Annotated in this window: 205 protein-coding genes, 5 tRNA genes, 1 other RNA gene and 1 pseudogene (1 of these 212 only partly in view); 85 read left to right on the top strand and 127 right to left on the bottom strand. The window is 52.6% G+C overall.

All coding sequences use genetic code 11. The annotated features are described in order from the left end of the window. From HMPREF1527_RS01775 to HMPREF1527_RS01730, 10 genes are all read left to right on the top strand, one after another. On the top strand, positions 1-163 hold the 3' portion of the coding sequence (locus HMPREF1527_RS01775) for a hypothetical protein (RefSeq protein ID WP_016476994.1). The gene continues 104 nt to the left of window position 1, outside the view; 163 of the gene's 267 nt are visible here — the last part of the coding sequence; its start codon lies off the left edge, out of view; it ends in the stop codon at positions 161-163. Positions 164-218: 55 nt separating this feature from the next. Continuing rightward, entirely contained in the window at positions 219-635 is a 417-nt protein-coding gene (locus HMPREF1527_RS01770; protein WP_035433618.1) for a hypothetical protein, read from the top strand. Between the two features lie 146 nt (positions 636-781). After that, entirely contained in the window at positions 782-1,531 is a 750-nt protein-coding gene (locus HMPREF1527_RS01765) for a response regulator transcription factor (protein WP_016476992.1), read from the top strand. Beyond that, positions 1,521-3,119 (top strand): sensor histidine kinase KdpD, encoded by a 1,599-nt coding sequence (locus tag HMPREF1527_RS01760; RefSeq protein WP_016476991.1) that lies wholly within the window; start codon positions 1,521-1,523, stop codon positions 3,117-3,119. Before HMPREF1527_RS01765 ends, HMPREF1527_RS01760 begins: the two co-directional genes overlap by 11 nt. Before the next feature lie 83 nt (positions 3,120-3,202). Next, on the top strand, positions 3,203-4,798 hold the full coding sequence (locus tag HMPREF1527_RS01755) for an amino acid adenylation domain-containing protein (RefSeq protein ID WP_016476990.1): 1,596 nt from the start codon (positions 3,203-3,205) through the stop codon (positions 4,796-4,798). Further along, entirely contained in the window at positions 4,791-6,041 is a 1,251-nt protein-coding gene (locus tag HMPREF1527_RS01750; RefSeq protein ID WP_016476989.1) for an alanine racemase, read from the top strand. The genes HMPREF1527_RS01755 and HMPREF1527_RS01750 overlap by 8 nt, the downstream gene beginning before the upstream one ends. A gap of 93 nt (positions 6,042-6,134) precedes the next feature. After that, positions 6,135-6,362: an acyl carrier protein gene (locus tag HMPREF1527_RS01745; RefSeq protein WP_016476988.1), complete on the top strand. Its 228-nt coding sequence runs from the start codon at positions 6,135-6,137 to the stop codon at positions 6,360-6,362. A 374-nt stretch (positions 6,363-6,736) separates the two neighbouring features. Further along, a complete protein-coding gene (locus HMPREF1527_RS01740; RefSeq protein WP_232209521.1) occupies positions 6,737-7,993 on the top strand; it encodes an MBOAT family protein in 1,257 nt (418 codons plus the stop codon). A 52-nt stretch (positions 7,994-8,045) separates the two neighbouring features. Then, positions 8,046-9,008 (top strand): hypothetical protein, encoded by a 963-nt coding sequence (locus HMPREF1527_RS01735; protein WP_016476986.1) that lies wholly within the window; start codon positions 8,046-8,048, stop codon positions 9,006-9,008. Between the two features lie 75 nt (positions 9,009-9,083). Next, positions 9,084-10,400 (top strand): alpha-amylase family glycosyl hydrolase, encoded by a 1,317-nt coding sequence (locus tag HMPREF1527_RS01730; protein WP_016476985.1) that lies wholly within the window; start codon positions 9,084-9,086, stop codon positions 10,398-10,400. A 2-nt stretch (positions 10,401-10,402) separates the two neighbouring features. Here HMPREF1527_RS01730 and HMPREF1527_RS01725 read toward each other — a convergent pair whose 3' ends face one another. Then, positions 10,403-11,071 carry a Crp/Fnr family transcriptional regulator gene (locus tag HMPREF1527_RS01725; protein ID WP_016476984.1) on the bottom strand — a complete coding sequence of 223 codons (669 nt, stop codon included), beginning with the start codon at positions 11,069-11,071 and terminating at the stop codon, positions 10,403-10,405. A 126-nt stretch (positions 11,072-11,197) separates the two neighbouring features. Here HMPREF1527_RS01725 and HMPREF1527_RS01720 point away from each other — a divergent pair, with 126 nt between their 5' ends. The 3 genes from HMPREF1527_RS01720 to HMPREF1527_RS01710 all read left to right on the top strand — a co-directional run bounded on the left by HMPREF1527_RS01720 (position 11,198) and on the right by HMPREF1527_RS01710 (position 14,674). Next, on the top strand, positions 11,198-12,829 hold the full coding sequence (locus HMPREF1527_RS01720; RefSeq protein WP_016476983.1) for an ABC transporter ATP-binding protein: 1,632 nt from the start codon (positions 11,198-11,200) through the stop codon (positions 12,827-12,829). 289 nt (positions 12,830-13,118) lie between these two features. Beyond that, positions 13,119-13,754, top strand: coding sequence for an L-2-amino-thiazoline-4-carboxylic acid hydrolase (locus HMPREF1527_RS01715; protein ID WP_016476981.1), 636 nt, complete (start codon positions 13,119-13,121; stop codon positions 13,752-13,754). A 26-nt stretch (positions 13,755-13,780) separates the two neighbouring features. Next, complete coding sequence (locus tag HMPREF1527_RS01710) at positions 13,781-14,674, top strand: MBL fold metallo-hydrolase (protein WP_016476980.1); 894 nt, start codon at positions 13,781-13,783, stop codon at positions 14,672-14,674. Between the two features lie 140 nt (positions 14,675-14,814). Here the strand turns inward: HMPREF1527_RS01710 and HMPREF1527_RS07845 are convergent. Beyond that, a pseudogene (locus tag HMPREF1527_RS07845) lies at positions 14,815-15,030 on the bottom strand (transposase); the annotation flags it as partial. Between the two features lie 207 nt (positions 15,031-15,237). Between HMPREF1527_RS07845 and HMPREF1527_RS01705 the strand changes: the two are divergent. Continuing rightward, the gene (locus HMPREF1527_RS01705; RefSeq protein ID WP_198009237.1) at positions 15,238-15,891 is read left to right on the top strand and encodes a DUF4143 domain-containing protein; all 654 of its coding nucleotides are present in this window, start codon (positions 15,238-15,240) and stop codon (positions 15,889-15,891) included. A gap of 228 nt (positions 15,892-16,119) precedes the next feature. Beyond that, positions 16,120-17,475: an FAD-dependent oxidoreductase gene (locus HMPREF1527_RS01700; RefSeq protein WP_016476976.1), complete on the top strand. Its 1,356-nt coding sequence runs from the start codon at positions 16,120-16,122 to the stop codon at positions 17,473-17,475. A 32-nt stretch (positions 17,476-17,507) separates the two neighbouring features. Here the strand turns inward: HMPREF1527_RS01700 and HMPREF1527_RS01695 are convergent, their stop codons facing one another. Then, complete coding sequence (locus tag HMPREF1527_RS01695; RefSeq protein ID WP_016476975.1) at positions 17,508-18,395, bottom strand: HAD family hydrolase; 888 nt, start codon at positions 18,393-18,395, stop codon at positions 17,508-17,510. Positions 18,396-18,542: 147 nt separating this feature from the next. On the opposite strand from HMPREF1527_RS01695, the gene HMPREF1527_RS01690 reads away from it, so the two are divergent. The 9 genes from HMPREF1527_RS01690 to HMPREF1527_RS01650 all read left to right on the top strand — a co-directional run bounded on the left by HMPREF1527_RS01690 (position 18,543) and on the right by HMPREF1527_RS01650 (position 26,814). Further along, positions 18,543-19,295 carry a CDP-alcohol phosphatidyltransferase family protein gene (locus tag HMPREF1527_RS01690; RefSeq protein ID WP_016476974.1) on the top strand — a complete coding sequence of 251 codons (753 nt, stop codon included), beginning with the start codon at positions 18,543-18,545 and terminating at the stop codon, positions 19,293-19,295. After that, positions 19,292-20,569: a D-alanyl-D-alanine carboxypeptidase family protein gene (locus HMPREF1527_RS01685; RefSeq protein ID WP_016476973.1), complete on the top strand. Its 1,278-nt coding sequence runs from the start codon at positions 19,292-19,294 to the stop codon at positions 20,567-20,569. Before HMPREF1527_RS01690 ends, HMPREF1527_RS01685 begins: the two co-directional genes overlap by 4 nt. Before the next feature lies 1 nt (position 20,570). Next, entirely contained in the window at positions 20,571-21,419 is an 849-nt protein-coding gene (locus tag HMPREF1527_RS01680; protein WP_016476972.1) for a hypothetical protein, read from the top strand. Between the two features lie 41 nt (positions 21,420-21,460). Next, positions 21,461-21,841, top strand: a complete 381-nt coding sequence (locus HMPREF1527_RS01675) for a Rid family detoxifying hydrolase (RefSeq protein ID WP_016476971.1) — start codon at positions 21,461-21,463, stop codon at positions 21,839-21,841. Between the two features lie 41 nt (positions 21,842-21,882). Next, positions 21,883-22,293, top strand: coding sequence for an FHA domain-containing protein (locus HMPREF1527_RS01670; RefSeq protein ID WP_016476970.1), 411 nt, complete (start codon positions 21,883-21,885; stop codon positions 22,291-22,293). 9 nt (positions 22,294-22,302) lie between these two features. Further along, positions 22,303-23,157, top strand: coding sequence for a MerR family transcriptional regulator (locus HMPREF1527_RS01665; protein WP_016476969.1), 855 nt, complete (start codon positions 22,303-22,305; stop codon positions 23,155-23,157). Positions 23,158-23,226: 69 nt separating this feature from the next. Continuing rightward, a complete protein-coding gene (locus tag HMPREF1527_RS01660; RefSeq protein WP_016476968.1) occupies positions 23,227-23,766 on the top strand; it encodes an adenine phosphoribosyltransferase in 540 nt (179 codons plus the stop codon). 78 nt (positions 23,767-23,844) lie between these two features. Next, positions 23,845-25,032, top strand: coding sequence for a C40 family peptidase (locus HMPREF1527_RS01655; protein ID WP_016476967.1), 1,188 nt, complete (start codon positions 23,845-23,847; stop codon positions 25,030-25,032). Positions 25,033-25,179: 147 nt separating this feature from the next. Then, the gene (locus HMPREF1527_RS01650; RefSeq protein ID WP_016476966.1) at positions 25,180-26,814 is read left to right on the top strand and encodes a ClC family H(+)/Cl(-) exchange transporter; all 1,635 of its coding nucleotides are present in this window, start codon (positions 25,180-25,182) and stop codon (positions 26,812-26,814) included. Between the two features lie 702 nt (positions 26,815-27,516). Here HMPREF1527_RS01650 and HMPREF1527_RS01645 read toward each other — a convergent pair. The 9 genes from HMPREF1527_RS01645 to rpsP form a co-directional block, all read right to left on the bottom strand. Further along, entirely contained in the window at positions 27,517-28,467 is a 951-nt protein-coding gene (locus HMPREF1527_RS01645; protein ID WP_016476965.1) for an NAD(P)/FAD-dependent oxidoreductase, read from the bottom strand. 264 nt (positions 28,468-28,731) lie between these two features. Then, on the bottom strand, positions 28,732-29,130 hold the full coding sequence (locus tag HMPREF1527_RS01640; RefSeq protein WP_016476964.1) for a kinase/pyrophosphorylase: 399 nt from the start codon (positions 29,128-29,130) through the stop codon (positions 28,732-28,734). Positions 29,131-29,192: 62 nt separating this feature from the next. Then, on the bottom strand, positions 29,193-31,283 hold the full coding sequence (glyS, locus tag HMPREF1527_RS01635; protein ID WP_016476963.1) for a glycine--tRNA ligase subunit beta: 2,091 nt from the start codon (positions 31,281-31,283) through the stop codon (positions 29,193-29,195). Then, a complete protein-coding gene (locus HMPREF1527_RS01630; protein WP_016476962.1) occupies positions 31,283-32,194 on the bottom strand; it encodes a glycine--tRNA ligase subunit alpha in 912 nt (303 codons plus the stop codon). The genes glyS and HMPREF1527_RS01630 overlap by 1 nt, the downstream gene beginning before the upstream one ends. Positions 32,195-32,220: 26 nt before the next feature. Further along, entirely contained in the window at positions 32,221-32,781 is a 561-nt protein-coding gene (gene lepB / locus HMPREF1527_RS01625; protein ID WP_016476961.1) for a signal peptidase I, read from the bottom strand. Next, positions 32,774-33,544 (bottom strand): tRNA (guanosine(37)-N1)-methyltransferase TrmD, encoded by a 771-nt coding sequence (gene trmD / locus HMPREF1527_RS01620; RefSeq protein ID WP_035433824.1) that lies wholly within the window; start codon positions 33,542-33,544, stop codon positions 32,774-32,776. Before trmD ends, lepB begins: the two co-directional genes overlap by 8 nt. Continuing rightward, entirely contained in the window at positions 33,544-34,077 is a 534-nt protein-coding gene (locus HMPREF1527_RS01615) for a ribosome maturation factor RimM (protein ID WP_016476959.1), read from the bottom strand. Before HMPREF1527_RS01615 ends, trmD begins: the two co-directional genes overlap by 1 nt. A 3-nt stretch (positions 34,078-34,080) precedes the next feature. Next, positions 34,081-34,326, bottom strand: a complete 246-nt coding sequence (locus HMPREF1527_RS01610) for a KH domain-containing protein (protein WP_051113104.1) — start codon at positions 34,324-34,326, stop codon at positions 34,081-34,083. A gap of 59 nt (positions 34,327-34,385) precedes the next feature. Continuing rightward, positions 34,386-34,751 carry a 30S ribosomal protein S16 gene (gene rpsP / locus HMPREF1527_RS01605; RefSeq protein ID WP_016476957.1) on the bottom strand — a complete coding sequence of 122 codons (366 nt, stop codon included), beginning with the start codon at positions 34,749-34,751 and terminating at the stop codon, positions 34,386-34,388. 184 nt (positions 34,752-34,935) lie between these two features. On the opposite strand from rpsP, the gene dinB reads away from it, so the two are divergent. Further along, on the top strand, positions 34,936-36,309 hold the full coding sequence (gene dinB, locus HMPREF1527_RS01600; RefSeq protein ID WP_016476956.1) for a DNA polymerase IV: 1,374 nt from the start codon (positions 34,936-34,938) through the stop codon (positions 36,307-36,309). Between the two features lie 10 nt (positions 36,310-36,319). On the opposite strand, the gene rsfS is transcribed toward dinB, so the two are convergent. The 20 genes from rsfS to HMPREF1527_RS01500 form a co-directional block, all read right to left on the bottom strand. Then, positions 36,320-36,679, bottom strand: coding sequence for a ribosome silencing factor (gene rsfS, locus HMPREF1527_RS01595; protein WP_016476955.1), 360 nt, complete (start codon positions 36,677-36,679; stop codon positions 36,320-36,322). Between the two features lie 7 nt (positions 36,680-36,686). After that, a complete protein-coding gene (gene yqeK, locus HMPREF1527_RS01590; protein ID WP_016476954.1) occupies positions 36,687-37,382 on the bottom strand; it encodes a bis(5'-nucleosyl)-tetraphosphatase (symmetrical) YqeK in 696 nt (231 codons plus the stop codon). After that, positions 37,379-38,080, bottom strand: coding sequence for a nicotinate-nucleotide adenylyltransferase (gene nadD, locus HMPREF1527_RS01585; protein ID WP_016476953.1), 702 nt, complete (start codon positions 38,078-38,080; stop codon positions 37,379-37,381). The genes yqeK and nadD overlap by 4 nt, the downstream gene beginning before the upstream one ends. Then, positions 38,073-39,506 carry a GTPase ObgE gene (gene obgE / locus HMPREF1527_RS01580; RefSeq protein ID WP_016476952.1) on the bottom strand — a complete coding sequence of 478 codons (1,434 nt, stop codon included), beginning with the start codon at positions 39,504-39,506 and terminating at the stop codon, positions 38,073-38,075. The genes nadD and obgE overlap by 8 nt, the downstream gene beginning before the upstream one ends. Positions 39,507-39,581: 75 nt before the next feature. Beyond that, a complete protein-coding gene (locus tag HMPREF1527_RS01575) occupies positions 39,582-40,331 on the bottom strand; it encodes an energy-coupling factor transporter transmembrane protein EcfT (protein WP_016476951.1) in 750 nt (249 codons plus the stop codon). Continuing rightward, a complete protein-coding gene (locus HMPREF1527_RS01570; protein WP_232209519.1) occupies positions 40,321-42,306 on the bottom strand; it encodes an ABC transporter ATP-binding protein in 1,986 nt (661 codons plus the stop codon). Before HMPREF1527_RS01570 ends, HMPREF1527_RS01575 begins: the two co-directional genes overlap by 11 nt. An 80-nt stretch (positions 42,307-42,386) precedes the next feature. After that, positions 42,387-42,971: a hypothetical protein gene (locus tag HMPREF1527_RS01565; RefSeq protein WP_016476949.1), complete on the bottom strand. Its 585-nt coding sequence runs from the start codon at positions 42,969-42,971 to the stop codon at positions 42,387-42,389. 548 nt (positions 42,972-43,519) lie between these two features. Next, complete coding sequence (rpmA, locus tag HMPREF1527_RS01560) at positions 43,520-43,774, bottom strand: 50S ribosomal protein L27 (protein WP_016476948.1); 255 nt, start codon at positions 43,772-43,774, stop codon at positions 43,520-43,522. A gap of 94 nt (positions 43,775-43,868) precedes the next feature. Further along, positions 43,869-44,219 (bottom strand): 50S ribosomal protein L21, encoded by a 351-nt coding sequence (gene rplU, locus HMPREF1527_RS01555; RefSeq protein WP_016476947.1) that lies wholly within the window; start codon positions 44,217-44,219, stop codon positions 43,869-43,871. A gap of 181 nt (positions 44,220-44,400) precedes the next feature. Then, a complete protein-coding gene (locus tag HMPREF1527_RS01550) occupies positions 44,401-45,246 on the bottom strand; it encodes a hypothetical protein (protein ID WP_016476946.1) in 846 nt (281 codons plus the stop codon). A 48-nt stretch (positions 45,247-45,294) separates the two neighbouring features. Continuing rightward, positions 45,295-46,521, bottom strand: coding sequence for an FtsW/RodA/SpoVE family cell cycle protein (locus HMPREF1527_RS01545; protein WP_016476945.1), 1,227 nt, complete (start codon positions 46,519-46,521; stop codon positions 45,295-45,297). 14 nt (positions 46,522-46,535) lie between these two features. Next, entirely contained in the window at positions 46,536-48,545 is a 2,010-nt protein-coding gene (mrdA, locus tag HMPREF1527_RS01540) for a penicillin-binding protein 2 (protein ID WP_016476944.1), read from the bottom strand. Positions 48,546-48,551: 6 nt separating this feature from the next. Further along, positions 48,552-49,112, bottom strand: a complete 561-nt coding sequence (mreD, locus tag HMPREF1527_RS01535) for a rod shape-determining protein MreD (protein ID WP_016476943.1) — start codon at positions 49,110-49,112, stop codon at positions 48,552-48,554. A gap of 9 nt (positions 49,113-49,121) precedes the next feature. Beyond that, entirely contained in the window at positions 49,122-50,246 is a 1,125-nt protein-coding gene (gene mreC, locus HMPREF1527_RS01530; RefSeq protein ID WP_016476942.1) for a rod shape-determining protein MreC, read from the bottom strand. Between the two features lie 5 nt (positions 50,247-50,251). Next, a complete protein-coding gene (locus tag HMPREF1527_RS01525; protein ID WP_016476941.1) occupies positions 50,252-51,292 on the bottom strand; it encodes a rod shape-determining protein in 1,041 nt (346 codons plus the stop codon). A gap of 114 nt (positions 51,293-51,406) precedes the next feature. After that, a complete protein-coding gene (locus tag HMPREF1527_RS01520; RefSeq protein WP_016476940.1) occupies positions 51,407-52,702 on the bottom strand; it encodes a tetratricopeptide repeat protein in 1,296 nt (431 codons plus the stop codon). Positions 52,703-52,735: 33 nt separating this feature from the next. Next, positions 52,736-53,278, bottom strand: coding sequence for a peptidylprolyl isomerase (locus tag HMPREF1527_RS01515; protein ID WP_016476939.1), 543 nt, complete (start codon positions 53,276-53,278; stop codon positions 52,736-52,738). A 104-nt stretch (positions 53,279-53,382) separates the two neighbouring features. Next, a complete protein-coding gene (locus tag HMPREF1527_RS01510; RefSeq protein ID WP_016476938.1) occupies positions 53,383-54,537 on the bottom strand; it encodes a zinc ribbon domain-containing protein in 1,155 nt (384 codons plus the stop codon). A gap of 34 nt (positions 54,538-54,571) precedes the next feature. Beyond that, positions 54,572-57,001 carry an HAD-IC family P-type ATPase gene (locus HMPREF1527_RS01505; RefSeq protein WP_016476937.1) on the bottom strand — a complete coding sequence of 810 codons (2,430 nt, stop codon included), beginning with the start codon at positions 56,999-57,001 and terminating at the stop codon, positions 54,572-54,574. A gap of 95 nt (positions 57,002-57,096) precedes the next feature. Then, positions 57,097-57,173, bottom strand: a tRNA-Arg gene (locus tag HMPREF1527_RS01500). A gap of 4 nt (positions 57,174-57,177) precedes the next feature. On the opposite strand from HMPREF1527_RS01500, the gene aroF reads away from it, so the two are divergent. The 7 genes from aroF (at position 57,178) to HMPREF1527_RS01465 (ending at position 64,530) form a co-directional block, all read left to right on the top strand. Then, positions 57,178-58,170 (top strand): 3-deoxy-7-phosphoheptulonate synthase, encoded by a 993-nt coding sequence (gene aroF, locus HMPREF1527_RS01495; protein ID WP_084594818.1) that lies wholly within the window; start codon positions 57,178-57,180, stop codon positions 58,168-58,170. Beyond that, complete coding sequence (gene aroB, locus HMPREF1527_RS01490) at positions 58,163-59,296, top strand: 3-dehydroquinate synthase (RefSeq protein WP_016476935.1); 1,134 nt, start codon at positions 58,163-58,165, stop codon at positions 59,294-59,296. Before aroF ends, aroB begins: the two co-directional genes overlap by 8 nt. Continuing rightward, positions 59,290-60,603, top strand: coding sequence for a 3-phosphoshikimate 1-carboxyvinyltransferase (aroA, locus tag HMPREF1527_RS01485; RefSeq protein ID WP_016476934.1), 1,314 nt, complete (start codon positions 59,290-59,292; stop codon positions 60,601-60,603). Before aroB ends, aroA begins: the two co-directional genes overlap by 7 nt. 12 nt (positions 60,604-60,615) lie before the next feature. Next, entirely contained in the window at positions 60,616-61,755 is a 1,140-nt protein-coding gene (gene aroC / locus HMPREF1527_RS01480) for a chorismate synthase (protein ID WP_016476933.1), read from the top strand. A 6-nt stretch (positions 61,756-61,761) separates the two neighbouring features. Continuing rightward, on the top strand, positions 61,762-62,055 hold the full coding sequence (locus tag HMPREF1527_RS01475) for a chorismate mutase (RefSeq protein ID WP_016476932.1): 294 nt from the start codon (positions 61,762-61,764) through the stop codon (positions 62,053-62,055). Then, positions 62,048-63,397, top strand: a complete 1,350-nt coding sequence (locus HMPREF1527_RS01470) for a shikimate kinase (RefSeq protein WP_016476931.1) — start codon at positions 62,048-62,050, stop codon at positions 63,395-63,397. Before HMPREF1527_RS01475 ends, HMPREF1527_RS01470 begins: the two co-directional genes overlap by 8 nt. 251 nt (positions 63,398-63,648) lie before the next feature. Next, positions 63,649-64,530 carry a type II 3-dehydroquinate dehydratase gene (locus HMPREF1527_RS01465; protein WP_016476930.1) on the top strand — a complete coding sequence of 294 codons (882 nt, stop codon included), beginning with the start codon at positions 63,649-63,651 and terminating at the stop codon, positions 64,528-64,530. A 92-nt stretch (positions 64,531-64,622) separates the two neighbouring features. Here the strand turns inward: HMPREF1527_RS01465 and HMPREF1527_RS01460 are convergent, their stop codons facing one another. Further along, complete coding sequence (locus tag HMPREF1527_RS01460) at positions 64,623-65,213, bottom strand: 5-formyltetrahydrofolate cyclo-ligase (protein ID WP_016476929.1); 591 nt, start codon at positions 65,211-65,213, stop codon at positions 64,623-64,625. Between the two features lie 432 nt (positions 65,214-65,645). Here HMPREF1527_RS01460 and pflB point away from each other — a divergent pair, with 432 nt between their 5' ends. From pflB to pflA, 3 genes are all read left to right on the top strand, one after another. Then, on the top strand, positions 65,646-67,832 hold the full coding sequence (gene pflB, locus HMPREF1527_RS01455) for a formate C-acetyltransferase (protein ID WP_016476928.1): 2,187 nt from the start codon (positions 65,646-65,648) through the stop codon (positions 67,830-67,832). A gap of 56 nt (positions 67,833-67,888) precedes the next feature. Beyond that, a complete protein-coding gene (gene grcA3, locus HMPREF1527_RS01450) occupies positions 67,889-68,140 on the top strand; it encodes an autonomous glycyl radical cofactor GrcA3 (RefSeq protein ID WP_016476927.1) in 252 nt (83 codons plus the stop codon). A gap of 106 nt (positions 68,141-68,246) precedes the next feature. Further along, the gene (gene pflA / locus HMPREF1527_RS01445; protein WP_035433812.1) at positions 68,247-69,038 is read left to right on the top strand and encodes a pyruvate formate-lyase-activating protein; all 792 of its coding nucleotides are present in this window, start codon (positions 68,247-68,249) and stop codon (positions 69,036-69,038) included. A 281-nt stretch (positions 69,039-69,319) separates the two neighbouring features. Here the strand turns inward: pflA and HMPREF1527_RS01440 are convergent, their stop codons facing one another. The 8 genes from HMPREF1527_RS01440 to HMPREF1527_RS01405 all read right to left on the bottom strand — a co-directional run bounded on the left by HMPREF1527_RS01440 (position 69,320) and on the right by HMPREF1527_RS01405 (position 78,592). After that, a complete protein-coding gene (locus tag HMPREF1527_RS01440) occupies positions 69,320-69,883 on the bottom strand; it encodes an L-2-amino-thiazoline-4-carboxylic acid hydrolase (protein ID WP_198009236.1) in 564 nt (187 codons plus the stop codon). 116 nt (positions 69,884-69,999) lie between these two features. Beyond that, entirely contained in the window at positions 70,000-71,769 is a 1,770-nt protein-coding gene (locus tag HMPREF1527_RS01435; RefSeq protein WP_232209516.1) for an ABC transporter ATP-binding protein, read from the bottom strand. Beyond that, positions 71,760-73,514 (bottom strand): ABC transporter ATP-binding protein, encoded by a 1,755-nt coding sequence (locus tag HMPREF1527_RS01430; protein WP_016476923.1) that lies wholly within the window; start codon positions 73,512-73,514, stop codon positions 71,760-71,762. The genes HMPREF1527_RS01435 and HMPREF1527_RS01430 overlap by 10 nt, the downstream gene beginning before the upstream one ends. A gap of 8 nt (positions 73,515-73,522) precedes the next feature. Then, positions 73,523-74,998, bottom strand: coding sequence for an ABC transporter ATP-binding protein (locus HMPREF1527_RS01425; RefSeq protein WP_016476922.1), 1,476 nt, complete (start codon positions 74,996-74,998; stop codon positions 73,523-73,525). 1 nt (position 74,999) lies between these two features. Continuing rightward, the gene (locus HMPREF1527_RS01420) at positions 75,000-75,698 is read right to left on the bottom strand and encodes an energy-coupling factor transporter transmembrane component T (RefSeq protein ID WP_016476921.1); all 699 of its coding nucleotides are present in this window, start codon (positions 75,696-75,698) and stop codon (positions 75,000-75,002) included. Continuing rightward, positions 75,699-76,304: an MptD family putative ECF transporter S component gene (locus HMPREF1527_RS01415; RefSeq protein ID WP_016476920.1), complete on the bottom strand. Its 606-nt coding sequence runs from the start codon at positions 76,302-76,304 to the stop codon at positions 75,699-75,701. Positions 76,305-76,396: 92 nt separating this feature from the next. After that, positions 76,397-77,011 carry a TetR/AcrR family transcriptional regulator gene (locus tag HMPREF1527_RS01410; protein WP_016476919.1) on the bottom strand — a complete coding sequence of 205 codons (615 nt, stop codon included), beginning with the start codon at positions 77,009-77,011 and terminating at the stop codon, positions 76,397-76,399. 795 nt (positions 77,012-77,806) lie between these two features. Then, complete coding sequence (locus HMPREF1527_RS01405; RefSeq protein WP_016476918.1) at positions 77,807-78,592, bottom strand: class I SAM-dependent methyltransferase; 786 nt, start codon at positions 78,590-78,592, stop codon at positions 77,807-77,809. 111 nt (positions 78,593-78,703) lie between these two features. Here HMPREF1527_RS01405 and HMPREF1527_RS01400 point away from each other — a divergent pair, with 111 nt between their 5' ends. The 5 genes from HMPREF1527_RS01400 to HMPREF1527_RS01380 all read left to right on the top strand — a co-directional run bounded on the left by HMPREF1527_RS01400 (position 78,704) and on the right by HMPREF1527_RS01380 (position 83,321). Next, positions 78,704-79,438: a M48 family metallopeptidase gene (locus HMPREF1527_RS01400; protein ID WP_016476917.1), complete on the top strand. Its 735-nt coding sequence runs from the start codon at positions 78,704-78,706 to the stop codon at positions 79,436-79,438. Between the two features lie 73 nt (positions 79,439-79,511). After that, a complete protein-coding gene (gene trpS / locus HMPREF1527_RS01395; protein ID WP_016476916.1) occupies positions 79,512-80,561 on the top strand; it encodes a tryptophan--tRNA ligase in 1,050 nt (349 codons plus the stop codon). Between the two features lies 1 nt (position 80,562). Next, on the top strand, positions 80,563-82,002 hold the full coding sequence (rlmD, locus tag HMPREF1527_RS01390) for a 23S rRNA (uracil(1939)-C(5))-methyltransferase RlmD (protein WP_016476915.1): 1,440 nt from the start codon (positions 80,563-80,565) through the stop codon (positions 82,000-82,002). A 118-nt stretch (positions 82,003-82,120) separates the two neighbouring features. Beyond that, a complete protein-coding gene (locus HMPREF1527_RS01385) occupies positions 82,121-82,882 on the top strand; it encodes a class I SAM-dependent methyltransferase (protein ID WP_016476914.1) in 762 nt (253 codons plus the stop codon). 55 nt (positions 82,883-82,937) lie between these two features. Next, positions 82,938-83,321: a VOC family protein gene (locus HMPREF1527_RS01380; protein ID WP_016476913.1), complete on the top strand. Its 384-nt coding sequence runs from the start codon at positions 82,938-82,940 to the stop codon at positions 83,319-83,321. 349 nt (positions 83,322-83,670) lie between these two features. Here HMPREF1527_RS01380 and HMPREF1527_RS07760 read toward each other — a convergent pair whose 3' ends face one another. Next, on the bottom strand, positions 83,671-83,829 hold the full coding sequence (locus HMPREF1527_RS07760) for a hypothetical protein (protein ID WP_016476911.1): 159 nt from the start codon (positions 83,827-83,829) through the stop codon (positions 83,671-83,673). Positions 83,830-84,280: 451 nt separating this feature from the next. Then, positions 84,281-84,808, bottom strand: a complete 528-nt coding sequence (locus HMPREF1527_RS01365) for a GNAT family N-acetyltransferase (protein WP_016476909.1) — start codon at positions 84,806-84,808, stop codon at positions 84,281-84,283. Between the two features lie 109 nt (positions 84,809-84,917). On the opposite strand from HMPREF1527_RS01365, the gene HMPREF1527_RS01360 reads away from it, so the two are divergent. The 3 genes from HMPREF1527_RS01360 (at position 84,918) to HMPREF1527_RS01350 (ending at position 87,025) form a co-directional block, all read left to right on the top strand. Further along, a complete protein-coding gene (locus tag HMPREF1527_RS01360) occupies positions 84,918-85,592 on the top strand; it encodes a DNA alkylation repair protein (RefSeq protein ID WP_016476908.1) in 675 nt (224 codons plus the stop codon). A gap of 497 nt (positions 85,593-86,089) precedes the next feature. Further along, positions 86,090-86,275, top strand: a complete 186-nt coding sequence (locus tag HMPREF1527_RS01355; protein ID WP_003148440.1) for a ferredoxin — start codon at positions 86,090-86,092, stop codon at positions 86,273-86,275. Positions 86,276-86,365: 90 nt separating this feature from the next. Then, positions 86,366-87,025, top strand: coding sequence for a nucleoside triphosphate pyrophosphatase (locus HMPREF1527_RS01350; protein ID WP_016476907.1), 660 nt, complete (start codon positions 86,366-86,368; stop codon positions 87,023-87,025). Positions 87,026-87,029: 4 nt separating this feature from the next. Here HMPREF1527_RS01350 and HMPREF1527_RS01345 read toward each other — a convergent pair whose 3' ends face one another. Together HMPREF1527_RS01345 and glf are read right to left on the bottom strand one after the other, a co-directional pair. Beyond that, positions 87,030-88,079, bottom strand: a complete 1,050-nt coding sequence (locus tag HMPREF1527_RS01345; RefSeq protein WP_016476906.1) for a glycosyltransferase family 2 protein — start codon at positions 88,077-88,079, stop codon at positions 87,030-87,032. Between the two features lie 102 nt (positions 88,080-88,181). Continuing rightward, positions 88,182-89,384, bottom strand: coding sequence for a UDP-galactopyranose mutase (gene glf / locus HMPREF1527_RS01340; protein WP_016476905.1), 1,203 nt, complete (start codon positions 89,382-89,384; stop codon positions 88,182-88,184). 134 nt (positions 89,385-89,518) lie between these two features. Between glf and pta the strand changes: the two genes are divergently transcribed. Next, complete coding sequence (pta, locus tag HMPREF1527_RS01335) at positions 89,519-90,517, top strand: phosphate acetyltransferase (RefSeq protein ID WP_016476904.1); 999 nt, start codon at positions 89,519-89,521, stop codon at positions 90,515-90,517. After that, complete coding sequence (locus HMPREF1527_RS01330; protein ID WP_016476903.1) at positions 90,514-91,410, top strand: aldose 1-epimerase family protein; 897 nt, start codon at positions 90,514-90,516, stop codon at positions 91,408-91,410. Before pta ends, HMPREF1527_RS01330 begins: the two co-directional genes overlap by 4 nt. Positions 91,411-91,487: 77 nt before the next feature. On the opposite strand, the gene HMPREF1527_RS01325 is transcribed toward HMPREF1527_RS01330, so the two are convergent. The 8 genes from HMPREF1527_RS01325 to rnd all read right to left on the bottom strand — a co-directional run bounded on the left by HMPREF1527_RS01325 (position 91,488) and on the right by rnd (position 97,692). Continuing rightward, positions 91,488-91,742: a DUF3343 domain-containing protein gene (locus HMPREF1527_RS01325; protein ID WP_016476902.1), complete on the bottom strand. Its 255-nt coding sequence runs from the start codon at positions 91,740-91,742 to the stop codon at positions 91,488-91,490. 53 nt (positions 91,743-91,795) lie between these two features. Beyond that, complete coding sequence (locus tag HMPREF1527_RS01320) at positions 91,796-92,002, bottom strand: sulfurtransferase TusA family protein (protein WP_016476901.1); 207 nt, start codon at positions 92,000-92,002, stop codon at positions 91,796-91,798. Between the two features lie 260 nt (positions 92,003-92,262). Further along, positions 92,263-93,432: an acetate/propionate family kinase gene (locus HMPREF1527_RS01315; RefSeq protein WP_016476900.1), complete on the bottom strand. Its 1,170-nt coding sequence runs from the start codon at positions 93,430-93,432 to the stop codon at positions 92,263-92,265. A 185-nt stretch (positions 93,433-93,617) separates the two neighbouring features. Next, positions 93,618-93,968: a histidine triad nucleotide-binding protein gene (locus tag HMPREF1527_RS01310; protein ID WP_016476899.1), complete on the bottom strand. Its 351-nt coding sequence runs from the start codon at positions 93,966-93,968 to the stop codon at positions 93,618-93,620. Between the two features lie 67 nt (positions 93,969-94,035). Continuing rightward, positions 94,036-94,299 (bottom strand): exodeoxyribonuclease VII small subunit, encoded by a 264-nt coding sequence (gene xseB / locus HMPREF1527_RS01305; protein WP_016476898.1) that lies wholly within the window; start codon positions 94,297-94,299, stop codon positions 94,036-94,038. Between the two features lie 39 nt (positions 94,300-94,338). Further along, positions 94,339-95,706 carry an exodeoxyribonuclease VII large subunit gene (gene xseA, locus HMPREF1527_RS01300; protein ID WP_016476897.1) on the bottom strand — a complete coding sequence of 456 codons (1,368 nt, stop codon included), beginning with the start codon at positions 95,704-95,706 and terminating at the stop codon, positions 94,339-94,341. A gap of 1 nt (position 95,707) precedes the next feature. After that, on the bottom strand, positions 95,708-96,397 hold the full coding sequence (locus HMPREF1527_RS01295; RefSeq protein ID WP_016476896.1) for a zinc metallopeptidase: 690 nt from the start codon (positions 96,395-96,397) through the stop codon (positions 95,708-95,710). A gap of 164 nt (positions 96,398-96,561) precedes the next feature. After that, positions 96,562-97,692 (bottom strand): ribonuclease D, encoded by a 1,131-nt coding sequence (gene rnd, locus HMPREF1527_RS01290; protein ID WP_035433804.1) that lies wholly within the window; start codon positions 97,690-97,692, stop codon positions 96,562-96,564. Between the two features lie 149 nt (positions 97,693-97,841). Here rnd and HMPREF1527_RS01285 point away from each other — a divergent pair, with 149 nt between their 5' ends. The 8 genes from HMPREF1527_RS01285 (at position 97,842) to HMPREF1527_RS01250 (ending at position 104,324) form a co-directional block, all read left to right on the top strand. Continuing rightward, a complete protein-coding gene (locus tag HMPREF1527_RS01285; protein WP_016476894.1) occupies positions 97,842-98,762 on the top strand; it encodes a diacylglycerol kinase family protein in 921 nt (306 codons plus the stop codon). Positions 98,763-99,010: 248 nt separating this feature from the next. After that, positions 99,011-99,493, top strand: a complete 483-nt coding sequence (locus tag HMPREF1527_RS01280; RefSeq protein WP_016476893.1) for an HD domain-containing protein — start codon at positions 99,011-99,013, stop codon at positions 99,491-99,493. After that, entirely contained in the window at positions 99,493-100,122 is a 630-nt protein-coding gene (locus HMPREF1527_RS01275) for a putative ABC transporter permease (RefSeq protein WP_016476892.1), read from the top strand. Before HMPREF1527_RS01280 ends, HMPREF1527_RS01275 begins: the two co-directional genes overlap by 1 nt. A 19-nt stretch (positions 100,123-100,141) precedes the next feature. Then, positions 100,142-100,861 (top strand): acyl-[acyl-carrier-protein] thioesterase, encoded by a 720-nt coding sequence (locus tag HMPREF1527_RS01270; RefSeq protein ID WP_016476891.1) that lies wholly within the window; start codon positions 100,142-100,144, stop codon positions 100,859-100,861. Continuing rightward, on the top strand, positions 100,861-101,424 hold the full coding sequence (locus HMPREF1527_RS01265; protein WP_016476890.1) for a (deoxy)nucleoside triphosphate pyrophosphohydrolase: 564 nt from the start codon (positions 100,861-100,863) through the stop codon (positions 101,422-101,424). The genes HMPREF1527_RS01270 and HMPREF1527_RS01265 overlap by 1 nt, the downstream gene beginning before the upstream one ends. Positions 101,425-101,547: 123 nt before the next feature. After that, positions 101,548-102,396 (top strand): thymidylate synthase, encoded by an 849-nt coding sequence (thyA, locus tag HMPREF1527_RS01260; protein WP_016476889.1) that lies wholly within the window; start codon positions 101,548-101,550, stop codon positions 102,394-102,396. Positions 102,397-102,487: 91 nt separating this feature from the next. Beyond that, positions 102,488-102,979, top strand: coding sequence for a dihydrofolate reductase (locus HMPREF1527_RS01255; protein ID WP_016476888.1), 492 nt, complete (start codon positions 102,488-102,490; stop codon positions 102,977-102,979). A 283-nt stretch (positions 102,980-103,262) separates the two neighbouring features. Continuing rightward, entirely contained in the window at positions 103,263-104,324 is a 1,062-nt protein-coding gene (locus tag HMPREF1527_RS01250) for a hypothetical protein (protein WP_016476887.1), read from the top strand. Positions 104,325-104,763: 439 nt separating this feature from the next. On the opposite strand, the gene adhE is transcribed toward HMPREF1527_RS01250, so the two are convergent. From adhE to HMPREF1527_RS01190, 11 genes are all read right to left on the bottom strand, one after another. Further along, on the bottom strand, positions 104,764-107,382 hold the full coding sequence (gene adhE / locus HMPREF1527_RS01245; RefSeq protein ID WP_016476885.1) for a bifunctional acetaldehyde-CoA/alcohol dehydrogenase: 2,619 nt from the start codon (positions 107,380-107,382) through the stop codon (positions 104,764-104,766). A 123-nt stretch (positions 107,383-107,505) separates the two neighbouring features. Then, the gene (locus HMPREF1527_RS01240; protein ID WP_156825440.1) at positions 107,506-108,330 is read right to left on the bottom strand and encodes a PLP-dependent transferase; all 825 of its coding nucleotides are present in this window, start codon (positions 108,328-108,330) and stop codon (positions 107,506-107,508) included. Continuing rightward, on the bottom strand, positions 108,323-110,089 hold the full coding sequence (thrS, locus tag HMPREF1527_RS01235) for a threonine--tRNA ligase (RefSeq protein ID WP_016476883.1): 1,767 nt from the start codon (positions 110,087-110,089) through the stop codon (positions 108,323-108,325). The genes HMPREF1527_RS01240 and thrS overlap by 8 nt, the downstream gene beginning before the upstream one ends. Positions 110,090-110,285: 196 nt before the next feature. Then, a complete protein-coding gene (locus HMPREF1527_RS01230; protein WP_003148160.1) occupies positions 110,286-110,717 on the bottom strand; it encodes a zinc ribbon domain-containing protein in 432 nt (143 codons plus the stop codon). A 431-nt stretch (positions 110,718-111,148) separates the two neighbouring features. Then, the gene (locus HMPREF1527_RS01220) at positions 111,149-111,787 is read right to left on the bottom strand and encodes a hypothetical protein (protein WP_232209514.1); all 639 of its coding nucleotides are present in this window, start codon (positions 111,785-111,787) and stop codon (positions 111,149-111,151) included. Beyond that, positions 111,768-113,186, bottom strand: coding sequence for a folylpolyglutamate synthase/dihydrofolate synthase family protein (locus tag HMPREF1527_RS01215; RefSeq protein WP_016476880.1), 1,419 nt, complete (start codon positions 113,184-113,186; stop codon positions 111,768-111,770). The genes HMPREF1527_RS01220 and HMPREF1527_RS01215 overlap by 20 nt, the downstream gene beginning before the upstream one ends. Positions 113,187-113,194: 8 nt before the next feature. Beyond that, a complete protein-coding gene (folE, locus tag HMPREF1527_RS01210; protein ID WP_016476879.1) occupies positions 113,195-113,803 on the bottom strand; it encodes a GTP cyclohydrolase I FolE in 609 nt (202 codons plus the stop codon). Further along, the gene (locus tag HMPREF1527_RS01205; RefSeq protein WP_016476878.1) at positions 113,788-114,711 is read right to left on the bottom strand and encodes a bifunctional 5,10-methylenetetrahydrofolate dehydrogenase/5,10-methenyltetrahydrofolate cyclohydrolase; all 924 of its coding nucleotides are present in this window, start codon (positions 114,709-114,711) and stop codon (positions 113,788-113,790) included. The genes folE and HMPREF1527_RS01205 overlap by 16 nt, the downstream gene beginning before the upstream one ends. Further along, positions 114,711-115,364: a cyclodeaminase/cyclohydrolase family protein gene (locus HMPREF1527_RS01200; protein WP_016476877.1), complete on the bottom strand. Its 654-nt coding sequence runs from the start codon at positions 115,362-115,364 to the stop codon at positions 114,711-114,713. The genes HMPREF1527_RS01205 and HMPREF1527_RS01200 overlap by 1 nt, the downstream gene beginning before the upstream one ends. Beyond that, positions 115,364-117,037, bottom strand: coding sequence for a formate--tetrahydrofolate ligase (locus HMPREF1527_RS01195; RefSeq protein WP_016476876.1), 1,674 nt, complete (start codon positions 117,035-117,037; stop codon positions 115,364-115,366). Before HMPREF1527_RS01195 ends, HMPREF1527_RS01200 begins: the two co-directional genes overlap by 1 nt. Before the next feature lie 15 nt (positions 117,038-117,052). Then, entirely contained in the window at positions 117,053-119,740 is a 2,688-nt protein-coding gene (locus tag HMPREF1527_RS01190) for a valine--tRNA ligase (RefSeq protein ID WP_016476875.1), read from the bottom strand. 327 nt (positions 119,741-120,067) lie between these two features. On the opposite strand from HMPREF1527_RS01190, the gene HMPREF1527_RS01185 reads away from it, so the two are divergent. The 4 genes from HMPREF1527_RS01185 to HMPREF1527_RS01170 are packed head-to-tail and all read left to right on the top strand — an operon-like array spanning position 120,068 to position 124,693. Further along, a complete protein-coding gene (locus tag HMPREF1527_RS01185; RefSeq protein WP_016476874.1) occupies positions 120,068-121,828 on the top strand; it encodes an ABC transporter ATP-binding protein in 1,761 nt (586 codons plus the stop codon). Between the two features lie 60 nt (positions 121,829-121,888). Next, a complete protein-coding gene (locus HMPREF1527_RS01180) occupies positions 121,889-122,695 on the top strand; it encodes a ThiF family adenylyltransferase (protein ID WP_016476873.1) in 807 nt (268 codons plus the stop codon). Beyond that, positions 122,688-123,530, top strand: a complete 843-nt coding sequence (locus tag HMPREF1527_RS01175) for a TatD family hydrolase (RefSeq protein WP_016476872.1) — start codon at positions 122,688-122,690, stop codon at positions 123,528-123,530. Before HMPREF1527_RS01180 ends, HMPREF1527_RS01175 begins: the two co-directional genes overlap by 8 nt. 17 nt (positions 123,531-123,547) lie before the next feature. Continuing rightward, a complete protein-coding gene (locus tag HMPREF1527_RS01170; RefSeq protein ID WP_016476871.1) occupies positions 123,548-124,693 on the top strand; it encodes a glycosyltransferase family 8 protein in 1,146 nt (381 codons plus the stop codon). Between the two features lie 429 nt (positions 124,694-125,122). On the opposite strand, the gene HMPREF1527_RS01165 is transcribed toward HMPREF1527_RS01170, so the two are convergent. Next, a complete protein-coding gene (locus HMPREF1527_RS01165; RefSeq protein WP_016476870.1) occupies positions 125,123-126,109 on the bottom strand; it encodes an RNA methyltransferase in 987 nt (328 codons plus the stop codon). Positions 126,110-126,231: 122 nt separating this feature from the next. Here HMPREF1527_RS01165 and HMPREF1527_RS01160 point away from each other — a divergent pair, with 122 nt between their 5' ends. Continuing rightward, complete coding sequence (locus tag HMPREF1527_RS01160) at positions 126,232-128,079, top strand: L,D-transpeptidase family protein (RefSeq protein ID WP_016476869.1); 1,848 nt, start codon at positions 126,232-126,234, stop codon at positions 128,077-128,079. An 81-nt stretch (positions 128,080-128,160) separates the two neighbouring features. Here HMPREF1527_RS01160 and ffh read toward each other — a convergent pair whose 3' ends face one another. From ffh to HMPREF1527_RS01090, 14 genes are all read right to left on the bottom strand, one after another. Then, entirely contained in the window at positions 128,161-129,540 is a 1,380-nt protein-coding gene (gene ffh / locus HMPREF1527_RS01155) for a signal recognition particle protein (RefSeq protein ID WP_016476868.1), read from the bottom strand. Then, positions 129,540-130,445 (bottom strand): signal recognition particle-docking protein FtsY, encoded by a 906-nt coding sequence (ftsY, locus tag HMPREF1527_RS01150; RefSeq protein ID WP_016476867.1) that lies wholly within the window; start codon positions 130,443-130,445, stop codon positions 129,540-129,542. The genes ffh and ftsY overlap by 1 nt, the downstream gene beginning before the upstream one ends. Further along, positions 130,445-133,999 carry a chromosome segregation protein SMC gene (gene smc / locus HMPREF1527_RS01145; RefSeq protein ID WP_016476866.1) on the bottom strand — a complete coding sequence of 1,185 codons (3,555 nt, stop codon included), beginning with the start codon at positions 133,997-133,999 and terminating at the stop codon, positions 130,445-130,447. The genes ftsY and smc overlap by 1 nt, the downstream gene beginning before the upstream one ends. 10 nt (positions 134,000-134,009) lie before the next feature. After that, complete coding sequence (gene rnc / locus HMPREF1527_RS01140) at positions 134,010-134,741, bottom strand: ribonuclease III (RefSeq protein ID WP_035433594.1); 732 nt, start codon at positions 134,739-134,741, stop codon at positions 134,010-134,012. Positions 134,742-134,758: 17 nt separating this feature from the next. Further along, positions 134,759-134,995, bottom strand: a complete 237-nt coding sequence (locus HMPREF1527_RS01135) for an acyl carrier protein (protein WP_016476864.1) — start codon at positions 134,993-134,995, stop codon at positions 134,759-134,761. A 128-nt stretch (positions 134,996-135,123) separates the two neighbouring features. Beyond that, positions 135,124-136,113 (bottom strand): phosphate acyltransferase PlsX, encoded by a 990-nt coding sequence (gene plsX, locus HMPREF1527_RS01130; protein ID WP_016476863.1) that lies wholly within the window; start codon positions 136,111-136,113, stop codon positions 135,124-135,126. A gap of 71 nt (positions 136,114-136,184) precedes the next feature. After that, positions 136,185-136,364, bottom strand: coding sequence for a 50S ribosomal protein L32 (gene rpmF / locus HMPREF1527_RS01125; protein ID WP_016476862.1), 180 nt, complete (start codon positions 136,362-136,364; stop codon positions 136,185-136,187). 160 nt (positions 136,365-136,524) lie between these two features. After that, the gene (locus HMPREF1527_RS01120) at positions 136,525-137,181 is read right to left on the bottom strand and encodes a DUF177 domain-containing protein (protein WP_016476861.1); all 657 of its coding nucleotides are present in this window, start codon (positions 137,179-137,181) and stop codon (positions 136,525-136,527) included. A gap of 5 nt (positions 137,182-137,186) precedes the next feature. Next, positions 137,187-137,684, bottom strand: a complete 498-nt coding sequence (locus tag HMPREF1527_RS01115; protein WP_016476860.1) for a hypothetical protein — start codon at positions 137,682-137,684, stop codon at positions 137,187-137,189. 119 nt (positions 137,685-137,803) lie between these two features. After that, complete coding sequence (coaD, locus tag HMPREF1527_RS01110; RefSeq protein ID WP_016476859.1) at positions 137,804-138,313, bottom strand: pantetheine-phosphate adenylyltransferase; 510 nt, start codon at positions 138,311-138,313, stop codon at positions 137,804-137,806. Beyond that, on the bottom strand, positions 138,300-138,941 hold the full coding sequence (gene rsmD, locus HMPREF1527_RS01105) for a 16S rRNA (guanine(966)-N(2))-methyltransferase RsmD (protein ID WP_016476858.1): 642 nt from the start codon (positions 138,939-138,941) through the stop codon (positions 138,300-138,302). The genes coaD and rsmD overlap by 14 nt, the downstream gene beginning before the upstream one ends. Then, positions 138,938-141,100 (bottom strand): ATP-dependent DNA helicase RecG, encoded by a 2,163-nt coding sequence (gene recG, locus HMPREF1527_RS01100; RefSeq protein WP_016476857.1) that lies wholly within the window; start codon positions 141,098-141,100, stop codon positions 138,938-138,940. Before recG ends, rsmD begins: the two co-directional genes overlap by 4 nt. A 6-nt stretch (positions 141,101-141,106) precedes the next feature. Further along, entirely contained in the window at positions 141,107-142,780 is a 1,674-nt protein-coding gene (locus HMPREF1527_RS01095) for a DAK2 domain-containing protein (RefSeq protein ID WP_016476856.1), read from the bottom strand. A gap of 60 nt (positions 142,781-142,840) precedes the next feature. Beyond that, entirely contained in the window at positions 142,841-143,188 is a 348-nt protein-coding gene (locus HMPREF1527_RS01090) for an Asp23/Gls24 family envelope stress response protein (RefSeq protein WP_016476855.1), read from the bottom strand. Between the two features lie 200 nt (positions 143,189-143,388). On the opposite strand from HMPREF1527_RS01090, the gene rpmB reads away from it, so the two are divergent. Continuing rightward, a complete protein-coding gene (gene rpmB / locus HMPREF1527_RS01085; RefSeq protein WP_016476854.1) occupies positions 143,389-143,577 on the top strand; it encodes a 50S ribosomal protein L28 in 189 nt (62 codons plus the stop codon). Positions 143,578-143,710: 133 nt separating this feature from the next. Here the strand turns inward: rpmB and HMPREF1527_RS01080 are convergent, their stop codons facing one another. Then, complete coding sequence (locus HMPREF1527_RS01080) at positions 143,711-145,129, bottom strand: thiamine diphosphokinase (protein WP_016476853.1); 1,419 nt, start codon at positions 145,127-145,129, stop codon at positions 143,711-143,713. 174 nt (positions 145,130-145,303) lie between these two features. On the opposite strand from HMPREF1527_RS01080, the gene HMPREF1527_RS01075 reads away from it, so the two are divergent. Continuing rightward, the gene (locus HMPREF1527_RS01075; protein ID WP_016476852.1) at positions 145,304-145,489 is read left to right on the top strand and encodes an FmdB family zinc ribbon protein; all 186 of its coding nucleotides are present in this window, start codon (positions 145,304-145,306) and stop codon (positions 145,487-145,489) included. 60 nt (positions 145,490-145,549) lie between these two features. On the opposite strand, the gene HMPREF1527_RS01070 is transcribed toward HMPREF1527_RS01075, so the two are convergent. Genes HMPREF1527_RS01070 through HMPREF1527_RS01040 form a run of 7 tightly spaced genes read right to left on the bottom strand, consistent with a single transcriptional unit; the run spans position 145,550 to position 157,920 of the window. Further along, positions 145,550-146,971 carry an RsmB/NOP family class I SAM-dependent RNA methyltransferase gene (locus HMPREF1527_RS01070; protein WP_016476851.1) on the bottom strand — a complete coding sequence of 474 codons (1,422 nt, stop codon included), beginning with the start codon at positions 146,969-146,971 and terminating at the stop codon, positions 145,550-145,552. Position 146,972: 1 nt separating this feature from the next. Next, the gene (gene fmt / locus HMPREF1527_RS01065) at positions 146,973-147,890 is read right to left on the bottom strand and encodes a methionyl-tRNA formyltransferase (protein WP_016476850.1); all 918 of its coding nucleotides are present in this window, start codon (positions 147,888-147,890) and stop codon (positions 146,973-146,975) included. Between the two features lie 2 nt (positions 147,891-147,892). Continuing rightward, positions 147,893-148,453, bottom strand: a complete 561-nt coding sequence (def, locus tag HMPREF1527_RS01060; protein WP_016476849.1) for a peptide deformylase — start codon at positions 148,451-148,453, stop codon at positions 147,893-147,895. 54 nt (positions 148,454-148,507) lie between these two features. Continuing rightward, on the bottom strand, positions 148,508-150,811 hold the full coding sequence (gene priA / locus HMPREF1527_RS01055) for a primosomal protein N' (RefSeq protein ID WP_016476848.1): 2,304 nt from the start codon (positions 150,809-150,811) through the stop codon (positions 148,508-148,510). Then, positions 150,786-154,271: a UvrD-helicase domain-containing protein gene (locus HMPREF1527_RS01050; protein WP_016476847.1), complete on the bottom strand. Its 3,486-nt coding sequence runs from the start codon at positions 154,269-154,271 to the stop codon at positions 150,786-150,788. Before HMPREF1527_RS01050 ends, priA begins: the two co-directional genes overlap by 26 nt. Continuing rightward, positions 154,271-157,366: a PD-(D/E)XK nuclease family protein gene (locus HMPREF1527_RS01045; RefSeq protein ID WP_016476846.1), complete on the bottom strand. Its 3,096-nt coding sequence runs from the start codon at positions 157,364-157,366 to the stop codon at positions 154,271-154,273. Before HMPREF1527_RS01045 ends, HMPREF1527_RS01050 begins: the two co-directional genes overlap by 1 nt. A 56-nt stretch (positions 157,367-157,422) precedes the next feature. Further along, positions 157,423-157,920, bottom strand: coding sequence for a hypothetical protein (locus tag HMPREF1527_RS01040; RefSeq protein WP_016476845.1), 498 nt, complete (start codon positions 157,918-157,920; stop codon positions 157,423-157,425). A gap of 73 nt (positions 157,921-157,993) precedes the next feature. Here HMPREF1527_RS01040 and HMPREF1527_RS01035 point away from each other — a divergent pair, with 73 nt between their 5' ends. Continuing rightward, on the top strand, positions 157,994-159,196 hold the full coding sequence (locus HMPREF1527_RS01035) for an Mbeg1-like protein (protein WP_016476844.1): 1,203 nt from the start codon (positions 157,994-157,996) through the stop codon (positions 159,194-159,196). Here the strand turns inward: HMPREF1527_RS01035 and HMPREF1527_RS01030 are convergent. Together HMPREF1527_RS01030 and HMPREF1527_RS01025 are read right to left on the bottom strand one after the other, a co-directional pair. Next, a complete protein-coding gene (locus HMPREF1527_RS01030; RefSeq protein ID WP_016476843.1) occupies positions 159,193-159,564 on the bottom strand; it encodes a phage holin family protein in 372 nt (123 codons plus the stop codon). The genes HMPREF1527_RS01035 and HMPREF1527_RS01030 overlap by 4 nt on opposite strands. Positions 159,565-159,664: 100 nt before the next feature. Beyond that, entirely contained in the window at positions 159,665-159,937 is a 273-nt protein-coding gene (locus HMPREF1527_RS01025) for an HPr family phosphocarrier protein (protein ID WP_016476842.1), read from the bottom strand. A 177-nt stretch (positions 159,938-160,114) separates the two neighbouring features. On the opposite strand from HMPREF1527_RS01025, the gene HMPREF1527_RS01020 reads away from it, so the two are divergent. Next, a complete protein-coding gene (locus HMPREF1527_RS01020; RefSeq protein ID WP_016476841.1) occupies positions 160,115-161,422 on the top strand; it encodes a hypothetical protein in 1,308 nt (435 codons plus the stop codon). On the opposite strand, the gene queA is transcribed toward HMPREF1527_RS01020, so the two are convergent. From queA to HMPREF1527_RS01005, 3 genes are read right to left on the bottom strand one after another with little or no spacing between them, the layout of a single operon-like run. Next, positions 161,419-162,582, bottom strand: coding sequence for a tRNA preQ1(34) S-adenosylmethionine ribosyltransferase-isomerase QueA (gene queA, locus HMPREF1527_RS01015; RefSeq protein ID WP_035433590.1), 1,164 nt, complete (start codon positions 162,580-162,582; stop codon positions 161,419-161,421). The two genes, HMPREF1527_RS01020 and queA, sit on opposite strands and share 4 nt — an antisense overlap. Next, entirely contained in the window at positions 162,572-163,213 is a 642-nt protein-coding gene (locus HMPREF1527_RS01010) for an epoxyqueuosine reductase QueH (RefSeq protein WP_016476839.1), read from the bottom strand. Before HMPREF1527_RS01010 ends, queA begins: the two co-directional genes overlap by 11 nt. A 19-nt stretch (positions 163,214-163,232) precedes the next feature. Continuing rightward, positions 163,233-164,105 (bottom strand): CPBP family intramembrane glutamic endopeptidase, encoded by an 873-nt coding sequence (locus tag HMPREF1527_RS01005; protein ID WP_016476838.1) that lies wholly within the window; start codon positions 164,103-164,105, stop codon positions 163,233-163,235. A gap of 181 nt (positions 164,106-164,286) precedes the next feature. Here HMPREF1527_RS01005 and HMPREF1527_RS01000 point away from each other — a divergent pair, with 181 nt between their 5' ends. From HMPREF1527_RS01000 to HMPREF1527_RS00980, 5 genes are all read left to right on the top strand, one after another. Then, on the top strand, positions 164,287-166,332 hold the full coding sequence (locus HMPREF1527_RS01000) for a class I tRNA ligase family protein (protein ID WP_016476837.1): 2,046 nt from the start codon (positions 164,287-164,289) through the stop codon (positions 166,330-166,332). Positions 166,333-166,398: 66 nt separating this feature from the next. Beyond that, complete coding sequence (locus HMPREF1527_RS00995) at positions 166,399-167,256, top strand: alpha/beta fold hydrolase (protein ID WP_016476836.1); 858 nt, start codon at positions 166,399-166,401, stop codon at positions 167,254-167,256. Between the two features lie 157 nt (positions 167,257-167,413). After that, positions 167,414-167,878, top strand: a complete 465-nt coding sequence (locus HMPREF1527_RS00990) for a MarR family winged helix-turn-helix transcriptional regulator (protein WP_016476835.1) — start codon at positions 167,414-167,416, stop codon at positions 167,876-167,878. Then, complete coding sequence (locus HMPREF1527_RS00985; RefSeq protein WP_016476834.1) at positions 167,863-169,770, top strand: ABC transporter ATP-binding protein; 1,908 nt, start codon at positions 167,863-167,865, stop codon at positions 169,768-169,770. The genes HMPREF1527_RS00990 and HMPREF1527_RS00985 overlap by 16 nt, the downstream gene beginning before the upstream one ends. Beyond that, positions 169,763-171,715, top strand: coding sequence for an ABC transporter ATP-binding protein (locus HMPREF1527_RS00980; protein WP_016476833.1), 1,953 nt, complete (start codon positions 169,763-169,765; stop codon positions 171,713-171,715). The genes HMPREF1527_RS00985 and HMPREF1527_RS00980 overlap by 8 nt, the downstream gene beginning before the upstream one ends. Before the next feature lie 74 nt (positions 171,716-171,789). Here the strand turns inward: HMPREF1527_RS00980 and HMPREF1527_RS00975 are convergent, their stop codons facing one another. After that, a complete protein-coding gene (locus HMPREF1527_RS00975; RefSeq protein WP_016476832.1) occupies positions 171,790-172,500 on the bottom strand; it encodes an HAD family hydrolase in 711 nt (236 codons plus the stop codon). A 241-nt stretch (positions 172,501-172,741) separates the two neighbouring features. On the opposite strand from HMPREF1527_RS00975, the gene HMPREF1527_RS00970 reads away from it, so the two are divergent. Continuing rightward, positions 172,742-175,018: a tetratricopeptide repeat protein gene (locus HMPREF1527_RS00970; RefSeq protein ID WP_016476831.1), complete on the top strand. Its 2,277-nt coding sequence runs from the start codon at positions 172,742-172,744 to the stop codon at positions 175,016-175,018. 94 nt (positions 175,019-175,112) lie between these two features. On the opposite strand, the gene HMPREF1527_RS00965 is transcribed toward HMPREF1527_RS00970, so the two are convergent. Further along, positions 175,113-177,371 (bottom strand): N-acetylmuramoyl-L-alanine amidase, encoded by a 2,259-nt coding sequence (locus tag HMPREF1527_RS00965; RefSeq protein ID WP_016476830.1) that lies wholly within the window; start codon positions 177,369-177,371, stop codon positions 175,113-175,115. 117 nt (positions 177,372-177,488) lie between these two features. On the opposite strand from HMPREF1527_RS00965, the gene HMPREF1527_RS00960 reads away from it, so the two are divergent. Further along, the gene (locus HMPREF1527_RS00960) at positions 177,489-178,178 is read left to right on the top strand and encodes an HAD family phosphatase (protein WP_016476829.1); all 690 of its coding nucleotides are present in this window, start codon (positions 177,489-177,491) and stop codon (positions 178,176-178,178) included. Between the two features lie 92 nt (positions 178,179-178,270). Here HMPREF1527_RS00960 and HMPREF1527_RS00955 read toward each other — a convergent pair whose 3' ends face one another. Next, on the bottom strand, positions 178,271-178,474 hold the full coding sequence (locus HMPREF1527_RS00955) for a cold-shock protein (RefSeq protein ID WP_016476828.1): 204 nt from the start codon (positions 178,472-178,474) through the stop codon (positions 178,271-178,273). Between the two features lie 315 nt (positions 178,475-178,789). Here HMPREF1527_RS00955 and HMPREF1527_RS00950 point away from each other — a divergent pair, with 315 nt between their 5' ends. Continuing rightward, positions 178,790-180,907: a L,D-transpeptidase family protein gene (locus HMPREF1527_RS00950; RefSeq protein ID WP_016476827.1), complete on the top strand. Its 2,118-nt coding sequence runs from the start codon at positions 178,790-178,792 to the stop codon at positions 180,905-180,907. A 25-nt stretch (positions 180,908-180,932) separates the two neighbouring features. On the opposite strand, the gene HMPREF1527_RS00945 is transcribed toward HMPREF1527_RS00950, so the two are convergent. From HMPREF1527_RS00945 to HMPREF1527_RS00900, 9 genes are all read right to left on the bottom strand, one after another. Beyond that, a complete protein-coding gene (locus HMPREF1527_RS00945; RefSeq protein ID WP_016476826.1) occupies positions 180,933-181,331 on the bottom strand; it encodes a hypothetical protein in 399 nt (132 codons plus the stop codon). Positions 181,332-181,339: 8 nt separating this feature from the next. After that, positions 181,340-182,413, bottom strand: a complete 1,074-nt coding sequence (ruvB, locus tag HMPREF1527_RS00940) for a Holliday junction branch migration DNA helicase RuvB (protein ID WP_016476825.1) — start codon at positions 182,411-182,413, stop codon at positions 181,340-181,342. Further along, positions 182,413-183,051 carry a Holliday junction branch migration protein RuvA gene (gene ruvA / locus HMPREF1527_RS00935; protein ID WP_016476824.1) on the bottom strand — a complete coding sequence of 213 codons (639 nt, stop codon included), beginning with the start codon at positions 183,049-183,051 and terminating at the stop codon, positions 182,413-182,415. The genes ruvB and ruvA overlap by 1 nt, the downstream gene beginning before the upstream one ends. Then, entirely contained in the window at positions 183,048-183,551 is a 504-nt protein-coding gene (gene ruvC / locus HMPREF1527_RS00930) for a crossover junction endodeoxyribonuclease RuvC (RefSeq protein WP_016476823.1), read from the bottom strand. Before ruvC ends, ruvA begins: the two co-directional genes overlap by 4 nt. 55 nt (positions 183,552-183,606) lie before the next feature. Next, on the bottom strand, positions 183,607-185,304 hold the full coding sequence (locus tag HMPREF1527_RS00925) for a carbon-nitrogen hydrolase family protein (RefSeq protein WP_016476822.1): 1,698 nt from the start codon (positions 185,302-185,304) through the stop codon (positions 183,607-183,609). A 139-nt stretch (positions 185,305-185,443) separates the two neighbouring features. Next, entirely contained in the window at positions 185,444-185,824 is a 381-nt protein-coding gene (locus HMPREF1527_RS00920) for a desulfoferrodoxin family protein (protein ID WP_016476821.1), read from the bottom strand. Between the two features lie 167 nt (positions 185,825-185,991). Continuing rightward, the gene (gene dnaE, locus HMPREF1527_RS00915) at positions 185,992-189,822 is read right to left on the bottom strand and encodes a DNA polymerase III subunit alpha (protein ID WP_016476820.1); all 3,831 of its coding nucleotides are present in this window, start codon (positions 189,820-189,822) and stop codon (positions 185,992-185,994) included. A 373-nt stretch (positions 189,823-190,195) separates the two neighbouring features. Continuing rightward, entirely contained in the window at positions 190,196-191,677 is a 1,482-nt protein-coding gene (locus HMPREF1527_RS00905) for a glycoside hydrolase family 1 protein (protein ID WP_035433584.1), read from the bottom strand. A 77-nt stretch (positions 191,678-191,754) separates the two neighbouring features. Then, positions 191,755-193,173 (bottom strand): PTS transporter subunit EIIC, encoded by a 1,419-nt coding sequence (locus HMPREF1527_RS00900; RefSeq protein ID WP_016476818.1) that lies wholly within the window; start codon positions 193,171-193,173, stop codon positions 191,755-191,757. A gap of 211 nt (positions 193,174-193,384) precedes the next feature. On the opposite strand from HMPREF1527_RS00900, the gene HMPREF1527_RS00890 reads away from it, so the two are divergent. The 3 genes from HMPREF1527_RS00890 (at position 193,385) to HMPREF1527_RS00880 (ending at position 197,663) form a co-directional block, all read left to right on the top strand. Next, positions 193,385-194,380, top strand: a complete 996-nt coding sequence (locus HMPREF1527_RS00890) for an AraC family transcriptional regulator (RefSeq protein WP_016476817.1) — start codon at positions 193,385-193,387, stop codon at positions 194,378-194,380. Between the two features lie 341 nt (positions 194,381-194,721). Further along, entirely contained in the window at positions 194,722-196,080 is a 1,359-nt protein-coding gene (locus HMPREF1527_RS00885) for an aminopeptidase C (protein WP_016476816.1), read from the top strand. 50 nt (positions 196,081-196,130) lie between these two features. Then, positions 196,131-197,663 carry an aminopeptidase C gene (locus HMPREF1527_RS00880; RefSeq protein ID WP_016476815.1) on the top strand — a complete coding sequence of 511 codons (1,533 nt, stop codon included), beginning with the start codon at positions 196,131-196,133 and terminating at the stop codon, positions 197,661-197,663. An 11-nt stretch (positions 197,664-197,674) separates the two neighbouring features. Here the strand turns inward: HMPREF1527_RS00880 and HMPREF1527_RS00875 are convergent, their stop codons facing one another. Together HMPREF1527_RS00875 and HMPREF1527_RS00870 are read right to left on the bottom strand one after the other, a co-directional pair. Next, positions 197,675-198,319: a YigZ family protein gene (locus tag HMPREF1527_RS00875; protein ID WP_016476814.1), complete on the bottom strand. Its 645-nt coding sequence runs from the start codon at positions 198,317-198,319 to the stop codon at positions 197,675-197,677. A gap of 2 nt (positions 198,320-198,321) precedes the next feature. Further along, entirely contained in the window at positions 198,322-198,882 is a 561-nt protein-coding gene (locus tag HMPREF1527_RS00870; protein ID WP_232209512.1) for a PTS glucose transporter subunit IIA, read from the bottom strand. Positions 198,883-198,984: 102 nt separating this feature from the next. Between HMPREF1527_RS00870 and rnpB the strand changes: the two genes are divergently transcribed. After that, positions 198,985-199,349, top strand: an RNA gene (gene rnpB, locus HMPREF1527_RS07585) — RNase P RNA component class A. Between the two features lie 68 nt (positions 199,350-199,417). Here the strand turns inward: rnpB and HMPREF1527_RS00865 are convergent. Further along, positions 199,418-200,398, bottom strand: a complete 981-nt coding sequence (locus HMPREF1527_RS00865) for a Gfo/Idh/MocA family protein (protein ID WP_016476812.1) — start codon at positions 200,396-200,398, stop codon at positions 199,418-199,420. A 164-nt stretch (positions 200,399-200,562) separates the two neighbouring features. Between HMPREF1527_RS00865 and HMPREF1527_RS00860 the strand changes: the two genes are divergently transcribed. Next, complete coding sequence (locus tag HMPREF1527_RS00860) at positions 200,563-201,384, top strand: Cof-type HAD-IIB family hydrolase (RefSeq protein WP_016476811.1); 822 nt, start codon at positions 200,563-200,565, stop codon at positions 201,382-201,384. A 12-nt stretch (positions 201,385-201,396) separates the two neighbouring features. Here the strand turns inward: HMPREF1527_RS00860 and HMPREF1527_RS00855 are convergent, their stop codons facing one another. The 9 genes from HMPREF1527_RS00855 to HMPREF1527_RS00815 all read right to left on the bottom strand — a co-directional run bounded on the left by HMPREF1527_RS00855 (position 201,397) and on the right by HMPREF1527_RS00815 (position 209,283). After that, entirely contained in the window at positions 201,397-202,011 is a 615-nt protein-coding gene (locus HMPREF1527_RS00855) for an RDD family protein (RefSeq protein ID WP_016476810.1), read from the bottom strand. 24 nt (positions 202,012-202,035) lie between these two features. Further along, positions 202,036-202,887, bottom strand: a complete 852-nt coding sequence (locus HMPREF1527_RS00850) for a copper homeostasis protein CutC (protein WP_016476809.1) — start codon at positions 202,885-202,887, stop codon at positions 202,036-202,038. 32 nt (positions 202,888-202,919) lie between these two features. Further along, on the bottom strand, positions 202,920-204,044 hold the full coding sequence (locus tag HMPREF1527_RS00845) for a Sapep family Mn(2+)-dependent dipeptidase (RefSeq protein WP_016476808.1): 1,125 nt from the start codon (positions 204,042-204,044) through the stop codon (positions 202,920-202,922). A gap of 2 nt (positions 204,045-204,046) precedes the next feature. Then, positions 204,047-205,015: a N(4)-(beta-N-acetylglucosaminyl)-L-asparaginase gene (locus HMPREF1527_RS00840; RefSeq protein WP_016476807.1), complete on the bottom strand. Its 969-nt coding sequence runs from the start codon at positions 205,013-205,015 to the stop codon at positions 204,047-204,049. A gap of 125 nt (positions 205,016-205,140) precedes the next feature. Further along, positions 205,141-205,668 (bottom strand): GrdB-related putative oxidoreductase, encoded by a 528-nt coding sequence (locus HMPREF1527_RS00835; protein ID WP_016476806.1) that lies wholly within the window; start codon positions 205,666-205,668, stop codon positions 205,141-205,143. 73 nt (positions 205,669-205,741) lie between these two features. Then, positions 205,742-207,121 carry a PTS sugar transporter subunit IIC gene (locus HMPREF1527_RS00830; RefSeq protein WP_016476805.1) on the bottom strand — a complete coding sequence of 460 codons (1,380 nt, stop codon included), beginning with the start codon at positions 207,119-207,121 and terminating at the stop codon, positions 205,742-205,744. A gap of 43 nt (positions 207,122-207,164) precedes the next feature. Continuing rightward, positions 207,165-207,503, bottom strand: a complete 339-nt coding sequence (locus HMPREF1527_RS00825) for a PTS sugar transporter subunit IIB (RefSeq protein WP_016476804.1) — start codon at positions 207,501-207,503, stop codon at positions 207,165-207,167. A 224-nt stretch (positions 207,504-207,727) separates the two neighbouring features. Beyond that, positions 207,728-208,291: an alkyl hydroperoxide reductase subunit C gene (gene ahpC / locus HMPREF1527_RS00820; protein ID WP_016476803.1), complete on the bottom strand. Its 564-nt coding sequence runs from the start codon at positions 208,289-208,291 to the stop codon at positions 207,728-207,730. Positions 208,292-208,482: 191 nt separating this feature from the next. After that, complete coding sequence (locus tag HMPREF1527_RS00815) at positions 208,483-209,283, bottom strand: bifunctional 2-polyprenyl-6-hydroxyphenol methylase/3-demethylubiquinol 3-O-methyltransferase UbiG (RefSeq protein ID WP_035433580.1); 801 nt, start codon at positions 209,281-209,283, stop codon at positions 208,483-208,485. 69 nt (positions 209,284-209,352) lie between these two features. On the opposite strand from HMPREF1527_RS00815, the gene HMPREF1527_RS00810 reads away from it, so the two are divergent. The 8 genes from HMPREF1527_RS00810 to HMPREF1527_RS00775 all read left to right on the top strand — a co-directional run bounded on the left by HMPREF1527_RS00810 (position 209,353) and on the right by HMPREF1527_RS00775 (position 216,830). Beyond that, a complete protein-coding gene (locus tag HMPREF1527_RS00810; RefSeq protein ID WP_035433578.1) occupies positions 209,353-211,203 on the top strand; it encodes an elongator complex protein 3 in 1,851 nt (616 codons plus the stop codon). Between the two features lie 965 nt (positions 211,204-212,168). Next, positions 212,169-213,380: a tyrosine-type recombinase/integrase gene (locus HMPREF1527_RS00805; protein WP_016476800.1), complete on the top strand. Its 1,212-nt coding sequence runs from the start codon at positions 212,169-212,171 to the stop codon at positions 213,378-213,380. Next, positions 213,377-214,018: a hypothetical protein gene (locus tag HMPREF1527_RS00800; protein ID WP_016476799.1), complete on the top strand. Its 642-nt coding sequence runs from the start codon at positions 213,377-213,379 to the stop codon at positions 214,016-214,018. The genes HMPREF1527_RS00805 and HMPREF1527_RS00800 overlap by 4 nt, the downstream gene beginning before the upstream one ends. A 253-nt stretch (positions 214,019-214,271) precedes the next feature. Then, positions 214,272-214,535, top strand: a complete 264-nt coding sequence (locus HMPREF1527_RS00795; protein ID WP_016476798.1) for a helix-turn-helix domain-containing protein — start codon at positions 214,272-214,274, stop codon at positions 214,533-214,535. After that, positions 214,525-214,914, top strand: a complete 390-nt coding sequence (locus tag HMPREF1527_RS00790; protein WP_016476797.1) for a hypothetical protein — start codon at positions 214,525-214,527, stop codon at positions 214,912-214,914. Before HMPREF1527_RS00795 ends, HMPREF1527_RS00790 begins: the two co-directional genes overlap by 11 nt. A 10-nt stretch (positions 214,915-214,924) precedes the next feature. Continuing rightward, positions 214,925-215,692 (top strand): hypothetical protein, encoded by a 768-nt coding sequence (locus HMPREF1527_RS00785; protein WP_016476796.1) that lies wholly within the window; start codon positions 214,925-214,927, stop codon positions 215,690-215,692. A 74-nt stretch (positions 215,693-215,766) separates the two neighbouring features. Beyond that, positions 215,767-216,165 (top strand): hypothetical protein, encoded by a 399-nt coding sequence (locus HMPREF1527_RS00780; protein WP_016476795.1) that lies wholly within the window; start codon positions 215,767-215,769, stop codon positions 216,163-216,165. Between the two features lie 26 nt (positions 216,166-216,191). Then, positions 216,192-216,830 (top strand): hypothetical protein, encoded by a 639-nt coding sequence (locus HMPREF1527_RS00775; RefSeq protein ID WP_016476794.1) that lies wholly within the window; start codon positions 216,192-216,194, stop codon positions 216,828-216,830. Positions 216,831-217,005: 175 nt separating this feature from the next. On the opposite strand, the gene HMPREF1527_RS00770 is transcribed toward HMPREF1527_RS00775, so the two are convergent. From HMPREF1527_RS00770 to HMPREF1527_RS00750, 5 genes are all read right to left on the bottom strand, one after another. Further along, positions 217,006-217,081 (bottom strand) — tRNA-Val (locus HMPREF1527_RS00770). 128 nt (positions 217,082-217,209) lie between these two features. After that, positions 217,210-218,625: a lysylphosphatidylglycerol synthase transmembrane domain-containing protein gene (locus HMPREF1527_RS00765; RefSeq protein ID WP_016476793.1), complete on the bottom strand. Its 1,416-nt coding sequence runs from the start codon at positions 218,623-218,625 to the stop codon at positions 217,210-217,212. Positions 218,626-218,815: 190 nt separating this feature from the next. After that, positions 218,816-219,964 carry a tRNA 2-thiouridine(34) synthase MnmA gene (gene mnmA / locus HMPREF1527_RS00760; protein WP_016476792.1) on the bottom strand — a complete coding sequence of 383 codons (1,149 nt, stop codon included), beginning with the start codon at positions 219,962-219,964 and terminating at the stop codon, positions 218,816-218,818. Next, entirely contained in the window at positions 219,957-221,276 is a 1,320-nt protein-coding gene (locus HMPREF1527_RS00755) for a cysteine desulfurase family protein (protein WP_016476791.1), read from the bottom strand. The genes mnmA and HMPREF1527_RS00755 overlap by 8 nt, the downstream gene beginning before the upstream one ends. A gap of 1 nt (position 221,277) precedes the next feature. Beyond that, a complete protein-coding gene (locus HMPREF1527_RS00750) occupies positions 221,278-222,117 on the bottom strand; it encodes a putative ABC transporter permease (protein ID WP_016476790.1) in 840 nt (279 codons plus the stop codon). Positions 222,118-222,311: 194 nt separating this feature from the next. Between HMPREF1527_RS00750 and HMPREF1527_RS00745 the strand changes: the two genes are divergently transcribed. Further along, a tRNA-Gly gene (locus tag HMPREF1527_RS00745) sits at positions 222,312-222,387 on the top strand. A gap of 46 nt (positions 222,388-222,433) precedes the next feature. Continuing rightward, a tRNA-Cys gene (locus HMPREF1527_RS00740) sits at positions 222,434-222,507 on the top strand. Positions 222,508-222,626: 119 nt separating this feature from the next. On the opposite strand, the gene HMPREF1527_RS00735 is transcribed toward HMPREF1527_RS00740, so the two are convergent. The 6 genes from HMPREF1527_RS00735 to HMPREF1527_RS00710 all read right to left on the bottom strand — a co-directional run bounded on the left by HMPREF1527_RS00735 (position 222,627) and on the right by HMPREF1527_RS00710 (position 230,529). After that, complete coding sequence (locus HMPREF1527_RS00735; RefSeq protein ID WP_016476789.1) at positions 222,627-223,361, bottom strand: anti-sigma factor antagonist; 735 nt, start codon at positions 223,359-223,361, stop codon at positions 222,627-222,629. Positions 223,362-223,498: 137 nt separating this feature from the next. Continuing rightward, positions 223,499-225,715 (bottom strand): SpoIIE family protein phosphatase, encoded by a 2,217-nt coding sequence (locus tag HMPREF1527_RS00730; RefSeq protein ID WP_016476788.1) that lies wholly within the window; start codon positions 225,713-225,715, stop codon positions 223,499-223,501. Between the two features lie 469 nt (positions 225,716-226,184). After that, positions 226,185-227,954, bottom strand: coding sequence for an ABC transporter family substrate-binding protein (locus tag HMPREF1527_RS00725; protein WP_016476787.1), 1,770 nt, complete (start codon positions 227,952-227,954; stop codon positions 226,185-226,187). 258 nt (positions 227,955-228,212) lie between these two features. Next, positions 228,213-228,303 (bottom strand) — tRNA-Leu (locus HMPREF1527_RS00720). Positions 228,304-228,411: 108 nt separating this feature from the next. Continuing rightward, positions 228,412-230,181 carry an ABC transporter family substrate-binding protein gene (locus HMPREF1527_RS00715; protein ID WP_016476786.1) on the bottom strand — a complete coding sequence of 590 codons (1,770 nt, stop codon included), beginning with the start codon at positions 230,179-230,181 and terminating at the stop codon, positions 228,412-228,414. A gap of 162 nt (positions 230,182-230,343) precedes the next feature. Next, complete coding sequence (locus HMPREF1527_RS00710) at positions 230,344-230,529, bottom strand: hypothetical protein (protein WP_016476785.1); 186 nt, start codon at positions 230,527-230,529, stop codon at positions 230,344-230,346. Positions 230,530-230,686: the final 157 nt, after the last annotated feature.

Here is a 230,686-nt window from a genome sequence, read left to right as displayed (position 1 = left end):
GGCTGCTGCCGGATATGACATTGTCGTCGGTCTCAATTATGCGGTCAATTGGGTAAATGCAAAACACATCCATATCGCTTGTCCTCGGGTTGGCAATCTCGCTGCTCATAGGGCTTATGGGCGTGTATATGCTGATAACCGGCAAAGCGAACCTGCTCCATGATTACCATAGGGCGACTACAGATGACGGATACTCTGTACAACTTGTCTGGAACAAAATGGACAGTAAGGTCTGGAAGGCAGAACAAGTCGAAGAGTATATGGGAAAAGGCGCACAAGGAGATCCAGAAGTTTTTATCGTTATTATGGTTCCTGAAGACTCAGTTGAACATATGGCGCAAGCGGTATATGAAGTTCAAAAAGGCTTGTGGCCTCTAAAGCGTAATATGCACGTTCTGGCTGCAATAAGTGGCCTGACGCTTGAAAGTGGAGCTATCTATAACACCCCTGTCGATAAAGAGAACCTGATCACAAGAGATGATCCTCCGAAATATGAAGAGATCAAAGAGACTATTGTTGATTATCAGTTTAGAAACAAGCAGATAAAACCTGAGCAATGGGATGGGTCTGGAGAAATAGGAGACCCAAACGACAGTGATGTAGCAATTACATGGCTGCATGATCCATCAAAATGATTATGATATTCCTTTCTTATAGGACTGAGTTGCCCTATGAAGACGTTCTCAGAACTGTTGATTTTCATTTTCGGCGGAACGAGAGTCTCGAACTTAGTTTATGGTAGTCTGTCTGTTCTAACTTCAGAACGTGTCGAAAGGAAACTATGTCAGAGAAAGAAGCGACCCCATTGAATACCACGGATGCTTCACCTGACGAGGTGCTTATAGTTGAAGATGACCCTAATATCACGGAAATCCTCTCACTCTATCTGACCGGTGCCGGTTATGAGGTGCATACGGCATGTAATGGCCGTGAAGGTCTTGATACTCTGCAGAAAAACAGAATCTCCGCAGTCCTTGTCGATATTATGATGCCCGTTATAAACGGATACGATTTTATCCGTGAAGCTCGTGTCTTCTCTGACGTGCCCATCCTGGTTATCTCAGCGCGCACACAAGCAGCAGATAAAATGCTCGGACTTAATCTCGGAGCCGACGGCTACGTTACCAAGCCCTTTGATCCCGTTGAAGTCATCGCGTATGTGCAGGCAGTTTTAAGGCGCTATCGCTATAGCCAAACTACGACAAGTTCAATTCCAATGCAAGACGACAAGAAAGTCATTGCAGTACGCGATCTTATATTTGACTCGGAAAAGCTTGTCCTGCGCAAAAAAGACGAGATTATTCCCCTTACTGCGACTGAGCTTAAAATCATGATGCGCTTCATGCGAGCGCCAGGACGCATTTTTACTAAGACGCAGCTTTATGAAACCGTAACGGGTGAGACATTTGGAAGCGCCGATGAGAGCGTCATGGTTCATATTTCAAATATCAGGGCAAAGCTTGGAGATACAGGTACAAACGCTCCATATATTAAGACGGTGCGCGGATTGGGGTATCGTCTTGAAGCTTAAAGACTGGCTGATGTATACCAAATCAAGTCTGACCATACGCTGCCTTATTGTCATTGTCCTGTATGCAGCATTTGTGATTCTTGTGCTCATAGAAACAAATAATCTTGCTGACCAGCAGTTTAACGGCGTTTTTACCGATATGGAGACACTTGCCGCTCAGGAAGAGGCCCTTGCCAAGGATGATTATCAAAAGCTTGCGAGTCTTATTGGAAACGGAGCCAGTATTTCCTTCTTTGATAAAGCGGGAAATAAGCTGTACGCCTCAGGAGGAAATCTTTCGGACAGCATTACCGCAGACGAGCTGCCTATTATCAACAACTATGGCAATGCGCGAAATTCTTACCATGTATTTGAAGAAAAGAATGAAGACGGCAAATCCGTCTACCGCATCGTACATTATTCTACCGACGCGCTTGCCGGTCTTGAAAAAATCGAAGGGGAATGCGTTGTCGACCAAGATCTCAACATTCTTTCCGGCAATCTCTTCCCGGGTAAAAAACACCTAACCGAATTTGAATTCAGTTTACTGAAAGGCATATTTGAAAATAGGATGTCTATTGAAAAATATGAATACACTAATGCAGATGGAGAAGAGCGCACGCTTGTGTTAGCAACTCCCGCCCTGCAGATGTCTACGTATGAAACTGCATTCGAATCAGCAAGCCGTTTATGGCTTATTTCTATTTCCCTTTTGATTGTCGCTACCGTGCTTGTGGTACTGTCTCTTGCCTATACCATCAGATGCGCAATTAAACCGCTTGATGCTGCCATTAAAATACGAAGATTGGACAGGAAGACTCCTGTTGAAATGAGAGGTCGTCTTGCTTCTGAGCTCAGACCGACCTTCGACAACTTTGCGGAGCTTATGGACGAGCTTGACGCTTCACAACAGGAAAAACAAAGGATAATTACAGATGTCTCGCATGATCTGAAAACTCCGCTGACTGTTATTCTTGGATATGCTCAAGCGCTCTTCGACGGCACAATCCCGGACAATAAACGCTCTGTCTATCTGGCAACCATACGCGAGAAGGCCATCATTTCGTCAGATATGCTGGACTCCTTGTTTATCTATGCAAAAATGGACCATCCCAGTTATAGACCTGAACTTATTTCCTGTGATATGTGTGAGTTTATTCGCTCAATCATCATTGACAGATCTCCCGATGTCGAGCAGGCTGGATGCACCATAGAAGCGGAGATCGACGAAGAAAGCTGTCCTGTTCTCATTGACACTCAGCTTTTCCAACGCATGATTGCAAATCTTATTGACAACGCTTTTAAGCATAATGTTTCAGGCACGCAGATTCTGGTTTCCTGTCGGAAACTGGACAGAGCGGTAAGGATTAGCGTTCTTGATACGGGTCGTGGCATTCCTAAGCGCCTACGTGATCATATTTTTGAAGAATTCATTACAGAAGATGATGCTCGTTCGGCATACAGCGGTACAGGCCTTGGGCTATCTATTGCCAAGCGATGTGCTGATCTTAACGGCGCGACTATTGAATTTTCCAAAAAGCCACGTCCGCCATTTTCGACAGAGGCTGTCATTATTGTTCCTTTGGCAGATCAAGATTTTAAGCAGTAACAAACCTAAAGAAATATTTAAGAAGCTCTTAGGCTTCCATAAGGTTGCTCTTCCAAACTTGATAACAAGAGAAAGGAAGAGCTATGAATCAAAAATTAAATGTTCTTGAATACCTTGAAGAAAGCGCACGACATCATCCGAATCACTGTGCGATTATCGATGAAAGCGGAGCATATTCCTATAAGGAGCTCTTAGAGTCCAGCAAAAGGGCAGGAGTCGCGCTTGCGCGCTTTGGAGCTACTGGACGAGCGGTAGTTATTGTTTCGGAAAAGAGCTTCTCAACTCTTATCGCAATGCTCGGCACGCTTTATGCAGGCGGCTTCTATGTTCCCGTTGACCCGAATGCTCCCGTTAAGCGAATACGTAACATTTGCAGCGCGCTCAATAACCCGCTCGTTATTGATGGGAGAAAGAGCAATGCGGATTTTCTTACGCGTAATCGCCAAGAGGATCTTTGCCTTGGAGCAAAGACTGTCGTCCATCTTGACAGTTTGTTTGTAAGCTGCACGCTCAACGACACCCTAAGCCCGAGTCAAATCAAAGAAAACGACGAGCTTCTTGCAAATATCAGATTGTCGTCTATCGATGTTGATCCTGTCTACATCCTCTTTACATCAGGAACTACAGGAAAGCCTAAAGGTGTGGTTGTGCATCACAAAGCAGTCCTGAGTTTCATAGACTCATTCGTAGCTACTTTTGACATACGCGGCGATGATCGCATTGCAAATCAGGCTCCTTTTGACTTTGACGTATCGGTAAAAGACATTTACGGAGCGCTGGCGGTAGGCGCAACGCTCATACTTATTCCACGCACGCTCTTTTCAAAACCTTTTGAGCTTGCAAAATATCTTGAAATTAAAAACGTTACCGTGATGATATGGGCTGTCGCTGCCCTTTGCCTCATGACAACACTTCACGCCCTTGATGGACATGATTTGTCTTCCGTCAGAATGGTATTGTTTAGTGGCGAAATTATGCCTAAACGTCATCTTGACCGTTGGATGAAGGTACTCCATGAGGCCAAGTTCGTTAACCTTTACGGCCCCTCTGAAATCATTTGCAACTGTATGTATCACGTGGTTGATAGGAATCGCACCTATCCATATGGCATTCCTTTGGGAACGGCCTTTGCCAATAGGGAGGTTTTTCTTCTCAAAGATGATGGGAACCTTGCAACAGAAGTCGGTGACGTCGGAGAAATTTATGTAAGAGGAAGCTCCCTCGCAAGCGGGTATGTCGGTATGCTCAACAGTCAAAAAAACGTCAGCGAATCGTTTGGTTTTGTGCAAAATCCACGCAACAGTCTTTATATGGATCCAGTCTATCGTACAGGAGATTATGCGGAAATTCTGGAAGGGGGAGAGATTCTTTACAGAGGAAGGCGCGATAACCAAATCAAGCATCAAGGGCATCGCATTGAGTTGGAAGAAATCGACCGCACGGTTGAAAGGCAGGATGGCGTTACACGATGTAGAAGTGTTTACGACCACAAACGTAATCGTCTCCTTGCGTTTTACGAAGGGAATGTTGATGAAGTCCTATTAGCTCAAAAACTAAGAAATCGCCTGCCGCGGTTTATGGTTCCCAGTAAAGTCATGATGGTAACTGGCATGCCCTTGACAAAAAATGGCAAGGTTGACCGGGTTCAGTTGATGGAAGAAAGCTATATACATGGATAACAGCAAACTGAAAGAATGCGTCCGCACCTTTGGCACGCCGCTATACATTTTCGATGAACATACACTTGTTAAACGTGTGAATTTTCTTCGTGCACATCTGCCTGAAAAGACAGAGCTCTGCTATGCAGTCAAGGCAAATACCTTTATCATTCCTGAGCTTGCAGATCTTGTTGACAGCTTTGAAGTTTGTTCACCCGGTGAGAAGCGCATCTGTGAAAACCTTAGCATTCCTTGGAATATGACGGTAATCTCCGGCGTTCATAAGGATGAAGAAATGATTGACAGCCTCATTGCAACAGACGCTCCTGTGCGAGCATATACTGTTGAATCCCTTAATCAATTCCACCTTATCAGTAAAACTGCGAGACGCTACGATACAATCATTCCCGTACTTCTGCGCCTCACAAGTGGCAATCAATTCGGACTTGATACAGAGGATATCAAACACCTTGTTTGCGACGAGAAGGATAACAATCACGTTATTATAAAGGGTATCCAGTTCTTTTCGGGAACGCAAAAAGACTCAATTAAGCGCCTTGACAGAGAGCTATCTAAACTTGACGCTTTTCTAGAGGAACTTAAGCGCGACTGTGGTTTTGCAGCGCAGATTCTTGAATTTGGCCCGGGTTTTCCTGTTGATTATTTTGGCGTGGGAAAGATTGAGGACGAAGCTGTCTTTTTAGACGAGTTTGCAGAGCTTTTGGTTCAACTGAAGTTTACCGGACAGATCGTACTTGAACTCGGTCGCAGTATAGCGGCTTCCTGTGGCACATATTTAACCTCAGTCGTCGATACCAAGAAAAACGCCGGCTTACGCTATGCCATCGTCGACGGCGGCGTGCATCATCTTGTCTATTTCGGCCATGCTATGGCAATGAAGCAGCCGCCGGTACGGTTGCTTGAGCCGGATGTTTCCAGTACCTTTACTGAGGTATCTAATATCTGTCCGGATGCTCAAAGCGTTGACGGTACCGGCACTCTTGCAGATGGGCTATGGAACATATGTGGCTCTCTCTGCACCGCTTATGACATTTTGGTTAAAAAGATATCGATAAAGAATCTTTGTATAGGAAGTGTCTTTGCTTTTGACAATGCGGGTGCCTACTGTATGACCGAGGGCATGCTTATGTTTTTAAGTCGCGACCTTCCCAAGATTGCTGTCGTTGACGATACAGGCACGCCTCAACTCATCCGTAGCGGGCTGCGAACCGACAGCATGAATACGCCAGGACTCTTTATATAGAGCTTCACAGTCTCACACAACCCGAAATGATACCGCTACGGCACGTACCCCGTAAACCCTAAACATCCGCTCATACGAGAAAGAGAAATAACCATGGAAAAGATTGTTGCAATTCTGAAAGAGCTTATGCCTGGAGTCGACGTAACAACATGTACCACACTCGTTGATGACCACTATCTTGACTCACTTGCTATCGTGGCACTCATTTCAGAGCTTGAAGATCAATTCGATATTGAGATTCCCGCAGTTGACATTGTTGCCGATAATTTTAATTCAGCAGAAAACATTCAGGTCCTTGTCACGCGTCTGATTGAAGACTAAAGGAAAGGCTCAAAAGAGTATTTGAAAGAGAAAGACTACCTATGGCCTCCCTTTTTTCACCTCTTTTTCTAGTGGTGTTCCTTCCCGCTGTTATAGTTGCCTATAGTTTGACACCTGCTCGACGGCGCTGGATAACTCTTCTGATAGCAAGCTATACCTGCTTTTTCATCATAAGCCAGTGGCTTATAGTTTTTATTGCGGTATCTACAGTCTCGGTGTGGCTGCTCGCTCTTGGCATCGAGCGAATCAGATTCCGTTGCGCTACAAAGGTTAGCTCTGCGGAAAAAAGTATAAAAAAGCTTACCAAAAAGCGCTATGACAGAAGCATGCGGTTCCTTGTTCTTCTCGGCATACTATTCAACCTTGCACTGCTTATGAATAGTAAGTATCTCGGCTTCTTTGGAGGCGGGATTAAAGACCTGCTGGGGCATATCGGACTGCATCTCGAATTGCCTGCCGTCTCCTTAGCCGCTCCTATTGGTATCTTGTTTTATACGCTGATGGCCATCTCGTATCTTGTCGACGTCTACCGAAAAACGGTATGTGCCGATAAGAACCTGGGTCATGTGGCTTTGTTTCTGAGTTTCTTTCCGCAAATTATCGAAGGACCATTCTGCCGTTTTAACGAGACGATGCCTCAGCTGCTTGCGGGTTCTCCCGTACGAGCAAGTAACCTGCTCGCCGGCATGCAGAGAATCCTTTTTGGCCTCTTTAAGAAGGTTATTATTGCGGACAGGCTTGATATTCTCGTTAAAACCGTTTTCGGAAATCCTACGGCATACGACGGAGGTAGTATTGCACTGGCGGCAATACTTTATACTCTTGAGCTGTACTGTGACTTTTCAGGTGCCATGGATGTTACTGTTGGGACGGCGCGCATCTTTGGCATTACTATGCCCGAAAACTTTCGACAGCCATTTTTTTCACGTACGTCATCGGAATTCTGGAAACGATGGCATGTCACGCTTGGTGCCTGGTTTCGAGATTATATCTATTATCCCGTTACGCTGTGTCGGCCGATAAAGCGCTTGACCAAGAGTCTACGGCGACGATTGAGCGGTAGGCTCGGACCGCTTGTTGCCAGTTCTGTGGCACTGTTTTGCGTTTGGCTTCTCAATGGCCTGTGGCATGGAGCTGGTTCTCAGTATCTTTTTTTCGGTATGTATTATTTTGTTCTTATTACGCTCGGTGGCCTCGTTGAGCCTCTTGCGCAGAGGTATGCCGAGAAATATGGCGTAAATCGCAGCAGTCTTCCTTACCGTACGTTCCAGACAATCCGGACACTCATGGTGATTTTTGTCGGCGAACTGTTTTTCAGAGCTGAAGGGCTGGATATGGGCGTTTCCATGTTTATCCACATGATTACTAAATTCAGGCTGGAGTCATTTTGTAATAAAAGCGCATTAAACCTGGGTATGGATGTCCATGATTATATGGTAGTGGTCGTTGCCTTAGGCGTCGTCTTTCTTGTAGATATTTCGCTTGAGCGTGGTGCGCAATTTTGGCACGTGGCACGAAAGCAGCCATTGCTCTGTGGTGTCTTATGCATTGCACTCTTTATGTCCATTGTTATTTTCGGTGCCTATGGCTGGGGGTATACGCCCGTCGCGCCTATGTACGCACAGTTTTGAGGCGTATTGAAAAGCAACACACTTTGAGAGGAACTTTGAGGAAACGTTAATGATGTCTTTGCGAAAAACGGCAAAAGTTGCGCTGAACGCGATACTGGTGAGCTCTGTTATCGTCCTGCTTCTTATGGGGGCATCTCGTATTGTCCAGCCAAAAAACACTACAAAAGAATCAGGAACACTCAGACCGGAAGCCAATGGCGTTATGGGCGAGAGGCCCTATAGTCTGGACGCTCTTTTTATTGGCGACTCGGAAGCATACGCTTCATTTTCACCGCTACAAATGTTCAAAGACTATGGTTTTGCCTCATATACCAGCGCAACACCGCTTCAAAAACCTTTCTACAGCAATACGCTTCTGCACCGGGCGCTTGAAACTCAAAAGCCCAAGGTAGCTGTATTTGAGACAAACTCTTTTTATACGCCAACAAAACCCGAGGAGGCTTTCATGCGTATGATACAGGATACTTTTCCGGTATTCGAATTTCACGACAGATGGAAAAGCCTGACCGCAAAAGACTTCCTCACAAACCCCACGGCCACCTGGAGCGATCCGAATAAAGGCTTTGCTGTCAAAAAAGGGACAGTGCCCGCGGATGCATCAAACTATATGACGTCAACGTTCGCTCAGCAGCGGATTCCACAGGTCAATCTTTTCTATCTCAAACAAATGATTGCATATTGCAAAAGTAAAGGGATAACTCCTGTCCTTGTCAGCACGCCGAGCACTTATAACTGGAGCATGGCGCGACATAACTATTTTGCCGCCCTCGCCAAAGAACTCGGAGTTGATTATTTGGATCTCAACATGCCAGAAAACATACAAAAGATGGGTATTGACTGGGAAACGGATTCGTATGACGGGGGAGACCACCTTAATTATAACGGGGCAAAAAAGGTTTCCGACTTTGTAGGCAACTACCTCAAAACCACCTATGGCCTTGCTGATCATCGCCGCGATTCCGCGTACTCCTCATGGTGGAAGGAACTTGAGCGATACGAGAAGGAAGTAAGCTAAGGCGTTATCCAAAACTACAACGCTATACTTGTATGGGTTTATCTACAGCAGATACGAAACGATGAGGACAGGGCAATGGCTGACGATAATTCAATAACTTGGGCAAACAAAAGCGTTTTCTATCAGATTTACCCGATTGGCTTCTGCGGCGCCCCGCGCGAGAATGACGGTGTACTCGAGCATAGAATTCTCAAAGTCATTGGCTGGATACCTCATCTGACCAGGCTTGACTGCAATGCTGTGTACTTCTCGCCCGTGTTTGAGTCGGACAGACACGGCTACGACACGCGCGATTATCAAACCATCGATACTCGTCTAGGAACGAATGAAGACTTTGCCGCTGTGTGCGCGTCGCTTCATGAAGTGGGCATTCGCGTAGTGTTGGATGGCGTATTCAACCATGTTGGCCGTGGGTTCTGGGCGTTTCAGGACGTGCTGGAAAAACGTGGACAGTCCCGCTATAAAGACTGGTTTTTCATTAATTTTGACGGCAATGACGTGTATAGCGACAATCTGTGGTACGAAGGCTGGGAAGGTCACTATGACCTGGTAAAGCTGAATCTGCGCAACCCTGAGGTAGTGCAACATCTCTTTGAGTCTATTCGTCTCTGGACCGAGCAGTTTGCCATCGACGGACTTCGCCTTGACGTGGCCTACCTGCTTGATGAGGATTTTTTACGGCAGTTGCGCTCATTTTGCGACAGCCTGAAGCCCGATTTTTTGCTGCTTGGCGAGATTCTCGGCGGCGACTACAAGCGTATTGTCAACGCTGATATGCTTGAAAGCTGCACAAACTACGAATGCCAAAAAGGATTGTATTCCAGCTTTAACGACCTCAACCTCTTTGAAATCAACTATTCCTTGAACCGACAATTTAGCGAGGGTGGCATATATCAAGGCATGCATCTTTTGTCTTTTGCGGACAACCACGATGTCACACGAGTTGCCACGGTGCTTAAAGATAAGCGCCATCTGCCCGCGCTTTACGGCATCCTCTTTGGCATGCCAGGCATTCCCTGTGTGTACTACGGCAGCGAATGGGCAGCCGAAGGCGATAAGCACGACGGTGACGACGCTCTGCGCCTGAGCTACGCCGCGCCGGAGTGGAATGAGCTCACCGACTTGATCGCACGGCTTGCAGAGCTCCATTGTACACATCCGGCTCTCCAGTATGGCGGCTACCGACAGGTTTTTCTCACCAACCGCCAGTTGGTCTTTGAGCGGGAATGCGCTGGCGAGAAAATCTGGGTTGCTGTCAATGCTGACGCATGCGCCTTTGCTGTGCAGCTTAATGGGGGAGCGGCTCACGAGCTGCTTACGGGAGAGTCCGTTGATTTGTCCAGCACCGTGAGACTGCCAGCATTCGGTCTTTCCTATTGGAAGCTTGGCTAGTACTACAGCAGCTCAAAATGACTCCGATGTACACTGATAGCTCCTTCTCGAGCTAAAGAAGAGATAACTGCGGAAAGAGCGCTTCGGTCTACACCCAGATAATCGGCGAGCTGTTGGCGATTGAACGGAATGTCAAACTCACGCGAGCCTTCCATCTGGGCTCGCGTGTTCAGATATGCGAGGAGCTTACCACGGATGCTTTTGGGCGCGGAATCTTGAATACGGCGTGACAGCATGATGTTCTTCTCGGCAACCGATTGCAACAGGTTGGTAGTCAGACAATCAAGTCCCGCGCACACGGCGCATACATGCGTTGTAAGCTGTTTTACGTCCAAAAGGAGCACCTCAGATGCTTCTGAAGCTACGACACTCGTAAGCAGGGGTACATTGCCCAGTACCGCATACGCCTCGCCAAACATCTCGCCCACATGAAACGCGCCCATAACAGAAATGTTGCCTTGCGCGTCAGAACCCTCGACATGCACGGATCCTTGAAGCACGATGCCAAACCTATGCGACTTTTGACCTGCGCAAAACACAATTTCACCGCGTTGATAGCGCCTCGCTTGGGCCTTAAGATGGGCGAGAAGCGCCTCAAAATCACTTTCATCCACTCCGGTAAACGCCCTTGTCTGTGAAAGCAGCTCGTAATCGATAACAAAACTGGCCACGACACGTCCTTTTCGCCAAAACTTTCCAAAATGTTGCAACTTTCTGTTTTCACAACTAAATACAATAGTAAGAGAGAAATTGATCTAGCATTACTGCAACGTGAGATATCAAGATAGGACTGTCAGATGTTTAGCCTCTTCTCATTCTGCTGGCGAAGTATTCCAAATAAAAAGATGCTTGTAGGGTATTTATTCTCAAGTTCCGCTCAAGCAATCTTATCTGTCGCGTCTCCTTTAGTAGCAGGAAATATTATCAACATGTTGCTTGAAAATAATCCGTCAATGCGTCTTATAGCAGATATGTGTCTGTTATTGGCCTTCTGTTGTATTTTAGCGGCAGTCTTTAATTACCTCTCTTCTATACTTTATACCTACTTACAGGCGGATTCTTCATTTGAGTTGGAACTTCAGGCGGTCAGCCACATCCAGCGCCTTACTCCTTCATTTTTTGTGGGATATGATCCGGCGTATTGGCGCAAGCGTTTGAATGACGATACGAATGGCATATCACTTTTTTTCCTTATGTCGGCTACGAAAGTCCTTGAAAACGGCACTACCTTCATCGCTATGGTAGTTATTCTCGCGATACTTGACCCTCTTTTGTCCATAGCAAGTATTTTACTGACGTTCTTTGCCGGCAGTATCTATCAGTTCTTTAAGAAGAAATCCTATGATTCAAGTCTTACGTTTCAAGATGAACTCTCTCGATATTCTTCTTGTGTGCAAGAACAACTTACTAATGTTGAATTTATTCGTCTCCACATTCTGTTTTCTCGTTCGGTAAAAATGATGAGAGAAGTCTTTCAGACCCTTCGCAACGCCATGTATCAAACTAACAAGGTTGGCGCTCAAATAAATCTTTTTACGGGCATTTCACGAGGGATAGCTGAAGCTTTGCTCCTCTTTGTTGCTGCTACAGAAATTCTTGCCGGAACGCTTCAGGTTGGCTATGTTGCAACTGCGCTTGGGTTTTTTACGACTATGGTGACAGCAATAGAATACTTCACAGGATTTGGATATGACTATCAAAAAGCGTTGGTCAACTACACAAGGTTAAAACAACTCTGGAATGAACCTGAAGAGAAACATGGCTCTAAATCTCTTGACCAAACGGACAAGATCTCATTCAAACAGCTTTCCTTTTCGTATCCAGGTTCTCAAGTAAGCGTGATTCAAGATGCTTGTGGAGAGTTTGAAGTTGGAACTCTCTATGGTATTTCCGGACACAACGGCTCTGGAAAAAGTACTCTCCTCAAACTTATCGCTGGAGAGTATTTCCGCTATTACGGCGGTGATATTTGCTACGATCAGCTTCATCTCTCTGAGCTCGACCAATATGCTTTAAGAAGAGACCTCATTGGATTCGTTGAACAGGAACCTGCTATTCTTCAAGATACCCTCTGGAACAATCTCACACTTCTCGCTAAAAACAAGCCCGACAGAAGACGGGTTATAGAATTAGCTGACTTACTTGGACTTGATGACTTTATTGCGAATAACGATCTTGATGAGGTTGTCGATACCCACCATACGTCTTTATCGGGCGGAGAGAAACAAAAGATAGCGATTATTCGCATGTTGCTCAAAAACCCGCGCGTCATGCTGCTTGATGAGCCGACTTCAGCTCTTGACGCGGTAAGTAAAGCCAACCTCATTCAGTATCTTAAAGACATCCGAAAGAATCATCTCATCATTGTCGTTTCTCACGATCAGGATTTATTGGCAGCTTGCGACGCGTTGTATGAAGCTACTAACTGACGATAAAGATCTTCAATCTATAATGAATACATATTTACAGGTTCTTGATGTGGTTTACAAACCACATCAAACTCCCACTTGCGAATCGTTTCTGCGGGAAGGGCGATGTTCACTGCTATTCCCTGGACGAGGTCCGGGATCTGATGACGGCAGCAGGATTCCGTGTGGAGTGCCTTGAGGCAAGGGCGCACCTTCGCCTGCATGCTGTGGGAAGAAAAAAGCCATAATTACACAGTGAGTGAGGAAGTATTGGATGCCGCAAATGCGGCACAGCTTACAGGGAGGAAAGATGAAGTATCAACCACTTATCTGGGCAATCATGACACATGGCCTGAAACCGGAACTTCAAAAGCGCTGGCAGGGAGATGTTAAAGAAGTTATCCGAAGGTCAAAGCCAATTTACAAGGACCTTCTGACCAAAGTCGAAGGCATCAGTGATAAAAATCCTATGGCTCATAACATAACTACGGCATTTGTCATCATTGCTGTATGGCTCGCGTCAGACCGGGAAATATCTCCGGATGTGATGGGCGATGCTGTGAATGCAATGCTGGATTCCGGATTTCTGAAGGCTATCATGGGTATGGTCAATATGAACGCAGAGAAGGGAGTGCGCTTTTTAAAAAATAATATTAAGAAGAGCGCTGCCTATGCGGAGAAGCATCCGGAGGAATACAATACATGGAAATTTGTTTTTGACGACTCGCTTCACAAAGACGGATTTTACTATCACTTTACCTTCTGTCCGATTGCTGACTTCTGCGGCCGGTACGGATATCAGGAGATTATGCCTGCTCTCTGTAATATCGATTATGTGACGATCGGTATGATGCATTCCGTATTGAAGCGGGAGCATACCATTGCTTCCGGGGGAGACATCTGTGATTACTGGATTTATGGAGATAAGGTAAAAGATCCACAGTAATTTGTTCGTACAGGAGGAAAGAACAGATGTCAAAAAAAGCAACCGAATTTCAACGAAAAGTAATGTCAAAGACCTACCGGGGAAAAGGGATTTTCAAGCCTTTGAATACCGGATGGATCGATGAACACACCGCTGCGGTCAGAGAGTGGATTGCCAATGTATTCTTCTACAAGAAAGACGACCAGATATTGATGATCGATGCGGGATATAACTATGACCGGTTAGAAGAGAAGATGCAATGGCTGAACCTGAATCCTTCCATGATCCATGAGATTCTGATTACCCATCAGGACACCGATCATGTGGGAGCGGTAGAACAGGACAGCCCCGGTTTGTTTCAGGATGCGAACCTCTACATTGGCGAGATCGAAAACCGGTATCTGACCGGGGAAATGAAGCGGAAAGTATTTTTCCATCTGTATACCCTGCCTCGGGTAAAAACGGGTAACCAGAAGGTCCTCTTGAAGGACAGGGAAATTTTCAAGATTGGTAAAATTCAGATTGAATCCATTCTCTGTCCGGGCCACACAAAAGGGCATATGGTTTATCTGATTGACAACCGTTATCTCTTCACCGGTGATGCCCTGTGGCTGGGCGCGGACGGCGGTTACGGCTTTATCAACGGACTTGCGGATGATATCAAAGAACAAAACCGGTCGCTCACACAACTGCGGAAGCTCCTTGTGGATCGCGGCATCCGGCCCGTTATCTGCACCGGGCACACTGGCTGGACAGATGATTTCGAATTTGCCTTCCGCCATATCGACCAGACCTGCAATGCCTTTAAGAAACGGCAGATACCGGTCGACCCCACAGCTCCATGGGATGGATATGACGAATCAGACGACACGGAAGAGAAGGCAAGATCCGGGCGGCTGCCGGCGGCATACCAGGTACGTACCGGAGAAAGAAAAGGATGAGGGTTCTTGTCTATAGGATTGGCGTGATTGATTCTTTAACGGTTCATGAGCTCTGCCATACAGGCAATGAAGTGAAGGTTGCCGCAAGAAGCCGGTGGAGAGAAGTCCTGAGCCATCAGGGGCTGAGGATAAGATGGTGTCAAGGTTCTTATGTTCATGTAACGCTCGATGCCCCAGTCAGAACTGGCTACATGCCGAAGTCTGGCGCAGACAAGCATCAAGGCGCTATTTCCATCTGGAAAGGCTCCAATCGGTCTGGTTTGTCGCTTGGTCTTCCGATTTAGCCGTTCCGGTGTGTTATTCATGCGGATCCTGGTCCAATGCTGGCTAGGGAAATCCATGAATGTAAGGGTTTTTCATACTGTCCTCGGCTGGAAAGAGCGTTGGGTTGGAAATTTATATTTGTTTGTGATGGATGAAAATGTCCAGACGACAAATGTCATTTGAATTTTAGGTATTCTGTGTCAAAAAGTCGTTTGATATTTTGACTATATAGAGATACTACAATAGCACTAGTTGATTATCGAGACTTTAACGAGGCGCGGAAAATACAACAGCGTATTTTGGCTTCTTACGAGCAAGACTTTTCAAAGCATGCGCCCAACGAGACTGTACCGCGTATCAGAATGCTTTGGAACAGTATTCCCGCTCAGCTTGCCAAGGAAAACAAGAAATTTATATATGGTCTTATCAAGGAAGGTTCCCGAGCCAAGGAATACGAGCTGGCCATGCTCTGGCTCACTGACTGTGGACTGATTCACAAGGTACATTGGGTGACCACGTCCAGCTTACCACTCAGGGCGTATGAGGATCAGAGAGCTTTCAAACTGTTTCTAGTAGATATAGGACTATTAGCCTGCATGGCGGGACTGCGGCAAGATGTGTTGTTGGACGGCAATGAACTATTTAAGGAATTCAAGGGCGCACTAACTGAGCAATACGTTCTCCAGCAGTTCAAAACGCTCAAAGGGGTCCGCACCTACTATTGGACTGCAGAACGCGCGACTGCTGAGGTTGATTTCCTTATTGACAACGGCATTGACGTAATCCCTATAGAGGTCAAGGCGGAAACAAATCTCCAGGCAAAAAGTCTGAAGGTCTATCACGAGAAGTTCAAACCAAGATCGTCTATTCGTACATCTATGGCGGATTATAAAAAGGAAGATTGGCTACTGAATCTGCCGCTATGGGCAGTGGGAATTGCATCTGTAAAATAGGAGATGATAGGACTTCCATCCTAAAGACCATTCAAGAGTCTTGACGATATCAACCAAGCGACCATAAAACACAGAAAGCGCTAAGGTGTTTCCATATTTCTCGCCCCAAGATTACGGCGATTGTGGCACAATGGCTACTAATCTAGTAGCATTTAGTGAACGTTCTGTTCTAAGGAACAGTTTTGTTTGCTGAAAGTTCATATACACGCGTCAAAAGGGGAGAGTCTCATGGCTAAAGTCGCAGTTATCGGATGTACTCACGCGGGAGTCTTTGCCACCACATCAATCTTGGCCGCGCATCCCGATTGGGAAGTTCATGTGTTTGAGCGCAATGACACCGTGTCGTTTCTGTCCTGCGGCATCGCTCTTTGGGCTGGAGATCATGTCAGCGATCCGAATAAGATGTTCTACAGCTCGCCCGCAGCGCTTGAACAGGCGGGCGCGCATGTTCACATGACTGCTGACGTAACGGCCGCCGACGCGCAGACAAAGCATGTAACTTGGACTGATCTCACGACAGAGGAGAAGTACAAAGACGATTTCGACTACCTCGTGGTAACCACCGGCTCCAAGCCCATTGTGCCGCCACTGCCGGGCATCAACGGTTCGCGTGTCCTTCAGTGCAAGAATTGGGCTGACGGCAAGCATATTCACGACGCCGCAGGCGATGCCTCCTCTGTAGTCATCATTGGAGCTGGCTACATCGGCGCGGAGCTTGCCGAGCAGCTCTCTGACCGCCATAAGCAGGTCACTCTCATTGATATGTTGCCGCGTGTTTTGGCAAAGAACTTTGATGCCGACATTACCGATCAAATCGAAAGCGCCTACCGCAAACACGGCGTCACGCTGGCTCTTGGCGAGAAGGTCGTCTCATTTGAAGACACCGGCGACGCGGTGAGCGTTGTGACCGACAAAGGTTCCTATACGGCCGATTACGCCATTTTAGGCATCGGGTTCTTGCCTCGCACTGATCTGTTTGCCGGACAGCTTGAGATGGCAAAAAATGGTGCCATCAAGGTCGATGAGTACCTGCGTACGTCCGTTCCCGGTGTCTTTGCGGCAGGAGATTCCGCTTCCATTCTTTTTAACGTTACTGGAAAAGACGACTATATCCCACTGGCAACTAACGCGGTGCGTCAGGGATTGCACATAGGTCCTAACATGGTCGAGCCAACTTTGCCCTATGCTGGCACACAGGCGACAAACGCCGTCCAGCTGTATGAGTATTCAATGGCCGCTACAGGTCTTACGGTTGAAAGCGGCAAGGCACGCGGCTACAGCTATGACTCTGTTACCATCACCGAGAATTACCGTCCCGAATTTATGCTGACCACAGAACCTGTAACCGCAACCTTGGTTTGGGAGCCGTCTACGCGCGAAATCAAAGGCGCACAGTTCTTCTCGACACATGACGATGTTGCGCAGGCGGCAAATGTGGTTTCTGTGGCCATTGCCAACCATATGACTATTGACGGGCTTGCCGGTGTTGACCTGCTCTTCCAGCCAAACTTTACCAACCCCGTGAACTATATCGGATCCGCCGCTCTGGCAGCCGTTGCAAAGGCAAACAAGAACATGCGGTGATGCGCGAATTCTGCGGGAAAACTTACAATCGGTCAGCGCTTAATCAGCGCCTGTACGTGTGCGCCGTTGATGTCTCCGTGGTCTGTCACAAGCGCTTCCATGAGCTGCCCAACAATCTCTTCATCAACAGTGCCGTTCAGGACGTAGGTTGCCTGCGCCTTCGCCTCATCAGATCCGTTGCCAACGCAAAATGAGTAAGGAGAAAGCTCGAGAAGTGCTAAATCATTTCCAGAATCGCCACAAAAGACAACCTCTTCGGGGGTTAGACCCAGATATTCAATAAGGATTTTGAAGCCGTCCGCTTTGCTGAAGCCTTTGGGATTGACGTCGTACCAGCCGGTATAGGGGCTTACCAAATCGATGTCAGGGACTTTTGCCAAAACGTTGTCAAATACGGCCTTACGAGCCGTTCGGTCTGCGGGCGTCAGTATACCGACTGAAATAAACTCCTTATCGCACGGTACGTCATCAGGCCCTTGAACTGCCGTAAAGGAATCATAGTGCGCATTGATGTAGTCGACCTGCGTCCGCGTGGCTCCAAAAATCATCCATCCGGGCCGAATAGTCGTATCAAGTGGCGGCTCCACCGGGCCCTCATCAAAATATGCCAAGTAGGCATCCTTGTGCTGTGTGACAACTCGAAGGACTCTCTCAAGCGTCTCCGCAGACATGATGCGCTTTGCAACAAGTGCGCCCTTGCCGTAAACCACCTTACCGGAGCCGCAGATGGCTGTTGTCAGGTAGCTTGTGTCAAAGTTATAAAAGGGAAGCGCGTCATAGGCGGAGCGGCCGGTAGCCGGGCCAAAGTCAATGCCGGCTTCTTTTAGGGCGACAATAGCCTGCAGCGTGCGATTAGGTACCAGCGGCGCGTTTGCCCGTTTCAGCGTTTCATCCATGTCGGAAAGCACGAGCTTGATCATAAGACTCCTCGGATGTTTCAGTTGCAATACCACTAGTGAGTATATAGTGAGTGTAGCGCATAAACGGCCGCACAAGCGATACACTAGATAGCATCACCGCCCACGCGCCAAACCGTTCCAGCGCAGAAAGTCAGGGAGCAACAGAACGTGTCAGATAGAACGAACCGTATAAAGTCACAGGTAACCACACAAGTAAGCAAGGCCACCACACAGGTAAAAGACATTACCGATGCAACTGCCGCTCGCGCTCAGGGGGCCGGTACCGTCACAGCTCCCATCGGAACGCCTGATAACCCTTCTAACCAAGTACTTACCGCAGCTAACGGTATAACGTTTTGCCGTCTCATCCTCACCTTTGTCTTTCTGTATATCTTTTGCACGCGCGGTAACCGCTGGGTCGCGCTTACCTGCTATGCTGTCGCTGCTGTAACCGACTTTCTTGACGGTCAGGTAGCGCGGCGCACGCAAACTGTCAGCTGGGTTGGTAAGATTATGGATCCGATTATGGATCGCGTACTATTGTTTACCGGTGTTCTCGGCCTTCTAGCTGTAGGGGAGCTGCCTCTGTGGATCCCTCTCTTTGTTATCGGCCGAGATGCATATCTGACCTGCGGCGCATTGATTGTTCGACATTTCCGCCGGCGGCCAATTGATGTGGTCTACATCGGAAAGATTGCAACCGCCTGCCTCATGACGGGCTTTTCATTTTTGCTGTTGGGTATGCCAATCATAGACGGCCTCAACCTTGTCAGCGTCCCGTGGCTGCCGGTTCTCAATGCTCAGTCGGGCGGTCTGGGACTTATCTTTGTCTACGCGGGCATCCTTTGTTCCGCGGCAACCGCTATTGTCTATACTGTTCAGGCCGCACACATTATCCGTGCGGCCGAGGAAAACGAATGAGGTCCACCGTGCAAGATTTCGCGATTACCTCACAGAAGCGCATGTCAGAAGACTTGCGAGGCATGTCGTACCTTCATCGCAAGTGTTCCTGCGGGCGCGCCAATAGACAACTCGTAAAGTTTGTCTGGGTTTTTCTGCTTACGGTCATAATGTCTGTGGCAACGCTTACCTTCGGCGCTTCGCAGTACGCCTATGCCGCAGACGATGATGCCGCGGAGCCTGAGATTACGGAGGCGCAGTCCGCTATCCTGGAGGACGATCAGGGAAACGTTCTCTGGAGCAAAGACCCTGACCGCAAAATGGGCATGGCTTCCATCACGAAGGTCATGACCGCTATGGTAGCCCTTGACTCGGGCATCGATCTTGACCAACCCTGCAACATCGTGTCGGTAGACCTTGAAGAAGGCTCGGTGCTTGCAAACTATTCTACTAGCGAGCATCCAACGCTCAGAGAGCTCATTCAGGTGCTGCTGGTACATTCGGCCAATGATGTGGCATACAACATCGCCATCAACGTCGCGGGTTCTCAGGAAGCATTCGCGGACCTCATGAACAAGAAGGCCGCTGAAATTGGCATGACTAACACGCACTTCTCGAATCCCCACGGTCTTGACGCGGACGATCATTACTCCACGGCGCGGGATTTGGCGTTGATGGCTCGGTATGCTCGCCAGCATTACCCCTTCATCGCCAGCACGGTTCATATGACCTCTGTTACCGCTGTGGTCAATGGAGAAGAAGTTACGTGGCTCTCTACCGACAAGCTCCTCAGAACCTATCCGGGCATGCTTGGCATCAAGACGGGATCTGAGGACAGCGGAACAGCCTTTTTGGGCGCGGCACGGCGCAATGGCGTCACGCTCTATAGCTGCGTTCTCGGCTGCACCACCGACGCGGGACGCTTTGCCGACACGAGAATCATGTTTAACTGGGGATATGCCCATTTCAGGCACATCAGTGTCGCTAACGCCTCTACCGTCACTGCCATCCATCCTTACCAAGACAATTTCCTTATGAGCGCTGCTGTTCGCCCGCAAGCGTCATTGACCGTCCTTGCCTGGCCAGGCGCGGGAGACCTCTCGTATACCATTACAAACCTGCAATCAGGCTATCCGGTAGCCAACGGTCAGCTTGTCGGTCAGGCAACATGGGCGCAAGGGGATAGGAACGCAGGCAGCGTTCTTTACCAAGCAACGCTGACATTGCACACCGTACCAGCCTATAACATCTTCGATCTTGCTTCTGTCGCGCCCTACCTCTACACGGCAAATTGACATGTCCAACCAAACCAACCTTCACGCGGAACATGAGCTTCTCGGAGCGGCGTTCACAATCAATCCGCAGACCGACTCTTTGATTCCTGACTCATATATCGCCGAAACGTCCTTCTCGGCCGAGAAAAACAGTGACGCGTGCTGCCTGTTTGATCTTTCAGGGTCAGCGTACCAACTCGTCAGTGGGGCGGACGCTCCGGCCTTTATTGATGCGGCGTTTGCCGGACCGTATCTTGAGGCGGGAGATCTTTCGTTTCAGCCGGCGTTTGCCGGAGACGGAAGCGTTGTATCAGTTGCCCTTGTCGCGCGCTCGGGAGACCATGAGTTTTTCTACATCGACATTTCCCAGCGCGGAGCGGCTCTCTCAAAATGGCTTGAGTTTATAACTCGCATCAAAACACAGGACGCGACACCATACGGCAGCGTTGCTCTTGAGGACGCAAATTCACTTCTTGTGCCACTTATGCTCGCCGGACCAGGCGCCCGCGCCGTTCTTTCGGATTACTTGAAGCATACGGACCAGATACTTCCCGAGCAGGGCAAGATAGCTTCACTTCTGCTTGATACCAGAATCGCCGCGCTCGTTGGTCATCTGGCATTAGAGAAACTTGACGCGTTCATCGTATTGGTAGGCCCGACTCAGGCGCGGCTCATCTGGAGGAGCTTTCTGTCGTTTGACAACGTTGAAGTGCATGGGCGCCAGCAGCTTACAAAAGTTTGTCTGGACACGCTGCCATGGTTCAGGCTGCTTGACGGTTCAGACAAGATTGTCGTTCCTCAAGATATACTTGACGTTCACGGTTTTATCCGCAAATCCCGAGATTTTATTGGCGGCCGCGCGTTACAGTAACAGTGCGCATTCGCTCTAAACCTCTACCTGAGGGAGAGATTATGAAGTACTCCATAAATGCACAGGGCGTTCCCGCCGCCATTGGACCATATTCGCAGGGAACCACTGCTGGAAGGCTTGTCTTCGCCTCCGGTCAGCTGCCTATCTCTGCAAATAACAATAAAGAGCTGGTAGAAGGAGGGGTTGCTGAGCAGACCGAGCGTGTCATAGACCTCATTCAAAGTATCCTCGCTGAGGTGGGCTGCACGCTTGCAGACGTTGCTCAAACCACACTTTACCTGGCTGATCTTAATGATTTGGATACGGTCAATAAGATTTACGCGCAGCGCTTTACAACACCTGCTCCCGCAAGAAATGTTGTCGAAGTTTCGAAGCTTCCCCTTAACGCTTTAGTTGAGATGGACTGTATTGCCTGCCGTTAGCGGTATTATAGAAACGGTACGCAATCTGAAGGAGTTACCTCATGGCCTCACTACATGACCAGCAACCTGGTAAAACAGAAATCTTTCATATGCCCTCCGCTGACGCGACGGTACCTGATTTGATGGGCAAGAATCGCCCCGCAAATCCCGTGATAACCATCGTTAAGGGACCTCAGACTGGCGAAACGTTTGAACTTGACTCTGCGCATATCACGCTTGGTCGCGATCCTAAAAACAGTATCTTTCTCAATGACATGACTGTTTCTCGCCACCACGCTCAAATTGATCTTTCAAACCTCGGTCTTGGTTATGCCACGATTGAAGACTTGAACTCTTTGAACGGCACATGGGTCGATGGCGCCATCATCAATAAGGCAACGCTTCAAGACGGCTCAACCATTCAGATTGGCACCTTCCGCATGGTGTTCCATACCAGCAAACCCGCCGTATAAGAAGTTTTTATGACTGACGCAAGTTTCCTCACAATTGGCAAGGTCGTCGATAAGCTTAAAGAAAGCTATCCCGACCTCACCATCTCAAAGGTACGGTATCTTGAGGATGAAGGTCTACTTGAGCCTTCACGTTCTTCCGGTGGCTATCGTCAGTACTCTCAGCGAGACGTTCGGCGCCTTGAAACCATCCTGTATCTGCAAAAGAATCGCTTTATGCCTCTGTCCGTCATTCGAGAAGAACTTGAGCGCCAAGATCAGGGCAAAAACGCGATTGGCAGTATTTCTCGCGATACGCACCATGAAGACACTCAGACAAAAGACCAGCGACAAGTCACCGCTCCCATCATAGGGGCCGGCAATGCCGATGCTATTGTGGTGCCTGTTGACAAGCGAAACATCGTTGAAAAGTTTCACTCCATCGACCGCATGCCCGATCTTGTCGGAGCTTCTGTAGGTTTTGTCCGTCAGCTCTCAGAGGTGGACATTATCACACTGAAGCGTTCTCCCCATGGTCGAGATCTCGTCGACGGGCGTGATTTGACGCTTATTCGTCTTGCTCACGAGCTGAGACACTTTGGATTTGAGCCTAAAAACCTGCGCCAATACGTGATGGCCGCTAACCGAGAATCCAGTATGTTCGCAAAGTCGCTGGTAGTTTATGCGAAAAAGGGCGGGGGAGTTGAAGTTGAGGCAAACTCCGAGACCCGCCGCAGGTTCATGCAAGCCTTTACTCGCATGCTCGGCCTCACGAACGCCATACGAAATGAGCTCATCACACGGCTTGTCAGCGATTCGTTCAAAGATATGGAAATGGATTCCTCCGATCGAGAAATAGACTCCGCCAATCAGAGCAGCTCAGCATAGTCTTTATCGGAATAGTTTTGTCGTTCGCGTATTCAACCCCTGAATACGCGCCGTTTGAAAGGGATAACATTGTCTGAATACGATTACGAAAGCCATGTTATTAGCATTCCGGATTATCCGGAACCCGGTATTATCTTCAAAGACGTCACGCCTCTCTTCAAAGATCCCGAATGCTTTAAGGCACTCGTTGACGACATCGCTGGTCATTTCAAGGGACGCGGGATTACGAAGGTCATCGGTGCCGAAGCGCGAGGCTTTTTAATCGGAGCTCCTGTAGCGTATGCCCTGGGCGCCGGTTTTGTTCCCGCCCGAAAACCCGGCAAACTGCCTCGCGAGGTATTCACTCAATCGTATGACCTCGAATACGGTACCGATGAGCTGCAGATACATAAAGACGCTCTCACCAAAGACGATGTGGTCTTGATTGCTGACGATTTGGTAGCCACTGGCGGCACCTGCGTTGCCTCGGCTCATCTTGCAGAACAAGCGGGCGCTCGAGTAGAAGGTTTTACGTTCGCGCTTGAGCTTTGTTACCTCAATCCTCGTGGAATCATCTCAGAGCATTATCCCAATATCGACGTCTATACGCTTATTAAGGTTAAAAAGTAGTGTAAGTTTTATGTATAAGAGGTCGACCTGTTAGGGTAGAAGCGATAGAATGCTGTTGCGAGTGTTGAAAGGATATATATGAACTCTAACCGCAACATCACACGTCGTGCTTTGTTTGCCCTGTCTGCTTCTGCGGTATTTGCAGGGCTGACCTCTCATATCGCTTATGCGGATCCCCAGTCTGAGCTGGAGGCGGCCTCTGCCAAGCTGGATTCTCTCGGCACCAAGCTTACCCAGGCGGAAGATGACCTTAACGAGAAAACCTACGCGCTGGACGCCACCAATAACAAGATTGGCGACGTTCAGGAAGAGATTTCTGAAACCGAGAAGAAACTGGAGGTGCAGCGCGGTATTCTCGCCGCTGCTATGCGCAGCTCGTATAAGGCGGGGCCTCAGGAGGCTCTTGACTTTATCCTCGGCGCTTCAAGCCCTGATGACTTCATCAGCCGTATCTACTATATGGATCGCACCAGCAAAAAACAGGCTGATTCAATCGATCAGGTCAAAACGCTTGGCGATCAGCTTACCCAACAGAAAAATGAGCTGGAAGCGCAGCAAGCTCAGCTGCAAGAGCAGATTCAGGCTATGAAGACGCAGGCTGACGATGTAAAAGCTCAAATCGCAGAGGCGAAGTCCTATTACGATTCCCTTGACGCTGAAGTTAAGAAGCAGCTTGCAGAGCAGGCTGCGGCGGAAAGCAACAAAAACAGCAACGTCAACGCGGCTATCAATTACGCAACCAACGACAGTCCCTCAGCGCCAGCTGATACGAATACGGATAACAACGGCGCCAATAACGCGTCCAACAATAACAACGGGTCAAATGACACCCCTTCGGACAATTCAAACAATAACAATGGTGGCAATTCCTCCGATGGCGGCGGCTCAAATAACGGCGGCAGCGGAAGTCCTTATCCGTGCGGCGGCGTAGGATCTGCCTATTCCTGCCTCGGCTGGCCGTATGTCTGGGGAGGCGCAAGCCCAAGACAGGGTGGTTTTGACTGCGGTGGCCTTGTGTACTACTGCTTCCTCGGTTATCGCAACGGCACCGCCGGTACTATCGGCCGTAACATCAAAGCCGCCGGCAACTGGAAGGACTCAATGGATCAGCTCTCGTACGGCGATTGCGTCTTTACTCGCGCCGGCTACGAGCACATCGGCATCTACATCGGTAACGGTCAGATGATTCATGCCGCCAACGAAGCCTTGGGTGTTTGTATCGGATCTGTCTGGGCGTTTTACGGCGGAGGACCTTTCAGCGGCTAAGGTTGAGTCCTGTTCCCACAGACTACCGAGCCGCATCAGGCTAGCAAGTCTCATCCAACAGGCTTCATTTTTGAACCATAAGCACGTAAAGCGTACAATAGCAAGGTATGCTTTACGTGTTTTTTATGACGGAGAGGGGAGAAGACAATGGCGCTTGATAAGGCGGGCGACAACAGCGTAGTTGGACGTCACTTTTCCCGCCGTTTTCAAGTTGCTCTTGTCGGCGAAGGCGCGCTTGTGGGGCTGCTCGGCGGGGGAGTCGTGACGCTCTACCGACTGTCCCTTTCGTACGCAGAGCAAGAAATGCGCGCTATAACAGAGACTATTGCAAACAACGCGCTTTTTATCGCCCTTTGGTTCGTCCTCCTTATTGTTCTGACGCTGAGCGTAGGCAGACTTATGCGCTGGGAGCCGCTCACGTCAGGATCCGGCATTCCGCAGACAAATGCCGAGGTCATAGGCCGTATCGATGCTCCGTGGCATCGTGTTCTTCCGGTAAAATTCCTCGAAGGCGTCCTGGTTGCCTTCGGCGGGCTTTCCATGGGCCGAGAAGGTCCATCAGTGCAGCTTGGCGGCATGTCAGGCAAGGCGATTTCCAAGTTGCTGCATCTCAGAAGGGGAGAAGAACGCCTTCTGGTAACCTGTGGCGCTGCGGCGGGCATGTCAGCCGCCTTTCACGCGCCGCTTACCGGAACGCTCTTTGCCGTTGAAGAGATTCAAAAGGAGTTTCACGCGCCGCTCATCATCTCCGCAATGACCTCATCGGTCGTGGCGGATTTTCTCGTTTCCAACGTACTTGGCATGAAGCCTGTTTTGAAGCTTGACTACGTGCAGCCGCTGCCGCACATTGACTATGCCTTCGTGCTCTTCGTAGGCATCCTCTGCGGCGTGTTAGGCGCGCTGCACAACCGCGGCATGTTCACTCTTCAAAACGCTTACGCCAACATCAAAACTCACATACCGTATACCCGCCTCATCATTCCCTTTATGATCGCGGGAATCGTCGCGTTTACCGCGCCTGACTTGTTGTGCGGCGGCGACGCTATTATCGAGAAGATCAAAGAGCCTGCCACCCTTACGGAGCTGGGCGTTCTCGCGCTTTTGGTGGGGAAGTACGCTTTTACCTCCATCTGCTTCAGTGCCGGCACCCCGGGCGGAACGCTTTTTCCACTGGTTGTTATGGGAACACTTGTGGGTACCCTTATAGGACTTTGCGCTTCGCACATCTTTGGTATTCCCATGGCATATGTGCCAAACTTTGTGGCCATGGGCGTTGTTGGTATCTTTGCCAGCGTTGTACGGGCTCCGGTAACGGCCGTTGTTCTCGTCTTTGAGCTCACCGGCTCTCTTGAAGCGCTTGTCGCTATGACGGCCGTTTCTGTCATTTCGTATACGGTTGCTAACGTAATGCGGATTGACCCGTTCTATGACCACTTGCTCGCACAGTTTTTAGGCGTCACGTCAGATCATCCTGCCATTGGCGGTCGCACCGATGGAGAGAAGATTCTCAAAGAATACACTCTTGGCGCAGGAAGCCGTATCGAAGGTATGTGCATCAAAGAGGTTCCATGGCCCGACAAGGTACGCGTTGTCACCATCGAGCGCGCTGGCAGTGAATTCATTCCAACCGGTAGCACACGTCTGCAAGCCTTCGATTCAATTCTGGTTATTTTGGACGAAGTGTACGAAGATGACGCTGACTTGAAACTCACGCTTATGACACGCGCCGCATCGGACTTACTTGACCGTCATCCAAGCAGCCGACCATACGCAAAAAAGTAAAACGCGCACGAGTGGCATACGAAGACCTCTGGATACCGCGGAGAAGGCGAGCGCGCATTCTGATGGCTTGTGTCTCGGTTTCCGGTGCTTGGTTCTTCTCACATCTACTTTACATAATATTGATTATCAGACTTTTATAGAAACATACAGAGGATTCGATACATGACTTTACCATGACTCTTCTCAAGCGTTTTGGAAGCATCAAAAACGAGGCTCTGAGAGCCATTTTAAGCGATTAGAATCTACCTACTTGAGTAAAATACTCATAGTCGTTTAGTAGTCACATAGTTTGTTCTCTAGAAATCTGTTCTTTTCCATGTTCGCCTCTGTGGCTTTGGTTTCTACATACGCGTCATAGAACGAACTCAAAATCAATATCGTCTGCCCATCCGGTGTTCAAAGAATCCTAAAGACTATACTGCGCTTAGCTTCGTCCGGCTCATGACTTTTAGTCAAGGCGTTGTTGAGTCGGTTGTTGAGTTGAGGCTCACTCAGTTTCTTTGCCGCCTCAACCTTCTTGCTTATCTGCATCATAAAAAATTCGATAGACTTTCGTATCGCGCGGCGCGAACGTGTTCAATCTCAGACCTTCGACTCCCCTGCTTATAAAAACAAGCAATCTACCTGCGGGAATATGATATATCCGCAGGTAGATATAGTTGTTTGCAAAGAAATATTGTGCGACACGGGCGCCGTCAGCGCTTAGCCATCGACGGCCTGTCCCAGATACAGAGCAGCAGACGCCGCCGCTACCGCTCCATCGGCCGCCGCGGTAATGACCTGGCGCAGAGGCTTCTCATTCAAGTCTCCCGCCGTAAAGAGGCCGGGCGTCTTGGTTGCCATGGTCGGATTGGCTACCACATAGCCCTGCGGTGTCAAATCCGCAAGCCCCTTGAGGAGCTCGGTTGAAGGCACGCGTCCCACAAGAACAAAAATGCCGAACGAACCTTCTTCGTAGGTCTCCGTATGCTCTTCGCCCGTCTCATTGTTGCGGAAGGTCACGGAATTCAAAAGATCGTTACCGTCGACCTTGGTAATAGTCGCCAAGTAGCGTATATCGGTTTTAGGATGCGCTTCGAACTGCTCAATAGCGTATTTTGCCGCCCGCAGGTGGTCTTTGCGGACAACAAGCGTGACCTTCTCGGCAAACCGAGCCAAAAACAGCGACTCTTCAACCGCCGTATTGCCTCCGCCTATAACAAAAACGTGCTTGCCTCGATAAAACATTCCGTCGCAGGTAGCGCAATATGAAACACCATGTCCGGTAAAGCGTTCTTCTCCTTCGAAACCGGCATGGCGAGGCGTTGCGCCTCCGGAAACGATAACTGCGCGAGTCTCATACGTCGCGTCAGGAGTCGTGACTTCAAACAGTCCCGTAGCCTCATCGCGCTTGAGCGATGTCACGTTGCCCAATGTCACCTGAGCGCCAAGATCTTCAGCCTGCTTTTGCATACTGTCAGCGATGGTAAAGCCATCGGTATGCGGCATACCCGGATAATTATCAATCTCAGTTGTCAGGATTGTCTGGCCTCCCACGGCTTCTTTCTCAAGAACGACCGTGTCGAGAAGGGCGCGGGTGGCATAAATTCCCGCGGAAAGGCCGGCGGGTCCGGCGCCGACAATAACAAGATCCTTGCGTATTACATCCGCCATAATTGGCTCCAATCTCGTATCATTTACACAATGCACATATACCCAACTCCCCTGCCTTCAACGTCATAATCAGAAAGTATGAATAGATTGTGTACAATTTATTTGTCGCGGCATAGGAACTGTTGCGATGCGCAAAGTTTTGCGGCATGAAAAAAGCCGAGACGCATGCCCCGGCTTCTCCAAATCATTTACATGAAATTATGATAGCCGCCTCCGTCATTTTATATGCGGTTGCTAACTCAGACGGTCTAATTCAGGCGGTTTTTACTTCTTGATGTCTCCGTTAAAGGTTGCGCCGATTGCCCGGCTTGGCTCCTCGCCCGTCAGCGTTGACAAGATGGTGACCGAAGGTCCCAGCAGGTCAATGGAGGGAATCTTACGGACGTCAAGCTCATGGCGAATCTCACGGCGAAGCGCCGCGTCAGCGAAGGTGTGGAAGACGGCGCGGGGACGCTTGCCGTCATCGCGGCCGTCAAAATACTCGCGCATCTGCTCAACGTTCTTTACGTTAGGAACGCGGATAACATCTATCTCAAGGCCGTCAAACTGAGCCGCGGCCGCGCGAACAACCGCGATGCCAGTGTCGCCACGAGCATCGGACATGACATAGAGAATAGGAACGCCCGTATCGAAAATATCATTGTCAAGATCGAGAGGCACCATTGTACATCCTTTCAGTAGGAAGTTACTGATAGTGTTTCTACCACAACTTCTTACAGATTACTCTACTTTTTATGCGAAAGTGCACCAATATCGGCGACATGTTCGAATACCTGCGTAAACCTGTTCAAAAGACGGAGACGATTTCCGCGAACGGTAGCATCTTCGTCCATGACGAGCACTTCGTTAAAGAAACGATCAATCGGCTCACGGAGTTTTCCAAGACAAACCGCCGCTCTCTCAAAGTTCTTGTCCTCAAGCGCTTCCGCGACGTTCTTCTCGCCCTCCTTGCAGGCAGCGAGAAGAGCCTCTTCAGGAGCGGTCAACATGGTTTCGTCAACATCGGTGCCAAGCGACATGTCGCCCAGCTTAGCCGCACGATTGTAGGCAACCGCAAGGTTTTCGAAGTTCTCGGGGTCGTGAGCGCGGGCTTCATCCAGGGAACGGGCGCGCAGCAGGAACTCTTCGGGATCTATGACACCGATATGCGCGACGGCATCGATAGCGTCCTGCGAAATCTTCTCGTCACGTCCAATGGTTACCAGGCGTCCGAGGAAATACGCCTCAACGTCCGCCTGAACGCTCTGCGCGTCAAAGTGCAAGCCCTGGCGCGCGTACAGCTCAAGCGAGCAGCGAATGAAGTTCTTCAGATGCACCTGGGGCATCGTGCGGAGAAGCGCGATGACGCCAATGGCGGCGCGGCGGACGGCGTAAGGATCGGAAGAGCCGGTCGGAGGCTCGTTGATAGCGAAAAGACCGCAGATGGTATCAAGCTTGTCAGCCGCGGCCACATAGCGGCCAATCTTGCCGGAAGGAAGCGCGTCGCCGGCAAAGCGCGGACGATACTGCTCGCGAATGGCGTCTGCGACTTCCGAATCCTCACCGGCGGCCTGCGCGTAGTAGCCGCCCATGACGCCTTGCTGGCTGGTAAACTCCACCACAGCCTGGCTGACCAAATCGGCCTTGGACAGGTGAGCGGCGCGACGGGCAAGCTCAACGGCGCGGTTGTCACCGGAGTCCACTTCAGCGAGGGCGGCGGCTATTTTCTCTATACGCCCAACTTTCTGAAGGACTGTGCCAAGTTTCTCTTGGAAGACCACGTCAGACAGGCGCTCTGCAAACTCGTCAAGCGGACGCTTAAGATCTTCGTCAAAGAAGAATTTAGCGTCGTCCAAACGGGCGCGAACCACGCGCTCGTTGCCGTCAATCACCCGCTCGGCGCAGGCGGAATCGGCGTTGGAAACGATGATGAATGAGCGTGTAAGCTGGCCGTCCGCATCATATATGGGAAAATAGCGCTGGTTTGAAAGCATTGACTCGGTAATGATTTCGTGCGGTACCTTGAGGAACTCCTCGTCAAAGGTTCCCACAAGTACGCTCGGCCATTCGGTCAGATTGATAACCTCATCAAAAACGGTTTTCGGCGCGTCAACATGGGAGCCTGGGCGCTCCGCTTCCACGCGCGCGATGCCCTCAAGAATCACCTCGCGGCGGCGCTCCGCTGACAGTACACAGGCGTCCTCAAGAACCTGCTCGTAAACGGAAGAATCTTCAACGACATATGGGCCAGGACCCAGCACGCGGTGGCCTCTCGTAGTATTTAAACTGACGACATCGGCGTAGCGCACCGGTACGACTTCACTGCCGAGAAGAGCGCAGATCCAGCGAATAGGACGGACAAAACGCTCGTGCGTAGAGCCCCAACGCTGACTGCGAGGCCAGTCAAGAGCGGCAATCGTATGTTCTGACAACTCGGAAAGAATCTTCAGCGCAGAAACGCTGGGAATTGTGCGCTCAGCGAATACGTATTCATGGCCATCAGCGTCAACACGGCGCGCGAGCTTGGAAACCTCAATCCCCGCCTTACGCGCAAAGCCCTCAGCCGCCTTAGTGGGCATACCAGCAGCGTCAAAGGCAATCTCGCATTTAGGTCCGCGCATGACCTCATTGATCTCATCGGTCGCAAGCGCGACGTCCTTGACGCAGGCGGCCAGACGGCGCGGAGTTGAAATGACACGCACCTCACCGTGGGCGAGACCAGCTTCGTCAAGACCTGCGCTGACAAGCTTTTTGTACTGCACGATAGCCTTGAGCAGAGGGGCGGACGGCATCTCTTCAGTGCCTATTTCAAGCAGAAAGTCTTTAGTAGCTGCCATCAGGCCACCTCCTTCGTGTTGTGCCGATCATCGTTTTGATCAGCCACCTCTTCCAGATATGACTCGCAGCACGCTTTGGCGATGGTGCGCACGCGAAGAATGTAGTTGGCGCGCTCCACAGCAGAAAGAGCGCCGCGGGAATCAAGCAGATTAAAGGCGTGGGAGCACTTCATGACGCAGTCATAGGCAGGCAGTGGAAGTTTGCGTTCAAGACAAGCGTGGCACTCCGCCTCGTATTCATCGAACTTCTCGCGCATGAGTTCCACGTTGGCAACCTCAAAGTTATAGGTTGAAAATTCACGCTCGTTCTCCAGAAAGACCTCACCGTATGTCATTGGCGTTCCGTCGGGAAGATAGCTCCAGACAAGATCGTAAACGGAGTCAACGCCCTGGGCGTACATGGCGATGCGCTCAAGACCATAGGTAATCTCAACGGGCACTGGATCGACTTCAATGCCTCCGACCTGCTGGAAATAGGTGAACTGCGTGACCTCCATGCCGTTCAGCCAAACTTCCCATCCAAGGCCCCACGCGCCAAGCGTTGGACTCTCCCAGTCGTCCTCTACAAAGCGCACGTCATGGTCTTTCGGGTCAAGGCCGATAGCCGCAAGGGATCCAAGATACAAATCCTGCGAGTCTTCCGGTGACGGTTTGATGAGCACCTGGAACTGATAGTAGTGCTGCAGTCGGTTGGGATTCTCGCCATAACGTCCATCGGCCGGACGGCGACATGGCTGCGGATAGCAGGTACGCCACGCGTCAGGTCCCAGCGAGCGAAGAATCGTGGCGGTGTGGAAGGTGCCGGCACCGACTTCAGAATCGTAGGGCTGCATGACGGTGCAGCCTTTGTCTGCCCAATAATGTTCCAGCGCCAAAATCATATCCTGGAATGTAAGCGGCGTAGTACTCATATCCGTCTTTCTCTTAGGTCCGGGCGCTAAAGGCCTCGGGCATGGTTGAACGGCCAGAAGATAAACAGTGTCTTGGTAGTGATAGTTTCAAGAGGAACGGGCCCGAAGAATCGCGAATCAAGCGAATTGGTCCGGTTGTCCCCCATGACAAAAACGCATCCGTCAGGAACAGTATAGGGATAGTCGGTAATACGCGCGCCCGGCTGATCCGCCAGAGAATTGCTTGGCTTGCCTTCCGTATACGGCTCGTCGAGCTTCTCCCCATCAACGTACACCGCGCCGTCACGCAAATCAACCGTTTGACCTGCCGTTGCGATGACACGTTTGACCAGCATCGTATCTTTTTTGATTGGGCTGTAGAAGGTAACGACATCGCCGCGCTTCGGCGGGTCAAAATGGAGGGTGATTTTCTCCCCTACTAAAAGATCCCCTTCTTGAATGGTGTCAAGCATTGAACCGGTTGGCACGGTGAAAACGTCAAACACGAAGAACCGCAAAAGTATGGTAATCACGATGGCTGTAAGGATAATCCAGACGTAGTCGAGCAGCGCGTTGCTGTTGCGAATTGGCTTATCAGCGTTACTCATCTGCTGCGTCTCCCCTCTGTACGTCCTGCTTACATTCACGCGCCTGGATTTCTTCAACAAATGCCCGCTCATCGTCGCTCAATGGGACTGTGGCGAGAAGATCCGGCCTCCAGCGGGCAGTACGCTCAAGAGCGGAGGCGCGCCTCCAACGATCAACAGCGCCGTGATCGCCTGAAAGGAGAACGGAAGGCACGAGACGCCCCTCGTAATCAGCCGGCCGTGTGTATTGAGCATACTCCAAAAGCCCCTCAGAAAAGGACTCGTCTTGCGAGCTCATCTCGTCTCCTAAAGCCCCCGGAAGCAGCCGCGTCACCGAATCGATGACCGTAAGCGCCGCCAATTCTCCGCCGGTAAGCACGTAATCGCCGAGTGAAATAACTTCATCGGCAAGCTCAAAACAGCGCTCATCCATTCCCTCGTAGCGACCGCACACAAAGAGCAGGTGCTCTTGGGCGGACAAGCGCTCAGCTGTCTTTTGACAATACGGAGCTCCAGCCGGAGAGAAGAACACCACATGAACATGGTCGGTTGCACGCGAGGTAAGATCGCGCACCGCTTCAAAAATAGGTGCCGGTTTCATCAGCATGCCTTGGCCGCCGCCAAATGGCGCGTCGTCTACGCTGTGATGGCGATCGTATGTCCAGTCGCGCAGGTCATAGGCGTGAAATTCAAAAATATGAGCTTTTTGAGCGCGGCCCATGATGGACGCGTTGAGGTACGGAGCAAAAACTTCAGGGAATACCGAAAGCGTATCAAAGCGCATCATGCGTCATCTCCTTCTTCCTGCTCAATAAGGCCGCTTGGTATCTCTACGCAAATGGCTTTTCCGGCTGAGACGTCACGGATAAAAGCGTCAACCACGGGTATGAGAATCTCGCCTTTAGACCCGGTAACCACCCATACGTCATGGGCGGGTAAAACCAGCACGTCGGTAATCGTACCGAGCGAGCCAAAGTGTTTGTCAACGACTTCCCGTGCAAGCAGTGAAGCCCTGTCATGCAGCTCAAAGTCCTCAGGCAAGTCCGATTCGCACACAAGAAGCGTCTTGCCAACAAGCGCTTCCGCATCTTTGATGGACGTAACCCCTTCCAAGGAGATGAGACATCCTCGCTCTTGGTCTGAGGCAACAAAGCCAACCTCATACTCACGCGGACCCGTAAGCGAGGGAGGCACGGGCACCACGCGCATGCCCGACGTTATAACAGAAGAAAGACCGTGAACAGGAATAGCCACGACCTCCCCCCGTTTTCCATGCGTTTTAACGACTTGAGCAAGAGCCCGATACCGCTTGCGCACGCTTTAGCCTACAACCTCAACATCTACCGCAGTACCAACGCGCTGACCTAAAGCGCGCGCGAGCGTACGGATAGCTTTGATGGTACGGCCCTTGCGGCCGATAACGCGGCCGGCGTCTTCTTCAGAACACGTCACCTCAATGAGGGCGCCGTCTTCATGATCGGTCACATCAAGCGATACGGCGCTCTCGTCATCAACGAGACCGCACACGATGTACTCCACAAGATCGGCGACCTTATCGGAAGGCATCTCTGAAAACGACTCTAGAGCAGCGTCGTCAAGCGATTCAATACTGTCTTCTGCCACGGTTACTCGGTTTCCGCCTCGGTAGCCTCTGCTTCAGCGGCGGCCTCTTCTGCGGCAGCCTCAGCAGCTGCAGCGGCTTTAGCCTGTGCTTTCTTGGAAGGCTTAGCCTTCTTCTCTGCAACGGGAGCGCCAGTGCGAACAATCTCAATCAGGTGAGAGACTGTATTGGAAGGCTGAGCGCCCTTAGAGACCCACTCGTCGACTTTCTCAAGATTGATGTCAATCGTCTTGGGGCTGGTCAGAGGGTTGTAGCGACCGATCTCCTCAATGTAACGACCGTCGCGAGGCATACGGCCATCAGCAACGACAACGCGATAATACGGACGCTTCTTGGCACCATGACGGGCCAGACGAATCTTAACTGCCAATGAAAACTCCTTCAGTCAAGCGGCGCATCGGTTTGGTTGATAGGCTGCACCGCAAAGCCACAAACGGATTACTAGTTTACAGCAATGCGTTCACCTCGCAAGATATATTTTTAACCTCGCAAAATGAGCACGACTCAATATCCATGAAACATTTGTTCTGTTTTATCGAACATGCACCCTATAAATGCACTATACTTGTGGCATGAAAGAGATACGAAACAGACCCGGTATGCCACCCTCCAGCGAGAAGAGCGCATCTTTTGAGAGCGCTGATGTAAACAACGCTGATAGGTGGGACGCTCCCGCCATAGGCCTTATGGATCTCGACGCTTTTTTCGCCTCCGTTGAACAGCTTGACCACCCTGACTGGAGAGGAAAACCCGTTATCGTGGGAGGCTCTCCTCACAAGCGAGGCGTCGTCTCAACAGCTTCCTACGAAGCTCGAACGTTCGGCGTCCACTCGGCCATGCCCTCCGCTACAGCGGCACGCCTGTGCCCTCAGGCAATCTGGACGTCCGGTTCCTACGCTCGCTACAAAGAGCTGAGTCAAAACGTCATGTCCATTCTTCTTGATGAAACACCCCTCGTTGAGCAGGTCTCCATTGACGAAGCCTTTTTTGACGTCACGCCCGGTCGGTTTTCTCGCGAGCATCCCATCGAAATTTGCCGGCGCATTCAGCGCCGCGTCGCCGAACTTGGGATTACCTGCTCAATCGGTCTTGGAGTCAACAAGACGGTCGCCAAAATCGCTTCCGAGCGAGAAAAACCACGCGGGCTCACCGTGGTGCTTCCTGGAAGCGAGCGGCGTTTTCTGGCTCCTCTTCCCGTTGAGACCATGAGCGGCATCGGTCCTTCAACAGCGAAGGTATTGCATTCGTTTGGCATCAAAACGCTTGGAGAGCTGTCCCGCGCCAATATAGCTCGCCTTGAGGGAGCGCTTGGCGTCAGCGGTCCCCGTCTCATCCGGCGCGCCGGTGGCCTTGAGGTGTCAGTCGTGTCCGAAGCGGCGGCGCCCAGTGAAGCCAAATCCGTATCAAACGAGCGCACCTTCAAGGAAGACCTTACCGATGAAACAGAGATCCGCGCCGCCATACGCCACATCTCATGTATCGTCGGACGGCGCCTCAGAAAAAACGGACTGAAGGGTTGTACCGTAACGCTCAAGGTAAAAAACTCCGTCTCTTCATCGCACACCGCGCAAAAAACACTTTCCGCCATGACTGACCAGGAGGATCAGTTTGGCCCTGTCGCAGAAGAGCTCCTGCAGGAAGTCTGGCATAACGGTCAGCCGGTGCGCCTTTTAGGAGTTGGTGTCAGCGGTTTTGACGCCGGCGCGCAAAAGCCGATACAGCCGGCGCTTTTTGATGAGCAGGACCTTACGCCCTCAGACGCCATCCGACAGGGCAAAAAGAAGACACGCTCTCATCGACCTCCCCTTTCCGGCGTGACCGACGCCTTAAAGGACAAATTCGGAAGTGACGTTATAAAGTACGGACGCGATCTCCGCTTTGAAGACCGCGTCTCGGATACCATGCCCATGGGCAAAAGTGACGTATAGCAGCTGCTTTCTACGCTTCAAGACCAACGTCAACGCGCGGCGCGTCTTCCCACAGGCGCTCCAAGCGGTAATAGTCTCGCACTTCCGGCTGAAATACATGAACGACAACGGAACCGTAGTCCACAAGAATCCATTTCAAGCCTTCGCGGCCTTCTGTGGAAAGCGGGCTAAGACCAGTATTTTTACGGATCTTCTCGCGGATTTCGTCCACGATGGAGTCGGCCATGCGAGCGTTATCTCCGGTGCAGATGACAAAATAATCGCAGACGTCGGTTTGATCGGACAGGTCAAGGACGAGAATGTCCTTCGCTTTCTTATCATCAGCGGCAACAGCTGCGATTCGAGCAAGTTCAAATGGGGTTACAGCCATTAAGGCCCTACCTTTCTGTTCTTTTTGTCACGTCCGACTCAGTCTCTTTGAGCGGGCACCCAATCATAGCATTGTATATGTCAACGGACTTGGGATACAAGTACTTGCCGGATTCCACAACGTACAAAAGCGTTGAGGTAAAGCTCGCACGATACAGCGCCTCAAGAGAAACATGACGTACAAAAAGCTCACGCGAGCGCACAATGCCTGGATACGATGCCCGCAGCGGCTCGATAAGGTCCGCGACATATATGATCTTATCGAGGTCGGACATCACAAGGTCAGCGGTCGTATGCTTTGCGATGGCGCTCAAAATCTCTTTCGAAAGCCATGGATAGAGCTTGGGAAGCTCATGCGCGGCGAGAGGACCATGAAGCAAGCTGATAATCTTCTCATACGCGACGCCCATCTCAAGCTGGTACTTCTCGGCAAGTAAAAGCGTATCCTCGTTAGAAAGGCCCTTCTCCCAGTCATGGAGAATGCCTGCGACGCGCGCGGGATACGGATCTATCCCGTATGCGACAGCCATAGTTTCGGCCATGTGGCCAACGGAAATGCTGTGCGCGAAGCGCTTCGGGTTTTGCAAGCGCATATGCGCGTCAAGATCTCGCTCAAGCTCTTCGATAATCGCCTGCCGCTTTGAAGTGTAGGAAACCGTTGCGAATTTGATAACCGTGTTCTTGCAGTCAGAAGGCACACTCATCGCTCGTCACCTCGGGCCGTGAGCGGCGTTGAATCGGCTCCGTAGAGTCCATGCTTATGCACATAGCCCGCAACCGTGTCAGGCGTGAGGTACCGAAGACTTTGATGCTGCTCTACACGCGCGCGCAGATAGCTCGATGAGATGGCCAAAGCGGGCACCTCAAGATAGGTCACGTCAAAATCATAGGGAGACAGCTCAATGGCCCGTCTCGCCCGATTAAGGTCATAGCCGGGACGCGTTGCCGCCACAAAGTGAGCAAGCTCCGCTACGGTGCTGGCATTGCGCCAGCTGACAATATCCGCGATGGCGTCAGCGCCGGTAATAAAGTAAAACGAGACGTTTTCGGGATAGAGCGCGCGCAGGCGTGTCAAGGTCTCGGCGGTATATGTAATGCCTTCAAAGTCCACTTCAAAGCGACTTGCCACAAAGTGGGGATTATCCGACGTGGCGAGAAGCGTCATTGAGTAGCGATCCTCCCCCGCCGTTACGCGCATATCCTGCTTAAAGGCGGGGCGGCCTGCGGGCATAAAGACAACAACATCGAGATGCAAATCGTCGTACGCGGTTTCCGCAGCTACCAGATGTCCATAGTGGATAGGATCAAACGTACCGCCCATAATTCCCAATCGGTAGGTCTTTGAGGAATCCTGGCCGAGGTTCGGAAGTCCGGGGTGCATGCCATTTACTATCTTACTCATGCCCTATCCCATCGGTAGAGTCGATTTTCGCGTCTTCGTCAGATGCCGCGGGTTCGTCCAAAGCACACGGATCGTCTTCAGCGTAGCTGTCTGGTGCAGGCGCGGACGCTGACCCTTCAAACGTAAAGGCGAACCCCAGAATCCGAACTTCATCTCCGTCGACGGCGCCCGCCTTAATCAGCTGATCGTCCAAGCCGATGCGGTCAAGCCGATGCTGCAGGTAAGCGACGGCCTCATCATTGTCCCAGTCGGTTTGGATGACCATACGTTCGATGGCGCCTCCAGAAACGCGCCAAGCGTGACGCTCTTCTCGCTCAATGGTAAAACGGCTGTCACGGCGCTGACGCCTGTGCTCCCAGGTTTCAGAGCGGTCGACAGTCGGTGCTGCTGCTGAGAACTCTTGGCGAAGCTTGGCGACTGCCGAGGCGCAGTAGGCGACAAATTCGTCAAGATTATGACCGGTTACCGCGGAAACGGCAAAGAAGCGGTGTCCGTCCACCTCCGCTGCGTGGCGCAGCTCTTCTATTTTGTCAGCCGTATCCGGCATGTCGCACTTATTGGCAACCACAATCATCGGCCGCTCGGCAAGCTCAGGCGCGTAGGTCGCAAGCTCGCGGTTGATAACGCGATAATCCTCAACAGGGTCGCGGTCTTCAAAGCCGCCTGTTATATCAACGACATGGGCGATAAGAGCCGTGCGTTCAATATGGCGCAAAAATTGATGACCAAGACCTTTGCCTTCACTTGCGCCTTCAATGAGACCAGGCACATCGGCGCAGACAAAAGACTGACCGCTCGCGGCGCGGACCACGCCCAGGTTAGGTACGAGCGTTGTAAACGGATAGTCGGCAATCTTCGGCCGCGCGGAACTGATGCGAGCAATGAGCGAACTCTTGCCAACTGACGGCATGCCGACAAGCGCCACATCGGCCATCAGCTTCATTTCCAGCTCGATCCAGTGATCTTGCGCCGGTTCTCCTTTTTCGGCAAAGGCGGGCGCGCGGCGCACCGATGTCACAAAGTGAATGTTACCCAGGCCGCCGCGGCCGCCGGGCGCCACAACTACGCGCTCGCCTGCAACCGTAAGATCAGCTATGTCATACAGGGGCTTTTGCGTCTCCGGATCAAGCTCTCTGACCACGGTTCCCAGCGGTACCTTGAGCAGCAAGTCCTCGCCGTCCGCGCCGTGACGCCGTGCTCCTTTGCCGTGCGTGCCCCGCTCCGCCTTGAAGTGGTGCTTATATCGGTAGTCAATGAGGGACGACAGCTGCGGGTCGGCAACGATTACCACATCGCCGCCATGGCCGCCATCGCCGCCATCGGGTCCCCCTTTAGGCACGAACGCCTCGCGCCTGAACGACATGCATCCCGCGCCGCCATCGCCGCCTTTTACGTTGATATGACACAGGTCGGTGAATGTATCCACGGATCCTCCTTTGAGCAGTTTATATGGTACGCGAAACCGAGCCGCAAAGAAACCGTGGCGAGAAGCGCGCGAAAATTAGAGAACCGCTACGCCAATAACAAACATGAGGCCGACAACAAGTATGACGCCATCAGACATACGCATTGGATAGCGCTTGAGCGCGGAATCCCGCGTGCGCAGATAAAACCCACGCTGTTCGGCTGAGAGCGCTGTAGCGTCAGCTTTTTTCACCGAAGAAATCATCAGCGGAACGATAAGCGGGAGTTGCAGTTTCAGGCGGCGAAAAGGATTTTTTGCGTCAAACTCCACGCCGCGCGCCGTCTGGGCCTCCTTGATTTTCTCCATTTCCTGCGAAAAAACAGGGACGAAACGAATAGCGGTAGTGATGGTAAACGCGTATCGATACGGAATATGGAGCACTTCGACGCAGGAGCTCGTCAGGTCCTCCATGCGGGTAAGGCTCATCATCGAAAGGAGCGGCAGCGCCAACGCGATGGTGCGCAGCGCAACATTTGTCGCCTGAGCAAGACCATAGTCGGTGACAATGTAGAACACCGGCGTGCCCGAACGCGCAATGAGCGCCTGAACGACAAACATGCAAGCGCCTATAACAAAAAACGCTCCCAAGAGCCGAAACGCCTTTTTGGCATTGCCTGCCACGATATTGATAAGCAGCGTGGCTGCGATAACAGCAATAATCTCAGGGTAGCCGGGAGCTACAATGCCCGCCGCGAAAAGCTCGATGGCGAGAAAGACCTTAGCAACCGGATTTGCGCGATGCAAAAAGCTCGTGCCTTCCGTGTAATCAATAATGCTACCTGACATCTGAGACCTCCGAACCGCCGCGGCCTTTGGTGGTATTGCAATGGCGATGATGTTCTTCAACGGCTTCTCTAACAAATTTCTCGGCCGCCGCGCGAGAGGTGGCGTCACTCACAATACGCTCAGTCATCCGACCAATCTCAGACACTGTTGTCAGTCCCGTATAGGCGGCGTCAACGCGCTCCGAGAGCACGCGCGCAACCTGTACCACCTGAGGCGGTTCAATAGCGGCGAGGCGCATAACAGCATCTTGTGCAAAAACTTCAGCCAGAGGACCATCAGCGATGAGGGAACCGTGCGCCATAACTGCCGCGCGACTCGCAAAGTCAGAAACGACCTCCATGTCATGGCAGACCATCAAAATGGCACAGCCCTTCTCGCGCAGCTTTTCAACCTCGTGCATGACGGTCATGCACTCACGGTAGTCAAGGCCGCTTGTCGGCTCATCGAGCACAAGCACGTCAGGCTCGCACACGACCACGGACGCCAAGGCTACCATTTGGCGCTGACCGCGAGAAAGCGTAAACGGAGAAACCTGAGCGTCAAGTCCAAAGCCGTCGATAACGTCTTTCGCCCGCTCATGCGCTTCTGATTGCGGTACTCCTTTGAGCTCCAGTCCAAAAGCGACCTCATCGAGAACCGTGTCTTTGCAGATTTGGTGGTCGGGATTTTGAAAGAGCGTGCTGACGTGGTGGGCAATCTCGCTGGTGCGCTGAGAAACGGTGGATGTTCCCATAATGCGCACATCACCGCTTTGTGGCTTCAATAAGCCGTTGACCAGCTTGGTAATGGTTGTCTTTCCAGCGCCGTTTTGACCGATAAGCGCCACAATCTCACCGGGATTTACGGAAAAGGTCACATGGTCAACGCCGTCATTGCTGCTCTCATAGCGAAACGAAACGTCAAGCAGCTCAAGCGATGGCTCAACTTCCTCTCCCTCCGGCTGAGACAGAACCTTTTTGAATGGACCGCTGTCAGCAGCCGTCACAGGACCACCGATGAGCGGCAAATACGTTGGAGAAAGAGACGCGTCTTTAGAGGTGAGCGGAGTCTGCACGTCGTAGGAGACCCCCCTGCTCTTCCCCACCGCGCGCGCGACAAGGCCGCAGGCGTCTTGGACTGTCAGCGAAACGTCTTTCTCGTCCGCATAGCCAAGTTTACGCAGGTAATTGGAAATGCGTGTAGCCCGAGGACTGTCAACGCCAAGTTCGCGCAAGACCGCTGAGCGCGCAAAGACTTCGCTTGTGGAGCCGCAGGCGGCAATGGCGCCGTCTGCCAGTACGAGGGCGCGTGAGCAATATGTGGCGAGAAGAGCGACCTTTTGCTCCACGACAATAACCGTGATGCGCTCAGTGCGATTGAGCTCGGCGAGCGTTTCAAAAATGGTGCGTGAAGAGACGGGGTCAAGGGCGGCGGTCGGCTCGTCAAGGACCATCACGCGCGGACGCAGCGCTAACATGGCGGCAAGGGCGACCTTTTGCTTTTGGCCGCCGGAAAGCGTCGCAATTTCGCGGTAGCGCAGATCGGATATGCCAACGGTATCCAAAGCGTACGTCAAACGATCCATAATCTGCTCGCGGGGAACATCAAAATTTTCAAGCCCGAAGAGAAGTTCATCCTCTACAATGCCGGCAACCATCTGCGCGTCAATATCCTGAAGAATGAGGCCGATTGAACAAGAGATGTCGGTCAGGGTAACGTCACAGGTATCCTGCCCGTCAACCAGCACCGCTCCATACAGCGTGCCGCGGTAGTGGTGCGGAATCGCGCCGGACATAAGCGAGGTGAGCGTCGTTTTTCCTGCCCCCGAAGGCCCTACGATACCGAGAAACTCTCCTTCGCTGAGCTGGAAGTGTATGTCTGAAAGCGCGGGCGTTTCGCTGTCGGGATAGCTAAACGTCACATGTTGAAAATCAAGTACGGAGTGCATGTTCTTCTCGCCATTCATAGCTACGATTGAAGTTTGATGTAACGGCATATACGAGTGTATACAAGAAACGTCCGCTGTTCAGCAAAAATCGTCAAAAGAACACCGAAAGGCGGCCTTTTTGAAGCGGATCAGCGGCGTGTCGCTTTGGACAGAGGTTCCGCGAGCGCCTGCACCACGATAGCGTTGAAAAGCGCCGTGCACAAAATTACGGGAATCATGACGAGAAAGAGGTCAAGACCGGCATGTTTGGCGGGAACGGCAATCGCGGCAAAAATCAGACCGGAAACGGCAGTCGTTATAAAAGATCCTACAAAGGGCATAATTCTGCTCTCGGCGAAGGCGCTTTTGGTAAAGGCAAACATCACGAGCGCGGCGATTGATTCCGCGACCAAATCGGCTCCAGGAAGCGAGGTGGTGATTTGAATGACCGCGCCGGCGATAAGGCCGATAATAACCGATTGCACCGCGTTCGGCTTGAGCAAAAGAATCGCTAGGCAAAATGAGGCGATGACAAACTCCGGGGCAATGCCCACCGCGCTGATTGCCTTGCCGACGGTCAAATCAAGAATGAGACCGGCGGCAATGAGTACCGCCACTGTTACCAGCGATGTTACATCAAGGGCCCCCTGTCGACTTGATTGGATCGCAATACGCGGCTGTTTGAGGTTTTGGCTGTTCAAGTTCTGGCTGCGATGAGACTTTTGGACTGTCATATGCGTTCCTTTCACGCGTTTCTTATTATCTATTACGTTGTTACCTGCGTTGCTCTGCTGCGTTCTCTTTTACATTTTTCTTTTCATACTTTCTCGCGATTTCGGCAATAAAAAAGCCCCCGGTCTTTCCGGGAGCCCTCACATATGCCAAACAGCATGAGTGACTCACAGTCAACCGAAGAGGGACAGAGTACGCCACCACCAGTTTTTACGGGATGCGGTTGCAGTGGAGTTTGTCGCTGAAGCGCAGCTTATTGCTGCTGGATTAGAGCTCATAGATAGTCTCCCTTCCTCTACAACAAGGCTGACACGGCTAAAACAGTGTCGGCAACTCAAACACACGATTACAACCTGTGAGCAAGGATACCAATTCCTCTTCACGGAGTTTTCGAAAAAGCAATCATGAAACAGCTTTGAAACGTTGAAGCGTTCGAAGATGTGAGCTATGAAGCGTTTAAGGGCGCTAACACTACAAGCATCCCTATGCCAAAAAAGGGACCCCGAAGGGTCCCCTTGCAAAAACAACAGCAAACGAATTGCCAATTATGTTACGCCTGCGCCTCAATGACGTTGACGACATGCTTGACGCCGCGCTTGAACTCGACAACGCCATCAACGAGCGCGAAAAGCGTATCGTCCTTGCCGCGGCCGACGTTAACGCCGGGGGTAATGTGGGTGCCGCGCTGACGAACAATAATCTGACCAGCCTTGATGGCCTGGCCACCGTAAATTTTGGTACCCAGGCGCTGCGCCTGAGAATCGCGGCCGTTACGGGACGAACCGAGACCTTTCTTGTGTGCCATAGTGCTACCTGCCTATCTTAAAATAATCTGAAACGTTGAAAGCCGCTTACGTGAAGAGTTGAAGGTGCTGATGCAACCAAACATCCAAACGCCGTTACTCGGCTGATTCGTCGGATGCCTTAGACGCAGCCTTGCGCGTGGTCGGAAGAGAAGTGACCTTCAGCTTGGTAAGCTGCTGACGATGTCCGTTGGTACGGTGGTAGCGCTTGCGCTTGTGGAGCTTGAAAACAAGGACTTTTTTATCCTTGAACTGCTCAAGAACCTCGCAGGTGACCTTCTTAGAAGAGAGGTCAGACGGATTGACAATGGTCTTCTTGCCGTCATTAAGCATGAGAACGTCAAGCTTGACCTTGTCGCCAGGCTGCGCGTCAAGCTTCTCGACAGCGATAATGTCATCTTTGGCAACCTTATACTGCTTGCCACCAGTTGCTACGATTGCGTACATGTGTGTAACCCTTCATTGCTGAAAACGTGCAACGATTATCAATGAGACCGGTTTCTGGAACCCGAGCAAAGGTATCCAACGCCGTAACCTGTGGCGCACGCGGGAAACTGTCGGCGCCCCATGTCCCTCGGCGAGAAACACAGCTCGAAACAGTCTACCATAAGAATCTCAAATTACCAGATTAATCCACAACTTGTGGCTGATTTTCTTCCTTTTTGATATGTTCGATGCGCATTACAATGCCGCGCGCCGTAACTTTTGTCCCAAGATATCCCATGGACGCCTTCAGCAGCCAGCCAAAACCGGGCACCACGCCCACAAGACTCCGAACAGCGCTTCGGTATGCCAATCCGGCACAAGCAACGCCTGCAAGCTCAGGAATGCGATCAATGCGGGAATCCAGACCGTAAGCCGTCGCGATATCAAGCGCCAGACGAATCTGCGAGGATGTCATCAGCGCCATGTCGGACCCGGGAATCATAGAGACCGCGCCGATTGCGGCATTGGTGGCGGCGCATCTGGAAACCAGTGAGGACACCAGAGCCTCCCGGCAAAACGGAAACGACGCCGCGCATGAGACGCCCTTCTCGGTAGCAGACGCAAGCCATACGGCTAAACGCTCAAGCACAGCTTCAGACGAAGTGCCGGCCAGGATGTTGATGCGCAGAGCGGCTTCGGCGGAAACAGCAACGCGCGGCGCCTCAACAGCCGACTCAACGATAACCGCAACGGGAATACCGGATGCGGCAAGTTCTGCGCACTTCTCGCCTACCAGCAGATTTCCTCCGGATACAATAATGGCCGCATCGGGAACTGTTGAAGTTTGCGCCTCAGACGCCGCGAGAGGCAGCACCTCGACATGCGCACTCACACGCTCAGGCACAAGAGCCTGGCGGACCGCCTGCGCCAGATACGTTGGGCAAGACCTGTCAACGTATACGCGAACAGTCACGCTCTCAATCTGCGCGAAATCCGCCCCAAGCCCGCTCACCAGCGAGCCCGCAATCTTTGTCATCGAAGCTGCCATACTCACCTGCCCCTATGCCGCCTTTACTCGGCCTGTATCGCATCAATACTACGCGGACTTCTGACGATGTCGCCACACCGACTGCACCACACCCACAGACATCATCTGCGCAAGCATCGATGTGGAACCGAAGCTAATGAACGGCAGTGGAATGCCGGTGATGGGCATAATGCCAATGCACATGCCAATATTTTGCAGCATTTGAAATGTCCACATGGCGGCGCAACCCACAAGAGTGAGCTTGGCAAACGGATTTTCAAGGCGCATGGCGAGAAGAATCGTCGAGAAGATCATCCACGCGAAGAGCGCCAGCATCACAAGAGAGCCGACAAAGCCAAACTCCTCGGCAAAGAGCGCGAACACGAAGTCGGTATGCGCCTCAGGTAAAAACCTGCCGCTTGCCTGCGTAGCATTGCCCGGACCCTTGCCGAAAAGGCCGCCGGAACCGACCGCGATTTTGGCTTGCTGCAAGTTATACCCGTCTCCTGACGGATCGATGGACGGGTCGACAAATACCACCAGGCGCTTGATCTGGTAGTCCTTCAGAATATGCGGGATACCCGGAATAAGCGAGGTCACTACCACCAGTGCCACCACAGCGACAAGCAGGGAAAACGTAATGAGAATCCATGTTTTTTTGGCACCCGAGCAAATGATGACGGTCGCTCCTATCGCCAAAAGAATGAGGCCGGTTCCCAAATCAGGCAGCAGCATAATACAGCCAAAGGGAATGAGCAGCGTACCGCAGAGCTTTACGTAATCCTTCAAGGTTTCCACTTTGCCGTGGTACTCAGCGCCCACGGCGGCCATGAGGAAAATAAGTCCAATCTTGCCGACCTCCGAAGGCTGAAAACGCAGGGGTATGAAGGGAATCTTCACCCAGCCAGTCATGCCTTTTATGGATACGCCCAGCCCTGGTATGCGCGGCATAATCATCAAAATTGAAACTGCTATCAGCAAAAACGTCGACATGTTCGCCAGGCCGCGGTAGTCATAATGCCAAATGAGGGCAGCAAGTACCGCGCCGATAGCAATACCTGCAAGGTGGCGGGGAAAGCTCGCCTCCGCGATATTTAGCGACGCCGTATAGATGACCACGATACCGATAAGAATAAGCAGGCATGCGGGTATCAGCTGCGGCAGATAGAGATTGCCCAAGATATCGCGCTTGCCGTCTGATTTTTTACCGTTGACGGTCAGCCCTTTGGGCGTGTTCGTGCGTCTGAAGCGAGAAAAACCTCGCTGTTTGGTGACGGCAGATGTGTCCAACGCCATGTTCTTCTCGCCTCCTATCGCGAAACCGTATCTTTTTGGCCGTAGATAGCGCCAAAAACATCGCGAACGACATACATTGCAGAGCCAGCGCCCGAAGGAGCGCAGTCAACGTTTGCGCAGATGCAGTATTTGGGATTGTCGGCAGGCGCATAACCCACAAACCAGCCGACCGGATCGCCTACGGTAATCTGCTGCGCCGTGCCCGTCTTGCCGTTGACCTGCACATCCAAGTTGGTCCAGTGCGCCGCATACGCGGGGTCTTCCTCATAGACCATGCCGTGAAGACCGCGGCTCACAATATCGTAGTTGGACTCCGACTCCTCGCATTCAATGATAATTTTGTTTTTGTACTCGATAACAGACCCGTTGCCTGAGCGGGCGTTGATACTCTTCAGCACATGCGGCTTCCAAATCTGGCCCCGCGTGGCGACGCCGGCGTAAGCGTTTGCCATCTGCAGGCAGGTGACGAGAAGATCGCCCTGTCCAATGGACAGGTTGCAGTTGTCGCCACCCTGCCACGCGCGCGAATCGTCGGGCGAATCGGAAAAATAATCCCACTTCCACTTGGCATCGGGAACTCTGCCGGACGCCTCTTCAGGAAGGTCAATGCCTGAAAGCGCCCCAAGACCAAACTTGCGGAAGACCTCCTGCATACCTTCGGGGTGCTCCTTGTTGTAAAAGAAACCCTTGCCTATCTCGTAAAAGACAATGTCACACGAGTTAATGATGCCGGTAACCAGGTTCACCGTACCGTGACCGGAAAGTTTCCAGCAGTGCATGCCGTATTCTTCGCCAAATCCCGTCCAAAACCCCGTGCAGTACCATGAGGATTCAGGCGTGCAAACGCCGTAATCGAGGCCGGCGAAGGTCGTCAGCGCTTTGATAACAGAACCGGAAGGATACTGACCTGCGATAACGCGGTTCATAAGCGGATAATTGGCGTCTTCAGATTGAAGGTTTTCCCAGTCAGACGAAGCGATACCACCGACAAATACGCTTGGCGAGAAGGTCGGATAGCTTGCCATGGCAATGACTTCACCGTTGGTCACGTCAAGAGCGACAACGGACGCTGCCTTGCCCATAAAGCCTGCCGCGCGAGACACCTTGATAGCGTCGACCAGCGCGTCCTCCGCCGCCTTTTGCACCTTCGCATCAATGGTTAAAACAACGTCCGAGCCGCTTTGAGCTTCGATTGACGTACTGTGATCAAGCACTTTTCCGCTTGCGTCAACGTAGACGGTCTGCTCGCCACGAACGCCCTGCAGCGCCGATTCATACTGCAGCTCCACGCCCGTTTGCCCCACAATGTCTCCATGGGCATAAACGAACCCGCCGTCAGCAGTCTTGCTGTTTTCAAGCTGCTCTTGCGTTACGGTGCCGGTATATCCCACCACATGAGCCGCAAGCGTTCCGTTGGGATAGAAGCGCTGAGTACGCTCTTCAATGCTGACACCATCAAAAACACCGGGATGCGCGTAGATAGCGGCGATGACACGGCGGGATACGTCAACGGCTACCGTGCGAAGGCTCTGCGCGCCTTCAGAGGTATCAATAATCTTGCGGTAGACCGCGCGCTTTGGCATGCCCAAGAGGTTGGCAAGCACCTGCATTTCTACGTCATCTTCAGATACGTCAGACTTCGCCACAACCGCCGGACTGGGACGATTGGTAACAATCTCTACGCCGTTGCGATCCAAAATACGGCCACGCGGCGCCGCGGTGGTAACCGTACGGGTGCGGTTACTGTCCGCCTGCTTTTGATATTCATCGCTTGATACCAGCTGCATAGACCACAGGCGAGCAAATAAGGCGGTAAAGACCGCGCCAACCGCCACGCTCAAGCCAACAAGCCGAGAAGAGAGTGTTTTTTCGGGAGAAGCGTCCGCGCCGCCGGAAGCCCGCGGGGAGCCTCCGCCGATATCAAACTTGAACGGAGAATTCTTTCTTCCGAACACCAGATAGATGATAATGAGTCCAATAGCAGCCAGAACACAGACTGCCACAATAACCAGCGTCAAATCCATAGCGATTTACCTCAAATGTTTCGCTGCACGCTTTGCGCCGCGAAACGCGCGCTCGCCGCCGAGAGAAGCATGTGAAACTTGTTGGCGTGAATACCTGTACACAAAGGGTAAAGACGCAAGCAGCGTCAGCGCGATTGTCGGTACGGCGATGAAACCAAAAGACCCTAGGAAGCTGGAGCTTTGCCCTAAAATGGAGGCAAATACTTGCTGCAGAACGGACACGATGCTGATAGTTATTGCCATCTGCCCCATTGAAGGGCCAAAATGACCTGCCAGGCGGTCACGCACTTCTCGCCCAAGGATATACGACATCACCGTCAGAAGCAGCGCCATAAGACCAACAGGGCTCGTTGAAGACAGGTCATACAGAAGTCCGGCGCAAAATCCGCAGATTGTTCCAGTTCTCCCGCCTACCTTCAGCGCCATGAGCGCCGCAAAAATCAAAGCGAAATTGATATGACCCTGCGCCAGCGAGATATTCGGAGCCAGGGCAAGCTGGAGAATCAGACACACGATGGCGAGCAGTGCCGTGGTGCGCAGCTCTTTATTTCTGTCAGCTACCTGCATGTCCCCTCCTTAATCCGTCCGGCCTGTCTCGCTATGCCGTTCGCTGTTCGTTGACGGCGAAACGGACGTGTTTCCGTTTGCGTCGGCGTTAGAACTAGTCGTACCCGTATTCTGCCCCGTTCCCGACGCAGAACTTGAAGAATCGCTTGAATTTTTGGTGTCGTTGCCATCCGAGCCCGAACCGTCACCAGAATCTGACCCCGATGACGAATTGCTGCCGGCGTTTTGAGCGTCGGCGTCGGAGATGTCAGAGGCTGTCGCCTTCTGCTCTTCCGTAAGCGAGGTAATGACCATGACCTCTTCATTGTTGGTCACATGACCGAGCGGCTCAACAACGATGGTGTAGTACAGCGCCCCCGGATTGGTTTCAACGCTCGTGACCTTGCCCAGCGGAAGTCCCTTGGGGAACACGCCACCAAGACCGCTTGCGACAACGGTATCTCCTACCTTAACCGTTTGGTCAGTACGCACCTGATTGAGCGTCAGCTGGCCTGATGCCGAACCCATCAACATGCCTTGAGCGCGGCTGGACTGCACCATAGCCGCGACGCCGGAATGCTCATCGGTAATAAGGCGCACCGTCGACGTCGTTGGACCCGCGGCGATAATCTGGCCGATAGCGGCCGAGCTGTCGGTTACCGGCATGCCAACCGCGAGGCCGGAGGTCGTACCTTTGTCGATGGTAACGGTCGAACTCCATGAATCGCTCGAACCGGAAATTACGCGCGCGCCGGTCGCCTGGAGATTGTAAGTATCGCGAAGGTCGAGAAGCCCCTGCAGCCGCTGCGCGGACGTATTGGCTTCCTCAAGCTCAGCGTTGCGGGAACGAAGCTGCTCGTTTTCCTCTTTCAGCTGCGTAAGCGTTTCCTGGCTAGCCGTAAGGTTGGAAAACACGTTGCCGATCCCTTGAAACGGCGCCGAAAAAGCCGAACCCATCAGACGAATAGGCATCGTAATAGTGGCAAAGCCGCCGCGTATCGCGGCGAAAGGTCCGCCTTCGCCCATGTGGACACCTGCGGTTAAAAGGACGGCAGAAAGTATCGTAAGGATGATAAATGTTCTGCCGCCGGTGTGCTTATTGCTATTTTCGTTGAGACTGGACGAGAAACCCCTTGTCCCGTTTGTAAGTGGCATCCTTATTAGCCTGCGCTTTGAACGAATCCACCGGAAAGCGCGTTGGCTTCAAGAACCTTGGCGCATCCCGTAACAACGTTTTCGAGCGCCGTCGGACTAACGTTGACTGGAACGCCCGTTTCCTCGCGCAGCCGCTGGTCAAGACCGCGAAGCAGACCGCCGCCGCCGGTAAGCAAAATACCGTAGTACATAAGATCTGAAGCAAGATCTGGAGGCGTCACGTCCAGCGCGTCTTTGACGGCCTTGGTAACTTCATCGAGCGGACGATCAAGCGCGCGACGAATCTCTTCCGATTCAATGCGCACGGTCTTGGGAAGCCCGCTCATGACATCGCGGCCATTGACCTCAACATCAAGCTCTTCGGCGAGCGGAGCCGCGGAACCAACCTTGATTTTAATATCTTCGGCCGTGCGCTCTCCAATTGAAAGATTGTACGCGTCACGAACATGCTCAAGAATGGTCTGATCAAACTCGTCGCCAGCGGTACGAATCGACTGAGACACCACGATGCCGCCCATGGAAATAACAGCGACCTCAGTGGTACCGCCGCCGATATCAACTACCATGGATCCGGTAGGATCTTCAATAGGAAGGTCAGCTCCGATTGCCGCCGCCATAGGCTCTTCTATGAGATACGCCTGGCGCGCTCCGGCCTGAATAGTAGCTTCAAATACCGCGCGCTTCTCGACAGATGTGACCCCTGAGGGAACACATACCACGACGCGCGGCCGCGGAGACCACGGATACTTGCGTTCGCGAGCTTTTTCAATGAAGTAGCGCAGCATGACTTCGGTCACGTCAAAGTCAGCAATGACGCCGTCTTTGAGCGGACGCTCAGCAATAATGGAGCCGGGAGTACGGCCAATCATGCGCTTCGCGTCTGCTCCGACCGCTAAAACGCGGCTCTCGCTCTTGTCGATAGCGACAACGGAAGGCTCATTGATGACAATACCCTGACCGCGCACAGCAACCAAGGTGTTTGCGGTTCCCAAATCAATTGCGAGGTCTCCGCCATATTCTCCGAAGAGCGAATCGAAGATAGACATGGTTTCCAATCATTTCTTTGGAGGCGCTGACGCCTTCCAATCCTTATCTCCAGCAACGTTATTAGTGTACCCCGCTCCCGCCCCGCGTGCACGGGGCAAAAGCGAGTTCACATCTTAGCGAGAAGAATTTTGAGACACGGCGTTGGTTACGACGTCTGAAACCTTCCAGCCGATACCATCCCTGACAAGACCCACGGTATACTCAACGCTGCTGCCATTGCTTGTGGTAACGGAAACGGTAACGGTGGATGTGGTAGCGCTCTTGTCAAGCTTGGTGATGGTAGGAGTGCCCGTAGAAGGAAGAACATCGCTGATGTCTTGAATCTTCTTATCGTCAACGCCGCTGGCAATGAACTGCTTAATGGAGCCGTTTGAGCCCTGCGTCTTCGCGGCGAAAATACCTTCGATAACGGACTGCTGCGTCGGCCATCCATAGCCTTGAGTATACGCAAATACTCCGCCGCCAACAGCAAGCGCCAAAAGGATAAGCAACGTGATAAAGACCTTAAGACCGGTATGACGGTGCTTGCGGCGAATCTTTCTCTCTTTTTTGTCTTGGGCGAGAATATCCTCTTCTGACAGGGAGAAAAAGCCCGTGTCCTCAGCGGAAGGAATGAGTTCGCCCGACTCCCCCATGGGGTCGAGAGGATCGTAGCTGCCGTATCCCGCCGCCTGCAAAAAAGCGTCTGTCTCTGACGGCTTGCGGGAGCGGATTCTTGCCACCGCGTTTTGAGCGGCCTCATAAGCCGTTCTTGCCTCGTCGCTCATCACAAAGGTTGAATCTGATGACGCGTGTGAGAAAGCGTCAACCGCTTCGGACATGCGGTTAGCGGCGACATAGGCAAGGCCAAGCTCACAGTAAACTTCAGCCTGGCTTTCAAGCGGCGTCAGGAAGTCAAGCGCCGTGCGGTAGGCCTCCACCGCGTCAACAGGACGACCCAGACCCATAAAGCACTTACCCAGACTCCGCAGGGCGCCTGACGGATTGGGGTTAGCCTCGTCAACGGCAGCGTTGCGATAAGCGATACCGGCGTTGCGCGTGTCGCCAAGCCTTTCATAGGCAGAGCCAAGCGCCAAAAAAGCCTTGTATGGCGTTGTATACGAAGCGTCTTGAACCGCCTTGGAAAGCGTGTCGATTGCCTCCTGCACGCGGCCGGCGGCCAGAAGAGCGCGTCCCCGGTTTGTGGAAAGCGCGCCTGCCTTACCGTAGGAAACATCGCTCAGAGCGCCCGCATACGCGTTGACGGCAGACTCAAACTGCCCGAGCTTCATATAAGCGTTTCCAAGAAGGTGGTCTATCTCGCCGTTTTTCTCGCCAGCCTCTTTTGCCTGGCCAAGCTGGAAGACGGCGGAAAACCAATCGCCTGCCTGGTACGCCCTCTTGCCTTGTTCATATGCTTGCTGATTCACAGTTTCCTCCAAGATACCTTTGAGCCGGAAGCTTTACGCGTTTTCAATACGGACCGAGTTCAGAACATCCCCTGCTCTGAGCTGCTCAATTACCGCTTTACCTTCAATCGTCTCTCCAAAGACGGTATAGCCTGAGTCTAAGCCATGCTGCGAACCGAGGCAAAAATAAAATTGAGATCCCGCGGAATCGGGGTGAGAAGAACGAGCCATCGCAAGAGCTCCGTCATTATGAGCATTGCAGGGGTTTGAAGAAAACTCCTCTTTGATGCGATATCCGGGGCCGCCGGTTCCAGGAAGGCCATCGGCGCCGGGGCGACCCGCCGCGACGTCTTCAGAACTCATATCGCGCGTATTGGGGTCTCCGCCCTGAATGACAAAACCCGGCACAAAGCGATGGAACTTGGTGTCGTCGTAAAACCCAGACTCAGCAAGCTCGCAAAAGTTTGCTACGTGAATGGGAGCACCGGCGCCATCAAGCTTGACCCGGATCGTGCCTTTTGACGTAGTGAAAACGGCAATCTCAGTACCGGTGACCTCGCGTTCTGGCGTATAAAGCGGATCAAGTCCAAAGCTCATGCTATGCCCTCCTGCCTCCCGCGCCAAAGCGGGAATAACGTATAACTCTGTAATTTTAGCAGTAACACGCAGTTTTCATAGTTTCAGCAGACAAACGGTAGCTCCTACTGCTTCTTCGTAGGCTTCCACGCGTCGTAGTTCTTTTCAAAAAGCTGCTGGTATTCGCTTTTGCCCGAAGAATCGCGCATGCTGTCAACGGGGTCTAAAATATGCTCTTTTTCGGCAGACGGATTCTTGGAGTCAAGCGAGCGACTCCAGCCTTCACTCAGCGCGTCAGAGCGGTTTCGCAGCCAATTTCCCAACGTGGAAAGATTGTCAAGCTGTGTTCGGTAGGCTCCATCGGCATCATCAAGGTTAGAGAGGTCCGAAACGACATTGCTGATTTCAAGGGCAATCTGTTTAGCGTCCTCAGCCGCCGCTTCACGCTCTTCTCGCGACCCGCTGATAGCGATGGTGTCAAATGACGTTTCATTATCGTTCAGACGCTTTTCAAGATCGGCAAGCTTCTCGTAGTCCGCCTCCATCGCCTGAAACGAAGGATCCCCATTGGTTGAAGGCGTATTGGATTCGTCTTCGTCCTGGCCTTTGAGTTTCTCAACGGTTCCCGGAAAGCCTTGCTTTGAAAGATCAATGCCTTGAGTGGCGCGCTCATCGTTGGCCGTAGGATTCCAGGGATGCGTGATATAAAGCACCAATCCACCCATAAAAACCAAGGCTAGCAATGCCGTCACTACAACCACGCGCATACGGGGCATGCCTTCTGCGCGACTAGTCTCCTCGTCGTGGACGGGCTCGGAAGGGATTGCGCTTTCAAAGCGGGGTGCGGGTCGGCGCTCATCGAGTGTGAACACCGCGGTGGAATCCGAATCGATTGTGTCTGTGCCGGCAGAGTGCGCGTCTTGCGCGGATTGCGCGACGGCACCTGATAGCGCGGTGGTTTGCTCGTCACTGGGCACATCAGAATTGAGTGTTGCCGCGGACCTACGCTGACGAGACGCGGATTCTTCCCCAATTTCGGGAAGTCTGATATCTCGAACAGGCCTGATTGGCGTCGCAGAAACGCCTCTTTTGGCATGCCTGGGAAGGGGCACGCCGCACTTCGGACAGACTGACATGCTTTTTTCCACAAGAGCTCCGCAGTGGGGGCACCAATGCGCGTCAGCCACAGGAATACGTTGCGTCACGCCAAGATCCGCATGACAATGCGGGCATGTAGGCGTTCCCTCAGGAACAATCGCTCCACATCTTTGACAGCGCATGCGTATATCCCTTCCTTAATGTCCTGCAGCCATCTTACTCTTCACGCGAGCCTTGCGAGCGCTCATTGTCGCCCTCACTAAAAACGCGGACGAATGCCGAGAAGACCCGGCTCTCCTTGCTGTGATCATGAAGAAAAACGTAGAGCCTGTTGAAAATTACGATTGACACAAACAGCGCAGGTACAAGAAGGATACACATATCACTTGATATGGCCGATATCTTAAAGAAGGATCTGAAGAGCGTGCATCCAAGCGTGACGATAAGAACGACAGACGCGAGGAGCGCCCTGCGAAGCGCGTTAAGCGGCAAAGAGATACGCCGTATGAGAGCGATTCCAATGATTCCCGTCACCACTAAGCAGATGGTGGACATCTCCGCAACGCTCAGATGAAGCAGGCGGCCGCTCGTCAAAATCAACGCCAACGATACGGTAATGGCTGCTGACGCCGGCAACGAGCGCTCCAGAACATTTGCCAGGAAGTTGCCGGTAATGCGCTCGTGATTGACCTCAAGGGCCAGCACAAACGATGGGAGTCCAACCGTCGCGAAAGAGAGCAACGACATCTGAATAGGAATGAAGGGATACGGCGGCATGATGATGCAAAAAAGCGCCAGAGCCGCAGTATACACGGTCTTAACCAGAAAGAGCGCCGCTGAGCGCTGGAGGTTGTTGATGGAGCGCCGCCCCTCAGCAACAACTTCGGGCATATGGGCAAAGTCATTGTCTGCCAACACGATCTCGGAGACATTGCGCGCTGCGGCAGATCCTGAGGCCATCGAAACTGAACAATCCGCCTCACGGAGTGCCAAAATGTCATTCACGCCATCTCCGGTCATAGCAACTGTGTGGCCCTGCGCCTGGAGCGCCTGCACCAAAAGACGCTTTTGTTGAGGCGTCACACGGCCAAAAACGCGGCATGTTTTTGAAGCTTTGGCAATATCACTCTCGTCTGCAAGCGTTGTCGCGTCAACCCAGTGTTTTGCCCCAGGAATTCCTGCACGCGCGGCGATAGCCGCAACGGTACGCGGATCGTCTCCTGAAATAACACGCAGGTCAACACCTTGATCAAGAAAATAGCGAATCGTTTCAGGAGCGGTGCTTCTAATCTGGTCTCGAATACCTACAAAGCCGAGAAGCTTTACCTCACCTTGCAGGGCGTCATTGTCGTCAAAGCCCTCAACCCTGCAAATTACCAGTACGCGTTCAAGTTCTCCAAAGATTTCCGATGCAAGCGCACGCTCGGCAACACCCGCGCCGACTACAAACTGAGCGGCTCCCATCACATAGGCGACTCCCGCTTCGGTGACACATCCGGAGTACTTTCGAGCCGACGTAAAGGGAATGGCGCGAGAAGTACGCGGAGGCTCGATTGATTCTTTTTTGAGATACGAAAGAATGGCACGAGCCGTATCGTTTGCATCGTGCTCATTGGCACAGACAATGGCCGCAAGGGCGCCGATTACCTCTGACGTATCCGCTTCTATATCCAGGCTGTCGGCCACTACATGCGCGACTTCCATCTCTCCTGTAGTGATGGTGCCTGTCTTATCAAGACAAAGCGTATCGACGCGAGCAAGCGTCTCCACACAATACGTCTGCTGGACCAGTACGTTTTTAACAGCGAGACGCGCCGTTGCAATAGCTAAAACAGACGATGTCAGCAACACCAATCCCTGCGGAATCATGCCAATGACCGCCGCGACCGAAGAAAGAATCGCGGCGTTGAGGTCGGACGGCGCGTGAAAATAGCTGCGCAAAAACAGACCGATTCCCAAAGGAATAAGCGCGAAAGTACCTGCGCGAATAATCGAATTGATCGTCGCCTTTATCTCTGAATTAACCGGCTTGACGTACTTCGCCTCAGCATTGATGCGGGCGGCGTAGCCGTCCTGACCAACGCGCGTAACACGGCCCACCAAACTGCCCAGGTCAATGAAGCTTCCGCTCAGCAATTCACTTCCGACGCTCTTCTCGACAGGCTCGCTTTCGCCGGTCAGAAGGCTCTCGTCAGCGGTTACGGATCCTTGGACGACTTCGCAGTCCGCGGGCACCTGATCTCCCGTGCGAAGACGGATCAGATCATCGACTACCAGCACTGAAGGCAAAACCTCCGTGTCCTTACCGTCGCGAATAACCGTCACGTTTTTGGCTGTCAGGATGGTAAGACGGTCCACCATACGCTTCGCACGGATCTCCTGGATCACGCCAATAAGCAGGTTAGCCCCGACGACCGCCATAAACAGCACATTACGCAGCTCTCCGGTAAAAAGCACCAGGACAGCCATCGCGATGTTGACGATGTTAAAAAGCGTCAGAGCGTTATCTTTGATGATGGAAGAAATGGACTTTGTCGTTACGTCCGTATTGGCATTGACGCGGCCGTCGGCAACACGTTCGGCTACCTCCGCCGAACTCAATCCTCGTAGCGCAGACGTCTCCCGCACGCCTGAAGTGTCTCTCATAGTTCTCCACAACTGGCACATATCTCAAGCGTACACATGCCACAAGCCGATGTATTCGCCGGCGCAAACAGGGCAGCATACCGTCACGTTATACCTGGTGACCCCGGTGGGGCTCGAACCCACGACCTTTTGCTCCGGAGGCAAACGCTCTCATCCACTGAGCTACGGGGCCATAGTTGGTAAGTATAACGAGCAAGCATAGGCAAATTCAAGTTCAAAATTCAGAGAAGGAAGATATCGGTCATGTTATAGACTCAAAGCGTCCCGTGATTTCCGCGCCCGAACACCGACAACTACGTCCTAGCACCGAGAGCCGTGTTCGGACACCAAGCACTCATAGTTTGAAAGAGGCATGCATGCGCGCCATTTTGACAAGCCGAGAATCACATCCGGCAGATACCTGCATTGACGTCGGATACGGGGTCAAAATCGGAGGCGGAAACTTTGCCGTCATAGCAGGACCATGCTCGGTTGAGGGAGAAAGTCTCCTCTCGCTTGCCCATGATGTGCGTCTTGCCGGAGCAACCATGCTGCGCGGAGGCGCTTTTAAGCCACGCACGAGCCCCTATGACTTTCAGGGTCTGGGCACACGCGCGCTTGAACTGCTGATGGAAGCCTCACACCAAGAACATATACCCATAGTGGTCGAGCTTACCCAGGAGGCGCTTCTCGACACATACCTTGAGCTTGGCGTTCATGTCATTCAGATTGGCGCCCGCAACGCACAGAACTTCTCGCTTCTGAAAGCTGTCGGTAAAACGCAAACTCCCGTGCTGCTCAAGCGCGGGATGGGCAGCACCATCGAAGAGCTTCTGCTTGCCGCCGAATACATCATGCGTGAGGGAAACCGCAAGGTTCTCGTCTGTGAGCGGGGCATCAGGACATTTGAAGACTCCACGCGCTACACCTTTGATGTCAGCGCGATTCCCGTGGTCAAACACGATTCCCACCTGCCGATTATCGCCGATCCAAGCCATGCCGCCGGAACTGCCGCCTACGTCGCAGACCTCGCCTGCGCCGCCGTTGCCGCAGGCGCCGACGGTCTGGAAATCGAGGTCCACGCTGATCCTCCTCATGCTTTGTCCGATGGTGAACAGGCGCTTACGCCCGCAGAGTTTTCTCAGCTTATGCAGCGCGTTCGCTCCATCAGGGAGGCGCTTTGTGGATAGAGCTTCCAACACCATCTGCCTTGACGTCCGCACCCCTTCCGCATCATATGAAGTGGTCGTTGGCGCCGGCTTGATTGAAGACGCGGGCAAAAAGCTCAGATCGTTGTTTCCCGCAGAGACGCGTCTGCATCTTGTAAGCGATACCAATGTCTGGCCGCTCTATGGCGAGAAGCTCCTGAGCTCGCTTGGCACCGCTGGATTTGCAGCAATGTCATACACCGTCATTCCTGCCGGAGAGCATTCCAAGAGCGTTTCTTGCCTCTCACATCTGTGGGACGAATGCGCCCGTCATGGTCTGACAAGACACGACTGCATAATCGCGCTCGGCGGAGGTGTCGTGTGCGACCTTGCCGGATTTGCCGCCGCCACCTATCTTCGCGGCTGCCATGTCGTGCACATACCAACCACGCTCCTTGCGATGGTCGACGCGTCAGTCGGCGGAAAATGCGCCATCGACCTGCCGGCCGGCAAAAATCTTGCGGGAGCGTTTTTTCAACCGGACAGCGTCCTTATCGATGTCGCAACTCTGAAAACGCTTCCTTCAAAAGAATTTCAAAGCGGTTGTGCAGAAATAATCAAGCATACGGTACTTGCGGACGCGGCGCTCTTTTCGCTTTTGGAGACAGGACCGGCTGACAAGACGAGCCTCTTGGCCCCCGATGCACAGACGCTTGTCAAACTCATCGCCGCAAACATCCGTATCAAGCGCGCTTTTGTCGCTGCCGATGAAACAGATGCAGGCAGGCGGCACATGCTCAACCTTGGCCATACAATCGGCCATGCGATTGAAGCTGCAAGCGACTGTACGCTGAGCCATGGCGCGTGCGTTGCGGCGGGTCTTTGCTGCCTCATGCGTGGAGCGTCAGATCCTCATGTGCATCTTGCCAGCGCTCAAGACGCCAAACGGATAGAAGCGCTTGTCTCTCGTTTCGGATTGCCTGTCGACACGACCTTTACGCGAGAAACCCTCATGGACTACGTCTGGCGCGATAAGAAAAGACGTGGATCTTCCATCAATGTCGTCATCCCGACAAAAATCGGTTCTGCAGATATCGTTTCGCTTTCACAGGATGAAATGCGTACTATTATCGAGTACGGATGTGGCACAGGAGGAACAGCGTGTTAGCGACAATCACCCCGCATGAACTTTTTGGAACCGTCAGCGCGGTAGCTTCAAAGTCTGAGGCTCATCGCGTCTTCATCTGCGCGGCCTGCGCCGACACCGTCACGGACATCGACTGCAACGCTTCGTCAAAAGATATTGACGCAACTATCGCCTGCCTGGAAGCTTTGGGCGCTCACTTTACCAGAACCGTCAGAGGCTACCGTGTATCCCCCATCAAACAGCCCAAGCACACGTTCTTTCAGCTTAAGAAAATCGAGCTGCCCTGCGGTGAGTCAGGCTCAACGCTCCGTTTTCTGCTTCCTGTGGCAGGAGCCTTGGGGCGCAAAGTTGAATTCCACGCTGAAGGAATGCTCGTGCAGCGCCCACTCGCGCCGCTCTATGGCCAGCTCACAGAGCACGGAGTTCGCCTTTCTCCTGAAGGCGCCTATCCCCTTGCTCTTTCGGGCCGTCTTTCAGGCGGACGTTTTGTGTTGCCGGGCAATATTTCATCACAATTTGTCAGCGGGCTTCTTATGGCCGCTCCCCTTATGGAGCAGGACCTCGAGGTATTTGTCGCCACGCCCGTCGAATCAGCCCCTTATGTGGACCTGACTATTAAGACGCTAGCTGATTTTGGCGTTGGTGTCGAAACAACATATCTGGTTGAAGCTGGCAAAGAGTACGCACGGTTCTACGTGTCAGGCAACGTCAGCTACAAGACTCCAGGTCAACTTGAGATTGAGGGTGACTGGTCCAACGCCGCCTTTTGGCTTACCGCAGGAGCCCTCGGTAACGGCATCGAGGTCACAAACCTTGCTATGCAGAGTGCGCAAGGTGACAGAGCTATACTTGCAGCCCTTTCGCTTATAGGAGCGCGCGTGTCCCGGCACGGCAATAACGCGGCCGCAAGCTTCGATCACCTGCGGTCTATTCAGCTTAACGTGTCGGATACGCCTGATCTAGTGCCGCCACTCGCAGTAGCTGCAGCTTTCGCGCGCGGCTCAACCGTCTTTACCCACGCGAAAAGGCTCTGCCTCAAGGAGTCTGACCGTCTTGCAACAATAGCCAACGCCCTCAACGCGCTTGGTGGACAGGCGTCCGTACAAGATGGCGCTTTGCACGTCGAAGGTATGGAAGGCCTTGACGGCGGAGAGGTGAGCGGATCTTCTGACCATCGCATCGTGATGATGGCAGCCATCGCCGCAGCCTACGCCGATGGTCCGACTACCATTACCAACGCGGAAGCGGTGGCAAAGTCCTACCCTACCTTCTTTGAGGATTTTCGCTCTCTCGGCGGCATTGTCGAGCTGAGCGATGGGCTCGCATAGACAGGACAGATTATGCCTTCGTCATTTGGAACCACGCTTACCGTTACCGTCTTTGGCCAATCTCATTCAGAGGCAATCGGCTGCGTCATCGACGGACTTCCTTCAGGCCTTACGATTGATCAAGACGCCCTCGCAACTTTCTCCGCCCGACGCGCGCCCGGACGCATGCCGTGGGACACTCCCCGCCTCGAATCCGATTCCTTTCGCGTGCTCTCGGGACTTACCTCAAAAAGTGTCACCTGCGGCGCTCCAATTGCCCTTCTCATTGAAAACTCCGATGCGCGTTCCTCTGACTATGACCGGACAAACAGCGTTTTTCGCCCGGGTCATGCGGACTTTAGCGCCTGGAAAAAATGGCACGGACGGCAGGACGCTTATGGAGGCGGTCAGTTTTCGGGGCGCCTCACCGCTCCGCTTTGCCTCGCCGGCGGTATAGCGCTTCAAGCGCTTGAGCACCAGGGCACCCAGATTGCCGCTCATGTACAATCAGCCGCCGGCATCGCCGATGAGCCCTTTGACGCGTTCAGTAACAACTCTCAAGCTCAAGTTCACCTTGAACATCAGATTGCAGCCCTTCATGACGGCCGCATCATTTCCACCATCAACCAAGAAGCTGGCGAGAAGCTCACCGCTGCTCTTATGGAGATTCGCGCTGAAGGTGATACCATAGGCGGTCTTGTCGAATGTGTTGCGACGGGCTTTCCGGCAGGAGTGGGCTCGCCGTTATTTGACGGACTTGAAAGTCGCATCTCTCAGGCAATTTTTAGCATTCCCGCGGTCAAAGGTATAGAGTTTGGCCTGGGCTTTCGGGTATCTGAGGCACGGGGCAGCTTCAACAATGATCCTTATGAGATACGCAATGGTCAGCCTCAGCCCGCAACAAACAACGCAGGCGGCATCCTTGGCGGCATATCCACCGGCGCGCCGCTCTTGTTCTCTTGCGTTTTTAAGCCTGTGCCGAGCATCTCTTTGCCTCAACAATCAGTAGATTATACAAGCAACGAAGAAACAACTCTGCAGGTACACGGTCGTCACGATACTTGCGTTGCTTTGCGAGCCGTTCCCGTTGTGGAAGGAATGACCGCTCTGGTACTTCTTGACGCCCTGCTTTCCTATCCGGCAGAGCCAAAGCGTAATCCCTATGAGGAGTAAGCAGCTATGACAGATGTCTCCTATCCGCACAACCTCACCAGCCTCAATGAACTGCGCGCCCAAATTGACGTTATTGACGCTCAGATCTTGGACCTGTTTGTCAGACGCGCCGCCGTTGCTACGGAAATAGGCCTGTATAAACGCACGCGAGGGCTTCCTATAGTCGACCATGACCGCGAACAGCAGAAATTGGATCTCGCAGAGGCTTCTGTTCCCGAACATCTCAAAGCGTCAACAGCCTCTTTGATGCGCGTACTCATGGGTACTGCAAAGTCTCAGGAGAAAACGCCCGATGCCTGAGTCTTCTATCACGTACGGACTTCTTGGACAAAAGCTCGGTCACAGCTGGTCTCCGCAGATTCATCGCATGCTCGGGTCGGCACCCTATGAGCTCATAGAAGCGGCTCCTCAAGATGTAGCGAGCATACTCGCGTGCGACACTTGGAGCGGTCTCAATGTAACCATCCCCTACAAGCGACAAGCACTTCTCGCCGCGGACACAGCAAGCAACGCCGCACGGGCGATTGGAGCCGCAAACACCCTTATTAGGCTCAAGCGAGATGGCTCAATCTACGCGGATAACACCGATGCGGCGGGCTTTCTCTGGCTGCTGGAACGCTTTTCACAACGTCAGAACAATCTCTCAGCGTGCGCGTATATCAGGGGCAAAAAAGTGCTGGTGCTTGGCGCTCAGGGAGGTGCCGGGCGGGCGGTCTGCTACGCGCTTCAATCCCTAGGTGCACATAGTATCGGCGTTAGCCGCACAGAAGAGAGCTTCCATCACAACCTTTGTTCTCTCTGGATACCGTACGGCCGAATCAAAGACCACAGCGACGCTGCCTTAATTGTCAACTGCACGCCTGTAGGCATGTATCCCAACTGTCCGAAAAGTCCGCTAGCGCCGCAGACACTTGACGGTTTTACACAACTTAAAGGCGTCATCGACGTAATCTATAACCCGCTCAGAAGCGCTTTGCTACTTGCGGCTCTGAAGCGTGGTATTCCCGCTGAAAACGGTCTTGGTATGTTGGTTGCCCAGGCCTGCGCGGCAAGCAGGCTTTTTCTTACGGGTGAGCCGGTGTCCTCTTCTCTTTCTCCTGTCGATTTCATGACGGCCGCCGATTCTATAACGATTGAGGCAATCGAGCAAAGGCTCGTACAGCACCTGCAAAACATTGTACTTATCGGCATGCCCGGAGTCGGCAAAACAAGCGCGGGACAACAACTCGCACGGCTATGTGAGCGTCCCTTTGTTGACATCGACGCCGCTGTTCAAGCCTCAACAGGAAAAACGCCAGCACAGATCATACGCGAATCCGGCGAAGAGGCCTTTCGCGCCGCTGAATCAGCCGCGGTCAAAGCAGCTGGCCTTGGCTCAGGCCACATCATCGCCTGCGGCGGCGGTACTGTGGTTACAAGCGTCAATTACGAGGCGCTCAAGCAAAACGGTCACCTGGTGTTTCTCGACCGTCCGATTCACACACTGGACACAAAAAACCGACCTCTTACCGCAGCTCAGGGACTTGAGTCCATTGCGCGAGCACGCATGCCGCTCTATCTCAGCTGGGCCGACACGCTCTTTGCCTGTACGGGTTCTCCGGCGACAGACGCCGCGGCGCTCAAAACACTCTTCTCTCTGTAGATCTTTTCTCTATAAACCTTTTTCTGTAGCTCTTCTCTCTGACTCACCATCTTCAGACAGCCCGCCGCTTGCGGATAGCTTCAAGCCTTTCACCTCATATATTGTTCCGTCCACCGAACCGCAAAAGGATACGGGCGTTTCGAGTTCTTCTCGCCGTATACTCTGTGGACGTGGGAGGTCTCTCGCAAAAAATTCCGTATTCGATGCAGGCACGATGGATTTGTTGGGGTCCATCTCAGAAAGGGTACACGATGAATACTCAACAGGTTGCAGAAAACGTTCTTTTTGCTGTCGGAGGCTCTGACAATCTTGTCGACAATGAAGTCTGCATGACGCGCCTGCGTCTGACCGTCAACAATCCCGCGCTCATCGACCATGAGAAGCTCGCGGGCCTGCAGGGCGTGCTTGGCATCGTTGGCCGCGGCGCCAACGGTATCGAAGTCGTCTTTGGACCTAACGTAGCCAGCCAGGTTAATGCTTCCCTAGACGTCTGCTGCAACCACGCCAATCTCTCAGCGAAAATCACGCCAGATGCATCCTTATCCCCTCTCTCAGATGACGAGAATGACGTCGAACAGCTCATTTCTCTTTTGCGCGACGCCGATCTGTCCGCCGATGATCTGTCCCATACCGGCACCTTTAACGTCGATTCCGAGGTAGCCGAGGAGCCGGAGCAAGAAGAAATTGGACCACGCCTTCTGGTAATTAACGGGCCAAACATCAATATGCTGGGCATTCGCGAGCCGGAACTCTACGGAAAACAGGACTATCGCGCGCTCATTAGAATCTGCAAAGAGGAAGCAACGGCTCAAGGCTTTGTCGACTGCGTTTGCTATCAGTCAAACTACGAGGGAGATTTAATCAGCGCTATTCAAGATGCGCTTGGTGCCTATGACGCCATCCTCATCAATCCCGCCGCGTATACTCATACGTCAATCGCCTTGCTTGACGCCGCGAAAGCGGTACAGATTCCCATGGTGGAAGTTCACCTCACCGACATTACCGAGCGAGAAGAATATCGTCGCGTTTCTTATCTGCGCGATGCTTGCATTGCGCTATGCTGCGGCAAAGGATTTGACAGCTATCGGGAGGGCATCGCTATCCTTGCCGAGCGCGTCAAGGAAGCCTGCTGAATCAATTTATCCGAAGAGGCACGGAACTAGTGCTGCCTGAAGAGGCGTGCGGGACAGAGGCACGCGGAACGGCTGCTACTTGCAGTGCCAGGCTATCGACAATGCCAGACGCGCTGATCGGTCACAACCATATCAACGGCAATGTCATGACTTTCATGCGGAAGCTCATTGCAGCTCAGCTGACGCGTACGAGCAAGCGCTATCTTCTGCCCGGGATAAAATGCCAAAAAACGGTCGTAGTAACCAGCGCCGTAGCCGATGCGGTTACCTTCTCCGTCAAAGATAAGACCCGGCACCAAGCAAATTGAGCCCACGAGCTCCGATGCCTGCAGCGCTGGCACTGAAGCGTCAGGTTCGAGAATGCCGAACGAGGTGGTATGGAGCTCTTCCAAAGAGGAAATCTCTACAAACTCAAGGCCCTTCTCGGCAGTGCGGCGAGGAACGGCAACACGCTTACTCTCACAAAAAGCGTCCTCAATAACAGCTCGCGTATCAACTTCCGAGCCTATAGAAACATAGGTAAGCACAAGGTCAGCGTCTTGATAGTCGGGAGCCGCCTGCAAATTGGCCAGGATGCGCGCGTCCAATGTAGCGCAGACACGCTCAGGCGCGGCATCGCGAACAATCTGCTGTCCTTTACGGAGCGCAGTCTTTCCCGCATCTGTTCCACATGTGCTGCCCATGTCACCAACCTTTGTTTGCAATAGCGCTTAGTGGCTATAGCGTATCACTTTTAGCTTTGGCTTCTTCCCGCACTCTTCGCACAGATTGCAAAAAACCAAATGCCTACAATCAATCCTCGCAACCGCTTTATCTCCTGCAATTTCGTACCAATCCATCCTCTGTAAGCACGCTCGAAAAAACCCAAAATGTGGTAAGAATGCACTTGCATCACACACTATATGGGGTAAAGTTAAAAGCCGACCAAGTGTTTCGCTAATCGCTTCTCCGCTGCACTCAAACGCACCGAAGCAGTTACCGCACACACCTACCCAGTGGTCTGAAAAACGAACGTTGTAGTAATTGCTGGAGGCGGTAGGAAAGAGGAGTTCCCACCCATGCGTCTCCGGCCCTAGGCAGCGCCCGTCATCGGAGCTGCAAAAGAGGAGTGTGTTATGCAAGTAGGCGCAGAAGTTGTCCTCACAGAAGACCAATCTATCGCGTGGCGCGGCTTTACCCACGGTAACTGGAACCACGCTATTGATGTCCGCGATTTCATCCAGAAAAACTATACCCCCTACGAGGGTGACGAGTCATTTTTGGCAGGTCCCACCGAGGCTACCACCAAGCTTTGGACTGACGTTATGAATCTCTTTGCTCAGGAGACAGCCAACGGCGGGGTCATTGATATGGATACCAAAGTGGTCTCCACTATCACCTCACACAAGGCCGGCTACATCGATCAATCACTCGAGAAGATTGTTGGTCTTCAGACGGATAAACCGCTGAAGCGCGCTCTTATGGTCGACGGCGGTATCCGCATGGCCGTAGCTGCCTGCAAGGCCTACGGTTACGAGGTCGATCCTGAGATTGTTGACTTCTACACCAACCGCCGCAAGACCCATAACGCCGGCGTCTTTGACGTCTACACAGATGAGATGCGCGCTTGTCGCCACTCCCACATCATCACCGGTCTTCCCGACGCCTACGGTCGCGGTCGCATCATCGGTGACTACCGCCGCGTGGCGCTCTACGGCGTTGACGCGCTCATTGAAGAGAAGAAGGCCGAAAAAGCAGGAACTCACAAGACCATGGACGAGAAGACCATCCGTCACCGCGAAGAGCTTGCTGAACAGGCCCGGGCCCTCGGTGAGTTGAAGAAGCTCGGTGAGATTTATGGTCTGGAGCTTGGACGTCCTGCTCGCAATTTCCAAGAGGCGGTCCAGTGGCTCTACATGGGCTACCTCGCCTCGGTTAAAGAGCAAAACGGCGCTGCCATGTCCATCGGCCGCAACACCACCTTCCTCGACATCTATGCCGAGCGCGATCTCGCTGAAGGCACCTTCACCGAGTCCGAGATCCAGGAGTTCGTCGATCACCTGGTCATGAAGCTCCGCATGGTGAAGTTCGCTCGCACTCCCGAGTACAACGAACTCTTCTCCGGCGACCCTCAGTGGGTAACCGAATCTATCGGCGGCATGGGCGTTGATGGCCGCTCGCAGGTTACTAAGTCGGCCTTCCGCTGGCTGCACACGCTGGAAAACATGGGTACTAGCCCCGAGCCAAACCTTACGGTGCTGTGGTCGGTCCGCCTGCCTGAGAACTTCAAGCGCTACTGCGCCAAGATTTCCATCACCACCAGCTCCATCCAGTACGAAAACGACGATCTCATGCGCGTCTACCACGGTGACGACTACGCCATCGCCTGCTGCGTGAGTTCCATGCGCATTGGCAAAGAGATGCAGTTCTTCGGCGCCCGCGCCAACCTTGCAAAGTGTTTGCTCTACGCTATCAACGGCGGGCGTGACGAGAAGAGCGGCGAGCAGATCGGCCCCAAATTCCGTCCTGTCGAAGGCGACTATCTCGACTTTGACGACGTCATGGGCAAGTACCTGGACATGATGAACTGGCTTGCGGGCGTCTACGTCAATACCTTGAACGCCATTCACTACATGCACGACAAGTACAGCTACGAGCGCATTCAGATGGCACTCCACGATGAGCACGTGCACCGCTGGTTTGCCACAGGCATCGCCGGTCTTTCCGTTGTTGCGGACTCGCTTTCCGCCATTAAGTACGCCAAGGTCAAGGCCATCAGAAATGATGACGGTCTGGTCGTCAACTACGAGATTGAGGGAGACTTCCCTAAGTACGGCAACGATGACGACCGGGTGGACAGCATCGCCCATGACATTGTTGAGGTCTTCATGAAGTTTGTCCGCGAGACCGGTACCTACCGTGATTCCGTGCCCACTACCTCCATTCTGACCATCACCTCAAACGTGGTCTACGGTAAGGCAACCGGCAACACCCCTGACGGCCGTCGTGCAGGAGCTCCCTTTGCGCCCGGCGCCAATCCTATGCACCGTCGCGATACGCACGGCGCGGTAGCCTCTCTTGCCTCCGTGGCAAAGCTGCCCTTCGGCGATGCGCAGGACGGCATTTCCAACACGTTCTCAATCATCCCGAACGCTCTGGGCAAAGGAAACGATATCCTCTTCCACGAGGATGAGATTAACCTTGAGGGCACGGGAATCGACTTCTCCGATCTTGACCTCTCGTCCGTCGCCATTGAAAATACCGTTGATTGCGCCTGCGAAGCGGATGCTTCCGCTCCCGAAGGCGCTGAGGACCGTTCATAACAACCTGGCGAGAAGTACCGTGCTTCTCGCCGCATATCTAACAAGGAGATCTGACCATGAAAGCAAACGAAGTAGCACCTGAGCAGGTAGACAATCTTGTCAGCATGATCGATGGCTATGCCGAGAAGGGCGGCCACCATCTTAACGTCAACGTATTCACCAAGGAGACGTTGCTTGACGCCCAGGCACATCCGGAGAAATATCCGCAGCTCACCATCCGCGTATCCGGCTATGCCGTCAAGTTCAACTCACTCACCAAAGAGCAGCAGGATGACGTCATTTCCCGCACCTTCCACGAGGCGCTCTAAGAGTTCACGCCATCCTATGAGCAGTCAGGAAGAACAACAGGAACTACCTGCGCTCGAACGGAAACAGTCCGTTTTCGAACAGGAAAGGACTGCTCCCGATCTCAAGTTGGGTGAACAAACCGCAGATCAGGACCCGCTCACCACGCGTGGGCGGGTCCACTCTATTGAGACGTTCGGCACCGTCGACGGCCCGGGCACGCGCCTGGTGGTCTTCATGCAGGGCTGCCCCATGCGCTGCGCCTACTGCCACAATCCCGATACCTGGAAGTTTGGCATCGGTCACGAGAAGAGCGTGGCGGATATATTGGAGCTCTACGATCGCAATCGCCCCTTCTATCGAAAAGGCGGCATCACAGCCACGGGCGGAGAGCCGCTGGCACAGCCCGAGTTTGTCGGCGCTCTTTTTGCCGCCGCCCACAGCGATCCCAAGGGATCCATCCATACCTGCCTTGACACGTCCGGGATCTCGTTCGACCCGCAGCACCCGGAGCGCTTTGAGCAGCTCCTTGCCAACACTGATCTGGCGCTTCTCGACATCAAGCATTCGGATCCTCGGGGACACCGGAACCTCTGCGAGGTGGGTCCCGAAAGACCCCTCGCCTTCGGCGATGAGCTGGCACGGCGCAACATCCCCGTGATCATTCGTCATGTGGTGGTGCCCGGTATCACGGACTCGCCCGAGGAGCTTGTCGGCGTTGGCCGTATCATCGCTCACTGGGACAACGTCATCGGGCTTGACGTGCTCCCCTATCACACCATGGGCACCAAGAAGTACGAAGAGCTGGGCATCCCCTATCGTCTTGCCGACACGCCCGCCATGGATCCCAAGAAGGTCCCCGAACTTCGCCGGCAGATCCTCGCTGCACGCGCCCTTGAGCGCAAACGCCTGGGTAACTGAGCTTCTTTGCTGCTTCTCTGTCCTCGCCGTTTTCAAATCTGCAGCTTGATCACACTTCCGTACCTCCACGATCCAAGATCTTCTCGCCGTTTTCAGAAATCTGCTAAAGAATGGTCTACGGTTGGTGGATTTGAGCCTCAGAGAAGGCTTTAGAAGGCCAAAACCCACCAACCGTTCACGATTTCTTAGCGCGACCCACCAACTGTAAGCAATTTCTTAGCAGATTTTGAAAGCGAGAAGAGCAAGAAGGATCGGAACGAGAGATTGCTCCATCAGGATCTTCACCTGACCGTTAAACAAAAGTCACAGCAATCTCCGCCGAGCCCCAGCGTCTTTGTTCTGCCCCAGTGAAGCTTGGGGTGCATATTTCCATAACAAATATCATCCGTCCTGCAAAAGCCTTGCACGATTTCAGAACAGCCATGCCGGACACAAATATCCTGATAAGGACAGATCAGCATATCAAACCTCATTTCATTTTTATCCGCTCGAAGCCATCTGGCCTTAAAGCCGGCTTTTTCGCCGAAGAAATTTTTTGTCATTTTGGCGAAAAATCGAGGTACGAGACGGTACAGAGCGGGTATTCGGAGGAGGATACGAATAGCTTCTCCTGCCGGTTTGCTTTGTTCCTCATGAAAGGTATTCAGAATACTTGCCACGGTTTCTCTTCCTACGTTTTCCTCCAGCATTGCCTGAAAGACGGCAATGGCCGGGTAGATGCGCTTCCTTGTGTGCACTTGCACTTCTTTTGGCTCTTCTGCGTTTTCTTCACAAAGCCGGCTATATTTCTCCCGGGCTTTCTTTAGTATTCTGTCCGCCTTATCTTTCCCAAACTCCTTGTACACAACGGGTGTGAGTTTCCTTATGTATCCGCTATATGTCACTGTGATCCGCCTCCTTACAGTGCCGATAGGTTTATCCTGTGATCACAGCAAATTTCCATAGATACGGTTTACTCGTATCATTTGCACGCCTGCCCTCCGCTCAGCCGCCAGCCGATAGCTTGTTGGCGAATATTCACGAAGTTTCTGTATAGCCCATCCTGAGCCAGAAGTTCCTTGTGCGTACCGCGCTGGACGATACCGCCCTTGTCCAGGACCACTATCTGGTCCGCAGTCCGGACGGTAGACAGGCGGTGAGCGATCATCAGCAGCGTCTTACCGCGGGTCAGTTCTATGATCGCCTTTTGCAGTTCCTGTTCATTCTCCGGATCCACGCTGGCGGTAGCCTCGTCCAGAATAACGATCGGCGCATCCTTCAAAAGTGCACGAGCGATAGATATCCTCTGTTTTTCACCGCCGGACAGATTTGCGCCGCCCTCTCCCACTCTTGTCTCGTATCCGTCGGGAAGTGCCATGATAAATTCATGGCAACAGGCCTTCTTGGCCACTTTGATCACATCTTCCTTTGATGCTTCCGGTCTTCCGAAACGGATATTGTTCTCAATAGTGTCTTCAAAAAGATAGACGTTCTGAAATACGATAGAGAAATTGCGCAAAAGGCTGTCTGAACTGTATTCCCGGATATCGTGTCCGCCCAGCAGAACCTGACCTCCATCCACATCCCAGAATCTGGCGATCAGACTGCAAAGTGTGGTTTTTCCGGAACCAGACGGCCCCACAATAGCGCAGGAGGAACCTTCCAAAACCGTGAAAGTTATGTCTTTCAGGACCTCTTTTTCTCCATATCCGAAAGAAACGCCTTTGACCTCGATATCGTACCGGGTAGGAATCATGTCTTTGCCGCGCTCATCCAGTGTCGGGATATCCATGATCTCCTCCATTCGATCCAGGGAAGCGTCCACCACCCTGGCAACGGAAGACATGCTCCCTGCCACCTCCACAGCGGAATAGATCATAAAACTGGACACTAAGAGCAGAAGACATTTTTCTGTTGTGATCGTTCCTCCAAGCAGCAAATACGGTGCAAAAGCAAGGATCGCTGCGCGGACAAACTTGAATACCGTCTGATAGAGCGCCGTCATAGAGGAAAAGGACTTTTCCAACTCGATATTAGCCGCAGCACTCTCTTCGATAGCAGCGTCAATCACGTTTGCCGCATATCCACCCAGCCCGAACGCCTTAACTACGCCCATGCCCTGGATGTACTCCAGCACTGCCGTGACAAGCCCGGCCTGTGCCGCCTGTCGACGGGGAGAATGCTTTTTTCCCACCTGCTGGATCCTGCCATATATCAGAAGTGCCACACCAAGACCTGCAAGGGACAGTAGTCCTACTCGCCATTCGTAAAAGAGGAGCCACAGCGTGATCACTATGGCATGGATCAGGCCACCGGCAACAGACTCCATAATAGTGACGGCATTGGCTTCAATATCTCCCAGAGTTGTTGTAACAGCCGCTGTGATATCTCCCAACCGATGCTCACTGAAATATCCCATAGGTGCGCTTTTTAAGCGTTCTCCGATGGTAAGGCGTTTCTTTGTACAGACGGCAAAGCTTCCCAAGGTACGGGCATTGGTAGACAGATTGATGAAAATAATGCGCCCGATCACGCTGATCGCCATGATGGTAAAGGATTTCCATACCATATCCGACGACGCGAGCTGTCCCCTCTGCCCAGCCAGGATCCCTGTCAGCACGGTCAGGATCGCCAGAATGGGAATCATTTCAAATATGGAACTGATCATATGGAAGAGAAAAGAGCGGAGCAGTCGTCCTTTTTGCTCGCCTGAAAATTGCAGCAACCGTTTGAATAAAGCAATCACAGCCATTCTTCCTCTCTGCAATCTCTCGCTCCTGCGTGCGCCTGCCACAGTGCCTGGTAGAGCGAACTTGTCTCTAACAATTCAGCATGCTTTCCTTCAGCAACGACCCTTCCCCGGTCGATCACAAGAATCTTATCCGCCGCTGTGATCGTAGACAGTCGATGAGCGATAACGATCAGCGTTTTTCCTGCCACAAGTTCAGCGATAGAGGCTTGGATAAGTGCCTCGTTCTCCGGATCGGCAAAGGCTGTAGCCTCATCAAGCACCACGACTGGGCTGTTTTTTAATATCGCTCTGGCAATAGCGATCCGCTGACGTTCACCACCCGACAGGTGGCTGCCGCCGTCTCCGGCTAACGTGTCGTACCCCTGTGGCAGTTCCAGAATAAACTCATGACAGCATGCTCTTCTCGCTGCCTCCTCTACCTCCGCATCCGTCGCGTCCGGTTTCCCGAAGCGTATGTTTTCCCGTATGGAAAGGTGGAACAGAAAATTGTCCTGAGAGACATAGGAAACTGTCTCCATGACCTGTGAGAGAGGGATTTTTCGTACATCTGTACCCCCAAGCGTAACGCTGCCGCTGTCCGTATCCCAGAAGGAAGCGATAAGACGGGCGATCGTTGATTTTCCCGAACCAGAAGGTCCGACGATCGCAGTCATCCCGTTAGCTACGCAGGAGAAAGATATTCGGTGAAGGACTTCTTTCTCATGATAGCTGAAGCTGACAGTTTGAAGTGCCACTTCGCAATCGGTAAGAGGCACGGCTCTCTGCGGCCGGTCCATCTCTTTTAAGTCCAGAAGACCGCCGATCTCCTGCACCGTTGCGTCTACCATGGCAAGACTGTCGGTGTATTGCAGCGCCTGAATGAGCGGTTTCACCAGTCCAAGCGCCAGAATGATGCAGGAGACCAGAGTTCCGGCATCAAGCCGTCCGTTCAGATACTGCCAGCTGCCCAGAGGCAGCACGCCTAAAAGGCAGGAAGGCATAACGGCCATTCCCGCCACATAAAAGCCATTGGTCTTGCGAAACCAATCCGCTTTTGATCGTTCGCTCTCCTGGACCGCATCTGCATATTTGCGGTATGAGGTTTCTCCCTGGCGAAAAGTCTTGATTACCTGTATCCCCCCAATATATTCCACCATGGCAGCGTCCATATTTTTGTTGGCGAGAAGAACGCGCCCGTATCGCGCCTCATAGTCTTTCATCATGCCCATATAGCAAAAAAGCCCCACAGGGATCGTGGCAAGAGAGATCAGAGCAATGCTCCAGTCCAGCACAAACAGGTAGACCAGCATCAGCACCGGGATCAGTGTGTTCGCCGTAAGCTCCGGTACCATGTGAGCCAGCGGTAGTTCCAGCTTTTCAACCGTATCAACCAGCATGGCCTTGTATTTGCCGGAAGGCATGTCCAGGACTGTCCCCATGGGGACACGTGACAGCTTGGCCGAGATCGCTTTACGGATGCTTTTAAGCACCGTAAATGCAGCCCGATGCGATCGAATGGTAGAAAACGTATTCAACCAGAGTGATGCCAGATAGCCGAGAAGAGCCACAAGAGACAGCAAGAGGATCTGATCGAAAACATATTGTCCATTGATGATCTCCGCTATCATCCGGGAAACAGCAATATAGGGCACTATGCCGCATAAGGCTCCCAGTACAGCCAGTGCAACTGCACTTACCAGCAACTCCCGGCAGGGTCTTGCAAACTCCAGCAGTCTTTGAATCGTTCCTTTCTCTGATGTATTCATACCGTTTTTCACCCTCCATTCTCCACCTTGCATCTTCCGCCTTGCAGGATCTGCTCCGCCTTTTCCCGCTCCGCTCCTGTGAGATCAGCACTGATCCTTCCTTCGGACAGGATCAGGATCCGAGAACAGATCGTTTTCATAAATTCCACGTCATGTGTGATGATCAGAAGGATCTTTCCGCGCCTTGACAACTCCTGTGCCAGACGTCCGACCTCTTGCATACCGGCAAGGTCAAGCCCGCTGGTCGGCTCGTCAAAAATCAGCATATCTTTTTCGCAAATCAGACTTACTGCCACGGCAAGCCGCTGCTTCTGACCTCCGGAGAGGGAGAGCGGATGTCTTTCTCGATACGCATCCAGTTTCATAAGTTTCAGAGCACTTTCGATCTGCTCCTCATCCGGATTCTTTGCACCCAGACGGCATTCCTCCAGGACGCTGTCAGTAAAGAGCTGATGACCTACATCCTGCATAACCATATAGGATCGCTGTTTTCTTTTTTTCGTAGAAAGAAGCTCTCCGTTGATGGAAACGCTTCCGGCTCCTTCTTTTTGCAAACCGCAAATCACACGGGCCAGAGTCGTCTTTCCCACGCCATTCGCACCGGCGATAGCGATGATCTCTCCGCCCTTTGCATAAAAGGAAAGTTCCTGTAGCACCTGTCTGTCTCCAAGGCATACGGAAAGCCGATCCACTTTTAAAGTACTTTCGGATGCCGCTGGCTGTATGCTCTCTAAGTCGACCTTTTTCAATTCTCGGCAGCGCAAGCCCATCGCTTTGATCTCCGCAGAAGGAAGAGACCGGAATTCTGCTATATCCATGTTTCGCTTGATCTGTCCGTCCTGCAGATACACGACTCTATCTGCTAATTCCATCAGATACCAGAGCCGATGCTCCGCAATAATGATGGTCTTTCCGGCTGTCTTTGCCTGTGCGATCAAACCCATAAGCTCACGGACAGCCGCAGCATCAAGATTGGAAGAAGGCTCGTCCAGAACCAGAATTTCCGGATCGGAGGCGTAAACGGAAGAAAAAGCGACCTTCTGTTTTTCTCCGCCTGAGAGAGCAAAGATGCTGCGTTCGCGCAGTTCTTCCAGATGCAGTTCCTTCGTGAGTTCTGTAAGACGCTCCCTCATCTGTTCTTTTGGCATAGCTCGATTTTCCAGCCCAAATACCAGCTCACTGTCCGTATCAGTATTGAAAAACTGTGTCCGGGGATTCTGAAAAACGGTTCCAACCAGATCAGATAATTCCGCTATTTCCGTATAAACTGGATTAAGACCCGCAACCTGAACGGTTCCGGAATGCTTACCCGAATAAAAATGAGGGATCAGGCCGTTGATGATCCGAGTCAACGTAGTCTTTCCGCAGCCCGATGCTCCGCAGAGCAAGACGCATTCGCCCTTTCGAATATGTAAAGAAATACTTTGGATCGATCCCTCCCCTTCAGAGGTATAGGACCATGATGTCTTTTCAAAACGTATCAAATCACATTACCCCCAAGGAAGGAGCCATGACCATCAACGCAATGACCCCGGTATAGATCAGCCATATAAGGATGTCGCAGATTGTAAAATGGATCTCCTCAAAACAGCTCCGTTCACCCACGTGATCGATACCGCGTGTGATCGCCGCTTGAGAGATTTCATCCGAAATCCGGGATGCAGAGACCAGCATGGGAACATAGACATATTCCATGGTTCGCAGCGGATGCAGCAGCATTCCTCCTATGGAGGCAGAGATTCCCCTGAGCGCCATGGCATCCCGGATAGAGCGCCATTCCTCGCCCATGGTTGGAAAGTAACGGAGCGTTATTGAGAGTGCAATAGTAAAGCCCTTTGGCAAACGGAAACGGCTGATTCCTGCCAGAAAACTGCTCACTTTTGTGGTAGAGATCAGGTAAGTTCCCAGCATAAAGCAAGGGATCAGCTTTCGGATGTAAACGGCAAACATGTACACGATTCCCCCGACTGTCACCGGAAGATGTTGGATCAGAATCAACTGAACCAAAAGCAGGACAATAAACAATGCAGCATATCGAAGAACTTTTTTACTTTCCTTAGCCAGAAAACAAAGGACCAGAGGAATTGATACAAAAACATCCTCCACAATGAGACTTCCATTCAGAAAGACAGAAACACTTGTCACCGCAAGGATCAAAAGTTTTGTTCGTGGATCCGGTTTCATTTACACAATTCCCGCCTTTTCAAAGTGCTTTTTCAACAGGCTCCGGCCAATCAGACCTCCGATCAGCGCAAACAAGATCGTGACAACTGCCATTAACGGAACAGCCCACCAATTTGCCCCAATGGAGTGGATCGCATCAGAAAATGCCTCAAAGTTGCCCTTGTTCTGCATAAAAGCGTCAAATTGCGCCGGCATGATAACCATAGGGACGTATGCCCCCATGGGAGACAATGACATTGCGCAATAGGCAATAAGATTTTTCCGAAAGGACCGGAACTGACCGGATGCGCAGATCAGATCAGTCAAAAAACCGAAAACAACAAAAAACGCCGACATCATCCAGAACATTCCCGTCACAAAGAGCAAAATGCCGCCAATGACGCCAAGAGTAGTAAGAGCCCATCGCTTCGGGATCTTAGCAACGTAAAGCATGAAGATCGTTCCAGTAAAAAGAGCTACCACCGGCGGCATAAATGGAAATGTCACCGGTGTCATCTGTACGATGCCGCCGATCACAAAAGCAACGGCAGCATAGATAAGAGAAAATACACCCACAGAGATGAAATCTCTTGTCTGCATTTTTGTGTTTATCGGCTGAGAAACCATAGTAGTAATCCTTTGTTAGACACTGCTCTTCTCGTCGTAAAAACAACGATATGAAGCGCGTTATTCCGCCTTGAATCGTTGTGATCTGATGCTTACTGAATGCGCAAGAGACCCTCCCATCCGGCATTGAAGAAAGTTGCCAGTTCCTCTATGTATCTGATTGCCCGTTCCTTTGGCATGTCATGTACAACAGTTTCAAACACTGCCGTAAAATAAGCGCTGGTAATCATATGATGTAATTCCCGACTGGCGTCTCCCTTTAACTTTCCACGCTCTCGAAGAGCAGAAAAGTATTGTTCTGACCGGACAACATCCAGTTCCACCAAATCATGCACATAGTTTTCGTATTTTGTCCCGTCCGCACAGCACAGTACCAGCTTGAATGCATCGAAATGCTCATAAATATATTCAACGAAATAACGCAGATACTGCGTGGATAAATCTCGACTCCGGCTGGCTTTATCCGCCGGGATCAAGTCAAAATGAGCTTCCTGAGCCGCTTTGAACTTCTCGATCAATCCATCCGCTGCCTCAGAAACCAAATCCTCAAACAACGCAGCTTTATCAGGGTAGTAGCCATAGAACGCACCTTTCGTAAACCCAGCCTCAGCTACGATATGGTTCAGAGAAGCATCCTTGAATCCTTTTCTTAGAAACTCCTTCTTTCCTACCTCTTGTATTTTCTTTTTTGTGTCAGAGCTTTCCATTACTTCCTTCCTTTTTAAGCCGGTATATACCATCGGTATATACCGGTAGTATATTAGCCTGTGCCTTGAGCTCTGTCAAGAGAGGATTACTGCCGGTATTCGCGATACTTGCTTTCCGCGAATACCTTTCCGCTTCAAAATCCTTCCTTCTCGCTTTTTATAAAATCTGCTAAGGAATGGTCTACGGTTGGTGGATTTGAGCCTCAGAGAAGGCTTCAGAAGGCCAAAACCCACCAACTGTTCACGATTTCTTAGCGCGACCCACCAACTGTTCAGAACTCTTTAGCAACTTTTCGAAAATCGGGGATCATGATGACCGCAATCAAAAAGTGAACTACTAGAAAATCATCATGCTTCAAAACCTAGAGCTGTGTAGTAGTTTTTTCGAGCCCTAATTCACTCTCATTTTAAAAATCCTAGGTAGTAGAGTTGACACAGCGAGAAGAGCGCTCCTCTCGATAAAAAAGCATCAGCGACGCTTATATATTTCCCCTTTCAAGATATTTCTCGGTAATAGATTTCAACAGCTCTTTGATCCGCTTTCTCCCCATGACGTACTTTGATGTCAGAAACATCGTCGCCTACCTTGGGATATATCCTACGCTTCAAATAACAAGAACCGTCAATTTGAACCCCGTCAGCGCACTTGGCGTCTTGACCGCCTGGTCGCTTGCTCTTCTGCTGCTTATCATTGGCGTTGCTGCCTTGAGAAGGGCGTTCGCTAACAGGAGATATGTACGCTTGAAATCTGCATGCTTGGAGCGATAAGGACATCTGGCACAATCTAAGCGCAATCTAAGGGCGACACACGAACAAGCCATACTCTTTTGGAATTGAAATCACACCGTCAACTTTGTGCGAGGCGAGCACAGACAAGACATCCTGACGCTGCGTGTCCTTCAAATGAAATACCTCCGGAAGCGAGTAGACGTACGCAAGCAGATCACGTGCATCCGTTACTTCAAGAGAATCCGGATAGTCAAGCCTGACCACATCCGTAAAACACGTTTTTAGCGAGGCTGCGCCGTTTTGCAAAGTAAAGGTCTCGGGACTGTCAACGACGCCGGTAAAATGCGATAACCAGCTCCCAAGAGTTTGCGCAAGACTAGGCGTACCAAAGGTCGAGGTGTAAAAGACACCGTCGGACTTGAGAACACGGTGAACCTCCTTCAGAGCACCTTCAAGATCCGGCACATGATAGAGCATCATATTTGCGGTAACGACATCAAAACTGTTCGCATCAAAGGGAAGATCCATAATGTCCGCGCGCTCACATTGAACATTTTGATATTGCTCCATTTTGAGCGTACTGGCAGCAACCATCCCCTTGGAATAGTCAGTCAAAATCAAATCAACGTTTACCGGAAGATTTGCGTAATTCTCAGCCCATAAATCCGCTGTCCCGCAACCGACATCAAGAACACGCACAGTATTCGCACTGGCCGTCTTAAACTGGTAATGCGAGAAGATCCAACTACCAAAACCCTGCTTATTCGATGAATATTTTTCATGGAGCGCTATGCGAATATCAAGATTGTCTGTCACCTCATATTGCTTTTTAACATCTTCCTGAGAGTTCACATCATCCTCCGTCATCTATACTGAGTATGCCAAAACTGCCAGACCTATTGTAGCTGTCTGTCAAAGCAACTTGCTCGAGCAAAAATGACCAGTACCTAAGGATTCGCACGCATGACATCGGCAAAGACCGTACAGATAGCAGGTATTCCCGTGCAGCTTACCCAAAAGCGCGTCAAGAATATCAATCTGCGCGTCACCCGAGAAGGACGTGTTGTCGTAAGTTATCCATGGCATACCTCAGAAGCAGTTGTGCTTGCCTTCATCGAATCCAGATCCGATTGGATCCGCGCCACCCTCTCTCGCACCTCATTGCCCAGCGAGAAGAACTCCGCAGGTCAAAACATCATTTCCGGTTGCGAGGTCAGCGTTTGGGGACAGCCTTACGCCTTGCAGATTATCCCGGGGTCAAGACGAACAGCATATATCTCTGCACACGACCTTGTTATCACACTCCCCAACCGCTATCTCAATGACCTGACCTCCGAAACTTCCCAAAGCGCTATTCGTAAAACATTTGATGAGTTTCTCGCCAAAGAGATGCGCAAAATTCTGCCTGAGATGACCGCCGCCGCAGAAGCAAAAGCCGGTCGGAGCGCCTCGCTGTACCGCACACGGCGCATGAAAAGTCGCTGGGGTTCCTGCAATACCAAAACGGGAGCCATCACGCTCAACCTTGAGCTTGCTGAGCATAATCCGGAAGCTCTGAAGTATGTTATTGCCCATGAACTCACCCACCTCTACGTCCGCAGACATAACAAAGAGTTTTACGCTCTTCTCACCACGTTCTATCCAAACTGGAAAGAAGTACGCTCCGGCCTCAAGAATGCCCGACCGTCTTTGCGATAAAATAATCGCTGCTGACTAAGGAGCGCTGGCATCAATGGCACGCGCGCATGTTTTGAAGATTTGAGGAGCTTTTATGCCAAACGAAGGCAGCTATGAGGCGGCGCTGCGCCGTTCCAATGAAATTCAAGCAGATCTGCCAGAGCATCCCGGAAACTACACCATGCTTACCGGAGATCGTCCTACGGGCAGACTACACTTAGGCCATTACTTTGGCACCATCGTTGAGCGCGTGCGGCTGCAGAACCTTGGTGTGCACACCAACGTAATCATTGCCGACTATCAGGTCATTACTGACCGCGACACCACCGAGCATATTGCCGACAATGTATACAACATGGTCGTTGACTACCTTGCGTGCGGTCTTGATCCCGAGAAGACCATGATCTTCACGCACTCAGCCGTACCGGCGCTCAACCAACTTATGCTGCCGTTTTTATCGCTCGTCACCGAAGCGGAGTTGCTTCGTAACCCCACCGTCAAAGCCGAGCAAGAGGCATCTGGCCACGCGCTCACGGGGCTCTTGCTCACCTATCCCGTTCACCAAGCGTGCGACATCCTCTTCTGCAAAGGCAATATCGTACCTGTTGGCCGCGATCAGCTGCCACATATTGAGCTCACAACTAAAATCGCGCGCCGTTTCAACGAACGTTACGGCAAGGTCTTTTCCGAAGTTTCGGGCCTTCTGACCTCAACGCCGTTGCTCCCCGGCCTTGACGGCCGAAAGATGAGTAAATCTTATGGCAACGCTATTTCTCTTTCCATGACGGCAGAGGAGACGGCTAAGCTCATTAAAAAGTCCAAGACGGACTCAGAGCGCCTGATCACCTTTGATCCCGAGAACCGTCCCGGCGTTTCCGCCCTCCTGACCACGGCTGCTATCTGCACCGGTCGCGATCCTAAAGAAATTGCCGACGAAATTGGCATGGGCGGCGGAGGCGCTCTCAAAGCCTACGTCACAGAGGCTGTCAACAGCTACTTTGCTCCAATTCGCGAGAAGCGCGCGGAGATTGCAGAGCATCCCGACTACGTACGCGAGGTGCTCAGTGACGGTAACCGACGTGCAAATGAAATTGCAAATGCTACCTTAGATGAGGTGCGAAACGCTATGGGTATGGTTTACTAGCGTGGATACTTTTGCTCATTTTCACAATAGCGCTGCCTCAGACGCTTCTGCCTACCCTCGCAATTCCACTGCCTCGAATACCTCCGCTCATTCTCAAAACTCCGCCGCCCCAAAGGTTGAACTTGAACTCACCGTTGAGCGCATGAGTTACGGCGCAGATGCCATAGCTCACACCGCCGATGGCAAGACTGTTTTTATCTCCGGAGGCGCTGTCCCGGGAGATATTGTCCGTGTGGAGCTCACCGATGACAGCGAGCACTTTTCTCGCGCCATGCTCTCAGAAGTCCTTGAACCGTCACCTGAGCGTATACCAAACCCACTGCCCTTTGTGGCGCTCACGGGAGCTGCTCCCTGGGGCAACATGACCTACGAATCTCAGCTTCGCGAGAAGCGCGCCGGAGTTGTCTCTGCGCTTGAGCGCATTGGGCACTTCTCGCCAAACGAAACGTCCAAGCTGGTGCAGGATATCGTAGCTCCAGGCGAGCCGTGGGGGTATCGCAACAAAATCGAGCTTGCCTTTAGGCGTACCGGGCGCAAAACGCTTGTAGGCATGTACGCGCCAAACGGTCAGGACGTCGTCCGTGTCAAAGACTGTCCGCTTCTGGACAAGGCTCATGAAAAGATCGTCGGCGCAGTGAGCGGCGCCCTCTCCTACCTTTCCGGCTCCCACGAGCTTGACATTGAGCGCATTGGCATCCGCACGTCTCGCCGCACGCGAGACGTTGAAGTGGCACTATGGACGGCCCCCGGCGGCTTTCCCCGAGCACAGGTTGCGCGCGTACTGGAAGATGCTACGGACGCCACAAGCATCGTGCGCGTAATGACAAAGGGGCCGGGTAAGGCCCGACGTATTGCAGGCGTTGAGCGACTATCCGGCGCAGGCTCTTGGTCAGAGCTTATCGGCGACGAGCGTATGCGCGTCTCTGCTCCCTCGTTTTTTCAAGTCAACACCAAAGGTGCCGAGAAGCTCGTGGAGCTTGTGCTCTTTGCGCTTGACGTACGGAATAGCGATGTGGCTATGGATCTCTACTGCGGTGCTGGTACGTTTACGCTGCCGCTTGCTCGTCGTGCCAACTTTGTCTCTGCAGTTGAATCATACGGTCCGGCTGTGCGTGACCTTCGTCGCAACCTTGAGACTTCTGGTCTCGAAAATGTTGCTGCCATCGGCGGAGATGCCGGACGATCATTTCCCGATACTGATGCAGATATCATTGTGGTTGACCCGCCGCGTGCAGGACTTGCTCCTGATGTTGTGAAACAGCTCTCTGAGCAGAGTGCTCGAGCAATTGCCTACGTTTCCTGTGACCCTGCAACCCTCGCCCGTGACCTGCGACGCTTTGTTGATATCGGTACGTTTCAGCCAGTCAGCCTCACACCCGTTGACCTTTTCCCCCAAACGTTTCATGTGGAGTGTGTAGTATTGCTGCAAAAAGTGAATTAGCCAGAGATTGTCTTTACCTCTTCTGACGAATTACTTTTGCTGGATGGTATACTTCAGCGGACATCAGATTCTTTTGATTATGTTGATATTCAGAGCCCCTCCAAAAGTTGGGAAACCTATGGAAAAACAAGCGCTTCTCGCCCAATGGCTACATGAACAAGAAATCGCTCATATCAAAGGATGGGATTTCTCTCACATTAGGAACAGATATAAAGAAGAGGATGATCTTCCATGGGACTTTGGAAGTATCATCAAATCCTATCTGCACGATACTGATTATCTATTAGATATGGAAACGGGCGGCGGAGAATTTCTTTTGTCTTTTTTCGCCAATCCTGAACATACTGCAGCAATCGAAGGTTATGCACCAAACATCAAACTATGTGAAGAAAGACTTCTTCCTTTAGGGATAGATTTTAAGGCAGCTGACGGAGGAGATGAGCTTCCGTTTGAAGATGATTACTTCGATCTTGTTACCAACAGGCACGGTAAATACAACATACAAGAACTAAAAAGAATTCTTAAAAGTGGAGGTATGTTTCTTACGCAACAAGTTGGCGCTGAGAATGACAGAGACCTTGTAGAGCTTCTACTAGGCAATGTCGAGCTTCCCTTTCCTAAAGCTTATTTGAGTATTGCCAGACAAGAATTCATAGACAATGGATTTGACATTATTGAGGAAGCTGAAGCCTATAGGCCGATAGAATTTTATGACGTAGGTGCTCTCGTTTGGTTTGCAAGAATCATTGACTGGGAATTCCCTGATTTTGAAGTTGAGAAATATCAAGATAATCTCTTCAGGGTGCAGGAGATTCTTGAGAAAGACGGTGTGATTAAGGGAAGGATTCATCGGTATTATTTTGTAGCCAGAAAGAAGTAATATACCAGGCAACCTCGAATTTACGGAGACAGCTATAGATTTTTCGGAGATAGATATGAGAATCGAACACATTGCATTGTACGTAAATGATTTGGAAAGCGCTCAACAATTCTTTGTGAAGTACTTCGGGGCAACATCCAATAATGGCTACCATAACCCTCGAACGGACTTTCGTTCATATTTCCTCTCTTTTGATGATGGCACCCGGCTCGAAATTATGAACAAGCCGGGAATGCCTGACTTGCCAAAGGAGCTCAGCCGCACGGGATACGCGCATATCGCTTTCAGCACAGGCAGCAAAGAAAAAGTGGATGCTCTGACCGCAAGGTTAAAAGCGGACGGCTACAAAGTCATCAGTGGGCCAAGAACAACCGGCGATGGCTACTATGAAAGTTGCGTCGTCGCCATTGAACAGAATCAAATTGAGATTACTGTTTGAGCGCCGCAAACGGGCTTCTCGAATAGGTCTCTCTCCTAAGCACGCAATTCAGGTAATAAATCCTTGAGCATAGCTGAAAAGTACCTTTTTACCTCGCGTGGCATTAAATGTGGCCCAAATAAGCAACCAATCTCCAGCATTGCAGACGTGACATTCATTGCTTCCTGCCCAGCTTCCTTTCAAGGCTGCATGCAATGTCTACGCCTTAACTGATCTAATGCCTCGGGTGTATTCTCAGCAATAAGGTCTATCACCACTCTCAGAGGACAATCATCAATATGTTTTCTATCAAGGCGTTTTATGTCACGTTTAAACGAGGTGGTAAATTCAATCTTCAGCTGACCCATGGCTATGCTCGTATTGTCGTAAGCAAATCATCAGCATTGCCATAGGACAGGCCCGTACCACCTCTGGCAATGATGTCCTCTGTCTCCCGAATCGCTTCAAGACTTTCTTCATTTGGCTCTTCATTACCAAGGTCAAGCGGAATACGATGCGTGCGACCCATCTGCTTCCAAAAAGCACGTCTTACAGACGAGAGGTCAAAGCTATTATCTTAAAAATGACTGAATTCTTCCCCGGATGCAGACTTGTTTTTGATACGGTCGGGACTTTGGGCTACAAGCTTATGATGAGAGTAGTTCTGAAAAGACACGGGATGAGTGATTTTGGCAATCTGTTTTATACCAACAATGCCGTGCAGGAGCTCTCCACGTGGTCAGATAAAATCACTGTTTCATCTAAAGGATATATGCTTGGCTACTACTCTTTGAATTCCCCGGGTATAAGAGGCATCCACCGCCTCCTAGCACACATGACCGATAAGATAATGCGTATGCAAATCGTTAAGGTTGAGGCAGCCTGACCTTACCGATTGGCTTGACCTTGCAGCCGGTTTGACTCACCGGTTAATCTGACCTTGCCGGTTGACTTGACCCGCTTCAATCAACCGCAGCTACCTACCCAAGGTTCTTCTCGTAAAGGTGAGCAACCTGGTCGCCAATGTCCTCATACCAAACCGGTCGCTCTTCCACAAAGCAAAAGCCGCTTTTGATGTAGAGTTTCTCGGCCGGAACATTGCCCTTCAAGACGTCAAGCTGAACAGACTTGAACCCGTGCTTTTTACCATATTCAAACATGTAGTTCATCATGTTCCTTGAAACCTGTCGACCGCGAAAATCCGGATGGATGGCAAACAGATGTATCGTCAGCACTTCATGGTCAGGGCACTTAATCTTCCAGTCCACGTCACGATACATCGGATCGGCAGACTCCTCCAACACCACCGCCGACACTACCCTACCGTCAATCCTGCATGTATGGATCTCCGACTTCTCCAAATTTTTCTTCAAATCGTCTTCAGTAGGGTAAATGCCGTAGTGCCAATCGGCGCCATATTCGTCATCCGCTTGCTTTTCGCATACCTCTTTGTAGAACTCGCATACCTCAGCAAAATCCGAGGCACTCGCTACACGATAGTCTTCCATGACCTACTCCGCATCTGTATCTTGCTCGTTTCTTCTCTCTCAATATAACAGGCCCTTGCGATAAAATAATACTCAGTCAATCTCGCATTAAGATGTGCAAAGGACGTCCATGACAATTCAAGAGGAACTTTTTGCGCTCCAAGATACGGAATACGCGGCATTTCAGAGCAAGCTTACGCCCACCGTGCCGAGCGAATCAATTATCGGCGTACGCGTCCCTCAGCTCAGGAAGCTGGCTAAGAGGCTTTCCAAAACCAAAGAGGCTCAAAAGTTCCTTCTCGCCCTCCCTCATAACTACTACGACGAGAACATGCTGCACAGCCTGCTTATCTCCGAGATTAAAGACTTTGACACCTGTGTTTTGGCAACTGATGCGTTTCTCCCCTTTGTCGATAACTGGGCCGTCTGCGACATTTTGTCACCTCGGGTATTCAAGAAAACCCGCGCGCGACTGACGTCCGAGATTCTGCGATGGACAGCTTCCATTCACACATATACCTGCAGGTTTGGCATAGAGATGCTCATGACGCACTTTCTGGACGATGACTTCGAACCCAAATACCTAGAGATTCCCTCGCAGATTCACTCAGACGAATACTACGTCAACATGATGGTCGCCTGGTTTTTTGCCACCGCCTTGGTAAAGCAGTGGGACTTCACGATACCTTACCTTGAAACTGAGAAGTTGGATACGTGGACGCACAATAAAACAATCCAAAAGGCTCGCGAAAGCTACCGCATCACCAAAGAGCAGAAGCTTTACCTCAAGAGCCTGAAGCGATAATCCCCTCACCTCGCCTTGCGTCTTCCCGGCTCGCCTCTTCCTGTCTCTTTTTCTTTCCGCGAGAGCGCTTTCGGTGCGATTCCAAAAAAGTGCGTGAGTTGTGATATGAAAACTCCTAAAAAAGGCATCAGTTGTGATAAATCCCCTAAAAATGCCATGAGTTGTGAAGTATTTTTATCACAACTGTGGCACTTTTTTGGAATCTGGTCGAAGATGCACCAAAAGCCACGGCGGGAGCTGCGCTTGAAGCCGTACTCGGGTCCACACCTGATGCCGCAGCAGGAGCCGTACCAAAGCCGCACCTAGTCCCATGCCAAAAGGTTAGCCTAAGCAAACTTATACGCAGGTAAACACGCATATGAAAGGCATTGCGCTGGACGAGAAAAACGTGTAAAAACTTTATGTACAAGTGTAATTTGCCTTGCGACAATGTACGTTACACTTGAGTCAGCAATTTCCCGAGTAAGGGGCTTGGGAATCAGTGAGAGGATAGTACCATGAAGGCAACAGTATCTGAAGATTGCATCGGTTGCGGTCTTTGCGAGGGCACCTGCCCGGAGGTCTTTGCTATCGGCGATGACGGCCTGGCACACGCTATCGAGGAAGAGGTTCCCGAAGCTGCAGAAGACGCCGCGCAGGAGGCTTGCGACGGCTGCCCCGTTACCGCTATTGAGCTTGACTAACTAGCTAGAGCTGATAATCGGTTACTATGTGAGAGTCGCTTCGGCGGCTCTCTTTTATTGTCTTAAATGCCAAAATATCAAAGGAATGCCATGATTCTCGCATCGCAGTCTCCCCGACGCCTTGAACTCATCGAATCGCTGGGCATCACGCCCCAGGTCATGCCTGCCGATATTGACGAATCTCGCAAATCCGGCGAAGCTCCCCTCGCCCTGGTCAAGCGTCTTGCGCAGGAAAAGGCCGTGGCAGTCTGCCGACACCTGATGAACAATTCTCACGCTGCCGAGAAGAACAACGAGATTGTCATTGCTGCTGACACTATCGTATGGACCGAAAACGAAACGGTTTTTGGCAAGCCGCATGACGCCGAAGACGCAAAGCGTATGCTGCGGATGCTTTCCGGCAAGACGCACTTTGTTTCCACCGGTGTAGCCCTGCGGCGCTTTAAAGCCTTTGCGTCGCCCTCACCTGACGGCTCGCCGTCTGTCATCGCCGTCGCGTTTGTGCAGACTACTAAGGTAACCTTCTATGAGCTTTCAGAAGATGAGATTACGGCGTACGTAGCGTCCGGAGAATCGTCAGATAAGGCAGGCGCCTATGGTATCCAAGGACGCGGACGCTTTTTAGTGCAGGCCATCAGCGGAGACTACGAAAACGTCGTCGGCCTTCCCGTAGCACTTCTCGCCCGCGAACTAGTGAAGTTTACCGGCAACCACGACTATCTCGAACATGCACTCGAAGGCTCAGCTTAAAGGCTTAATTAAACTTCACGACCTTCTGCGCAATGTGATAGCCACCGAGCGTCACAAAACGGCCGATACGCCCCGGCAGATTACACGCTGTCCCCACGAGTCCATGGCGGGCGTGGCGATACATCCGCCCATCATACGCGCGCAATTCGTCCCACAGCTTCTCAAGCTGATCCATGGCGTCGTCGCGATCGGACATCTTTGAAAATACGGAGCAGATAGCCATGATAATGGTGAAATAGCTCATCATATACGTGCGCAAACGGGGCGACTTCACGTCGTCGTAGATGTGATAGGCGTGCATCATCACCCGAGATACGCGCCAGTAATGATCCACGCGACCGGTCAGAACTTTCTCATTGACCGACTGATCATCTCGGCCGATAAAATAGCGATACAGGTCAACATCCACATAGTAGATGGTCTCGACCTTGGGAAAGGGCACGTACGCGTACACATTGTCAACGTAGAAAGTATGTGGCGGCATCTCAATGCCGGCCGACCGCAGCACGTCAACGCGATATGTCAGAGCATGCATCAACAGATACTGCGATAGTTTGAAGTGTCCTATGTCATCCCAGCCGATAACACGGCCGGTTGGAACGGCATCGCGATAATCCACAAAATTTTGCGTGTTGTCCTCAACGTGCTCGTACACGTAATTAGAAAGCACCAGGTCAACGGGCTTCTCGCCCGAACGCGATGGAGCGTCGACAAATTCGCGGAGCTTGTTCAAAAAGACCTTGAGAGCCTCACCGTCCACCCAATCGTCAGAGTCGATGTTTTTGAAATAGACTCCATCAGCGTAGGCGACCGCCTTCATAACGGCAATACCATGGCCACCGTTCTCCTGATGAACCGCCTTGATGATATTCGGGTAACGCACCGCCCACTCATCGGCCTTGGCGGGCGTATTGTCCTTCATCGAGCCATCGTCAACGATAACAATCTGAACGTCATCGGCATATTCCGACCCCTCAAGGATTGACTCGATGCAGTGGTCCATGTACTCGGCGGAGTTGTAACACGGTATACCAAACGTAATGGTCTTTTTCATGAAAAGAACGCTCCTTTAGGACAGATTTTATCGCTACACACATTGCTAACCGGTAAGTAGTGAGTGTGGCCCAAAAAGACCACACCCACTACATTGGCAAATCTATGATTGATTAGCAATGAGTTCATCGGAAAGCTCAAGGGCAGAAGCGACAACACCATCCATGTCGTAATAGCGATACTCTGCCAAACGTCCCGCCGGGTGGAAGTTCAACACGCCCGCAACACGGTCGCGGTACTTGCAATACAGCTCCTGGTTTTCGGGCTCAAGGATGGCATAGTAGGGCGTCTGACCGCTCTCGGGCACATAGGCCTGCGGGTACTCGCGCATGATGGTAGTCTTGCCGGGAACAACCTGGCCCGTCATGTTCTTGAATTCGGTAATGCGGGTGAAGTCCTCGCTCACGGTATAGTTCACCGTGCCAACGGGCTGGAACTGATCTTGGTCGAGCGTCTCAAACTGCATGTCAAGCGTGCGGTACGGCAGCGCGCCAAGGTCAAGCCCAAAGAGCTCATCGAGCGGGCCGGTGTAGACGACCTCTCCGACATACGGCTTTCCACAAACGACCACGCTTGATTCACTGACGTCCATAATGTCGCGCACGTCAACATCGAGAAAGACGTCAATCAGGTCGTGGTCCAGCATATTCTCAAAGAGCTTGGTATACCCTTCGGCCGGCATGCCCTGATGCGTCGCTGTAGGAAAATAGCGGTCATCATCGCCGACAAAAACAGGGACGCGGCCGGTAATGGACTTGTCTATCTGGTCGGGTGTCTTCCCCCACTGCTTCATGGTGTAATGCAGAAAGACGTTCTCATACACGTAGTCAGCAATCTCTTCCAGCTCGGAGTCATTCTGCTCACGCAATTCCATGATGGGCACCTTGACGTTCTCGCCAAAGGTGGATACGAGCTTTTGGTAGAGCTTCTCGCCACGCTCTTCGCCAAAGGCAAGCTTGAGCGAGGTGTGGTTGAACGGCACCGGCATAAGCTGACCATGGATATTCGCACGAACTTTGTGCTGGTAGCCGGTCCACTCAGTGAAGCGCGAGAGAAACTCGTGCACGCGGTCATTGACCGTGTGGTAAATGTGCGGACCGTATTCGTGGATCAAAACGCCCGCCTCGTCAATCCGGTCGTACGCGTTTCCGGCGATATGCCCGCGGCGCTCAATAATCGCGACTTTGGAATTGCAAGTCTCAGCCATGCGTCGCGCCACAACAGAGCCGGCGTATCCGGCGCCGACCACCATAACGTCGTAGGCATCGGAATTGAAACCGGCAGGAAGACCGTGCGTAATAGCCATGTAAACCTCCACGAAGCGATTCTTTTAGCGAGAAGCGCCTCCCGTTGACAGTATTTCTCGCTCTCAATTTTATCACGCACTCCTATAATGAGGTTTGTATGGCGTTAATTACCTTTTTGATAGGAGTTCTTTTCATGGGCAAGTTTCTTGAACAGATGAAAACGGCAGCTAAGGCAGACAAAAAGACTATCGTGCTTCCTGAAGGCGAAGACCCCCGCACCATTGCGGCGGCCAAAACCATCATTGCCGAAGATCTGGCAAACCTCGTGATTCTTGGCAACCCTGATGAGATTGATGTTCCCGGCGCAACCGTCATTTGCCCCGCTACCGATGAGCGCCATGAAGCCTATGCGCAAAAGTTCGCTGAGCTCCGCGCCCGCAAAGGCGTCACCATTGAGCAGGCTCGCGAGACCATGAACAACAACACCTATTTTGCCACCATGATGGTGAAGATGGGAGACGCTGATGGACTTGTATCCGGCGCGTGCCACTCTACCGCAGACACCCTCCGACCGGCGCTTCAGATTATCAAGACCGCTCCGGGCACCAAGCTTGTTTCCGCCTTCTTTATCATGAGCACCGATAAGCCCCAGTTTGGCGAAGACGGCACGCTCCTCTTTGCCGACTGCGGCCTCAACATTAACCCTAACGCCGATGAGCTTTCCGAAATTGCCCTAGCATCCGCGCAGTCTTGGCGCGCGTTCATGAGTCAAGACCCGCGTGTGGCTATGCTCTCCTACTCCACCATGGGCTCTGCCGGCGGCGAAACTGCCGAGAAAGTCCAGGAGGCAACAAAGCTCGCCAATGAAAAAGACCCTGATCTCGCACTTGACGGCGACCTTCAGCTTGACGCGGCAATCGTTCCCGAAGTGGCGCGGCTCAAAGCTCCTTATTCCATGGTTGCCGGCCACGCAAACATTCTGGTTTTCCCAACGCTTGAGGCGGGAAACATTGGCTACAAGCTTGTCCAGCGCTTCAGCGGCGCCGAGGCCTATGGTCCTTTGCTCCAGGGCATCGCTCGCCCGGTCAACGACCTTTCGCGCGGCTGCTCGGCCGACGACATTGTAGGCGTTGTCGCCATTACGGCCGTCCAGGCGCAAATGGCTGTTTCTGCCGAAAAGAGCGCGCAGTGAGTGAGCTTGTCACCATCTCTGACGATGTGCTGAGCGCTTCCATTGATTCTTTGGGAGCGCAGCTCATGAGCGTCAGCCTGAATGACGCGGAATATCTCTGGCAGGGAGACCCTGCATGGTGGCCTAGGCGCGCTCCCATTCTCTTCCCTATCGTTGGCGTATTGCGCGATGGGCGCGCTGAGTCCGCATCTGGTCCCGTACGGCTGTCTCGACACGGTATCGCTCGCTTGTACGAGCACAGCATCGTAGAGAAGACCGCAGAGTGCGTTACATTTGAGCTCACTGATTCCGCAGAAACAAGGTCTGCCTTTCCCTATCACTTTTCGCTTACTATGACGTTTGCGATTGAGAATGGCGTGCTCACGCAGCGCTATCTGGTGCGTAACACCGGCTCTGTCACTTTGCCGTTCGCCCTCGGCGGACATCCTGCTTTTAACGTTCCTGTTCCCGGAAACGATAACTCCGAACTCCCTGATTACGAGCTTGCCTTTACGCGTCCTTGGACTTCAGTGGGACCGTCCATTACGCCGGAAGGTCTCTGCGATTTTGACCGCTTGCAGCATCTGATACGCAACGCTGACTCGCTGCCGCTTTCCTGGAAGCTCTTTGAGCGCGAGCTGACCGTCACGCTGGAAGACGTGCCCGACCATCGCGTGGCGCTGCTTCCTTGCGGGGCCTCCCACGGCGAACATGGAGTCGAACTTACTTTTGAGGGCTTTGAGTATCTGGGCGTTTGGAGCGCAGGTCAGGGATGTCCCTTCGTAGCCATCGAGCCCTGGACAGGCGTTGCCACAGCGCTCGATGAAGACGATGTCTTTGAACACAAACGAGGCATGACGCTCTTAGAGCCAGGCGAAACGTTTACTCGCGCTTTTACCATCCGGCTGTTCTAGCTGGCATTCGTTCGATCTGGCGCTGCTAGCTGGTGCTCATTCAATCTGGCACTGTCAGTCAGATTGCACGCCTTGCCCTACAAACCGTGCGCCTTATACAGCTCAACAAACGAACCGGTCGTCTCATCTGTCAGCTGCACTACGCGTTCGACCTCTTCAGGCCATTCGTCTATACGAAGGCCCTTGAGATCGGAAAAGCGCGCACACGTGCCACAGCTGCTCGAAAGAAAACGAGGGACAGGCATGAGTTCCACCTCGACGTTCTTCTCGCGACAAAGCCTTCGAAAACTCATAGCTCCAAAATGCGAAAAAAATGTTACGAGATAGGTCATGCCTTCCCTTTCAAAACATGTAAATGCTGGCTATACAAACTAAACACCGGGTTTTATTTGGTAATATCCAGCGTCCATTCACCGTTATCTTCAGTAACGTTGACCGTATAGTCCTGGCTTTGTGCATAGCGGGTTACATTCTCGCGAGCGGCTACCGCGTCGACAATCATACGATAACTGTCAGCTTTACTGGCCATAGCCTGGCTTATCATAACAACCGGTTCCGGGCACGACAGCCCGCGTGCATCAAGAGTATCCATTATTGCTCCGTTTCAAAATCAAGTAGGCTTTAGACTTTTGAGGCTTAAGGCCTTTTAAGCCTTGGACTTGTTGAAGGTGTTCGCATAAGCGATAGCAACCGCCGCCGCGCAAACGGCACTCGAAAAAATACTCGGCATGCACTAAGGCTTGCCGAGTATTCGTGTACACGCTGTGTCTACAGACGTTCTCGTGTGTATAAGAGGCGCTACTGAGAGATACTACTTTCCTAAAGAGAGCGCTACTTCCCCAAAAAGAGGAGCTACTTCCCCAAAAGTTCCCGCACGTCCAGAGCAATCATATACTCCTCATTGGTCGGCGCCACAAGAACGCGAATCTTGGAGTCAGGAGCTGAGATGTCGCGGACCTCGTCAGAGCGAACCTTATTCTTCTCCTCGTCAATCTTAACGCCCATCCATGCGAGCTCTCGGGCGATACCCAGGCGCATCTCAGAAGAGTTCTCGCCAATGCCTGCGGAAAACGCCATGGTGTCAAAGCCGTGCATGGACTGAGCCATTTCCATAATGAGCTGAGAAGTGCGATAGTAGAACATGTCCAATGCCAGCTGACAGTTCTTATCGCCCGCATGCGCTCCGTCCTCAATATCGCGCGAATCCGAGTGACCGGAAAGCGCCAGAAGGCCGGACTGCTTGTTCATCATCGTATCGATCTCGTCAATGGAATAGCCGCCGACGCGCGAAAGATAGAAGACTGTCGCAGGATCAAGCGTACCACAGCGCGTGCCCATAATAAGGCCGTCAAGAGGCGTAAGCCCCATAGTGGTGTCTTTATCCTTGCCATCCTCAATAGCGGAAAGCGAGGCGCCAGATCCAAGATGGCAGCTGACCAGCTTATGCGTCTGACCACCGGTAAACTGATCTACCGCACGCCAGATATAGCGGTGAGAAGTACCGTGCGCGCCGTACTTACGGATGTGGAGTTTCTCAACCACATCACGCGGCAGCGCGTAGGTGTAGGCTTTTTCGGGCATGTTGTAGTGAAACGATGTATCGCAGACGACAACGTTTCCCACCTCAGGGAACATCTCGCGGCAAATCTCAATAACGTCAGCCTCAGCATAGTTGTGAAGCGGAGCCAAAGGCGCCACCTCGCGAACCCACCCGAGCGTTTCATCGGTAATGACAGCGGACTTGGGAAAATACCAGCCGCCCTGAACAACGCGGTGACCGATGCCGTCAATGGGCTGGTCAATAGTTTTCAGGATGTCAAAAACGTACTTGACAGCCGTCTTGTGGTCAGGAAGCGCCACTTCAAGCTTTTGCTTCTCGCCGCCCATTTCTTCATGACCCACGAATGAGCCGTCGATACCGATACGCTCGCAGTTTCCCTTTGCATACACTTCGCGCGTGTCGACGTTCAAGAGCTGATACTTGAGCGACGAGCTGCCGGCATTGATGACCAGTACGTTCATGTCTCTCCTTTTCTCAAAGGGCAAAGCGCGCCCCCGCAACTTACTCACCGCAAGACATCATACTCCCCTAACGCTTTGCGGTCGTTTAACTTTTTTAGTTTAGACGCAACCATCGAGCAATCCGAAACCTGCGAAGCGAAAAACACCCCAGATTCTCCCCCACGCCTTAGACGTCCTTCTGCGCCCTAGAGCTCTTCTTCTCCAAAGGTCGCGTTAAGAGGCCGGCCTCCCAGAATGTGGAAATGCAGGTGCATGACGGATTGACCGCCCTCTTTACCCGTATTGGTGATGACGCGAAAACCGGAATCGCGAATACCGGTTGTATCAACTACCGTCTTGATTGCTTCGGCCACAGAAGCAAGCGTCTGAGCAGGAACATTATCAAGGATATCCCGATGATGCGCTTTAGGAACAACTAACACATGCACAGGTGCAAGCGGACTGGCGTCTCGAAACGCTACGACATGTTCATCTTCATAGAGAAACTCGGTCGGAATCTCGCCGTTGGCAAGCTTACAAAAGATGCAATCAGACATTCGGCTCTCCTCTGCCTTCAAACGCGCTTAATACCATGTATTCGTCACAACATAGGCCGTAGAAGGCTTATTCGTCAACATAGGCCGTAGAAGGTGCGGCTGTAGTATCGGAGATTGCAGAGCCAGCCTCAGAAGCGTCCAGAAGAACCTTAACCTTTTGCTCCGCGGTATCCAGGCGATTGCGCAAATCCTTTACCAGCTCAACGCCACGCGTATACAACGCGAGCGATTCCTCAAGTTCAAGATCGGTTCCTTCCAGCTGACGAACAATCTGCTCCAGCTCAATGGAAGCATCCTTGAACGTAAGTTCGTCTTGTTTTTTCTCTGTCATATCTGTCTCCTCTCGGCGCAATGCTCGCGCCTTTTTACCTTATTCTGCAACTTCTGTCACACGCGCCGCAAGCGAGCCTTCGGCAAGGCGCACCTCTATGGTTTGGCCCGCCTGAACGTCACGCGACCGCTTGAGAACATGTCCGCAGCTATCAACGGCAAGCGCGTAGCCGCGTCCCAAGACTTTCAGAGGCGAAAGCGCCTCGAGCTTGCCCGCCATAACGCCAAGCTGCCCTTCATACGGAACAAGCAGCTTTGTACCTGCTGTCTGCAGGCGCTCGGATGCATGCCCCAGCGTCTGTTTCTTTCTTTCCAACGCCAGCGGAAGCGCGTCATGCAGTCGCTGCTCCGTCTGAAGCAGATCGGTCCGACGCGAAACAAACAGATACATCGGATCGGAAAGACACTTCCGCTCAGCCAAAGCCTCAAAACGAATCCGCCACTGCCGAAGGTTGTTTTGTACAGCAAGGTCCGCGCGGCGAGAAGCACCATCTGTCACCTGGGCATATTCAGAAAGAATCGCCTCCATAGCTCCCGCAAGCCGGGATACGCGATCGTTGAAGGCCATCTGAAGCTCACTGATGGACGGCGCCACCGACTCAGCCGCGGCCGTTGGCGTTGACGTACGCCGGTCTGACACTATATCCACAATAGTGACATCGGGCTCATGGCCGATGCCGCTAATGACGGGTACCGGCGACGCGGCGACTGCGCGGGCGACTGACTCATCGTTAAAGCACATGAGATCTTCAAACGATCCGCCGCCTCGAACAAGCAGTATGGCGTCAGGGTTTGTGGATGCCGCAACACCAAGAGCGCGAACAATGGTTGCGGGTGCATGCTCGCCTTGTACGGCGGTGCCCGTCACCTCAATCTCAACGAGAGGATTGCGCCGCGCAAGCGTACGTTTAACATCCTCTATAACGCTGCCGGAAAGAGATGTCACCACGCCAATGCGTGTACAAAAGCGAGGGATAGAACGCTTGTGGTCCTCATCCATCAGTCCTTCTCGCTCAAGCTTCTTTGCAAGCTCGGCGACTTTTTGCCGCAAATCTCCCTCACCAGCAACGGTAAGAGACGTTGCTACAAAGGAAAGCTTGCCGGAGCCCTTGTAGACGTCATAGCGACCAGTAACCTGCACTTTCATGCCATCGCGAAGCTTAACGCCGCTGGCAAGATAGATGCCCTTCCATACGATAGCCGCCATGCTGGCGCTTGCGTCTTTAAGGTCAAAGTAACAGTGGCCGCTGCGAGCGTTTGGACCCCTGAAGCCGCTTACCTCTCCCACTACCGTCAACAGCGGAATGGTAGCGATACTTTCTTTGATGACGATAATAGCTTCGGAAACGGAAAGCGGCTCAGGCTCTTTTCTTTCCTTAACGGAGGCGTCCGGTACAGTCCAAGTCATATTAATCCCTGCTACGGCTATTTGAAATCAGATAGAGCAGCTGAATTGCGGACACGAGCGCAGCAGCCACATAGGTCAGAGCGGCAGCTACCAGCACTTGTCGAGCGCCATTCTTATTGAACGTCGAAGGAACATGGGCGCCCAAATAGGCAAGACCGCGCCTTGACGCGTCAATCTCAACCGGCAGCGTCACAATTTGGAAGAGCACAGTTGCGGCATACAGCAAAATAGCTATCTGCGTCGCGCCGGCAATCCTAAACCATACGCCGGCGATAAAAACGTAGATCCACGCTGCCGAGGCGAGGTTGACTACAGGAACCAGCGCAGAGCGCAAGCGGGCAGGCCAAAAGCCGCGCGCCGTCTGCACCGCGTGTCCGGCCTCGTGACAGGCAACCGCGATAGACGCTACCGAGCTTTCTTCAAAGTTTGCATCGGAGAGATGCAAGACGTTGCTGCGCGGGTCATAATTGTCCGTAAGATTGCCCTCGATGCGCTCAATGCCAACGTTTTTTGCGCCCTCGTCGTCAAGCATACGCCGCGCCACATCGGCGCCCGTGCCCTGTATGCCAGAGGAAACTCGCGACCATTTCTTATACATGCTGTGGATGTACAGCTGAGCTAAGCCGCCAAGCGCCAAAGACCCCAGCACAAGCACCCAATAAAACATGTCCGAACCACCGTAGTAATACATCACTCTCCAATCATTCGATTGAAAGAAGTGTACCCTTTGTACCGGACAACAATCAGATTACCGCTCGCGAGTGCGTCCCCGGGACGCCGTCTGCGAGCGCGCCTCCTCAGAGAGCCTCCTATGGGTGTATCTCCCCGGGAGCACCGTCTGCGAGCGTATCTCCCTTAGAGAAGCTCCACGCGACCATTTTTGACGGTAAGGCCCACTTCACCTGCAAGCAGACCGAGAAGCTCTTTGCCAACCACTTCAAACCGCCAGCCGCCCGCAAGCTTCGCGTCCTCTTTTTGCGCCAAGAGATCCGCCAGATCTCCCTTATTGGCAATCAGCTGAGGGGCTATCCCCTCTTTTTCGGCCACAATCTTGACCAGCGCGTACATGAGGTCGATAACACCCTCAGCTCCCATGGCGGGACGGGTGTGGTGCTCAATGGCCGGACAGAGCTCTGCAGGAAGCTCTTTTCCCCTTCTGATAGCATGCAAAAGCTTACTCACAGACTCTTGCGAGAGAGATTCCGTCCCACGGATCTTATGGAGCTTCTCGGGCGTACCCGGCACGCGGCGGCACAGTTCCACCAACACCTCATCGGAGAGGATCCATTTGCGCGGGACGTTGCGCCGGGCGGCAAGGGCTTCTCGCCACGCACATACCTCCCTTGCTATAGCCATCTGTCTTCTGGTCAACGAACTTGACCGTTTGAGATGCAGATAGGCCTCGCGCGGGTCGCGCCTGAAGTGCTCAATGACGGTGTAGTCGTTCATCTCGGGCATAAGCCATCCCAGGCGGTCCGTCTTAACGAGACGGTCGTACATTTGACGGTAGATATCCGGCAGATACCGAACGTCATCCTCGGCATAGGTGAGCTGTTCGGGATCGAGGGGCCGCCGCGACCAATCCGTCAGAGATTCCGCCTTAGCCAGGTGAACACCGGTATAACGCTCAACCACAGAGGCGTAACTCGCCTGTTGGCGCATGCCTAAAAACGCCGCTGCGAGCTGCGTGTCAAAAACCGGCGCGCAGGCGCAATTCATACCCTCAAGGAGCACCTCAAGATCCTGTGAACAGGCATGGATAACCTTTATGATGGCTTCATCTTCGAGAAGTGCCTTGAGCGGAGAGAGATTGTTGATGCGTAGAGGGTCTATCGCCGCAATCTCCTCTCCAGTTGAAACCTGTACAAGGCACAGCTGCGGATAATAGGTTTTCTCGCGGAGAAACTCCGTGTCAACAGCGAGCACACGCGCATGCGCGGCTCGGGCACAAAACGAAGCAAGTTCTTCTTGCGTAGATATATACAAAGCATCCCATTCGACGACAGTTACGCTACCATCAGATATAGCAGACATGACAAACACGACAGACATGCCGGACACGATAGACATGACAGACGTGCCGGACATGCCGCTTTTAATGATACCCAATATACGTGTCAGCCCTAAGGAGTCTTATGCGTTCCCTTATCATCCATAATCCACAATCCGGATTCGGCTCCGACGCCGTATATGAGTTCGAGCGAGCGCTGCTTGAGGGTGGCGATGAATGCGTTATGCGCATCATGGATGATTCCTGGATACCTCAGCAAGCCGTCTTTGATGCGGAATCATTTGATCGTATCATCATTTCAGGCGGCGATGGAACAGTTGCCCATCTGATGTATGCGCTTCGCGGAAGCAGCGTTCCCGTATGCGTCTTTCCTTCCGGCACGGCAAACCTGATTTGCGCAAGCATCGGCAACGCTCACGAGCCAGCCGCTCTCGCGCTTGCGGTCAGGCGTGGACACACAACGAAGCTTGACCTTGGCGAAATTTCATGGATCTCCGAGACCGGCGTCGCTCACACGCACGGCATCGCCCTCATGGCGGGCAGCGGCCTTGACGCCCAGCTTATGCGTACTGCTATCCCGCACAAAAAGATCTTCGGAGAGGCAGCCTACTTCACCGCTGCCCTTTCCAATCTCACTCCAGATGTTCAGACATTCACAATCACCGTTGACGGCATCACGTATGAGCGCCAAGGAATCGCCTGCCTGATAGCAAACAGCGCCAAGTTCCAGGCGGATATTGAGCTTCTTCCGGGAGTTCGTATGGACGACGGACTCCTCAGCGTCATCGTTCTTGAAACCAAGATGACAGCTGAGTTGGTGAAGCCTCTCTTTACCGGCATTTTTGATCGCAGCGGAAAAACGCTGGGGCGTCCCCATATCGAGGGCTTTCACGGGCGAGAAATCCACATTGAGATATCCTCGCCAATTCCCGTTGAAGTCGACGGAGAGGTCTTTCCCGACGAGGCTCGCGCACTTGACGCACGGGTGCTGCCAAAGGCGTGTACAGTCATTGTTGACTCCATGAGTCCGTACGCGCAGCAATAAACTCAGGCGCTGAGCTCCTCTCAACGTGGCACCGTGTTATCGCACGGCAAGCGTACCGCTGTAGCGCTGTAGCGCCGTGTCACCACACAGCGGCCGTGACGCCGCGGCGCGATTCTTACGCGTAGCATAGTTTTTACAAGGACAGCGATTCTTACAATATTGTCATATAACGGCAAAAAACGTTGACGCAGCGCCTCTTTTCTCGCTACTCTTTTATGCGTCAGAACAGCACATGGCAAAGGGATGTCTTGGTAGAGATTGCCGAAATACGCGAGAAGTTCGATGAGCTTGCACGCCCGACCCTGCAGTCGGGACGCCTGTATCAGCTGGCGGCTTTTGTGCAGCACGGCACCACCACCACGCTCGACCACGTCATTGCCGTCGCGTATACCAGCCTGTTTACAGCGCTTTCAAGCGGAATACAGGTCAGCGAGGGCGAGCTGGTGCGCGGAGCTCTGCTTCACGACTACTACCTCTACGACTGGCATGATTGCAAGGCCGCTCCCGACAAATGGCATGGATTCACCCATCCCCGCCACGCGCTCAATAACGCCCGAGCGGATTTTCCCGATCTGTCTCCTCTTGAACAAGACATTATCCTGCATCACATGTTTCCGCTGGTTCCCATTCCGCCACGCAGCAAAGAAGCGTGGATTGTCTCGGCCTGTGACAAACTGTGTTCGTCAGCCGAAACGATGTTTGGCAACCCCTACGCAAAAGGTGGTCGCTAATGGAGTCGATTATCGCTGCTTTTTCGGGTCTTCTCGCCGTTGATCTTGGGTGGGGCATCTTAAGGCAGATGATCCCCCAGGTTATCCTCATGTTTGCCATCATTTCGGTGGGAGGCTGGATATACGAAACCGCTTATTGCTCCTTGGTCGAGCACGGCTTTTCGCGCCGCGGCTTCCTCTTTGGCCCTAGCTGTCCTATCTACGGCGTCGGCGCGGTGTCCGTCTGGATCACGCTTGGAAGTCTCGACAATCCCGTGCTCGTCTTTGTTCTAGGTGGCCTCATGGCGACCATTCTGGAGTATTCCACAGGCCTTATCCTGGAGCGGCGCTTTCATCGTACGTGGTGGGACTACTCGATGTTTCGCTATAACATCAAAGGTCGCGTCTGCCCACAGGCCTCGCTTGTGTTTGGAGCGTTTTCCGTGGTGACAGTCTTTTTTATCGCGCCGGGACTGCTGTCCTTGTTCTCGCTGGTTCCGATTGATACGCTAAACATTCTGGCAGGCATTGTCGGACTTGCCTACTTTATCGATACCGCGGCGAGCCTGATCTACCTCACGCCCGCCGGCTCCGCGCGAACGGCTCTTCTCGCCCAAGAGATTCGCACGCATATTCGCTCTCGCATGTAACAATTCGCATTGGAGTTCCATGTATACCCTTGAAAGCCGTGTCCGCTACAGTGAGTGTAACGAAACGGGCACGTTGTCGCTTGTCAGCGCTATGAACTACCTTCAGGACTGCTCGTCATTTCACTCCGAAAGCATCGACCGCGGCTTTGATGTGTTGGCTCACGAAGGCCTGGCGTGGGTTCTCGCCGCGTGGCAGATAGAAATAACCCGACTTCCCCGCTTTGGCGAGAAAATCACCGTTGGCACATGGGCGTACGATCTGAGCGGACTTTCGGCATCACGCTGCTTTGTTATACGCGACCATACGGGCGCTCCTGTGTTGCGCGCTGAGTCCACGTGGTACATGATTGATACCGTCGCCGGCAAAGTTACCCGCATTCCCCAAAGCGAACAGGCCTACCTGGACGGAACGCCCCGCCTTGCAATGCCACCGATGCCCAAGCGTATTTCTCTGAAGGGCTCGGCGCAGAGCGCCCCGCACATACTCGTCACGCAGCAACATCTCGACACCAACCGGCATGTCAATAATGCCCAGTACGTCATGATGGCGCTCGACGCTTTAGGCGAGACCGGCCAGACTTACTGTGGGCTGCATCGCATCATCGTGCAGTACCGCCGCCAGGCTCACCTTGATGACAGCATCACGCCTCGCATTTTCCGTGATGAAGCAGGTATCAGCGTTTCCCTTGACGACACAGCCGGCAAAGCATATGCGATAGTTCGTCTGGAGGACAAATAATGACCGAGAAGAACAACGCGTCCGGCAGGCCCGCCACATCTGCTAAACACGCCAAACCCGTTACATCCACCACATCCGCCAAACCTACCACGTCTGGCACATCCGCCAAACCTACTAAACCAACCGCTTCTGCCACATCCGCCAAACCTGCCAAACACGTTGTCGCCGCCATCATCTACCGCGACAATACCATTCTGGCCGCATGCCGCTCTGAAGACCAGGATCAAGGCGGTCTTTGGGAGTTTGCCGGCGGAAAGATTGAGGCCGGCGAGTCACCTGAAACTGCTCTGCGTCGTGAGATTCGTGAAGAACTTGGCGCTGAGCTGCAGCTTATTCTTCCTTATGACACGGTCGACTATAACTATCCCGAGTTTCATCTTTGCATGGAAGTTTTCATTTGCACCCTGGCGCCTGGCGAAGAGCCGCGCAAGCTCATCCACTCAGAGCTTCGCTGGCTTTCTCCAAGCGAGCTTCTCGATGTCGCATGGCTTCCGGCCGACAGGGATCTCGTCATGACACTCGGCACCCTTTGGGATGACATTTTTGAGAGTCAGCATCTGTAATCGAGTACTATGGAAGATGGTACTTTGAGGTTTTTCGGTTGAAATTCTTCGATTGAGATTCTCCGGTTGAGATTTTCTGGTTAAGGTTCTTCTCGCCACACGCGAGAAACGAAAGGGTAGTGTATGAGCAAAGCTGACGACATTTTTATCACAATGTGCTCGGATATCATTGAGCACGGCACCACCACTGAAGGAGAGAAGGTTCGCCCGCATTGGGAGGACGGGACTCCGGCGTATACGATTAAGAAATTTGGCGTCTGCAACCGCTATGACCTGCGTGAAGAGTTTCCCGCTTTGACGCTCAGGCGTACCGCCCTCAAGAGTGCTATGGACGAAATTCTCTGGATCTACCAGAAGAAATCCAACAATGTTCATGACCTGAACTCTCACATTTGGGACGCGTGGGCGGACGAGACAGGCTCTATTGGCAAAGCATACGGTTATCAGGTGGGTCAGATATCTCACTATGCTGATGGCGATTTTGACCAGATGGATCGGGTGTTGCGCGATCTCCGCGAAAATCCGTTCAGCCGACGCATCATGACCAACCTGTACACGTTCGCGGATCTTTCTGAGATGAATCTCTATCCGTGCGCGTTCAACGCCATCTACAATGTCACGCAGGAATCGGGCGCCGAAAAGCCTACGCTAAACCTGCTGCTGGTACAGCGCAGCCAGGATATTCTCGCTGCCAACAACTGGAACGTCTGTCAGTACGCTATCTTGCTCATGATGGTGGCGCAAGTCAGCGGGATGCAGGCCGGCGAGCTGGTGCATATGATTTCCGACGCTCATATCTACGACCGCCACGTTGATATCGTTAAAGAATTGATTTCTCGCCCGACCTTTGACGCGCCAAAGGTCAGCCTGAACCCTAACGTTACCAGTTTCTACGACTTCACCACTGATGATCTTATTGTCGAGGATTATCAGCACGGGCCGCAGGTCAAAAACATTCCGATTGCTGTTTAGCGGCGCTGCACGTTCTTGCGGCTTAGCGGTGCTGCACGTTCTTGCGGCTCAGCGGCGCTGCACGTTCCTAGAGAATTTCTTGGAGAATTACATGAATGCGATTGTTTCCGTAACGCACAATTGGGGCATTGGGTGCGATGGAGATTTGCTCATCCCCAATAAAGCGGACATGAAGTACTTTGTTGAGCACACCCGTGGATGCACGGTCATCATGGGGCGGCGCACCTTTGAGAGTTTTCCCGGCGGGCCTTTGAAAGGGCGGCGCAACATCGTCATCACCCGAGATTTGTCTTGGACGCACGACGGCGTTGAGGTCGTCTCATCCCCTGCGGCGGCGCTGTCTCTTGTCGCCTCAGAGCCAAGCGAGAAGGTCTGGCTTATCGGGGGCGCCTCTGTGTATCGGGCGATGCTTCCCAACTGCACATTCGCTTTTGTAACGAAACACGACATTGAGGTTCCTGCTGACTCATACTTTCCCGATTTGGACACCGACCCGGCGTGGCGTGTTGTTGCTATCGAGAAGGGCGGCGTGACTCCCAAAGGTGTGGCTTTCGAATTTGTCACATACGAGCAGGTGAAGTAACCGGGGCAAGTGTCTACAAACCCCGCCAAAATGGAGTTTTAAAGTAGATTTCTAAAATGAAATTTTAATACTGAGCGTCGCGAGGTCTTCTCGCCATCACATCAAACTTGAAATTTTATCATCTATATCCTGCAGTTTTTTCCGACGATACCGTCAACGGTCAGATACTCGTCAAACACAGGTCAGACATCTGTCAAGCATCTGCCAGATACAGGTCAAATTATCGCAAGGTTCATCAGGAATAATCTTCCTTACGTTTTAGAACTTTACGTAAGGAGGATACATGTCTCTCGTTATTTCTCATTATTCTGCGCTTGAAATCTTGCGATCTGCTAATTCCCCAGTTATACCCGAGCATTATTCAAGTGCTAGTCTCTCCTCGCGCCTTCCCTCTCACGCAGAAAGAAAAGAGCTTTGGATTGAGGTGGCTCATACCTATGAATGCAAGTTACGCCCACCGATTTCAATTCTTATGAGCAGTTCTTCGCCAACATACCATCCCAAAGGAATCTATATACACAGGTCGAGAGAATCCTTTAACAGCAAATGTTTCCTGCATCTATTCAAAGACATTTATTGCACCTCGCCTCTCTACTTGCCCTTTCAGATGAGTTCAATCCTATCTGAAATCGAGTTAACCCTGCTCATCTGTGAATTGCTCGGCACGTACTCATACAGGAGCACCGGCGTCTTGCTGTCCAAAAAGGAGCCCTTGATTACAAAAGAACAGCTGCGGGAATTTCTTGAAACAATGAAAGGTAAGCGTTGCTACAGAAAGGTGCATAATGCCTTTCTGTACGCCTGCGAAATGTCGGCATCGCCAATGGAATCGAAACTATATCTGCGATTCACATATCCCTGGCGCAAAGGCGGATATAACCTTAAGAACATCCTCCTGAACCCCGAAATCTACTTAAAACAGTTGGACGCTACAAACAATAAAGTTAGGGTCAGAAAACCAGATCTTCTTGTGTCTAATCCGCTCTTGCACAATGACTCACAACACCCTGTTAAAGCGGTAGCCATTGAATACAATGGAGATTATCATGACAGCCTGGAACAACAGCACCTCGATTGCATACGGTATAACGAGCTTTTGTCTCATGGAATAAAAGATTATGCGATTGATCGATTTACCTTCAAAAGCGTTGACTTGTTTGACAATCTTTACGAAGCAATACGAAAAGACCTGCAACTCCCCTGCTCTCATCTCACGAAGAGTGACAAACAAAAGTACCGCACTCGTCGCCTTAATTTGGTCAAATCCCTTATAGCATGCGATTGCCTCTTTATGCCACGAGAGCTCCATCCAACGGCTCGCTCAAATGAGCTCTACTCCACATGAGCCCCATCCCAGCGAGTCTTACTTCGCATAGGATTCAACCCGGAGAATCTTACCTCGCATGAGCCTCATCCCGGCGAGCTCGATTCCAAAAAAGTGCATGAGTTGTGATATGAAAACTCCTAAAAAAGGCATCAGTTGTGATAAATCCCCTAAAAATGTTATGAGTTGTGAAGTATTTTTATCACAACTGTGGCACTTTTTTGGAATCGGGGGCTGGAATGGAGCTGTCCTGAAGAATTTTGCCTGAGCAGCTGCCCAAACGAAACACGACACGGCACCTAAACGCAAAACGGCTGCCTGCGAGCTTGCAGACAGCCGTTGACGTGCGGTTTCAATGATCGCGACACACAAAGCGAGAAGGCCTAGCGAGCGCAGCAACTCAGCAGCCGCTCCGCAACCGTGTCGCAGCGGCGAGAAGGCCTAGAAGACCCGGAACAACCTAGACGTCGTAGCTCTTTGCCTCACGGTTGTAGTAGGAGTCCAGGTACAGCTCCTTGATCTCGGAAATCAGCGGATAGCGTGGGTTGGCACCGGTGCACTGATCGTTAAAGGCCTGTTCGGACATGGCATCAAGCGTATCAAGGAAGTACTTCTCGTCAACGCCATAATCCTTAATGGTTTCCTTAACGCCGATGAAAGCCTTGAGCTCTTCAATCTTTGCGATGAACTTCTCAAAGACCTCCTGGTCGTCCTTGCCCTCAACGCCGCAATAGCGTCCAGCTTCAGCGTAGCGTGCCAGTGTATGCGGGTGATCATACTGCGGGAAGGTGCCCATCTTGGCCGGACGCTCGGAAGCGTTGTAGCGCATGACGCGAGTCAGGATGACGGCGTTTGCCCAGCCGTGCGGAATGTGGTGGAAAGCGCCCAGCTTGTGCGCCATGGAGTGGTTCACGCCAAGGAACGCATTCGCAAAGGCAAGGCCACCAAGGCAGGAAGCGTTAGCCATGTGATCGCGTGCCTCAACGTCATTGGGATTCTCATAGGCACGCGGCAGGTAATCAAAGACAAGCTTCATACCGCGCAGTGCCATGCCGTCGGTGTAGTCGGAAGCCATCATGGAGACGTAGGCCTCAAGGCAGTGCGTCAAAACGTCAATACCGGAAGCGGAAGTCAGACCCTTAGGCTGCGTCATCATGTTGTCGGTATCAACGATGGCCATGTTGGGCATGAGCTCGTAGTCGGTAACGGGCCACTTTACGCCGGTGTCGGCATCGGTAATGATGGCAAACGGCGTAACCTCGGAACCGGTACCGGAAGAGGTTGGGATAGCGACGAAAAACGCCTTCTTGCCCATCTTGGGGAAGTTGTAGACACGCTTGCGGATATCCATGAAGTCCGCAGACATGTCCTCAAAGTTCTCGTCCGGGTTCTCGTACATGGACCACATAATCTTACCTGCATCCATGGCAGATCCACCGCCGATGGCGATAATGCAATCGGGCTCAAAGGCGCGCAGGCGAGCAAGACCTTCAAGAGCGCACTGAAGCGTTGGATCGGGAGCGACATCCCAGAACGAAGAATGAACGATGCCCATCTCATCGAGGGATTCTTCAATCTTCTTAGTGAAGCCGGACTTGTAGAGGAACTGATCGGTAACGATGAAGGCACGCTTCTTGTCGTAGACATCCTTGAGCTCACGTAGAGCAACGGGCATGCAGCCCTTCTTGAAGTAAACCTTCTCGGGAGTACGAAGCCAAAGCATGTTTTCACGCCTCTCTGCAACAGACTTGTAGTTCAGCAGGTGCTGGGGTCCAACATTGCCGGAAACGGAGTTGCCGCCCCATGTGCCACAGCCCAGCGTCAAAGATGGCGTCATCTTGAAGTTGTAAAGATCGCCGATGCCGCCCTGAGAAGAAGGCGTGTTAATGAGGATACGGCAGGTCTTCATGGCCTCGTAGTGCTTTTGGATCTTCTCGGTCTCGTTAACATCAACGTAAAGAGAAGATGTGTGACCATAACCACCGTCGGCAACCAGACGCGCGGCCTTAGCGAGTGCGTCGTCAAAGTTCTTAGCGCGATACATGCCGAGAACCGGAGAGAGTTTCTCATGCGCCATCTCTTCAGAAGGCTCGACAGACGTAACTTCACCGATAAGAACCTTGGTGCCCTCGGGAACCTTAACACCAGCGGTCTCGGCGATGAAGTGAGCGGACTTACCCACGATACCGGCATTAACCGCACCGTTGATGATGACGGTCTTGCGAACGGCGTCGAGCTCCTTGCCCTTAAGGAAGTAGCAGCCGCGCGCAGCAAACTCTTTCTTAACCTCATCGTAGACGCCGTCAAGAACGGTCACGGACTGCTCGGAAGCGCAAATCATACCGTTGTCAAACGTCTTTGAGTGAATAATTGAGTTGACGGCAAGCTTGATATCGGCAGTGTCATCAATAATGGCAGGGGTGTTGCCGGGGCCAACGCCAAGCGCGGGCTTGCCCGAAGAATAAGCGGCGTTGACCATGCCGGGGCCACCGGTAGCCAAAATGATGTCGGCGTTGCCCATAACAGCCGCCGTAAGCTCAATAGTGGGGCTTGGGACCCAATCGATAATGCCCTTGGGGCAGCCTGCCTTCTCGGCAGCGTCACGCACGATGCGGGCGGCCTCAATGGTGCAGCCCTTCGCGCGTGGGTGCGGCGAGATCAGGATGGCGTTGCGCGTCTTAAGGGCGAGAAGAGATTTGAAAATTGCCGTAGACGTGGGGTTGGTCGTAGGAATAACCGCCGCGACAATACCCATAGGCTCCGCGACAACCTTATAACCGCCAGCTTTGTCTTCCTCAACAACGCCGCATGTTTTCATATGCTTGTACTTGTTGAAGATATACTCGGCAGCATAGTGGTTTTTAATAACCTTATCCTCCATGACACCCATGCCGGTCTCTTCAACGGCCATGCGTGCGAGAGGAATGCGCGCCTTCTCGGCGGCAAGAGCGGCCTCATAAAAAATCTTGTCGACCTGCTCCTGGGAAAATGTTGCAAACTCTGCCTGTGCCTCGCGCATCTCTGCGAGACGAGTGTGCAAAGTCTCAACATCCTCAATCTTTGTTGCTTTCTTTGTCATCTGGTCCCCTCCTGGACTAGGTACAGACATCGTACAAATTATAACAGCGTTCGCCGATAAATATGCGCCGCTGACCGACAATTCTCCGTTTAAATATGCGGAGCCAGTCGACAATGCTCCGTTTTATAGCACAAGCTTCAGTATTTGCTGCTTAGGGTCCGTATCGTTGGCTTCAAGTCGGCGCCAGATACCGGGCTGATCTTGAGTCTGAACATCAATAATCGGACCAAAGCCGCCGATAAGCTGCGTTGAGGAAATCTTGAATTGCTCGGTGTCTTTGAGCCCCGGATACCTGAGTTGAACCACCTTGGGATGCGCGCGCAAATACGCCGCAATCACTGCCGCGGCGTCGTTTGCGCGGTGGCGAGAAGTACGTCGAGCTTCTCGAGCCTCGTCCGAGCCGGGAGCCGCTTGCACGCTGTCAGCATCCACCGCCGCCGTTTCAACTACCTCGGCAATCTGTGGATGAGCGTGTTTGGCAATGCCCACGACTACGAAGCCGGGAAACCCCGGATCTGCGTCAACGGCAAGCCGCGCGCCTAAACGACACGCCGGACTGAGCTCGCAGCCAAATCGGCGCACATCAGCTATAAGAAACGGCGTGGTGGCGGGCGTGGTGGCGGGCGTGGCAGCATCGTTTTCGCGCAGCGCTGCTAACTCACGCGCGCGGCCTTTGATATCCGCCACACAAATGGGGTTTCCAAAAAGAGGTTCCACAAGCTTAGCGCGCCATTGACATAGAGGCGCGAGCCCCTCCGGCATTGCAGCTTGCACGTCTTTCAGGAGCGCGAGCCCCTCCGGCCTTGCGGCTTGCCCGCCCTTCTCGCCCTCAACGGCACAAAGCTGTGACACAAGTGCTTCCCATACAGAAAGGGGAACAAGCCGGCAGTGGCCTGTTCCCATATGCGTTGCGTACTCAGAGAGAATTTCGCGCGTTGTCTTAGCCAAGGCGCTCGTCATTCTCCTTTTTGACGCGCGTGATAAAATCATCAAGCGCACTTGGAGTGGTCTCGTTGGTGCGGTCGCGAACGGAGATATTGCCGGCCTCAACTTCTTTCTCGCCGATAATCAACATATACGGCACGCGATCTAGGGAGCGAGCCTCGCGAATCTTGTAGCCAATCTTCTCGTCTCGGTCGTCAACCTTGACGCGGATACCGGCCGCCTGAATCGCGTCAGCCACCTGGTGCGCGTAATCGCGTGATTTCTCGGACACGGGAAGTACCTTGACCTGGCAGGGAGCCAGCCAAACCGGGAACTTGCCCTCGTAATGCTCGGTCAGGATACCGATAAAGCGGTCGAAGGAACCAAAACCCGCGCGGTGAATCATGATAGGCTGCTTCTTGGTACCGTCAGTGTCAACGTACTCTAGCTGGAAGTTATGCGGCAGCTGGAAGTCAAGCTGAATGGTGCCGCACTGCCAGGAACGTCCGAGGCAATCGGTGAGGTGGAAGTCAATCTTAGGTCCGTAGAACGCGCCGTCACCCTCGTTAAGCACATATTCGATGCCCATAGACGCAAGCGCATCCTTGAGACCCTGCTCGGCACGCTCCCAATCCTCATCAGAGCCCATTGAGTTATCGGGACGCGTAGAAAGCTCAACGCGGTACGGGAAGCCAAACTGCGCGTAATAAGCGGTAATCAGGTGCGACGCGTCAGCAACCTGCTCGGTAATCTGATCGGGACGAATGAAAATGTGGGCGTCGTCTTGGGTAAACTCACGCACCCGAAAGAGACCATGAAGAGCGCCCTTCATCTCGTAGCGGTGGTCAAGTCCGGCTTCGGCAAGCTTCAGGGGCAAGTCGCGATACGAGCGCGGTCTATTCTTATAGATAAGGCAGGCACCAGGGCAGTTCATGGGCTTGATAGCGAAGTCCTCTTCATCCACCGAGGTGGTGTACATGTTCTCCTTATAGTGATCCCAGTGGCCCGAAGTTTCCCATAGAGAGCGGGAAAGAATCTGCGGCGTCAGAACTTCCTCATAGTTGAACGCAACCATCATTTCGTGCCAGTAGTCGGTCAGCGCGTTGCGAACCGCCATGCCGTTAGGAAGCCAGAACGGCGAACCCGGACCGAAGTCGGACATCATAAAGAGTTCCATCTCACGGCCGATCTTACGGTGATCGCGCTTCTCGGCTTCTTCAAGCATCTTCAAATGCTGCGCAAGCTCGTCTTTCGTAGCAAATGCCACACCGTTCACGCGCGTGAGCATCTTGTTGTTCTTGTCGGCCTTCCAATACGCGCCCGAGACGCCCGTCAGCTTGAACGCCTTGACGCCCTTGGTGTAGAGAAGGTGCGGTCCCACGCACATATCGATGTATTCGCCCTGCTGATAAAAAGTGATGCGCTCGGACGGATCAAGGTCGCCAATATGCTCTACCTTGTACTTCTCGCCGCGCTCCTCCATCAGCTTGATAGCCTCGTCACGAGGCAGCTCAAACGTCTCAATCTTGAGGTTTTCTTTGGCGATTTTTTTCATCTCCGCCTCAAGGGCTGGGAAATCCTCCGTGTTTATTTTGGCGTCGCCGAGGTCAACGTCGTAGTAAAAGCCGTTCTCAGTGGCAGGACCATAAGCGAACATTGCCTCGGGATACAGACGCTTGATGGCTTGAGCCAGCATGTGAGCTGCCGTGTGCCTGATGACATGCAACTCTTCGGCGGCGTCAGTAATTTCTCCTACGTGGCCGTCGTTATAGAGAACCTTCATATGAAACCTTCCTTAGGTAGTACTTTTCTCGCAATATCACGCGATATTCGCAGTATCAAAGAGTTTGAACAAGCTTTGGCGAGAAGGGCGCGAAGTCTGAGCAGGCATACATAACGGCGCCTGCCCAGCCTGTAAAAGAACTGCGGGCAGACGCCTCGATAGTCTCTGTCAGTCGTACGTGTAAGAACATATGCGCTTACTGAATGCGCGTACGGCAATACGGGCAGACCTTCCAATCCGCATTGAGCGGACGGTGGCAGGTTGGACACACATTGCGTACCTGCGTGTTGCAGATAGGACACACGATAAAGTCGCGGTCAATAGGAGCCGAGCACTTGGGACAAATGCCGTAGTGCGAAAGCTGATGCTCACGAAGGGCGATGTCCAAGTCTTGCTCCTCACGGTCAATGAGGTAGCTGCTAGGACGCAAAATGACATACGCCAGAAGACCCACGATAGGAACGACCGAGATAACCGCCCACATCCACCATGGCTCAGCGCCGCGGCGTTGAGCGTCGCGAATGACGTAGATAATGGAAAGGATGTAAAGCATAACCACGCAGATGACCATGAGGTAGAGAACCATACGAACCTCAGGGGTGATGATCTGGTCGAGAATTTCCTGCATCTCGGGAACTCCTTAGAATCGATTCGAAGCTGTGGCGGGCTACGGGTATGGAATGAGAACCACAAGCGCATCTATCGTAAACCAAAATAGAGCGGATAGTCACAAGAATAAAGAATCTGCGTATAAATTGGAGACTTCGGTCATGACTCGGATAAACCCGAAGCGATGCACGAGGAGTCTCTATAAGGTGAGCTTTTTACCTGAAGCTGCGTTCTATTTGAAGCTGCACTTCCCCTAAAGGAATAGCACATACAATTCCATAAAGGGACATTCCCAGCAGGAGAACTGCAATTATAACCACTATTCCATGAAGGCATCCGTTGTGAACCTCAGCCTTTTTAACGGTTATCTGTACATAGCTATAAATCAAGAAAGCAGCAGCCATAAAAGCTACCACATAATTTGGCGCCATACGCATTATGCTTCACCGTTTATTTACAAAATTTATTCCAAAACGCAACCCAGCTGCTGTGCTCTTCTCGCTGGTCAACATAGGCAAATGTTTCCTCATCGTACCAATCGAGATTAAGGATGTCGTCAATTGTTTCCGGAACAAAGAAATTGAAGAATTCCTTTTTAAATGAGCTTCCGTATTGGAGATAATACGAGCCTGCCATTTTTACAAAGTTCTTTCTCTTCACATCCTGCGGTTTATATGCAAGCGCTTCACCAACCTGACTCAAATCAGGACTGACTTCAAGAAAAACCAGGCTTAGGTCGCTTTCCCTATAACCAAGTATAAAGTTTCGGTATTTATAAGAAACCGTGCGAATTACAGCAAAGTTAGCTCCGCCGATATCTTCTGAATACGCATAGACTATTGCATACTCCGAGCCGTTATCGATTTTTTTATCAAAAATTTCTCTCATGAGCTTTTTATTTTCGTCACTTCTTGCCGCATCCAGCTCGGTTGCTTTTTTACTTCCTCCAAATAAATCGAATAATCCCATTTCAATGTCCAATCTTAGGTACTGTTTTTTACAACGTTGCGGATTATAACATTTTTGCGTATTTTCAATCCATGAACTGCACTTACGCGTTGGATGTCCCTCAGGCAAAATCTCCCACAAGCGCTGTCACTTCTCCCGCCAGTGTAATGGTGCCACAAGCCACATATGACTCATGCTTAAGAGCGCGCACGGCGGCGCCTACCGTAGGAAAGACGGACTCCACCTGCACTCCAAGCTCTCTATATATCTCCGCGAGCTCTTCGGCCGGAAGTGCGCGCTTTGACGCCGTTTGCGTCACTATCACGGCGGGAAACTCCTTGGCTAGAAGATTGGCGATACCGCGAACATCCTTATCAGCCAAGACAGCCGTCAAAAGTTTAGGACGTCGATGCACATCGGGCTCAAAAGCGCGAATAGCCGAGAGGAACGTTGCTACCGACTGCGGGTTATGCGCCGCGTCAATAAGTACTAGTGGATCTGGACGCAGCAGCTGAAAGCGGCCGGGCGTAGGACAGCTGATTGCAGCGGTATACGCCTTGTCCGCGTTGAGTGGCCGACCGAGAAAATCTTCGGCCACACAGAGAGCCAGCGCGATGTTTGCCGCTTGATAGCCGGGCTTAAGTGTCGCGAGATCCGCATAAACAGCACGAGGCGTTGTTAGCGTCAGTTCAAGCGGAAAGCCCAGGCGCGCGGGGCGCTTGGTGACGGCAAAGGTTGCAAGCGGAAGGTTGGCATGCCGTTGCACAATACCTTCCTGCATCTCCCCTGCCACATCGCGGGCGTCGGCCGCGCGAAGCAGCGTCGGCGCTACGCCCTCTTCAGCGGCGCGGGAAAGAAAGACCTCTTCAACACTGGCAGGTGTCGCCGTTCCAACGCCAAGCACGCAGGTGCGTCCGCGTTTGATGATAGCGGCCTTCTCGCCTGCGATTTTTTCAAGCGTATCGCCTAGAATGCGTGTGTGATCAAGTCCTATACCAGTAACGGCTACGGAGACGATGTTTTGCGCCGCCGATGTAGCGTCCCAACGGCCGCCCATGCCGCATTCCAACACCGCAACATCAATATCGGCTTCTGCGAAAATCGTAAGCGCGGCTACCGTCAGCAGGTCAAACTCGGTAATGTCATAGGGGCGTTTACCTGCAGTGGCGCGCGCGTTATTCACGCGTCTGCCTGCGGTAACGGCCGCCGCAATGCCATGCCCAAACACCGCTTTTGTCACAGGGACGCCCTCTACCTCCATGCGTTCGGTAAGACTCACCAGCTCAGGAGAGGTATAGAGCGCTGTCTTAAGACCTTCTTCGCGTAAAAACGCCGCCGTGTAGCGAGACGTTGAAGTCTTACCGTTAGTACCCGCGATCTGCACACTCTTGAAGCACGCGTCAGGATTTCCCAATTCAGACAGCATGTCCACAACGGATTCAAGTAAAGGCTGGATGCCGAATTTCTTGGTAGCCTGAAGTACGGCCACGGCTTCATCATAGGTGTAGTCGCTTAACTCAAACGGTACATGATACGACATGAAACTCCCTACAGACCCAAAAGACGCATAGCTTCAGCGCGGGTCTTCTCGTTGTCCTTGAAAATACCTCTGACCGCCGAGGTGAGCGTCAGTGCGCCTGCGCTTCTGACGCCACGCATAGTCATACAGGTGTGTTCGGCTTCCATTACCACCAGCACGCCCAGCGGATCAAGTTCGCTCATCATAGCGTCGGCCACCTGGCCGCAAAGACGCTCCTGCACCTGCAGACGGCGAGAATACCCCATCACGCAGCGGGCAATTTTTGAAAGTCCTGTAATGCGGCCTCCTTTAGGGATGTAGCAAACGTGCGCCTTGCCAACAAACGGTAAAATATGATGTTCGCACGTAGAGGAAAATGGGATATCGCGAACGATCACCATCTCGTGGTTGCCCTCTTCGTGGAATTGCTTGCGCAAATGAGCGGCAGGATCTTCCTGCATACCGCTGAAGAGCTCCGCGCACGCGCGGGCGACCCTGTCGGGTGTCTCGAGAAGTCCTTCGCGCTCGGGATCCTCGCCAATAGCCACGAGAAACTCCTTGACCGCAGCGCGAACGCGTGCCTGGTCAAGAGGGGCAAACTCCGCAGTGTTGTCGGTTCCTTCTATCGTTTCCGCCACGAGGCTTCCGTCCTTTCCGCTGTCCCATGCGCGACTCTCGCCGCTCTCGTCGCTTTCTCCGCGGCTCTTTCCGCGGCTTCAATGACGTGTTTGGCGAGAATAGCGGTGGTCACGCTGCCGACGCCACCAGGAACAGGCGTATAGGCAGCCACAATATCTTTGATTGCCTCCGTATCAACATCGCCGACAAGTCTTTGCGATTTTTCATCCCAGTTGATACCTACGTCAATGACTGTCTGACCGGAAGAAACGTGGTTAGCACCGATCATGTGAGCTTGGCCTGCGGCCACCACGAGCACTTCCGCTTCGCGGGTAATGGCCGACACATCAACGGTGCGGCTATGACACACCGTCACAGTAGCGTCACGCGCAGTCAAAAGCGCCGCTATGGGACGGCCAATGACGTTTGAGCGGCCTACAACCGCAACACGAGCGCCGGTAATCTCAATACCGTAATAGTCAAGTATGGCGATAACCGCCTCGGCCGTGCAGGGCGCCAGCGCATCAGGTCTTCCGGTAAGCGTGGCAAGCAGCATTGAATCGGTGGCACAATCAACGTCTTTGCTCGGAGAAAGGAGTGCGAAAGCACCTGCCTCGTCAATCATTTTTGGAAACGGTCGCAGGGGCAGGCAGGCGTGAATGTGCGGGTCCGAAGAAATATCACGGATTGTCTCGTCAACGTCGTGCTGCGACGCATTGCGTGAAAGCGCTATCTGTCTCACGGCAATGCCAATCTTCTCGGCACGTTTGAGGGCTGCCCGCTCATAGGCCAGATCGTCAGCGCGTTCGCCAAGACGAAGTATGGCCAGCGTAGGAAGTATCCCCCGCTCGGCCAGAGCGGCAGCTCGAATGGAAAGCGCTTCCGTAAGCGCCGCGGCAACGGGAGCGCCACGCAACTCTTCGGCCATTATGCCTCCCCTTGCAAATGCTTGCTCACATGACGGCTCAAAGCTTCCGCACGCGGAATCCATGTGTCCATGAGAGCCGTGGCTTGTTCGTTAACCGATGCCGCATACGCACGGTCTTGCATTGAGCGCGTGTTGACAAAGACGGTATGAGAGGCCGCTTCCAGAGCGCCGCGTGAAAGCGCCGCACCGCAGCCGACGTCGGAGAGCAAGAGTCGTGAACCTTTGACCTGCATTTCTTCAAGCAGCGCAATGGTTTCACAAATGACTTCCATAACCCTGAGAGGCGGTTTAGCGGCCGCTATGAGTGCCTCTTCAATACGTTGAGCTCGAGAAGGGTCATCCTTGGAGATGGCAAAAGCGTCAGACACCAAAAGAAACTGACGTGAATCCTCATTGACCAGTTCAAGAAGTTCCCGGCGCAGACGCTCAGCGCGGGCGCTGTGGGAAACCAAGTCTTTTTCATAGGCGGCATAACGGGGCTTGCCCACCGCAAAGGCGCCGGCCATAGATGCCAACGCGATTCCCAAAGCGCCAGTCATTGCCGCCGCACCACCACCTCCGGGAATGGGTTCCCGGGCGGCAAGATGTTGCGCGTACTCTTCACAGGTATAGCTTGTGAAATTGACTTCTTCGGGTCTTTCAGGAATCGTCATCAGAACAGACCTACGATTCGTCCGTCATCAAGCACGTCAATATTTTCCGCTGCGGGTTTTTTAGGCAGACCCGGCATGGTCATGATGTTGCCGGTAAGACACACCACAAAACCCGCACCAGCGGAGACGCGCACGTCTCGCACGGTAATGCGGAAATGTTCAGGCGCGCCAAGTTTGGTCTGGTCGTCACTAAAGGAATACTGCGTCTTTGCCATGCAGACGGGAAGTTCCCCAAAGCCCAGCTCCTCAAGCTGCTTTATCTGTTTTGCCGCCGAGGGCGTAAAGTCGGCGCCATCGGCATGATAGATTCTCGTGGCAATAGCCTCAACTTTCTGCGCAAGGCTCTCATGCAAGTCATAGGCGTACCGAAGCTCAACGGGCTTCTCGCACAGGCGAAGCACTTCTTCTGCCAGCGCCAGGCCCCCTTTACCACCTTTTTCCCAAACCTCGGAAAGCGCCACGCTCACACCGTGCTCTTTGCACGATTTTTCAATAAGTGCCAGTTCAGCTGAGGTATCTGTAGGAAACGCGTTGATAGCCACCACGACAGGCAGTCCATAGACCTCCTGAAGGTTATCAACGTGACGGAGCAGGTTCGGAAGACCAGCTTCAAGCGCGGCGAGGTTCTCGGCTTCCAAATCTGCCCGGGCAACGCCGCCGTTGTATTTGAGGGCGCGCACCGTAGCCACCAACACCACCGCATTCGGGGCGAGATTCGCCTCACGGCACTTGATATCAAGAAACTTCTCGGCGCCCAAATCGGCCCCAAAGCCCGCCTCGGTAACCACATAATCCGCCAGGCGCAATGCTGTTTGAGTCGCCTCCACAGAGTTGCATCCGTGAGCAATGTTGGCGAAGGGTCCTCCGTGCACGAGCGCCGGCGTATGTTCAAGCGTCTGCACCAAATTAGGCAGCAGCGCGTCTTTCAAAAGCGCGGTCATGGCGCCTTCAGCATGGATATCGTGAGCTGTCACCGGGTGCCTGTCAAAGGTATAGGCAACAATCATCCTGCCCAAACGTTCTTTGAGGTCACGTATGCCAGACGCGAGGCAGAACACCGCCATAACCTCGGAGGCCACCGTAATATCAAAACCGTCTTCACGAGGCATCCCGTCCGCAATACCACCGAGTCCGTCCATCACATGACGAAGTTGTCGGTCATTCATGTCAACGCAGCGTTTCCACACCACGCGGCGTGGATCAATTCCCAGCTCATTGCCCTGTTTGATATGGTTGTCCAGCAGGGCGGCGCATAGGTTGTTGGCGGCGCCAATAGCATGAAAATCGCCGGTAAAGTGCAAATTGATATCCTCCATGGGAACAACTTGCGCGTACCCGCCTCCCGCAGCTCCCCCCTTGACGCCAAAGACAGGCCCAAGCGAGGGTTCACGAAGCGCCAGCATTGCTTTGTGTCCGGTTTGATTCAGCGCGTCAGCCAAGCCAACTGAGGTAGTTGTCTTGCCTTCCCCTGCCGGGGTCGGATTGATAGCGGTGACCAAAATAAGTTTGCCGCAAGCGGGCTTGTCGGCCAGTGCGCGGGAGTTGATTTTCGCCTTATAGCGGCCATAGGGTTCGAGAAGATTCTCGGAAATGCCAGCTCTTCTCGCTACCTCAACAATAGGAAGCAACGGCGCCTCTTGGGCAATCTCGATGTCAGACTTGTGCTGGGACACAACGGCTCACCTCATTTACGAAAAATCAGCGATTTGCTTCTTGAACTGTTCCACAAGGGTTTCAAGCTCAGCGGCGCGCAAACGCTTCTTCTCGATGACGTCAGGTGCGGCCTTGGCAACAAAGCCCTCGTTGGCGAGGGTGCGTTTGACGCCGAGAAGCTCTTTTTCAGCGGAAGCAAGATCTTTCTCAAGACGTTTTGCTTCAGCCTGCAAATCAACAAGATCGCCCAGAATCACATACAGTTCAAGGCCACCTTCAGCAACGGAAACGGAACCTTCGGGCTTTTGTATGTCCCAACCGATGTGTAACTCAGAAATGCGACCGACGCTTTGCATGAAACTGACCTGGCTCTCGAGCGCAGCAGTATCCTTTGCTGTTGCGCGAACCGCCATTTTAAGCTCGGTCTTTGGCGACAAACGATACCTCGCCCTCGTTGAGCGAGCCGCAGAAACAACAGTCTTTGCAAGTGAGAAGTTATGTTCGGCCTCGTCATTAATGAAGCGAGCAAGCTCTTGAGGTTCTGGCCATTCGGCAGTCATCAAAAACGTTGCATCATGGTTGAACACGCCCGATGCAGGAAGGGAGTCCCAAACGCTCTCTGTCACAAATGGCATCACAGGATGCAAAAGGCGCATAGACACGTCCAACACAAATACAAGGTTTCGCTGAACTTGAAGGCGCTCTTCAGTATCTCCGTTCAAAAGCCGAGACTTGCAAAGCTCAATGTACCAGTCGCAGACATCGTTCCAGAAAAATGCCTGGATGTTGCGGGCATAATCGCCAAAACCGTAGGATTCCAGCTGTTCTGTCGTCTCCGCAACCACGCGAGCAAGACGCGAAAACATCCACGCATCTTCCGGCGTTTTAGCCTTTGGCTCCCCCGGCAGATACCCATCAAGGTTCATCTGCACAAATCGGCTAGCATTCCAAATCTTGGTCACAAAGGAGCGAGCCTGATCTGTGCGCGGGGACTCAAGAAGCTCCTTGGTCTTTTTATCAAGAACGGCGTCAAACTTGACGTCTTGATTGTTGGTAATAAGCGTCAACAGGTTATAACGCATAGCATCGGCGCCGTACTTGGCAATAAGATCCATGGGATCTACGCCGTTGCCCTTTGATTTTGACATGCGGCTGCCGTCTTTAGCCAGGATGGTGGCGTAGATGTACACATCATGAAACGGAATCTCATGCGTAAAGTAAAGCGAGCTCATAATCATGCGTGCCACCCAAAGAGCAATGATATCGCGAGCGGTTACCAGTACCTTTGTGGGATGGTGGCCTTCCAGCTGCTCGGGATGTTCAGGCCAGCCCTGCGTGGCAAAAGTCCACAGCTGCGAGGAGAACCAGGTATCCAATACGTCTTCATCTTGGTGTACGTGATGGCCGCCACACTTGGGACAGACATCGGTATCCTCCATAAGAGCGTCTTGCCAGCCACAGTCGTCGCAGTAAAAGACCGGAATACGATGACCCCACCAAAGCTGCCGGGAAATGTTCCAATCACGAAGGTTATCCATCCACGTGAGATAGGTCTGTGTCCAGCGCTCGGGATGGAAGGTTACGTCTCCTTTGCGAACCGCCTGTGCAGCAGGTTCTTTAAGCTTATCAACGGCAACAAACCACTGCTCGGAGAGCCATGGCTCAAGCGTTGTGCCGCAGCGATAGCAGTGCATGACGGAGTGCTCAAGGTCTTCGATGTGATCGAGAAGGCCATGCTCCTCAAACCAGGCTACGATAGCCTCGCGTGCCTGGTCGCGATCCATGCCGGAAAACTCACCGTAGCCATCAACAACTACGGCGTGTTCGTCGAAGATGTTGATCTTCTCAAGACCATGCGCCTCCCCCATGGCAAAGTCGTTGGGGTCGTGTGCCGGAGTAACTTTGACAAAGCCGGTACCAAAGCCGGCATCAACGTGCCAATCCGAAAAAATGGGAATCTCACGGCCCACGATGGGCAGCACGACCGTCGCACCTACCAGAGCAGCCTTCTCGGGATCCTGGGGAGAGACCGCCACACCCGTATCGCCAAGCATTGTCTCGGGACGTGTGGTAGCAACCGTAATGTAGTCAATCCCGTTGACAGGCTCTTTCAGCGGATAGCGCAGATACCACAGATGGCCCTTCTCGTCAGCATATTCCGCCTCGTCATCGGAGATGGACGTTTCACAATGAGGGCACCAGTTGACGATACGCTTACCACGATAGATAAGGCCATTGTGATACCAGTCCACAAAGACCTTACGCACGGCGCGGGTATACTCCGGCGACATCGTGAACTTCTCGTCGTCAAAGTCAATGGAGCAGCCCATGCGCTTAATCTGCTCGACGATGGTGCCACCGTACTCACGCGTCCAGTCCCAGCAGGCTTCAACGAACTTCTCGCGACCAATCTCCAGGCGAGAAATACCTTCGGACTTCAGCTTTTTGTCGACCTTTGTTTGCGTGGCAATGCCCGCGTGATCGGTGCCGAGGATCCAACGCGTGGAATAGCCGCGCATGCGGCTGTAGCGGATATACGTATCTTGAATGGTGTCATCCATAGCATGGCCCATGTGGAGAATGCCGGTAACGTTAGGTGGCGGAATCACAACGGTGCGATCTTCTGTGCCTTTGCTACGGCCATAGCAGCCGGCTTGTATCCATTTTTTAATGAGCTCAGGCTCAGCAGCCTGAGGGTCATACGTCTTGGGCATTTCTTCCACGGTATATACGCCTTTCACGTGCTTTGAGTAACGTTGATGTTAGATAACAATCCTGTCAACTATTGCACAATATATTGTACTGATGTACCTGAATCGAACAGCTGACTATTATTTCAAATTTGACCCGACAGCATAAGGGGCCTTTTGGGGCTTCTCGGCGGCTCCCTGGGAGTTTCTTGAGGCTTTTTGCAGCATGCTCGAACTTATCGCCCGCCGGCATTGTTACTGAAAAATTAACATAATTGCAAAATGACTTTTCTCTTATGTGCCCGAAACTATCATTTTCACCAGTCAGAAGAGATACAAGGCACCTGGGGAGGATATCTCATGAAGACTGACGCAAAAACGATAGAATCATCCACGCATCCTACCAGCAATGTTTCAACAATAAAGAAGCAACTCGTTAAAAGTCTTTTCTGGGATAACAAACTCTCTCTCTTTGGCGGACTGTTTTTCTATGTCCTACTCTTCTCGACAACGGTCTTCAGCCCTTATATAGCTTCGAGTATCGTTAATGCTGCCGTTGCCCAATCAGTCGGCGATATCTTCTTCTTCATTTTTCTGGACATTCTTATGACGATCGTCATTATTCTCATCAGACTGACAACAAGACGGCTCGTTCCAAAATTCATATATCAAGCTTGTACGAACTATCGCAACACCGCTTTCAAGTACCTTCTCAATAAGAAGATCAGCACCTTCGAGGGAGGAGGAGGCAGTGATTATGTCTCAGCTTTTACCAATGATATTTACTCGATCGAAAGCTCTTATCTCGAAAAGCTGTTTCTTCTGGCTGGAAAGAGCGTTGCCTTTGTCATAGCTCTTGTCATACTTTTTGTACAGAGCATTCCTCTTGCAATTGTAGCTATACTGTCTTCGATCGTTCCCCTGTTGGTAAGCATTACCCGACTTGGAGACAAACTTGCCGCAGATCAAAAGAAAGCTTCTGACAGCGCAAGCACGTTTGTAGCCCAGATAAGCGATCTTATCAAAGGCTTTCCGCTTATCAAAAGCTTTGATGCAGGGGCTTCGGCATTGAGACTCTTCGATCTTGATAATAAGCACCTGGAAGAAGCGAAGCAGCACTATCGCAGATCAGATCGCCTCATCTCGCTGGTAAGCGTCGCTGCCTTTGATATTTCCCAAGGCGCCGTACTGGGCTTTGGTGCCTATCTCTGTGCAACTAACCAGGGTGTCACCCCCGGCGGCATTTTCATGGCAGCTCTTCTCATGGGCTATATCGGCTTACCTATGGAAGAAGTACCTCCTGTCATCGCAGCCCGTAAAGCTTCCTACAAGCTCATCGATAAACTAGCTAGGCTTCTGGCAGAAGAGGCAGATGAAGAGGGAACTGCCTCTCTTTCTCCTGTTGAGAAGGCTATTTCTCTTGACCGCATAACGTTTGGCTACGAGAAGGACACACCGGTCCTCAAAAATCTTACTGTCACGTTTGAAGCTAAGAAGAGTTATGCCATCGTGGGTACCTCAGGATCCGGCAAATCTACGCTGTTGAGCCTGCTCATGGGCGGCTATCCTAGCTACACAGGCAGCATTTTCTACGATTCTCTTGAACTCAAAGACATCAGCAGGAAGTCCCTGTACCAAAACGTCTCATTGGTACAGCAAGAAAACTTCCTCTTCAATGCCTCCATCAAAGATAACGTCACCATGTTCGGTGATTATCCTGAAGACGCCATCATGGACGCCTGTAACCGTGCTGGTCTTGCCGAATTCATTGAGAAGAACGGTCTTGACTACCACTGCGGCGAGGGTGGTTCCAGTCTTTCCGGCGGAGAGCGGCAGCGCGTCTGCATTGCCCGAAGCTTGCTGCGAGGAACCGATGTTCTTCTTCTGGACGAAGCTACTTCAGCCCTTGATCATGCGACCGCCGATCAGATCATCAGCTCTATAGCAAACCTTACAGACACCACGCGCATTGTGATCACACACAACCTGGAGGAAGCACAGCTTACAAAATTTGACGAGATCCTGGTGATGAAGGACGGCCGCCTCGTTGAGAAGGGCACCTTTGACGAACTTATAGCCCATGACGAGTACTTCAAGGCTCTGTATACCCTTGAGCAGTAGGATAAAACTGTATGCTTAAAAGGTATAATAAACAGCAGTTTTTTCTACCCAAGGAGACCTATGGCAGAGCAGATCCCAAACGCAACGACACGTCTTGAGCTGATTCTTGGACACGAACGTCTTGCTCGCCTTCAAAACGCCTGCGTCATGGTACTTGGCCTTGGAGGCGTCGGGTCAAATTGCGTAGAAGCACTTGCGCGCGGAGGGATTGGCCACTTTGTGCTGGTAGACGCTGATACCGTGGAAGCAAGTAATCTCAACCGGCAGGCCATTGCCTTTGTGCATACCTTGGGACAAAGAAAGACGGATGCCACCCGTAACCTCATTTTAGACATCAATCCTGCAGCCGAAGTGATAACCTTGGACGCCTTTCTTCTCAAAGAAACGGTACCGGAATTGCTCAGTGCGCTTCCTTGCCCCAACGTGCTGGTTGATGCCATCGACACCGTATCCGCCAAACTGGCTGCGGCGCGCTGGGCGCAAGATGCCGGCATTTATTTTATTTCCAGCATGGGAGGCGCCAACAAGATATATCCCGAATTGCTTAAGGTCTCCATGCTCTCCCAAACTCATGATGATGCCTTGGCGCGCATTATGCGCAAAGAGTCCCGTAAGCGCGGACTTGACGATTTTCGCGTCGTCTATTCGCCTGAAGCGGCGCGCAGGGTCTTTGCACCTGAGGACACTAACGACAAAGATACCAAAAGCACAAGCGTTAAAGGCACAGCTACACAGCTTGATAACAGAAATAAAACTGCACAGCTCGGCACTATGTCTTACATTCCCCCTATCATGGGCCAGCTGATTGCAAGCGATGTTATCTTGCATCTGACAGGACTTAACGAAGAAGGCGATGCCCATGCCTGATACCTCACAGGTCAGGTTCGACGCTACTCTGCCCTCCCCAGACATTGCCTCACTCGATTACTTTGATGCTCACGTGCACCTTGATCTTATGTCCACGGCGCCTGAACTAGCGAGGAGCGCTTTAGCACATCGCGTCGGCTTCTTTTCCTGTGGCGTCTCCCCCGCTGATTTTCCCCGTATCACTGAGACGATTGCCGGTACAGCAGGTTGCTCTGTTGCAAGCGGCATACGTATCGGCCTAGGAGCGCACCCCTGGTGGATCTCGGATGGACGAGTCGGCGAAGCTGACCTTGAACTGATGTTAGACGCCATCTCTGAACAGCGCTTTATTGGTGAAATAGGACTGGATTTTTCTTCTCGCTTCAATGTCGCCGAGATGCAGGAGTGCCAGCTTCGAGCCTTCAAGAGTATCTGTCTTGCGGCAGCGCGCACATCTTCCGACGATGCGCCGAAAGTACTCTCTATTCACACAGTCAGAAGCGCTGATACCGTGCTTGATGTGCTTGAGGATACCGGCGCGCTTACAAGGTGCCGGCCTGTTTTCCACTGGTTCAGTGGCTCCTCAGACCAGCTGCAACGCGCCATCAAAGCCGGCTGCTGGTTTTCCGTTGGCGAGCAGAGCCTCAAGACTGGTAAAGGTCGCGAGTACGCAAAGGTCTACCCTGCGCATCGTCTGCTTACGGAAACAGATTTGCCCTCATCCAAGCAGCCGGCATGCAGCCTTGAAGATCTTCTCGCCAGCCTGAAACGAACCTGTAAAGGATTGAGCAAAGCGCGCGGATATGACGTGCGTCCGGAGGCGGTTGCAAACGCCGCAGCCCTTTTTGGCGCGTAAGTGCTAAAGTTTTACGTATGAGAAAACTGCGCAAAACAACTCCCCCGCGGAGCTTTATCACCAATCGAAGCCCGCTTCCCGGCGCCATGCTCGCCAGTTCATCCGACGAGCTGGGACTTGCCCTTGACGATGTCGTGCTGGTGTTTGCCTGCAGCGACAACTTTGTGCCATACCTCTCCGTTGCCGTACAGTCCATTATTGAGACCGCCAGCGCCGAGCGTAACTATGACGTCATCGTTCTCACGCGCGACCTCTCTCCCACCAGCATGATTACTCTGACACGACAGTGCCAGGTAACGCCCAATGTGGGCATCGGGTTTTTAGACGTTGACGCGGCTCTGGGCGATATTGAACTTCCCCATCACGGGCACTTTCGTCCCGAGACCTATTTCCGCCTCTTGGCTCCGTCTCTTCTGCCTAACGTTGCTAAGGCTATCTACCTCGATTCCGACCTTGTCGTCAACCACGATATCGCAGAGCTTTATGACATCGACGTTACGAGATACCTCGTAGCGGCAACGCGCGACGCCGACACTATCGGTCAGATTGACGGCTACGATTCAACCGTGGGGCCGTATCTCAAACATGAGCTTGGCATGAACGACCCGCACGACTACTTCCAGGCCGGGGTCATTCTGATGAACCTTGCCGAGATTCGCGTTTCCATTGCACCCGAAGAGTTTCTCAAGGTTGCCACCATGCGCAACTGGCGCTGGCTTGATCAGGATGTATTGAATCGGTTGATTAACGGACACTACCTGCGCATTCCCATGAAGTGGAACTATCTTGCAGACTGGCAGTTCTTGCGCCGCACGCACATTGTGGCGCAGGCTCCAAAAGACGTTCGCGATGAATACGACGAAGCTCGCAAAGATCTCTGCATCGTACACTACGCCGGACCCGACAACCGCCCCTGGCTGTATCCCAACTCCGACCTGGCAGGACTCTTTTGGTTCTACGCACGTCGTTCTCCTTATCTTGAAGAACTTCGTTCGCAACTGGAAGAGTCGAGAAGAACCGCCAAGGGCCTTGCACACCGTGTTCAGTCGGGCGTTATCTTCCGCGGCATCCTGCCGTTGTTTGACCACGTCTGTCCGCCGGGCTCGACGGCGCGCGTGCGCGTCATCGACACCTACGGCAAGCTCGGCGGCAGCAATCTGTAAAGCGCGCCGGGTGGCGCCGGCTTTGCCGCAGGTCAAGTGGTGCGGCTTGCGGCTAGCGCAGCAGGTCTGGCGGCGCGACTAATGCGTTTACCTGCAGCGATTCTGCACATATGCTGGAGAAGTACCGGTGTTTCTCGTACTTCCTAAGTTCTTCTCGCCGCGAAAAGAACTTAGGGGCGATATCTCTATGTGATTTCCAAAAAAGTGCATGAGTTGTGATATGAAAACTCCTAAAAAAGGCATCAGTTGTGATAAATCCCCTAAAAATGCCATGAGTTGTGAAGTATTTTTATCACAACTGTGGCACTTTTTTGGAAACACTTCGAAGCCGCACCTTAGGGCCGCGTGAAGCTGCACTTCGAAGCCGCACGGTACGAAGCCACAAAGCCACAAATGCAAGCGAAAGAGCCCGCTGTGGATGCCACGCCGCTAGAGCTGATTTCTCGCAAAATGGTTTCTCGCAAAAAGCTCCCAAAACGCAACAGCACTTGACGCGGCGACATTAAGCGAATCAACTTCGTGCGCCATAGGAATAATGGCCGCCCGGTCGCAAGCCTCAATGGTATGCTGGTCAAGCCCGTAGCCTTCCGAACCAAAGAACAACGCATGCTTTTCTGACGCAGAGCACTTGATGTCCGTCAAAGACGCCGCCGTATCGCTCAGTGCCAGCGCTGTGGCGACAAACCCCTCCGCATGAAGCGCTTGCATAAGGCCATCGACCCAAAGCTCCTCTGGAACCTGCGCCCACGGAACCTGAAATACCGTACCCATTGACACGCGAATCGCTCGCCTGGAAAGATGGTCAGCGCAACGCGGCGCCAGCAAAATTGCATCTACATTAAGCGCTGCGGCATTTCTAAAGATTGCCCCAACGTTGCTTACATCCACAAGATTCTCAAGCACTGCAATCGAGCGCGCGCCCGTTATCGCCTCATCCACGGCAAGGCCGGCGGGACGGCGCATAGCAGCCAACAATCCGCGTATGACGTCATAGCCCGTCAGCTTTTCAAGCTCATCTGAAGGGAGTACAAAAAGCGGCACAGGAGCGCTCGCGTTGGTCACTTCTAAGAGAGCACCGCTCTGCCCGCCGACTGAAGCGTCGCCGCTCGGCTCGCAAGCTGCAATGCCCACACAAGCCTCGCAAACTGCAACAGCACCGCCATCCTCGCCCGCGCAAACCCATCCGATAGACTCCAAAAGTCTTCGGGCAGTCTCAAGATGTGCAGTATCTGTAAGTAAATTGTATGGAGTCATGCCTTGTTTGAGCGCAACCTCAACCACAAGCGGCGTCTCGCAAATGACGACCGCTCGAGCCGGATCAAGACGACTGCGCAGTTGATTAGCGGTAAGATGGGAATAGACCGTCAGTCGAGAATCGTCAAATGATTTCAGCTGCTTTATGACAAAAGACCCCATGCTCCATCTCCAAAGAATTTTTTTCGCACTTTCCCGCGTATATGCCGTAAAATAAAACGTTGGTGCGGCCTTCAACGCAAACGTACCATAACCATCAAGAATGACGCTAGACAGGAGCGCGCGTGGCTAAGCATTTCGCCGACAGTAATGAGGTTCTCGAAGCCCAACCAAAGCACCTTTCCCCTGATGATACTACCGAATCCGACGATATCGAAACGGCTTCTTCCAATCAAGAGATTGACGAGAAGGACGAAGGTATTGACGAGAAGGACGCTGAGCAGGCATCTCAGCCCTACAGCACCGAAACTGCAATCCAAAGCATCGAGCGCTATAAGATAGACACGTCCGTCCTTCCACGCATCGATGGCAAAGGCTTCCCTGCCGGTAACGACGGCGCGCCTGTCGGTGATGCCTTCATCGACGCTACAACCGCAATGGATACCGCAGCCGCAGCGGAAACTGCCACGCCCGCCGCGTCCGGCGCCGACACCTCCGCAACCGCAGAAGCGCCCGCCGGCGCTGAAGCGACGACTCTCATCACACCTCCTGAAGCGCTTAAGCCAGCAGGCCCCACAAAGAAGCGCAAGCTGTGGCTCATCCCCGTGGTACTTCTCGCCGTGCTTGCTACCGTTTACCTTGGCGGCGTGATTGTCTTCCACTTCATCTTCATGCCGAATACCACGGTGTATGGAATCGACTATTCACTGAAGCCCGTCTCAAGTCTCGCCGCCTCTATTGAATCGGACACAGCCTCGTACAGCGGCCACATCACCGGAGCGGGAATTGACGTCAAGCTGAGCGCTGCTGACATCAACCTGACCTACGATGGAACGGGATATGCAAACGACGCCCTCTCGCAAGAAAACGTATGGGCATGGCCGGCCGAGATTTTCAAATCGCGCGAGCTCAAGCCAACAGGTACCGCCTCATATGACCATGACAAGCTCAAAGAAATCCTGTCAGGCGTCATTAAGGAGAATGAAGAAGCGGCAAGCGGCCAGGACCACAGTGGCATTACCTTCAACTCTTCCACAGGCAAATTCACGATGTCCGACCAAGCAATTGCCATGCGTATTCTGCCCGATAAGGCGGATCAGGAAATCGGTGACGCGCTGAACAGCCTTACCAAAGACATTACGCTTGACAACAAAGTCATTCAAAGTTCCGAAAACATTGAGGCCGCCATCTCCGCAGCTAACGCATATGTTGCTGCCGCACCAAAACTCAAACTCGGCGACAACGACGCAGGAGCGATTACGGCAGACCAAGTTGCCGGCTGGACCAGTTTTGACGAAAACCTTAACGTAAATCTCAATGAACAGGCCATCCGTGATTACGTCCACGGAGATCTTTCGAAGCAGCTCGACTCCAAGGGAACCGCGCGTACCTACACGCGGCCCGACGGCAAAGAGATAACCACTGTCGCAGGCGGACACTACGGCTGGGTCATTGATGGTGATAAGACCGCCGATGCTCTCATCAACGCCATTAAAAGCGGCGCCGTACAGCCAACCGTTGATGTCCCCTGTCTGCAGTCTGCGGTCACCTACGACCCAGGCAAACAGGATTGGGGCAAGCGCTATATTGACGTTGATATTTCCGAGCAGCATGCGCGCTTGTACGATGAAAGCGGCTCTATCATCTGGGAAGCCGATGTAGTCACTGGTATTCCTGATGGACGTCACAATACACCTGAAGGTGTTTGGGATATTACAAGCCATATTCGTGGCGCACGACTTCTTGGACCTAATGATGAATCCGGGCGCCCGGGTTGGGATACCAAGGTTGACTTCTGGCTCGGTGTCAAAGGCCAGGACACTGGCTTTCACAATGCTCCCTGGCGTGGCGCTTTCGGCGGACAGATTTACAAGACAGGCGGAAGCCACGGTTGCATCAATCTAAGCTACGACAACGCGCAAAAACTTTTTGAGCTTGCAAAAGACGGCGACCCTGTCGTCATCCACGAATAGCCGCCACTGCGTTTACTCGTCGTCTACACAATGCTTACGCGATGTCAGCACAACCGTTAACTTTCGTCGACTTCCGATGGCTTAAAACTTAGGCATCTGATTGCCGCCGAAGCCCATGTTGCGCATCATGGCTTCCATTTGACGGCGACCCTTTTTGGCGTTGCCACTTTGCGTCATAGCTTTCATCTTACCCATCATCTTATTCATCTCGCCCCACTGGCGGATGAGCTGGTTCACTTCCTGAATGGTGCGACCGGAGCCCGCAGAGATGCGCCTGCGGCGCTGTCCGTTAATGATTTTGGGACGCAGACGTTCTTCTCTGGTCATTGAGTGGATAATGGCCTCAATGCGCCCGAGTGAACTGTCATCCAAGCCGCCCTGCTGTGCCATCAGGCGATCTCCACCTGGAAGAGCGCTTATGAGTTTGGCAAGTCCTCCCATTTTACGGATTTGCTGCATTTGGTTGAGCAGGTCATCCATGGTAAATCCCTCGCGAAGCATGCGCTCGGCATCTTCAACCTGCTTTTCATCAGCAACTTTTTGAGCCTGCTCGACAATGGAGATAACGTCTCCCATGCCAAGAATGCGTTTTGCCATGCGGTCCGGATGAAAGACTTCAAGCGAATCGGGCTTCTCACCCATAGAAACAAATTTGATAGGCTTGCCGGTCACCTCGCGGACGGAAAGCGCGCCGCCGCCACGAGCATCGCCGTCAAGCTTGGACATGATGACTCCGTCAAAGTCCACGCGCTCGGCAAAGGTAGTCACAACGTTGACGATATCCTGGCCGGTCATAGCATCAACGACCATCAAAATCTGATCAGGTTTGACAGCCTGCTTGATAGCGACGGCTTCCTGCATCATCTCTTCATCAATCTGCAGACGGCCAGCGGTATCAACGATTACGATGTCATTCATGTGATCAATGGCTTGGTGGATGGATTCAGAGGCAATAGCCACCGCGTCACGACCGTCTCCGCGATACACGGGAACTTCAATTTCGGCGCCGAGAGTCTCAAGCTGATCGGCCGCTGCGGGACGATGGACGTCACAGGCCGCCAAAAGCGGACGCTTGCCCTCGGACTTCAAGAGGTACGCCAGCTTAGCCGCCGCGGTAGTCTTGCCGGAGCCTTGCAGGCCGACCAGCATAATGACGTTCGGAATGCGGTTCTGAGCAAGTACCAGCTTTGACTCGGTCGAACCCAAAAGCGATGTCAGCTCATCCAAAACAATGCGCACCACGTTTTGAGCGGGAGAAAGAGACTCAAGCACCTCAGCCGTCAGGCACTGCTCCTTGCAGCGCGCAACAAAGTTCTTGACCACGCGATAGTTGACATCGGCTTCAAGCAGTGCCATACGAATTTCGCGCATGGCGACGTTGATATCATCCTCGGTCAGACGGCCCTTACCGCGTAGAGCGGCAAACGTGTCTTGGAGACGATCCTGCAGGCTGTTAAACATTATTGAACTCCCTCGCCCACGAGCGCTTCACAGAAATCGTGCGCATCAAATGTTTGCAAATCATCAAGAGCTTCGCCCACGCCAATGCGATAGATAGGCAGGTTAAGCTGGTTGGATATGGCAAGGGCTATGCCGCCCTTAGCGGTACCGTCAAGTTTTGTGACGATAAGACCGTCAAGATCGAGAGCGTCATTGAACTCCTTGGCCTGGTTAAGGCCGTTTTGTCCGGTTGTAGCGTCAATCACCAAAACTACGCTCACCGACGTCACGCCCGCACGCTTACGCGTCACTGAAACAACCTTCGCCAGCTCGCGCATTAAGTCAGAGGAGGTATGCAGGCGTCCGGCCGTGTCAATAAGCACCAGCTCAGCGCCGCGCTTCTCGGCCTCATCGATAACGTCATAGCACACGCTTGCGGGATCCGCGCCGCGCTCGCGCGTAATGACTTCAACGCCTGAGCGTTCTCCCCATATCTCAAGCTGCTCAATCGCGGCGGCGCGAAAGGTGTCAGCTCCCCCGATGAGCACGCGACTGCCTTCGGCTTTCGCACGTCCTGCCAGCTTGCCCACCGTGGTCGTCTTGCCCGCGCCGTTAATGCCGACAAAGAGCACAATCGACGGCGTATCAGTGAAGGGATCGCGAGAAGCGCGCGGGAACTCCCGAGAAAGCCTCTCAATGAGCGCTCGACGAAGCTGATCCGACCGCGTGAGATTCTCACGCGCGGCCTGTTCGCGGAGGTCGTCCGTAACGCGTATGGCAACCTCAGCTCCCATATCCCCCATCACGAGGGTGTCTTCAAGGTCATCCCAAAAATCCTCAGTGACCTCGCCTCCCATATAAAAAATCTCATTGAGCGTTTCGCGTGAACGCTCAAGGCCGCGACGAAGATTGTCCATGAAACCCATCAGGCGTCAACCACCTTTCCGGTCGTATGATCAAGTCTCTGTGAGACCACATGACTTACGCCATCTGCCTGCATAGACACACCGTACAGAACATCCGCCTGCTCCATGGTGCGTCTCTGGTGAGAGATAACGATAAGCTGTGTTGTTTCTTTGAGCTGCTCAATCGCGTCAAGCAGTTTTGAGAGGTTAGCGTCATCGAGCGCCGCCTCAACCTCATCAAATACGTAAAACGGAACCGTGCGAGTCCGATATACAGCAAAGAGAAGCGCCAAGGCCGTGAGACTCTTCTCGCCACCGCTCATCAGCATCATCTTGGTAATGCGTTTGCCGCGAGGCTGAGCCACAATCTCAATACCCGTCTCGGAAAGGTTTTCCGGATCGGTCATCTCAATGCGAGCGTGCCCACCGGGAAAGAGCATCGAGAAAATCTCGGAGAAGTTTTGATTGACCTTTTCAAAGACGACAAGAAAACGATTGCGCATCTTGCGCTCGATAGCCGAAGTAATTTTTTTGAGAGAGCCGCGCGCAGCCTCAAGATCTGCTACCTGCTCGCCAATATAATCGGCGCGCTCCTTGAGGCGCTGATATTCATCCATGGCTACCTCGTTGACAGGACCAATACCGTCAAGCTGCCGCTTAAGCTGATCAACCGTTCGCTCAGCAGCCGCACGGTCCTCCGGTTCCGGTAACTTCAGCGCTTCGTCAAGCACCGCCCCTGTTGCGATAATGGCGTTAATGGCGTTTTCCACCTGCACTTCAAGACGGCCGATTTCAACCTTAACGTCATTGGCGCGCGAGCGTTCCTGCTCAAGTTCGGCCTGCGCCGCTGAGACGGCATCTTTCGCCTCGCCGATAGTCTTGCGCAGCGAATCGGAGTCCGCCTCCGCAAGTGAGGCGCGGTCTTTCAGGCGAGAAGCCCATTCAAGCGCGCGCCCGTGGAGAGCCTCATAGCGCTCATAGAGCGGGTCAACGCGCAGACGGATAACATCGAGTGCATGAGAGGACTGCTCTGTCGCGTTTATCTGCTGCTCAAGAGTTTGCACACGCTTTGCCAGTTCAGCCGCGCGAGCGTCAAGATTTGCCCGGCGCTCAGTAGCCATCGCTAATTTCATACGGGCGTCAGAGAGCTCACGCGACGCCTTACCCTGGGCGTGAATGGCCTTATCGTGCTTGGCGGTTGTTTCGGAAAGCAGTCGAGCAAGCTCCTCCGCACGCTCAGACGCCTCATGCGACGCCTGTCTATGTTCTTCAATATGAAAATGGGCGTCCTGCGCACGTTCAGACGCGACCGCACGAGCCTTTGTCACCTGGCTCTTCTCCGCCTTCGCGGAAGCCACTTGCCCTTCCAGGCGCCCTCGCTCAGAAGAGAGAGACGTAAGCTCACCAGAAAGGCGCGCCGCCTCCCCTTGGGCCGCAACGCTTTTCTCCCGCGCCGTGGCAAGCTTTGTCTCTGCTTGCGCCACTGCCGCAATCGCAGCCTCATGAGCTGCCTTTAGATGACCTCTGTCTTTTTCAAGCGCACGAATACGACGCTTGCGCTCAAGAGCGCCCACTTTCGCAGAAGCAGGCGTACCAATCCTCAGCCGGCCGTCAGGAAAGAGTATCGCGCCGTCAAGCGTTACATATGTGCACAAGGACGCTTTCTCATGAGCCGCGAGAGCTTCGCTGACATCGCCAACCACTCGCATGCTGCCAAACAGCGCTTCAAGCAGGGCACGCGATGATTCGGCCACATGAATCCTGTCAAGGAGCGCCTCGCCGGGAGCGTCTTTATCGATGCGCTCCGCGCTCTCAGAGCATCGCGCTGCGCGTGAAACAATCGTGGCGCATCCTTCAGCCTCTTTGTACGCGAGCGCGGCGGAGGCAAGCGTATCCGCTTCCGAAACGGAACCGACCACAAAGGCCGCCAAGTCATCTCCGAGCAATCGTTCAAGCAAGGGCTCAATGCGCTCATCAGCGTCAATACAATCGGCAAGACGGCTTTCAATAAGCTCAGCAACGGCCTCATCATCCGCAAGCGCCGCGGCGCGCGGACTTGTTTTTGCCGTTTCAACGTCAAGTGACGTCAGCGCCGTCAATGTCGCCTCCGCTTGCGAGAGCTTTCGCTTCGCGTCAGCTTCAACGGCACGCGCGGCTTCCAGCGCAGACGTATGTTCGGAAATCTCAGCAATCAAAGCTTCCGACTCACGCCGCGCAAGCTCCAGAGCCGCCGAAAGCTCATGCTCACGCGTTGAGCTTTGCGAGAGGGCTTCTTCCGCCGTTTTAAGCGACTCATTGATTTGCGCCAGACGAGAGACGTACATCTCATCCTCAACCTTTGCGTGCGTGATGTGCTCTTCCAGCTTTACATAAGCAAGCGTTTCCCTGTCAGCGACAGCGCGCGCGGACTTCTCCTCCGAACTCAGGCGCTGAAGTTCAAGGTCAAGTTCTTTTCGCCCGCTCGCCGCTTTTTGAGCAATTTCTTGCAGGGACTCCTGCGTTTTTTTGAGTTCGGTCTCTTGAGCGGAAAACGCTATGAGCTGGTCTTTGAGCTGTTCTGACTCGGTGGCAGCCTCTTGGCGCTGTCTGCCCATAACGGAAAGCTGCATACGCATATCGGAAAGGCGAGAAACCATGTTCTTGCCTTTCTCTTCCAAAAGACGCATGTCAGAGCCCATACGGCCAAGCACATCCTGCATACGGCGGCGCTGCTCGCCCAAATCTCCCACGAACAGGCCCTTTTGTTCAAGAAGCGACTGAAGTTTTTCGAGCTCCTGCACCTTTTCTTGAGAGCGATACCGCGCAAGTTCAATAGCAGCGTCAGCTTCCTTTTGACGAACGCTCAACTCCGCGTGAGTTTGCTGAAGCTGTCTCAAATCGTCCACAGCCAGCTGAACAGTAAGCTCGGTAAACTGCGCCTGCAGTGTTTTCGCGCGCGAGGCCTTGTCCACCTGCTTTTCAAGCGGACGCAGCTGCCGCGTAATCTCACGGGCAACCACTTTGGCGCGCGCCAGATTTTCATCCATAGCCGCAATTTTGCGCTCAGCCCGTTCCTTGCGGCGGCGATGCTTTGAGATATCAGCCGCTTCTTCGATAAGCTCACGGCGCTGCTCCGGACGGCTCGACAAAATAGAATCGAGTTTGCCCTGAGAAATGATGGAATGCGTATCCTTGCCAAGACCGGAATCATGGAGAATATCCTGAATATCCATCAATCGAGCAGGCGCTCCATTGATCAGGTACTCGGACTCCCCCGAACGATACATGCGCCGGGTGATTCCAATCTCCGAAAAGTCAATGGGAAGCGTGTGATCGGAGTTGTCCAAGAGAAGCGTCACTTCCGCAACGCCGACCGCGTTTCTCGCGGAGGAACCCGAAAAGATAACGTCTTCCATGGCCTGACCGCGCAGCATTTTTGCGCTCTGCTCGCCCAAAACCCACAGAATCGAATCGGAAACGTTTGATTTGCCCGAACCATTTGGTCCCACCACAACAGTTAAGCCGGGGTCAAATTCCATGTGCGTTTTGTCGGCAAAGGACTTAAAGCCTTTGAGGGTAAGCGATTTGAGATACAACGACGTCCTCCTACTTCAAGCCCATATCGGCGTCAACATCAACGGGATTCTTGTCAACGCCAAGCCGCACGAGGGCGTCTTGAGCCGCCGCTGATTCCGCGGCTTTTTTGGAGGACCCTACTCCTCGTCCCGCCTTGAGGCCATCGACATATACGACTGAGGTAAACGTAGGCGTGTGCGCAGGACCGGACTCATCAATCAGTTCGTATTCGGGCGTGCATTTTCCATTTGCCTGCACCGCCTCCTGAAGGCGAGACTTCGGACTTACCGAACGCTCAGCAAGCGAAGGAGAGATATGCGGCCCTAAAGTCCTCATGACAAACTCATGAGTCGGCTCGTACCCCGCGTCAAGGTACAGCGCGCCAACAATGGACTCGTAGACGTTTTCAAGCGCGGAACGCATGCCGCGGCCTCCAGTACCTTTTTCAGACACTCCCATGACAATAAGCGGCTCGATACCGAGTGCTTTTGCCACAATGGAAAGCGTGTGTCCTGAAACAAGAGAGGTTTTCAGGCGGGTAAGTTCACCTTCGTCCATACCCGGATATCGCTCAAAGAGGTCAGTGGCAACAATAGCGCCCAAAATGGAATCTCCCAAAAACTCAAGGCGCTCATACGAAGCGGACACAGGCTTGCCTTCTACCGCGGACGGATGCGTGAGAGCGGCTTCGATAATATCTTTATGTGTAAATTTGTGGCTGCAGATGTCTTCAACTGCACGCACACGCTCATGTAATTTCAAACTCAAAGCACCAATCTTTACGCTTCTTCGATAGCTTCGACGGCGTCACCAATAGTGGCAACATCGCTTAGCGATTCAGCATCAAATGTCATGTCAAATTCCTGCTCAAGATCGGTGACCAACTGCAGCAAATCAAACGAGTCAGCGCCGAGATCCTTAAATGAGGTTGTCTCGTCAAGCTCAGTGTCCTCATCAATATCAAGGGTTTCTCGAACAAGAGCAATTACTTTATCAAGTGTTTCGGAATTTGCCATTACGCCCTCCTTGCGCAAACGCAGAACATTGACAACGCAATTTTACCCGTGTTGCTGCCAGAAAGACGCGAGAACCAACCAACCTGAAAGAACTACTCAGTTTAGAAGAACCGGTCGACCTGAAAGAGCTAGTCAGCCTGAACCGCTTCCGCGATTTTCCCCACAAGATTTCCATGAGCCGCGGTGGCAGCCGCAAGCGTACCAGCACATACCGCTCCGGCGCTTGTGGAACCATGTCCCTTGATGACAGGAGCGGAAAGGCCGAGAAGAACGGCTCCTCCTACCATATCACCTGAGAGCTCACCGGCCGTTTGCTTGAGAGCGTCTTTGAGCAGAAGCGCTCCGAGCGCCGCCTTTTTTGAGGATTTCACCGAATCTTTGATACGGCTCAAAATAAACTTGCCGGTAGACTCAATCGTCTTGAGAGCCACATTGCCCGTAAGACCGTCCGCCACAATAACATCAAACCGGTCGCCCAACAAATCAACACCTTCGGCATTGCCGGAAAAGCCGACAGTTGAGCTTGCGAGAGCCTCGTGATAGGAAAGTGTCAGCGCAGAGCCCTTAGTTTCTTCCGATCCGTTGGTGAGAAGACCGATAGAGGGCTCAGCGATACCAAGCGCTACCTGCGCATACGCCTTGCCCATGCGGGCAAAGTCCACCATCATTTCAGGCTTTACGTCAGCGTTTGCTCCCGTATCAAGAAATACAGCCTGATGTCCGTGAAGGCCGGGCAGAAGGAGCGCCAGCGCGGGACGCTTTATTCCCCTGATGCGCCCGATGCCGAAGGTAGCCGCCGTCAGCACCGCACCTGTTGAACCAGCGGAAAAAAGTCCCGCCGCCTTGCCAGCGCGCACTGCCGCCGCGGCGCGCACAATGCTCGCGTCCTTTTTTTGACGCACCGCGTCTGCCGGATGCTCGTCCATGCCGATAACTTCAGTGGTAACAAGAGCGTGAGCACGAACGTTCTTCTCGGCAAAGGGCGTCACAAACTCATCAGCTCCGGCGAGAAGGACTTCGAGTTCAGGGTCTTTCTCAAGAGCCTGCGCGACTCCCGCGAGAACCACCTCAGGACTTTGATCTGAACCCATAACATCAACGCAAACGGTAGTGGGCATACGTTCCCCCTTTATAGAAAAGGAGGCCGACCCAAGCGGGACAGCCTCCTTACTCTTACGCTGTTTGAGAACTACTCGGTAACAACAACCTCACGAGCCTTGTAATGGCCGCAGTTGGGGCAAACGTGATGAGGAAGCTTGGGAGCGCCGCACTCCGGACAAATGGAACGAGCAGGAGTTGCAACCTTGCTGTTTGCGGAACGACGAGTGTGGGTAGCGCCGCGACCCTTCTTTTGCTTAGGTACTGCCATCTTGGAACCTCTCTTACTTTCTTGCGAGCGTCCCATACCTGTTAGGACGCGACCCATCTAATTTCATGCGTTGGATACTATACCACGCATGAGGGCATTTTGGACGCAAAAGCGCAATTTATTCAGATTTGTAGCTTTGCGCAACGTAGTTTTTACGCAATCACCGCTTTGAGTCGGAGTCCCTACCTTCAACGCTTTCTTTGGTGCTGTCTTCGGCGCCTTCTTCAGCGCTGTCTTCAACGCTTTCTTCGGAGTTCTTCTCATCATCAAAGGTAAGGCCAGCCAATACCGAGAAGGGATTGCTGTCCAAACGCTCCTCGCTCCGCGTGCGGTTCACCTGCGCTGCATGTCCGCAATCCTCTTCGTTGAGATTGGCGCCACAAACCGGACAAAGCCCCTTGCAATCAGGCTTGCACAGCACCACAAAGGGCGTTTCCATCACAAGCGAAGGGAGCAGCGCGCCTGCAAGGTCAATGGTCTTGTCGGATGACACAAGCGAATAGTCGGCTTCATCTTCATCATCAGCGGGATGCTCGGGTTCTTCAAAAAGATAGTATTCGTCAACCTCCGCTGCGATATCCATCGAGGCGGGAGCAAGACACCGGTCACATTCTCCAACGGCGCATGTCTTGAGTATGCCCGTAACCAAGATGCCCTCGCCCGCATTCGTCAGAACAAGGTCATACTCAATGCCGTGAGGCAGGCAAAACTCATGCTCACCGAGGGCGTAGCTCTCCTCGTCAAGATGGCCCGCAAGCGACAGGGTATCGCCCGGGTTTGCCAAGCGATCGTCAATTGCAACGATTATGGGTTTCATCGGTGCTACCAGGAAACGGTGTTGGTGGTGTTATGAGGACCGGAATTCTCGTCAAGGGTCTGGCGCACGCGAGATACGGAATTAGTAAGCGACTTCAGGTTCTCTTCCAGGTGCGCAAGAACGGTGTCAGCGTACTCTTCAGCGTTATACCGCGTGTCGCGCTCGTATTGATCAGCCTGATCGCGGACGCCATCAGCCTGCTGTTGCGCGAGACGCACCACTTCCTGATCGCCGGCCAAAATCATTGCCTGTTGCTGCGCATCGGCGATGATAGATTCGGCCTGTGTGCGAGCGCGCTCAAGCGTCTCATTCTCTTCCTTGATGATGCGGCGGGCCGTTGTGAACTCTTCAGGAAAGACACGGCGGATTTCGTCCAAAAGCTCATAGAAGTCCTGGGCGTCAATAATCTTTTTCTGACCCGCGTCCATAAACGGCGACTTTGCCTCACTGACGAGCTGTTCAAGCTCAGCTACGAGGCTCTCGATTTCCTCACCCGGCTGCATCCAGGGCTCCTTTCATACATCTACAGAACAGCTACATTATGACAGCAACTAGCCCCATTACATAATGCACCTTTTTAAGAATGGTAACAGAATATGTTTAATTCGCTAGGCAGCCCGCTTTATTTTTGGGAATTACGCAAAGCCAACAACTTTTGGGCGACACATGTAGGAACCAACAAGGACACATCAGCGCCCATCAACGCGATCTCCCGCACGATGGAAGACGAAACGTACCCATATTCAGGGCTGGACATGACAAATATGGATTCAAGATCAGGCGCGAGATGCGCGTTCAGGTCAGCCTGCTGCAGCTCATACTCAAAATCCGTCATGGCGCGAAGGCCTTTGACTACACCGCCGGCGTCGCACAGACGGCAAAACTCCACAAGAAGACCATCCATGGGTCTTACTTCCACGCCTTCAATATCCGCCTCGAGAAGCGCGTCCTGGATCATCTTCACCCGCTCTTCAAGGGAAAACGTAGTGCCCGTACCTCGCTTATCGCGAGAAACAGCCACCGCAACCGTTACCTTGTCAAATAAGCGGACAGCCCTTCTGATAACGTCGAGGTGTCCATTGGTCACCGGATCAAAGGTACCCGGAACCACTACATGATTAATGCTGTTCACTGCTCTCCCCTTCACGTGGACCGCTCTTCTCGCCGTCAGGCACAGCGCGGACGGTCTTTGACTTTATCATGAGATCAACGCGGGCAATCCCGTAGCGCTTGGATTTAATAAGATCCACGCCACCTACGGACATGCCGGGCGCCTTATCGTGATGCTCGTACACAACCAGTGCGCGCGGCGTAAGCGCGTCCGCGCCGTCCACGTTGACGAGAAACTCGGCAATCCTTTGCGCTTCTACGGCATACGGAGGATCTAAAAGCACGATATCAAAAGGGCCGCCCGGAAGCGTTTTGCGTGCCGACAAGCACAGCGCGTCTCCGCACACAATACGCGCTTCTTGCGCACCGGCGCCAAGCGTTCGCGCGTTCTTTCGTATGAGGTCGGCGGTCTTGCGGTCTTTGTCAACAAAGGTTACATGGGCCGCTCCCCTAGAGAGAAGCTCAAACCCCAAAGCGCCAGATCCTGCGAACGCGTCAAGGACCCTCTTGCCGGACAGATTGAGTCCCGCCGCCGACAAAATAGAAGACGTGACTGCCTCACGGGTGCGATCGGTTGTGGGGCGTGTGGTGCCTCGGCCTTGAGGCGCTTCAATGACGCGTCCGCGCCACTTTCCTCCAACTATCCTCATGCGCGCCCCAACTCTTCAAAATACGCACCAAAACGATCACGCGCCTCAAGACCCATGGTCTGATGCACAGGGTCCTTGAGCTGCGGATCGCGCCGATACAGCGAACGCGCGTCCTTGTAGGCGGCCTCTATCAGGTCACCATCTCCATACAAATCGGAAATCTTGAGTGTTGTCGCGCCGGATTGGCGGTACCCCAGCGTCTCACCCTCACGGCGCAGCTTCAAATCAAGCTCAGCCAGCTTGAATCCGTCTGAAGTCGCCTCAAGGGCCGCAAGGCGCTTGCGCGCCGGCGTGCCGCGCTTCGCGTCGGAGTTCAAAAACACTTCTCCTGCCATATCACCTCGGCCGACACGACCTCGCAACTGGTGCAGAGTCGCAAGGCCAAAGCGGTCCGCATTGTAGATGAGCATGACAGTTGCGTTGGGCACGTCAACGCCGACTTCAATGACGGTTGTTGAAACCAAAATCTGAACCGTCCCCGCACGAAAAGCAGCCATAGTCTCATCTTTTTCGGCAACGGACATGCGCCCTGTCAGAACTCCAACGCGCATATCAGAAAATACCTCGCGCTGCAGCGTTACCTGCGTGGCAAGGGCGGAGTGCATCTTTGTTTTTGTTTGAACGTTCTCCGGAAGGTCGTCCAGATCGGCTCCTTCATCGGAGTCATCGACAAGCGGGCACACCACATACGCCTGCCGGCCGGCGACCACAGCATCGCGTATCGCGCCGTATGCAAGATCGAGGTTGTTGCTCGTCAAAATCTTCGTTGTAACCCCTGCTCCCGCGTGCGGCCTCTGTGCAAAGCGCGTCATGGCGATGTCGCCGTAGACGGAAAGCGCGAGGGTACGCGGAATAGGAGTGGCGGTCATGGCGAGAAGGTCAACGCCTGTCCCCTTCTTTCTCAGCGCCGCACGCTGATCAACGCCAAAGCGATGCTGTTCGTCTATGACCACCAGGGTCAGACGCTTGAAGTCCATAGTTTCTGAAAGCAGGGCTGTGGTTCCAAAAACCACGGTGGTATCACCGGCTAGAACACGTTGGGCAATCTCAGCGCGTTTTTGAGGAGGTGTCGAGCCCGTCACCAGCGCCCATGAAATTTTTGAGGCTGTCAGCAGCGGTCCGAGCTTTTCTGCGTATTGCTGCGCCAGCACTGACGTCGGTGCCATCATAGCCGCCTGTGTACCAGAATCAGCGGCCGCCGCGAGCGCCACGGCCGCTACAGCCGTTTTTCCCGTTCCAACATCGCCTAACAGCAGGCGATTCATAATCTGAGGATCCTCCATATCGCAAAGGATATCGTGGACGGCAGCGTGCTGTTCTGCGGTCAACTCAAACGGCAGAGCGGCGAGAAGAGCTTGCTTTCGGGGGCCATCTGTCGTGTGAGCAAAGGGTGTATCCCCTGCAAGCTCAACGGTTCTTCTCGCCAAAAGCGCCAGTTGGAGACAGAGAAGCTCATCATAGGCGAGACGGCGGCGCGCTTGCTCGGCCAGAGCCAGGGACGTGGGAAAGTGAACTTCTCGAAGAGCTCGGGCAAGCGTCATGAAACCGCGCGCCGCGCACAGTTTGGCGGGAAGCCAATCGCATATGTCGCCCACATCCGCAAGAGCCGCCGACATGATACGCCTCATCCATGCGGGACTTACGCCTTCGGTGGCGGGATGTACGGGAAGAATCTGAGCCCGAGGCTTCTTTTTCTCCTCCTCAGTAGCAATGACCTCATAAAAGGGAGCTTTCATCTGACGAAATCCGTAGGCAAACGTCATGGTGCCGGAAAAGGCGACTTCATCGCCTTCGTGAAGTTGGTCGGCGACCCACGGCTGACGGAAAAAGACGGCCGTCATCACGCCCGTTTCATCCGAAGCCTCCACTTCCACAATACTCATACGGGATCGAGGCCGCTTTGTCGCTATCCGCTCTACTTTCGCCACTACCGTCGCGTCGGTGCCCACCGTGGTAAAGGCAATCTTCGCCACCGTTGAAAAATCAAGGTAGCGATGGGGCACATGCAGAAAAAGATCGCGTACGCGCGAAATGCCGAGACGCTCAAGCGCCTCGGCACGGTTTGCACTGACATAACGAAGACGGCCTACCTCATCAGTAAGCGAGCAGGTGCGACGAATCCGATCGGACGCCTCACCTATGCTGGGGCGAGAACCCATTAAGACCTACTCAAGGGAGAAGATAACGGGATAGAGGGGCTGCTCACCACGGTGTGCGTCAATTTCCAAGTCAGGAAGGGCTTCCTCGATACGCGCGGTCAGCGCCGAGAAGTGCTCTTCATCCATATCAGAGCCGGCAAGAATAGTCAGGGTATCCCCCTCCTCTTCTTCCTGCATCTTTTTGATAAGACCGATAGTCACCTCATCAATGTCATTGCCGACAACGTCAATGGACCCTCCCTGGATTCCCATAACATCGCCGTTATGGATGGGCGTGCCGTCGGAAGCGGCGGAATCTCGAACCGCGGTAGTAACCTCGCCATAGCGAATCGCGGCAAACGCGTCGGTCATTGTCTGTACGTTATCCTCAAGAGAGGCGTCAAGCTCAACGGCGAACATTGCCGCGAACGCCTGAAGGACCGACTTTGTCGGAATGACCGCAACCTTTGTGCCCTCGCACGCTGAAGCGGCGGCTTCAGCAGCCATGCGAATGTTTGAGTTATTGGGCAAGACGATGACATTGTCAGCGTGAGCCTGATCGATAGCGCTCAAGATATCGGCAGTTGACGGGTTCATGGTCTGACCGCCGGAAACGACAACGTCGACACCGAGCGACTTCAAGATGGACTCAGAACCGCTGCCCGCGCAGACCGCGACAAAGCCCAGGTGCTTGCGGGGGGCATTGACAGCCTCTACAGTCTTTTTGTCCTCAGCAATCTTTTCGGTGCGCTCTTTGGCCTCAAGATCCATATTGTGGATAAAGACCTCAAAAATCTGGCCATACTGAAGCATGTAGCGCAAGACCTTATCGGGCGTATTGGAGTGCACATGAACCTTATAGTCGGGATTTGTGCCCACTAAAAGCTCACAGTCGCCCATAGTCGCAAGAAAATCAAGGGCGGCGCTTTCATCAAAGGAAGCGTCATCGGCATGGAACAAAAACTCATTGCAGTAGCGGAACTCAGAACCTTCCCAGTCATCATTCAGCTCAATGGAGACTTTGGCGTGAGCCGCCGCTTTCGCGTCATCGGTACCGACTGTCGTCTTAAATTCGGACAGCTCCGTCTTGCCTTGAACCGCGTTCACAAAACCTTCAAAAAACGTTGCAAATCCAAAGGCTCCAGAGTCAACTACGCCGTTTTCCTTCAAAACAGGCAGCAAGTCCGGAGTGCGCGCGACTGATTCATAGGCTTCAACCACCAGCGCATCAAGCACTTCAACAGGCGTCAGCTTGGATTTCTCAAGCGAATCAGCCTTGGCGGAAACATCCTTCAAAACGGTAAGGATGGTACCTTCAACCGGCTTACGGACCGCTTTGAAGGCCACTTCCTTACCGCGGCGAAACGCGTGAGCGATATCTTTCGGCGTAATATGCGCTGGATTCTTCACATCGCACAGCCCCTCGGCAACTCCACGAAGAATCTGGCTGGTAATAACGCCAGAATTCCCGCGAGCGCCCATCAGAGAACCGTGAGTAATTGCTTTAGCGATATCCTCCATGGAGGCGTCTGCCGGAAGATCTTGTACCTCGCGAACGACCGTACCCAACGTCAAGGACATGTTGGTGCCCGTATCGCCATCCGGTACGGGAAAGACATTGAGCTTGTTAATTTCTTCAGCCTTATCGGCTACGGCCAGAGCGGCGGCCGGAAAGCAAGAGCGGACGACGGTTGAAATCATCTTTGAAGACCTCAGTTCCTTAATCGTGTGCAACATATCCGCGCGAACGCGCAAGAAACGTTAGCGAGAAGCGCGCATCGCCTCGATGTGGACAGTTACTTCAACGGTATTGAGCTCGGCAATCTGGCGAAGCAAGAATTTCACAGACGCTGAAAGATTGTCAACCACAGACGCCATATTGACACCCTGCTCAACTACAACGTGCAAATCAACGCTCACACCCTGCGGCGAGGATGAAACATCAATACCCTTGCGAAGTCGATATTCGGGGAGCAGCCTTGCAACTCCGGCTTGCTCGTCAATAACCGCCATGCCGACAACGCCGTAGCACTCAAGGGCAGCGTACCCTGCAAGGTCAGCAATGCAATCATTTGAAACCCTGAGCGTTCCTGGAACAGTGGAAACCATGTTCGTATACTCCTCTCATAGGATTCCCGAATCTAAAAAGAACCCAAACGATTATACCGCACGTCTACGCGTGGATATCGCAAGCATTCTACAAACAATGTAAAGATTTCAGTTGCACGCGAGGTCAGCTGTGATATAGTGGTTCAGCTATTTGAAAATTCGCGTGAATACAGGATTCGCGCCTTATGGAGGTCGTTGTTATGTCAAAGGTTTGTGATTTTTGCGGTAAGCACGCTGTCGCCGGTCGTTCCATCTCCCACTCCCACCGTACCGTCACCCGCACGTTCAAGCCGAACATTCAGCGCGTCACTGTTGTTGTCGACGGCCGACGCAAAAAGATGAATGTCTGCTCTCGCTGCCTGAAGTCCGGTAAGATTGCCCGCAGCTAATCTCGCAGCTCGTCTTTTTCACAGCATAAGTACAGCTTAAAAGGCCGCAATCGCGGCCTTTTTCATGTTTACTGCGTCAGGCGCGCGTTATGCTGTGCGGCGGGTACGCGTTATCTTGTGCGATACATGCGCGTTATGCTCCGGCGCCTGTCTTCAAAAGCATCGCAAGCAGAACGCCCTTTTCGCACCTGATGTGGGCGTGCTCGTCTTGAACCACATTAGAAACACCTTCATCAGAAAGAAGTGGTAGCGCGTAAGCATCCAAGTCCCACTTCATGCCGGTTTCTGAGACGATTGTTTCTTCACGCAGAGCAATGACTGAAAGTGTTCTCCCCTGTTGACAGGAAAGTTTCCACAAGTCGCAACTCTTAGCCGTAAGAATTCTCGCTTCAACATCGTCTTCAACAACGCGAACCGCGCCTCCGGATTCAAAACGCCTGGCGAGAAGCCCAATCACTCCCAGCTCATGATCAAGCCGCCCTCCTGAGGCGCACGTCACCGTAAGCGACAGTGGCGCGCCGCGCCGGATTGCCTCGTGCGCAACCGCGTCAAGGGCCAGCGAAAGATCGGTAACGTATTTATCGGGAGGAAAGGCAATTATGGGAACTTCATATTTGCGCAGCCAATGTGCCGTCTCTTCATTGAGAGAGCCGTTTATAGAATCAAAGTCTCCACACACGATATCAGGCACCACGCCGGCTTCTTTGCATGCAGCAACTCCGCGGTCAGCAGCCACCACATAGGAAGCCTCCGCGGCAAGCTCACCTATCAGCGCGGAAGAGCTCACGGCAGGCGAGCCGTCAACAATAAGCGCCGAGAAGCATTTCCGCTCAGCCGAAAAACTCCTTTCGAAGTTTTTTTCAAAAGGGCTGTCACCTGATGGCATGCGTTCATAGTCACAAATGCGGGTCAGCGAAAGTTCACGGTAATCACGAGCGAAGATATCCGAATGAGCTTTCATGACATCGATACTGCGTCCGTCTTTGCCGTTAAAGAGCGCCACCACCGGAAAGCCCGCTTTACGCGCCGTACGCGCGCCAAACTCAGCGTCTTCAAATACCCAGGTGGAAGCCTTATCAGTGCCTAACCGGCGAAGCGCTTCCAGATAAACATCGGGCTTGTCCTTATCGGCTCCTCCCACATCTTCGGTGCTGACCAACGCTTGAAAATAGTGTTCGATGCCCTGTACGCGAAGCGCCGTACCCAAAGCGCGCCCCGGCGTAGATGAGGCTATTGCCATGGGGATACCGGCATCGTAGAGCTCTTGGAGAAAGTCCTTCGCGCCGGCGATAATTGCAATATCGTGCGTATAGACATATTGGACATGAGCTACGAACCTTTCGTAAAGTTCCTGAGCAGTAAGCGGCAGATTGAATTCTTTCACGCACACCACGCACCCATCAAAAAGAGAGATCGCCTCGACCTTTTTGAAAAAATCGGGAGTCATATCGATGGCAAAGTCCTCAAGCACGTCCCCAAACGCTCGCCGCCACATCCACATGGAATCAACGAGCGTTCCGTCAAGGTCAAAGATTGCCCCGGTTATCTTCATGAAGCGGCTCCTTCTCTCGTCACGTGGTTCTCCTGTCAAACGTACTCTCGTTAACCGTGCTTCTCGCCACGCAATCGTAGGTACCGTATTGCGCAAACCCTATTGTGCGAATCGTAAAAATCACAATAGGGTAAAGTATCACACGGCACATAGTTTACTGGTTCTGGAGGCGGTATGGCCCGTTATAGTTATCAATGTCCTGAGTGTAAAACAAAATTTGAAGTCGAACATCCTATGAGCGTTCATCCCAAAGTCACCTGTCCTACATGCGGACACTTCGCCGAACGCGTTTTTGACACTTCGGGCATTGTCTTTAAAGGCAGCGGCTTTTACAACACCGACCAAAAAGGCAAGAAATAACTATGGCGTGCACCTAGGATTTTATGACGTAAGCTTGGGTTTTATACGTACGCCTGGGGGTTATGACGTACGCCTGAGTTTTGCAAGAAAGTGCTGGTCGGCATCGATATACTCCCAGGTGCGCCCCAGCTGCAAAAAGCCGTCCTTCATTGTGGCGTGAGCCACCATTTCTTTGCCCCTGTCCGTCAGCAATTTGACGGCAGGGGTTTGTTCTATGTTTTCAACCGTAAAGCAACTTCCCTCTTTTGTTGCGAGAAAAGCCTTAATGACCTCTTCGTCTTCTGAAGCAAGCGGTGAGCATGTTGCATACGAAAGAACACCATGAGAAGCTACCTTACCCGCGGCGGCCTTAAGCAGGCGAAGCTGCAGTTGAGGAAGGGTTCCACCAGGTGCGACCGCGCCTTTTTCAAGCGACCAGCTGATTTCAGGATGGCGGCGCATGGTTCCCGCTCCCGAGCACGGAGCGTCGATAAAAACGGTATCAAATGTTTCTTGCAGACATTGTGGAAGAGCATCGTCTGCAAGACGCGTAGCGTCAAAGGTCAAACAGGCAGCCTTCTTTGCAAGGCCTGCCCGCTTAAGCCTCTCTTGAGACACTGCCAACTTTTTCGGATCAAGTTCAACGGACACGAGCTGTGCGTCATTGCCGCACCGTAAGGCGTTTTGAAGCAGCAAGACGGACTTGGTCCCTCTCCCCTGTCCAATTTCAAGTATCCGAGATCCGTCTTCTGACGGTGCAAGAAGCGCGATTACCTGAGATGAGATGTCGGCCGGAAACACTTCCGCTTGCGCGACCAATCCCGTTGCAGAAAGACCAGCAGGCGCACCCAACACAAAACTGCGGGGAGCGACGCTTGGATGAGCGTCAAAAGGAGCCACTACTTCTTCAGGGATGTCCTCACGCAATGCGACGTAGACCGGCGGCGCCTCAAGCGCCTGAAGCAACATCCCCGCCGCCGCGCACGAACCCATTGAAGCTATCAGCTGTTCGCAAAGATACACAGGATATCCGCTTACCCGCGCATACGCCTCTGTCGGCGGCAGCGTTTGCTCACAGGAGCAAAGACGAGCGCGCGCATCATCAACACGCGGCCTGTCTTCTTCGGCGATATGTCTGAGCAGAGCGTTTGCAAGACCGGCGGCTCGCGGAGAGGCCGCGCGGACCATCTCAACACCCTGGCTCACCGCGGCTCGCGGCGGCGTACGCAAGTAGAGAATCTCAAAGGTGGCAAGACGTAGTGCATCGCGCACCTTTGGTTCCAGATGAGTCGTTGTGGAAAGGTGCGAGGCAACAGCACGGTCAAGTTCACCAACGGCCGCAACGCTTCCCAAAAGCAAGCGCGTTGCAAGCGCGCGGTCCTTCTCGCCAAGCGAGTCCATTCGCCGCGCGTCACGTAAAAAATCACGCATACGCAGGCCTTTGCGCCGGCATGTAGAGGCAAGCTCAAGAGCCGCGCAGCGGGCGGGCGAAAGTCTTGTCATGCTACAGGCGCTCCCACGTCAGAGATTCATTATGAATTCCCGCCGCAAAGGCCGAAGCACTCATGGCTCTTTTGCCATCAGGACGAAGCTCGCGCACCTCAAGCGCCCCCTTTGAACAGCCCAGATAGAGATGACCTTTGCAGATTTCAATGGCGCCCGGAGCAACAGATACCTCTGAGGCTTTCTCGGCGAGAAGCACGCGCACCCCGCGACCGGCAATACACGCCCGAGCAGGCGCGGCATCAGAAGATGCCTGCACGCGCAAGACGTTAGCGCAAGCGTCATCAGCGGGGTCAAGCCTCATTTCCTGCTTGGTTACTTTTGCCGCAACCGTGGCCAGCGCTGAACTCTGTTCGTGCCAGCAAACACTTCCCACTGCAATCTCTCTAAGCGCGCAGGAAAGCTCACGCGCACCAAGGTGTGCAAGCTCAGTGGTCAGCTCGATAGCTGTCTTATGGCCAATCTCGCAGGAGCTTTGTCGACACCAGGCACCTGCGTCCAACTCATGCGCAATACGCATGATGGACACACCCGTAACGCTATCCCCCGCGAGAATGGCGCGCTGAATGGGAGCGGCGCCTCGCCAGCGAGGCAAAAGCGACGCGTGAACATTGATGCCGCCAAACGGAATACTCTCAAGAAGCGCGTCTGGGATAATGCAGCCATATGCCACAACAACAAGCACATCAGGCGCGAGATCTTGAATCTGCTCGACAATCTCAGGAGTGATGCGTCCTGCCTCTGAAACGGAGAGACCCAGCGCATACGCCGCTCTTTTAACGGGAGACGGCTTCAGCGTCTTGCCGCGACCGCGCACGGCATCGGGTCTCGTAAAAACTTTTACGATTTCATGGTCTTCAGCGAGCTTCTGAAGTGATGGGACCGCGAACTCAGGCGTTCCCATAAAGACAATACGCACGTCTACTCCTCATCAAACGTGGTGTCGCCGGGTTTTGCACCCGCGGCAAGCGCTTCCTGATAGTGCCGCAGCACTTCTATACGCGCTCCCGGACCAAGATGGTCCGGCATCGTAATGCCATTGACATGGTCAATTTCATGCTGGAGACAGACGGCGAAGAGGTCCCCTTCGGCCTCATACTGCATCAGGTCACCGTCAAGGTTGAGAGCCTGTACGATGACGTGGGAAGGACGCATCACAGGAACTGTAATTCCGGGAAACGAAAGACAACCCTCCCGGTAAGTTCTAGGTTCACCATCAGCAGCGACCACGACAGGATTGATTAAAACGAACGGATTTTCTTGACCATCGGGATAGTCAACGTCGATGACCACCATGCGCTTCATAATGCCTATCTGCGGCGCGGCAAGTCCGACGCCGTCAGTGGCATACATATCTCGCAACATATTGGCGGCAATGGTCTTAATCTCATCGTCAATTACGGTAATCTCTTCACATGACTGGGAGAGCCGCTCATCAGGCCACAGCACTATTTCATCGGGCATCTCGGGTGTTTCAGGCATTTTCATTCCTATCCTTTCAGCAGGCTTTCCGCATCATTTTTTGCAGCGCAGAGCCTACAGCAAATCATACGCGTCAACGTCTATTGTCATGCTCATACCCATTCGCTTGGTAAGTTTTGCAGCGCACGCTGACACGACGCTTCCTACATTTTCAAAAACAGGTGTCTTTACCAGCACATGTCGGCGAAATTTGTCTTTTACCCGCGCCTTCACACAATCGGCAGGTCCTAAAATCTCCCAGCCCGGACGTGCACCTGCAACTGATGTGAGAATATCCGCCATCTCTTGAGAAGCGGCGCGCACCTCACGCTCAGACGTTCCCCAGAAAATAATGTTTGTCAGACGCACATACGGCGGATAGGAGGCCTCTTTTCGCTCCGCCGCCTCTGAAGCGAGAAATTCGGCGCGCCTGCGTGTCTTGACTGATGCGATAGCCGGATGTGTTGCCCAATATGTCTGCACGATAACCTTGCCCGGCGTGTCTCCCCTACCAGCGCGTCCAGCAACTTGCTCAAGCAGGTCATAGGTACGCTCGGCAGCCCGAAAATCGGGAAGCTTTAACATAGTATCCGCATTGATAACGCCCACCAGCGTCACCTCAGGAAAGTCAAGTCCCTTGGCAATCATCTGTGTTCCCACTAAAACGGCACATTCGGCCGCGTCAAATTGCTCCAGGAGCTTTTGGTGTGCTCCCTTTTTTGCCGTTGTATCAGCATCCATACGAATGATTTCCATCCGATCTGGCAATAGCATGCGAAGCTCATCCTCAACGCGCTGCGTCCCGATGCCAAACGCCGCCATGTAACGGCTCCCACAATGGGGACAGGCGGCAGCAGGATTTGGATAAGCCAGAACGGACCAACGCCGCCCGCAGGTATGACAGACCAGCTCACGAGTCCGTTCATGATACGTCAACGAAGTGGAGCAGTGCGGACATTCCGGAACGCAGCCACACTCGCGGCACATCAGAAAATTCGCAAATCCGCGGCGGTTCAGCAGCAAAACGGCTTTCTGTCCACGCCGCGCCGTTTCTTCCAGAGCCGTGGCAAGTGGAGCGGAAAATATCGAACGGCTTCCGCCTTTGAATTGTGCGGTCATGTCCACAATTTCTACATCCGGCAGTACCGCGTTTCCCGGACGTTCCGGCATAGTAACGCGCGTCCACGAAACACCGTCTCGTTTGCCCTGACTACAGCGAGCAAGACTCTCCAAAGAAGGCGTTGCCGAACCAAGTACCAACGCGGCGCCGCGCTCACGAACCATATATGCCGCAACCTCCCGCGCATGGTAGCGCGGCAGGGAGTCTTGCTTGTATGACGCCTCATGCTCCTCGTCAATAATAATGAGCCCCGGATTTTTGAGTGGCGCAAAGAGCGCGGAGCGTGCTCCCACCACCACGTTAGCCTTGCCCTGCCGGACCATATCCCACTGATCAAAGCGTTCACCGGCAGAAAGACGGGAATGCAGCACAGCCACCTGATCTCCAAAGCGGGAGCGGAAACGACCAACGGTCTGCGCCGTCAGGGATATCTCGGGCACAAGTACGATAGCGCCTTTCCCATCTGCACGTACCGCTTCTATAGCGGACAGATATACCTCTGTTTTTCCTGAACCCGTCACACCGTCAACCAGTACTACATCACCGTTTTTCGCCTTGCAGGCAGAAGCGATGGCGGAAAGCGCCTGTTTTTGTCCTCGTGTCAGCTGATCCGGTCTGCACGCTATCGCGCTTGAAAGCGTAGTAGTTTTTGCGCCGCGAATCTGACGCCTCATCTCAACGCAGACGACTCCACGCTTCTCAAGCGCTTTCACCGCCGTCCGTGCTCCCGGAATGAGAGCGGAAAGCTCGGACAGACGCTGTGGGGCGCCCTGCAAAGCCTCAAGAACAAGCCGCTGCTTAGAGGCGTTTTTTGCAGGTGTAAACTCCCGAGCCTGTGACGTCAGCGATACCCACCGCTCATCCACAGGACCCGACGTTTCGCTTACCAATTCCCATGCCGCTCCATCAGCTGTACGACGCACCTTGACGTTTTGTCCCGGCGCCAAAAATGGCTTTACGGCATCCGTCAGCGAACACGCGTATTCTGACGCCATCCACGCGGCCGTCCGAGCCGAAGTCTCATCAAAGGCAGAATCGGCAAGCACGTATTTCACAGGAAGTATCTTTGCGGGATCGATAGACAATGATGGCGTCTCCGACACCGACATCACATATCCCACAACGTTACGATGAGAAAACGGTACATAGACCGTTGCCCCCACAACGACGCTGTCGGACAGCTCTGAAGGAATAGCGTAGTCATACGTACCCGACAGGGCGCGCGTTGGAATATCAAGTGTTACCTGCGCATACTTCACGCGCGTCTCCTTCCTGCGCTGCAAGCGTTGGCGGCGTCTGCTGGTCAAACGCATAACGGGCTACAAACGGCTGCGACTCATCCAAGGCGTCCTGTACTTCCACGCACACAAAGGCGCATTCTACTTTCGTGTACCCACGCTGCATGAGCACATACGCGTAAACGTTTGCCTGCATCCTATGAGCCGCTATGATTTCTGCAGGATTGAGGCTTTTGTCGCCCGTTTTATAGTCAACGACAAGCGCATGCATGCTTTTTGGGTCTGTGGCGAGAAGATCGATAGCACCTCTCAGATATCGTTTGTCGCCATAAGGCCTCTCAAGACAGAAAGGAACTTCGGAGCGTACCAGCTTATGGCTGAGCGCCTCCGCTCGTATAGCGGAATTATTCCAGCGCTCGAGCGCCGGCTTCAAACGCTCAAGAACCGATTTTTTCAACTGATGGCGCCTAGCAAAATTCTCGATGATCTGTTGCTGCGGATAGGAGTCTGTTTCAACCATATACTGAGCAAGTTCATGAAAGGCTGATCCGAAAGCAGTAGCTAACATAGTTTCTTCTTCGTCGCTACGCTGTCCATGCAATGATTCCCCTTGATTGGTGTCCGTCAACTGACGATGCAGTGAGGAGTAACTGTAGAATTTTTCGTAGCGCTGCTCCTGCTCAGGAGCAAAGAGATCGCGGTCATACGTATAGAGATCAAAGTCAGGGATATCCTGGTCATTGGTTTTGAATGGCTGCCAAGCTATGCCCTCACCAGCATCATCTACGCGATAGGTGCTCAAATCTTCCTCAAAGCGCAGATACACGGTTCTGAGCGCTCCTGGCTGCGAGCCTCCGTATTCGAAGAACGATCTTCCCACATCAGGCATCGCTTCCGTTTTCAAAATAGTGCTCAACGATGCCTTAGCAAATTTGGGAGTGTAGCCGTTCTCTCTTTGTTGAGTAAGCGTTGCGGTGAGAATAACCATCTCTTGCGCGCGAGTAAGAGCAACATACAACAGGCGTACGGCCTCAGCCTGCGCTGCGTCATCCTGAATACGATCAAAATAGAAGCGCCAGTCGCTTAGTGTTCTGCACTCAGACGCTTCCTTGGGAACGTCGAAAGGCTCAGCGCTAACCTTTGAGGGTTTAAGGGCAACGATGCGCTTCTCGCCAAGGCGCCCAACAAGACACCGCTTGCGACTTGGAGCTTTATCGTTCAAGTCAGAAAGAGCTCCAACAACAGCGACAACTTTGTACTCTTTACCCTTTGAAGCATGAATTGTCTGAATCTTAACCGCGTCTTGATGTTCATCGTTAAGAACTGAAGGCGCTATTTTCGTTACCTCAAGCCACTGAGAAAACTCTTTTGCAAGCTCTGTAAGCCCTACCTGAAGCTCTTCGTTGAGTTCTCGAATGCGACGAATAGCAGCGAGGATGTTGGCAGCCTGTGAGCGTTCCTGAGCGCCTCCCCTCTCAAGCCTCGTAATCCAGCCTGAAGCTCTTACTACCTGCAACAGCACATCAGCCGGATGCTTGCTCTTGATGTCTTCTCGTGCTTGCAAGAGGACTTCAAGCGCACGCTCAAGACGTTTACTAGGCTGAAGATCGTCTTGAAATTCTTGTGACAAAAGACCGCTCTCAATGCCACGTTTGGAAAGAGATCCGTCTTCGGAACCCCAATTGGTTGCGAGCAAGATGAAATCCGATGCCTCAAGCGAGAACATCCCGCTGGTAAGCACAGGAAACAGGCCTTGCTCAGTATCATGGATATCAGCGAGCGCCATAAGCAGCGAGGCGATACTTTGAACTTCCGGGAGTTTACCGAAGCCCGTACCTCCCGAAAGAACGCTTTCGATGCCCCTTTGTCTAAGGGCGTCCATATACAGATTGGCGTGAGAAAGACTGCGCATGAGAATAGCGATATCTTTCGCCTTAAACGTACCTTCAGCAATAATCTGAGAAATCCTGTCGGCAAGCTGTTGGGCAGCTACCGCATGGTATACATCAGCTTTGGCGGCCTTTTTGTTGCCTCTTTTTTCAATAGCAGTCAGTTCAATGAGAACACGAGGCACTCCTTGCAGAGGTACGAAGGTATCCGGGTTTTTGCCGGCATGCAGGTCCATAAATCCGGGAATCATACCAGAAGCGTCGCAAACCGTTCTGACAAAACGAAGAATGTCATCATGGCTGCGAAAATTGTCCGTCAGCAGCGGTCTTCTTTCTTCAGGAATCTCTTTTTGCCGATTGAAAAACACCTCGACATCAGCATCTCTGAAGCCGTAGATTGACTGTTGAGCATCGCCTACGGTTGTCAAAAACCGACCTTCTCTGCCGGAAAGGCGCTTAATCATTCGAACCTGCTGATCATTGGTATCCTGAAACTCATCAATCATCACAAGCTTGAACATATCGGAGTATTCTTTTTCCAGTTCAGGATAATCCTCAAAAGCGTGGGCGGTTTTATTGAGCAAATCATCATTATCCAGTCCACCGACCTCTTGTTTTTTTGCGGAAAAACGCTCAACTACCGCCTGTGTGACCTTTACGAGCTGAGGCGCATGTCGATTCGTATCATACAGTTTGCAAATCGCCTGAAGTTTCTTGCACTCTGACTGCACGTCTTTTGCCAGTTCTTTCGCGGATTTCCATAACCGCGCATTGGGAACCACTTCAAGAAGCTCCACAAGCTCTGCCGCCTTACTTGAGTGAGGCGAGTGTTCAAAAAGATAGGCGCTAATTGTATGCTCTTGCTTGGTAATCTTTGCCACTTCTTTTTCATTGACCCCATTTGATGTATCCGAAAGAAGCTCCACAAGCCCGTCATGGATACCTTCAAGCTCATGATACAGGTCCGGAACCGCGCCTTCTTTTTCTATTGCCAGCTCAATCGAATCGAAGCCGTTCGGCGCAGAAAGCGCTGCCACGGCAAGCTGCTCTATCATGTCATCAAGCGAATGAACCTTACTTTTCCCAGCATAAGCAGTGTCTTTTAATTCAAATGCCGAGAAAAACTCCGCGTACGCGTCATCATCTTTTAAGGAAGTCAAAACTTCCTCAAGAGCGGCTTTTAAGAGCTCGCTGCGTCTGTGATCGCTTAAGACGACAAAATCAGGATCAATGCCTATGTCAAAGGCATGCGCGCGAAGGATGCGAGCGCACATGCTATGAATGGTGCTGATCCATGCGGAATCCACTTTCAGAGCCTCATCAGCAAGACCTTCTTTTTCAAGCGCCTCTCTTACCCGTTCCTTGATTTCTTTTGCCGCTTCGTTCGTAAAGGTAATAACGAGCGCCTGGTCAAGAGAGTCAAGATAGGCTCCGCCGTTTTCTCCCGAGCCCTCACTCAGCGCCCAGACGATGCGCTGTGTCAGCGTAAACGTTTTGCCCGAACCGGCTCCAGCTGCTATAAACAGAGGCTTATCAAGCGTGAGAACAGCTTTCTTTTGCCCGGGTGTAAGCGTGTCGAAGTTAAGAGCCATTAGTTCTTCCTCTCCAGACAATTCATAACCGGGCAATACGTACAGGCTTCTTTATCAAGTGCGCAAGCGCGAATATCGCCGTTGAGCATGCGCTCGACCGCCTGGGCGATTTGAGCCTCCCACGCGTCAAGGCATGCGTTAAACGTTTCAACGTTTTCTCCGACAATGCAAGACTCCATAGTTTTACTCACGCCTTTATCGTCTCCCACGCCGAAGATCCGGTAGATATACGAATCCGGAGCAGCGCCAAGCAGCGCATAGGTGTGACGAGTTCCCATATACATGGCGCCGATTGAGGTAAGGTTGTGGGCTTTCAAGTACTTGCGCACGACCTGCGCGTAAATGATAGCCTGCACATGGCGAGGCAGCCTCTCTGAAGAAAGCTGAACAACGTCCTTATCGCGCTGCTCATCGACCGTGCTTTGAACCGCGTAGTCCTTAAGAGCGGCGGAGGATTTGTGTTTGTAATCGATAATAACGGCTTCGCCCTTGGCGTTCACATCGATACGGTCAATGGAGCCGTTAAACTCAATGCCTGCATACTGGGCTGATTCTCCCCCATCCATGCCGAACTTCAATTCAAAAAATCTCGGTTCAAACGAAAGGAGCTTATCAGCTTCAAATGACAAAAGCCCGTGGAGATCTTCGCGCAGTTTTTGCATTTGCTGATGTTGAGAAGCGCTATGGGGAACCAGCCTTTGAGCTCTTCTGCTTTTCTTTTGCGAGGTTGCGTACTGTTCTTCGGCGAGAATATCAAACTGCTCGTCAAGAATCTGAGTAGCCCGCGTGAGCGTATCTGAGGAAACACGCGATAGAGGAAGCGATGTTGTCGCGATATCCCACGTTTGATCGACAGAGAGATTATCCGCCTGCCCCAGCGCTTCTCGAAGAAGCTGCCGATGCGTCAACTCAAGCACGCGATGGACAAAAATTCCTTTTTCAATCCCACCAAAGCCGGCGTCAATCCCGTCAAGTCCGAGACGCTTCTGCGTAAACCATTTATATGGACATTCAAGATACGACTCAATCTGCGAAGCGGAGAGCTTTTGGATTTGGATGCGCTCTTCTCCCTGTCGAGAGGGAAGTAGTACAAACGGTTTCAGCACTTCAGGGATACAACCCGTGGGCTGCGATGGAAGAGAGGCGATTTTATGGGGAACTTTTCCGCTTACAAGAAGATTAGCGGAAAGCGTTTCTTCCCCTCTTGTTATCTGGGGAATAACAGGATTTTGGGAGGATCCCCCATAGCACGCAAGTAGTTCTTTCAATACAACACAGGCAAACGCTTCGTTTGCATGCTCGTCATGAAGCGTCAGCTCAAGCGAGACGAACTGACGAGCGCTTGCCAGCATTTTGTAAAAAGAACGGCGGGATTCAGCAAGCGGCGCGATCGCTTTTACGCCCGTAAGTTTCTGCGTAAGGACATCGAGCGCTCTGTCTTTTGCCACAAGCGATGTGGACACAGAATCCATTCCAAGACAGATAACGGCGTCAAAAGCGTTGGGTTCACAAGAACTTTGAGCCGAAAGGATCTCAACAGCGCAAGAAGTTTTTGCTACGCCATTCGTAAGACGCAGTTCATACTGTTCTTGGCCCATGAGGGCGTACAATCTCTGCTCGGTAGCGACGTCAAACTTCATGCCGAGACCGCGCATGGTCTGAGTCCCCGCTATCACGGCAGAAAGGGACTTCGAGATATCGTAGTACGTCTGGGCGTCATAGGCATCTTGGTGCTCGGCGCATCCCATCAAAAGACGGTTTGCCGCCTCTTTTATACGACCGGCGCGAATAGCCGTAACCGCTTCGGCGCACGCTTGAGACGTGTGAGAAGCTTGTGTAAGAGAACGCAATACCTGATGAGGCATGAGAGTACGATTGCTTCGCCATGACCTATCCAGACTCCAGGCCTTTTCGACTGAAACCTGAGAGATTGGAGAGAGCAAAAAACCAGTTAGTTCCCGTGGCGGCCACCATGTCATATCTCCTAACGATTTCTGGGAGGCATCAGGCCATGACTCTGACAGTCTCTGAAGCCGTAAAACAGTTTTTACCAGGCTCAAAAACGCCCTTCCTGCTTGGCTGCCAGCCACCAACTGCCGCACACAACCCTTTGCAAAGATACCGCGCGCCGCAAGCCGCGGCGCCAGCTCTTCCCAAGCCTCATTCGGATAAGGCGCGTATATTCCAATGTTTTGAGCACCTTGAGCTATGAGGTTCTGGACATGCTCAACAATCAGGTTTGACTTGGCTAAAATCCCTGCCGGAGAAAGTAAGACTACCTTTCCTTGAGGTTTCTGCACGTTTTGACGAGGTCTGAAAATCGTATGCAAAAGCGCCTCGATTTCAGCGTCATGCTTCTCAGAATCGTCATCAACAAACACAAGATCCACTCTCAGTTTATCGGAAAGCCGTTTGAGATACGCCCTGTTTGCATCGCCGGCATAGTTGTCAGGCGTTGAAAGAATTATATGCACATCCATGGTTTGAGCAAGCGCGCCCAAAAAAGCCTCTTCGGCAGGAGACAGGTTTTCTACGCCGCTGACAACGACACTCTGCAAAGCGTAATACGCCTTGGGAAGCGCTTCCACAAGCAGAGCATACGATTCGCTTTGCTCAAGCATTCCATGCTGGTGTACGAGGTCTAGATACCTCTCAAGGACCGCGAGCACGCGCTGTTGTCCAACGGTAAATCCCAGAGCATCATCGCGCGCGTTGATGCACGGAAGGTAGTTCCGCGCTATTGTTTCAATAGCTTTTAGCGTGCCTGTTCCCACATCAAGTGGTTTTAGCTCTTGAGCTTCAAAGGTATCCAGTGCTTCATGGATAAGCAGCAGGCGAGCTTCCTTTGAAATGACTTGGCGCCCATCGCCAAAAAGGCTCCAAAGCTCTTTAGCCCATTCAGAAAGAGACACCACGCATAGTCCCAACGAGAGCATTGGATCAGACGCAAGCAGTTTAAGCGCCGTTCGTTTTGCATCAGGCGTATCAACTAAAAGCACTGCTCGCCCACAGCGCTCTATACTTGCTACCAATGCCTCTTTGACCGGCTTATTTACAATGGAGCCTGATGTAGTACTAACGAGCGTACAAGCCATTTTCATCCTCTCATGAAAAACGTCAGTACTACGGTATCACGTTGACCGGACACAAATTAAAAATGCGAAAATTTCCTTTTCAGCGTTTTCCAAACAAACTGCGCCGCCATCGTCACAATCGTTGCGACTGCAAAAACAAACAAACCCCGTATAAATGCATCATCTTTAAGCCAGGCATAACACGGCTGATCGTAGTTGACGTTCAAATAGTTGATGATGGGTATCTGAATAAGATATACGCCTATTCCTGTGGAAGCAAAAAGCGTCAGTGTCTTTTTTACAAGCGGTGGAAGCTTGCTCAGCTGAGGCTCTAATGACCGAACACCCAGAAAAATTGACAGGACTTGCGCCACGCACAAAGGCGAGGCTGGAGAAATCAAAAAGTTACGATATTGCTGGCTGAGTTCTGAGCCAGCATACCAGCCATTGGCATGCAACGCGCGACATACGATATTGAGAACATCAGCAAAAACCAAACGTTCACCGAGCGAGATGCCTTTGCTCGCCTGCGCTGACTGATTGCTAAATTTCATCACTTCTACCGTATGTTTCACGATATACTCCAAGCATCTTTGGACAACCTTTTGATTATGCCATCATTAATCGCTTTAGATGAAAGGAAAAGCTATGCCAAACGTAGTCGACTATCTGAAATGGCGTGGAGACCTTTCCTTTTCTGAGAGGCCTTTCAATGACGTGGACAACCTGGTGCTCTCCCTTCTCGCCTACATGGGCTTTGACGGCATCGTCTTTTCCGAGCGTTCAAAGAAAACAATTTCTCTTGAGACAGCCTGCGCGAAGATGATAAGGCGCATCAAAAAAGATCCAAGCCTTGTGACAGGTCTCTCCCGTGTTGACGCAACATTTCTCGAGGCGCTTAAGGACGCTCCTCGTTTCGCTGAAGCGCGGCTCGGCAACTATGTCAACCAAATCGATTCCGATAAAAACATGCAATTTGCCGCACTGACGGTATACCTTCCTTCAGAACAGCGCTATGTCTCCTATCGAGGTACCGATGGCACCCTTGTGGGATGGCGAGAAAATCTTGATTTGAGCTTCAAGGTGACCGAAGCGGATAAGCGAGCCGCCCTGTACCTTGAAAACTGCGTGCGAGAATACCTAAAAGATACGCCAGAGCCACACGATGCTTGCATACTTGTCGGCGGGCACTCAAAAGGAGGCAACCTCGCAAGCTACGCCGCAAGCGTGCTTCCAAAAGAACTTCTTCCGTACCTTGACAGAGTCTGGAGTAACGATGGTCCCAATATGTGTCCGGGCACCGTCTCTCATACCGCTCATGACGTGCTCGGCAAAAAATATATCCGGCTGCTTCCCAACTTCAGTGTGGTCGGAATGATCTTCAACGACGCTGAAACGCCTATGACTATCGTTCAAAGTTCCGAAAACAGCGTAATGGCGCATGACGCCGTCTCCTGGCAGGTAGAGTGTGATCATTTTGTCATCTGCAGTGATTTCACACCCGAATGCAAACATATCAATGAAGCGTTTACCTCGTGGTATACAAGCCTTCCGTTGGAGTACCGCGAATCCATGACCAATGACCTCTTTGACGCCCTGATGGCTGGAGGAGCCGTCTATTTCAGCGACATCACGTCATCGTCCGCATCGCTCAGAGCCGTTCTCACAGCACTCATGAATACCGACCGGCGCACCTGGTCCGTCTTTGCAGATTTGTTTGCCACCCTTGTTTCAGCTTCCGCTTCGACCTTTAGAGAGCAGATAAACTTCGCTCAGCACTTCTCGCAATCAACCGACAGCGAGAAGAACAAGCTCCCCCAAAGAGCTCACAAGCGCACAGGAGCACACTAGTCTGAGCCCACAACTCCCGAAACAAAAGAGCTGACAAGCGCAATCACGATAGAGCCCAAAAGCGCCGCACCGAAACCGTCAATGAGCACACCGTTTAAAAACACATGACGCGACAAAAAGCTGGCAAGCTCAAGCATGAACGCGTTGATAACGAGGGAGAATATCCCCAGGGTCAGCAGCGTAATGGGAAGGGACAAAATCTTGATGATAGGTTTGATAGAGGCATTGAGAAAAGCCAGTACGAGCGCGAAAGCGATAGGTCCCGCCCAGTTTCCGCCGACAACTGACATGCCCGGGACAATAGCAACAGCCACGAGCGTTGCAATGGCCGTGGTGAACCATGTTAAGAGAAAACTTCTTCTGTTCATGATAATCCTCTCGCAGGGATGTTCTGCCCATTGAGTATACCCGTTATATAAAAAGAAACCCGACCGAAGCCGGGCTTCTCCCTCATTGCTGCCTAAAAGTTTACTCGCCAAAGCCTGCGTCTACAAGAGCGATAAGCGCGTCAAGAGCTGCCTGCTCATCGGGGCCATCGCACGCAATCTCAATCTTGGTGCCGGTGCCGAGACCTGCGGCAAGAATCATCATGATTGACTTGGCGTTAACAGGAGCCGAATCCTTATCAACGTTTTTGAGGGTAACATTGCTCTCAAATTTCTTTGCCTCAGTCACGAAGACAGAAGCCGGACGGGCATGAAGGCCAGTCGCATTGATGATGGTAGTCTGCTTTGAAACCATGGGTGAACTCCTCTTCCGAATGTCCAATGTGGAAGCATGCTTCCATAACCACTATACATATCCTAGCAAATCAAAGCGCGATTTACTCGTATATTGCCCAAGAAACTAAAAGTTATCATTCTTTATGAGATAAAATACTCATCGATCAAACTTTAAACACACCCAATGGAGGCCTTTATGTCAAATGACACTCGATATGACGAGAATAACGGCGTAGTCGATAGCGCCTCATCAGAAGCGGATTTGCAAGAAACCGAATCGCATGAGCAGGAAAAAGATGACGAGCAGCCACTTACAACCGCCCAGAAAAATATGGAGAACCTTGCAGGTAACGTAGCTGCCACCGTAGGCGGCGCACTTGGCGAAGCGCAAAATGCCGTCACGAGCGGCATCTCCGCGGTTCGAGAAGTCCGCTATGCGGCAAAAGCGCATGCGGATGCTCGCCACCAGATACAAGAGATGCGCACAGTTCTTACCTCCGACAAAGAGCAGCTGGAACATCGTCTTTATGTTCATGAGAACTATGACGGCATTGTCAGTGAGCAAACAGCAATCATCACGGAATCCACGCAAGAAATGCAGCGGCAAAAAAACACGGTCGATTCCCTTACGCAACACCATACAGACCTTCAAAAACAGTTGGAGACTATCCTCAGCGAGGATGAGCAGAATCTTCGCCCCTATCGCAATCTTTCCGAAACGGCAAAGGGCCGCCTGGATGACGTCGCGCGCACCATTACCGAAGCCAAGCGCGCTATCAAAATGGCTGAAGCTCAGGTCAAAGATGCCACTGATCGGCGTGACCAGGCCTGCGCTTCTGCCCAACGCGCGCTCGATAACTCGCATGAGCGCCAGCATAAGCTTCTGGAAGAGCTCACTGAACTCAAAAAGGATCCCGCGGCAAACAACAGCGCAATCTCACGCGTACAAAACGATATTGCTTCGGAGAAAATACGCGAATCAGAAGCGCAAGCCTCACTGGCATCCATCACCGAACAGGCTAAGAGCGCCATCGAAATAGCACAAACTCATCTCTGGACACAGAAGAAATCCCTTGAGAGCGCCCAAAGCGCAACCGATGTCGCCCACAGCGCCTACGAGGAGCGTAAAAATGAGTTTGAGCGGCTCCAGACAGAAGCACGAGCGCGTGAGCGCATTGCTCAAAACAACCTCACCGCGGTAGAGGAAAACATCAAACAGGCGCAGAACGCCTTTGATGCCGCTGCGCAACGGCACGACGACGCTTTAGCGCTTCTCGAAGACGCTCGGGCCATCCAGGCGTCACCGGAGGAAACCGAGCGCCTCAAGGGCTCTGTTTCTTCTCAGCTATCCGCTGTCGAGCAAAAGCAGGACGAGATTGAAAAACTAGCTCATGTGGAAAAGACTTTACGCGTCACAACCCGCAAACAGCGCCTAGCTCTTCTTGCTGTTATCGCAGGCTTCGTCATCTTGGTCATTCTTTTGATCTGGAGAATCTTGAACTAAACAATGAGCATGGCGTCGCCGAATGAGAGGAACCGATACTTGTTCTCTATAGCAGCAGCGTAGGCGGCCATGATTTCATCACGAGAGGCAAAGGCGGACACCAGCATCATAAGCGTTGAGCGCGGCACATGAAAGTTGGTAATCATAGCGTCTACCACATGAAACGTTGATCCTGGCATAAGATACAAGTCAGTCGTCGCGTCCGTGCGCGCCACAAGATCGCCCCTACCCGACACAGTGGCCGAATCAAGCGCGCTCTCAAAGCGCCGCGCGGTTATTGCTGGATCTGAGGCGAGCGCGTCTGCGTCCCAGGCGCTTTCAAGCGAGCGCACGCTTGTGGTACCCACGGCAATCACGCGGTGCCCTGCCGCCTTTGTAAAACGAACAGCGTCAACGACCTCTTGAGCAACGTGGTAGCGCTCCGTATGGATAACATGTTTCGTCGGATCATCCTCCGTCACCAGGCGAAACGTGTCGATACCAACTTCCAGTTCAACCGATGCCCATCCGATGCCGAGCGCTTTAATCTCTTCAATGAGCTCAGGGGTAAAGTGAAGGCCGGCTGTTGGAGCCGCCGCGGAATGTTCATCGCGCATAGCGTAGACCGTCTGATACTTCTCGGGATCTCCTTCGTATTGCGTAATATACGGTGGCAGGGGCACATGTCCCGCCGCGTGAATCGCCTCGTCAAGCGTGCGGCCGCCGACCGGCTCAAAGCGGACCAAACGCCCGCCTTTACTCTCCTCAACAAAGTCAACAATCTCGCCCGTAAGCACCACCAAAGACGATTCGGGCGCATGCAGTCCGCCCGCGCGATATTCGATTACCGCACCAGGCTTGAGGCGTTTGCCGGGATTGACAAGACATTCCCACAGATGACCAAGGGGATCAAGGTCTTCTCGGCGCTTGAGTAAAAGCGTCTCCGCAACGCCACCCGTCTCACACTTGCGACCGATAAGGCGGGCAGGCATCACGCGAGTCTTGTTGGCTACGATAAGGTCTCCCGGTTCAAGATACTCAACAATATCTTTGAATCCTCTGTGCTCAACACGGCCATCGCTTCGGTGAAGCACCAAGAGCCTGCAGGAATCACGCGGTTCAGCCGGCGCCTGCGCAATCAGTTCATCAGGTAAGTTGTAATCAAAATCATCAGTACGCATGCCTTTTAGCGGCCTTTCTTGCATCACGCGCCTCCTGGCGCTCAAGTGCGGCTTCAGCGGCGGAAAACCGGCAACCGCAGTAATTTTGTCTGTACATCCCCAGTTCGCGGGACTCGTTTGTTGCTTCGGCATAATACGGCCGAAAATCGCGCCATACCGGTGTCAATCCTTGCGCACGGGCAATGGCGAGAAGTTCGTCTCTGCACACGTCAAAGAGCTGGTACGGAGAAACGGCCAACGTTGTCGAAACAAAGGTGAACCCGCGCTCGCGCGCCACGCGGCAGCTCTCCGCCAGTCGAATGGCATAACAGGAGCGACAGCGTTTCTCGCGATCAAACGCCGCCGGCGCCGCCGCGCTCTCCCACCTTTCACGGGGGTCTCCCGCGATGATAACTTCCACGTGAGCAACTTCTCGTGCCCACGTCATAAGGGTCTCAAGGCGCCGCGCGTGCTCTTCAAGCGGCTGTATGTTTGGATTTGTCCAGCAAATGGTCGGCTCGAAACCTTCTTGCCGAAGGAGTTTCAGCGGTTCCAGCGAACAAGGTCCACAGCACGCATGCAGCAATAGCGGCGTGGCCGCTTTCAGAGCGCTAAGCTCGCAGGTACTTTTGAGCGCACCATGTGCTGTCATGTCTTTTTCCGGCACGATATCAGGCTCTCTTTTTCTTGGCAGCGCTCTTCTCAATACGTTGGATGAAGAGCACGTATATGGCGCACAATGAAACGACAATGAGAAGAGTCAGCATGCTCCCCTCAAGTCCAAAAGAACCGCCGGAAAGAAGGTCTGGTCCCTGCGGCAAGGATATCAGGATGGAAGAAGGCGCGTCATATCCCGAAACATGCATTCCAAAGAGTATCGTCGGCACCACATACCAGATAAAGTGCGCGCCCGTTCCAAACCACACGCTATCGGAATACTCAAACAGAAGGCCAAAAAGCACGCCGAAGGCAAAAAATGAAAGAATGGCCAGAGGATCTATCTGCGGCCGCAAACTGTGCAGCAGCGTAAACAGGAGCGCCTGCACCACAATAGCGGTCCATGGTTTTTTTGTAGCTGCCAGGACGCCGTTTTGCACATATCCCCTAAAAAGAAGTTCCTCGGCAAGACTTTGCACCAAGAAGCCGCCCACCAAAAGGAGGACAAACCACACGCGATAGGTACCGCTGATTTCAAAGCCGAAACCGTTGCACAAAAGAATGAGCCCCATCGCAAGGAGCGTCAACACCACGCCCAAAGAAATTCCCGGAAAAAACGAATGCCAGCCACCCACATGAAAGCCAAGCGCTTCTTTTGTCCGCCCGTTGACGCGAGCGTTCCAAAACAGCACCATGGCAAGAACGAGTGCGAAGGCGACAAATTGCGCACAGATGCCATATTCCGAAGGAATGACATACGAGCCAAAAAGACTTACGGCAACCGGAACAATCAGGATACTAAGCGCCACAACTACCGGTGAAAGCGCATGTTTTGGAGGCTTTGCTTCCGTAAAGTCAAAGCTATTGACCAGTGATTTTTTTGCCATGCCGCTCCCTTTTTGCGCCGAGCCATCTTTTTTCTTCTTCACTATAGTAGCCGCTTCAGACGAGTACTTTGGACATTTTCTCAAATACCTGAAGACAAACGACGCAAAAATGCGTAAGTTGTGAAATAATTTTGCCGTTATGTCTCAATATATGAGCTGAATCGATAGCTGTGAGGTTTCTATGGCGAAACGCGTTGATTTTTCTGAACGGCCGCATTTTCCCAAGCGTGCCATCGTGACCGGAGGCATGCCGTACGGCAACAAAAACCTCCATTTCGGCCATATTGCCGGCGTCTTTGTGCCTGCCGACTTTTTCGCACGTTTTCTGCGCGACAGACTTGGCGCGAAAAATGTACTGTTTGTCTCGGGTACGGACTGCTATGGCTCCCCCATTGCGGAAGGATATCGCAAAAAAGTCGAAAATGAAGGATATACCGGCACGATTCTTGAATATGTGACGGCCAATCACGAGCTTCAAAAACAGGCGCTCGACGCCTATGGCATCTCCCTTGATTTTTACGGAGGGTCAGCTCTGAAACCTGCGGCAGACATTCATGAAGAGATGGCCGACAAGATTATGCGGCGCCTCTACGATAAAGGCATGCTGATTAAGCGCTCTACCAAACAGTTCTACGATACTGAAGCTCATACGTTTTTGAACGGACGCCAGGTCATTGGCCGCTGTCCTATCAAAGGATGCAAATCTGATAAGGCCTACGCTGAAGAATGTGAACTTGGACATCAGTTTGATCCAGAAGAGCTCATCTCGCCCGTTTCGCAGCTCACCGGCACCAGACCTGAACTTCGCCCCGCGCCAAGCTGGTACTTTGACCTTTCAGAATACCGGGATTTTTTGACCGAGCTGGACGATCGCTGGGAACATGACCCACAGATTCGAAGCGTGGTGACTTCCACGGTCCGCGAGACGCTCGTTGACCCCATGATATATATACAGGACAAGTTCCGCGAAGCTTTCGACGCCGTTGAAGATACGCTTCCCGCTCATAAGCGCATCGAGGCGGAAAAGGCTCATCAGTCCTTTACGCTTGTCTTCAATGACTGGAAAGATCGCGACACCGCGCGCGACCTTCTTGACGCTGCGGGCATCCGTTTTCGCACCGGTAAAACATTGTTGCCTTATCGCATGACGGGCAACATACCATGGGGTCTCAAGTCTCCCGACCTTGAAGATCTGAAAGATCTCACCATTTGGGTTTGGACGGAAAGTCTTTGGGCTCCTATTACCTTTACGCGTGCTCGTCTTGAAGCGGACGCCGCCAACGGGGTCTCCCGATACGCAACTGACGATTGGCGCGACTGGTGGTGCAGTGAAGATGCCGCCGTCTATCAGTTCATAGGACAGGACAACATCTTTTTCTACTGCATTGTCCAAAACCCCCTCTGGGACGCACTAGACTGGGGTTTGACTACCGATATTCCTGTCGCCAACTATCACATCCTCTTTATGAATAAAAAGGCCTCAAGCTCAGGTGCTATTAAGCCTCCCATGGCCGAAGAGCTTCTGGACTTCTACACTCCCGAACAGTTACGCGCGCACTGGCTCTCGCTCGGTCTTGACCAGCGAGCCGTGTCCTTCTCGCCAAAAGCCTTTGATACGTCTGTTTCACGAAAGGGCAAAGACGGCGAGCCCGACCTGCTTACCAAAGATGATCCGCGCGTTGTCGATCCCGCCCTCAAAGAGTCGGCCTTTTTGACGAACATCTTCAATCGCCTTGCTCGCAGCTGCCTGTACGGCGCCGCAAACGTATGCGACGGGCACCTTCCTGCAGTTGACCCTCACCAAGGCGTCATTGATGCCTGTACCTGCGCGACACTTGCGTTTGAACAGCTTGCGCATGATTTCGATGCCCACGGCGCCCTGGCGTCTGTGGAGGAGTTTGCTCGTGCGGAGAATAAGCGCTGGGACGAAGCGTCAAAGGCCGCAAAGGGCAATGACGCCGCATATGAGCAGGCTCTTGCCGATGCCTTCTGCGCTTTGCGCACCGTTACGCTGCTCATGCATCCCGCGGTACCTGACGGATGCGAGCGCATCGCTCAAGCAATGAACTTTGCTCCTGAAACGTTCTTCTCGTGGGAGCACGCCTTTGAGGGGCCAAAGCAGCTTGCCGAGACGCTCGGCGAGGACGCCACAACGCATGCCGTTGAGGCGCTACCTCCCCGTTTTGACTTTTTCAAAGCGCACCCGAGCCAGCAGAAAAAGAAATAAGAGCTCACATGGCAGTATCCCGGCGTCACGCTAGGTGCACCTGCCACACATACCTCTAGGAGTGTTATGGAAGCCGTGCCCTTCCCGCCCGTGTACCGTCCGCGTCCCTATGTGCGTCCTACGGCGCAGCTTGCCCAGAGGCGCGCTGTTGCCACGCCCGATGGGGCGGCTATCGAAACCTATGTCTATGCGCCATCGTGCGAGAAGAGCCACGCAGCCGATGCCTCTACTCCTATCCTTATGCTCCATGGCAACGGAGAAGAACATGGCATCTTTGGCGCAATCATTGACGCCGTAGTTACGCTCGGCTATACCGTCATCGCGCCGGACTCTCGTGACCAAGGCAACAGCACTCGTGGAACAAAAGCGTTTACCTATGAAACGATGACTGAGGACGCGGCGGCAGTCCTTTGTGAGCTTGGTGTAACCTCCGCCCATGTCCTCGGCTTTTCCGATGGGGGCATTGAGGGACTGCTACTTGCCCGTGACTACGCTCACAGCGTGGCCAGTCTTACCGCCGTCGGCGCCAACCTTATTCCTGAAGGAGCGGGAGATATCTCCTGGATTCCTGAATACGTTGCAGCTCAACGGCTCTGGGCTGAAAAGGGGTATGAGGGAGCCGTTCTTGAAGACGGCTACCCCGTACCAAGCCCAAACGAGGCCGCCAAGATAGCCGAACACATTGAGCTTATGTATAGGGAGCCCCATATACCGGCCGAGTCGCTGCGTACCATCACCTGTCCTACCACTATCATGGCCGGCGAATACGATGATATTCTCGCCTCAGAAACGCTGCGCATCGCACAGGCCATTCCAAACGCCCACCTTCTCTTTGTGCCGGGAGCGCCGCATAATCTGCCGAAAGTCAACCCCAACTCGGTAGTACGCGCCCTTCTCGCCACAATACACCGGTGCAACCGATAAGAGCCAGCGAGATTTTCTCCCTTAGGACTCCAGCATATCCAAGGCAATCTGAGAAATTGATAGGTACCTAAAAATTTTCTATAGGTACCTTGCTAATATGATTGTTCTTCGCTACAATACGAAACCGTTATTAACACCACATGCGAACGGAGCAGCTATGCACACACCCTCTGCCTCCTCCGCTCATGAGATGCGCATCCTGCATGATCTCAGCTTTCTTGGCCACTACCTCTATGTCAACAGAGGCGGTCGAGGCGGTCAGCAATTTGTTCTCACCACGCTGTATGCCTACGGCGCGATGACTCAAAAGGAGCTTCTCAGCCGCACCTTAAACGCATCGGCATCTCTTTCGGAGGTTATCAGTAAGCTGGAATCCGAAGGACTTGTCACGCGTACGAGGTCAGAAGAAGACCGCAGGCAGTTTATCGTATCTCTCACGGAGCTTGGCACAAAACGCGCGCTTGAGGAAGAAGTAAAGCGCCAGGCGTTTTTGGACAAGGCGCTCGCCTGTGTAAATGAGGCCGAGCAGACCGCGCTTCTTGCAACGCTTGATACGCTTGTCGCACATTGGAAGACACTCGAGAAATCCAAGAAGGGAGAGGCTTTATGCCAACAGAAGTAACAACGCATGAACAGTTTGAACAAGAAGCGCTGTCCGCCGAAGAAACTGCCGCTCTCGCCAAAGCCAAACAAGAACGTACGGGTATCACAGATACCGGCAACTTTAGTATTAGAGAAATCATTGCGGTACTTGCCCGCAGCATCGGCGAATTCAAGAAAGCGAGCATTTGGACGCCTGTGCTTGTATTTATCGAAACCACCTTTGAGGTCTTGATTCCTTTCAGAACGGCGGATTTGGTAGATACCCTCCGCTCGGGAGCGGACGTGGCAGCCATCATGAACTCAGGCGCCGTACTTGCTCTCATGGCGCTTTGCTCGCTTGCCGCAGGTGCAGCCGCAGGCCTCACCTGCGCGCACGCCTCCACCGGCTTTGCCCGCAATCTCCGTCGCGATATGTTCTATAACATTCAGACCTTCTCGTTCGCTACGATTGATTCATTCTCGTCATCGTCTTTGGTAACGCGGCTGACCACCGATATTACCAACGTTCAGCTGGCCTATATGATGATTATCCGTATGGCCATACGCGCTCCTTTTATGCTCATCTTCTCGTTTATCGCCGCGCTTGTTATGGGCGGCTGGATGGCGCTTATCTTTGCCGCTATGATGCCTCTTTTAGGTGTGGCACTCTACGCGCTCATCACGCGCGTCATTCCTATTTTCAAACGCGTCTTTAAGCAATACGACGCCCTCAACGAATCCGCGGAGGAAAACCTCGCTGGCATTCGCGTAGTGAAGTCTTTTGTAAACGAAAATTTCGAGCGACAGAAATTTGACCGGGCCTCAAAGGATTTGCAGGCGGGATTTACCAAAGCTGAGCGCATCATCGCTTTGAACTCGCCTTTTATGAACTTTGCGGTCTATGTGGTCTTTGTCGCCATCCTCTACGCTGGCTCCTACCTCATCATCTCCACACAAGGGAGCGCGCTTGGCGTGGGACAGCTTTCCTCGCTCATAACCTACGGCTTCATGATGCTCATGAGTCTCATGATGCTTTCATTCGTACTCGCCATGATTATCATTGCCGAAGAAGGAGCGCGCCGCATTTGCGAGGTACTTCTCGCCCGCCCGACCATTACAAATCCTGAAATCGCACGGACAGAAGTTTCTGACGGAAGCATCGACTTCAATGGCGTCGGCTTTTCATATGCCGGACCGAAGGGACGCGAAGCGCTTTCCGGCGTTGACCTTCATATCAAATCTGGAGAGGTCATTGGCATTATCGGCGGAACGGGATCCGCGAAGTCAACGCTTGTACAGCTGATTCCGCGCCTTTACGACGTTACATCCGGAAGCGTCTCTGTAGGCGGCCATGACGTCCGGGAATATGATTTGGATACGCTTCGCGGCGCAGTCGGTATGGTTTTGCAGAAAAACGTCCTGTTTTCCGGAACAATCGCCGAAAACCTCCGCTGGGGCAATACACAGGCTACCGACGCGGAGCTTGTTGAGGCGGCGAAGCTTGCTCAGGCCGATAGCTTTGTGCAGACCTTCCCTGATGCGTACGAAACGCATATCGAGCAGGGCGGCACCAATGTTTCTGGTGGACAAAAACAGCGCCTCTGCATCGCCCGCGCGCTTTTGAAAAAGCCTAAGGTACTCATCCTCGATGACTCTACCAGCGCCGTTGACACCAAAACCGATTCGCTCATTCGAGAGGGCCTCCGCACGTTTTTGCCTGAAACGACCAAGATTATTATCGCTCAGCGCACTTCAAGCGTTGAAGACGCCGACCGCATACTCGTTATCGATAACGGCCGCGTCAATGCTATAGGCACGCACGAGGAGCTTCTTAAAGAAAACAAGATTTACCGCGAGGTGTACTTCTCGCAAAATAGGCAACAAACGGATGAAGCGCATGAAACGGAACAGGAGGCGAGCTTGCATGAGTAAGCAGACTCAAGCGCAGGAGGCGCAGACAGAACAGAAAAGCGACGCCGCTCCACAGCCTCGAAAAAAAGGTTCTATGGGCAAGATTATCGGCCGCACCATGAAGATGCTGTGGCAGTTCTACCCCATCCTTCTTCCCGTTGCTCTTGGCACGGCCGTTGTCCAGGCGATCATGCAGTCGGTGCCCAATATCTTCCTTGAGCGCATCCTCACCATCATTGAGCAGTATATCGGTGCGGCGGACTGGAGCGGCGCTCAGCCGGTTATTTTTTCCAACGTCGCGCTTCTCGCCTCTATGTACGTCATCAGCCTCATATGCAACGTCATCTCCACGCAGGGCATGGCCATCGTCACGCAGGGCGCGCTCCAGAAATTCCGCTACAGAATGTTCGACCACATGCAGGACTTGCCCATCAGCTATTTTGATTCCCATCTCAACGGCGATATCATGAGCTACTACACCAACGACATCGACGCTATGCGCCAGATGATTGGTATCAGCCTGCCGCAGCTGCTCTTTACCTTCATTATGCTGCTTGCCGTTATGATTATCATGTTCTACTACAGCATCCCCATGGCGCTCATCATCATCCTTGGCTCTGCTGTGATGGTAGGACTCACTCGCTTTCTGGGCGGCCGCTCCGCACGCAACTTTATGATGCAGCAAAAGACTACCGCCGACGTTGAAGGCCATATCCAGGAGATTATGAATGGCGAAAAAGTCGTCAAGGTCTTCAGCCATGAAAAGGAAACGGAAGCCTCCTTCGACGCCATCAATGATGAGCTCATGGCCCGCTCCCGTGACGCGAACGCCTATTCCAACACGCTGATGCCTGTGCTGAACAACATCGGAAACCTGCTGTATGTCATCGTTGCTATCGCCGCGGGCATTATGATTTCGACAAACTTCCAGAACGTTTCTTTTTCCGGAATGGCGCTCAACATCGCAGTAGCTGTCCCCTTCCTCAACATGACGCGACAGTTTTCCGCGCAGATCGGTCAGATTTCCGGACAGATTAACTCCGTTGTCATGGGCGTAGCCGGCGCCGGCCGCATTTTCGAGCTTCTGGACGAGCCTGTCGAGAAGGACGAAGGCTATGTCACGTTGGTGAACTCCGAGATGGTTGACGGCGAGATTCAAGAAGCCGAGTACCGTACCGGCTATTGGGCCTGGAAGCATCCTCACAAAGACGGCACCGTTACCTATACGCCGCTCAAAGGCGATGTGCGCCTCTTTGACGTCGACTTCGCCTACGTACCTGGAAATACAGTCCTTCACGACATTTCACTCTATGCGAAACCGGGCCAGAAGGTCGCCTTCGTTGGCGCAACCGGCGCGGGAAAGACTACCATCACCAACCTGCTGAACCGCTTCTACGATATTGAAGACGGTAAGATCCGCTACGATGGCATCAACATCAATAAGATCAAGAAGAGCTCGTTGAGACGTGCGCTCGGCGTGGTGCTGCAGGACGTGAATCTCTTTACCGGCACGGTTATGGACAATATCCGTTATGGCCGTCTGAACGCTACTGACGAGGATTGCGTTCGCGCCGCCAAACTCGCCGGCGCCGATGACTTTATCAGGCGCCTGCCCGACGGCTATCATACGATGCTCAAAGACAACGGCTCGGCGCTTTCGCAGGGTCAGCGCCAGCTTATCTCCATCGCCCGCGCAGCCGTCGCTGATCCTCCCGTCATGATTTTGGATGAAGCTACTTCCAGTATCGACACGCGCACCGAAGCCATCGTCCAGCGAGGTATGGACGCGCTCATGTACGACCGCACCACCTTTGTTATCGCACACCGCCTGTCCACGGTTCGTAACTCAAACGTTATCGTCGTTCTTGACCACGGCCGTATCATTGAGCGCGGAACCCACGAGGAACTTCTCGCCAAGCGAGGAACCTACTACCAGCTCTATACTGGCGCCTTTGAGCTTGAGTAGGACGTCTTTGTCCTTGTCTTACGCGACGATAAACACGCCACGGCTTGTACTACAGGCCGTGGCGTACTTTGCGCTCAGGCACCGAGAAGCACGTGGTGCAGCTCGGGAACGTTGTCAACGATTGCAGCCGCTCCATGATCAATAAGCTCCTGCTTAACCGTGGTATTCCCATAGAGAACTCCCACACAGGGCACGTCATTCGGACGAGCCGCGTCGATGTCATACATGCGATCACCCACCATAACCGCATGTTCAGTATCCACCTGCAGTTTATTCATGACGTCAGCAATCGCCTGAACCTTTGTGGATTCCGCTTCGTCACGCCGACCCACGCAGGCGTCCAAAACGCCTTCAAGACGGTTGTCTTTGACACCGCGCAGCACCAGGTCCTGCTTCTTAGAACTTGCGATGGCCACAAGCTTCCCCGCACGCTTGAGGTCATCCAAAAGAGGATAAATACCTTCAAACAAAGGCCACGTTCCCTCAACGGCATAAATTTCACGATAGCGTTTGGTGACCGCCTCTGCCTGTGCGCGATTCATGCCGTAAACCATTTCAAACGCGTAAGGAAACGGCGGTCCTACAATACGACGAATATCGCCCATTTCCTCTTCAGTCATGCCAATTTCCGTAAATACTTTCCGAGCGGTCTGCGTAATGCCAGGCATGGTATCGGCAAGCGTGCCGTCAAAATCAAAAATAACGAGGTCTCGATTGGCAAGATCATCAAGAACCTGCCGATATTGCGCGCCTTTTGCAGCGATACGTGGAACAGTGATTGCCATAAAGATATCCTTACGCCAAACGAATGCAGTACAACATTGCAGTACCACATATTCCCCTCGTCTATCTATAACATTCAACATAATAGACGCGATGCCTTGTTACGCAAAGCATTTTTCGCTGAGCTTCCGCGAATTTTCGCTGAGCGCGCTGACCGGTTACCGACAAAAACAAGCCTTTTGACCGTACGGGGTATATAGTTACCAAAAGGTGAATCATTATGCCACCGGTTGGAGGTGTATCGTGGCTCACCTTGAAAACGACCCGGAAGCCAAGCAGCCCGGTCGTAACCGCTTAGGAAAGCTGTTCTCTTCACTCGTCGACGGAGATACGCTCCCCGATGTGGTGTCTTTGTATGCTGAAAAAAACGAAAGCGCTTCTCGTCTTCTCTTTAATCAAAAACGTTCAAAACTTGATATAGAGGACCTGTCGAAAAAACTCGCCCTTGCCCAACATCCCCTTGAGGTATTGCAGACATTTGTCAGAGACGCGTTGACGCATGCCTCAGACGAAACCACTCCGACAAGCGCCGATGCCGCCGACGCGCTGAAACCCAGCGACTACAAGCTGCATCTGACCAAGCGGCTGCAAGAGGCCGGGATTAACGTCGCCGACGCGCATCTTGCGAAGATACGCATCATCCGCTTGCGCACCAGCGGGCTCTTCTACATCAGAACGACAGCCTCATCCTACCCATATCTCACTCGCTTGCGTCTCCTTGAGATAGAAAGCGCTCTGAACATCGCTCTTCTCGCCAATCATTATTTCTTGGATGCGAATATGGTGAGTAAGGATGACCTGCTTCTGTTTGAGCGCAACGTGCTGCGCTCAATCACCTCGCAGGCTCCCGCCAGTGCAGCTCGTTCGCAGGACGGAACTCGTGACGGCGAGTGGATTGTCAGAAAGGCAATCTCTCTTGCCATCGAGAATCTGCGCCTGCCCTACCGCTTGGAGCTGGACTTCCGCACCAATGTCCATGCTGGAAGAGCAGCGTTTCGCATTAAGCTGATACCGCCAGAAGTGTTTCCAAAAACACACTACCAGCCCAAGACCGGTGAGATGGCTTCGACCGAAGATGTTCTCAAACGCGCCGCCACCGACTACAACACGCGTCTCGGCATCCTTGTGACAGCATCCGCGTTTAACAGCTCACAGACTATTCGTGACGTCTGGATAGAAGGCATCACAGAAGATCCCGTTAAACACTGTTGTTTGTACACGGCGCATATCACAAGAAATCAGTTTGAAGACGTCCGGCTTACCGATATCTCGAATCCGGTTGAGCTTCTTTTGTCGTGGGGCGCGTCAATCAACAGCCAGGAAAACATTTTGTCCCCTGTCAAACCCAGCTTCAGCCTCGAGGACGAACGTTTTTGCCCTCCCAGCCGATACGACACCATCGAGGATTCCACCAAGTCACTTGCAAGCGAGGCGGCGCGCGCCCTCGGAACCACTCAGGTCTCGGGGCTTTCTATCGACGAGGGGGAACATCGAGAGGTTATAGCCACCGAAATTCTGCGCAATCTTTCTTCCTCCACTGAAGAAAACGTACGCATGATTTTGTCCCTCACCGCGCAAGACAAAGACTCTACCGTCCGTACCGCCGGCGAGCGCATCGTCGCCCGTCTCATCGATGGCACGCTCTCGGAAAGCGATATGGAAGCTGTCGGCGCAGAATTCGTTAACGGAGGCACGCTTCAGGCAGCCGTCACACAGGCTCGCGCCCTTATCGCCCAAAAGGATTTCGCTGATGCCGAGAAGTGCCTCCTCTTGGCGCTCAATGACATCGACGCCACACTAACCTACGCCGACAATGAAACGACCTGCTGGCGAGTCTTTACTAGTTATGTCGACCGCGTGCTCTACAACCGTCTTCTCGATACGCGGGCACGCACGACAAAACTAGCTCCTACGGCCTACTTTGATGCCCACCTTCTGACCTCCATCGCTGAGCTGCTGCAAGCAAAAACAAGTTCCGCCATCGCGCACGCTCGCCGAGCGGCAGAGGTAGCTCCTCTCAGCACCAGCGCACGCTTGCACCTTGCGCACTGCCTCGAGGCAACCGGGCAGCTTGAAGAAGCCATTGAAGTGCTCAAAACGCTTCTTACGTACGCCCACGATCCTGAAGGCATCGGCTTTGGATACTACCGGATGGCGTTTTTTCAATGGCGCGTTCATAACTATGCCACCGCATCGGCCTGCTACCAATACGCCCTTCGTTTTCTGCCGGGCGCGATGTTTCTTATCAGTACAGAAATGCGTATCCTGGCAATACGGGAGCCGCACTTTTCAATTGAAGAGCTGACAGACGAGCAAATTCGCAGAACACTGGCAGGCACGCAGATACCCATAGCGCCGACTCCGGAAGTATCCGAAGTCTTTATGGAAGGCACCCGCGCGTCCCTTGACGCCGAGCTTTTTAGCGTTGCAAAAAGTTTTATGACTAACCTCGGTATCATGACAAAAGATGATATCTACTACGACATGCTTCGTTCTATTGAAAGCGAGCCCGATCGCTGACGAGAGCTGACGAGAATTTCTGTCCCTATAAAACACGGGGCGAGAAAATCTTCTCGCCCCGTTTACATGCGCGTATACAGAGTATGCTGTTGCACTACAGACGGTTGAGAATGGAAACCAATCGGTCTCCGTAGCTTGAATCCATAGCCCACGTACCAGCAAGTTTTCCGATAGTTGTTGCAGGATTTGCCTTCTGCCTGTTGAGCAGCCAGTTACCAAAACGCTTGTCAACAATGGCTGTTAAGGGATAGTTTCCCGTATAGACGCGAAGATGCTGTGACTGAGCGAGAAGCCCCTCAGAGACGCTGTCGTACGTATCGCCCGAAACACCGTTGCCTGTTGCGCCAAGACCGCCGAAGTTGCACTGCTCTACCTTGACGTCACCGCCGAACTTCAGATATCCCGTCTCAAGCATTGCCTGAGCGTAAAGAACCTCAGGTCTCACTCCTTCCGCAAGCGCTGCGTCCCATAGCTGATCAATAAAGGCTTCGGGCGTTGCTGCGCCCTTCGCAGCAAGCGCTTCCGGATAGGAGATTCCGCGAACGGCGAGCCCTGCTTTCAAATCCGCTACCAAGTCCGCCTTGGTAAGGGTCGCGCTCCCAAGGATCGAAACGTTCGTAGACCAGGCGCCCCGCGCCGGCTTGTTAGAAGGATCCTCTTGATTATTGTCATCATCATCTCCCGGCTTGGGATCCGAAGCGTCGTCCTCGGTTATCAGCTTGGCACCGGCATCCGAAGAGGTCCTCAGGTACCCGTTGCCATCAGCCCATACACGGCGTCCTGAAGGAAGCGTTACCCACTGGCTGGTTGCAAGGCCAAGCTGCTCATCAATCCAGTAAGGATATCCGTTGACCATAATCATGCCGAGGTCTGCGGGATGCAGAGGATTATGAGGATCAAAGTAGAAGACGCGACCCCATTTTGTTGTCGCCCACCCTGAGGCAAGCGCACCGGAATCAGTTGCCCATGACCAGGTTCCTTCAGAGTTTTGCACCCATTCCTGACAGGCCATGCCGCTGTTCTCGTCAATGAGATAGGTCTTGTCACCGTCAGTAACCTGACCGAACTTAGCAGCGTTATGAGGAAGGGTTGGATCAAGGTAGAACCATCTGTCACTTGGCTTTGCCCAACCTGAAACAGCAATGCCTTCTGAGTTGAAGAGATGCCAGCCGTCAGCGTCTTTTACCCAGGTGTTCTTGCAGGCTACTCCATTGCTGTCAAAGTACATCCAACCGGCATCATACTTATGCCAACCGGGACTTGGCGAAATAGAGGATGAGTCATAGTTAATCTGACGAGAAACACTCGAACCGTCAGATGACCTCGCAGTAATGTAGAGCGTATAGGTACCTTTTGAAGGAGGCATAAAAGTACTTGACGTTTTTGTGGTGTTCTCAGCAAGGGTTACCCACGAACCGCCAGCTGGTTTGTAATAGTAGGAATAGGTCATTCCCGTGCCGACACCTATCAGATGAGGACTCATGACAATCTGCCCCCTCGCATCCGTTGAGACGTCAACGCGGCTCATGCTCCACCATGTATCAGATGCATAGAAATGATCCCAGATGCCCCACGCGTCCGCCCAACCGATGTAGTCGATAAACGACGGATCGGACAGCTTTGCCTCCATGGCCGGATTGGAAATGAATTCATGCTCGATAATAACGCCTAAGATACCTTGCTTGCGTGCATAGCGGATAATACCGAAATAATCGGACTCTTCGCCGGTATCGTAGGGACTTTCCGAGCCGTTTCCCTTGGTTGGCGCCGAATCCCAGCGTGTCGTAATACCCGCGCGCTTATTGAGTTCGCCGTTTATCGCTTTTGCAAGCGCCTGTCCGGCGGCATAGAGATCGCTGTTATACTGCGCTCTGCGAGGAACGAGCACCATAGATCCGACAGCATATGGACCGGCTGAGTTATAGTGCATCGAAACAATGGCGCAGCAGTTCGCGTCAACCGCCCTCTGGACGCGCTCCCGCAGTGAAGGATCCTCATGCTCTCCGCGAACAATAACGACCTGGATACCCCATTTTTCGAGATAGTACTTTGCGCGCATGGCAGTATTCCATGCCACATCTCCTTCACGCAGACCATTTGGGCCGATAGCACCCGGATCACGGCCAGCTGTGCCATCGCTGTGACCGGGGTCAATCGCAATGGGTCTTCCCGTTGCCCGAGCTGTTGCAATGGCGCTTTGCAGTGAATCTGACGTAACGAGATTACCCGATGAATCCATCGTGGTATAGGTTTCAGCCGCTGCTAATCGAGGCGCCCACAGACAGGTTACGACTAAAGCCAGCAGGACTGCCGCGCATAAACGCGTGACAACCGTGAACTTCGCTCGTTTCATATATCCTCCGTTTAGGGATGCGTAAAGCGTTTTTCTGTAAAATCAAGCAGTAGTTAATTTTACCTCATAACTCAAAATATATAAAGAAGGCACTCTCTGAAGGAAGGTTGTACTCGCATGTATCCGACTTGTCAAAACTCGCTCTTTCCCCCGCGCTTCTCGGCAGCCATCTTTGACTTTGACGGGACGCTAGCCGCTACCACGCAGCTTTGGCAAAAAATCGACCGGGAGTTTTTTGAAGTGCGCAATATTCCCTACGATCACAACCTCAGCAAAAAGCTCTCTCCGCTCGGCTTTGCGGAAGGAGCTCGCTGGGCGGTTGAGGCCTACAATCTAGACGAATCTCCTGAGCATGTCATTGCCGAATGGACCGCAAAGGGAAAAGCCGCTTATCAACATGACGTCGTGCTTCGTCCGGGCGCCGAGAAGTACATCCGGCTGCTGCGCAGTCTCGGTATCAAAACAGCGCTCGCAACGGTAAATGACGCTGATGTATTTGCCTCAATGGAGCCGCGCATTCCCTTTTTCGAGCTCTTTGACGTCATGGTTTTTGGCTCCGACGTCGGCAAGGGCAAGGATAAGCCCGATCTTTATCAAGATGTCCTTATCCGTCTCAATGCCACCGCGTGCAGCACGATTATCTTTGAAGACTTGCCTGTTGCGCTGAAGACTGCAAAAGCGCTGTCGCTTACAACCTGCGCCGTACAATCTGATGACCCCGCGCAAAATAAAAAACTGCTTACCGCCTATGCGGATTTCTTCATTGAATCATGGGAAGATCCTGAACTTCTGCCCAAAGATGCATAACTGTTCGAAGGCGCATAACTGCCTAAAAGCGCATAAAAAAGAAGACCGCCGTAGCGGTCTTCTTTGTTTTCCGGTAACGTTTCGAGAGATACTTAAATCTTGTGGACGCTGGAAGCCTGAAGCTTGCCGTTCTGACCGGTTGTAATCTCAAACTCAACCGGCTGACCCTCATCGAGAGTCTTAAAGCCGTCCATCTCAATCTCGGAATAGTGAACGAACAAGTCGTCGCCGTCCTCGCGAGAGATGAATCCGTAACCCTTATCCGGATTGAACCATTTAACAGTACCCTGAGCCATTTCGTGCCTTTCTTTCTTTGTCCCGCGGGACAAACGCTGCGCTTACGCGCGATACCCGTGGCTAACACCACAAGGAATATAATAACCTTAACGAACGCATATTTGCTCGAGAAACCGCTAACAGCGCAAAATGCATCGACGAACGGCATATTCTCTTCGTGAACCTCAATGAGAGCCATTCACCCTATAATAAAAGACGTCTTTATGTATTTTCTCGAACCTTACTTTTCATGCTGTACTGCCTTTATGCATGTTGTACTATCTCCATGCGAGCATGCCTGGTCGCAGCAAATACGCAGAGTTGATTGGAGCACTATGAACATCACACATCTCCAGAAAAAAAGAGAATCGCTTCTTGCACTTGCTGTGCCAATCGCGTTAAGTATTGCAATCGCTTTGACCCCCTCTCAGATTCTCGCAGACAACAACATGCCGCAGGGAAACACCTATGCTCCTTCATCTTCTGCTAACACGTCAAAATCCGAGGAAGCGCTTCCTCCCGAGACTAACGCCGGCACACCTTCATCGCAGGAATCTTCTGCAAACTCTCACAAAGCTCCGGAACATGACGGCGCGCCAGCCTCACAGGAAACCGAAGAAGCAACCGACAATCAACAGGACACTCCGCAAAATCCCGCGCCTGCGCCCGCTCCTGAGCCTACGCCTGAAGAGCCTTCCTCTCCTTGGGAAGCAAGCGAAAAGGGATTTCGCTATAAGGATGAGAATGGCTCCTATCTCAAGAACACCTGGGTAAAAGACGCTGACGGCTGGCATCTCTTCAACTCAGAAGGCATTGCTGTTTCAGGTTGGGCAAAGCCAAGTGACAGATGGTTCTACCTTGATCCAACCCTTCCTCATAACGCTGCTAAGTTCGGTCAGGTTACTGACGGTGACAAGACCTATCTCATTGACGAGAACAGCGGCATGGCCTGTCAGGAATGGGTGCAAAACTCTGAAGGAACCTGGTCATGGGCAACTGATTCCGGTGCGCTTGCCTCAGGGTGGGCGACAACAAAATGGGGTCGCGTCTTCTACTTTGATCCTCATAATCCTCTGCATCCCGCAGACCTCGGCATGATTATGGTCAACGGATATCCTTACTGGATTGATGAGCAGCTTGGCCTTGCAACCAGCCAGTGGATTCAACTTACTGACGGTTCCTGGGTATGGGCGACCGACAACGGATCTTTTGCGTCCGGCTGGGTCTGGGGTCCCAAAAACGCCTGGTGGTACTTTGATCCAACCAAAGCAAACCATCCGCTCATGACAGGAGAAATCAGTGTTGACGGTCGACAGTACTACATCGACGGAAATACCGGTATGAAGCGCAATAGCTGGGTCAAACTTGGTGAAAGCCGGTGGGCCTGGGCGAGCGATGATGGTCCGTTCATCAGCGGCTGGTTCACTGCCCCTAATGGTAGTACCTGGTATTTCAATCCTGATAGTCCATCTCATGAAGCTCTCCTTGGCGAGCAGGTTCTCAACGGCGGGCGTCATTACTATTTTGATGAAAGCTACGGTCTTGCCAGAAAGCAATGGGTTTTACTGCCTAATGGCGACAAGGTTTGGGCGACCCAGGAAGGCACCATTACCGGCCGTATTATCAATAACGAATTTTTTGCCGCTGACGGATCTCAGCCAACAGGAAAAATTGACCTTGGCGGCTTGACGATATATGTTTCATCCGATCACAAGCTCCTGACCGGCTGGCAAAAAATCGATGGTCAGTATTACCTGTACGGAGACGACGGACAACCTGTCTCAGGCTGGGTGCAGGCAGGCGGACGCTGGTACTATCTTGACTCTCAGGGCCTTATGCAAACGGGATGGATTAAGCCCGGCGGCGCTTATTGGTACCACCTTGCCGCCAATGGCGCCATGGATACCGGCTGGATTAAAGATGACGGCAAGGATTACTACCTTGATCCTTATACGGGTGCCATGAAGACCGGATATCTGTCTTGGGGAGGCAAACTCTATGCGGCCGGCCCCGATGGCGCTATGGTAGAGCAACCCTGCTACTATCCCGACATGCTCAACTATGCGCAGAGCATCTATAGCGCCACCAACTGGCTTATTCAAATAGACACCCATCAGAACCGCTTCGCTGTCTATAAGGGTTACCGGGGTAACTGGACTCCATGGTACGAATGGTATTGCACTACAGGCATGCCGGGTATGTGGACCCCTCATGGACAGTTTACTGTCGGATCCAAGGGCTTGTACTTTGGCAGTGGCTATCGATGCTGGTATTACACACAAATTACAGGCGATTACCTTATTCACTCCATCTTGTATAACAGCGATGGGTATACGGTGAGGGATGGCCGCCTAGGATATCACGGCTCACATGGCTGCGTACGCCTTGCTACTGAAAATGCCAAATGGATCTATAACAACATCCCCTACGGCACAAAAATCTATATCTGGTAGCTAAACAAGCGAGTGTTTTGCGCTTCTATCGCGCGAAACACTCGGCTTCCAGCTCAGCAAATTCTTCCGGAGCCTGACCAAGGTCACAATTAAACGATTCCGCAACAGCTTTGGCCTGCAAATGACGCAGGCCTGCTTTGTCCTTCTCGCCAAGCTCTTCGTATATGCGAGAAGTACGCTCAAGCGTGTAGCTTACATATTCGGCAACAGACTCCGCCACGCCCGACAAGAGCATCATGGTAACGAGCGAATCGGGGGCAAGAGAACACGCTGTCTCGGGGCTTAAGTCAATCAGTTCAGCCACCTGCTGCTCGGCCGTTTCAAGAGGCTCGGTGTCTTTGTTTTCCTTCGCCTGTTTGAGAGCGCGTGCGACCGCTCTGCTGAAATCCGCAATAATCTCAAGGATATAATCGCGCTGTAGCATCTTTTGTCCTAACGTTGCGATGGAATTGGAATGTCCAGATGGACGAAGGCACTCTGCGTGGCTTGGCGACCCTGCGGAGTTCTTACGATAAGCCCTTGTTGAAGCAAGTACGGCTCGTATACGTCCTCAAGCGTCGAAGGATCTTCGGAAACGGCGCTTGCCAGCGTAGTAAGACCAACAGGCCGGCCGTGAAACGTTTCGCACAGAGCGCGCAAAACACTCACGTCCATGGCGTCAAGTCCCAGTTCGTCTATGTCAAAAAACGAAAGCGCCTGAGAAGCGACTTCCCATGTAATTGTACCCCCCGCCTTTACCTGAGCGTAATCACGGACGCGCTTAAGCAGGCGGTTTGCCAGACGAGGAGTACCGCGCGATCGAGAGGCGATCTCTAGGGCGCCCTGCTCGTCTACAACCACCTCAAGAATGGAGGCTGACCGCAGCACAATCGTCTTCAGTTCTTCAACCGAATAGTAATCAAGCCTGTACGCAATGCCAAAACGATCGCGCAAAGGGCCTGTCAAAAGCCCCGTTCTTGTTGTTGCAGCGACAAGCGTAAAGCGCGGGATATCAAGCCTGATTGACCTGGCGGCAGGACCTTTGCCAATAACGATATCTAAGAAAAAGTCCTCCATCGCGGGGTACAAAACTTCCTCAATCTGTCTGTTCAGACGGTGAATCTCATCAATAAAGAGGATGTCGCCCTCTTCAAGGTTTGTAAGAATTGCCGCAAGATCGCCGGTACGCTCGATAGCCGGACCTGAAGTGGTGTGGAGCTTTGAGTCCATCTCGCCCGCAAGGACACCGGCAAGGGTAGTCTTACCAAGGCCCGGAGGACCTGAAAAGATGACATGGTCAAGCGGTTCGTTTCTCTTTTTCGCAGCTTGAATAAGCACGCGGAGGTTCTCTTTCACGCGTGTCTGCCCGAGGTATTCGTCCAAAGTCTTAGGCCTGAGCGAACGCTCCTGTTCGATATCGTCCGGCCCGAGCTCCCCCGAAACCATCCTTGTTTCACCATAGGTTTTTTGCTGGGGTCTTGTATGTGATGGACTCTCAAACAAGTTTTTGGCATCTGCCTCCCACATCAGTTACCACTCCCCAGACGGCGCAGCGCGTAGCTTATGGCCTTCTCAATCGTAGAGGCTCCCGCTTCTTCCCTGCCTTCCAGCGCCAAGGCGATTTCTTGCGACGTAAAGCCCATGGCGAGAAGAGCCTCAGTTACTTCATTATCAAGCGGCGCATGGGACGAAGCTGCAGCGCCAAAGCCAAGCGCTTCCGTTGGACCCGACAAACCCACAAGATTTCTGAGTTCGGTGTCTTTGGCGAAAACATCCGAAAGCTCTACCACCATACGCCCCGCTTTTTTCTTTCCGAGTCCGGCAACCTGCGTCATACGCGCGCTATCTTCAGAAGCTACGATGCCGGCGAGCTGGCGCGGCGTAAAGGTTGAGAGCACCGAGAGCGCCAATTTGGCGCCGATGCCAGAAATAGCGCGCAGACGATCAAAGAGCGCACGTTCTTCTCGCGAAGAAAACCCGTAGAGCTCCATGGCGTCTTCTCTGACAACCATCCTGGTAAGAATAGTCACGCCCGCCTCTCCCACCTGAGGAAGGGCGGCGGCAGTATTTGCGGATATGCCCAGTTCATAGCCAACGCCATGAACATCAAGTATCATCAGCGAGGGACTGACAAAGAGCAGGGTACCGGTAAGCTGTACGATCATAGACGAACTCTCCTTTTGCCAAGTTCTTCTGTTCTTACCAGATGCGCATGGCAGACCGCCGCGGCAAGCGCATCAGCCGCGTGATCGGGGTGCGGCTCATGGTCAAGTTGTAGGACCGTACGGATCATGTACATGACCTGTGCCTTATCGGCCGAACCGGTACCAACGACCGCCTGCTTTATCTGCATGGGCGTGTACTCTCCAACCGACAAGCCCGCCCGAGCACAAGCCACAATCGCGGCTCCCCTTGCCTGAGCGGTAGGAATAGCCGAGCGCACGTTTTGTCCAAAGTAGATGCTCTCAATTGAAAGCGCCACCGGCCTGAACTTTTGGATGACCAGAGAAATCTCATCGTAAATGCGACCCAAACGCATATCGATAGGCTCGTTTGCCTTTGTTTCCACGCATCCGTACGCACGCGCGCGGCAAGCCGACCCGCGAGTTTCAACGATGCCCCAGCCCGTATGAGCCAATCCCGGGTCGATTCCTAAAATGACCATCCTGCCCTCTTAGAGACGATAAGAACGTTCGTTCCATTTTATCATACGAAAGGCATTAATTCTCCGAAAACGGTCCCCGCCACATTTTTGGCATGCCAAACATAACGCCCGCTCCCTCAAGACCTGAGAACTCACGAAGATAGTCCAGAATCTCCTGGAGGCTCTCAGGAGAAGGCATCTCAACCTGTTCGGGAATCGCTTGCATAAAGGCGTGCTCCGCCGACGCGAGCAGGCCGTCAAACAGCGTTGACGTATCTTCTTCTACCGTCTGTTTTCGTTGCGAGTCTCTCCACGAAGTAAAGAGCGGCAGCTCGGTATCGACCAATGGACACTGCAAAAGTATAAGCAATGACCCTCTGTTCTGGCGGGTAACTCCATTGCCATACAGCGCGTCCAACACATCCGCAACCGCTTCCTCATAGCCTATTTTAGCAACTATCTCATGAAAGCTTTTGCCGAGCTCAATCGTCCTCGACAAAACGGTATCAACGAAATGCGCCTGCTCATAAAAGGACGAGAAAAGCTCATCCTTCTTTTTGAAATCAAACACCTCATATGTAACGGTCGCTGAAAGGTCAGCCTTCACTTCAGGAACCGACTCGCAAAAATCAAGGATTTCAGACAGATACAAATCGCCCAGCGGATGTAGCGCACCGGCCGCAATCATCCCACCCGCGCCAAGCGCCCAATCGCTCTTGTTCTCGGTGGTAAGCACCAAAAGGTTATTCTCGCGAGCATATGCTGCAAGGCGCGCATAGGCAATATCATATTCAAGTTGGTCTTGCGTTTCTACGCTGCTGATATATATCTGAGATGCTTGAAAGACACTTCGCGCAAGCGCCGCCGTCACTTGGGCGCTGACTGACGTGTCGAGAAGTACCGCAACGCCGTCAAAATGGCCCTGCTTTACGAACTCAAACAGACCCAGCTTGAGAGCTTTCCATCCCACAGCAGACGTATCTTCTGACGCCGGAAGAGAGAGTGCTTCTTTGCTTCGTGAGCCTGAATCAATATCAACGCAGATGAGGTCCTCTTCAAAGGCTTTTGCGCAAATGCCGCACTCTCCGTCAGGCGCTATAACGAAGCTTGAACCGATGCTAACGTGCCCTCCGTACAGACCGACCGCGTTAACGCCAATAACCCATGCTCCCAACTCATCCGCATCGGAAGAAAAACGGCTATCGCTCAGGCCGAGACCCATAGTGGTATTGACATCAGACAACGCATATCCCGAAGTGTTCAGATAGAGCATAAGGTCAGCAGTTTGATCGGCATCGCGCCAAGCATCGAGATCCTGGCAACTAAATGAAATGCCTATCGTATAATCGCCCCATTCAAAATGAGGCAGGTCAAAGCCCGGGTCTTCCTCATCGGAAAGGTCACCTTCGGTTACGCTTTCCCGAGCGAGGGCGCTCAGGTGCGCAATCTCCGCTGTAAGGCGCAGAGGCGTCACGTGCCCCTGACGCAAGAACATCGCTTCGCTGAGCACCTCATGGTCTTTTGTAACCACAACAGGAACGACTGCGGGAAGCGGGAGATTCTCTGCAAGTTGCTTAAGCGTTGCAAACAGATCCTCAAGAAACCCCTCAACGGTCGCATCGGTAAGAGACATCAGCCCCGTCAGCGATGGTGCGGGATACACAATGAGCTCGGCATGTTGCTCCTTTGCGCGCTCGGCATAGGCCAGCATGCGCTCATACGTTTCAGACAAAGCTCCGCTCTGCGTATTCATTTGTGCAACGGCAACATTCATAGTCAATCCTCCGGTTAAAGCAACCCCTCACAAGTATGCCCAAAAATACAAAAAAGAGCTGCGATTTCTCACAGCTCTTAAAAAACTCGTAATAGCCTCGTGCAAGCGGCGTTCATAACCCGCTTGCCTGCAGGTGCTCTTAGAATTCAGATTTCCAAAGGCCATGCAGATTGCAGAATTCGTAGGCAATCGCATGTTGGTCTTCAGGAAGCGCAAAATGCGCTTCCGGCTGCTGACCTGGAGCAAGGCGTTTGAGATTGACGCCCTGCTCGGTCTCAAGAGCAATGAACTCAATGTAGTGTTCGGGCAACATGGGATGAGCAACCTCTCCTACCTTCACCACTAGCTTACTGCCATCACGGGAAACCACGGGAACATGCTTTTCAGTAGCTCCGTCGGTCGTATTGGCTGAAAGCAGCTCCATGGGCTCGCCACAGCAGGAAGGAACAACGTTGCCATCCACGACGACGTAGACGATATTTCCACAGTGTTTGCAGCGATAAAACTTAGCTTGTGCCATTATTTCTCCTCTCACAAGGTACCGCCCTCTTGTAGACTGTACCGTTCTGCCTATAGTACTACCCAGACCGTGTGTTTTAAATCACAAACGCTATAAGTTAAGTAGCATTTATGAAAATTCCCGTAGCAACTGCTGCTGCGGCAGACGTTGAAATCAAACGACTCCATCTACACTACCCGCGCAAGCCCCGTTTCTCCCAGAAGGTACGATAGTTCTGTAATCATAGCCATATTGTGCGCATCAACTCGAGTAGGTATCTCCATGCGCATAATGTCGCCGGTTGTACTTTCAATACGCAGCTCAACGCAATCATTGCCTCGATACTTCTTAAAGATTTGGCTCAGCAACTCGTAGTTCGAGCGGGAAAATTCCGATGATGGCATGTGCAACTCAAGTACGCGTGGCCGCACATTGCTTTCATTAAGTTCAATGGAACCTACCCTCGAACAGATAAATTGCGTGCCACGGTCAGAGCGCTCAAGCTTGCCGCAAACGCCCACGATGACATCGCCCTGTGCTTCTCCTGTTTCCGGATCAACGGTACCAACAAGCGTTGACGCGTACTTTTTGTAGGCCTTCGGAAAAAGCACCAGCAGAACAGATCCTTCCATATCTTCCAGCGTCACGATAGCCATAGGGTCGCCGTTTTTGGTTACGCGCTTCTGAATACCCGTTACCATACCGGCAAGACGAATGGTCTCCCCTTCCGGAACCTTGAACTTCTCTTTGATAGCGCCGCTCGGAGAACGATACTCCTCTATCGCGTCAATATCAGCCAGCTCATAGTCGCGCGCAAGTGAAAGCGCATAGGCATAAGGCGTCAGCGGATGATCCGAAACGTAGATGCCCAGCACGTCAAATTCTTGGTCAAGCTTAAAGCGGCGCTCCCATTCCACGCCATCGGGCTCGGGAAAACTCTCCGTAAATCCGGAGCCTTCTATGTCCGAGAAAATATCAAACATTGAAATCTGTCCGGACGCCTTGTCTCTTTGGCGTTTTGCGGCGGAATCCAGAAGATTTTCCGGATTGTTCTTGTCAATAAGTCCCATAAGCTGCATGCGCGTATATCCCGTTGAATCAAATGCGCCTGCCTTGATAAGTGCCTCGACCACGTTACGCTTTGCTTGGCTGGCATCCATACGGTCGATAAAATCACGAAGATTGGTAAAGGGACCGCCCTTTTGACGCTCAGCCATAATCGCCTCAGCGACACCGGCTCCAACGCCGCGGATACCCGCGAAGCCAAAGCGGATGCCCTCTTTTGTTGCGGTAAAGTCACGCCCGGACTCATTGATATCCGGTTGACTGACTTTAATGCCTTCCTGTCGGCAGGCCGCAACGTAGTGGACGATCTTATCGGTTTTGCCCATGAATGACGTTAAAACCGCCGCCATGTACTCATGAGGGTAGTGAGCCTTCAGCCAGGCCGTTTGCATGACCAAAATAGCATACCCCGCCGAGTGCGACTTATTGAACGCGTAGGATGCGAACTTAAGGACATCGTCCCAGATAGTTTCCGCTACTTTTCGGTCAAAGCCGTTGCGGACAGCACCGTTTTTCCAGTGCTGCTCCATAGTTTCATCAACGCCGTCGTCCCAGTGCTGGACAACCTCCTGCATGAGCTTGATCTTCTTTTTTGCCACAGCCTTGCGGACCTTATCGGACTCGCCTGCCGTAAAGCCGGACATCTTCATAGAAATCTGCATGACCTGCTCCTGATAGACCATGGTCCCATAGGTCTCGGCCAAAATATCATGCAGACGGGGATCGTAATCGACAGGCTCTTCTCGGCCGTTCATGCGGTTGATGTAGCTGGTAACCATGCCAGCACCAAGAGGTCCGGGGCGATACAGCGCGATAAGAGCGACGACATGCTTGAACTCCGTAGGCCTCATGCCTTTGATGGTGGCTGTCATGCCGGCGGACTCAACCTGAAAGACGCCGGCTGTGCGACCGTCCGACATGAGCTTGAATATCTCGGGATCGGTAAAGGGAATCTCATCAACGTTAATATCCACGCCAAAGTTCGCCTTGATGTTTTTGAGCGCGCGGGAGATGACGGTCAAAGTGCGCAAGCCCAAAAAGTCCATCTTCAAAAGGCCCATATCGGCAACGGAATGGCCTTCGAACTGGGTGATTTCAACCTCGCCTTTGGTGTCCATCTTGGTGGGTACGTGATCGTTGACGGGCGTGGGCGCAATCAGAACAGCGCAGGCGTGAACTCCCTCACCACGATGCAGGCCTTCGATGGCAAGGGCGGCATCGATAATTTCGCGGGAGACTTCCTCGGAGTTATACGCTTCTTCAAAATCGGGATTATAGAGGTCGTTCTTCTCGCCATCACCCTTGTGGAGCACGCTTGAAAGATGCGCTTTGGGGTCGTTGGAAATCATTTTAGACAGGCGCTGGCCCTGGTAGACGGGATAGTCAAGCACGCGACACGCATCGTTTATGGCTTGCTTCGCCTTAATGGTTGAGTAGGTGATAACGTGGCTGACACGCTCGGGGCCGTAAAGCTGACGGACGTGATCAATGACCTCAAGGCGACGTTCATCGTCGAAATCCATATCGATATCGGGCATCTCGGAGCGTTGCGGCGAGAGGAACCTCTCAAACATGAGGCCGTTTTCAAGCGGATCAAAGGTAGTAATATCCATCGCATAGGCAACGATGGCTCCCGCTGCAGATCCGCGACCGGGGCCGACGCCAATACCGTTTTGTTTGGCCCAGCGCACATACTCTTGAACAATGAGGAAGTAATCTGCAAAGCCCTTCTTGCAGATAATGTCATATTCATACTCAAAACGCTCTTTGACGTTGATGCCGCTGATCTCTACCTCGCGCCAGTTCTGGCCATAGCGCCTGGCAAGACCTTCCTCGCACTCCTTGCGGAAGCGCTCCTCGGAAGTCTCCCCCTCCGCCAGGTCCGGGAACTTAGGCAGGTACATATGGGTCCAGTCAAGCTCGTAGTTACACTTGGCGGCAACCTCAAGCGTGTTGTCGATGACCTCCGGAGCCCACGAGAAGATCTCCCGCATCTCTTCTTCCGTCTTGAAATAGAACTCCGTACCCGACATACGCTTTCTGTTGGCGTCGGCAAACTTTGAACCGGTGCCGATACAGCTTGCAATGTCTTGTACAGAGGCATCTTCACGCGTGAGGTAGTGATTATCGTTGGTAGCAACGACCTTGATGCCCAGTTTGTGGCCAAGGTTGAGGATATGCTCTGAAAGCGTGCGATCGTCAAAACCGTTCCAATTGGGATCGGACAGGCCGTGATCTTGCACCTCAAGATAGAAATCATCTCCGAAGATATCCTTGTAGATGAGCGCCCATCTCTCAGCTTCTTCGGGTTGCCCCGCAAAGAAACTCCTGGGAATGATGCCGGAAACACAGGCGGATGTGCAGATGATGCCCTCATGATAGCGGCGGAGCATATCAAGCGTAGTACGAGGCTTGAAGTAGAACATCTCCTTGCTGGCGGCCTCAGACATCATCTTCATGAGATTGACGTAGCCCGCCTCGTTTTTGGCGAGAAGGATCAGATGGTAGCGCGTCTGTTTGGTACCGCGCTCGATGCAGTCATCAGTAATGAAATAGGCCTCGCAGCCGAAAATAGGCTTGATGAGCGGATGCGGTTTATTTGCCTTTACCGCTCCTATATCATGCGTTTCATTCCAAATGGACACATCGCGCTCCCACTGGCGGTGCCTTTGATCATGCTCTCCTGCGTCAAGAGCATCCGCCGGCGGTTCCTCCAGGTCCCAGCCTTTTTGAAAGCACTCGACATCCGTGCGCCATTGCTGCATATCCTTTTGCGCGTCATTGTATTTGCGGCAGGCAAGATCAAAATCAGGGATACCAAACAAATAACCGTGATCCGTAAGGGCAAGCGCCGGCATCTTCAGATCAACCGCACGTTTGACCATATCGTTTACGCGTGTAGCGGCGTCCAGGATGGAAAAATCCGAGTGGTTATGGAGGTGTACGAAGGCCATATTCTCTCTCACATCTTCAGGTTGCACTTGTGTGCCGAGGCCGCCGCTCCCCCATACGAGAAGAGCTTTCCCGGCGCTGTTTTTCTCGCTTCTCTACTATACCTGAAAGCGCCGTTTTTTGCCTGAGATACAAACATATGTTCTAGCTGCCAAAAGCTAAAAAATCGCAGGTAAAATTCGTACAAGTAATTTATCGGCTGATAATAAAATTTGCACCTCACGGAAATGTAGTTATCCGTAGATATCGGCCAACTCTCTGCATATGATCGAGAGGTGAATGGCATTCTGCCATCTGACCTGAAGAAGGAGCCGGCGCTCTGAAGAGCCGGCTCCTTCTTCATTCCATCGGTTCGGCAAAGCGTATGTCTCACTATCAGAGCTCTTTGCCGTTCGTGGCAATGCAGTGCTGGTACCAGGCAAAGGAGTCCTTGCGATAGCGCTTGAGGCTCCCGTTGCCTGCATCGTCCTGGTCTACATAGATGACACCGTAGCGCTTGCTCATCTCCATGGAGCCACAGGAAACGAGGTCGACGAATCCCCACATCGTATAGCCGATCACATCGACGCCTTCACATACTGCCTCGCGCATCTCGCGTATATGCTCTCTCAGATAGTCGATGCGGTAGGGGTCGTGGATAGAGCCATCTTCCTCGAGCACGTCGTATGCGCCCAGACCATTCTCTGCCACAAAGACTGGCAGCTGATAGCGGTCATAGACCTGATGCAGCGTGATCCTGAGCCCCATCGGATCCATCTGCCATCCCCAGTCGCTCGTCTTGAGATAGGGGTTCCTGTTTGCCATGACCAGATTCCCGGCAGTCTTCTCCCAACCTTGATCGGTAGTAGAGACCTGGGAGAAATAATAGGAGAATGCCGTGAAGTCGATCGTGTTCCGAGCGATGGCCTCGAGGTCTCCTGGCTCGATCTCGAGCGAGATGCCGAGTATCTCGAAATAGCGGTCCATATAGGCGGGGTAGGTGCCGCGTGCCATTACATCGAGATAGAACCAGTTCGAATACTGGTCGTCGAGGATCATCTGCATCACATCTTCCGGCCTGCAGGTAGCCGGGTAGGTCGTAAAGCGGGCGATCATGCCGCCGATCATAGAACCCGGGCAGATCTTGTGACCTGCCTCGATGGTCAGGGCATTGGCAACGAACTGGTTGTGCAGGCATTGGAAGATTGCTTGGTCAAAGTTCTCTTCCTGGTCTTCGATCAGGCAGACGCCGTTATAGGGATTGAAACGCCCTGCATTGAATTCGTTGAAGGGAAGCCAGTAGTCGACTAGGCTGCCCAGGCGCTCGAAGAGCGTCGTCGTATAGCGCACATAGGCATCTACCGTCTTTCTGCTTTTCCATCCGCCGAAGCGCTGGACGAGGGATTCCGGGATATTGTAGTGGAGCATCGTTGCAAAAACCTTGATGCCGCGCTTGTGGCATTCATTGAAGAGATCCTCGTAGAAGGCAAGCCCTTCTTCGTTGGGTTCTGCATCATCCCCGTTCGGGAAGATGCGTGCCCAGCATATCGAGGTGCGCAGAATCTTGATGCCGAGCTCCTGGAAGAGGTCGAGATCCTCATGGTAGCGGTGGTAGAAGTCGATGCCGTGTCGGAAGGGATAGTGCTCGGTATCCTCCAGATCGGCGAGCGCACGTTCGAGCTTGAGCGTGCTCATGCGGCGGTTGGCCTTGTCTGCCCGCTCCGTACGGGTCCACGCCGGATCGAAATATCGCAGATCCTGCGTATCGAGACCTTTCTCGCCATCTTTCCACCCGCCTTCCGCTTGGGAGCTTGCCATCGCACCTCCCCAGAGAAAGCCCTCCGGAAAGCCTGTAGGTGCCTTAAATGTCCTGTACATGGTTAAAATCCCTGCCCTGTTGATCGAGGTGTCCTGAGAGGACCGGACCCGCCATCGGGTCCGGCGCAAGCAGCTTTCTATGCCGCTTCCTTCTTGGTGATTGCATAGGAGATAGCGAAGCTCGAAGCCCATGCCACTGCCATCGTAATGAGGAGCATGAAGAAATTCGATCCTCCGTCCACGTAGGTGGCGATGGAGGTGATGCCAGGCATCGAGAAGGCATAGGTATGGACGCCGAGAAGCATGGCCACTGCACCCGCAATAGCGCCCCCTGCCATCGAGGCATAGAGCGGTACCTTCATCGGAACCGCAATACCATAGAGTGCTGGCTCGGTGACGCCGAGGATTGCAAGGAGGCCGGTCGAGACAGCGGTGGACTTGCTGGAGGTCCCCTGCTTCAGCTTGAGCGAAGCGGCAAGGACGGCACCAGATACAGCAAGGTTCGAATAGAAGAAATTCGGCAGCATATAGTCATAGCCCAGACGGCTGAGGTTGTCGAGCTCTACCACTGACCAGCCTTTGATGCCGAAGATGATCGTGAGCGGGATGATGCCGCAGAAGAGGGCTCCGGCAAGCGGACCTGCCACCGTGAAGAAAGTGCCAAAGAAAGAGGCCATGGCAACACCGATCCAGTTGCCGAGCGGCGCCACGAATGCCAGGATGATGGGACCGGCAATCAGGAAGGCCAAAAAGCCCGAGAAGACGATACGGATATTCTTGTGGATATGCTTGTCGATCAGCCTGAAGATGAGGGAGAAGACCCAGACGCCGAGGATGACGGGAAAGATCGTGTTCTTGTAGTTGATGATAGGAATGTTGAAGAATAGGAACGGCAGCGAGGTCAGCCCGTCGGCATTGCTCATAAAGGTCGGATACATGATCATGCCGGCAACGCAGAGGCCGAAGGCCGGGTTCACCTTGAAGCGATTGGCCGAGGAATAGCCGATAATGAAGGGCATAAAGTAGAAAGGCGCATCGGCAACAGCATTCAAGACGACGATGTTGGGATCTTTGGAGGAAAGCCATCCGAAGGCGACGATCGTAGCAGTGACGCCCTTGAGCATGCCGCCGGCAATGATACCGTAGAGTGCCGGCGTGACGATAGCGGCAAGCGCGTCGAGAAGACGGGTGACCCACGCAAACCTGCCTCCCTTTGCTGCATCGGAGCCCCCGCCCATGGTCTGCGTCAGGATATCGCCTTCATCTCCCTTTTCGGGGTCATAGTCCGCATCGACACTTCCGCCTTCAGGAATGCCAGCTACCTCGCAGAACTCGTGATAGACATCCTCGACCTGCGTGCCAATGACGATCTGGACCTGGCCAGCTGCATCGAGCACCTGGAGCACCCCTTCAATTTTTTTCAGCCCATCGAAATCGACTTTGTCCTTGTCCTTCACGATGAGGCGCAGACGCGTGATGCAATGGAATGCCTGCACGATATTGTCCGATTCCCCGATGTTATCGAGGATATTCCGGCACAGCTCCTCATACTCCATGAGTTCCCCTTTCGATGTGGGACTGCCCTTCCTTGACTCAGAAGTGTACGGAGGCCCCTTCCGTGATACCATGGCGGAAGAAACTGTCTTGACTGACCTAACTTACACTCTTGTTTATCTAAGTGATGACATGCAGATTTCCGTCTTATATCGTCACATGCAGAAGAGCATGCTGTCCTCATAAATCCCCCCCTCTTGGAAGGAGCAGATGATGGAAGAGGCTGAGCTCGATCAAGCACTCCGGGAAACAACGCCGGCAGAACTCCGCCATCGTATGGAAGGTCCCGGCCAGCTTTCCGAGCGCTATCGCAAGATTGGTAAGGTCATGGTCGATGGACGCGAAGTCTATCTCTTCACCTTCAACACGCTGCTGAAGGAATCGAACTTCTGTATCCGCAAGGAGTCCCGCTATACCCATATCCCCGACCATATCCACAAAGCCTCCGAGCTCCTCTATGTCTATTCCGGCTCCTGCACGCAGATGGTCGACGGGACCGAAGTGCGCATGTCTCAAGGAGATCTCTGCATCCTCGACTCGGGGGTCGTGCACAGCATCGGATACCTCGGCGAAGACGATATAATCATCACCATCGTGATGCGCAAGGAATACCTCAAGCACAAGCTCCTGGGACGTCTGGGAGAAGGCGGCATCATCAATGCCTTCATAGCCTCCGCCATCTCGGAGCGAGCAGAGCATGACAGCTTCTATGTGCTCAGGAATATGAGTTCCGAAGCCCGCCATCATATCGTACAGATCCTGAGCGAGTACTTCAGCCACGATGTCTACAACGAAGAGATCATTGCTGCCGAGATGGTGCTCCTGTTCTGCAGGCTGCTGCGGCAGTTCCGCGATACCGACCTCCAGAAGAAGTCCCAAAAGAGCTTCGATATCTTGCCGGTCCTGCGCTACATCGAAGAGAACTATGCCGACGTGACGCTTGCCAAGGCAGCTGCGCACTTCGGGTTCAGCCCCAACTATCTGAGCAAACGCATCAGCTCAGAGACCGGACACACCTTCAAGGAGCTTGTAATCCTCCAGCGAATGAGCACGGCCTACTTCCGCATACAGAACTCCCAGGATCCTATAGCCGAAATCGCCGAAGAGGTCGGCTACGAGAATCTGAGCTACTTCTACTGCAAGTTTCAGGAAATCTTTGGCGTGAAGCCTGGCGCACTCAGATCAGGGCTTGGAGCTTCTTCCCTCTGAAGGCTTGACCAAGCCCCAGTGCCCAGACATCTCAGGGACAGCTTCCCGGAGCAAGAGACAGCACGAGCGACGAGGACCTCCCCCAAAGCGCCGTCGGCGATGCCTTGAGTCCCGCCTCCGCGATGACGGACCTCGTCTGCACGACCGCGATGGATGCGCAGATGTCGCCGAGGATCTCACTCCGCACGGCAAGCTCCGTCCACTTCGAAAGGGGCAGCAGGCCTGCATGGCCCTTCGCGGTCAAACGGACTAAGTTTCTATAAGGTAACTCTTTGAAATTGATCGCTGCCTCTGGGCATATACTTAAACGGTTCTGTCATTCAAGCCGTAAAGGAGTATCTATGGACGAAATGAAAAGCATTACCTTCGATGACGTTTCTTCCGCGCAAGACAACTTTGTCTCTGAGCGTGCGAACCTGGTTGCTAAAAACGCCGCCACTGCCGCCGGCGTACGCAAAGCAGCGCGCGTTCCCGAGGGTGTCGCGGAAAATCCGCTGTCATTTGACATAGAGGTCAAGCAGGGTGAGCGTACCAATCAGAAGCACTCCGGCCGCTGCTGGATGTTCGCTTCTCTCAACACCTTCCGCTACCGTATTATCAAAACATACAACCTTTCCACCTTTGAGCTTTCGCAAGCCTATCCCCTGTTCTGGGACAAGATGGAAAAATCTAACTGGTTCCTTGAGAATATCCTCGATACCCTCAACGAACCGCTCAACGGTCGTCTTGTTTCGTTCCTGCTAACTGATCCCATCGGCGACGGTGGACAGTGGGATATGTTCAAGAGCCTCGTAAAGAAGTACGGCGTCGTACCCAAGGAAGCCATGCCTGAAACCGAGAACTCCAGCAATACGCATGACATGGACAAGTACTTGACTCGTTACCTGCGCGGAGCAGCTAAACGCCTGCGTGAGACACACGAAGCCGGAGAATCAGAGGAAACACTTCGAGAAATGAAGAAAGAAATGATGAGCGAGGTCTACGCCCTTCTCGTCACCTGCCTCGGAGAGCCTCCAGCGCGCTTTGAGGTACGCCTGCGCGACAAGGACGACAAACTCGTAGCTGCTGGCACCTACACTCCCCAACAGTTCTTTGACGAGTTTGTTGACATGAACCTTGACGATTACATCTCTCTCATCTCAGCTCCGACAGCCGACAAGCCTTTCAATCATACCTATACGGTCTCCCGTCTGGGCAATGTCATTGAAGACGGCGGCGTACGCTACATCAACCTTGAACCGAAAGAGCTCAAGCGCGTGGCCATCGCACAGCTTAAGGATAATCTGCCGGTGTGGTTTGGCTGCGATGTTGATCAGTCGTATCTCCGCGATGAAGGCATTATGGACACTCGTGCTTTGGATATCGACGCTCTTTTCGGCTTCCCGGTCGAAGGCGCGCTCAATAAGGCGGAGCGCCTTGACTATGGTGAGTCGCTCATGACGCACGCCATGGTACTTGAGGGTGTCAACCTTGATCAGAATGACAAACCGACCCTTTGGAAGGTAGAGAACAGCTGGGGCAAGGATCACGGCCGCGACGGCTTCGATACTATTTCGGATTCCTGGTTTGATGAGTACGTCTACCAGGTCGTCGTTGACAAGAAGTATCTGACTGAAGAGCAAAAGCACATCTTTGAGACTGAAACGCCAACGGTACTTGAACCCTGGGATCCCATGGGATCACTCGCCCGCTGCCGCTAAACGCATATCGCAGCAACAGCGTTTTATGTAATTCACAGTAAGGAGACTGTATGTCAGAAGCAACCATTGACCCCAAATGGGCCGCAAAACAGCAAAAGGCATTTAGCAAAGATCGGGCTAATCGTATTGCACGTAACTCTGTCACGTCCATGGACGTTATGGCGGCGGCTCGTGACGTTACCGCCATGCGCAGCTACACCGATACGTACGGCATTTCCATTCCCAAGACCGGCGATATTACCAACCAGCGCCAAAGCGGCCGCTGCTGGATGTTTGCCGCCTTCAACGTCCTGCGTCAGGAAGCCATCAAATTTTTGGATGTGGATACGTTTGAGTTTTCGCAGGCATACGGTATGTTTTATGACAAGCTTGAAAAAGTCAATTCAACGCTTGAATACATCATCGAAACTACCAACAAACCTGCTGATGATCGCTTGGTGCAGACGCTTCTTACCGAGGGTATCGGAGACGGTGGCTACTATCCCTTTGCCATGAACTTAGTAAAGAAATACGGACTGGTTCCCAAGAGTGCCATGCCCGAGACCGCCTGCTCCAAGAACTCAGACCAGATGGACGGGCGTATCAACCGTCTCTTCCGCAAAGACGCCGCACTGCTCCGCAAAGCTGCAGCCGACGGTGCTACCCTTGATGAGCTCCACGCAACCAAGCAGAAGATGCTCGGCGATTTCTACAAGATTCTTTCCGTCTGCCTTGGCGAGCCGCCAATCAAATTTGATTTTGAAATGAAAGTTGGCAAGGACTGCAAGGCTGACGCTAAAAAACTCTTCCCTGTTGAACCTGGCGAGAACAACGCGCCACAGCCTGCTGAAGGCTCCGCTGCAAAGTCCTCCGCAAAAGCCGGCAAGAATCTGGCAAAGGACGTGGACAAAGGCGACAAAAAAGACGAGAAAGGCGCCCAGATTCTCCGCGACCTTAACATCACGCCGCTTCAGTTTGCGAAAAGGTACTGCAACGTCAACGTTGATGCCTTCGTCTCACTCGTTTCCATTCCCGGCTCAAAATTCCCTTATGGCACGGTCTATCGTGTTAAGTATGTTGACTCTGTCCTTGGCGGCCTGAAGGCGCGTTTCTTAAATGTCGCTCCTGAGGTTCTTGAGGCCGCTACCATCGCATCTCTCAAGGCGGGACACCCGGTCGCCATGGCATGCGACGTTATGCAGGAGTTCCCTCGCCGCATTCAGGACTTCAACTATGTCCTGTCCACCGATACCGTTGATTTCAACGGCCTTTTTGGCGTTGACTTTGACATGGACCGCACTTCCATGATTGACCACTACGAGACATGCCTCACTCACGCCATGACCTTCCAGGGTGTTGAACTTGGTAAAGACGGTAAGGCAAAGCAGTGGCGCATTGAAAACAGCTGGGGCAAGGACGCCGGCAAAGACGGCTATCTCATCATGAGCGCCGATTGGTTCCGCCTGTACGGCGGAGAGTCCGATGTGCGCCGCGAATACGTTTCCGAGGAACTCCTCAAACTTTGGGATGACGAAACAAAGGATGTTGAAGTTGATCCTTGGTCTGGCATGGGCTATGCGCTCGGCGGATACGGCCGCGAGTAGCGGCTAGAACGCTAGAACGCGTCAAAGCGCGGGGATTGCACCATCGGCAGAAGATTTCCTGAGCCGAGCTCTCTCAGAGCGTCTATAAATGGCTTCTCTTCTCCGCTTTTGAAGTCGATGGCAAGAAAAACCTCAGCTTCAAAGTCAGCGCGCGCAACCTTACCGCCCGCATCAGACGCCAAGTGCCGTATGCGCTCGTACAGCGCATACGGCACTGTTGTCAGTGTCACACGAGTCACCGAACGCATTTCAACAAGTGAGTTGTTCTTCTCGGCATCCGTAAGAGCAATCTGCGTTGCTGCGGTATATGCGCGGACCAAACCTCCCGGACCAAGCAACGTGCCGCCGAAGTAGCGCGTCACCACACAGCACACATCGGCAAGACCGGCGCCATGTAAAACCTCAAGGATTGGCATACCGGCAGTACGTGATGGTTCACCGTCGTCAGAGCAGCGCTCACGGCCATCCGATAAAATCCATGCCGGCACGTTGTGGCGGGCGTCATGATAACGCGCGCGAACGCCGGCGATATAGTCGTTCGCCTCATCTTCGGACACAATATGAGTAAGTTGGGCAATAAAACGGCTCCGGCGATCCTCATAAATGCCGGTCGCTTCAAAGCCCGAAGCAAGCGTTTTGTATGACAAACGACTCACTATTAGTTGGCAGCCTTCGCAGAGACGCAAAGGATGGGAGCGCCCGCTTCAATCTTTTCGGTCGGCTCTACGGGAGTAACGCCTGCAAGCTCAGAGGTATTGGTTATCGCAATGATAATAACCTCAGGATGTTTCGCGGCGTGGATTTTTTTCAAATCAAAGCTCATGAGCGGTTGACCAACCTTGACTTCCTCGTCCTGTTTGACAAAAGAGATAAAGCCATCTCCGCGCATCTCAACAGTATCAACACCGACATGAATCAGAATCTCAAGGCCGTCTTTGGAGGTAAGGCCAAGCGCATGCATGGTTGGAGTGGTCGCACTGACAACGCCGCTTACTGGGGCGTAGATGACGCCTTCTTCGGGCCAGATACCATAACCCTCGCCCAAAACACCGCCGGAAAAAACAGGATCGGGAACATCGGCCAAGGCAACGCCACGACCCGTAGCAGGCGCGAAAACGGTCAGTTTTTTCTCATGTACGTGGATAGGCTCCGGCACGGCGTTCTTCTCGCCAGCAGACTGTTTCTTCAGAAAATCCAGTAGGCCCATAATCTCCCCCATATGGCTCGCTTGAATATCACTGTTTTTAATAGTACCAGTGTCGAATGCGCCGCGTAGCAAACTTTTCTATTGGGCTCGATTTAGTGTTACAATCGCCTCTGCAAAGCGGGCCAGACGACCGCGGGGCGGCCATCCAGTCTTGGAGGGCTGCCATGAGGAAAGTCCGGGCTCCACGGGCAGGATGCTGGCTAACGGCCAGGCGGGGTGACCCGACGGAAAGTGCCGCAGAAAAGAAGACTCTCACCTGCGCGCAAGCGTAAAGAGAAAAGCTGAAACGGTAGTGTAAGAGACTACCAGCGCTCTGGCGACAGGGCGGCTTGGTAAACCCCATCCGGAGCAAACGCAAATAGGAGCGCTATGGTGTAGCCCGCACTGCGCTCGGGTTGCGCGCTAGAGGATGTCGGCAACGGCATTCGTAGATAAATGGTCGTCCACGACAGAACCCGGCTTACAGGCCCGCTTTGCTCTTTCCAAAAAATCGAGAAGATCCGTGGTTTTCGGCTATCTCCTATCCCTATCTCTTATCCCTTGTCCCCTATGCCTTGTCCGCTGGAAAACGCACACCCGTGTCATAGCGCGCGTCGGTGAGAACCTGAGACACCGCCAAGCTGATTTCAAGCTGACGAGCGCAATGTTTTCTGTTTCCGGTATCAATAGCACGGGCAAAGGCTTCAAATTCCGCCTGATAATGATTCGCAGGATTGAGATCAATCTCTTCCTCTGCTTTCCCGCGCAGCAGAAGAGTCGCACGGCCACACACTCCAGGCGCCGTATGCTGTACAAGATAGCCCTTCTCGCCCTCGATAACCGAGCGGTTTGGTCCATCGCAATCCTTTGCGTCCAGCGCCACAGCCTGAAAATCACCGTAATCAAGCGTCGTAATACCGGAAGTATCAATGCCACGCTGGATAGTAGCGGCGCGTCGCACTCGCTGAGGCTTGCCAAAAAGACCCACAATCCACGTCACAGCATATAGGCCGATATCCATCAAGGAGCCACCTGACGCCTCCAGGGTAAACGCGCGCGGATTCTGTCCTGCGCAAAAAGCGTCATAGCGGCTGGAATATTGACTGTACTCTGACGACACGAGCCGTATTGCGCCCAGTTGCGGCAGCACTTCCCGGATAGCCTGATAGTTTGGTTGATAAAGCGTTGTAGTCGCCTCATACAGGAAGAGATCCCTCGTACGGGCAAGATCTGCCAGCTTTTGAGCCTCAGCAAAATTCGACGTCATCGGCTTCTCAACAATGACGTTCTTATCCGCCTCAAGCGCAGCTTGAGCAAGCGAGAAGTGCGTGTTGTTGGGGGTGGTAATGTAGACCGTATCAAACTCAGCGCCTGCCAGGGCATCCTTGAAGGAGCTATAAGCGGCACTTCTCGTCAGCTGCGCGAGCTCTTGAGCTGCGTCAAAGGAGCGCGGCGTGCTCACCACCGCGGCAAACTCATAGCCCCACGCCACAAGGTACGATACAACTTGATGCGCGATCTTTCCGGTGCCAATCACTGCGAGTTTCATGTCATTTCCCTTCTTGCGCTTCTGATGCTAAAAGTATACGTCGAGCTGCCACAGAGCCTTTCAAGAGCTGCAAAAAACGGCGAAACGCTCGAGCAATCTGGCACACGCCTGCCGGATATGTCTACAATGAAATATCAAAAGCAAGGCAAGCAGATTGGAACTTCATGCCCTCCTACAAGCTCATCGCAAGCGATCTTGATGAAACGTTGCTTGACTCGAATCATTGTCTTCCTGAAAACGCGCGCAAGGCCATCCTTACCGCGAGAAACAAAGGGGTCAAGTTTGTTCCCGCGTCAGGCAGAAACTACCAGAGCATTCAGATTACCTTGAAAGAGCTTGGTCTTTATGATCAACCGAATGAATACACCATCTCGTTTAACAGCGGTGTTATCACCGAAAACAAAGGCAACCGCGTCATCAGCATGGAAGGTATATCGCGCGCATTCGCGAATGAGGTGCTGCAAAGAGCGCTTGCCCTCGGCGATCTCTGTGTTCATGTGTATACGGCTCACAAGATCTGGGCGTGGAACGTTCCTGAAATTGAGCGCCGCTATACTTGCAAGCTGCAAAAGATGGATGAAACCGATGAGCCAAACCTCGACTTTCTCGCCGACGAGCAAATCATTAAATGCCTGGTCATGAATACAAACGTTGCCTATCTTCACCAGCTTGCGCAAGAATGGCAGGATATCACGGACGACATAGACGTCAGCTTTTCTGCCAATCGCTATCTTGAATTTAATAAAAAGGGCGTCAATAAGGGTACGGGCCTCCTGCGCCTGGGAGAAATTCTCGACATTCCCGCAGAAGAGATTATCGCTATCGGAGATAACTACAACGACCTGCCCATGGTTAAAACCGCAGGCCTCGGAGTATTCATGGCAAACGCCCCCAAAGAACTTAAATGTCAAGCGGACTATGTGACTACCCTCGACAACAACGCCGGCGGCGTCGCTGAGGTTATCGAGAAATTCGTTCTATCCTAGCGTCAAAAAAGACTATATGTTCTCACTAGGGATACGAACTACCTTAGTTCCTCCAATGAAATCGTGCAGCGCGCGATGGCCTTTGGTAAACCACAACATAGCCACACTTATCAAACTGATTGCAATGCCCACATACACCCCATACGCTACATTGATTCCCAAGACGAGCTGCAATACATTGCGAAGGACCGTGCTTGCCGTCACGAGAGCGCCTTCCACAACAATAATGCCTATAACCTGCCTCAGCAAAAGCTGAGACACTGATGCCTTTGAGCCATCCGCCGAAACGATTTTTACATGCAAAAAGTGCTTTCCTAGGGTCTGACCCTGCCACACCAACACGGGCAACACTACAAAGTACAAAACCGCGCAAAGCAGCGAAAAAAGTCCTGCAACAAGCCCATAGGGAGCTTCAAAAGAGAGGATATTTTGCATAGTCACATCACCATAAAGTTTTTGCGCGCAAACGGCCATCGGAAGTGCTGTCACTAAGGCACCAATATACCAATCGATTAGATAGGCGATAAAACGTACGCCAAGATGAGCGTCAGGCAAAAGATCCGTCTTGCCAGGCGCTACGCAGCGCTCTTGAATATCTACATTAGCATTTTTGATATCGGTATCCACTTTATCCTCTTACATGTTCTGTCGCTAGGCTGGCAGTTCCGAGACGTTTTTGACAAGCTGACAAACGCGTTCGAATGTAACTTTTTCATACCCCACAGTGTCCGCGCCGTCAAGGTAGGCAAAGCTTACGAAAGGCGATTGGGTGGTGGGATCCTCTACCTTACTCTTGCACGAAGCGTGCACCTGGCCTACGTTAGTCTCCCGTATAAACCGACTCACGTTATCCGGCGTAATGCCCGAACCAGGAAGAATCTCAATCTCAGCACCATACTCTCTTTGAAGACGTGCAATCAAAGACACGCCGGCAAGCGCGGTTGGACGCTGTCCTGAAGTGAGGACTCTGTCGGCATGAACCAGTTCGATAAGAGCCTCAATGGCATTAAAAGGTTGAGGTGTCATATCAAAAGCACGATGAAAGACCGCAACAGCACCCGCCTCATGGACAATATCGGCCAATGCGCGCGAGCGAGCTAGATCTACCGTGGAAACAGGCGTCAGTATGCCAAAGGCAATCCCATCCGCACCTGCTGCAAGGAGCGCTTTCGTTTCTGCTTTCATCTGCTCAAATTCAGCGTCTGAATAGGCAAAACCGGCGGCACGCGGACGAACCATGCATATCGTTTCAAGTGAGGTATGTGCTTTGACAAGCCGCAGACTTGCGGCACTTGGCGTCAGACCTCCCAAAGGCAGGGCAGAATTGAGTTCCACCCTCCGTGCGCCACCCTTTTCCGCAGTCAGAGCATCGGCAAATCCTCCGCAGCAAATCTCAACAATGCGACCGTGCATACCTTGAGCCTTTTGCACGTATCCTGTCTCCGACGTATCTTCACTCTTCGAAATATGCCTGCCCTTAGACACGTATTCTGTCTTTCGCATAGTTGAGGCGACTCCTTTTCACAGACTTTGTCTTACCGGGAAAGCTCGTAAAGACTTAAGGCGTAAATCTTCGCGTTTTTGATGATATCGCTGATGGACATCCACTCGTCTGGCAGATGTCCTATGCCCTTTTGCCCGGGAAACGAAGGCCCAAACGGTACAATATGAGGCATCAGTTTGGCATAGGTCCCGCCTGTAGTAGTTACCGGCGTACCATCAAGTCCCGTCACACGCTCATATGTTAATTGCAGTGTTTTTACAAGATGAGAAGAGCGGTCAAACCGCACAGGGTCCCAGTTTAGCACTGTTTCTACACGTATTTCCGGAAGAGCCGCTTGTATACGACCTACCAGTTCAACTGCAGTAATACCTGCGGGATAACTTATGGCCATTTCAACATAGCGCATTTGAGAATCAATACGGTAGTTTTTTGTCTGGAGTTTTCCAAACTCCTTATGCGCATATGCAATCCCAAAAGTCTCCCCTGTATCGCGAGTATTCAAGACACATGAGTTTAGGAGACCTGCAACATCTTCAGGCTTACCACTTCGCGGGAAAAGACGGACTACAAGCCGACCACGCTCGGCATATACCACCGGATACTTGCAGTCAGGCGTAAAGCCCATAACGGGTGGCTTCTCATGTGCAAGGTAATACTCAAGATCTCCAAAGCCGGTTTCTTCATTGCAACCGAATATGATTCGGATCTGGGTTTCTGGCTCAAATCCTAATTTTTTGAGAGCGGCTAGCGCGTAGAGACACGCGTAGATAGGACCTTTGTTGTCAAGAACACCTCTGCCATATATGATGCCCCCTGCTACTTCCGCGCCAAACGGCTCATGTGTCCATCCAAAACCAGCAGGTACTACATCCAGATGACCTACCGCACAAATATATTCTTCCGATGAGCCAAAGGATGCGTATCCCATATAATCATCAACGTTTTTTGTTGTGAATCCAAGCTCAGAAGCATCAAACAACGCCTGCTTAAGAGCGTGCTTTACTCCTATTCCAAAAGGAGCCTCAGGAGTCGGTTCGCCTTGCACGCTGTTAATGCGCACGATGTTTTTGATGGCCTCAATCATGTATGGCGCAAAAGCATCAACAGCCTTGAAGATAACTTCATCAGAGAATGTGTTTTTCGCAGAAACAGCCATTTTTATATCAGCTCCACCGGCGCAGTACGCGCTGTCATGTATTCATCAAGCCACGCTTTCGTGGCCGGTTGATAGACGGTATGGGAGCCTTGGCGCTCTGCAACGTACACGACAGGTGCAAGTTCTTCTGTAGCCACCACAAAGGAAAATCCGTCTATATTGGTAGCCGCACCCCATGCTCCCTGAGCATTCATAGCAACGATTGAAAGGTCTCCTGCAGAGCCACGCACGCGCCTGAGCTTCTCATCAAGAGCGGCAACTGCTTGCTCGCATGCTTCCTGAGGTCTCAGACCCTCTCCCATAAGCCGTACCACCTCATATGAGATGCAGCCTCTCATGCAGTCCTCACCCAGACCTGTTACTGTGGCACCACCACGACAACTATCGGCATAAAGTCCCGCTCCACATATGGGAGAATCACCAATGCGTCCAGGACGTTTCATAAACAGTCCACTGGTAGAAGTTGCCGAGGCAATCGTACCCTTAGCATCCAGACACACCATACCAACAGTATCGTGACCCGCATAGGGTTTCAGATCCGTATGAATAGCTGTGCCGCCATCAGTTTTGAGACGGTTCATATAGCGAATTCTCGCTCGGTCAGTAAGCATCGTTTTGCGCTCAAACCCCTGACGTGCCGCATACTTCTCGGCACCTTCTCCCATCAGCACGCAATTGGCAGTAGTTTGGGAAAGAGCGCGGGCAATAGATACGGGATTTGCAAAATCCTTGAGAGCCCCAACGGAACCGAAAGCAAGTGTATCGCCGTCCATAAAGCCGGCATCAAGCTCTACGTCTCCTTCAGCATTGGGAAGACCACCAAAACCTACGGATTTGTAATACGGGAAATCCTCCACTTTACGGACGGCGGCTTCAACGGCATCACCTGCCGACTCACCTTCTACAAGCATACGCGCCGCTCCGGAGACGCCTTCCAACGCCATACGCCATGTAGCAATAATTCCCCACATACTATCCGTCCTCCGTTCTTTTAAATCTCTCTTTAGCCCGAAGTCACTGCTTTATCGTTTGCCGCTGCTACACGTTCGATTATTTTGTGTACATTTCTTTTTTGTATACGCCTCTTTGCAGCGCGTTAGAAGCAATATTCCTTTTGAAGTTCGCTGATACGGACACTGTCACCGGAATGCAACGCATCAGCCAGATCACAAATCGCGCGCAATGAACGGTCAAGGCCAATCCCGCCCTTCTTGGGAGTTTTCACCAATGGCACGCGGTCTTTGTAGACAGCAATAGTCTCTTCGTTTTCCTCGGAGAGTGCTGCAATTGCCTGAGATGTACCCGTCTCCTGTACGGCAAGAGCAACTTCAGCAGCCATACGACCAAAACCAAGGTAATTGAAAGCGGGACCGCATATGACTACGTCAGGCTTTATCTTCTCGACCATAGCGCAATACTTGCGAAGGCATTCCTGTCTGTTTTGAGCATAGTAGCCGTCGCCACAGTACAAACACGCCAGAACATGACCGTCAATTGCCTTCAAATATGGCTCCATCATGATTGCGGGTCCAACGGCACCCTTCATGATTCCTAAAGGAACCATATGATCATCTTTAATGCCAGCGCCCGCCTGGATCTGATCGAATACCATCACTATCTTCATATGCAAATCCCGCCTTCCAAACGCGTCTAACCGCGCGTACTTGCATTCAAAATCAAAACGAAAATCGTACGCATCACAGGTCATCAAAGGAAAGGTTATCGAGGTCGATATCGTCAGCCTCATCAGTCTTGGCCATCTTGGCAACGCTCTCCCGCTCTTCCTTAAGATATTCGTTATCCATAGCCTTAATAAACGGTATGTAGATAAAGACGCCCATAACAAGAAGGAGCGCTTGCAGGAGCGCACCGGCCCAGTTGGTAGCTAGGAAACCGGAAATAATAACCGGCATCGTCCAGGGAATATTGATACCTGAACATACCGGAACCAGTCCGAGCGACATACAGGCATAAGAAATTACGATGTTGAGCGTCGGAACCAGCATAAAGGGAATTAACATCGCGGGGTTCAGCACAAGGGGAAGGCCGAAGACAATTGGTTCGTTGATGCCAAAAATACCGGGCACGAGAGCCAACTTTGAAAGTTTCTTTATGCGCTCAGACTTGCAAACCATAAACATGGCAATAACAAGAGAAAGCGTTGAGCCACAGCCGCCAAAAGTTGCAAAGAGATCTTGGAACTGTTGACAGATAATGTGAGGGGATCCAGCCCCAGTGGTAAAGAAAGCTACGTTTTCAGCTGAAAGCGTCTGAAGAATAGGATTGAATACGGCGCCTACCACAGAACCGCCGTTGATGCCAAAGAACCAGAAAAGGTGCAGGAAGATATAGGCAACTACCATAGCCCCTAGCGTATCACCAAGATTGAGAAGCGGCGTCTGCAAAAACTTGTAAACGATGGTAAACGCATCGGTTTGCGCAAGACCGAGCACGAGGTTGATGCTAAAGAAAACAATCATAACAACGCAGGCAGGAATAAGTGCTGAGAAAGACTTGACGACAGTGGGAGGTACTCCGGGAGGCATCTTGATAGTCCAGCCCCTGTCTTCAACCCATTTATAAATGTGAACAGATACAAAAGCACAGATAATGCCGATAAAGATACCTTTAGCGCCGACCCATCCGGTAGAGATGCCTGGAATAGTCACAGCAGTCTTCTCGCCATTGATAAGCGCAGATCCGTTCACCCAGTACGGCATAAGAAGGAACCAGGACATGACCGCAGTCGCCGCGGCAAAAATCTTATCCGTCTTCATCTCACGCGCAAATGAATAAGCAATGCCGATCACAGCAAAGATTGCCATAATTGAAAAGGTTGCCGACGAGGGTTTAGACACAAAGGCTTCGAGCGTTTCACCAGTACTTTGATTGATGACAACGGAGGAAAGCCACTCCGTCCAAGCCGGAATAGGAAAGTTGGCAATGAGTAGGAAAATCGAGCCAGCGATAAGCAAGGGCGTCAGAACAAGAAAGCCGTCGCGAAGCGCAACAAGATACTTGTTCTTACCAATAGCTTCCGCAAGCGGCAACAGCATTTTTTCAAGCCGTTCCATCATGGTGCTTTCTCCAATCCACGCAAAGATCCGATACTGTTTTGTCTTACTGTGCTGATTTGGCCTGTTTGATAAGGAGAATGGCCTTTTTAAGGACCTTCTCTCCGTCCATCAAACCATATGATTCTTTATCAATAAGGCTGATGGGTATTCCCGTCGGGCCGAACCTTTTAACTGTTTCGCTATACATATGTGAGACTTGGGGGCCCAGAAGAATGCAGTCAGGACGTTCGGCCTCAATGATTTGCCCGATAGAGTCAACCGGCTTCGCCTCAACGGTAATCGGCAACTTATGATTATCAGCTACCTGCTGCATTGCATATGCCAACATACTTGTAGACATTCCAGCACTGCAAAAAAGGAAAATCTTTTTTGTGTTTCCCATATTCCTCACCTCCTTTCACCACTATCCATCATTCCTAGTTAGTTGCATTTTTTCAAGGTGGAACCTCCGTCAACGGTAGAAAAAATCCGTCCTTATGCAGAAGCCCACAAAATAGCCGGACGATAAAGAAAACGACAGGTCCTTAAGGGGACCTGTCGTTCGCTGGGAGCGTGCACTGTATTTACTTCAGAGCGCCAGCATGCATTACATGCTTTCTTGTCTTCTTACAGCTGACCGACAAGGTCAAGACCCGGCTTCAAAGTTTCGGCGCCGGGGTGCCACTTGGCAGGACATACCTGATCGCCATATTGCGCGACAAATTGAGCAGCCTGAAGCAGGCGCAAAAGCTCATCGGCATTGCGACCGATGCCACCGGCGGTGACCATCTCAACTTGAATGACGCCTTCAGGATCAACGATAAATGCGCCACGCTCAGCCTGACCGGCTTCCTCTATCAAAACGCCAAAGTTTCTTGCAAGCACCTGCGCGGGATCGGCGAGCATCGGATAGGTTACCTTAGAGATACGCTCGGACTCATCATGCCATGCCTTATGCACGAATTCAGTGTCGCAGGAAACGGAATAAATCTCCGCGTCGATTTCTTGGAATTTGCTGTAGTTTTCTGCAAGATCCTCAAGCTCGGTCGGACAGACAAACGTAAAGTCAGCCGGATAGAAGAAGAAAAGGCTCCACTTCCCCAGCGTGTCTGCTTTTGAGACAGTCTTGATTTCATTGTTTTGGAAAGCCTGCACCGTAAAATCTTTGATTTCGTTGCCAATCTGGGACATGTCGTCCTCCTTCAGTCGGGGTTATCAGACAACGTCAAGGTATTGCTACCTTGCTAGTAGTAATACCCACAAGTTAGCTTATTCTAACTATCTTCTGACAACATTTTGAGACGAAAACTTCTGCTGTACAACAGTCACTGTCACAGGTAATCTTGCAGTCTTCGCGCTAGTACATAAAAGCATAAAAAGTACTAGCGCACACGTTGGAACACAAGGTATCGGTTAAGATTTTCATCTTTTCCATCTGCGCTAAACTGCGCGCATATGAGCACGTGAAAGCCAAGCTGAGCAATGAGGTCATCAAGCTCGTCTTGTGTAAAGTGATGGCAGTATCGCCATGCATGAGCTTCGTCCTGCCAGCCTAGCAGGTAGTCGTGTTCCTCTAAAACGTCTGCGTCCATCTGGAGCTGCTGCAAAGCCTGGGCTGTTGTTGTATTGGCTTTAGCGGCTAATTTGACACTGTTCATAAATTGCCAAAATGAGATACAGAGATATCCTCCCGGTTTGGTTTTGTCTAGCAGAGTACGTACAAGCTGCACCCGATTTTGAGCTCCCGGCACATGGTGCATAAAGCCAAAGGCAACTACTAAGTCAGAGGCCGGCATCTTCAGCTGAGACGCCAACGTATTGTCCAACAGGCTGTTCACTACATCCATTTTGACAAAGACAATCCGATCATCCGCCGCTCCGCAGTGAACCAGCGGCTCGCAATTATCTATCGCAACATACGCCGCGGGTTTGACGCCCGATTTCATCACAAATCGAGCAAAGCGTAAGTTACCGCATCCCACATCAAGCACACGGGGCTTCTCGGCAGCCATAAAGCGAGGCATGGCATCCAAACACTGCTGCCAGCCTTGCCAAGGCGCCTGACGCGTGGCAGAGAAGCTCTGAGCCTGCTGCGCATAGAACTCAGAGGTAATGTGGCTGAGCAGACGCGCGGTCTGCTTGCTGTCAGATGAGGTACCGGCAATGTTCATATGAGTATTCATACGTGGATTTTATCTCACTATCGCTACTCCGACCGACGTGAAGTCAGGCTGACTGCGTATAATGCGAGTATGAACGAACTCATATGGGACATACTAGAGAAACTTCGCGCGAGCTCTCAGAGCGCTCTTGACGCCCATCAGCTTGAGGTGTTGCTCCGCTCACACAGCGGTACTGTCAACAACATCAGTGGCATAGATAGCCCAAAACAGATTCCCAAACGTGCTGTCCTGCCCTATTTTTTACAGGTCAAGAACAAAAATGCTGAGCTGTGGCGCTCTTGGAACGTTACGCCCGAGCTGGAAGCGCGCTTTATACACTCGGTGCGCATGAAACCGCGGCGCACTGCCTCGGGTGTAGCCACCATTACGGTCATCACACGACCACATACCTGCTCAAGCAATTGCCTGTACTGTCCCTGTGATCTACGCATGCCCAAAAGCTATATTGCCAACGAGCCGGCCTGTCAGCGTGCGGAGCAAACATTCTTTGACCCTTACGTACAAGTTGCCGCTCGTCTGCAAGCACTGCATCAGATGGGCCATTCCACAGACAAGATCGAGCTTATTGTACTAGGTGGCACCTGGAGTGATTATCCTGCGGACTATCAATACTGGTTCATAAGCGAGTTATTCCGCGCACTCAATGATTGGCCCCGTTCACCTCAGCAGATCGAGAAGCGCCTGCATTGGTATCGCTCTTTTGGATTGCAAAATACAGAAGAAGCGCTGTCTTCATTTGTTGCTCGTCAGCAAGCGGCCGTCAACGCGCATGCCGTAACGTATAATCAGGCCTTCCACAGGCTGTACGATACCAGCCAAGCACACCAAACTGCATGGTCTCATATGCGTGCTACTTTCGAAGATCTTCTTAAACAGCAACGTGCTAATGAGACTGCAGCCTGCCGCGTAGTGGGTCTGGTCATAGAAACGCGCCCTGATACGATCATACCCGCAAACCTGCGCATGTTCAGACAGCTTGGCTGCACTAAAATCCAAATCGGCATCCAAAGTACCCGGCAGGAAATTCTTGATGCCAACTTACGCCAAATGACTGTCGCGCAGATCAAACGCGCATTCTCACTTATTCGCCTCTATGGATTCAAGATCCACTCGCACCTTATGGTCAATCTGTTAGGTGCAACACCCGAGGCAGATAAGCAAGACTTTATCAATTTTGTAACTGACCCCGGCTATCTTCCCGATGAGATCAAACTCTATCCTTGCGCATTGGTAGACGGTACGCAACTGGTCAAGAAGTACCGGAAGGGACTCTGGCAGCCCTACTCCAAAAACGAGCTGGTAGATGTGCTGGTACACGACGTATTAGCGGCACCGACATACGTACGTATTTCTCGTATGATCCGCGATATTAGTGCCACCGATATTTTGGTGGGCAACAAACACACAAACCTGCGCCAAATGGTCGAACAAGAGCTCAATGATGGGGAAAAGGCTTCCTGTGTACAAGAGATCCGCTTCAGGGAGATCAACCAGCAACAGGTAAGTGCAGCTGAGCTCAGCTTACAGGACTACACCTATACTACTGCCGTAAGTGATGAGCACTTTTTGCAGTGGGTAACGAGAGATAACAAAATCGCAGGTTTTTGTCGGCTCTCACTCCCACACTGGGATGAGCTGGCGGCAGGCACATGCGACGTACATGCCGATGAATTGATAGTCCAGCCGGATCAGGCGATGATCCGAGAACTGCATATTTATGGCCAGGCTTTGTCTCTGGGCTCAGAAGGCATATCCGCGCAACATCAGGGTCTTGGCCAAAAGCTACTCGTACAGGCGGGTAAGATTGCTGCAGACGAAGGTTATACTGCCCTCAATGTGATCAGCTCCATTGGCACACGCGCTTACTATCGTGCGCAGGGCTTTAAGGATGCCGACTTATATCAGCAAAAAGAGCTGTAAAACTACATACATGCAATAAAGCCGGCATCAGATGACAGCTGCTCTATCTGATCAGACAAGAGGTGACAAAACCTTCTTAAAACCTGGCAAGAGATTGAAACGGCAAAATCAATAAGAAGCCTGCCACTTTTTTAAGCTGCCTAGCTGCCCCTTAAATCCCTACCTCAAAATTTCAGCATCAGATTGCTATTTAAAGGGCGCAGCCAATCGGCACACCTAGTGCTAAATTGAGCAACCTGAGAAATACAAGAGTTCATCGGCATTACAGCCGATTACTCAGCAGTAACCATCTGACCCGGATAACACTCTCAAAATCAGCGTAAAAGCACTGTACTCAGACTTACCGCACCATGCTTTGTACAGCGCTATTTACAACAGTACTATTGATTCAAAAAGAACACCAACGCGTATGCCGTCATTGCAAGCCAAAGTACACATGACAAGATCTTGAATACCGGTTTTGTTTCATTTCCTGTTACTGTTGCTGCAAGAAAGAGAACAGTAACAGGCACCAAAGACCATGCAAAAACCTTTGGACTTATCAACTGGAGCTGCAACAAAATTGAAGCAGCTACCGATATGATAATTTCAGCTAGCAATAACCTCCGACGCCATTTGAAATCTATAGTCATAATCAATAGAGACTTGCATCGACTATTGAAACATCTGTACGCCAAGGAGTATGGTTTCTCCGTCTATAGTATTAAACATATCTGAACCTTAAGAAACAGGTCATCGAGAAACCCGATGACCTGCGAACTTGTGGTGGGCGTTACAAGATTTGAACTTGTTAACTCTTCCGTGTCAGTCTTTTTATGTTGCCGAACAGGAAATATCAACGCGACAGTTACGAGTTTTCTACCTGTATCTATATGTCATATTCCGTATGTACCGTAAATAGCGTACAATAACGAAGTAGATATTTTGCGGCGATATTGCGGCGCATTTTGCGGCAAGGAGGAACGATGTTCTACTCATCAGCCTACCTAAGGGAGCGCAAGGGCAGGGGTTGGATTGGCGTCCTCTCCTACAAGGACGAGAGCGGGAAGTGGCGCAAGAGGGAGAAGTCCCTCGATGCTAAGGGCAAACGCGAGGCAAGCAAGGAATTAGACAAATGGCGCGATGACATGGAGGCAGAAGCCGTAAGCGCGAGTATCCTCGCACCAGCGGAAACCGTAATAGACTACGTGACGCGCTACGTCGATACCCTAGAGGCTTCCGAGTCAATCGAGAGGTCAACCGTGACCGTCTATCACGCGATGTTGAAGCACATTGACGGGGAGCTTGGTTCCCTAAGGCTCGAAGAATTGAACGCCGAAAGCGCCCAGGCATGGGTTAACTCGATGGTTTCCAACGGCTATGCAGCTTCCACCGTGCGAAAGGCTTTCAACCTCCTTAAAGCGGCAATGACCCACGCAGAGGATACGGGGCGCATAGTCAAGAACCCCCTACGCACCGTGAAGCTCCCCAAGATTCCAAAGAAGGAGCCAAACGCATTGGACACCGCCCAGAGAGCACGGCTTGTCTCGTTTCTGGACATAGCAGCATCCAGCCCCGTGAACCTTGGAATCAGGCTCGCCCTCTTCACTGGTATGAGAGAAGGCGAGATTTGCGGCCTCCAATGGAAGAACGTTGACCTCGAATCGGATGTAATCAGGGTTCGCACCGTAATAGGCAGGGATAGAGGCAAAACCTATGTGAAGGAGCCTAAGACAGGGGGTAGCAGGCGCGACATTCCGGTATCTGATTCTATTATCGAGGCACTTAAGACACAGCGTACCGAGATGGTCAGGCAGTGTCTAGAAGGCGGAATCCCCTTCTCGAATGACCTGTACGTTCTGGGCAGGATGGACGGTACAAACTTGGCCCCACACGCCCTCTGGGAGGCTTGGAAGGCCATTGCGGCATCACTCGGCCTAGTGGGCACCCAAGGCAGGGTCCCCACGTTCCACGACCTGAGACACACGTTCGCCACGGCGGCGATTTCCGAGGGTGTAGACGTGAAGAGCGTATCAAGCATACTGGGGCACACCAACGCCGCAATGACCCTGAACATCTATGCAAGTGCAGACCCGGACGCCAAGCGCAGGGCAGCGGAGACCGTGAGCGAGGCAATGGAGCGCAAACCAAAAGACGCAACAATCATACGTTTGAAGACGGGAACCGATGACAAATGAGCAATCTCATTGAAGAGTTGAAGGAACGCAGCTTGCCCGTTCCCAACGACAATAAGCCACTTGGTGAGGTGGAACCGGGACGCATTGAGGCAATCCGCACCGAGCTTCTATCGGGCGTAGGACAAGCAGAGGTCGCCCAAGGAGTAGGCTTTAAGTCACCGGAGACAGTCAAGAATTGGAGCGACGACCCCTCATCACTCAACAGAGATAAGGCAGAGAAGCTCGTCGCATATCTCGCTACATTGATTGCAAAACGCTATGGCATACCCGAGGAGACAGCGCGAAAGGTAGTGCTTGACGAGCTTACCAAGGATACGGCGGAAGAAGCCTACATAAAGGGCATGGACTGTATCCTATCGAACGTTTGCTATTACCTCTTCCATGACGAAGTGGAATCGCTCTGCGACGTGGCCGCGTTAACGGTGCTAGACGAGAGGCGCACACAGGCGACCCAGACTGATTTGGTGGCCTTCCTTGAAGTTGCTGAGGCGTGGAGGCGTATGTATAAGGCAAGGAAAAGCAGAAACAACGCGCAAGTCATAGAGGCCGGAAATGAGCTGCGAGATGCAGTTACAGCCTTCAACGCGGCAGTCACGAAGCGGGCCACTCATGTTGCAGACGAAGGACAGAGCGTGTAACAATCGTTTTGTGACGTTTTTGTGTAGATAAAAAATATCTCATCAGATCAAATGGGCGACGGGGCGAAAAACCTCTCGCCCATTTTTTCGGGTCATGTTTCCGAGTGCCTAAAACCTCTCGGAGACCCGAAAAATAACGCGGGATTTCTTCCTACTCAGTCGGTTTATGTACCAATCTAACTGCGGTTTCTCTGTGATACCTTATGTGTCGTACCGGTACGAGATAGTCAGTAAATCGACCTAGGAGAAAGACATGAGCACAATCACGGCGGGGCTTAGAACCCCGCACAACTCACGATTCACTATCGAGCAGGTGCGAGACGGAGCAGGCAGTCTCCCCGCCCTTATCGACACGCCAACCGTTGCGGCACTCGCAGGGGTTAGCGAGAGGCATATTCAACGAATGGCAGGCTCTGGAAAGCTTTCCTGCGTAAGGATTGGCAATCGCTACCGCTTCAACACGGTGGATGTCCTTGAAAGACTCGGCCTAAGCGAGGCGATGACCGATGCCCACTAGAAAGGGAACGGCCCCCGTAGCGGTCGCAGCCGCCACAAGGGCCGAGAGCGAGGAGCTTGTAGACGCCTCCTCACAAATGATAGCCGAGAGGCACAGAAGGTTCGCCCACGAGGCAGCCGAATGGGTCAAGGAGAACGAGGGCGCCTGGTCATACATGGTCAAGACGGCACAAGGCTATTCCTCCCAAGGGCGGAAGTTCGGTATGCAGGAGCTTGCCGAGAAGGTTCGCAGGCGTGAGTTCACCGACAGCCACGGACGTACGACCAAGGTCAACAACAACCACGTCCCCGCCCTCGCCCGCTTGCTTGTGGCACAGGTACCCGCGTGCCGTACGCTCATCGAGCGCCGCACACACGCCTACGACGGCCTCATGGGTTGAGGTCACGGATATGAGCGGCGAGAGCGAGCCATTCACGCGAGTATGGGCAGGAATGCTCGCCGCCTTGACAGAGGCCAACGTGAGCGGAAAAGAGCTTGTCGTGCTCATCTCCCTGATGCGTTACCAGAAAGACAGAGACAGGGAGATTTGGCGACCAGTGAGCGAGATTGCCGCCGAGTGTGGGCTTTCCGAAAACAACGTACGTAACAAGCTCACTTCGCTCACGCGAAAGACGTTTAGGGGCAAGGACGGCTCCCCCGTGCCCGTAATCACAAGGGTGAGGGAGGGTCACAGAGGGCGGGCGGCAACGTACACCCTCAACCTACCAAGGGAATGCGCAACAGATTCGTTGCCCAATACCAGAGGAGGTGTAAATCAGAATGCGCAACAAATCAGTGAAGAATGCGCAACGTTTTCGACAAAAAGCGCAACAAATCCGGGGTTAAAGCGCAACAAAGTTGTTGCCCCATTAAAACCAATAGAACGTTTCAATAAAAAAGATATGGTCGATTTTGGCAAATCGACTGCAGTTTTTCCCTCCAAAGACGAGTGGGCTAGGTTCATGGAAGAGAACGACGTACCGGAACCCTACGGCGACGAATACGAAAGGCTTAAGAGTAGAGGCTTTACTGATAAGAGGGGAAACCCCATCCACGATTGGCGGGCTTACCTTCTGCGCATCTCAAAGAGGGTCAGTGAATCGTATGGGCATGAAGCCTCACGCGCATGGAACAGAAAACCCGCAGGGGAACCCGACTTGTCCGACTGCCCATTCTGAACAGCGAATATCAGTTTATTAGCGCTTCTAAGCGATTTTAAGCGCCTTGTTACTAGGAAAGGTAAGTACACACAATGTCAAAGAATAACTACGAGCGCGCTGTAGCGGCTCTGGTAGCCTGTAACACCACAAAAGAGGCGGCAAGGGTCGCGGGTATGGGAGAGTCCACCTTGCGCGCCTACAAGTCCGACCCCGAGTTCGTGGAGCTGTACACGACAGCGAGGCACGAGCTTCTCGATACAGGCGTTAAGGCTCTGCAGTCCAAGTTTTCGGACGCCGTAGATGTCATCTGCGAAATTATGACCGACAAGGAAGCATCTCCCAGTGTGCGCCTCTCTGCTGCAAACTCGATTATTCAGAACGTTGTTCGTCTCACCGACCAGACCGAGAGCATGGAGCGCGCCGCGACAGACCGCAGGTTGAACCGCAAGTTTTTCGGTGACCTCAGCGACATCTTCCCCGCCGACAAATAGACCAAACAACAAGATTGGAGAACACCATGAGCTACAGAGATTCAGTCAAAAAGACCATCACTACCATCAGCACCGCCGCTGCCCAAGCGCAGACAAAGATAGATGAAGCGCGCCGCTTCAAGGAGGGCAACCGTCAGAACCTGCGTGACCGTATCGTGGGCGAGGAGGGTTACAAGCAGAACAACGCCGCCTATGACAAGCAGATTTCGGACGCTAAGGCGGCCTTCAAGGCGACCGCACAAAAGGCTATGGACGAGTACACCAAGCAGCGTAGTGCATCATTCGCGCCCCGTCCCCGTGACGTTAGCCTAGAGACGATGCAGTTCCTCTCCCTCATCGACCTCACACAGGCCGAGGCCGCCCAGCTTGTCAGGGAGGCCAAGCAGAAGGACGGCAACTACACGCTAGCCCGCATGATTTATGCCAACGTCAACAGACAGGGCATCGACTTGCACGACGATGCCGCCTCGTACATCGAGCGCTGCGAGGACGCCCTCTCCTCACTCACCGATACGTGCAACTCGATGCTCGATGACGAGAGCGGGGCTTACGCAAAGTCTTTCGGGCAGGTGGTTGCCAGCGCAGTCCAAGACGTATCCGAGGCGTCGGACGCCTACATGGGCAGCGCAGGGGTTACCTCTGAGGGGTTGCCTGTAGAAGGTTAGGAGCGCAATTCCACGGCTACAAAGGAAGCGCGTTTGAGCTATGAGGAGGCTCGCGAAAGCGGGTCTCCTTTCCTTGTCTTAGAGGGAAACTCTGAGCTTTTGCGGCAATTTTGCGGCGGGATTTGCGGCAAAACAAAACAGGCCAGAAGCTTTAAGCCTCTGACCTGTGAACAGTTGGTGGGCGTTACAAGATTTGAACTTGTGACCTCTTCCGTGTCAGGGAAGCGCTCGTCCCCCTGAGCTAAACGCCCTTATATGAGCTGCATACCGTATGCTCGGCAAGCACAAGCAAGCCGCGATACCGCACCTGCAGCGAGGGATATGGTACGACAAAACCCACAGCACATGCAAGTGCCATTTGCAACTTTCTTCGTACGACCTACTTCTTTTTGGCCTTGGCTCCCATCTTGACACGGATACCACCGGCCGAAGCGGGCTTTTTCTGCCCCAGGCGCTTCTCGCCAGAAATGAAAGCGGAAAGTGAAGACACAGCTTGCGTCCAGCGCCGATACACTGTTGGACCGCCATGGGAACGCAGACCCAAAAGCATGGAGGCAAAGAGCGTGGGGAGGAAATACTCGATGGCACGCCAAAGCACAAAACCCGCCGCGATTTTCTCGCCAAACATATGTCCAAAAAGAAAGGCAAAGCCACCTTCAGCGCCACCGGTGCCACCGGGAAGCGGAATTGCCGAGGTGAGAAGTTCAAGCATAGAGCCGGACGCCAGACAGGTCAAAAGGTCTGCGGGCTGTCCCAAGGCATGCAGTACAAAATACGGCAGCGAGTACAGACAGCCAAGCTGAAACAGAGTGATAACAAGCACTGCAAGCATCTCGGGAACATTCTTGGCGGCGTTTTTGAATCCTGATGAAAACTCATGTACCTGCGTGTTGATGATCTCATACCAATGGTCGTAGCGCTTCACGATATTGAAGCGTGAGAGAACCCGGAGCCCCCAGTTACCTACGGCAATGACCATGCGCGGAAGCAAGCAGATAGCAAGCATGCCTCCCACCATGAGGATCTTTGCGCCAAACAATACCACGCCGACAATGGTAACGTCACCGAACTGCTCAAAGAAGTAATTGAACCTAAAGAGCAGGATAAGAGCAGCAAATATCCCCTCGCCCGCTTCATACATCACAAAGCGCGTAAACTGAAGCGCTCCTGCCTGTCCCACGGAAATACCCGCGCGAGTAAGACGAAAAATCTGCGCAGGCGCGGCTCCCGCACCGTTGGGGGTCAGGTTCATGAAGAAGATGCCCGCCGCTTCAACGCTCATGAGGTCGCGTATGCCAACGGGACAGTTAGGATCCGTAATAACCGAAATGATATAAGCGAGAATGCCTAAAAAATAATAGGTGAAGTAAGCGAATGCTCCGGCAATGAGCCAACCGGTATCAACACCAGCAAGAGCGCCGACAAACTCGTCAAACTGACCGGAAAACACAATGTAGATGCCGTACAAAACGGTAACAAGTACAAGAAACAGAACGCTTTTGCGAACCTGTCCGTAGCTTTTGCGGGCGTCCTCAACCGACTCGGTGGCAGGGCTTGGCGCGACCGATACCTTAGTTGCCACCTTAACCTTTGGGCGGTTTGTGTGTCCGGATTCGGCAGCTGCGGATTGGGAGGTCTTAGGCGCAGAAGTCGCAACGCCAGCGTCCACGGACGCAGTGTCTTGAGGCTCTTTTTGGGACTCTGAGCGCTTTGCCTTTGCTTTGGCTTTAGCTGTGGCTTTGGCTTTTGCTGTAGCAAGAGGCTTTGATGCGGCAGAATCTTCCAAACGACCCATGAACACCTCCTCGGACTCTTTGACGTCTATCCCCGGAATTTCTTTTCTGACCTGTTAAGTATACCCGTGACGGGCAATCCTCACCGAGACAACACGACTGTTTCCTCTTTGGCGATTGCCTGTCCCCTGGTGCTGTTTATCCCCTGGCGGCCGTTTACTTCCTGGCGACTGACTGCTTTCTAGTAACCGTTTATTCTTTGAACTGGGCGAGAAGTCCATCGTCTCGCTCAATGATTCCTCCGCCTACACACACCAGCCCATCATACAAAACGGCTGACTGACCGGGAGCCACCGTGCGAACCGGCGATTCATAGGTAATGCGCGCGGTTGCGTCTCCTGTCTTTGTCAGCAGACAAGAACGCAGCTCTCCGGTGTGACGCGTGCGCACCGTATACCTTCCATCTGCAGGAGCGCTTCCTGAAATCCAATGCGTATCAGCGATATCCATCATTTGCGTCCAAAGCGCCGGGCTTTTGTTGTCCGCCGTCACATACACGATGTTTGTATCGGTATCCGTTGCTACGACGTAGCGAGCAGGTCCGCCGCCAATCGACAACCCCTTGCGCTGTCCGACGGTAAACAAAAACGCGCCGTCATGCTCGCCGAGCTTTTTGCCGCTCTCCCATTCAATGATATCGCCTTCTTTTTGCTCAAGCGCATTCAGCAAAAACGTACGGAGTCCTACCGGTCCGATAAAACAGATACCGTCGGAATCAGGCTTGTTCTCAATACCCAGGCCACGCTCGGCGCACATGGCGCGTACCTCGGCTTTTGTGGGAATATCACCAATCGGAAAGATTGTCTTCTCAAAAAGACGCCCCGGCACACGCCAGAGGAAGTACGTCTGGTCTTTGTACTCATCAGCGGCGCGCATGAGACAAGAAATACTTGCTTCGCGAGAAGTACCGTCTACCCTTGCATGGTGCACGCCTTGGACGTTCTTCTCGCCATACGCCACGCGAGCATAATGACCTGTTGCCACATAATCGGCCCCTTCAGCAAAGGCGCGCTCGGCAAAGGTGCCAAACTTGACCGTTTGATTGCACATGACATCGGGATTGGGCGTATAGCCGTGGGCGTAGGAGTCAAGCAGGTAGTCAACGACTGTTTCCCGGTATTCCTTCTCGCAATCCCAAACGGCCAAGTCGATGCCGAGAGAGACGGCCACGCGTTCCGCGTCAGCCAAATCGTCGGCCCACGGACAACGAAATCCCGGCAGGTCTTGCGACCAGTTGCGCATATAAACAGCCCTGACGTCATAGCCCTGCTCCAACAGAAGGGCAGCCGAAAGCGCCGAATCAACGCCGCCGCTCATACCCAGGTATACCGTCTTAGTCATTGGCGCTCCTCTTTGCCATGCGAAGCGTGTTCGTGAATGCGGCGCCGCGAGCCTGCTCCGCATGAACAGCGCGCATTAGTGCGGAGGCGGCATAGACGATATCGTCTTGCGTGGTCGTGCGTCCGAGGGTAAGGCGAAGGCTTCCCGCCGCCGCCTCATGCGATGCTCCGATTGCCTCAAGGACATGAGATATTTGCATTTTTGATGCCGCGCAGGCCGAACCTGTTCCCACCGAGACGCCTTCGCGCTCAAGCAAAATTACGAGGCGGCGCGCCTCAACTCCCGGAAACGCCACATGTAGCAGGCTCGGAAGACGAAGTTTCGCGTTTTTTGGACCTGAAACTACCATGTCGAGAAACTCATGCGCAAGTTGTGCTTGCAGGAGGTCGCGCAGATGAGCAAGGCGGCGCGCTTCTTCCTTTTGATGTGCTTGCGCGCGTTCAAGCGCACAGGCAAAGCCAATGACGCCGGCTACGTTTTCCGTTCCTGAGCGCACGCCTCCCTCCTGTCCGCCTCCCAGCACCAGCGGCCGAAGCCTTACGCTGTCGGAAGCCCACAACAACCCCACCTGCTTGGGACCATAGACTTTTGCAGCGGAGAGCGTAAGCATATCAACATCAAGTGAAGAAATATTCACTGAAAGCGTAGCAGCTGCCTGCGATGCATCGGCATGCACATGAAGCGGACGGGTCTCCCCTGCTTTGAGGCGGCGGCTGCGCTCGCGCGCCGCTACGGCGGCTATCTCGCGAATCGGCTGGATGGTACCAATCTCGCCGTTTGCGAGCTCGATTGAAATGAGCTCAGTCTGAGGTCGGATGGCCGCTGCAACACGATCTGGATCCACACGGCCGTCCGCTCCGACACGCAGGGTTGTATGGCTGAAAGTATTTGCGCAGGCAAGCACGCTTTCATGTTCGATAGCGTCTACGATGACGTGTCCATCATCGGACACCGTAGCAAAAGCCAGGTTGTTTGCTTCCGTGGCGCCGGCAGTCAAAACGATATTGTCAGGACGGGCGCCGATGGTATGAGCCAGTTTTGCGCGGGCTCGCTCAACTTCATCTCGAACCGCTCGGGCTGCAGCATATGGAGCGGAGGGGTTAAAAAAGCGATCCGTAAAATAAGGCAGCATCGCTTCAACGACCTCGGGAGCCATAGGCGTTGCCGCAGCAAAATCGAGGTATACCTCACGTTCCTTTTTCTCCCCCTGCGGAGAGTAAGGGTTTTGCAGAGAACTGAGGTCTCGCGGAGGGTTGAGGTCTTGCGAGGAGCGGGAATTTTGCGGGGAGTGGAGGTTCTTCTCGTCAGCCATACTACTTGGTCCCCTCAACGTGAACGGACATATTCTGGAACCGCGCGGAAATGAACTCGTTTGAATAATGCGTGTCCACCCACTCCTCGAAAGCGTTATGCGGAGAAACTCCCGCATCGCGCGCGGTGGCGCGCGTAAAACACGCAACAGTCATGCACACGTCAGCGACAACGTATACCGAAATAAGCGTGATGAAAATTGCCTGACGCCTGGAAGTTGGCTCGCCAATATGATAGAGCGCACGCGGCATGACAAAGCGACACCAGGCAAGCCCGAGAAGTCCCCAGAAAAACAAAAACCGCCAGGCGACAAATTCGGTGATGTGATCGGGCAAATGCGCGTAGCTCCACGATTGCGTATGGAAAAACGTCAGCATACCCCACCCGGTAACCTGCTCAAGGATGCCGCCGATGCAGGCTGAAACGAGAAAAACCACGAGGTTGGAGACATGACGCCTGCGAAGCCAATAACAGATAACCGTCAGAAGCACAGTGCCCGTACCATACAGCGGGGAAAACGGTCCCCATACAAGGCCTACGCGCGACTCGGTCAGGCCGGCGGTCACAAGCATCCATATCTCCTCCAACAGAAGGCCTGCCATACTGCCGCCTACAAAGAGAATAACCACCTGATACCAGCCTATATGCAGGACGTCAAGATACTGTTCTCTCTCTTTTTTAGTGGAATGCAACTTACCTGATACGCTCAACGTTGTTTCAGCGTCCAGTTTTTCACCGCCGGAAAGCCAACGCGCGAAGAAATAAAACGCATTCGCAAAGCCGCGCACTACGAGCCACGCGACAAATATAAGCGCGATAAGTGACGCAAGAATAAAGAGCATGAAGCAAATCCAATCAGCCGCCAGCTTCTCTAGGATACGATATTTCTGCGCTTTGATGAGCGTTCATGTTTATTGCCCTGCATAAGAGCTGGCTTTCTACGAAATCGACCATACGATTGACAAAAAGTTTGGGTGAATTTGTGATTTTCGCTTGCATTGGCCGCGCGGTTTGCGTATATTATTCCTCGCGCTTCGCGGGCTTAGCGCAGTTGGTAGCGCGCAACCTTGCCAAGGTTGAGGTCGCGGGTTCGAACCCCGTAGCCCGCTCCATGAATTTTCGGCCGGTTTCGATCGGCCTTTTTTATACGGCATCTTCGGCGAGATGGCCAAGTGGTAAGGCAGAGGCCTGCAAAGCCTTTATCCCCGGTTCGAATCCGGGTCTCGCCTCCAGCGAACGTTCAAAACACCTGGTACCGATTGGTGTCAGGTGTTTTTTTGAAAGTTACTACCGGACGTTTTGTGAAGATCTATACCAAGTTGTGAAAATCTATATCAAGCGTTGTAAAGAATCACGAACGCACCAGTTTCACAAGATGCACCACAGTCCCCTTGCCCGACGGCTTGACCGAAATCGACACAGCATCAGTCAGCAAGCGCATCAGCTTGATACCGCGACCCCTCTCAGCACAGCAATCAACGTCGGGAGGTTCCTCATCGTCTGCCAGCGCATATCCCCTGCCGCAATCAGCGACGTCCACCGTTACACGATCGGGATACATTGCAACGGTTGTTAAGATGCCACCCTCACACGTATGATCCGCGGCATTGCCAAGAGCCTCGCCCACCGCGAGCTTGAGGTCAAACATCGCGTCGCTTGAAAACGGTACGCTGGCGAGAAGTTCATCCACACGAGCGCGGGCAGCGTACAGCGCGGAAGGGTCCACCCGAAACGTCGTCTGCCAAAGCGGACGCACCCTAGGATCCAAAGGAGCAACGTGCGCATGCGCGCCAACGCGTGTCACTGGCATAAAATCAACCAGACGCATACGCGAAAGACAGCGAAACACCGGCTGCGACACATTGGTAAGGCTCATAAGTCCACCGGTTGAACGAACACGGCGCAAGGCGCACATGATAAAGCTCATGCCGGCCGAATCAATGTAGGATACATCGGCCATGTTCAACACGATACGCTGACAGCCTTGATTTAAAAGCTCTTCGACCTCGCGTCGCACTGCAGGAACTGCGGTGACATCAAGATCAGAGTTTACAGAAAGCAAGGCTATGTTTGGTTTTGTGCGCATACAGGCTTTGTTCCCACATACGTGCATTTATTTCAGCGCAGAGCACAGCGCGCCACGCTCCGCATCACCAATGCAGGAACCACGCTCCACGTCGCTGGCACATCGCCAACGCAAGCGTTACGCTACCGCGCGACGCGCTACGCCGGCAGCCCGGAAAACCGCAAGGCGACCATAGCAACGTCATCTTCAAGGCTGCGTCCTGTATAGGCATCCAGCGTCGCCAAAAAGCGGTCAAGCAGTCCTTCAAAGCCATGAGGAACTTCACTCATGACCATGTCACGCAAGCCCGTCTCGCCAAAAAATGCACCCTCGGGGCTTCTCGCCTCAGTCGTACCGTCGGTGTACAGAAATAAAACGTCATCTTTACGCAGCTCAACGTAGCCGTTTTTGTATGTCATATCCTGAAACGCTCCCACGACACCGGACTGCACATCCAAAAGCTGCGCCTCGCCCGTAGCGGCGCGCACAAGCGCCGCGGGTGGATGTCCCGCTGAACAGTATGTCAACACGCCCTTCGCCAAATCGACCACGCCGACAAACAACGTCGCAAACGTTTCGATGCGCGAGAAGCCCAAAAGAAACTCGTTTAGATTCGCCACCATGCGAGCAGGACCAATCCCCTCCCACGCGTATGCGGAAAGCGCCGTCTTCACGGCCGATGACACGGAGGCGGCTTCAATGCCCTTACCGGAAACATCGCCCATAATAACGCAGGCTCGACGTCCCGAAAGTCTCACAAGGCTGTAGAAATCGCCGCCGACAAAGGCTGCCGCGGTCGCGGACGAATAGATTCCTTGCGCCTCGATACCATCAATATGCTGCAGTTCATTCTTCATGCCTGTCATCAGCGCCTGCGAGATACGCTTGTTTTGCTTGCTTTCTTCCGCGCCCGCCACAATAGCCCTCACATTGAGAGCCACGCGCTGCAGCAATTCAAGGTCGATGTCGCTCATAGGCTCCGAATCATACGGCCGCAAGAAAAGCCAGGTCCGGCGCTTGTCTTCTATTTTCCCAGCGAGAAGAGCCGCGCCTATGCACGGTTGCTGCAAAGCGCGGAGTTCCTCACTTATGACAGAGTCGGGAGCAATGGCTATGACCTGAGCTTCCTCGTCCTTCTCGGAAATCTCCCCTAAACCAGCGGGCAGCTCAAATACCGGAGCGTCCGCGGGGTGAACTACAGGCCTGCCGGACACTTCGCAGCACACGACAGGATATACCACGGCATCGAGAGCCTCTGCCACCTCTTGCATGACCTCGGGCAGAACTCTGCTGGCTCCACCCTCTTGAGCGCCGGCAGCGGCCGTCAAACGGTTGCGAACATCAAGCGCAAGCTCACGCAACTCATTGCGCCGTTGCGTCCGCATCGTAGAAAGCGCACCCACCAACTGCACTGAAAGGTAATTTGAGATGGAATCAAGCAGGCGCGTGTCGTCAGAATTCAGGGGATGCACGGTTTTCCAGCCCACTTCAATCAGCGCTATAATCTGACCACCAAACCACACAGGTACCGCGATAAAACTGACGAACGGCGGCAAATGACGAACCGCAACCTCATACACCTCACGCGTATCGTCGTTGACTACATCACGAGAGGTCAGGCGTCCGGCACGCAAATCCTGAGGATTCGGCGGCGCCACGCGCAGCCTGAGCGCATGGCCCGTATCCGCGCAGAGATTTTCTATCAGATGCCCGTACCCCACAAACCGCGGCGCCGATGAGCGCGCGATAGACTCGGTTGTCCCATGTAGGTGAAAGCCATCATGTTCCGCAAGATAGATGAGGGAACCGTCGGCCTCCATAGTGTCAGCAATCTCAGCGATGACACGCTCAAGCAACTGCCCCATATTTTCGGAATCAAGCGTATCCAACACGATATTAAGTGCTCCGGAAAGCCGCTTGTTTGCCCGGCGGAGCTCCTCTATGGTGCGCTGTTCTTCTCGCTCAGACGTCGCCTCGTCACTCACCGGTACAACAACAAGCACAAAAGCCTCTGTGGGCGCCCCTGCCCGCTCAGAACGCACGCGCAGCGTCAATGGTTCACCGGCGGCGTCCGCGACCGTTACAAGCGCTGTGCTTCCGTCAACTGGGAATGGGAGCGCCTCCGCGTCAAATGCCGTCGACCGATCTTCCGCGTCGCCAGGCGTAAAGAAGGTGCGGATATCAGATCCTATAAGGTTTCTTTCGTGGTATTCAAACAGTCTGACAGCTTCGTCATTGGCGAGAAGTACCCGTCCCTCTTGGTCAAAAACAATAACGGCGTCTCCCACGAGCTGCAAAATACGCGCAAGCGTCGCGGTAACACTGCCTTCAACGATACCGTCAATGGATCGTACGCTCAGTTCTTGTTCTGCCATAGACGCCGCCTTTCTTTTTCAGATGTTATTGTGCCACGAATCACATGGCGACAGGCATTCCGTCTAGCGCGCGCTGGAGCGTGGCGGGTACGCGCGGGTGCGGCCGATGGGCGCGGACAGCCGATGTGAACAGCTAAACACGCGCGGTCACTATGTAAAATCGGCAAATGAGCGACTGTCCCATAATTATGGGACATCATAGAAAAGCTGAAATAGTAAGAAAAACTGAGCTGACATGAAAATGGAATGGCCGCAAACTGGGCTGACATGAGGAGCTTATAGGGCATGGAGGGCTCATAAGGCATGAAAAAGCGGACCCCGAAGAGTCCGCTTTAGCGTGCTGTAAAACAAGGAGGCTAGGTACTGAAGCCTGCTGAAGACGGTTGAGGGCGTTTACAGCTAGCGGTCGGCGAAGTCGACTGAAGCCAACCGAGCCCGGTGGAGGACCACCGAAGCCACTTCTCGCCGTCTATTTCTCCCAGCCGATATCTTCGGTGCGGATGTCAAGATACAGGTTAGGTCCGATATTCGCAATGCCCTTCTTGACAACAATGACCTCAGGTCCGGAGTAGACGGGTAGGTAACCGTAAGAGGCCATGCTCTTCTTCTCGGCATCATTACTCGCCTTGACCTGCTCGGCGTGGTCAGCGATAGAGGGAACCTTGGCGAAATCGGCGTCAATCTCCGCGCTTCCGCACTTGGCAAAGTTGGACTCAGACGTAGACCCGTAGAGCTGTCCGCCATTCCAGATAGAAGTCGCAGTACCGCTCCACCCGAACATGCAGGTGTCCCAGTCACCGGAAACCAACACTTTAGAAAACTCGGAAGACGGGTGATTGTCAATGGTGACCTCAATACCCGCGTCCTTAGCCATCTTCTGAACTGCGGCTGCGCGGTTCTTGGTGGTAGCCGAATCTCCGAACGTCGTGAAAGCGAAGGTGACCTTGGTGTCGTCCTTAGCATAGATGCCGTCAGAGCCAAGCGCATAGCCTGCAGCTTCAAGGGTCTTCTTGGCAGCGGCGACATGGGCGGCGCTGTCAGTAAGGTCTTTGACATCGGAGGGCAGGTTGTTTTCATAACCATCGGACCACGTCTGAAGGAGCAACGAGCCCGGAGCCTCTTCTTGCCAGTTAACACCCTGGAAGATAATGGAGACAATGACCGCGGGGTCGATGGACTGGCAGAAAGCCTTACGAACATTGATGTCGGTAAGGGCACCGCGCGTGGCGTTAATCTCAATGTTGTAGACCGACTTGCCGTAAGCACGGCGTATCTGCGCGTCTTCCATGCTGTTGAAGTTGGAGAGCATCTCGGCAGAGCCAGACTGAGTCACACCGGTCGTATCAATCTCGCCGTTCTTGAAGGCGTTGAAGAGCGCCTGCGACTCCATCTGCTTGAAGACGATGGTATCGAGCTTAGGAGCGTCTCCCCACCAGTTAGGATTGGGCTTGAGGGTCACCTGAGTGTCGCTGAAGGAGTCGATGGTAAACGGGCCAGCACCCCAATCCACATGCGGCTCATTAGCCCAGCCATTATTGAAGGTGTCGGGATCGGCTGCCGATGGGTGCAGTGCAGTGCCAAAAAGCGCCTCGGCGGGATAGACCGGTTCCGTCATGGTAACAACGGCGATTTTGTCAGTCGCGCCCTTGGCAACGCTTTCAATCTTGTCGTAACCATCGGTCGCAGAGGGAGTGTACGCTTCGTCTTTACCACTCATAACGGTATAAACGGCGTTAAACGCCTGCCAGTCTATTGGAGTGCCGTCATTAAAGACGGCCTTCTCGGCATACTCAACCGTAATGACCTGTTTACCGCTACTCTCATCCACCTTGATGGACTTAATGAAGTCGGGATTGGGCTCAATCTTAGAGCCCGTAGCGTCACCCAAAACGCAAAGAGCAGGCATGTAGTAATTCCAGAGCTCGTGCATGTAGAGCGTATTGCCAGCTACATTGAGGTAATTCCAGTCCGGTCCAATCTCGATAATGGGAAGGGTGAGCGTGCCGCCATCCTTAATCTCATCGCGCGTCTTGGCGTTGATGTAGACCTTGCCTTTCTCGGGGATAGGAAGCTTATCAAGGGCTGTGGTAGCCGGACTTCCTTCCGGTGGCTCAACATCGCCGGACGCTTTATTGCCATCGTTGGCCGCGCCGTTGTTGCACCCAGCAAGGCCAAGCCCTGCAGCCGCAGCACCGGAAAGCGTCAAAAACGAACGGCGGGAAAGATTACTGTAAGCCATAAGATCACCCATTCCATTACGAGACGAACAGTTGATTTGCTCACTGTAACAAATCAAAAAATGGGTCTTTAGCCGGAAACATGTTGTTTAATATGTGGAAACAGATTGTTTAACATTTGGAAACGAGCTGTTTACAAAGGAAAGACGCTGCAGAATATTGAAGGGCGCTGCGGGGCACTGCAGGATACACGCCCGCTTAGATGATTACGTCACATTCAGACAAAAAGCGGACCTCCGAAGAGGTCCGCCGCATTTCCATGGTGTCGGAGGCGGGACTTGAACCCGCACGACCGTTTAGTAAGTCACTAGCACCTCAAGCTAGCGCGTCTGCCAATTCCGCCACTCCGACATGCCTTGCAGCGAGGGATATACTAACACATTCCACTGCGCTGCACGCGAGAAAATCAAGAAAGTTTTTCTCAGCAAAACCCTTCACGAAATTCCAGCGCAATAGCAGTTAGTCCTTTTGCCAACCAAGGTTGGTAACAGCCGGATCCTCAAAGAGCGCAGGACCGTAGTTTGCCAGACCCTTCTTGACAACAGAGCAGTCAGGACCGGTGAACAGAGGCAGATAGGCGTACGTCTCCATCAGCTTCTTCTCGGTAGCGTTGCACTGCTTGAATTGCTCGGCCTTGTCTTTGATAGAAGGAACCTTCGCAAACTCGGCATCGGTCTCAGCGGTACCCTGCTTACCAAAGTTGGAAGAGGACTCAGAACCATAGAGCTGGACACCATTCCAAATGGAGGTTGTGGTGCCGTTCCAGCCAAAGAGACAGGTGTCCCATGCGCCAGAGCTCAAAATCTTAGAGAACTCAGAAGAGGCGTGGTTGTCAATGTCAACCTGGATACCGGCGTCTTTTGCCATCTTCTGAATAGCAGCGGAACGGTTCTTAACGGTTGTGGAGTCACCAAAGGTGGTAAAGGAGAAGCTTGCCTTGGTATCGCCCTTTGCATAGATACCATCAGAGCCCGCAGTATAGCCTGCATCTTCAAGCGTCTTCTTTGCAGCTGCGGTACGAGCGGAAGCGTCTTTAAGATTCTTCAGATCATCGGGACGATTGTCCTCATAGCCGTCTGCCCAATAAGGGATAAGCATAGAGCCCGGAGCATCCTCGGACCAGTTGACACCCTGGAAGACGATAGAAACAATAGTCGCAGGGTCAACTGCCTGGCAGAACGCCTTACGGACCGCAAGATCCTGAAGCGCTCCACGCGTAGAATTGATCTCAATAACCGCAATAGAAGTAGAAAGACCACGGCGAATCTGAGCGTCATCCATGCTGTTAAAGTTGGAAAGCATCTCAGCGGTACCGGAAAGGCCCGTACCAACAGAGTCAATCTCGCCGTTTTTGAACGCATTGAAGGTAGCCTGAGCTTCCATCTGCTTATATGTTACCGTCGTGGATTTAGGAGCATCTCCCCACCACTTAGGATTGGGCTTGAATGTGGCGTGAGTGTCATCAAACGAATCAACGATGTAAGGACCAGCGCCATATTCAACATGCGGATTATTCAAGAATCCGCTGTTAAACGTATCAACGTCAACGATATCCGGGTGAAGTACCATGCTTACGATAGCTTCATACGGATAAACCGGCTCTCTCATAGTAACGACTGCGGTCTTGGCGGTATCACCCTGAGCAACCGTTTCAATCTTATCCCAGCCGTCAGTAGCGGCAACCTGATAGTCCTCACTCTGACCAGAGAGACACTTCCATACAGTCTCAAACGCTTTCCAGTCGATATCAGTGCCGTCGTTGAACTTAGCCTGATCGGCATACACAACGGTAATAATCTGCTTACCTGAAGACTCATCGGAAGAAAGTGATTTGATGTAGTCGGCTTTAGGAGTGTACGTAGAGCCAGTCGCATCGGCACTAACCAGATTAATAGGCATATACAAAGACCACATCCAGTTCATGTAGGTTGTATTACCTTCAAGACTTGAATAGTTCCAGTTAGGGCCGACTTCGTTGATAGCAAGCGTTACCGTACCGTCGTCTTTGACTTCGTCGCGCTTCTTAGGGTTGTTGTAGGTCTTACCCTTCTCAGGAAGCGGAAGCTTGTCGAGAGCGGTCGTTGCCGGAGAGCCGTCCTGTGGCTCAACTCCCGTATCGCCGGAGCCTCCCTGAGTTCCGTTGCCACCACCGCAGGCGGTAAGTCCAAGACCTGCTGCAGCAAGACCAGAAACCTCAAAGAAAGATCGACGGGTCAGACTGTTAGCCATAAAATCACCTATTCCGTTTATTGGCCTACAAATATTCATATGAATATACGCCCTTTTTAATTACTTGTGCAAGAAGAAACAATTACGTAACAACCGCAACATAATAAACACAACGTAACAAGGCACTGTGACAGCGCGCGGCTTTTGGCATCGCTTGGAAAGTCACTTCTCGCCGTTTTGCTTGATGCCCTTCGAATTCCCTGCCGCTTCTATGCCGCTTCCGCGCCGCTCCTGCGCCGCTTCCCTACCATTTCCAAAAAAGTGCCACAGTTGTGATAAAAAGATTTCACAACTCATGACATTTTTAGGGGATTTATCACAACTGATGCCTTTTTTAGGAGTTTTCATATCACAACTCATGCACTTTTTTGGAAACTGGGAGCCCCGGAAGTTTGAAACCGTAGGAAAAACTGCCTGGATTTCTCGATGACCCTTCTTGCTTCTCGCTTCTCGCTTTTCCAGTTGTTCTCGTTTCTCGGAAATGCATTAACAGGCATAAAAAACC

Origin of the sequence: Atopobium sp. oral taxon 199 str. F0494, assembly GCF_000411555.1 — a bacterium.
Classification (GTDB): Bacteria; Actinomycetota; Coriobacteriia; order Coriobacteriales; family Atopobiaceae; genus Lancefieldella.
Note: the sequence above shows the minus strand (reverse complement) of the source record. Positions and strands in the feature narration are given on the sequence as shown.

Bases quoted from the DNA above. Each gene is read 5' to 3' on its own strand.
- xseB (WP_016476898.1), bottom strand. From the start codon at position 94,299: ATGACAGAGAAAAAACAAGACGAACTTACGTTCAAGGATGCTTCCATT.
- glyS (WP_016476963.1), bottom strand. From the start codon at position 31,283: ATGGCAGCTACTAAAGACTTTCTGCTTGAAATAGGCACTGAAGAGATG.
- rpmB (WP_016476854.1), top strand. From the start codon at position 143,389: ATGTCAAAGGTTTGTGATTTTTGCGGTAAGCACGCTGTCGCCGGTCGT.
- HMPREF1527_RS00800 (WP_016476799.1), top strand. From the start codon at position 213,377: ATGAGCAATCTCATTGAAGAGTTGAAGGAACGCAGCTTGCCCGTTCCC.
- HMPREF1527_RS01355 (WP_003148440.1), top strand. From the start codon at position 86,090: ATGAAGGCAACAGTATCTGAAGATTGCATCGGTTGCGGTCTTTGCGAG.
- HMPREF1527_RS00850 (WP_016476809.1), bottom strand. From the start codon at position 202,887: ATGCGAAAGACAGAATACGTGTCTAAGGGCAGGCATATTTCGAAGAGT.
- HMPREF1527_RS01745 (WP_016476988.1), top strand. From the start codon at position 6,135: ATGGAAAAGATTGTTGCAATTCTGAAAGAGCTTATGCCTGGAGTCGAC.
- HMPREF1527_RS01460 (WP_016476929.1), bottom strand. From the start codon at position 65,213: ATGGGCAGCACATGTGGAACAGATGCGGGAAAGACTGCGCTCCGTAAA.
- HMPREF1527_RS01670 (WP_016476970.1), top strand. From the start codon at position 21,883: ATGGCCTCACTACATGACCAGCAACCTGGTAAAACAGAAATCTTTCAT.
- pflB (WP_016476928.1), top strand. From the start codon at position 65,646: ATGCAAGTAGGCGCAGAAGTTGTCCTCACAGAAGACCAATCTATCGCG.
- HMPREF1527_RS00880 (WP_016476815.1), top strand. From the start codon at position 196,131: ATGTCAGAAGCAACCATTGACCCCAAATGGGCCGCAAAACAGCAAAAG.
- HMPREF1527_RS00995 (WP_016476836.1), top strand. From the start codon at position 166,399: ATGGAAGCCGTGCCCTTCCCGCCCGTGTACCGTCCGCGTCCCTATGTG.
- rsmD (WP_016476858.1), bottom strand. From the start codon at position 138,941: ATGAGGATAGTTGGAGGAAAGTGGCGCGGACGCGTCATTGAAGCGCCT.
- ruvB (WP_016476825.1), bottom strand. From the start codon at position 182,413: ATGTGGGAGGCAGATGCCAAAAACTTGTTTGAGAGTCCATCACATACA.
- HMPREF1527_RS00890 (WP_016476817.1), top strand. From the start codon at position 193,385: ATGGAAGAGGCTGAGCTCGATCAAGCACTCCGGGAAACAACGCCGGCA.
- HMPREF1527_RS00920 (WP_016476821.1), bottom strand. From the start codon at position 185,824: ATGGCACAAGCTAAGTTTTATCGCTGCAAACACTGTGGAAATATCGTC.
- ruvC (WP_016476823.1), bottom strand. From the start codon at position 183,551: ATGGTCATTTTAGGAATCGACCCGGGATTGGCTCATACGGGCTGGGGC.
- HMPREF1527_RS00790 (WP_016476797.1), top strand. From the start codon at position 214,525: ATGCCCACTAGAAAGGGAACGGCCCCCGTAGCGGTCGCAGCCGCCACA.
- HMPREF1527_RS00725 (WP_016476787.1), bottom strand. From the start codon at position 227,954: ATGGCTTACAGTAATCTTTCCCGCCGTTCGTTTTTGACGCTTTCCGGT.
- HMPREF1527_RS01285 (WP_016476894.1), top strand. From the start codon at position 97,842: ATGCGTTCCCTTATCATCCATAATCCACAATCCGGATTCGGCTCCGAC.
- HMPREF1527_RS01640 (WP_016476964.1), bottom strand. From the start codon at position 29,130: ATGGTGCCTCTCGATCTTGACAATGATATTTTCGATACGGGCGTTCCT.
- HMPREF1527_RS01310 (WP_016476899.1), bottom strand. From the start codon at position 93,968: ATGTCTGATTGCATCTTTTGTAAGCTTGCCAACGGCGAGATTCCGACC.
- HMPREF1527_RS00735 (WP_016476789.1), bottom strand. From the start codon at position 223,361: ATGCGCACAAAACCAAACATAGCCTTGCTTTCTGTAAACTCTGATCTT.
- HMPREF1527_RS00755 (WP_016476791.1), bottom strand. From the start codon at position 221,276: ATGGCTGACGAGAAGAACCTCCACTCCCCGCAAAATTCCCGCTCCTCG.
- HMPREF1527_RS01665 (WP_016476969.1), top strand. From the start codon at position 22,303: ATGACTGACGCAAGTTTCCTCACAATTGGCAAGGTCGTCGATAAGCTT.
- HMPREF1527_RS01740 (WP_232209521.1), top strand. From the start codon at position 6,737: ATGAATAGTAAGTATCTCGGCTTCTTTGGAGGCGGGATTAAAGACCTG.
- dinB (WP_016476956.1), top strand. From the start codon at position 34,936: ATGCACTATACTTGTGGCATGAAAGAGATACGAAACAGACCCGGTATG.
- HMPREF1527_RS01675 (WP_016476971.1), top strand. From the start codon at position 21,461: ATGAAGTACTCCATAAATGCACAGGGCGTTCCCGCCGCCATTGGACCA.
- HMPREF1527_RS00805 (WP_016476800.1), top strand. From the start codon at position 212,169: ATGTTCTACTCATCAGCCTACCTAAGGGAGCGCAAGGGCAGGGGTTGG.
- HMPREF1527_RS01270 (WP_016476891.1), top strand. From the start codon at position 100,142: ATGTATACCCTTGAAAGCCGTGTCCGCTACAGTGAGTGTAACGAAACG.
- HMPREF1527_RS01645 (WP_016476965.1), bottom strand. From the start codon at position 28,467: ATGGCGGATGTAATACGCAAGGATCTTGTTATTGTCGGCGCCGGACCC.
- ftsY (WP_016476867.1), bottom strand. From the start codon at position 130,445: ATGGGTTTCATGGACAATCTTCGTCGCGGCCTTGAGCGTTCACGCGAA.
- HMPREF1527_RS01420 (WP_016476921.1), bottom strand. From the start codon at position 75,698: ATGAAACCGGATCCACGAACAAAACTTTTGATCCTTGCGGTGACAAGT.
- HMPREF1527_RS01360 (WP_016476908.1), top strand. From the start codon at position 84,918: ATGACAATTCAAGAGGAACTTTTTGCGCTCCAAGATACGGAATACGCG.
- HMPREF1527_RS00965 (WP_016476830.1), bottom strand. From the start codon at position 177,371: ATGAAACGAGCGAAGTTCACGGTTGTCACGCGTTTATGCGCGGCAGTC.
- HMPREF1527_RS01180 (WP_016476873.1), top strand. From the start codon at position 121,889: ATGGCAGAGCAGATCCCAAACGCAACGACACGTCTTGAGCTGATTCTT.
- HMPREF1527_RS01770 (WP_035433618.1), top strand. From the start codon at position 219: ATGGACAGTAAGGTCTGGAAGGCAGAACAAGTCGAAGAGTATATGGGA.
- HMPREF1527_RS01565 (WP_016476949.1), bottom strand. From the start codon at position 42,971: ATGACAGTCCAAAAGTCTCATCGCAGCCAGAACTTGAACAGCCAAAAC.
- HMPREF1527_RS01510 (WP_016476938.1), bottom strand. From the start codon at position 54,537: ATGCGCTGTCAAAGATGTGGAGCGATTGTTCCTGAGGGAACGCCTACA.
- HMPREF1527_RS01010 (WP_016476839.1), bottom strand. From the start codon at position 163,213: ATGACAGCACATGGTGCGCTCAAAAGTACCTGCGAGCTTAGCGCTCTG.
- HMPREF1527_RS01005 (WP_016476838.1), bottom strand. From the start codon at position 164,105: ATGGCAAAAAAATCACTGGTCAATAGCTTTGACTTTACGGAAGCAAAG.
- HMPREF1527_RS00815 (WP_035433580.1), bottom strand. From the start codon at position 209,283: ATGAATACTCATATGAACATTGCCGGTACCTCATCTGACAGCAAGCAG.
- HMPREF1527_RS00990 (WP_016476835.1), top strand. From the start codon at position 167,414: ATGCACACACCCTCTGCCTCCTCCGCTCATGAGATGCGCATCCTGCAT.
- HMPREF1527_RS01415 (WP_016476920.1), bottom strand. From the start codon at position 76,304: ATGGTTTCTCAGCCGATAAACACAAAAATGCAGACAAGAGATTTCATC.
- thyA (WP_016476889.1), top strand. From the start codon at position 101,548: ATGAGCAAAGCTGACGACATTTTTATCACAATGTGCTCGGATATCATT.
- HMPREF1527_RS01575 (WP_016476951.1), bottom strand. From the start codon at position 40,331: ATGTCAGGTAGCATTATTGATTACACGGAAGGCACGAGCTTTTTGCAT.
- HMPREF1527_RS01630 (WP_016476962.1), bottom strand. From the start codon at position 32,194: ATGAGTACTACGCCGCTTACATTCCAGGATATGATTTTGGCGCTGGAA.
- HMPREF1527_RS01000 (WP_016476837.1), top strand. From the start codon at position 164,287: ATGGCGAAACGCGTTGATTTTTCTGAACGGCCGCATTTTCCCAAGCGT.
- HMPREF1527_RS01700 (WP_016476976.1), top strand. From the start codon at position 16,120: ATGGCTAAAGTCGCAGTTATCGGATGTACTCACGCGGGAGTCTTTGCC.
- xseA (WP_016476897.1), bottom strand. From the start codon at position 95,706: ATGACTTGGACTGTACCGGACGCCTCCGTTAAGGAAAGAAAAGAGCCT.
- HMPREF1527_RS00860 (WP_016476811.1), top strand. From the start codon at position 200,563: ATGCCCTCCTACAAGCTCATCGCAAGCGATCTTGATGAAACGTTGCTT.
- HMPREF1527_RS00905 (WP_035433584.1), bottom strand. From the start codon at position 191,677: ATGTACAGGACATTTAAGGCACCTACAGGCTTTCCGGAGGGCTTTCTC.
- rpmA (WP_016476948.1), bottom strand. From the start codon at position 43,774: ATGGCACACAAGAAAGGTCTCGGTTCGTCCCGTAACGGCCGCGATTCT.
- HMPREF1527_RS01050 (WP_016476847.1), bottom strand. From the start codon at position 154,271: ATGGCTCTTAACTTCGACACGCTTACACCCGGGCAAAAGAAAGCTGTT.
- HMPREF1527_RS00845 (WP_016476808.1), bottom strand. From the start codon at position 204,044: ATGGCTGTTTCTGCGAAAAACACATTCTCTGATGAAGTTATCTTCAAG.
- HMPREF1527_RS01570 (WP_232209519.1), bottom strand. From the start codon at position 42,306: ATGCCGTTACATCAAACTTCAATCGTAGCTATGAATGGCGAGAAGAAC.
- HMPREF1527_RS00765 (WP_016476793.1), bottom strand. From the start codon at position 218,625: ATGGGTCGTTTGGAAGATTCTGCCGCATCAAAGCCTCTTGCTACAGCA.
- HMPREF1527_RS00715 (WP_016476786.1), bottom strand. From the start codon at position 230,181: ATGGCTAACAGTCTGACCCGTCGATCTTTCTTTGAGGTTTCTGGTCTT.
- HMPREF1527_RS01090 (WP_016476855.1), bottom strand. From the start codon at position 143,188: ATGGTTTCCACTGTTCCAGGAACGCTCAGGGTTTCAAATGATTGCATT.
- HMPREF1527_RS01175 (WP_016476872.1), top strand. From the start codon at position 122,688: ATGCCTGATACCTCACAGGTCAGGTTCGACGCTACTCTGCCCTCCCCA.
- HMPREF1527_RS01430 (WP_016476923.1), bottom strand. From the start codon at position 73,514: ATGAATACATCAGAGAAAGGAACGATTCAAAGACTGCTGGAGTTTGCA.
- adhE (WP_016476885.1), bottom strand. From the start codon at position 107,382: ATGACAAAGAAAGCAACAAAGATTGAGGATGTTGAGACTTTGCACACT.
- HMPREF1527_RS01400 (WP_016476917.1), top strand. From the start codon at position 78,704: ATGACATCGGCAAAGACCGTACAGATAGCAGGTATTCCCGTGCAGCTT.
- HMPREF1527_RS01655 (WP_016476967.1), top strand. From the start codon at position 23,845: ATGAACTCTAACCGCAACATCACACGTCGTGCTTTGTTTGCCCTGTCT.
- HMPREF1527_RS00825 (WP_016476804.1), bottom strand. From the start codon at position 207,503: ATGGGAAACACAAAAAAGATTTTCCTTTTTTGCAGTGCTGGAATGTCT.
- HMPREF1527_RS01045 (WP_016476846.1), bottom strand. From the start codon at position 157,366: ATGGCTTGTACGCTCGTTAGTACTACATCAGGCTCCATTGTAAATAAG.
- HMPREF1527_RS00975 (WP_016476832.1), bottom strand. From the start codon at position 172,500: ATGGCAATCACTGTTCCACGTATCGCTGCAAAAGGCGCGCAATATCGG.
- HMPREF1527_RS00780 (WP_016476795.1), top strand. From the start codon at position 215,767: ATGTCAAAGAATAACTACGAGCGCGCTGTAGCGGCTCTGGTAGCCTGT.
- rpmF (WP_016476862.1), bottom strand. From the start codon at position 136,364: ATGGCAGTACCTAAGCAAAAGAAGGGTCGCGGCGCTACCCACACTCGT.
- rsfS (WP_016476955.1), bottom strand. From the start codon at position 36,679: ATGGCTGTAACCCCATTTGAACTTGCTCGAATCGCAGCTGTTGCCGCT.
- HMPREF1527_RS01475 (WP_016476932.1), top strand. From the start codon at position 61,762: ATGACAGATGTCTCCTATCCGCACAACCTCACCAGCCTCAATGAACTG.
- HMPREF1527_RS01070 (WP_016476851.1), bottom strand. From the start codon at position 146,971: ATGACAAGACTTTCGCCCGCCCGCTGCGCGGCTCTTGAGCTTGCCTCT.
- HMPREF1527_RS01380 (WP_016476913.1), top strand. From the start codon at position 82,938: ATGAGAATCGAACACATTGCATTGTACGTAAATGATTTGGAAAGCGCT.
- grcA3 (WP_016476927.1), top strand. From the start codon at position 67,889: ATGAAAGCAAACGAAGTAGCACCTGAGCAGGTAGACAATCTTGTCAGC.
- ahpC (WP_016476803.1), bottom strand. From the start codon at position 208,291: ATGTCCCAGATTGGCAACGAAATCAAAGATTTTACGGTGCAGGCTTTC.
- HMPREF1527_RS00870 (WP_232209512.1), bottom strand. From the start codon at position 198,882: ATGGGGGAGATTATGGGCCTACTGGATTTTCTGAAGAAACAGTCTGCT.
- HMPREF1527_RS01035 (WP_016476844.1), top strand. From the start codon at position 157,994: ATGCCAAACGTAGTCGACTATCTGAAATGGCGTGGAGACCTTTCCTTT.
- mrdA (WP_016476944.1), bottom strand. From the start codon at position 48,545: ATGGATTTGACGCTGGTTATTGTGGCAGTCTGTGTTCTGGCTGCTATT.
- HMPREF1527_RS00830 (WP_016476805.1), bottom strand. From the start codon at position 207,121: ATGATGGAACGGCTTGAAAAAATGCTGTTGCCGCTTGCGGAAGCTATT.
- HMPREF1527_RS01205 (WP_016476878.1), bottom strand. From the start codon at position 114,711: ATGGCCGAAGAGTTGCGTGGCGCTCCCGTTGCCGCGGCGCTTACGGAA.
- HMPREF1527_RS01750 (WP_016476989.1), top strand. From the start codon at position 4,791: ATGGATAACAGCAAACTGAAAGAATGCGTCCGCACCTTTGGCACGCCG.
- HMPREF1527_RS01215 (WP_016476880.1), bottom strand. From the start codon at position 113,186: ATGTCGTATCATGTACCGTTTGAGTTAAGCGACTACACCTATGATGAA.
- ffh (WP_016476868.1), bottom strand. From the start codon at position 129,540: ATGTTTAACAGCCTGCAGGATCGTCTCCAAGACACGTTTGCCGCTCTA.
- HMPREF1527_RS01515 (WP_016476939.1), bottom strand. From the start codon at position 53,278: ATGAGCTTTGGACTTGATCCGCTTTATACGCCAGAACGCGAGGTCACC.
- HMPREF1527_RS00900 (WP_016476818.1), bottom strand. From the start codon at position 193,173: ATGGAGTATGAGGAGCTGTGCCGGAATATCCTCGATAACATCGGGGAA.
- mreD (WP_016476943.1), bottom strand. From the start codon at position 49,112: ATGCAGGTAGCTGACAGAAATAAAGAGCTGCGCACCACGGCACTGCTC.
- dnaE (WP_016476820.1), bottom strand. From the start codon at position 189,822: ATGGCCTTCGTACACCTCCATAACCACTCGGATTTTTCCATCCTGGAC.
- trmD (WP_035433824.1), bottom strand. From the start codon at position 33,544: ATGCGCTTTGATACGCTTTCGGTATTCCCTGAAGTTTTTGCTCCGTAC.
- trpS (WP_016476916.1), top strand. From the start codon at position 79,512: ATGCCAAACGAAGGCAGCTATGAGGCGGCGCTGCGCCGTTCCAATGAA.
- HMPREF1527_RS01135 (WP_016476864.1), bottom strand. From the start codon at position 134,995: ATGGCAAATTCCGAAACACTTGATAAAGTAATTGCTCTTGTTCGAGAA.
- HMPREF1527_RS00985 (WP_016476834.1), top strand. From the start codon at position 167,863: ATGCCAACAGAAGTAACAACGCATGAACAGTTTGAACAAGAAGCGCTG.
- HMPREF1527_RS01255 (WP_016476888.1), top strand. From the start codon at position 102,488: ATGAATGCGATTGTTTCCGTAACGCACAATTGGGGCATTGGGTGCGAT.
- HMPREF1527_RS01170 (WP_016476871.1), top strand. From the start codon at position 123,548: ATGAGAAAACTGCGCAAAACAACTCCCCCGCGGAGCTTTATCACCAAT.
- mnmA (WP_016476792.1), bottom strand. From the start codon at position 219,964: ATGACTAAGACGGTATACCTGGGTATGAGCGGCGGCGTTGATTCGGCG.
- HMPREF1527_RS01325 (WP_016476902.1), bottom strand. From the start codon at position 91,742: ATGACCTATCTCGTAACATTTTTTTCGCATTTTGGAGCTATGAGTTTT.
- nadD (WP_016476953.1), bottom strand. From the start codon at position 38,080: ATGAGTAAGATAGTAAATGGCATGCACCCCGGACTTCCGAACCTCGGC.
- HMPREF1527_RS01435 (WP_232209516.1), bottom strand. From the start codon at position 71,769: ATGGCTGTGATTGCTTTATTCAAACGGTTGCTGCAATTTTCAGGCGAG.
- HMPREF1527_RS01410 (WP_016476919.1), bottom strand. From the start codon at position 77,011: ATGGAAAGCTCTGACACAAAAAAGAAAATACAAGAGGTAGGAAAGAAG.
- def (WP_016476849.1), bottom strand. From the start codon at position 148,453: ATGCCTGAAACACCCGAGATGCCCGATGAAATAGTGCTGTGGCCTGAT.
- HMPREF1527_RS00730 (WP_016476788.1), bottom strand. From the start codon at position 225,715: ATGGCAGAACAAGAACTGAGCGTACGATCCATTGACGGTATCGTTGAA.
- HMPREF1527_RS00980 (WP_016476833.1), top strand. From the start codon at position 169,763: ATGAGTAAGCAGACTCAAGCGCAGGAGGCGCAGACAGAACAGAAAAGC.
- HMPREF1527_RS00885 (WP_016476816.1), top strand. From the start codon at position 194,722: ATGGACGAAATGAAAAGCATTACCTTCGATGACGTTTCTTCCGCGCAA.
- HMPREF1527_RS01120 (WP_016476861.1), bottom strand. From the start codon at position 137,181: ATGAAACCCATAATCGTTGCAATTGACGATCGCTTGGCAAACCCGGGC.
- HMPREF1527_RS01680 (WP_016476972.1), top strand. From the start codon at position 20,571: ATGTCCAACCAAACCAACCTTCACGCGGAACATGAGCTTCTCGGAGCG.
- plsX (WP_016476863.1), bottom strand. From the start codon at position 136,113: ATGCCCACTACCGTTTGCGTTGATGTTATGGGTTCAGATCAAAGTCCT.
- HMPREF1527_RS01735 (WP_016476986.1), top strand. From the start codon at position 8,046: ATGTCTTTGCGAAAAACGGCAAAAGTTGCGCTGAACGCGATACTGGTG.
- HMPREF1527_RS01185 (WP_016476874.1), top strand. From the start codon at position 120,068: ATGAAGACTGACGCAAAAACGATAGAATCATCCACGCATCCTACCAGC.
- HMPREF1527_RS01695 (WP_016476975.1), bottom strand. From the start codon at position 18,395: ATGATCAAGCTCGTGCTTTCCGACATGGATGAAACGCTGAAACGGGCA.
- glf (WP_016476905.1), bottom strand. From the start codon at position 89,384: ATGGCTATTACGCACGGTCTTCCTGCCGGTTTCAATTCCGATGCCTAC.
- HMPREF1527_RS01765 (WP_016476992.1), top strand. From the start codon at position 782: ATGTCAGAGAAAGAAGCGACCCCATTGAATACCACGGATGCTTCACCT.
- HMPREF1527_RS01505 (WP_016476937.1), bottom strand. From the start codon at position 57,001: ATGAGAGACACTTCAGGCGTGCGGGAGACGTCTGCGCTACGAGGATTG.
- ruvA (WP_016476824.1), bottom strand. From the start codon at position 183,051: ATGATCGTACAGCTTACCGGTACCCTGCTCTTTGTCAGTCCCTCGCTG.
- HMPREF1527_RS01385 (WP_016476914.1), top strand. From the start codon at position 82,121: ATGGAAAAACAAGCGCTTCTCGCCCAATGGCTACATGAACAAGAAATC.
- HMPREF1527_RS01685 (WP_016476973.1), top strand. From the start codon at position 19,292: ATGAGGTCCACCGTGCAAGATTTCGCGATTACCTCACAGAAGCGCATG.
- HMPREF1527_RS01730 (WP_016476985.1), top strand. From the start codon at position 9,084: ATGGCTGACGATAATTCAATAACTTGGGCAAACAAAAGCGTTTTCTAT.
- HMPREF1527_RS01720 (WP_016476983.1), top strand. From the start codon at position 11,198: ATGTTTAGCCTCTTCTCATTCTGCTGGCGAAGTATTCCAAATAAAAAG.
- HMPREF1527_RS07760 (WP_016476911.1), bottom strand. From the start codon at position 83,829: ATGGGTCGCACGCATCGTATTCCGCTTGACCTTGGTAATGAAGAGCCA.
- rplU (WP_016476947.1), bottom strand. From the start codon at position 44,219: ATGTACGCAATCGTAGCAACTGGTGGCAAGCAGTATAAGGTTGCCAAA.
- HMPREF1527_RS01030 (WP_016476843.1), bottom strand. From the start codon at position 159,564: ATGAACAGAAGAAGTTTTCTCTTAACATGGTTCACCACGGCCATTGCA.
- thrS (WP_016476883.1), bottom strand. From the start codon at position 110,089: ATGAAGGTTCTCTATAACGACGGCCACGTAGGAGAAATTACTGACGCC.
- HMPREF1527_RS01200 (WP_016476877.1), bottom strand. From the start codon at position 115,364: ATGACGATTCCTGAAAGACCCGAAGAAGTCAATTTCACAAGCTATACC.
- HMPREF1527_RS01545 (WP_016476945.1), bottom strand. From the start codon at position 46,521: ATGGCGTTGGACACATCTGCCGTCACCAAACAGCGAGGTTTTTCTCGC.
- HMPREF1527_RS00810 (WP_035433578.1), top strand. From the start codon at position 209,353: ATGAACGAACTCATATGGGACATACTAGAGAAACTTCGCGCGAGCTCT.
- HMPREF1527_RS01275 (WP_016476892.1), top strand. From the start codon at position 99,493: ATGGAGTCGATTATCGCTGCTTTTTCGGGTCTTCTCGCCGTTGATCTT.
- HMPREF1527_RS00955 (WP_016476828.1), bottom strand. From the start codon at position 178,474: ATGGCTCAGGGTACTGTTAAATGGTTCAATCCGGATAAGGGTTACGGA.
- HMPREF1527_RS01230 (WP_003148160.1), bottom strand. From the start codon at position 110,717: ATGCAGGAAATTCTCGACCAGATCATCACCCCTGAGGTTCGTATGGTT.
- HMPREF1527_RS01080 (WP_016476853.1), bottom strand. From the start codon at position 145,129: ATGAAGATAACCGGGGCAATCTTTGACCTTGACGGAACGCTCGTTGAT.
- HMPREF1527_RS00865 (WP_016476812.1), bottom strand. From the start codon at position 200,398: ATGAAACTCGCAGTGATTGGCACCGGAAAGATCGCGCATCAAGTTGTA.
- queA (WP_035433590.1), bottom strand. From the start codon at position 162,582: ATGCGTACTGATGATTTTGATTACAACTTACCTGATGAACTGATTGCG.
- lepB (WP_016476961.1), bottom strand. From the start codon at position 32,781: ATGAGTAACGCTGATAAGCCAATTCGCAACAGCAACGCGCTGCTCGAC.
- HMPREF1527_RS00925 (WP_016476822.1), bottom strand. From the start codon at position 185,304: ATGAATGTTGCCGTTGCACAAATGAATACGCAGAGCGGAGCTTTGTCT.
- HMPREF1527_RS00775 (WP_016476794.1), top strand. From the start codon at position 216,192: ATGAGCTACAGAGATTCAGTCAAAAAGACCATCACTACCATCAGCACC.
- HMPREF1527_RS01550 (WP_016476946.1), bottom strand. From the start codon at position 45,246: ATGGCAGCTTCGATGACAAAGATTGCGGGCTCGCTGGTGAGCGGGCTT.
- HMPREF1527_RS01345 (WP_016476906.1), bottom strand. From the start codon at position 88,079: ATGAAAAAGACCATTACGTTTGGTATACCGTGTTACAACTCCGCCGAG.
- HMPREF1527_RS00710 (WP_016476785.1), bottom strand. From the start codon at position 230,529: ATGAAAACTCCTAAAAAAGGCATCAGTTGTGATAAATCCCCTAAAAAT.
- HMPREF1527_RS01350 (WP_016476907.1), top strand. From the start codon at position 86,366: ATGATTCTCGCATCGCAGTCTCCCCGACGCCTTGAACTCATCGAATCG.
- HMPREF1527_RS01295 (WP_016476896.1), bottom strand. From the start codon at position 96,397: ATGTATTACTACGGTGGTTCGGACATGTTTTATTGGGTGCTTGTGCTG.
- pta (WP_016476904.1), top strand. From the start codon at position 89,519: ATGGGCAAGTTTCTTGAACAGATGAAAACGGCAGCTAAGGCAGACAAA.
- HMPREF1527_RS01315 (WP_016476900.1), bottom strand. From the start codon at position 93,432: ATGAACGTACTGGTCATCAATGCCGGCAGCTCGTCGCTCAAGTATCAG.
- recG (WP_016476857.1), bottom strand. From the start codon at position 141,100: ATGGGTTCTCGCCCCAGCATAGGTGAGGCGTCCGATCGGATTCGTCGC.
- HMPREF1527_RS00750 (WP_016476790.1), bottom strand. From the start codon at position 222,117: ATGCTCTTTATTCTTGCGTCACTTATCGCGCTTATATTTGTCGCGTGG.
- HMPREF1527_RS00945 (WP_016476826.1), bottom strand. From the start codon at position 181,331: ATGCTACAGCGCGATTATATCCTTGAGATTATTGCGGATTTCAGCAGA.
- HMPREF1527_RS01025 (WP_016476842.1), bottom strand. From the start codon at position 159,937: ATGGTTTCAAAGCAGACTACCATCATCAATGCGACTGGCCTTCATGCC.
- HMPREF1527_RS01610 (WP_051113104.1), bottom strand. From the start codon at position 34,326: ATGCCTTCCGATAAGGTCGCCGATCTTGTGGAGTACATCGTGTGCGGT.
- mreC (WP_016476942.1), bottom strand. From the start codon at position 50,246: ATGCCACTTACAAACGGGACAAGGGGTTTCTCGTCCAGTCTCAACGAA.
- HMPREF1527_RS01020 (WP_016476841.1), top strand. From the start codon at position 160,115: ATGTCAAATGACACTCGATATGACGAGAATAACGGCGTAGTCGATAGC.
- HMPREF1527_RS01755 (WP_016476990.1), top strand. From the start codon at position 3,203: ATGAATCAAAAATTAAATGTTCTTGAATACCTTGAAGAAAGCGCACGA.
- HMPREF1527_RS01320 (WP_016476901.1), bottom strand. From the start codon at position 92,002: ATGGATACTCTTGATGCACGCGGGCTGTCGTGCCCGGAACCGGTTGTT.
- aroC (WP_016476933.1), top strand. From the start codon at position 60,616: ATGCCTTCGTCATTTGGAACCACGCTTACCGTTACCGTCTTTGGCCAA.
- HMPREF1527_RS01250 (WP_016476887.1), top strand. From the start codon at position 103,263: ATGTCTCTCGTTATTTCTCATTATTCTGCGCTTGAAATCTTGCGATCT.
- HMPREF1527_RS01265 (WP_016476890.1), top strand. From the start codon at position 100,861: ATGACCGAGAAGAACAACGCGTCCGGCAGGCCCGCCACATCTGCTAAA.
- HMPREF1527_RS01075 (WP_016476852.1), top strand. From the start codon at position 145,304: ATGGCCCGTTATAGTTATCAATGTCCTGAGTGTAAAACAAAATTTGAA.
- HMPREF1527_RS00950 (WP_016476827.1), top strand. From the start codon at position 178,790: ATGAACATCACACATCTCCAGAAAAAAAGAGAATCGCTTCTTGCACTT.
- HMPREF1527_RS00785 (WP_016476796.1), top strand. From the start codon at position 214,925: ATGAGCGGCGAGAGCGAGCCATTCACGCGAGTATGGGCAGGAATGCTC.
- HMPREF1527_RS01710 (WP_016476980.1), top strand. From the start codon at position 13,781: ATGTCAAAAAAAGCAACCGAATTTCAACGAAAAGTAATGTCAAAGACC.
- HMPREF1527_RS01715 (WP_016476981.1), top strand. From the start codon at position 13,119: ATGAAGTATCAACCACTTATCTGGGCAATCATGACACATGGCCTGAAA.
- HMPREF1527_RS01095 (WP_016476856.1), bottom strand. From the start codon at position 142,780: ATGATTTCAACCGTCGTCCGCTCTTGCTTTCCGGCCGCCGCTCTGGCC.
- HMPREF1527_RS01165 (WP_016476870.1), bottom strand. From the start codon at position 126,109: ATGGGGTCTTTTGTCATAAAGCAGCTGAAATCATTTGACGATTCTCGA.
- HMPREF1527_RS00960 (WP_016476829.1), top strand. From the start codon at position 177,489: ATGTATCCGACTTGTCAAAACTCGCTCTTTCCCCCGCGCTTCTCGGCA.
- HMPREF1527_RS00835 (WP_016476806.1), bottom strand. From the start codon at position 205,668: ATGAAGATAGTGATGGTATTCGATCAGATCCAGGCGGGCGCTGGCATT.
- HMPREF1527_RS01650 (WP_016476966.1), top strand. From the start codon at position 25,180: ATGGCGCTTGATAAGGCGGGCGACAACAGCGTAGTTGGACGTCACTTT.
- HMPREF1527_RS00795 (WP_016476798.1), top strand. From the start codon at position 214,272: ATGAGCACAATCACGGCGGGGCTTAGAACCCCGCACAACTCACGATTC.
- HMPREF1527_RS01115 (WP_016476860.1), bottom strand. From the start codon at position 137,684: ATGCAGCCGGGTGAGGAAATCGAGAGCCTCGTAGCTGAGCTTGAACAG.
- HMPREF1527_RS01365 (WP_016476909.1), bottom strand. From the start codon at position 84,808: ATGGAAGACTATCGTGTAGCGAGTGCCTCGGATTTTGCTGAGGTATGC.
- yqeK (WP_016476954.1), bottom strand. From the start codon at position 37,382: ATGAGTGTGCCTTCTGACTGCAAGAACACGGTTATCAAATTCGCAACG.
- HMPREF1527_RS01525 (WP_016476941.1), bottom strand. From the start codon at position 51,292: ATGTCTATCTTCGATTCGCTCTTCGGAGAATATGGCGGAGACCTCGCA.
- HMPREF1527_RS01470 (WP_016476931.1), top strand. From the start codon at position 62,048: ATGCCTGAGTCTTCTATCACGTACGGACTTCTTGGACAAAAGCTCGGT.
- HMPREF1527_RS01465 (WP_016476930.1), top strand. From the start codon at position 63,649: ATGAATACTCAACAGGTTGCAGAAAACGTTCTTTTTGCTGTCGGAGGC.
- HMPREF1527_RS00840 (WP_016476807.1), bottom strand. From the start codon at position 205,015: ATGTGGGGAATTATTGCTACATGGCGTATGGCGTTGGAAGGCGTCTCC.